The sequence below is a fragment of the Serratia sp. CY31944 genome, assembly GCF_052169175.1.
GTDB lineage: Bacteria > Pseudomonadota > Gammaproteobacteria > Enterobacterales > Enterobacteriaceae > Serratia > Serratia sarumanii.
Genome location: NZ_JBJNLG010000006.1, coordinates 1 through 225,310, shown reverse-complemented (window position 1 = coordinate 225,310; position 225,310 = coordinate 1). Strand labels below are relative to the sequence as shown.

At 60.7% G+C, this 225,310-nt stretch carries 216 protein-coding genes, 1 tRNA gene, 1 other RNA gene, 1 riboswitch and 1 other annotated feature (1 of these 220 cut by a window edge); of the genes, 123 read left to right on the top strand and 95 right to left on the bottom strand.

The features are described from left to right. The 3 genes from ACJ8IN_RS09675 to aroL all read left to right on the top strand — a co-directional run. On the top strand, nt 1 holds a 1-nt sliver of the coding sequence (locus ACJ8IN_RS09675) for a TonB-dependent siderophore receptor (protein WP_308325462.1). The gene continues 2,123 nt to the left of window position 1, outside the view; just 1 of its 2,124 coding nucleotides falls inside the window; the start codon falls outside the window, past its left edge; its stop codon straddles the left edge of the window (only 1 of its three bases is visible, at nt 1). 53 nt (nt 2–54) lie between these two features. Then, nucleotides 55–573 (top strand): GNAT family N-acetyltransferase, encoded by a 519-nt coding sequence (locus ACJ8IN_RS09670; protein ID WP_033647354.1) that lies wholly within the window; start codon nt 55–57, stop codon nt 571–573. Nucleotides 574–682: 109 nt separating this feature from the next. Beyond that, nucleotides 683–1,207, top strand: a complete 525-nt coding sequence (aroL, locus tag ACJ8IN_RS09665) for a shikimate kinase AroL (protein ID WP_060420437.1) — start codon at nt 683–685, stop codon at nt 1,205–1,207. Nucleotides 1,208–1,243: 36 nt separating this feature from the next. Here the strand turns inward: aroL and ACJ8IN_RS09660 are convergent, their stop codons facing one another. Then, nucleotides 1,244–1,987 carry a helix-turn-helix domain-containing protein gene (locus ACJ8IN_RS09660; RefSeq protein ID WP_060429179.1) on the bottom strand — a complete coding sequence of 248 codons (744 nt, stop codon included), beginning with the start codon at nt 1,985–1,987 and terminating at the stop codon, nt 1,244–1,246. 96 nt (nt 1,988–2,083) lie between these two features. Here ACJ8IN_RS09660 and ACJ8IN_RS09655 point away from each other — a divergent pair, with 96 nt between their 5' ends. From ACJ8IN_RS09655 to ppnP, 14 genes are all read left to right on the top strand, one after another. Then, entirely contained in the window at nt 2,084–2,488 is a 405-nt protein-coding gene (locus ACJ8IN_RS09655) for a nuclear transport factor 2 family protein (protein ID WP_161725898.1), read from the top strand. Between the two features lie 47 nt (nt 2,489–2,535). Continuing rightward, a complete protein-coding gene (locus ACJ8IN_RS09650; protein ID WP_004940491.1) occupies nt 2,536–2,736 on the top strand; it encodes a YaiA family protein in 201 nt (66 codons plus the stop codon). 144 nt (nt 2,737–2,880) lie between these two features. After that, a complete protein-coding gene (locus ACJ8IN_RS09645) occupies nt 2,881–3,381 on the top strand; it encodes an RNA polymerase sigma factor (RefSeq protein WP_033653296.1) in 501 nt (166 codons plus the stop codon). A gap of 76 nt (nt 3,382–3,457) precedes the next feature. After that, complete coding sequence (locus tag ACJ8IN_RS09640; RefSeq protein WP_308325463.1) at nt 3,458–4,411, top strand: FecR family protein; 954 nt, start codon at nt 3,458–3,460, stop codon at nt 4,409–4,411. Nucleotides 4,412–4,567: 156 nt separating this feature from the next. Beyond that, nucleotides 4,568–7,267, top strand: coding sequence for a TonB-dependent receptor (locus ACJ8IN_RS09635; protein WP_039567011.1), 2,700 nt, complete (start codon nt 4,568–4,570; stop codon nt 7,265–7,267). A 78-nt stretch (nt 7,268–7,345) separates the two neighbouring features. Then, nucleotides 7,346–7,912, top strand: a complete 567-nt coding sequence (locus tag ACJ8IN_RS09630; protein WP_004940479.1) for a heme acquisition protein HasA — start codon at nt 7,346–7,348, stop codon at nt 7,910–7,912. 72 nt (nt 7,913–7,984) lie between these two features. Further along, entirely contained in the window at nt 7,985–9,766 is a 1,782-nt protein-coding gene (locus tag ACJ8IN_RS09625; RefSeq protein ID WP_039567131.1) for a type I secretion system permease/ATPase, read from the top strand. Further along, nucleotides 9,763–11,094, top strand: coding sequence for an HlyD family type I secretion periplasmic adaptor subunit (locus ACJ8IN_RS09620; protein WP_047569072.1), 1,332 nt, complete (start codon nt 9,763–9,765; stop codon nt 11,092–11,094). Before ACJ8IN_RS09625 ends, ACJ8IN_RS09620 begins: the two co-directional genes overlap by 4 nt. 2 nt (nt 11,095–11,096) lie before the next feature. Continuing rightward, complete coding sequence (locus ACJ8IN_RS09615) at nt 11,097–11,888, top strand: energy transducer TonB (RefSeq protein WP_308325464.1); 792 nt, start codon at nt 11,097–11,099, stop codon at nt 11,886–11,888. A 253-nt stretch (nt 11,889–12,141) separates the two neighbouring features. Continuing rightward, the gene (locus tag ACJ8IN_RS09610; RefSeq protein ID WP_033647338.1) at nt 12,142–12,915 is read left to right on the top strand and encodes an IclR family transcriptional regulator; all 774 of its coding nucleotides are present in this window, start codon (nt 12,142–12,144) and stop codon (nt 12,913–12,915) included. Between the two features lie 219 nt (nt 12,916–13,134). Continuing rightward, complete coding sequence (locus ACJ8IN_RS09605) at nt 13,135–14,691, top strand: OPT/YSL family transporter (protein ID WP_060420419.1); 1,557 nt, start codon at nt 13,135–13,137, stop codon at nt 14,689–14,691. A 34-nt stretch (nt 14,692–14,725) separates the two neighbouring features. Further along, on the top strand, nt 14,726–15,655 hold the full coding sequence (locus tag ACJ8IN_RS09600; RefSeq protein ID WP_033647333.1) for a DUF1177 domain-containing protein: 930 nt from the start codon (nt 14,726–14,728) through the stop codon (nt 15,653–15,655). A gap of 4 nt (nt 15,656–15,659) precedes the next feature. Further along, nucleotides 15,660–16,337 carry an AroM family protein gene (locus tag ACJ8IN_RS09595; protein WP_308325465.1) on the top strand — a complete coding sequence of 226 codons (678 nt, stop codon included), beginning with the start codon at nt 15,660–15,662 and terminating at the stop codon, nt 16,335–16,337. Between the two features lie 211 nt (nt 16,338–16,548). After that, a complete protein-coding gene (gene ppnP / locus ACJ8IN_RS09590; RefSeq protein ID WP_004940463.1) occupies nt 16,549–16,839 on the top strand; it encodes a pyrimidine/purine nucleoside phosphorylase in 291 nt (96 codons plus the stop codon). Between the two features lie 65 nt (nt 16,840–16,904). Here ppnP and rdgC read toward each other — a convergent pair whose 3' ends face one another. Continuing rightward, nucleotides 16,905–17,816 carry a recombination-associated protein RdgC gene (rdgC, locus tag ACJ8IN_RS09585; protein ID WP_004940461.1) on the bottom strand — a complete coding sequence of 304 codons (912 nt, stop codon included), beginning with the start codon at nt 17,814–17,816 and terminating at the stop codon, nt 16,905–16,907. A gap of 216 nt (nt 17,817–18,032) precedes the next feature. Here rdgC and mak point away from each other — a divergent pair, with 216 nt between their 5' ends. The 3 genes from mak to ACJ8IN_RS09570 all read left to right on the top strand — a co-directional run bounded on the left by mak (nt 18,033) and on the right by ACJ8IN_RS09570 (nt 19,666). Further along, nucleotides 18,033–18,947, top strand: a complete 915-nt coding sequence (gene mak / locus ACJ8IN_RS09580; RefSeq protein ID WP_039567006.1) for a fructokinase — start codon at nt 18,033–18,035, stop codon at nt 18,945–18,947. A gap of 102 nt (nt 18,948–19,049) precedes the next feature. After that, on the top strand, nt 19,050–19,283 hold the full coding sequence (locus ACJ8IN_RS09575; protein ID WP_033637280.1) for a type II toxin-antitoxin system Phd/YefM family antitoxin: 234 nt from the start codon (nt 19,050–19,052) through the stop codon (nt 19,281–19,283). Beyond that, nucleotides 19,280–19,666: a type II toxin-antitoxin system VapC family toxin gene (locus ACJ8IN_RS09570; RefSeq protein ID WP_019454226.1), complete on the top strand. Its 387-nt coding sequence runs from the start codon at nt 19,280–19,282 to the stop codon at nt 19,664–19,666. Before ACJ8IN_RS09575 ends, ACJ8IN_RS09570 begins: the two co-directional genes overlap by 4 nt. Here ACJ8IN_RS09570 and licT read toward each other — a convergent pair. The 3 genes from licT to sbcD form a co-directional block, all read right to left on the bottom strand. Further along, nucleotides 19,663–20,511: a BglG family transcription antiterminator LicT gene (gene licT, locus ACJ8IN_RS09565; RefSeq protein WP_041033609.1), complete on the bottom strand. Its 849-nt coding sequence runs from the start codon at nt 20,509–20,511 to the stop codon at nt 19,663–19,665. The genes ACJ8IN_RS09570 and licT overlap by 4 nt on opposite strands. Before the next feature lie 231 nt (nt 20,512–20,742). Then, a complete protein-coding gene (gene sbcC / locus ACJ8IN_RS09560; RefSeq protein ID WP_308325466.1) occupies nt 20,743–23,994 on the bottom strand; it encodes an exonuclease subunit SbcC in 3,252 nt (1,083 codons plus the stop codon). Next, nucleotides 23,991–25,223: an exonuclease subunit SbcD gene (sbcD, locus tag ACJ8IN_RS09555; protein ID WP_308325467.1), complete on the bottom strand. Its 1,233-nt coding sequence runs from the start codon at nt 25,221–25,223 to the stop codon at nt 23,991–23,993. Before sbcD ends, sbcC begins: the two co-directional genes overlap by 4 nt. A 215-nt stretch (nt 25,224–25,438) precedes the next feature. On the opposite strand from sbcD, the gene phoB reads away from it, so the two are divergent. From phoB to proY, 5 genes are all read left to right on the top strand, one after another. Further along, entirely contained in the window at nt 25,439–26,128 is a 690-nt protein-coding gene (gene phoB / locus ACJ8IN_RS09550; protein ID WP_004940438.1) for a phosphate response regulator transcription factor PhoB, read from the top strand. A gap of 24 nt (nt 26,129–26,152) precedes the next feature. Beyond that, nucleotides 26,153–27,469 (top strand): phosphate regulon sensor histidine kinase PhoR, encoded by a 1,317-nt coding sequence (gene phoR / locus ACJ8IN_RS09545; RefSeq protein ID WP_025301740.1) that lies wholly within the window; start codon nt 26,153–26,155, stop codon nt 27,467–27,469. Nucleotides 27,470–27,483: 14 nt separating this feature from the next. After that, nucleotides 27,484–28,446 (top strand): PstS family phosphate ABC transporter substrate-binding protein, encoded by a 963-nt coding sequence (locus ACJ8IN_RS09540; RefSeq protein WP_033647326.1) that lies wholly within the window; start codon nt 27,484–27,486, stop codon nt 28,444–28,446. 484 nt (nt 28,447–28,930) lie between these two features. After that, nucleotides 28,931–30,247, top strand: coding sequence for a branched-chain amino acid transport system II carrier protein (brnQ, locus tag ACJ8IN_RS09535; protein WP_033653282.1), 1,317 nt, complete (start codon nt 28,931–28,933; stop codon nt 30,245–30,247). 73 nt (nt 30,248–30,320) lie between these two features. Continuing rightward, a complete protein-coding gene (gene proY / locus ACJ8IN_RS09530; protein WP_060422245.1) occupies nt 30,321–31,727 on the top strand; it encodes a proline-specific permease ProY in 1,407 nt (468 codons plus the stop codon). Between the two features lie 45 nt (nt 31,728–31,772). Here the strand turns inward: proY and ACJ8IN_RS09525 are convergent, their stop codons facing one another. The 4 genes from ACJ8IN_RS09525 to ACJ8IN_RS09510 all read right to left on the bottom strand — a co-directional run bounded on the left by ACJ8IN_RS09525 (nt 31,773) and on the right by ACJ8IN_RS09510 (nt 34,082). Further along, nucleotides 31,773–32,060 carry a HigA family addiction module antitoxin gene (locus tag ACJ8IN_RS09525; RefSeq protein ID WP_025160069.1) on the bottom strand — a complete coding sequence of 96 codons (288 nt, stop codon included), beginning with the start codon at nt 32,058–32,060 and terminating at the stop codon, nt 31,773–31,775. Further along, a complete protein-coding gene (locus tag ACJ8IN_RS09520) occupies nt 32,060–32,338 on the bottom strand; it encodes a type II toxin-antitoxin system RelE/ParE family toxin (RefSeq protein ID WP_049235171.1) in 279 nt (92 codons plus the stop codon). Before ACJ8IN_RS09520 ends, ACJ8IN_RS09525 begins: the two co-directional genes overlap by 1 nt. Nucleotides 32,339–32,423: 85 nt before the next feature. Then, nucleotides 32,424–32,693 (bottom strand): hypothetical protein, encoded by a 270-nt coding sequence (locus tag ACJ8IN_RS09515; RefSeq protein WP_060422052.1) that lies wholly within the window; start codon nt 32,691–32,693, stop codon nt 32,424–32,426. 132 nt (nt 32,694–32,825) lie between these two features. Next, complete coding sequence (locus ACJ8IN_RS09510; RefSeq protein WP_033637290.1) at nt 32,826–34,082, bottom strand: mechanosensitive ion channel family protein; 1,257 nt, start codon at nt 34,080–34,082, stop codon at nt 32,826–32,828. A 247-nt stretch (nt 34,083–34,329) separates the two neighbouring features. Between ACJ8IN_RS09510 and malZ the strand changes: the two genes are divergently transcribed. After that, entirely contained in the window at nt 34,330–36,153 is a 1,824-nt protein-coding gene (malZ, locus tag ACJ8IN_RS09505) for a maltodextrin glucosidase (RefSeq protein WP_060422051.1), read from the top strand. A gap of 53 nt (nt 36,154–36,206) precedes the next feature. On the opposite strand, the gene ggt is transcribed toward malZ, so the two are convergent. From ggt to ACJ8IN_RS09490, 3 genes are all read right to left on the bottom strand, one after another. After that, nucleotides 36,207–37,970, bottom strand: a complete 1,764-nt coding sequence (gene ggt / locus ACJ8IN_RS09500) for a gamma-glutamyltransferase (protein ID WP_060422048.1) — start codon at nt 37,968–37,970, stop codon at nt 36,207–36,209. 234 nt (nt 37,971–38,204) lie between these two features. After that, nucleotides 38,205–38,807 (bottom strand): peroxiredoxin C, encoded by a 603-nt coding sequence (locus tag ACJ8IN_RS09495; protein ID WP_019454212.1) that lies wholly within the window; start codon nt 38,805–38,807, stop codon nt 38,205–38,207. A 229-nt stretch (nt 38,808–39,036) separates the two neighbouring features. Then, on the bottom strand, nt 39,037–39,618 hold the full coding sequence (locus ACJ8IN_RS09490; protein WP_308325469.1) for an ACP phosphodiesterase: 582 nt from the start codon (nt 39,616–39,618) through the stop codon (nt 39,037–39,039). A gap of 120 nt (nt 39,619–39,738) precedes the next feature. Between ACJ8IN_RS09490 and queA the strand changes: the two genes are divergently transcribed. From queA to secF, 5 genes are all read left to right on the top strand, one after another. Next, nucleotides 39,739–40,809: a tRNA preQ1(34) S-adenosylmethionine ribosyltransferase-isomerase QueA gene (gene queA / locus ACJ8IN_RS09485; protein ID WP_004940394.1), complete on the top strand. Its 1,071-nt coding sequence runs from the start codon at nt 39,739–39,741 to the stop codon at nt 40,807–40,809. A 72-nt stretch (nt 40,810–40,881) separates the two neighbouring features. Next, nucleotides 40,882–42,006, top strand: a complete 1,125-nt coding sequence (gene tgt / locus ACJ8IN_RS09480; protein WP_033647322.1) for a tRNA guanosine(34) transglycosylase Tgt — start codon at nt 40,882–40,884, stop codon at nt 42,004–42,006. Nucleotides 42,007–42,039: 33 nt separating this feature from the next. Further along, entirely contained in the window at nt 42,040–42,372 is a 333-nt protein-coding gene (yajC, locus tag ACJ8IN_RS09475) for a preprotein translocase subunit YajC (protein WP_004940391.1), read from the top strand. A 24-nt stretch (nt 42,373–42,396) separates the two neighbouring features. After that, complete coding sequence (secD, locus tag ACJ8IN_RS09470; protein WP_308325471.1) at nt 42,397–44,244, top strand: protein translocase subunit SecD; 1,848 nt, start codon at nt 42,397–42,399, stop codon at nt 44,242–44,244. A gap of 10 nt (nt 44,245–44,254) precedes the next feature. Further along, nucleotides 44,255–45,223, top strand: coding sequence for a protein translocase subunit SecF (gene secF, locus ACJ8IN_RS09465; protein ID WP_019454209.1), 969 nt, complete (start codon nt 44,255–44,257; stop codon nt 45,221–45,223). A gap of 64 nt (nt 45,224–45,287) precedes the next feature. Here the strand turns inward: secF and ACJ8IN_RS09460 are convergent, their stop codons facing one another. After that, entirely contained in the window at nt 45,288–45,848 is a 561-nt protein-coding gene (locus ACJ8IN_RS09460) for a DUF3251 domain-containing protein (RefSeq protein WP_060422043.1), read from the bottom strand. A gap of 175 nt (nt 45,849–46,023) precedes the next feature. Here ACJ8IN_RS09460 and nrdR point away from each other — a divergent pair, with 175 nt between their 5' ends. The 6 genes from nrdR to pgpA all read left to right on the top strand — a co-directional run bounded on the left by nrdR (nt 46,024) and on the right by pgpA (nt 50,139). Then, a complete protein-coding gene (gene nrdR, locus ACJ8IN_RS09455; protein WP_004940387.1) occupies nt 46,024–46,473 on the top strand; it encodes a transcriptional regulator NrdR in 450 nt (149 codons plus the stop codon). 10 nt (nt 46,474–46,483) lie between these two features. Further along, nucleotides 46,484–47,593, top strand: a complete 1,110-nt coding sequence (gene ribD, locus ACJ8IN_RS09450; RefSeq protein ID WP_060422041.1) for a bifunctional diaminohydroxyphosphoribosylaminopyrimidine deaminase/5-amino-6-(5-phosphoribosylamino)uracil reductase RibD — start codon at nt 46,484–46,486, stop codon at nt 47,591–47,593. 107 nt (nt 47,594–47,700) lie between these two features. Continuing rightward, nucleotides 47,701–48,171 carry a 6,7-dimethyl-8-ribityllumazine synthase gene (ribH, locus tag ACJ8IN_RS09445; protein WP_033637299.1) on the top strand — a complete coding sequence of 157 codons (471 nt, stop codon included), beginning with the start codon at nt 47,701–47,703 and terminating at the stop codon, nt 48,169–48,171. A 20-nt stretch (nt 48,172–48,191) separates the two neighbouring features. Continuing rightward, nucleotides 48,192–48,608 (top strand): transcription antitermination factor NusB, encoded by a 417-nt coding sequence (gene nusB, locus ACJ8IN_RS09440; protein WP_004940384.1) that lies wholly within the window; start codon nt 48,192–48,194, stop codon nt 48,606–48,608. A 51-nt stretch (nt 48,609–48,659) separates the two neighbouring features. After that, nucleotides 48,660–49,652, top strand: a complete 993-nt coding sequence (gene thiL / locus ACJ8IN_RS09435) for a thiamine-phosphate kinase (RefSeq protein ID WP_033637301.1) — start codon at nt 48,660–48,662, stop codon at nt 49,650–49,652. After that, on the top strand, nt 49,645–50,139 hold the full coding sequence (gene pgpA / locus ACJ8IN_RS09430) for a phosphatidylglycerophosphatase A (protein ID WP_033634010.1): 495 nt from the start codon (nt 49,645–49,647) through the stop codon (nt 50,137–50,139). The genes thiL and pgpA overlap by 8 nt, the downstream gene beginning before the upstream one ends. A gap of 32 nt (nt 50,140–50,171) precedes the next feature. On the opposite strand, the gene ACJ8IN_RS09425 is transcribed toward pgpA, so the two are convergent. From ACJ8IN_RS09425 to xseB, 4 genes are all read right to left on the bottom strand, one after another. Next, nucleotides 50,172–51,146 carry an aldo/keto reductase gene (locus tag ACJ8IN_RS09425; RefSeq protein ID WP_060422039.1) on the bottom strand — a complete coding sequence of 325 codons (975 nt, stop codon included), beginning with the start codon at nt 51,144–51,146 and terminating at the stop codon, nt 50,172–50,174. A gap of 108 nt (nt 51,147–51,254) precedes the next feature. Further along, on the bottom strand, nt 51,255–53,120 hold the full coding sequence (gene dxs / locus ACJ8IN_RS09420) for a 1-deoxy-D-xylulose-5-phosphate synthase (protein ID WP_033637303.1): 1,866 nt from the start codon (nt 53,118–53,120) through the stop codon (nt 51,255–51,257). A gap of 34 nt (nt 53,121–53,154) precedes the next feature. Continuing rightward, nucleotides 53,155–54,075, bottom strand: a complete 921-nt coding sequence (ispA, locus tag ACJ8IN_RS09415; RefSeq protein ID WP_060422037.1) for a (2E,6E)-farnesyl diphosphate synthase — start codon at nt 54,073–54,075, stop codon at nt 53,155–53,157. A 5-nt stretch (nt 54,076–54,080) separates the two neighbouring features. Further along, nucleotides 54,081–54,344, bottom strand: a complete 264-nt coding sequence (xseB, locus tag ACJ8IN_RS09410; RefSeq protein WP_015376838.1) for an exodeoxyribonuclease VII small subunit — start codon at nt 54,342–54,344, stop codon at nt 54,081–54,083. 160 nt (nt 54,345–54,504) lie between these two features. Here xseB and thiI point away from each other — a divergent pair, with 160 nt between their 5' ends. From thiI to ACJ8IN_RS09395, 3 genes are all read left to right on the top strand, one after another. Next, nucleotides 54,505–55,953 (top strand): tRNA uracil 4-sulfurtransferase ThiI, encoded by a 1,449-nt coding sequence (gene thiI, locus ACJ8IN_RS09405; RefSeq protein ID WP_047569033.1) that lies wholly within the window; start codon nt 54,505–54,507, stop codon nt 55,951–55,953. 449 nt (nt 55,954–56,402) lie between these two features. After that, nucleotides 56,403–57,980 (top strand): filamentous hemagglutinin N-terminal domain-containing protein, encoded by a 1,578-nt coding sequence (locus tag ACJ8IN_RS09400; protein ID WP_308325472.1) that lies wholly within the window; start codon nt 56,403–56,405, stop codon nt 57,978–57,980. Nucleotides 57,981–58,024: 44 nt separating this feature from the next. After that, the gene (locus tag ACJ8IN_RS09395) at nt 58,025–59,641 is read left to right on the top strand and encodes a ShlB/FhaC/HecB family hemolysin secretion/activation protein (protein WP_072270365.1); all 1,617 of its coding nucleotides are present in this window, start codon (nt 58,025–58,027) and stop codon (nt 59,639–59,641) included. A 46-nt stretch (nt 59,642–59,687) separates the two neighbouring features. Here the strand turns inward: ACJ8IN_RS09395 and yajL are convergent, their stop codons facing one another. Next, on the bottom strand, nt 59,688–60,290 hold the full coding sequence (gene yajL, locus ACJ8IN_RS09390) for a protein deglycase YajL (RefSeq protein ID WP_060422028.1): 603 nt from the start codon (nt 60,288–60,290) through the stop codon (nt 59,688–59,690). After that, nucleotides 60,253–61,164, bottom strand: a complete 912-nt coding sequence (panE, locus tag ACJ8IN_RS09385) for a 2-dehydropantoate 2-reductase (protein WP_033647309.1) — start codon at nt 61,162–61,164, stop codon at nt 60,253–60,255. The genes yajL and panE overlap by 38 nt, the downstream gene beginning before the upstream one ends. A gap of 182 nt (nt 61,165–61,346) precedes the next feature. On the opposite strand from panE, the gene ACJ8IN_RS09380 reads away from it, so the two are divergent. Then, on the top strand, nt 61,347–61,838 hold the full coding sequence (locus ACJ8IN_RS09380; RefSeq protein ID WP_004940373.1) for a YajQ family cyclic di-GMP-binding protein: 492 nt from the start codon (nt 61,347–61,349) through the stop codon (nt 61,836–61,838). A 34-nt stretch (nt 61,839–61,872) separates the two neighbouring features. On the opposite strand, the gene ACJ8IN_RS09375 is transcribed toward ACJ8IN_RS09380, so the two are convergent. The 8 genes from ACJ8IN_RS09375 to ACJ8IN_RS09340 form a co-directional block, all read right to left on the bottom strand. Further along, entirely contained in the window at nt 61,873–63,237 is a 1,365-nt protein-coding gene (locus ACJ8IN_RS09375) for an MFS transporter (protein ID WP_033653267.1), read from the bottom strand. A 198-nt stretch (nt 63,238–63,435) separates the two neighbouring features. Next, entirely contained in the window at nt 63,436–64,326 is an 891-nt protein-coding gene (gene cyoE, locus ACJ8IN_RS09370) for a heme o synthase (RefSeq protein WP_019454196.1), read from the bottom strand. 17 nt (nt 64,327–64,343) lie between these two features. Beyond that, nucleotides 64,344–64,682 (bottom strand): cytochrome o ubiquinol oxidase subunit IV, encoded by a 339-nt coding sequence (locus tag ACJ8IN_RS09365; protein WP_004940369.1) that lies wholly within the window; start codon nt 64,680–64,682, stop codon nt 64,344–64,346. Beyond that, complete coding sequence (locus ACJ8IN_RS09360) at nt 64,682–65,296, bottom strand: cytochrome o ubiquinol oxidase subunit III (RefSeq protein ID WP_004940367.1); 615 nt, start codon at nt 65,294–65,296, stop codon at nt 64,682–64,684. Before ACJ8IN_RS09360 ends, ACJ8IN_RS09365 begins: the two co-directional genes overlap by 1 nt. Beyond that, nucleotides 65,286–67,277, bottom strand: coding sequence for a cytochrome o ubiquinol oxidase subunit I (gene cyoB, locus ACJ8IN_RS09355; protein ID WP_033637313.1), 1,992 nt, complete (start codon nt 67,275–67,277; stop codon nt 65,286–65,288). Before cyoB ends, ACJ8IN_RS09360 begins: the two co-directional genes overlap by 11 nt. A gap of 3 nt (nt 67,278–67,280) precedes the next feature. Then, the gene (cyoA, locus tag ACJ8IN_RS09350; protein WP_025301763.1) at nt 67,281–68,231 is read right to left on the bottom strand and encodes a cytochrome o ubiquinol oxidase subunit II; all 951 of its coding nucleotides are present in this window, start codon (nt 68,229–68,231) and stop codon (nt 67,281–67,283) included. 441 nt (nt 68,232–68,672) lie between these two features. Then, nucleotides 68,673–70,151: a muropeptide MFS transporter AmpG gene (gene ampG, locus ACJ8IN_RS09345; RefSeq protein WP_033653264.1), complete on the bottom strand. Its 1,479-nt coding sequence runs from the start codon at nt 70,149–70,151 to the stop codon at nt 68,673–68,675. Between the two features lie 51 nt (nt 70,152–70,202). Then, nucleotides 70,203–70,781 carry a lipoprotein gene (locus tag ACJ8IN_RS09340; RefSeq protein WP_033634001.1) on the bottom strand — a complete coding sequence of 193 codons (579 nt, stop codon included), beginning with the start codon at nt 70,779–70,781 and terminating at the stop codon, nt 70,203–70,205. Between the two features lie 314 nt (nt 70,782–71,095). Between ACJ8IN_RS09340 and bolA the strand changes: the two genes are divergently transcribed. The 9 genes from bolA to ACJ8IN_RS09295 all read left to right on the top strand — a co-directional run bounded on the left by bolA (nt 71,096) and on the right by ACJ8IN_RS09295 (nt 81,746). Beyond that, nucleotides 71,096–71,410, top strand: coding sequence for a transcriptional regulator BolA (bolA, locus tag ACJ8IN_RS09335; RefSeq protein WP_004940361.1), 315 nt, complete (start codon nt 71,096–71,098; stop codon nt 71,408–71,410). A gap of 367 nt (nt 71,411–71,777) precedes the next feature. Beyond that, nucleotides 71,778–73,082 (top strand): trigger factor, encoded by a 1,305-nt coding sequence (gene tig, locus ACJ8IN_RS09330; protein ID WP_004940358.1) that lies wholly within the window; start codon nt 71,778–71,780, stop codon nt 73,080–73,082. 438 nt (nt 73,083–73,520) lie between these two features. Beyond that, entirely contained in the window at nt 73,521–74,144 is a 624-nt protein-coding gene (gene clpP, locus ACJ8IN_RS09325) for an ATP-dependent Clp endopeptidase proteolytic subunit ClpP (protein ID WP_016928858.1), read from the top strand. Between the two features lie 143 nt (nt 74,145–74,287). Then, on the top strand, nt 74,288–75,559 hold the full coding sequence (clpX, locus tag ACJ8IN_RS09320; protein WP_004940354.1) for an ATP-dependent protease ATP-binding subunit ClpX: 1,272 nt from the start codon (nt 74,288–74,290) through the stop codon (nt 75,557–75,559). A gap of 194 nt (nt 75,560–75,753) precedes the next feature. Further along, entirely contained in the window at nt 75,754–78,108 is a 2,355-nt protein-coding gene (lon, locus tag ACJ8IN_RS09315; RefSeq protein WP_033653263.1) for an endopeptidase La, read from the top strand. Between the two features lie 216 nt (nt 78,109–78,324). Then, a complete protein-coding gene (gene hupB / locus ACJ8IN_RS09310; protein WP_004940351.1) occupies nt 78,325–78,597 on the top strand; it encodes a nucleoid-associated protein HU-beta in 273 nt (90 codons plus the stop codon). A 178-nt stretch (nt 78,598–78,775) separates the two neighbouring features. Beyond that, a complete protein-coding gene (gene ppiD / locus ACJ8IN_RS09305) occupies nt 78,776–80,659 on the top strand; it encodes a peptidylprolyl isomerase (protein WP_033637316.1) in 1,884 nt (627 codons plus the stop codon). A 138-nt stretch (nt 80,660–80,797) separates the two neighbouring features. Then, nucleotides 80,798–81,178, top strand: a complete 381-nt coding sequence (locus tag ACJ8IN_RS09300) for a ComEA family DNA-binding protein (RefSeq protein ID WP_047569017.1) — start codon at nt 80,798–80,800, stop codon at nt 81,176–81,178. Nucleotides 81,179–81,332: 154 nt separating this feature from the next. After that, entirely contained in the window at nt 81,333–81,746 is a 414-nt protein-coding gene (locus ACJ8IN_RS09295) for an acyl-CoA thioesterase (RefSeq protein WP_033637318.1), read from the top strand. Between the two features lie 42 nt (nt 81,747–81,788). Here ACJ8IN_RS09295 and queC read toward each other — a convergent pair whose 3' ends face one another. Both queC and ACJ8IN_RS09285 read right to left on the bottom strand, forming a co-directional pair. After that, nucleotides 81,789–82,487 carry a 7-cyano-7-deazaguanine synthase QueC gene (gene queC, locus ACJ8IN_RS09290; protein WP_004940343.1) on the bottom strand — a complete coding sequence of 233 codons (699 nt, stop codon included), beginning with the start codon at nt 82,485–82,487 and terminating at the stop codon, nt 81,789–81,791. Between the two features lie 114 nt (nt 82,488–82,601). Then, entirely contained in the window at nt 82,602–84,317 is a 1,716-nt protein-coding gene (locus ACJ8IN_RS09285; RefSeq protein WP_308325473.1) for an SgrR family transcriptional regulator, read from the bottom strand. A 104-nt stretch (nt 84,318–84,421) separates the two neighbouring features. On the opposite strand from ACJ8IN_RS09285, the gene cof reads away from it, so the two are divergent. Then, nucleotides 84,422–85,246, top strand: a complete 825-nt coding sequence (gene cof / locus ACJ8IN_RS09280) for an HMP-PP phosphatase (RefSeq protein WP_033647299.1) — start codon at nt 84,422–84,424, stop codon at nt 85,244–85,246. Between the two features lie 60 nt (nt 85,247–85,306). Here cof and ACJ8IN_RS09275 read toward each other — a convergent pair whose 3' ends face one another. Next, nucleotides 85,307–86,347 carry a PLP-dependent cysteine synthase family protein gene (locus ACJ8IN_RS09275; protein ID WP_015376851.1) on the bottom strand — a complete coding sequence of 347 codons (1,041 nt, stop codon included), beginning with the start codon at nt 86,345–86,347 and terminating at the stop codon, nt 85,307–85,309. Between the two features lie 122 nt (nt 86,348–86,469). Here ACJ8IN_RS09275 and ACJ8IN_RS09270 point away from each other — a divergent pair, with 122 nt between their 5' ends. From ACJ8IN_RS09270 to amtB, 5 genes are all read left to right on the top strand, one after another. Continuing rightward, nucleotides 86,470–86,931 carry an Lrp/AsnC family transcriptional regulator gene (locus ACJ8IN_RS09270; RefSeq protein WP_004940330.1) on the top strand — a complete coding sequence of 154 codons (462 nt, stop codon included), beginning with the start codon at nt 86,470–86,472 and terminating at the stop codon, nt 86,929–86,931. Nucleotides 86,932–87,023: 92 nt separating this feature from the next. Then, nucleotides 87,024–88,799: a multidrug efflux ABC transporter permease/ATP-binding subunit SmdA gene (gene smdA / locus ACJ8IN_RS09265; protein WP_033653260.1), complete on the top strand. Its 1,776-nt coding sequence runs from the start codon at nt 87,024–87,026 to the stop codon at nt 88,797–88,799. Beyond that, nucleotides 88,792–90,570 (top strand): multidrug efflux ABC transporter permease/ATP-binding subunit SmdB, encoded by a 1,779-nt coding sequence (gene smdB / locus ACJ8IN_RS09260; RefSeq protein WP_033647297.1) that lies wholly within the window; start codon nt 88,792–88,794, stop codon nt 90,568–90,570. Before smdA ends, smdB begins: the two co-directional genes overlap by 8 nt. Nucleotides 90,571–90,848: 278 nt before the next feature. Then, nucleotides 90,849–91,187: a P-II family nitrogen regulator gene (glnK, locus tag ACJ8IN_RS09255; RefSeq protein WP_004940327.1), complete on the top strand. Its 339-nt coding sequence runs from the start codon at nt 90,849–90,851 to the stop codon at nt 91,185–91,187. Nucleotides 91,188–91,222: 35 nt separating this feature from the next. Continuing rightward, nucleotides 91,223–92,509 carry an ammonium transporter AmtB gene (amtB, locus tag ACJ8IN_RS09250; protein WP_004940322.1) on the top strand — a complete coding sequence of 429 codons (1,287 nt, stop codon included), beginning with the start codon at nt 91,223–91,225 and terminating at the stop codon, nt 92,507–92,509. Between the two features lie 90 nt (nt 92,510–92,599). Here amtB and tesB read toward each other — a convergent pair whose 3' ends face one another. Then, nucleotides 92,600–93,463, bottom strand: a complete 864-nt coding sequence (tesB, locus tag ACJ8IN_RS09245; protein WP_004940320.1) for an acyl-CoA thioesterase II — start codon at nt 93,461–93,463, stop codon at nt 92,600–92,602. A gap of 231 nt (nt 93,464–93,694) precedes the next feature. Here tesB and ACJ8IN_RS09240 point away from each other — a divergent pair, with 231 nt between their 5' ends. After that, nucleotides 93,695–94,186, top strand: a complete 492-nt coding sequence (locus ACJ8IN_RS09240; RefSeq protein WP_016928846.1) for a YbaY family lipoprotein — start codon at nt 93,695–93,697, stop codon at nt 94,184–94,186. Nucleotides 94,187–94,250: 64 nt separating this feature from the next. Here the strand turns inward: ACJ8IN_RS09240 and ACJ8IN_RS09235 are convergent, their stop codons facing one another. Next, a complete protein-coding gene (locus ACJ8IN_RS09235; protein WP_033647296.1) occupies nt 94,251–94,565 on the bottom strand; it encodes an MGMT family protein in 315 nt (104 codons plus the stop codon). 156 nt (nt 94,566–94,721) lie between these two features. Between ACJ8IN_RS09235 and ffs the strand changes: the two genes are divergently transcribed. The 16 genes from ffs (at nt 94,722) to ACJ8IN_RS09155 (ending at nt 107,830) form a co-directional block, all read left to right on the top strand. Next, nucleotides 94,722–94,818: signal recognition particle sRNA small type (gene ffs, locus ACJ8IN_RS09230), an RNA gene on the top strand. 368 nt (nt 94,819–95,186) lie between these two features. Next, entirely contained in the window at nt 95,187–95,984 is a 798-nt protein-coding gene (locus ACJ8IN_RS09225; protein ID WP_060422022.1) for a winged helix-turn-helix domain-containing protein, read from the top strand. Beyond that, a complete protein-coding gene (locus ACJ8IN_RS09220; protein WP_060422020.1) occupies nt 95,969–96,463 on the top strand; it encodes a FidL-like protein in 495 nt (164 codons plus the stop codon). Before ACJ8IN_RS09225 ends, ACJ8IN_RS09220 begins: the two co-directional genes overlap by 16 nt. 434 nt (nt 96,464–96,897) lie before the next feature. After that, the gene (locus tag ACJ8IN_RS09215; RefSeq protein ID WP_223307170.1) at nt 96,898–97,347 is read left to right on the top strand and encodes a winged helix-turn-helix domain-containing protein; all 450 of its coding nucleotides are present in this window, start codon (nt 96,898–96,900) and stop codon (nt 97,345–97,347) included. 30 nt (nt 97,348–97,377) lie between these two features. Further along, entirely contained in the window at nt 97,378–97,881 is a 504-nt protein-coding gene (locus tag ACJ8IN_RS09210; protein WP_047569008.1) for a type II secretion system protein N, read from the top strand. Nucleotides 97,882–98,007: 126 nt separating this feature from the next. After that, a complete protein-coding gene (gene gspD / locus ACJ8IN_RS09205; protein ID WP_060422242.1) occupies nt 98,008–99,897 on the top strand; it encodes a type II secretion system secretin GspD in 1,890 nt (629 codons plus the stop codon). Further along, nucleotides 99,894–101,390 (top strand): type II secretion system ATPase GspE, encoded by a 1,497-nt coding sequence (gene gspE, locus ACJ8IN_RS09200; RefSeq protein WP_060422017.1) that lies wholly within the window; start codon nt 99,894–99,896, stop codon nt 101,388–101,390. Before gspD ends, gspE begins: the two co-directional genes overlap by 4 nt. Continuing rightward, nucleotides 101,380–102,591: a type II secretion system inner membrane protein GspF gene (gene gspF, locus ACJ8IN_RS09195; RefSeq protein WP_060422014.1), complete on the top strand. Its 1,212-nt coding sequence runs from the start codon at nt 101,380–101,382 to the stop codon at nt 102,589–102,591. The genes gspE and gspF overlap by 11 nt, the downstream gene beginning before the upstream one ends. Nucleotides 102,592–102,602: 11 nt before the next feature. Continuing rightward, the gene (gene gspG / locus ACJ8IN_RS09190) at nt 102,603–103,067 is read left to right on the top strand and encodes a type II secretion system major pseudopilin GspG (protein WP_060422239.1); all 465 of its coding nucleotides are present in this window, start codon (nt 102,603–102,605) and stop codon (nt 103,065–103,067) included. Then, entirely contained in the window at nt 103,064–103,534 is a 471-nt protein-coding gene (locus ACJ8IN_RS09185; RefSeq protein ID WP_060422011.1) for a prepilin-type N-terminal cleavage/methylation domain-containing protein, read from the top strand. Before gspG ends, ACJ8IN_RS09185 begins: the two co-directional genes overlap by 4 nt. Beyond that, nucleotides 103,518–103,895 (top strand): type II secretion system minor pseudopilin GspI, encoded by a 378-nt coding sequence (gspI, locus tag ACJ8IN_RS09180; protein WP_230202061.1) that lies wholly within the window; start codon nt 103,518–103,520, stop codon nt 103,893–103,895. The genes ACJ8IN_RS09185 and gspI overlap by 17 nt, the downstream gene beginning before the upstream one ends. Further along, nucleotides 103,892–104,503: a type II secretion system minor pseudopilin GspJ gene (gene gspJ / locus ACJ8IN_RS09175; RefSeq protein WP_033647282.1), complete on the top strand. Its 612-nt coding sequence runs from the start codon at nt 103,892–103,894 to the stop codon at nt 104,501–104,503. The genes gspI and gspJ overlap by 4 nt, the downstream gene beginning before the upstream one ends. After that, a complete protein-coding gene (gene gspK, locus ACJ8IN_RS09170; RefSeq protein ID WP_047568999.1) occupies nt 104,500–105,402 on the top strand; it encodes a type II secretion system minor pseudopilin GspK in 903 nt (300 codons plus the stop codon). The genes gspJ and gspK overlap by 4 nt, the downstream gene beginning before the upstream one ends. A gap of 3 nt (nt 105,403–105,405) precedes the next feature. Further along, complete coding sequence (gspL, locus tag ACJ8IN_RS09165; protein ID WP_047568996.1) at nt 105,406–106,536, top strand: type II secretion system protein GspL; 1,131 nt, start codon at nt 105,406–105,408, stop codon at nt 106,534–106,536. Further along, a complete protein-coding gene (gspM, locus tag ACJ8IN_RS09160) occupies nt 106,533–106,979 on the top strand; it encodes a type II secretion system protein GspM (RefSeq protein ID WP_047568994.1) in 447 nt (148 codons plus the stop codon). The genes gspL and gspM overlap by 4 nt, the downstream gene beginning before the upstream one ends. 35 nt (nt 106,980–107,014) lie before the next feature. Beyond that, a complete protein-coding gene (locus tag ACJ8IN_RS09155) occupies nt 107,015–107,830 on the top strand; it encodes a prepilin peptidase (protein WP_052133456.1) in 816 nt (271 codons plus the stop codon). On the opposite strand, the gene gspS is transcribed toward ACJ8IN_RS09155, so the two are convergent. Then, the gene (gspS, locus tag ACJ8IN_RS09150; RefSeq protein ID WP_033653248.1) at nt 107,827–108,189 is read right to left on the bottom strand and encodes a type II secretion system pilot lipoprotein GspS; all 363 of its coding nucleotides are present in this window, start codon (nt 108,187–108,189) and stop codon (nt 107,827–107,829) included. The two genes, ACJ8IN_RS09155 and gspS, sit on opposite strands and share 4 nt — an antisense overlap. A gap of 253 nt (nt 108,190–108,442) precedes the next feature. Here gspS and gbpA point away from each other — a divergent pair, with 253 nt between their 5' ends. Beyond that, on the top strand, nt 108,443–109,879 hold the full coding sequence (gbpA, locus tag ACJ8IN_RS09145) for an N-acetylglucosamine-binding protein GbpA (protein ID WP_308325474.1): 1,437 nt from the start codon (nt 108,443–108,445) through the stop codon (nt 109,877–109,879). A 52-nt stretch (nt 109,880–109,931) separates the two neighbouring features. Continuing rightward, complete coding sequence (locus tag ACJ8IN_RS09140; protein ID WP_047568991.1) at nt 109,932–110,450, top strand: cytochrome b; 519 nt, start codon at nt 109,932–109,934, stop codon at nt 110,448–110,450. Nucleotides 110,451–110,746: 296 nt separating this feature from the next. On the opposite strand, the gene ACJ8IN_RS09135 is transcribed toward ACJ8IN_RS09140, so the two are convergent. From ACJ8IN_RS09135 to ACJ8IN_RS09125, 3 genes are all read right to left on the bottom strand, one after another. Next, on the bottom strand, nt 110,747–110,950 hold the full coding sequence (locus tag ACJ8IN_RS09135) for an HHA domain-containing protein (RefSeq protein WP_004940313.1): 204 nt from the start codon (nt 110,948–110,950) through the stop codon (nt 110,747–110,749). A gap of 49 nt (nt 110,951–110,999) precedes the next feature. Then, nucleotides 111,000–111,368: an Hha toxicity modulator TomB gene (tomB, locus tag ACJ8IN_RS09130; protein WP_004940312.1), complete on the bottom strand. Its 369-nt coding sequence runs from the start codon at nt 111,366–111,368 to the stop codon at nt 111,000–111,002. A 158-nt stretch (nt 111,369–111,526) separates the two neighbouring features. Beyond that, nucleotides 111,527–111,880 (bottom strand): hypothetical protein, encoded by a 354-nt coding sequence (locus ACJ8IN_RS09125; protein ID WP_033653245.1) that lies wholly within the window; start codon nt 111,878–111,880, stop codon nt 111,527–111,529. Between the two features lie 406 nt (nt 111,881–112,286). Here ACJ8IN_RS09125 and ACJ8IN_RS09120 point away from each other — a divergent pair, with 406 nt between their 5' ends. The 3 genes from ACJ8IN_RS09120 to ACJ8IN_RS09110 are packed head-to-tail and all read left to right on the top strand — an operon-like array spanning nt 112,287 to nt 114,758. Beyond that, on the top strand, nt 112,287–113,000 hold the full coding sequence (locus ACJ8IN_RS09120; protein ID WP_308325475.1) for a metal ABC transporter ATP-binding protein: 714 nt from the start codon (nt 112,287–112,289) through the stop codon (nt 112,998–113,000). Continuing rightward, nucleotides 112,997–113,854, top strand: a complete 858-nt coding sequence (locus ACJ8IN_RS09115) for a metal ABC transporter permease (protein ID WP_033637343.1) — start codon at nt 112,997–112,999, stop codon at nt 113,852–113,854. Before ACJ8IN_RS09120 ends, ACJ8IN_RS09115 begins: the two co-directional genes overlap by 4 nt. A gap of 25 nt (nt 113,855–113,879) precedes the next feature. Continuing rightward, nucleotides 113,880–114,758, top strand: coding sequence for a metal ABC transporter substrate-binding protein (locus tag ACJ8IN_RS09110; protein ID WP_308325476.1), 879 nt, complete (start codon nt 113,880–113,882; stop codon nt 114,756–114,758). Between the two features lie 106 nt (nt 114,759–114,864). Here ACJ8IN_RS09110 and ykgO read toward each other — a convergent pair whose 3' ends face one another. The 4 genes from ykgO to sdeX form a co-directional block, all read right to left on the bottom strand. Next, a complete protein-coding gene (gene ykgO / locus ACJ8IN_RS09105) occupies nt 114,865–115,005 on the bottom strand; it encodes a type B 50S ribosomal protein L36 (RefSeq protein WP_004940304.1) in 141 nt (46 codons plus the stop codon). A gap of 12 nt (nt 115,006–115,017) precedes the next feature. Further along, the gene (locus ACJ8IN_RS09100) at nt 115,018–115,272 is read right to left on the bottom strand and encodes a type B 50S ribosomal protein L31 (RefSeq protein WP_004940303.1); all 255 of its coding nucleotides are present in this window, start codon (nt 115,270–115,272) and stop codon (nt 115,018–115,020) included. Between the two features lie 186 nt (nt 115,273–115,458). Continuing rightward, nucleotides 115,459–118,605, bottom strand: a complete 3,147-nt coding sequence (gene sdeY / locus ACJ8IN_RS09095; RefSeq protein ID WP_033637346.1) for a multidrug efflux RND transporter permease subunit SdeY — start codon at nt 118,603–118,605, stop codon at nt 115,459–115,461. A gap of 17 nt (nt 118,606–118,622) precedes the next feature. Further along, the gene (sdeX, locus tag ACJ8IN_RS09090) at nt 118,623–119,810 is read right to left on the bottom strand and encodes a multidrug efflux RND transporter periplasmic adaptor subunit SdeX (protein ID WP_033637347.1); all 1,188 of its coding nucleotides are present in this window, start codon (nt 119,808–119,810) and stop codon (nt 118,623–118,625) included. Nucleotides 119,811–119,952: 142 nt separating this feature from the next. Here sdeX and acrR point away from each other — a divergent pair, with 142 nt between their 5' ends. Both acrR and ACJ8IN_RS09080 read left to right on the top strand, forming a co-directional pair. Beyond that, the gene (gene acrR / locus ACJ8IN_RS09085) at nt 119,953–120,627 is read left to right on the top strand and encodes a multidrug efflux transporter transcriptional repressor AcrR (protein ID WP_033637348.1); all 675 of its coding nucleotides are present in this window, start codon (nt 119,953–119,955) and stop codon (nt 120,625–120,627) included. Nucleotides 120,628–120,638: 11 nt separating this feature from the next. Next, the gene (locus tag ACJ8IN_RS09080) at nt 120,639–120,992 is read left to right on the top strand and encodes a DsrE/DsrF/TusD sulfur relay family protein (protein ID WP_004940282.1); all 354 of its coding nucleotides are present in this window, start codon (nt 120,639–120,641) and stop codon (nt 120,990–120,992) included. A gap of 266 nt (nt 120,993–121,258) precedes the next feature. Here ACJ8IN_RS09080 and rsmS read toward each other — a convergent pair whose 3' ends face one another. Both rsmS and priC read right to left on the bottom strand, forming a co-directional pair. Then, a complete protein-coding gene (gene rsmS / locus ACJ8IN_RS09075) occupies nt 121,259–121,438 on the bottom strand; it encodes a pleiotropic regulatory protein RsmS (protein ID WP_016928837.1) in 180 nt (59 codons plus the stop codon). Nucleotides 121,439–121,541: 103 nt separating this feature from the next. Next, complete coding sequence (gene priC / locus ACJ8IN_RS09070) at nt 121,542–122,078, bottom strand: primosomal replication protein PriC (RefSeq protein ID WP_060421997.1); 537 nt, start codon at nt 122,076–122,078, stop codon at nt 121,542–121,544. A gap of 134 nt (nt 122,079–122,212) precedes the next feature. On the opposite strand from priC, the gene ACJ8IN_RS09065 reads away from it, so the two are divergent. The 12 genes from ACJ8IN_RS09065 (at nt 122,213) to ACJ8IN_RS09010 (ending at nt 135,514) form a co-directional block, all read left to right on the top strand. Next, on the top strand, nt 122,213–122,593 hold the full coding sequence (locus tag ACJ8IN_RS09065; protein ID WP_060421995.1) for a DUF454 family protein: 381 nt from the start codon (nt 122,213–122,215) through the stop codon (nt 122,591–122,593). Nucleotides 122,594–122,745: 152 nt separating this feature from the next. Beyond that, nucleotides 122,746–123,297: an adenine phosphoribosyltransferase gene (gene apt / locus ACJ8IN_RS09060; protein WP_015376864.1), complete on the top strand. Its 552-nt coding sequence runs from the start codon at nt 122,746–122,748 to the stop codon at nt 123,295–123,297. 92 nt (nt 123,298–123,389) lie between these two features. Continuing rightward, nucleotides 123,390–125,348, top strand: coding sequence for a DNA polymerase III subunit gamma/tau (dnaX, locus tag ACJ8IN_RS09055; RefSeq protein ID WP_047568984.1), 1,959 nt, complete (start codon nt 123,390–123,392; stop codon nt 125,346–125,348). After that, nucleotides 124,681–124,745, top strand: a sequence feature (DnaX frameshifting element). Its footprint overlaps the gene before it by 65 nt. A gap of 41 nt (nt 125,349–125,389) precedes the next feature. Beyond that, the gene (locus ACJ8IN_RS09050) at nt 125,390–125,719 is read left to right on the top strand and encodes a YbaB/EbfC family nucleoid-associated protein (RefSeq protein ID WP_004940264.1); all 330 of its coding nucleotides are present in this window, start codon (nt 125,390–125,392) and stop codon (nt 125,717–125,719) included. Beyond that, nucleotides 125,719–126,324 carry a recombination mediator RecR gene (recR, locus tag ACJ8IN_RS09045; RefSeq protein ID WP_004940263.1) on the top strand — a complete coding sequence of 202 codons (606 nt, stop codon included), beginning with the start codon at nt 125,719–125,721 and terminating at the stop codon, nt 126,322–126,324. Before ACJ8IN_RS09050 ends, recR begins: the two co-directional genes overlap by 1 nt. Nucleotides 126,325–126,468: 144 nt before the next feature. After that, complete coding sequence (htpG, locus tag ACJ8IN_RS09040; protein ID WP_033637352.1) at nt 126,469–128,334, top strand: molecular chaperone HtpG; 1,866 nt, start codon at nt 126,469–126,471, stop codon at nt 128,332–128,334. Between the two features lie 202 nt (nt 128,335–128,536). Beyond that, nucleotides 128,537–129,181 carry an adenylate kinase gene (gene adk, locus ACJ8IN_RS09035; protein ID WP_004940261.1) on the top strand — a complete coding sequence of 215 codons (645 nt, stop codon included), beginning with the start codon at nt 128,537–128,539 and terminating at the stop codon, nt 129,179–129,181. 164 nt (nt 129,182–129,345) lie between these two features. Continuing rightward, complete coding sequence (locus ACJ8IN_RS09030) at nt 129,346–130,479, top strand: sugar diacid recognition domain-containing protein (protein WP_039566980.1); 1,134 nt, start codon at nt 129,346–129,348, stop codon at nt 130,477–130,479. A 119-nt stretch (nt 130,480–130,598) separates the two neighbouring features. Next, the gene (locus ACJ8IN_RS09025) at nt 130,599–131,864 is read left to right on the top strand and encodes a GntP family permease (RefSeq protein ID WP_015376868.1); all 1,266 of its coding nucleotides are present in this window, start codon (nt 130,599–130,601) and stop codon (nt 131,862–131,864) included. A 9-nt stretch (nt 131,865–131,873) separates the two neighbouring features. Beyond that, the gene (locus tag ACJ8IN_RS09020; RefSeq protein ID WP_308325477.1) at nt 131,874–133,037 is read left to right on the top strand and encodes a glycerate kinase; all 1,164 of its coding nucleotides are present in this window, start codon (nt 131,874–131,876) and stop codon (nt 133,035–133,037) included. Between the two features lie 119 nt (nt 133,038–133,156). After that, complete coding sequence (hemH, locus tag ACJ8IN_RS09015; protein WP_033637355.1) at nt 133,157–134,119, top strand: ferrochelatase; 963 nt, start codon at nt 133,157–133,159, stop codon at nt 134,117–134,119. 90 nt (nt 134,120–134,209) lie between these two features. Further along, complete coding sequence (locus tag ACJ8IN_RS09010; protein ID WP_060421981.1) at nt 134,210–135,514, top strand: inosine/guanosine kinase; 1,305 nt, start codon at nt 134,210–134,212, stop codon at nt 135,512–135,514. A gap of 58 nt (nt 135,515–135,572) precedes the next feature. Here ACJ8IN_RS09010 and ybaL read toward each other — a convergent pair whose 3' ends face one another. Both ybaL and ACJ8IN_RS09000 read right to left on the bottom strand, forming a co-directional pair. Further along, a complete protein-coding gene (ybaL, locus tag ACJ8IN_RS09005; protein WP_033637356.1) occupies nt 135,573–137,264 on the bottom strand; it encodes a YbaL family putative K(+) efflux transporter in 1,692 nt (563 codons plus the stop codon). Between the two features lie 245 nt (nt 137,265–137,509). Further along, entirely contained in the window at nt 137,510–138,730 is a 1,221-nt protein-coding gene (locus ACJ8IN_RS09000; protein ID WP_060421979.1) for an MFS transporter, read from the bottom strand. A 178-nt stretch (nt 138,731–138,908) separates the two neighbouring features. On the opposite strand from ACJ8IN_RS09000, the gene ushA reads away from it, so the two are divergent. Beyond that, on the top strand, nt 138,909–140,561 hold the full coding sequence (gene ushA / locus ACJ8IN_RS08995; protein ID WP_033647263.1) for a bifunctional UDP-sugar hydrolase/5'-nucleotidase UshA: 1,653 nt from the start codon (nt 138,909–138,911) through the stop codon (nt 140,559–140,561). Between the two features lie 109 nt (nt 140,562–140,670). On the opposite strand, the gene ACJ8IN_RS08990 is transcribed toward ushA, so the two are convergent. After that, a complete protein-coding gene (locus ACJ8IN_RS08990; RefSeq protein WP_060421973.1) occupies nt 140,671–141,438 on the bottom strand; it encodes an AraC family transcriptional regulator in 768 nt (255 codons plus the stop codon). Between the two features lie 99 nt (nt 141,439–141,537). Here ACJ8IN_RS08990 and ACJ8IN_RS08985 point away from each other — a divergent pair, with 99 nt between their 5' ends. Then, a complete protein-coding gene (locus tag ACJ8IN_RS08985; RefSeq protein WP_164141162.1) occupies nt 141,538–142,701 on the top strand; it encodes a multidrug effflux MFS transporter in 1,164 nt (387 codons plus the stop codon). A 3-nt stretch (nt 142,702–142,704) separates the two neighbouring features. Here the strand turns inward: ACJ8IN_RS08985 and ACJ8IN_RS08980 are convergent, their stop codons facing one another. From ACJ8IN_RS08980 to ACJ8IN_RS08955, 6 genes are all read right to left on the bottom strand, one after another. Beyond that, a complete protein-coding gene (locus tag ACJ8IN_RS08980) occupies nt 142,705–143,502 on the bottom strand; it encodes a thioesterase II family protein (RefSeq protein WP_308325478.1) in 798 nt (265 codons plus the stop codon). Between the two features lie 36 nt (nt 143,503–143,538). Then, nucleotides 143,539–144,276, bottom strand: a complete 738-nt coding sequence (locus ACJ8IN_RS08975) for a tryptophan 2,3-dioxygenase family protein (protein WP_033647260.1) — start codon at nt 144,274–144,276, stop codon at nt 143,539–143,541. Continuing rightward, nucleotides 144,273–145,085, bottom strand: a complete 813-nt coding sequence (locus tag ACJ8IN_RS08970) for a cyclase family protein (protein WP_033647258.1) — start codon at nt 145,083–145,085, stop codon at nt 144,273–144,275. Before ACJ8IN_RS08970 ends, ACJ8IN_RS08975 begins: the two co-directional genes overlap by 4 nt. Then, entirely contained in the window at nt 145,072–150,780 is a 5,709-nt protein-coding gene (locus ACJ8IN_RS08965) for a non-ribosomal peptide synthetase (RefSeq protein WP_308325479.1), read from the bottom strand. Before ACJ8IN_RS08965 ends, ACJ8IN_RS08970 begins: the two co-directional genes overlap by 14 nt. Before the next feature lie 69 nt (nt 150,781–150,849). Next, a complete protein-coding gene (locus tag ACJ8IN_RS08960; RefSeq protein WP_033647255.1) occupies nt 150,850–151,785 on the bottom strand; it encodes a diiron oxygenase in 936 nt (311 codons plus the stop codon). A gap of 13 nt (nt 151,786–151,798) precedes the next feature. Then, on the bottom strand, nt 151,799–152,083 hold the full coding sequence (locus tag ACJ8IN_RS08955) for a 2Fe-2S iron-sulfur cluster-binding protein (RefSeq protein ID WP_161764580.1): 285 nt from the start codon (nt 152,081–152,083) through the stop codon (nt 151,799–151,801). A gap of 354 nt (nt 152,084–152,437) precedes the next feature. On the opposite strand from ACJ8IN_RS08955, the gene dacB reads away from it, so the two are divergent. Then, the gene (dacB, locus tag ACJ8IN_RS08950) at nt 152,438–153,904 is read left to right on the top strand and encodes a D-alanyl-D-alanine carboxypeptidase/D-alanyl-D-alanine endopeptidase (RefSeq protein ID WP_308325480.1); all 1,467 of its coding nucleotides are present in this window, start codon (nt 152,438–152,440) and stop codon (nt 153,902–153,904) included. 10 nt (nt 153,905–153,914) lie between these two features. Here the strand turns inward: dacB and ybaK are convergent, their stop codons facing one another. The 3 genes from ybaK to copA all read right to left on the bottom strand — a co-directional run bounded on the left by ybaK (nt 153,915) and on the right by copA (nt 158,274). Continuing rightward, nucleotides 153,915–154,394: a Cys-tRNA(Pro)/Cys-tRNA(Cys) deacylase YbaK gene (gene ybaK, locus ACJ8IN_RS08945; protein ID WP_047568963.1), complete on the bottom strand. Its 480-nt coding sequence runs from the start codon at nt 154,392–154,394 to the stop codon at nt 153,915–153,917. A gap of 228 nt (nt 154,395–154,622) precedes the next feature. Further along, the gene (locus ACJ8IN_RS08940) at nt 154,623–155,429 is read right to left on the bottom strand and encodes a TraB/GumN family protein (RefSeq protein WP_060421959.1); all 807 of its coding nucleotides are present in this window, start codon (nt 155,427–155,429) and stop codon (nt 154,623–154,625) included. Nucleotides 155,430–155,562: 133 nt separating this feature from the next. Next, the gene (copA, locus tag ACJ8IN_RS08935; protein ID WP_060421957.1) at nt 155,563–158,274 is read right to left on the bottom strand and encodes a copper-exporting P-type ATPase CopA; all 2,712 of its coding nucleotides are present in this window, start codon (nt 158,272–158,274) and stop codon (nt 155,563–155,565) included. 108 nt (nt 158,275–158,382) lie between these two features. On the opposite strand from copA, the gene cueR reads away from it, so the two are divergent. Next, on the top strand, nt 158,383–158,784 hold the full coding sequence (cueR, locus tag ACJ8IN_RS08930; protein ID WP_033637368.1) for a Cu(I)-responsive transcriptional regulator: 402 nt from the start codon (nt 158,383–158,385) through the stop codon (nt 158,782–158,784). Here cueR and ACJ8IN_RS08925 read toward each other — a convergent pair. From ACJ8IN_RS08925 to allS, 3 genes are all read right to left on the bottom strand, one after another. Further along, nucleotides 158,781–159,242: an NfeD family protein gene (locus ACJ8IN_RS08925; RefSeq protein WP_033637369.1), complete on the bottom strand. Its 462-nt coding sequence runs from the start codon at nt 159,240–159,242 to the stop codon at nt 158,781–158,783. The two genes, cueR and ACJ8IN_RS08925, sit on opposite strands and share 4 nt — an antisense overlap. Nucleotides 159,243–159,244: 2 nt before the next feature. Then, the gene (locus ACJ8IN_RS08920) at nt 159,245–160,150 is read right to left on the bottom strand and encodes an SPFH domain-containing protein (protein WP_004940203.1); all 906 of its coding nucleotides are present in this window, start codon (nt 160,148–160,150) and stop codon (nt 159,245–159,247) included. A 72-nt stretch (nt 160,151–160,222) separates the two neighbouring features. Then, nucleotides 160,223–161,137, bottom strand: coding sequence for an HTH-type transcriptional activator AllS (allS, locus tag ACJ8IN_RS08915; protein WP_060421954.1), 915 nt, complete (start codon nt 161,135–161,137; stop codon nt 160,223–160,225). Between the two features lie 353 nt (nt 161,138–161,490). Between allS and ACJ8IN_RS08910 the strand changes: the two genes are divergently transcribed. From ACJ8IN_RS08910 to ACJ8IN_RS08880, 7 genes are all read left to right on the top strand, one after another. Further along, entirely contained in the window at nt 161,491–161,976 is a 486-nt protein-coding gene (locus tag ACJ8IN_RS08910) for an ureidoglycolate lyase (protein ID WP_033653231.1), read from the top strand. A gap of 70 nt (nt 161,977–162,046) precedes the next feature. Beyond that, nucleotides 162,047–162,862, top strand: a complete 816-nt coding sequence (gene allR, locus ACJ8IN_RS08905; protein WP_015376892.1) for an HTH-type transcriptional repressor AllR — start codon at nt 162,047–162,049, stop codon at nt 162,860–162,862. A 119-nt stretch (nt 162,863–162,981) separates the two neighbouring features. Beyond that, nucleotides 162,982–164,763 (top strand): glyoxylate carboligase, encoded by a 1,782-nt coding sequence (gene gcl, locus ACJ8IN_RS08900; RefSeq protein ID WP_049196313.1) that lies wholly within the window; start codon nt 162,982–162,984, stop codon nt 164,761–164,763. Between the two features lie 11 nt (nt 164,764–164,774). Next, nucleotides 164,775–165,554 (top strand): hydroxypyruvate isomerase, encoded by a 780-nt coding sequence (gene hyi / locus ACJ8IN_RS08895; protein ID WP_049196311.1) that lies wholly within the window; start codon nt 164,775–164,777, stop codon nt 165,552–165,554. Between the two features lie 10 nt (nt 165,555–165,564). Then, on the top strand, nt 165,565–166,446 hold the full coding sequence (gene glxR, locus ACJ8IN_RS08890; RefSeq protein ID WP_049196309.1) for a 2-hydroxy-3-oxopropionate reductase: 882 nt from the start codon (nt 165,565–165,567) through the stop codon (nt 166,444–166,446). A gap of 254 nt (nt 166,447–166,700) precedes the next feature. After that, nucleotides 166,701–167,954 (top strand): MFS transporter, encoded by a 1,254-nt coding sequence (locus tag ACJ8IN_RS08885; RefSeq protein WP_308325481.1) that lies wholly within the window; start codon nt 166,701–166,703, stop codon nt 167,952–167,954. A 128-nt stretch (nt 167,955–168,082) separates the two neighbouring features. Beyond that, the gene (locus ACJ8IN_RS08880; RefSeq protein WP_308325482.1) at nt 168,083–169,225 is read left to right on the top strand and encodes a glycerate kinase; all 1,143 of its coding nucleotides are present in this window, start codon (nt 168,083–168,085) and stop codon (nt 169,223–169,225) included. A 53-nt stretch (nt 169,226–169,278) separates the two neighbouring features. On the opposite strand, the gene allE is transcribed toward ACJ8IN_RS08880, so the two are convergent. The 4 genes from allE to allD all read right to left on the bottom strand — a co-directional run bounded on the left by allE (nt 169,279) and on the right by allD (nt 173,847). Beyond that, complete coding sequence (gene allE, locus ACJ8IN_RS08875; protein ID WP_033637377.1) at nt 169,279–170,064, bottom strand: (S)-ureidoglycine aminohydrolase; 786 nt, start codon at nt 170,062–170,064, stop codon at nt 169,279–169,281. A gap of 57 nt (nt 170,065–170,121) precedes the next feature. Continuing rightward, nucleotides 170,122–171,381, bottom strand: a complete 1,260-nt coding sequence (locus ACJ8IN_RS08870) for an MFS transporter (protein ID WP_234721631.1) — start codon at nt 171,379–171,381, stop codon at nt 170,122–170,124. After that, on the bottom strand, nt 171,378–172,625 hold the full coding sequence (gene allC / locus ACJ8IN_RS08865) for an allantoate deiminase (RefSeq protein ID WP_041033718.1): 1,248 nt from the start codon (nt 172,623–172,625) through the stop codon (nt 171,378–171,380). The genes ACJ8IN_RS08870 and allC overlap by 4 nt, the downstream gene beginning before the upstream one ends. Before the next feature lie 172 nt (nt 172,626–172,797). Continuing rightward, nucleotides 172,798–173,847 (bottom strand): ureidoglycolate dehydrogenase, encoded by a 1,050-nt coding sequence (gene allD / locus ACJ8IN_RS08860; RefSeq protein ID WP_015376901.1) that lies wholly within the window; start codon nt 173,845–173,847, stop codon nt 172,798–172,800. 357 nt (nt 173,848–174,204) lie between these two features. On the opposite strand from allD, the gene ACJ8IN_RS08855 reads away from it, so the two are divergent. From ACJ8IN_RS08855 to cfa, 5 genes are all read left to right on the top strand, one after another. After that, entirely contained in the window at nt 174,205–175,872 is a 1,668-nt protein-coding gene (locus ACJ8IN_RS08855) for an acyl-CoA synthetase FdrA (protein ID WP_308325483.1), read from the top strand. 9 nt (nt 175,873–175,881) lie between these two features. Further along, the gene (locus ACJ8IN_RS08850) at nt 175,882–177,147 is read left to right on the top strand and encodes a DUF1116 domain-containing protein (protein ID WP_041033722.1); all 1,266 of its coding nucleotides are present in this window, start codon (nt 175,882–175,884) and stop codon (nt 177,145–177,147) included. Between the two features lie 16 nt (nt 177,148–177,163). Next, complete coding sequence (locus ACJ8IN_RS08845; protein WP_060421944.1) at nt 177,164–178,033, top strand: DUF2877 domain-containing protein; 870 nt, start codon at nt 177,164–177,166, stop codon at nt 178,031–178,033. 21 nt (nt 178,034–178,054) lie between these two features. Further along, nucleotides 178,055–178,957, top strand: coding sequence for a carbamate kinase (locus ACJ8IN_RS08840; RefSeq protein WP_234721634.1), 903 nt, complete (start codon nt 178,055–178,057; stop codon nt 178,955–178,957). A gap of 194 nt (nt 178,958–179,151) precedes the next feature. After that, nucleotides 179,152–180,303 carry a cyclopropane fatty acyl phospholipid synthase gene (cfa, locus tag ACJ8IN_RS08835; RefSeq protein ID WP_033637384.1) on the top strand — a complete coding sequence of 384 codons (1,152 nt, stop codon included), beginning with the start codon at nt 179,152–179,154 and terminating at the stop codon, nt 180,301–180,303. A gap of 283 nt (nt 180,304–180,586) precedes the next feature. On the opposite strand, the gene ACJ8IN_RS08830 is transcribed toward cfa, so the two are convergent. From ACJ8IN_RS08830 to tesA, 3 genes are all read right to left on the bottom strand, one after another. Continuing rightward, on the bottom strand, nt 180,587–181,441 hold the full coding sequence (locus tag ACJ8IN_RS08830; protein WP_308325484.1) for a co-chaperone YbbN: 855 nt from the start codon (nt 181,439–181,441) through the stop codon (nt 180,587–180,589). A gap of 77 nt (nt 181,442–181,518) precedes the next feature. Next, entirely contained in the window at nt 181,519–182,295 is a 777-nt protein-coding gene (locus tag ACJ8IN_RS08825) for an SDR family oxidoreductase (RefSeq protein WP_060421933.1), read from the bottom strand. Between the two features lie 26 nt (nt 182,296–182,321). Then, nucleotides 182,322–182,960 carry a multifunctional acyl-CoA thioesterase I/protease I/lysophospholipase L1 gene (gene tesA, locus ACJ8IN_RS08820; RefSeq protein ID WP_161726004.1) on the bottom strand — a complete coding sequence of 213 codons (639 nt, stop codon included), beginning with the start codon at nt 182,958–182,960 and terminating at the stop codon, nt 182,322–182,324. Here tesA and ybbA point away from each other — a divergent pair. The 3 genes from ybbA (at nt 182,931) to ACJ8IN_RS08805 (ending at nt 187,207) form a co-directional block, all read left to right on the top strand. Further along, nucleotides 182,931–183,617 carry a putative ABC transporter ATP-binding protein YbbA gene (gene ybbA / locus ACJ8IN_RS08815; RefSeq protein WP_004940192.1) on the top strand — a complete coding sequence of 229 codons (687 nt, stop codon included), beginning with the start codon at nt 182,931–182,933 and terminating at the stop codon, nt 183,615–183,617. The two genes, tesA and ybbA, sit on opposite strands and share 30 nt — an antisense overlap. After that, complete coding sequence (ybbP, locus tag ACJ8IN_RS08810; RefSeq protein ID WP_060421930.1) at nt 183,614–186,046, top strand: putative ABC transporter permease subunit YbbP; 2,433 nt, start codon at nt 183,614–183,616, stop codon at nt 186,044–186,046. The genes ybbA and ybbP overlap by 4 nt, the downstream gene beginning before the upstream one ends. Nucleotides 186,047–186,250: 204 nt before the next feature. Continuing rightward, nucleotides 186,251–187,207, top strand: coding sequence for a bifunctional helix-turn-helix transcriptional regulator/GNAT family N-acetyltransferase (locus tag ACJ8IN_RS08805; RefSeq protein WP_033653358.1), 957 nt, complete (start codon nt 186,251–186,253; stop codon nt 187,205–187,207). A 162-nt stretch (nt 187,208–187,369) separates the two neighbouring features. On the opposite strand, the gene purK is transcribed toward ACJ8IN_RS08805, so the two are convergent. The 4 genes from purK to ppiB all read right to left on the bottom strand — a co-directional run bounded on the left by purK (nt 187,370) and on the right by ppiB (nt 190,335). Then, the gene (gene purK, locus ACJ8IN_RS08800) at nt 187,370–188,437 is read right to left on the bottom strand and encodes a 5-(carboxyamino)imidazole ribonucleotide synthase (RefSeq protein WP_033653220.1); all 1,068 of its coding nucleotides are present in this window, start codon (nt 188,435–188,437) and stop codon (nt 187,370–187,372) included. After that, nucleotides 188,434–188,958, bottom strand: a complete 525-nt coding sequence (purE, locus tag ACJ8IN_RS08795; protein WP_033653219.1) for a 5-(carboxyamino)imidazole ribonucleotide mutase — start codon at nt 188,956–188,958, stop codon at nt 188,434–188,436. The genes purK and purE overlap by 4 nt, the downstream gene beginning before the upstream one ends. 149 nt (nt 188,959–189,107) lie before the next feature. Then, on the bottom strand, nt 189,108–189,830 hold the full coding sequence (locus ACJ8IN_RS08790) for a UDP-2,3-diacylglucosamine diphosphatase (RefSeq protein ID WP_308325485.1): 723 nt from the start codon (nt 189,828–189,830) through the stop codon (nt 189,108–189,110). Nucleotides 189,831–189,840: 10 nt separating this feature from the next. Next, complete coding sequence (gene ppiB, locus ACJ8IN_RS08785; RefSeq protein WP_004940183.1) at nt 189,841–190,335, bottom strand: peptidylprolyl isomerase B; 495 nt, start codon at nt 190,333–190,335, stop codon at nt 189,841–189,843. 308 nt (nt 190,336–190,643) lie between these two features. Here ppiB and cysS point away from each other — a divergent pair, with 308 nt between their 5' ends. Continuing rightward, nucleotides 190,644–192,029, top strand: a complete 1,386-nt coding sequence (gene cysS, locus ACJ8IN_RS08780; protein WP_033637393.1) for a cysteine--tRNA ligase — start codon at nt 190,644–190,646, stop codon at nt 192,027–192,029. Between the two features lie 61 nt (nt 192,030–192,090). On the opposite strand, the gene ybcJ is transcribed toward cysS, so the two are convergent. Beyond that, on the bottom strand, nt 192,091–192,303 hold the full coding sequence (ybcJ, locus tag ACJ8IN_RS08775; RefSeq protein WP_004940179.1) for a ribosome-associated protein YbcJ: 213 nt from the start codon (nt 192,301–192,303) through the stop codon (nt 192,091–192,093). 10 nt (nt 192,304–192,313) lie between these two features. Further along, nucleotides 192,314–193,180 carry a bifunctional methylenetetrahydrofolate dehydrogenase/methenyltetrahydrofolate cyclohydrolase FolD gene (gene folD, locus ACJ8IN_RS08770; RefSeq protein WP_033637396.1) on the bottom strand — a complete coding sequence of 289 codons (867 nt, stop codon included), beginning with the start codon at nt 193,178–193,180 and terminating at the stop codon, nt 192,314–192,316. 205 nt (nt 193,181–193,385) lie between these two features. Between folD and ACJ8IN_RS08765 the strand changes: the two genes are divergently transcribed. From ACJ8IN_RS08765 to ACJ8IN_RS08735, 7 genes are all read left to right on the top strand, one after another. Beyond that, nucleotides 193,386–193,595 (top strand): hypothetical protein, encoded by a 210-nt coding sequence (locus tag ACJ8IN_RS08765; protein ID WP_033637398.1) that lies wholly within the window; start codon nt 193,386–193,388, stop codon nt 193,593–193,595. 107 nt (nt 193,596–193,702) lie between these two features. Next, on the top strand, nt 193,703–193,912 hold the full coding sequence (locus ACJ8IN_RS08760; protein ID WP_154640414.1) for a hypothetical protein: 210 nt from the start codon (nt 193,703–193,705) through the stop codon (nt 193,910–193,912). A 96-nt stretch (nt 193,913–194,008) separates the two neighbouring features. Continuing rightward, nucleotides 194,009–194,085: transfer RNA gene (locus ACJ8IN_RS08755), tRNA-Arg, on the top strand. Nucleotides 194,086–194,216: 131 nt separating this feature from the next. Continuing rightward, nucleotides 194,217–194,543, top strand: a complete 327-nt coding sequence (locus ACJ8IN_RS08750; RefSeq protein WP_048322373.1) for a gamma-glutamylcyclotransferase family protein — start codon at nt 194,217–194,219, stop codon at nt 194,541–194,543. 109 nt (nt 194,544–194,652) lie between these two features. After that, entirely contained in the window at nt 194,653–194,796 is a 144-nt protein-coding gene (locus ACJ8IN_RS08745) for a hypothetical protein (protein WP_165877150.1), read from the top strand. Between the two features lie 437 nt (nt 194,797–195,233). After that, entirely contained in the window at nt 195,234–195,785 is a 552-nt protein-coding gene (locus ACJ8IN_RS08740) for a flavodoxin family protein (RefSeq protein WP_033653217.1), read from the top strand. Nucleotides 195,786–196,415: 630 nt separating this feature from the next. Further along, on the top strand, nt 196,416–197,864 hold the full coding sequence (locus tag ACJ8IN_RS08735) for a GGDEF domain-containing protein (RefSeq protein WP_033653356.1): 1,449 nt from the start codon (nt 196,416–196,418) through the stop codon (nt 197,862–197,864). A gap of 24 nt (nt 197,865–197,888) precedes the next feature. On the opposite strand, the gene ACJ8IN_RS08730 is transcribed toward ACJ8IN_RS08735, so the two are convergent. Then, the gene (locus ACJ8IN_RS08730; RefSeq protein WP_060420311.1) at nt 197,889–198,368 is read right to left on the bottom strand and encodes a cold-shock protein; all 480 of its coding nucleotides are present in this window, start codon (nt 198,366–198,368) and stop codon (nt 197,889–197,891) included. A 165-nt stretch (nt 198,369–198,533) separates the two neighbouring features. Between ACJ8IN_RS08730 and ACJ8IN_RS08725 the strand changes: the two genes are divergently transcribed. After that, nucleotides 198,534–199,043: a VOC family protein gene (locus ACJ8IN_RS08725; RefSeq protein WP_033637415.1), complete on the top strand. Its 510-nt coding sequence runs from the start codon at nt 198,534–198,536 to the stop codon at nt 199,041–199,043. A gap of 36 nt (nt 199,044–199,079) precedes the next feature. Here the strand turns inward: ACJ8IN_RS08725 and ACJ8IN_RS08720 are convergent, their stop codons facing one another. From ACJ8IN_RS08720 to ACJ8IN_RS08700, 5 genes are all read right to left on the bottom strand, one after another. Then, nucleotides 199,080–199,907 carry an amino acid ABC transporter ATP-binding protein gene (locus ACJ8IN_RS08720; protein WP_015376924.1) on the bottom strand — a complete coding sequence of 276 codons (828 nt, stop codon included), beginning with the start codon at nt 199,905–199,907 and terminating at the stop codon, nt 199,080–199,082. A 9-nt stretch (nt 199,908–199,916) separates the two neighbouring features. After that, nucleotides 199,917–200,804 carry an amino acid ABC transporter permease gene (locus ACJ8IN_RS08715; protein ID WP_033647216.1) on the bottom strand — a complete coding sequence of 296 codons (888 nt, stop codon included), beginning with the start codon at nt 200,802–200,804 and terminating at the stop codon, nt 199,917–199,919. Nucleotides 200,805–200,834: 30 nt separating this feature from the next. Then, nucleotides 200,835–201,362: a GNAT family N-acetyltransferase gene (locus ACJ8IN_RS08710; RefSeq protein WP_033653215.1), complete on the bottom strand. Its 528-nt coding sequence runs from the start codon at nt 201,360–201,362 to the stop codon at nt 200,835–200,837. 244 nt (nt 201,363–201,606) lie between these two features. Then, complete coding sequence (locus tag ACJ8IN_RS08705) at nt 201,607–202,932, bottom strand: LLM class flavin-dependent oxidoreductase (RefSeq protein ID WP_047568926.1); 1,326 nt, start codon at nt 202,930–202,932, stop codon at nt 201,607–201,609. Nucleotides 202,933–203,120: 188 nt separating this feature from the next. Further along, nucleotides 203,121–204,284, bottom strand: coding sequence for a M20 peptidase aminoacylase family protein (locus ACJ8IN_RS08700; protein WP_130042473.1), 1,164 nt, complete (start codon nt 204,282–204,284; stop codon nt 203,121–203,123). A 346-nt stretch (nt 204,285–204,630) separates the two neighbouring features. Here ACJ8IN_RS08700 and cspE point away from each other — a divergent pair, with 346 nt between their 5' ends. Then, nucleotides 204,631–204,840, top strand: a complete 210-nt coding sequence (gene cspE / locus ACJ8IN_RS08695) for a transcription antiterminator/RNA stability regulator CspE (RefSeq protein WP_004940030.1) — start codon at nt 204,631–204,633, stop codon at nt 204,838–204,840. 57 nt (nt 204,841–204,897) lie between these two features. Here cspE and ACJ8IN_RS08690 read toward each other — a convergent pair whose 3' ends face one another. The 4 genes from ACJ8IN_RS08690 to ACJ8IN_RS08675 all read right to left on the bottom strand — a co-directional run bounded on the left by ACJ8IN_RS08690 (nt 204,898) and on the right by ACJ8IN_RS08675 (nt 208,828). Next, nucleotides 204,898–206,088 (bottom strand): multidrug effflux MFS transporter, encoded by a 1,191-nt coding sequence (locus ACJ8IN_RS08690; protein ID WP_308325516.1) that lies wholly within the window; start codon nt 206,086–206,088, stop codon nt 204,898–204,900. A gap of 6 nt (nt 206,089–206,094) precedes the next feature. Continuing rightward, nucleotides 206,095–206,691 (bottom strand): TetR/AcrR family transcriptional regulator, encoded by a 597-nt coding sequence (locus ACJ8IN_RS08685; protein WP_033637421.1) that lies wholly within the window; start codon nt 206,689–206,691, stop codon nt 206,095–206,097. 288 nt (nt 206,692–206,979) lie between these two features. Then, complete coding sequence (crcB, locus tag ACJ8IN_RS08680) at nt 206,980–207,363, bottom strand: fluoride efflux transporter CrcB (protein WP_004940022.1); 384 nt, start codon at nt 207,361–207,363, stop codon at nt 206,980–206,982. A 79-nt stretch (nt 207,364–207,442) separates the two neighbouring features. Then, nucleotides 207,443–207,505, bottom strand: a riboswitch (Fluoride riboswitch). A gap of 255 nt (nt 207,506–207,760) precedes the next feature. Next, on the bottom strand, nt 207,761–208,828 hold the full coding sequence (locus ACJ8IN_RS08675; protein ID WP_308325517.1) for a diguanylate cyclase: 1,068 nt from the start codon (nt 208,826–208,828) through the stop codon (nt 207,761–207,763). 218 nt (nt 208,829–209,046) lie between these two features. Between ACJ8IN_RS08675 and tatA the strand changes: the two genes are divergently transcribed. Continuing rightward, complete coding sequence (gene tatA, locus ACJ8IN_RS08670) at nt 209,047–209,262, top strand: Sec-independent protein translocase subunit TatA (protein WP_004940019.1); 216 nt, start codon at nt 209,047–209,049, stop codon at nt 209,260–209,262. A gap of 93 nt (nt 209,263–209,355) precedes the next feature. Here tatA and lipA read toward each other — a convergent pair whose 3' ends face one another. From lipA to leuS, 13 genes are all read right to left on the bottom strand, one after another. Next, on the bottom strand, nt 209,356–210,321 hold the full coding sequence (gene lipA, locus ACJ8IN_RS08665) for a lipoyl synthase (protein ID WP_025301835.1): 966 nt from the start codon (nt 210,319–210,321) through the stop codon (nt 209,356–209,358). Then, complete coding sequence (gene lipB, locus ACJ8IN_RS08660; protein WP_033637424.1) at nt 210,314–210,982, bottom strand: lipoyl(octanoyl) transferase LipB; 669 nt, start codon at nt 210,980–210,982, stop codon at nt 210,314–210,316. The genes lipA and lipB overlap by 8 nt, the downstream gene beginning before the upstream one ends. Nucleotides 210,983–211,116: 134 nt before the next feature. Beyond that, complete coding sequence (gene ybeD, locus ACJ8IN_RS08655; RefSeq protein WP_033637425.1) at nt 211,117–211,383, bottom strand: DUF493 family protein YbeD; 267 nt, start codon at nt 211,381–211,383, stop codon at nt 211,117–211,119. 104 nt (nt 211,384–211,487) lie between these two features. Further along, nucleotides 211,488–212,699 (bottom strand): D-alanyl-D-alanine carboxypeptidase DacA, encoded by a 1,212-nt coding sequence (gene dacA / locus ACJ8IN_RS08650; protein ID WP_033637426.1) that lies wholly within the window; start codon nt 212,697–212,699, stop codon nt 211,488–211,490. A 180-nt stretch (nt 212,700–212,879) separates the two neighbouring features. Further along, on the bottom strand, nt 212,880–213,953 hold the full coding sequence (gene rlpA, locus ACJ8IN_RS08645) for an endolytic peptidoglycan transglycosylase RlpA (RefSeq protein WP_041033851.1): 1,074 nt from the start codon (nt 213,951–213,953) through the stop codon (nt 212,880–212,882). A gap of 10 nt (nt 213,954–213,963) precedes the next feature. Further along, nucleotides 213,964–215,076 (bottom strand): peptidoglycan glycosyltransferase MrdB, encoded by a 1,113-nt coding sequence (gene mrdB, locus ACJ8IN_RS08640; RefSeq protein ID WP_004940006.1) that lies wholly within the window; start codon nt 215,074–215,076, stop codon nt 213,964–213,966. 8 nt (nt 215,077–215,084) lie between these two features. Next, nucleotides 215,085–216,980, bottom strand: a complete 1,896-nt coding sequence (gene mrdA / locus ACJ8IN_RS08635) for a peptidoglycan DD-transpeptidase MrdA (protein WP_033637428.1) — start codon at nt 216,978–216,980, stop codon at nt 215,085–215,087. 38 nt (nt 216,981–217,018) lie between these two features. Beyond that, nucleotides 217,019–217,489, bottom strand: a complete 471-nt coding sequence (gene rlmH, locus ACJ8IN_RS08630; protein WP_004940002.1) for a 23S rRNA (pseudouridine(1915)-N(3))-methyltransferase RlmH — start codon at nt 217,487–217,489, stop codon at nt 217,019–217,021. Between the two features lie 3 nt (nt 217,490–217,492). Next, complete coding sequence (gene rsfS / locus ACJ8IN_RS08625) at nt 217,493–217,810, bottom strand: ribosome silencing factor (RefSeq protein WP_016928774.1); 318 nt, start codon at nt 217,808–217,810, stop codon at nt 217,493–217,495. A 194-nt stretch (nt 217,811–218,004) separates the two neighbouring features. Further along, nucleotides 218,005–218,667 carry a nicotinate-nucleotide adenylyltransferase gene (gene nadD / locus ACJ8IN_RS08620; RefSeq protein WP_060421795.1) on the bottom strand — a complete coding sequence of 221 codons (663 nt, stop codon included), beginning with the start codon at nt 218,665–218,667 and terminating at the stop codon, nt 218,005–218,007. Further along, nucleotides 218,657–219,691 (bottom strand): DNA polymerase III subunit delta, encoded by a 1,035-nt coding sequence (gene holA, locus ACJ8IN_RS08615; RefSeq protein ID WP_033647201.1) that lies wholly within the window; start codon nt 219,689–219,691, stop codon nt 218,657–218,659. The genes nadD and holA overlap by 11 nt, the downstream gene beginning before the upstream one ends. Then, entirely contained in the window at nt 219,688–220,248 is a 561-nt protein-coding gene (gene lptE, locus ACJ8IN_RS08610) for an LPS assembly lipoprotein LptE (protein ID WP_033637431.1), read from the bottom strand. Before lptE ends, holA begins: the two co-directional genes overlap by 4 nt. A gap of 14 nt (nt 220,249–220,262) precedes the next feature. After that, nucleotides 220,263–222,845, bottom strand: coding sequence for a leucine--tRNA ligase (gene leuS, locus ACJ8IN_RS08605; protein WP_033637432.1), 2,583 nt, complete (start codon nt 222,843–222,845; stop codon nt 220,263–220,265). A 285-nt stretch (nt 222,846–223,130) separates the two neighbouring features. Between leuS and ACJ8IN_RS08600 the strand changes: the two genes are divergently transcribed. Further along, nucleotides 223,131–223,613, top strand: coding sequence for a zinc ribbon-containing protein (locus ACJ8IN_RS08600; RefSeq protein WP_025301844.1), 483 nt, complete (start codon nt 223,131–223,133; stop codon nt 223,611–223,613). Nucleotides 223,614–223,653: 40 nt separating this feature from the next. Here the strand turns inward: ACJ8IN_RS08600 and ACJ8IN_RS08595 are convergent, their stop codons facing one another. Together ACJ8IN_RS08595 and ACJ8IN_RS08590 are read right to left on the bottom strand one after the other, a co-directional pair. After that, complete coding sequence (locus ACJ8IN_RS08595) at nt 223,654–224,358, bottom strand: FMN-dependent NADH-azoreductase (protein WP_033647198.1); 705 nt, start codon at nt 224,356–224,358, stop codon at nt 223,654–223,656. Nucleotides 224,359–224,506: 148 nt separating this feature from the next. Further along, the coding region (locus tag ACJ8IN_RS08590) for a nucleoside hydrolase (RefSeq protein WP_442519495.1) at nt 224,507–225,310 on the bottom strand (804 nt) is incomplete at its 5' end.

Here is a 225,310-nt window from a genome sequence, read left to right as displayed (position 1 = left end):
AGCCACGGGCGGTGAAATTTGCTTAAATAACCGCCCCAACGTTAAGGAGAACCCATGAGCCTGCAGATTCGTTTGGCGCAGCAGCGGGATATCGTGCACTTGATGGCGGTTGAACGTTCGGCGGCGCAGCTGTTTCGCCAGCAGCCGGAATGGCGCTTTATCGCCGAAGGCGAGGTGATGGCCCCGCAGCAGCATGCCGCATTTATCGCCGAGCGCCGTGAATGGCTGGCGGAAAGCGACAACGGCGAGTGCGCCGGTTTTATTGCCGTGCAGGCTCAGGGGGAAGATTGGCACATCGCCGAATTGTCGGTCGCCGGCACCTGGCAGCGGCAGGGCGTCGGCCGTCGCCTGATCGGCGCGGTGGCGCAAGAGGCCAAACGGCAGGGGGCAGGCCGCCTGACGCTCACCACTTTCATTGAGGTGCCGTGGAATGCGCCTTACTACCGGCGGCTGGGATTCCGGCCGCTCGACGACGCGCGGCTCACGGCCGCTCTGCGGCGGCACCTGGATGAGGATCTGGCGCACGGCTTTGCCGCAGGCAGTCGCTGTGCCATGGAATTTACACTATCGTAAATATTGAAATACAGAGCGGGCAGGGTATGATGCTGCCACCACGCCATCGCACCCGCTCGGTATTTTGGTATGCAATGCACTCAAGTCACCGCATAAGGGACAACCCGTAATGACACAAACCCTGTTCATGATAGGCGCTCGCGGAGCCGGCAAGACCACGGTAGGCAGCGCATTGGCGTTGGCGTTGGGCTATCAGTTCGTCGATACCGATCTGTTTATGCAGCAGGCGGCGCAGATGAGCGTGGCGGAAATGGTCGAGCGCGAGGGCTGGCTGGGGTTCCGCCGCCGCGAGACCATCGCGTTGCAAACCGTGACCAAGCCGTCAACTATAGTTGCCACCGGCGGCGGGGTGATCCTGGCGGAGGAGAACCGTCAGTTTATGCGCCAGCATGGCACCGTTATCTACCTGCGCGCGCCGGCCAGCGTGTTGGCGCAGCGGTTGGAAGAGTACCCGGAAGATGCGCAGCGCCCGACGCTCACCGGCAGGCCGATCGCCGAGGAGATGCTCGAGGTGCTGGCGGCGCGCGAAGCGCTGTATCAGGACGCCGCGCATTACGTGATAGACGGCGCCGCCGATCCGCAGCGGGTGGTGGAACAAATCCTCGCGGTGTTGCCGCGTGAGACGGTGAAGTAACCCTTTCTTCTCTTCGGGCGCCGGGCGCCCGTTTTCCTATTCCGTTTGCCGAGCCGGCGCAAAGTACGCCCCGGGCGTGACGCCGAAGCGGCGACGAAAGGCGGCGATATAGGCGCTGACGTTGTCATAGCCACAGGCGTCGGCCACCTCGCCGACCGCTTTGCCGCGTGATAATCCCTCCAGTGAACGCAATACCCGCGCCTGCTGGCGCCACAGCGCGAAGCTGATGCCGGTTTCCTGCAGAAAGCGGCGGCTCAGGGTGCGCGGGCTGAGCCCGGCCCAAATGGCCCAGTCGCGCTGGCTGCGCGGGCTGGCGGGATCGTTCAGCAGCGCCCGGGCGATGTTCAGCAACCGGGCGTCCTGCGGCAGCGGCAATTGTAACGGCGCGCGGCTTGCCGCGTGCATTTCGTCCAGCAGCACCTGCAGCAGCCGCCGTTGCGGCGCACTCAGCGGGCCGGCGGGGAACTGCGCGATGCGCTCCACCAGGGCCTGCAACAGCGCAGAGGCCGTGAACAGCTGCGGCTGCGGCGGCATCTCCGGCACGCTTTCCACCGGCAGATACAGACTCCAGCCCGCCACGTCGCCGCAGGCCAGCGCCTGATGGGCGCATCCCGGCGGCAGCCAGCCCAGCGTACCGCCGGTGATCGCCCATTGCCGGCCCGGGAGTTCCATTGCCAGCATGCCGCGCGTCAAGAGATAGATCTGGCCGCCTTCGTGCCGGTGCCAGGGCGTCAGGTGCTTTTTTTCATGCTGAAGGCGTTGGCTGCGGATCTGCGTCATATTGGCCGTTTATCGTTATTGAAAGTCTTGATGTGGTTATTATGCCATCGCCTAGCCGGGATAGGATCGCCGTTCACCCTATTTCGGAGAAACCTGATGACTCAACTTACCCCACTGGATCTGGTACTCGATACGCTGCAGCAGGTCGTCGCCAGCCCTGAACATCGGCCGACGCAGCTCGCCGCCCGTTTCAGTGCAGGCTACCGCCAGCAGGTGGATGGCAAGGTGCTGAACTTCGAGCAGTTTGAGCAACACATGGCGCTGCTGAAGCGGCAAACTCGCCGCATGACGCTGAGCGTGATCGCGGCGGCGGAGCGGGGCGAGGCGGTGCTGACCCATCATCTGGTCGAGGTGGAAAAGCGCGACGGCTCCTGCAGCCGCGTGCGGGTGCTGGCGCACTTCACCGTGCGTGAGGGCCGCATTTGCGCCTGCGATGAACTGACCGAGCTGCTGGCGGGCGTGCCCGGCGATCGCGATCTTGGCTCGCGCGTGTCGGAATGAGGGCGGCTGCTATACTTGCTACTGTGTGAAACACACGGGAGAACGGCATGCGCGAAAATGATCAACCTGCTTATCCACGGAGCGCCCGCGTCGTAGAGGTGTTTCGGGGCGACCCGAACCTGCATCTGCGCCGTTTTGAAGTGCGCACCGACGACATTGAGCCGAATACGCTGCTCAGTGAACATGAAACCGAGCAGGAAGCGCTCGACGCCAAGCATCGCTATGAGGACGAGGCGTTAGAGCTCTGACCTGCAGCCCAGCGGAAACCGGCGCTAGGCCGGTTTCCCGTTTATCCCCGCCTTAGCACATATTTCCCAGAACAATATTGATAATGATAATCATTTATGTGATTTTTATCGCCCCTATTGGGTGTTTCACTTCTGGGAAAAGAGATGTCCAATTCCGAGTTGCAGGCGCTGTTTCTGCGCCATATGCGGCCGCTGCAAGCCTATTTGAACGCCAAACTGCGCGACCCTCAGCTGGCTGCGGACTTGGCGCAGGAAAGTTTTACCCGCCTGACCGAGCAGTATCCGCAGGGTAATATTCTCGATATCGAGGCCTACCTGTACAAAACCGCCAAAAACCTGATGCTCGACCATCTGCGCCAGCAACAGCGGCGGCAGACCGAAGCGGTCGAAGACGACGTTCTGGCGCAGTATCCCTCCGGTGAACCGGCGCTTGAACAACTGGCGATCGATAGCCAATTGCTGCAGCTGTTGCAACAGGCGCTGGCGGACATGCCGCCGCGCACGCAGCAGATTTTCCGCCTTAACCGGCTCGATGGCCTGACCCAGGCGCAGGTGGCGGCGCAGCTGGGCGTGTCGCTCAGCACGGTGGAAAAACACTTGGCCAGCGCGCTCGAGCGGCTGATGGCGCGGATGGAAGAACAATAATGGCAATTTTTTTACGGGTTTATCCGCGCTCAGACGTCTTAACCTATAACCAGAAAAAACAGAGGTCTATGCCATTATGAAACCGCTAACCGCACAGGCGCGACAGCAGGCGGCCGCCTGGGCCGTGAGCCTGGCCGAAGGGGCGCTGCCGGCCGATCGGCGGCGAGCGCTGGACGCCTGGCTGGCCGCCGATCCGCAGCATCCGGCGGCGCTGCGTCAGGCTCGCCTGCTGTGGACGACGCTGGGGCAACTGCCGCCAGAGCAGCGGCAGGCGTTACAACCGCAGGTGGCGGCGCTGAAAACGCCATCTCGCCATCGATGGCCCCGCTGGGCGGTGGCGGCGGCGGTGGCGATCGCCGTTTCCTTCGGCGTTTATCGCGGGCCGGATCTGTGGATCGGCATGCAGGCGGATTATCAAACCGTTCGCGGCGAGGTGCGCGAAGTGGCATTGCCGGACGGCAGCCGGGTGGCGCTGGACAGCGGCAGCGCGATCGCACTGGCGTATTCCGCAGGCGAACGCAAGGTGCGGCTGCTGAGCGGCACCGCCTATTTTATCGTCGCGCCGTTAGGTGGGGCGGAAAGCCGCCCATTCAGGGTGGAGGCGGAAAACGGCGTCACCCAGGCGCTGGGCACCGAGTTCAGCGTGGCGCGCACTGAACGGGGCGTGGACATCAGCGTGCATCAGCACAGCGTGCGGGTGACGCTTGAGCGCGGCGAGCGCTCGTTGGTGGTCGCGCAACGCCAGGCGGCGCATTACCGCAACGGGCAGCTGCAGCTGACGCGGCAAACGGCCGGCGATGACGCCTGGCGGCGCGGCTGGCTGGTGATCGACCGCCAACCGCTGCCGCAGGCGCTCGCGCAGCTCAACCGCTATCGCGCGACCCGCATCGTGGCGGTCAATCCCGCGCTAAGAGCGCGCACGGTGAGCGGCGTGTTTGCGCTCAATAAGCTCGACGATGGCGTCGGCGCCATTCGTCAGGAACTCTCCGCCCGCCAACTGAATCTCCCCGGCATCACGCTGCTTTACTGAGCGGCGCAGGCGGGCCGGGATGCCCGTTTCGCCGCTATTTTCACTTTCTGTAAAAAATCTTTACGGGTTTTTGCCTCCCGGAACGTCCTTATGTTTAAACGAGATTGATTTCCATTATCACTTGGTTTGGCATTCTTTCGGGTGGAACACACACGCATGTTTATTCACAAGGGAACCACGCCGGCCGGCCGATTGGCCACGGCGGTACGCGCCGCGCTGGCGGCGATGATGTTGACTCAGCCGGCTGTGGCGCTCGCCGCCCAGGCTGAGGCGAACGGCGCGCAGGCTGCACAGCAAAAGCATTTCAACATTGCGGCGCAGCCGCTGCAAAGCGCCATGTTGCGCTTCGCCGAGCAGGCCGGCATGCAGGTATTTTTCGACGAGGTGAAGCTCGACGGCATGCAGGCGGCGGCGCTGAACGGCAGCATGAGCGTTGAACAGGGCCTGCGGCGCTTGATCGGCGGCAATCCGGTGGCTTTCCGCCTGCAGCCGCAGGGGCAGATCGTATTGAGCCGGCTGCCGACGGCGAACGGCGACGGCGGTGCGCTGGCGCTGGACAGCCTGACGGTGCTGGGCGCCGGCGGCATCAACGCTAACGATTGGGTTTACGACGAACCGCGCTCGGTCAGCGTCATCAGCCGCGAACAGATGGACAACCGCCCGGCGCGACACGCGGCCGATATTCTGGAGCAGACGACGGGGGCCTATTCCAGCGTCAGCCAGCAAGATCCGGCGCTGTCGGTCAACATCCGCGGCATACAAGACTACGGCCGGGTGAACATGAACATCGACGGCATGCGGCAGAATTTTCAAAAGAGCGGCCATGGCCAGCGTAACGGCACCATGTACATCGATTCCGAACTGCTGTCCGGCGTAACCATCGACAAGGGCACCACCGGCGGTATGGGCAGCGCCGGCACGCTCGGCGGCATCGCCACCTTCAATACCGTCAGCGCGAGCGATTTCCTGGCGCCGGGCAAAGAGCTGGGCGGCAAGCTGCACGCCAGCACCGGCGATAACGGCACCCACTTCATCGGCAGCGGCATACTGGCATTGGGCAACGAAACCGGCGATATCCTGCTGGCCGCCAGCGAACGCCACCTCGGCGACTATTGGCCCGGCAACAAGGGCGACATCGGCAACATTCGCATCAATAACGACACCGGCAATTACGATCGCTACGCCGAGAGCATCAAGAACAACAAAATCCCCGACACTAATTACCGCATGCACTCGCGGCTGGCCAAGGTGGGCTGGAACCTGCCCGCCAACCAGCGCCTGCAGCTGAGCTATCTGCAGACCCAGACCGCGTCGCCGATCGCCGGCACCTTGACCAACCTGGGCACCCGGCCGCCTTATGAACTGGGCTGGAAGCGCACCGGTTACAGCGACGTGATGGCGCGCAACGCGGCATTCGACTACAGCCTGGCACCGGAAGGCGTCGACTGGCTCGATTTTCAGGCCAAGCTGTATTACGTCGATACTCAGGACGACAGCGACACCTACAGCACCAGCTCGCTGCTGGACAACGGCTACGCGACGCGCACCCGCCTGCGCACCTATGGCGCGCAGGCGCAAAACACCTCGCGTTTCAGCCTGGCGCCGGGGCATGACTTCCGCGCCAACTACGGGCTGGAGTTCTATTACGACAAAGCGACCAGCGACTCTTCCCGTGAGGGTATGGAAGGGGTTACGCCGGCCGGCAACCGTTCGGTCGGCAGCCTGTTCGCCAACCTGACCTACGACTACGACGGCTGGCTGACGCTGGAGGGCGGGCTGCGTTACGACCGCTATCGCCTGCGCGGCCAGACCGGCCTGAGCTATCCGGACTTGGCCAAGGATGGGCAACGCTACACGATTGACAATCCTTGCAAAGCGTTGCGTCTGACCGGCTGTTCAACCACTACCCGCGAAGATTGGGACGTGGATCGCGATCAGGGCAAGCTGTCGCCGACGCTGGCGGTGGCGGTGCGCCCCGGCGTGGAGTGGCTTGAGCTGTATACCACCTACGGCAAATCCTGGCGGCCGCCGGCGATCACCGAAACGCTGACTAACGGCAGCGCGCACAGTTCTTCCACGCAATACCCCAACCCGTTCCTGCAGCCCGAGCGCTCGCGCGCCTGGGAAGTCGGGTTCAACGTGCAGCAGCCGGATCTGTGGTTTGAGGGCGATCGGTTGGTGGCCAAGGTGGCCTACTTCGACACCAAAGTGGATAACTACATCAACCTGGCGATAGACCGCAATAAACCGGGGCTGGTGCAGCCGAGCATCGGCAATGCCGCTTACGTCAACAACCTGTCTAAAACCCGCTTCCGCGGGCTGGAGTACCAGCTCAACTATGACGCCGGGGTGTTCTACGCCGACCTGACCTACACCCACATGATCGGCAAAAATGAGTTCTGCTCGAACAAGGCCTGGTTGGGAGGGCGTCTGCGCTACGGCGACGGATCGCGCCGCGGCAACTTCTATGTTGAGCCGGATGCCGCTTCCAATGACTTCGTCACGTGTGACGGGGGGACGCAGTTCGGCTCCGCCGCCTACCTGCCGGGCGATCGCGGCTCGGTGACGCTGGGCGGCCGCGCCTTCGATCGCAAGCTGGACGCCGGGGTGACCGTGCGCTTTGCGCCGGGCTATCAGGACAGCTCGGTGCCATCCAATTATCCGTACCTGGCCGACTGGCCGAAGTACACCCTGTTCGATCTGTATGCCAGCTACAAGCTGACCGACAGCCTGACGCTGCGCGGCTCGGTGGAGAACCTGACCAACCGCGCCTACGTCGTCAGCTATGGGGAGACGCTGGCCAATACCCTGGGGCGCGGCCGCACCGTGCAGGGCGGGGTGGAATACCGTTTTTAAGCAGTAAAAGGGCGTTGCTCATCCTTGAGCACAAGGGCTGCCTCGCAAGGGGCGCCGTTCATCAATGGAGATAGAGAAATGGCATTTTCAGTCAACTATGACAGCAGTTTCGGCAGCTACAGCATTCATAACTATCTGAACGAGTGGGCGTCGTCATTTGGCGATATCAACCACACCAACGGTAACGTCACCGACTCCAACAGCGGTGGCTTCTATGGCGGCAGCCTGTCCGGCAGCCAATATGCCGTGACCAGCACCGCCAACAACATCACCTCGTTCGTGGCGGGCGGGAATCTGACCTACACCTTATTCAATGCCCCGGCGCACACCTTGTACGGCCAACTGGACTCCCTGTCGTTCGGCGATGGCCTGAACGGCGGCGGCTCCACGCCGTACAACATCCAGGTGCCTGACGTCAGCTTCGGCGGCCTGAACCTCAGCAGCCTGCAGGCGCAGGGCCACGATGGCGTGGTGCACCAGGTGGTGTACGGCCTGATGTCCGGCGATACCGGCGCGCTGGAAACCGCGCTGAACGGTATCCTCGACGACTACGGCCTGAGCGTCAATTCCACCTTCGATCAGGTGGCGGCGGCGACGGCGGTGGGCGTGCAGCACGCCGACAGCCCGGAACTGCTGGCGGCCTGATCGCGGCCGTTTGCCCGCCGGCGCCGCGCGCCCCGGCGGGCATTTTCTCGTTTTTAGCCGATGGAAAACGCCATGAAAAACGCCGTCAGGCGCGGAGAAGTGATGAGCGTGCTGGCCGCATACCGGCGCGGATTTTGGGGCATCGCGCTGTTTACCGCGGTGATCAACCTGCTGATGCTGGCACCGGCGCTGTACATGCTGCAGGTCTACGATCGCGTGTTGCCGTCGGGCAACCGCATGACGCTGGCGATGTTGACCCTGATGGTGGTCGGCCTTTACCTGTTTATGGGGCTGCTGGAGTGGGTGCGCAGCCAGGTGGTGATCCGCCTCGGCGCCCAGATGGATATGCGCCTGAATCAGCGGGTCTACGACGCCGCCTTCGAAACCAACCTGAAAACCGGCAACCCGCTGGCGGGGCAGGCGCTGAACGATCTGACCAACCTGCGCCAGTTCGCCACCGGCAATGCGCTGTTCGCCTTTTTCGATGCCCCATGGTTCCCGGTTTATCTGCTGGTGGTTTTTCTGCTCCACCCCTGGCTTGGCGCGTTGGCCAGCGCCGGGGTGATCGTGCTGGTGCTGCTGGCCTGGCTCAACCAGCGGGTGTCGCAGGCGCCGCTCGCGGAGGCCGGCCGGGTCGCGCTGAGCGCCACGCAGCAGGCCAACGGCAACCTGCGCAATGCGGAGGCCATCGCCGCCATGGGGATGCTGACCGACTTGCGCCTGCGCTGGCTGCGGCAGCATCAGCAGTTCCTGCTGTTGCAGAACCGCGCCAGCGAGAAAATCGCCGCCGTCACCGCCTGGTCGAAAACCGTGCGGCTGGCGCTGCAGTCGCTGATGTTGGGCTGTGGCGCGCTGCTGGCGGTCAACGGCGACATTACGCCGGGCATGATGATCGCCGGATCGATCCTGATCGGCAGGGTGCTGGGGCCGATCGATCAGTTGATAGGCGCCTGGAAGCAGTGGTCGTCGGCGCGCCAGTCCCTGCAGCGGCTGGAGGTGATGCTGGCCGCCAACCCGCCGCATGCGGCGAGCCTGCCGCTGCCGGCGCCCAGCGGCGCATTGGCCGTGAATCAGCTGACCGCCGGCGCGCCGGGCGGGAGCGCGCCGGTGTTGCACGGCGTCAGTTTTCGTCTGGAGGCCGGGGAGGTGCTGGGCGTCATTGGCGCGTCCGGCTCCGGCAAAACGCTGCTGATGCGCCAACTGGTCGGCGCGCTGACGCCGCTCAGCGGCGACGTGCGGCTGGACGGTGCGGATCTTCGGCAGTGGGACAAACAGCAACTGGGGCCGCATATCGGCTACTTGCCGCAGGATATCCAGCTGTTCGCCGGCACCCTGACGGAAAATATCGCCCGCTTTGGCCAGGTTGACGCCGAGAAGGTGGTGGCCGCCGCCGCGCTGGCCGGCGTGCACCAACTGATCCTGCATTTGCCCAAAGGGTATGAAACCGAGCTGGGCGAGGGTGGCAGCGGCCTGTCCGGCGGCCAGCGTCAGCGGGTGGCGCTGGCGCGCGCGCTGTATGGCTCTCCGGCGTTGGTGGTATTGGACGAACCGAACGCCAACCTCGATCGCGAAGGGGAAGAGGCGCTGCAGCGGGCGATCGAAGCGCTGAAAAAGCGCGGCACCACCATCGTGTTGGTGACCCACAAACCGGCGATCCTGGCGACGACCGACAGATTGCTGGTGCTGGCCGCCGGCCAGGTGCAGCACTTCGGCCCCAGCGACGCCATTCTGAAAAAACTGCCTGGTTTTACGCCCGCGGCCGTACCGGCCAACGCCGGCCGCAGCAGCGGCGGCGGTTTCAACGTCAACTACGCCAATTTTGCCAAAACGGCCAGCGGTGAACGAAAAGTATGAGCAATCAGAGTGTGATCCCCGGCGATATCGACGCGCTTTCCCGGCAGTTCGACGAAGGGCGCCACCTGCGGCTCGGTGGTTGGCTGGTGCTGTTGGGGTTTGGCGGTTTCCTGCTGTGGGGGCTGTTGGCGCCGCTGGATAAGGGCGTGCCGGTCTCCGGCAGCGTGGTGGTGGCCGGCAACCGCAAGGCGGTACAGCACCCGAGCGGCGGCGTGGTGTCGCAAATTCAGGTGCATGAGGGCGACCGGGTCAGCGCCGGACAGGTGCTGCTGCTGATGGATACCGTCGACAGCCGCACCCAGCGCGATGCGCTGCGCAGCCAGCAGTTGAGCAACGCCGCGCAGCGGGCGCGGCTGCAGGCCGAGCGCGACGGCCTGCAGGCGATCGCTTTCCCGGCATTGCTGCAGGCGCGGCGGGAGGAGCCGGAGGTGATGTCGTTGATGCTGCTGCAACAGCAGCTTTTCACCAGCCGCCGCGCGGCGTTGCAGAGCGAGCTGGCGGCGATCGCGGAGAGCATCGCCGGATCGCAGGCGATGCTGGAAGGGATCCGGCAGTCTTACGTCAGCAAGCAGCGGCAAAAGGCCATGTTGCAGGAGCAACTGAGCGGCATGCGCAAGCTGGCGGCGCAAGGGTATGTGGCGCGCAACCGGCTGCTGGATCTGGAAGGGCAGTATGCGCAGATCGACGGCCAGGCGTCCGAAGACACCGGCAATATCGGCCGCCTGGGGCGCCAGATCCTGGAGCTGAAGCTGCGGGCGATCCAGCGGCGGGAAGAGTATCAAAAAGAGGTCAGCAGCCAATTGGCCGAGGTGCGGATGAAGTTGGACGAGCTGGATAACCGCCTGGCCAAGGCGGAGGCCGATTTGGGCCATACGCAGGTGAAAGCGCCGGTGGCGGGCACCGTGGTGGGGCTGAGCGTGTTCACCGAAGGCGGCGTGATCGGCGCCGGTCAGCAGCTGATGGAGATCGTGCCCAGCGATCGGGGGCTGCAGGTGGAGGCGCGTATTCCGGTCGAGCTGATCGACAAGGTGCAGGTGGGCTTGCCGGTCGAGCTGTTGTTCTCGGCGTTTAACCAAAGCACCACGCCGCGCGTCGAGGGTGAAGTGACGCTGGTCGGGGCCGATCGCCTGACCGACGAGAAAAGCGGCGCGCCCTATTACAGCGTGCGCGCCAAGGTCAGCGAAGCGGGTCTGCAGCGGTTGAACGGGTTGGAAATCCGCCCGGGGATGCCGGTCGAAGGGTTCATCCGCACCGGCGAACGTTCGATGATGAACTACCTGTTCAAACCGCTGACCGATCGCCTTCATCTGGCGCTGACGGAAGAGTGAGCATGTCGGTTTCGCCGCTGCCTTTCGCCGCGCCCGGCGATGCCATGCCCTGGCGCCGTTGCCTGGTGCTGGTGCTGGCGCTGCACCTGCTGGCCGCAGCGCTGCTCTGGCCCTGGCGAGACAAGGCCGAGCCGCCGTGGGTGCCGCCGCCGGCGGTCATGGTGGTGATGGCCGCCGCACCGCAGGCTCCGGCCGAGGTAAAACAACCGCCGGGGCAAAGGACGCCGCCGCCTCAGGTTGAACCGCCGGCGCCGCCGGAACCCTTGCCGACGGTGAAGGTGCCTGAAGCCGTACGGCCGAACATCGCCGTAGCGCCGAAGCAGAAAAAATCGCCCAAGCCGGTGAAGAAAATCCCCCTGCCGCGCACGCCGCCGCAGGAGAAAACGATCGCGCCGCCGAGAATTCAGGAGCAAAGCGTCGGCGCGCCGCCGCCGGGCTGGGCGGATAAAGCGGCCGCGCCGCAAACCCGCCTGACGCCCTATGCACAGGCGGGGGAAGATAGCTGGCGCAGCCGCATCAACGGCCGCCTTAATCGCTTTAAGCGCTATCCCAAAGACGCCTTGAGGCTGAAGCGCCAGGGCGTCGGGCAGGTGCGTTTCACCCTGGACAGGCAGGGCCATGTGTTGGCAGTGACGCTGGTCAGCAGCGCCGGGTTGCCGTCGCTGGATCGCGAAATCCAGGCGCTGGTCAAGCGCGCTTCGCCGTTGCCTACGCCGCCGGCGGACGCCTACGTCAACGGCACGGTGGAATTGACGTTGCCGATCGATTTCAGTTTGCGCGGCGCAAGTTTTTGAGCCGCGACAATATCTCTCCCTGATAAAATCATTTTTCAGCAGCTTGTCCTGCCATTCATTATTTTCAAAGCGTATCGTTATTTTATTTGGCGCGGCGGAGTTGGCGTTCTGCGCGATATTTTCATTTAAAAAGCACGAATGCCTTTTATTTTACGGCTGACAAAAAATAAACAGCTTGACGCTGCGGAGTTCGGGTTTTAGTTTTTAATTATAAAATAGGAACTGAGTTCCATATAGTGGAACAAGGCGGATCATGACAACGCTGGAAAATGCCGCTGCGGTATTAAAACTCTTTTCTCAACAACGCGTGATGCATGGCCAACCGGGCATTGCATTCAGCGACGTGGTAGATCAATTGGCGCTGCCGAAAAGCACGGTATCGCGCCTGCTGCAGAGCATGGAAAATCAGGGCATGCTGGAGCGCGATCCCGATAGCCGGCGTTACCGCATCGGCGCGCTGTTGCTGGCGGCATCCAGCCACTATCTGTCGATGCCGCTGGTGGACAACCTGGCGGCCAGCATGGCGCAGCTGTGCCGCCAGACGGCGTGTACCGGCTACCTCTCGGTGCTGGAGGGGCAGGAGATCATGGTGATGCGCATGTTCCCCGGCCGCCACTTTTTGCAGGTGGTCACCCCGGCGGGCTACCGTTCACCGGCGGCGGAAACCTCGGTTGGTCGGGCGATACTGGCGCGTGAAAGCGACGAGCAGGTTCGGGCGCGTTACGCCGGCGGTTACCGGGCGGCTTCGCCCAATGCGCCGCAAACGCTGGATGCGCTGCTGCAGAAGTTGCAGCAGGTGAGGCGCCAGGGCTGGTCGCTGGCGCGCAATGAAACCTTGAACGGCATCAGTTCGCTGGCGACCGCGCTGGTGAACAAGCACGGCAGCGAGACGGTGGGGCTGTGTCTGTCCTTCCCTTCGCAGGGCGAGGAACAGCCGTTTGTACCGGAAGTTCTGGCCGAATTAACCGCAGTCAGCCGCCAACTGGCGGAAAAATATGGCGATGATTATTGGCAGCAGATCAACTAACGCGCCGGAGCTATAACGTTTCATCATCATTAACGAGCGCCGACACCAGGGAACTCATTAATTATATTTCACCGTATTTTATTGGTGAGAAACAGACGGGCTAAATAAGAAAATAATCACGTTATGACGCCGGCAGTTCCAAATAATGGAACTGCCGCGGCGAACTATCGTCGGGCGTTATTTCCGGCATGCGGCAGGAAATATTCAGGGATACCAAGCATGAAATCAAATAATCCGCTAAAAGAGGCCGGCACGCTGTTGGTCATGGCGCTGCTTTCGGTGGTGGGGGCGATCATCGGCGTTCAGCTGATCACCACGCTGGGCGTGACGCCCAACACCTCGATCATCGGTGCGCTGATCGCCATGCTGCTGGCACGCATTCCGCTGCAAATGTTTCAACGCTACCGCTCGGTGCACACCCAGAACCTGGCGCAGACGGTGATCTCCTCAGCCACCTTCGGCGCGGCGAACTGCCTGCTGATGCCGATTGCGGTGCCTTACGTGATGGGGCAACCGCAGCTTATTCTGCCGATGTTCTGCGGCGTGGCGGCGGCGATGCTGCTCGACGCCTATCTGCTTTATCGCCTGTTCGATACCAAAGTGTTCCCCGCCGCCAATGCCTGGCCGCCGGGCGTCGCCGCCGCGGAGGCGATTAAAGCCGGCGATCGCGGCGGCAAGCAGGCCTGGCTTCTGGTTGTGGGCGTAGGGGTGGGCATCGCCGGATCAATGCTCAAGATCCCCATGGCGGCCTTCGGCACCGCCTTTATCGGCAATATCTGGGCGCTGAGCATGTTCGGCGTCGGGCTATTGCTGCGGGCCTACGCCGAGCCGGTGGCCGGTTTCGATATCAATGCCCATTTTATTCCGCACGGCGTGATGGTCGGCGCCGGCCTGGTGGCGCTGATCCAGGTCGCGCAGGTGATCCGCAGCCGCCGCGCCGATAGCGCCGGTTATACCCAACCGGACAGCGCGGTAAGCAAAGCGCTCGGCCTGGGGGCGGTCGGCTACATCGCCATCGCCGCGTTTTTGGCTCTGGTCGGCGGGCTGTTTAGCGAGATGTCGCTGCCGATGCTGGCGCTGTTCGTGATTTACGCGGCGTTCGCCGCTTTCGTTCATGAGCTGATCGTCGGTATCGCCGCCATGCACTCCGGCTGGTTTCCGGCGTTCGCGGTGGCGTTGATCACCCTGATCGTCGGTATCCTGATCGGTTTCCCACCGCTGGCGCTGTGCATCCTGACCGGCTTTACCGCCGCCACCGGGCCGGCCTTCGCCGACATGGGCTTTGACTTGAAAGCCGGCTTCATCCTGCGCGGCTACGGCGAGGATCTGCGGCAGGAGCTGCTGGGGCGCCGCATTCAACTGTTTGCGGCGCTGATCGCCTTCCTCATCGCCATTCCGGTGGTTTACCTCTCTTATCACAGCTATTTCCTGCAGGACCTGATCCCGCCGGTCGCGCGCGTTTACGCCAAGACCATCGAGGCCGGTGCGCAGCCGGGCATCGCCTGGAGCCTTTTGATCTGGGCGATCCCCGGTGCCGTGGTGCAGCTGATCGGCGGCCCCAAGCGCCAGCTCGGCGTGCTGCTGGCAACCGGCCTGCTGATCAACAACGCTTTGGCTGGGTGGGCGGTGCTGGTGGGCATCGCGCTGCGCGTGGCGATCCTGCGCCGTTGGGGCGATCGCGGCCGCACGCCGATGGAGATCATGGCGGCCGGATTTATCGCCGGCGACGCGCTCTACAACTTCTTCAGCTCGATTTTTTCCAGCAAGGGCAAATAGCCCCTGCCGATGACATTGGTGAGGTAAAACGACCATGAGTTTGCAACAAACGCTGCAGGTTTTTGAATTGATTGATAGCGCATTCGTCAGCGGCCAGGACGTCGTCGATCTGTTTGCGCCTTACCCGGCGATCCGCGCCAGCACCCTGCGCGCCGAGGGGCCGAAGGGCGGCACCGATTTTGTGCGCATCGAGATCCCCGGCAGCGCAGGCAAATTCGCTGGCGGTGCGGCGCCGACGCTGGGCATTATCGGCCGCCTGGGCGGCATCGGCGCGCGGCCGACGCGTATCGGGCTGGTGTCCGACGGCGACGGCGCGATCGCCGCCATTGCCGCCGCGCTGAAGCTGGCGGAGATGCAGCGCAAGGGCGATACGCTGCCGGGGGATGTGATCGTCACCACCCATATTTGCCCGAACGCACCGACCCGGCCGCACGATCCGGTCGATTTTATGGATTCGCCGATCGATGACGTGACGATGAACGATAATGAAGTGGTGCCGGAGGCTGACGCCATCCTGTCGATCGATACCACCAAAGGCAACCGCATCATCAACCACAAAGGCTATGCGCTATCGCCGACGGTGAAAGAGGGCTACATCCTGCGGGTGGCGGAAGATCTGCTGCGCATCATGGAGATGACCAGCGGCCGCCCGGCGGTGACCTTCCCGATCACCACGCAGGACATCACCCCTTACGGCAACGGCGTGCATCACCTCAACAGCATCCTGCAGCCCTCGACCGCTACTGCGGCGCCGGTAGTCGGCGTGGCGATCTGCAGCGAATCGGTGGTGCCGGGCTGCGGCACCGGCGCCAGCCACGAAACGGATATCGCGCTGGCGGTCAAATTCGCGGTGGAAGTCGCCAAAGAATTCGGCCGCGGCACCTGCCGGTTCTACGATGCCGCCGAATATGGCCAGCTGCTGGCGCTGTACGGCAGTCTGAGTCACCTGCAAAAAAGGAGATAGCCCCATGACGGCTTCATTCGCCACGCTGACCATCGGTCAGGCGCCACGCAGCGATATCATGCCGCTGCTGTCTGCTTATCTGCCGGCGGAGCGGGTGAGGTACGTCGGTTTGCTGGACGGCCTGGATGCCGGGCAGATCGCCGAGCGTTATGCTCCGCAACGGGGCGATAAGCTGCTGGTGTCGCGCCTGTTGGACGGCACGCAGGTGACGCTCTGTGCCGCTCGCGTCGAAAGCGGGTTGCAGCAGAAGATCCGCGAGCTGGAGGCGGCGGGATGCCAGGTGATCCTGCTGCTGTGCACCGGCGAATTCGGCCGATTGCAGGCGGAGCAGGCGCTGTTGCTGGAGCCGGATCGCATCATCCCGCCGTTGATCTCCGCGATCGTCGGCGAACACCGCGTCGGCATCGTGGTGCCGGTGGCGGAACAGGTTGGGCAGCAGGCGCGCAAATGGCGGCAGCTGGCGACGCCGCCGAGCTATGCCGTCGCCAGTCCTTATCTGGCGGATGACGCCGCGCTGGAGCAGGCGGCTTGCGCACTGCTGCGGCAGGGGGCGGAGGTGGTGGTGCTCGATTGCATCGGTTATCACCAGCGCCACCGCGCTTTTTTGCAGGCGCGTCTGTCGGTGCCGGTGCTGCTGTCGAACGTTCTGGTCGCCAAGCTGGCCGCAGAGTTAATCGGCTGATTCAAATAGCCATAAATCACCGCCCGGCGCGGCCTCGGGCGCTTTGCGCTCGCGGGTATCCCCGGGTTTCAGCAGCCCTGACTGCCGGAGAGAGGCCGGGCGGCGTTTTCCTCTGCGCCGCGATCGCATTTCGCGCGAAAAACCAGTGACAGATCAACCGCAATCCCCCAATATGGATTTTCCATCAAGATGATTACGCGGGTGCCAGTCTATGCTGAAAGTGAATGAGTATTTTGCCGGAAAAGTGAAGTCTATCGGTTTTGACAGTAGCAGCATCGGTCTTACCAGCGTGGGCGTGATGGAAGAGGGGGAATACACCTTCTCCACCGCGCAGCCGGAAGAAATGACGGTGATCACCGGGGCGCTGAAAGTGCTGCTGCCGGGGGCGCCGGACTGGCAGGTGTTTACGCCGGGTGAGAAGTTCTTCGTGCCGGGGCACAGCGAGTTCAACCTGCAGGTGGCCGACGCGACCGCCTATCTGTGCCGCTACCTGAGCAAATAAATTTTGTTCGTTAGGGAAACGCAGGGCTCAGCGGATGCTGGGCCCTGGTCGTTTCTGCGGCGGGATTAACGCTGGGCTTCGCCGCCGAGCGCTTCGATGGTGTTTTTGATCAACGCCGCCAGCTCGCTGGTCATCAGGATAAAGTCGGCGTCAAAGCGCTGGGCGAAGTCATCACGATCGATATCGTCGTTCTGCTCGCGCAGCGTGTCGGCGAACTTCAGGCGCTTGAGCGAGCCGTCGTCCGACAGCATCAGCTGAATGCGCTCCTGCCAATCCACCGCCAGCTTGGTCACCAGCTTGCCGGCTTCGATATGCACCGCGATTTCGTCGCTGATCAGATTCTGTTTCTTGCAGCGGATCACGCCGCCTTCTTCCAGAATCGCTTTCAGTTCCGCTTCATCCTGAATGGCGAAACCAGCCGGCATCTCGCCGGAACGCACCCATTCGGTCAGCGTCAGTTCGATCGGGCTTTCCATGGTCAGCGGCACCACCGGCAGCGAGCCGAGGCTTTTGCGCAGCAGCGCCAGCGTATCTTCGGCGCGTTTGGCGCTGGCGGCATCGACCATGATCAGATCGTTGACGGTGTCGATCCACATGAAGGTTTGGTTGAAGCGGCTGAAGGCGCGCGGCAGCAGGCTGTGCAGCACTTCGTCCTTCAGCGCGTCTTTCTCGGTTTTCTTCAGTTTGCGGTGTTGTTCCGCCTCCAGGCGCTCAATCTTGGCCTGCAGCTCTTGCTTGATGACCGGCGACGGCAGGATTTTCTCTTCCTTGCGCGCGCAGATGACGATTTGGCCGTTGACCGCGTGCGTCAGCGCATCGCTGTGCGAGCCCATCGGGGAGACCCAGCCGGTCTTGGCCATGTCCTGGCTGCCGCACGGCGTGAAGGCGAACGCGCTGAGTTGTTTTTCCATTTCATCCGCGTTTAACGCCACTTCGCGGCTCAAACGGTAAACCATCAAATTCTTAAACCACAGCATAATGTTATCCCTGGCTGGGCGTGCGCTCGGCACGCTGATTCGTCAAAAGCAGGGCGGCATGATAACGAATTGACGCTGAAAAATCGCCCCATTCTCTCCGAATTGCGTCGCCGACCGCAGCGGAAAAGGCCGGGCGGGGGAGAGGGAAACAGGTGATTCATCCGCGTACTTACATTAGGCTGTGGCAACGCTGCGCGGCATCGAGGAGAAAAATACATGCGCATTGGCATCGATTTGGGCGGGACAAAAATTGAAGTGATTGCGTTGGCGGACGACGGCCGGGAGCTGTTTCGCCATCGCATCGCCACGCCGCGCCATGACTATGGGCAAACCCTGGCGGCGATCGCCGGGCTGGTGAAACTGGCGGAAGATCATACCGGCGAGCGGGGATCGGTCGGGATCGGCATTCCCGGCACGCTGTCGCCGTTTACCGGGCGGGTGAAAAACGCCAACTCGGTATGGCTCAACGGCCAACCGCTGGACAAGGATCTCTCGGCGCTGTTGGCGCGCGAGGTGCGTATCGCCAACGACGCCAACTGCCTGGCGGTGTCGGAAGCCACCGACGGCGCAGGCGCCGGCGCGCAAACCGTGTTTGCGGTCATTGTCGGCACCGGCTGCGGCGCCGGCGTGGCGCTGAATGGGCAGGCGCATTCCGGTGGCAACGGCATCGCCGGCGAGTGGGGCCACAATCCGCTGCCGTGGCAGGATGACGATGAGCTGCGCTACGCCCGCGAAGTGCCGTGCTACTGCGGCAAACCGGGCTGCATCGAAACCTTTATTTCCGGCACCGGTTTCGCCACCGACTATGCGCGCCTGGGCGGCAACGCGCTGCAAGGGCACGAGATCGTGGCTCTGAGCGAGCGGGGCGATGCGCTGGCGGAGCAGGCGATCGTGCGCTACGAAATGCGGCTGGCGAAAGCGTTGGCGCACGTGATCAACATTCTGGATCCGGACGTGGTGGTGCTCGGCGGCGGCATGAGCAACGTGGATCGCCTGTACCGCACGGTGCCGCAGCGGGTGAAAGATTGGGTGTTCGGCGGCGAGTGTGAAACGCCGATCCGCAAGGCGGTGCACGGCGACTCCAGCGGCGTACGCGGCGCGGCCTGGTTATGGCCGCAACAGCAGCGCTAAGCGTTGCAGCAAAGCGCGAGGCTGCTCGCGCTTTAAACCATTCCCTGTACAAAAACTGGACGGCGCTTTATGCTTTAGCTAACTTAGCTAAGGAGGACGCGTATGCCGATTCAGGCCAATATGCACGAAGCCAAATCCAATCTGAGCCAGCTGGCGGACAGAGCCGCGGAGGGAGAAACCGTGATTATTGCAAAAGCAGGGAAGCCGTACGTACAGCTGGTCGCCATCCAGGGCGAAGCGCGCCGGCCCGGCGCCGCCAAGGGCAAGTTTACCGTGCCGGCGGATTTCAACGCGGGGGATGCGGCCATTGCGGCGCTGTTTGAGGGCGATGCATGAAGCGCCTGTTGCTGGATACCCACGCGTTGCTGTGGTGGCTGATTGATGACGCCTGCCTGGGCGCGAACGCCAAAAGGCAGATCGCCGATCCGGGCAATGCGGTATACGTCAGCGCGGCCAGCATTTGGGAGATCTCGATCAAGCAGGCGCTGGGCAAGCTGGCGCTGCCGGAAGACATCTTTGCGATCATCGAGGCCGAAGATTTTCTGTCGCTGCCGATGGACGCCTTTCATTGCCAACAGGCCGGGCAGCTGCCGCCCTATCATCAGGATCCTTTCGATCGCATGCTGATCGCACAGGCGCAGGCCGAGGGGCTGACGCTGATCTCCGCCGACGCGGTGTTTCCGCAGTACGGCGTGCGGGTGGCGGACGCCCGCCGTTAAGCCGGTTTCTCCTCGCTTTCGCTGCGCACCCGTTCGATATGAATGGTCAGGAACATCATCTCTTCCGTGGTGAGCTGATGCTGATAGTGCTTTTCGATGTGGCGGTTGATTTTGCCGGCGCAGGCGAATGACTCACGGTATTTCTCTTTCACCACCTGATACAGCGAGTCGTCGTCGCTGTCGACGTAGTTTTTCCCCAGCAGGCGCTGGGCAAAGAATTTCAAATGGGTGACGAAACGGTGGTAGCTCAGGGCTTCCTCGTTGTAATCAAAGCGGAAGTGGTATTTGACCAGGTTGAGGATCTCTTGCATCACGCGGGTGATGTGCAGCGTGTTGTGCATCTCGTCGTTAAGCTGGGCGTTGACCAGGTGCAAGGCGATAAATCCGGCCTCGTCTTCCGGCAGCGCGGTATTCAGCCGCTCGGCGATCAAGGCCAGCGCCTCCAGCCCGACGGCGAACTCGGCCTGATAGAGCTTTTTAATCTCCCACAGCAACGCATTTTTGATATCCAATCCTTCCGCGTGGCGCTGCAGAGCGAAATGGATGTGGTCGGTCAGCGTGATGTAGACGATGTTATGCAACTTGCCCGGCAGCCGTTCGCGGGCGAGGGTAATAATCCGGTCGGCGGTGGTGACGCAGGCCAGCGGGATCTCGGAGAGCAGCTCTTTATAGCGCTCGGCGATTTCACCGCCGTTATGGGTGAACACCTTTTCGATCAGGCTTTCGTCCAGCGTGTCGCCGGGCTTCTTTTTAAAGCCGATTCCTTTTCCCATTACCACCGTCTCTTCCTGACGGTCGTCCAGCGTAATCACCACGTTATTATTGAGTATTTTAGCGATTTTCATGGTCTTTCCCGGTGTTTCAGCATCCTGAAAACGAAAAAACCTGACGCCCGGAAGCGATCCCGGGCGTCAGGTTTTGCCTGTATTTTATGTTTCTGTCCTGCGGCCTGAGCGGCGGAGGGGATACAGTAACAATCCTGTTATGCCTGCATAATAACCCGTGCTCGCCGCGGCTCAACGCTTTTCACCGCGGAGTGCCGCCGCGGTCACACTTCTGCGCCGCGCGCGGCGGGATCATTCCAGCCTGAAGTGCGCCTCCAGCCGGCTGACGCCGAGTCCGTTGACCTTTTTCACCTTGATCTGCACCGGAATACGCTCTTTCATCGCCTCGACGTGGCTGATCACGCCAATGGTTTTGCCGGAGGCGTTCAGGCTGTCCAGCGCGTCCAGCGCGGTATCGAGGGTTTCGGCGTCCAGCGTGCCGAAGCCTTCGTCGAGGAACAGCGAATCGATGCTGGTCTTGTGGCTGACCAGATCGGACAACGCCAGTGCCAGCGCCAGGCTGACCAGGAAGCTCTCGCCGCCGGACAGGGTGCGGGTATCGCGCAGCGCGTCGGCCTGCCAGGTGTCCACCACCTGCAGCTCCAGCGCGTCGCTGGTTTTGCGCTGCAGCAGGTAGCGCCCGTGCAGCCGGCCGAGCTGAAGGTTGGCCAGATAAACCAGATGATCGAGCGTCAGCCCTTGAGCGAAGCGGCGGAACTTGTCGCCTTCTTTCGAGCCGATCAGCTGGTTGAGGTAGCTCCAGTCGTCGTAGTCTTGCTGGCTGCGGGCGATTTGCTCGAACAACGCCTGTTGATTGAGACGGCGGGCGGCATCGCTTTCCAGCTGGTTGCGCAGTTCGCCCTGGCGCAGCTGCAACGTTTTCAACTGCTGGGCCAGCTCGGCCAGCGATTGGGTGAGTGCGTCGAGATCCGCGTTGGCTTCATCCACCCCTTCAGGGCGGCTTTGCCGATGCTGCTCCAGCGTTTGCGTCGCCTGCGTCAGCAGGGCGGCGGCCTCCACCTGGCGCTGTTGCAGTTGCTCTTTACGCTGCTGCAATTCGCGGCGCAGGGCGTCGTCCAGCAGCGCGGCGGCGAAGGCGGTTTCATCGGCGAATTCGCTGTCGGCCAGCGCCTGCTGCCACAGCTGCTGCGCCTGCTGCAGCCGTTCCTGCATTTGGGTGTGCTGTTGTTGCAATCCGGCCTGCTGGCCGGCCAGGCGCTCGCGCAGTTCCTGCGCTTTTTGCCACTGCTCGGCGGCCTGCAAGCTGGCCTGCTCACAGGCGGTTTGTTTGGCGCGCAGCTGTTCGCGCACCTCGGCGACCTGCTGTTCGCCGAACAGCGCCAGCCGCTGCGCGCGCCGTTCGGCGAGGGTCTTCTCGCCTTCTTGCCAGCGTTGTTGCAGGTCTTGCTGCTGTTGCAGGCTGTCGGCATGGGTTTTCTGCAGCAGCGTAAAGCGCTCTTCGAGCAGCGCCAGCCGTTGCTGCACCTGCTGCTGCTGCGTTTGCAGAGCGGCGAGCGCGTCTTTTGCCTGCTGTACCGCCTGCGCCGCCTGTTCATGCTGCTGCAGCGCGTGTTGCCCGCGCCGCTCTTCGTCGTCGCAGCCGCTTAGCCAGGCGCTGAGCCGCTCGCCCTCGGCCAACGTAAAGTCGAATGCCAGCGGCGCGCTGAGCTGCTGCCACTGCTGCTGTTGGGCAGCCAGCTGCTGCTCATCCTGCGCGATAGCCTGCTGTTGGCGTTGCAATTGCTGTTGCAGGTTGTCGTAACGGGCTCGCAGCTCGACGCCTTGTTTTTGCAATGCTTCGGTCTGGACTTTCATTTGCTCCAGACGTTGCGCAGTTTCTGACAGTTTTACCTCTTGGTATTGTTCTACCGCCGGGTGCTCGCATGAGCCGCACAGCGGGCAGGGGGCGCCGGGTTGCAAACGGGCGCGCTCGGCTTCCAGACCCACGATCCGTTGTTCCAGCGCATAGGTTTTTTCAACATCGGCCTGGTGGGCTTTCTGCTGCTTAAATTGCTGACGGATGAGCTCTAACTGTGGCTCCAACTGGGTCAGTTCATTTTGACCGATGTTTAGCTCTTGCCGCTGCTGTTCCAGCCGTTTAACAACTTGTTGCGATAAAGAGGCGAGCGTAAATAACTGCTGGCGCGTCGGGCGCAGATCCGCCAGAGCGCTCAGGCGCTGGCGCAGCGGGGCCAGCGGCGTTTGCGCCGCCAGCGCCTGCTGCTGTTGCTGCTGAACGGCCAGCGCTTCGGTCAGCGCGTTCAACCGCTGCTGATGCTGTGCGGCCTGCGCCGTCAGCTGGATGCGCTCGGCGGTGAGCTGCTCCAGCGTGGTTTTCTGTTTGGCACACTGCTGCGCGGCGGCATCGCCGGCCTGTCGCCGCTCGGCCTGCGTCGACTGCAGTTGGGCGATCTGATGGTCGAGCGGGGCGACCTGGTCATCGATCAGCTGTTGCTGCTGCCGCATATGCTCGGCATGGGCTTGCTGCGCCAGACGGGCCTTTTCCACCGCCTGCTGCAGTGGCGCCAGCTGCGCCGAGTGCTGTTCCTGTTGCTGCGTCAGCTGGGCTGCCTGCTGTTGTATCGTCTGCAGCTCGGCGCGGCAGCGATCGCGTTCACCGCGCAGCGGCCGCAATTTCTCGGCCGGTTCGCTGAGCGCCAGCCGCTGCAGCTGCGGGGCGGCCTCCGTCTGCTCGCGCTGGGCGGTTTCCAGCCGCCGTTGACCCTCGTTTTGCTGTTGCTGGAGGCGTTGCCATTGCTGCAGCCAGCTCAGCGCCTGTTGCTGTTGCTGAGTTTGCTTACCGAGGGCGCTTTCCTGCGCGCTCAGCGCCGTCAGCTGTTCAGTCAGAGAGTGGCGCTGTTCATCGTTCAGCAGCTCGATGCCGCTGGCGCGCTGGTGCAACCCATCCAGGTCGGTTTTGGCCTGCTTGTGCGATTCGAACACCTGTTCGGACAACCGCCCGTAGATTTCGGTGCCGGTCAGCTCTTCCAACAGTTCGGCGCGATCGTTGGCGTCGGCGTTGAGGAACGCGGCGAACTGCCCCTGAGACAGCATCATCGATTTGGTGAAGCGGCCGAAGTCCAGCCCGGTGATGGCGGCGGTGATCTCCAGCTTGTCGCGCACCTTGTCCGCCAGGATCTTGCCGTCCTCGCGGCGCGCCAGTTCCACCTTCGGCGCCTGCAGATTGCCGTCCGGCGCGTTTTTGGCGCGGCGCTGGCTCCAGAAGGCGCGATAGCCGACGCCCTTGACCTCGAATTCGACCTCCGCCAGCGATTCGGCGGTGTGGCGGGTCATCAGTTCATTCTGGCTCGGCGTGACGTTGAGACGCGGCGTCTGGTGGTACAGCGCCAGGCAGATGGCGTCCAGCAGGGTGGTTTTGCCCGCGCCGGTCGGGCCGGTAATGGCGAACAGGCCGTTGCTGGCGAACGGCTCGGCGGTGAAGTCAATTTTCCACTCGCCCTGCAGCGAGTTGAGGTTTTTTAACCGCAGGCTGAGGATCTTCATGGTTGGGTCTCCTCAGGATTGTGCTGCACCGCCTCGACCACCTGGCGGAACAGTTGATGCATCCGCCGTTGGCGCGCTTCTGGCATGTCGGCCTCCTGCGCCAGGCGCCGTTCGAACACCTCGTTGACGCTCAGTTCGTTGAGCGTTTCCTTATCCTGCTGTGCGATCGCCTGGCGGCGCTGCTCTTTACTGCGCCGCAGCAGCACCACTTCCACCGGCAGCTCATCCGCCAGCAGCCGGATGCGGCGCTGGATATCGCTGAGGTAGTCCTGCGTCGCCACTTCGATATCCAGCCACACCGGCAGCTCGCCGGCATAGTCGGCAAATTGCTGCAGCTGCCGTTCGATCTCGGCCAGATCGCCTTTGATCAGCTGCATGGGCTGGAACTGCGGGATCGCTAACGCTTCTACCTGCTGCAGGGCGCCGTCGGCGAAATCGACCAGGAAGACGCTTTTGGCTTTGCCCAGTTCATCGAAGCTGAGCGGAATCGGTGAGCCGCTATAGCGAATATGCTCTGATTTGGCGACGTTCTGCGCGCGGTGAATGTGGCCCAGCGCGATATAGTCGGCGGGCGGGAAGGCCTGCGCCGGGAAGGCGTCGAGGGTGCCGATATAGATGTCGCGCACCGAGTCGGAGGTGGTGACGCCGACGGTGGTCAGGTGGCCGGTGGCGACGATCGGCAGCGGCAGGCCCAGCCGATCGCGGCGTTCGCAGGCCGCCTGATACAGCGCCTGGTAATGTTCGGCGATGGCTTCCTGCAGCGCCTGCTGTTTTTGCGCGCCGGATTCGCCGGCGCGGCTGGTGAGCAGATCGCGCGGCCGCAGAAAAGGAATGGCGCACAGCACCGCGCCCGGCTGGCCGTCGCGCCGGTTCAGCACCACAATCTGCTGTTCGGGGGCGCTTTGCGCGCTCGCGATCACCGTGGTGTTCAGGCAGGAGAGCAGCTCACGCGATTCGTTCAGCGTCGCCACCGAGTCGTGGTTGCCGCCCAGCACCACCAGCTGACAGCCGGTGCGCTGCAGCTCCACCACGAAGCGGTTGTACAGCTCGCGGGCGTAGCTGGGCGGCGAGCCGGTATCGAACAGATCCCCGGCGACGATCAGCGCATCCACCTGCTGCTGCTCGATCTGCTCGATCAGCCAGTTCAGAAAAGCCTGGTGCTCGGCGGCGCGGCTTTTGGTGAAAAAGTACTGGCCAAGGTGCCAGTCAGAGGTGTGGATCAGGCGCATGACACTCCCGGATGCAAAGGTAATGGCGATGATTATAAAGGCCGCGGCGGCGGCTGTCCCGGCGCAATGATGATGACAACCGGATGATTTTTCTTTGCGCCGGGAAATAATCGCTATGCTTACTGCCTATAACAGCCGCTTTTTTTCATAAAAGTGTCACAAAACTGACGCATAATGGCGCCCGCAAAGTCGCTAACACATTGGCAGGATTGACGATGGCAAGACGCATACTGGTGGTGGAAGACGAAGCGCCGATCCGTGAGATGGTGTGCTTTGTGTTGGAACAGAATGGTTACCAACCGTTGGAAGCCGAGGATTATGACAGCGCCGTGACGCGCCTGTCTGAGCCGTTCCCTGATTTGGTGTTGCTCGACTGGATGTTGCCCGGCGGTTCCGGCATTCAGTTTATCAAACATATGAAGCGCGAAGCGCTGACCCGCGATATCCCGGTGATGATGCTGACCGCGCGCGGCGAAGAGGAAGACCGGGTGCGCGGCCTGGAAGTGGGGGCGGATGATTACATCACCAAGCCGTTCTCGCCCAAGGAGCTGGTGGCGCGCATCAAGGCGGTCATGCGCCGCATTTCACCGATGGCGGTGGAAGAGGTGATTGAAATGCAAGGGCTGAGCCTGGACCCGTCCTCCCACCGCGTGATGGCGAACGATCAGGCGCTGGACATGGGGCCGACCGAGTTCAAGCTGCTGCACTTCTTTATGACCCACCCGGAGCGGGTTTATAGCCGTGAGCAGTTGCTTAATCACGTCTGGGGCACTAACGTTTATGTGGAAGACCGTACCGTTGACGTGCATATCCGTCGGCTCCGCAAGGCGTTAGAAACCAGTGGGCATGATAAAATGGTTCAAACCGTTCGGGGCACCGGCTACCGGTTCTCAACGCGCTACTGATCGCGCTGCGCTGGAGAATATGCCGTGTTAGAACGTCTGTCGTGGAAGAGGCTGGCTCTGGAGCTGGCTCTTTTCTGTTTGCCCGCCTTACTGCTGGGGCTGATTTTCGGTTATCTGCCCTGGTTCCTGCTGGCCTCCGCGCTGGCCGCGCTGGTGTGGAATTTCTACAACCAGCTCAAACTCTCTCATTGGCTGTGGATCGACCGCAGCATGACGCCGCCGCCCGGCCGCTGGAGCTGGGAGCCGCTGTTCTATGGCCTGTATCAGATGCAGCAGCGCAATCGCCGCCGCCGGCGCGAGCTGGCGCTGCTGATCAAGCGCTTTCGCAGCGGGGCCGAATCGCTGCCTGATGCGGTGGTGATGACCACCGTCGAAGGCAATATCTTCTGGTGCAACGGGCTGGCGCAGCATCTGCTCGGCTTTCGCTGGCCGGAAGACAACGGCCAGCACATCCTCAACCTGCTGCGTTATCCGGAATTCAGCCACTACCTGCAACAGCAAGAGTTCTCGCGCCCGCTGACGCTGCAGCTGAACAACGAACACTACGTCGAATTCCGCGTGATGCCCTACTCCGAAGGGCAGTTGCTGATGGTGGCGCGCGACGTCACCCAGATGCGCCAGCTGGAGGGGGCGCGGCGCAACTTCTTCGCCAACGTCAGCCATGAGCTGCGCACGCCGCTGACGGTGCTGCAGGGCTATCTGGAGATGATGGGCGACGAAGAGCAGGACGGTTCGCTGCGCAGCAAGGCGCTCGGCACCATGCAGGAGCAGACCCGCCGGATGGACGGGCTGGTCAAGCAGTTGCTGACGCTGTCGCGCATCGAGGCGGCGCCCAATGTCGACATGAACGAGCGGGTGGATATCCCGCTGATGCTGCGGGTGTTGCAGCGCGAGGCGCAATCGCTGAGCGGCGGCAATCACGAGATCACTTTCCGGGTGAACGAACAGCTCAACGTGTTCGGCAATGAAGACCAGTTGCGCAGCGCGGTGTCTAACCTGGTGTACAACGCGGTCAACCACACGCCGAAGGGCACCCATATCGAAGTGAGCTGGCAGCAGACGGCGCACGGCGCGCAGTTCCAGGTCAGCGACAACGGACCGGGCATCGCCGCCGAACACCTGCCGCGCCTGACCGAGCGTTTTTACCGCGTCGACAAGGCCCGTTCGCGCCAGACCGGCGGCAGCGGGCTGGGGCTGGCGATCGTCAAACATGCGCTCAGCCATCACGACGCGCGGCTGGAGATCCTCAGCGAGCCGGGGATCGGCACCCGCTTTATCTTTACCTTACCCAACCGGTTGATTGTTCCCGCCGCTTTATCAGAGAATGCGGTGAAAAATTAACGCGAGACACCGGTATGACCCGAATAACCCGAGGGCTGTTGCTTTGCCTGGCGTTGCTGGCCGGACGCGGCGCGCTGGCGCAGCCCGACGGCATGCTGGCGGGCAACCTGTCCAGCGTCGGTTCCGATACTTTGGCGAATCTGATGGCGCTGTGGGCGCAGGATTTCAGCCGGCATTATCCCAACGTTAACCTGCAGATCCAGGCCGCCGGCTCGTCGACCGCGCCGACCGCGTTGGCGGCGGGCGCTGCGCAGCTGGGCCCGATGAGCCGGCCGATGAAGGCGGCCGAGGTTTCGGCGTTCGAACACCGTTACGGCTATGCGCCGCTGGCGGTGCCGGTGGCGGTGGATGCGCTGGTGGTGTTGGTGCATCAGGACAACCCGCTGCGCGGCCTCAATCTGCAGCAGCTCGATCGCATTTTCTCCGCCACCCGGCGCTGCGGTGAAAGCAAACCGCTGACGCGTTGGGGCGAGCTGGGGCTGAGCGGCGACTGGGCGACGCGCTCGCTGCAGCGCTTCGGCCGCAACTCGGCGTCCGGCACCTACGGCTATTTCAAACTGCGCGCGCTGTGCGGCGGCGATTTTATGCCGCGCGTCAATGAGCTGCCCGGTTCGGCTTCGGTGGTGCAGGCGGTGGCCGGTTCGCTCAACGGCATCGGCTACGCCAGCATCGGTTTTCGCGCCAGCGGCGTGCGGCTGCTGCCGTTGGCGGAATCGGGAGAGGACTATGTCGCGCCTACCGCCGCCAACGTGCGCAACGATCGCTACCCGCTGTCGCGCTATCTCTATATCTACATCAACAAAGCCCCCAATCAACCGCTGGAGCCGCTGACCGCCGCGTTCCTCGATCGCGTGCTGTCTAACGCAGGGCAGAGCCTGGTCAATCACGACGGCTATCTGCCGCTGCCGCCGGGCGCCCTGCAGAGGACCCGCCAAGCGCTCGGGCTGCAGCCGCTCGCGGCGGCCACGGTGCAATAAGCGACAAAAAGCGGCGTAATTTTCGCCTTTTTTAACGGCCAAACGGAGCTTATACCACGCGAAAACCGGGCATTTATTGGCGTTTTCGCGCGGTAAAGCGGTATATGTTTCACGTTTCGTGAATCCATTGTTCAAAAATGATACAAATCATGTAGTGTATATTTATTGATAGCCAATATGATCGACTGGTGGCTAAAGTTTATATGGTCGATAGCTCTGCTTTTCGCCGTGCGTCTTGCCTTGAAGCGCTATAAACGTTTACCTTAGCCCTCGTTGTCGGATTAAACCTCCATTTTTATAACTCCTAAAATTTTGCCCATCTTCATGAGCGGCCACTTTCGAATAGGGACATAAACGCCGGATCGACTGCGTTTAGGATGCTTATTTGGCGCTGCGACGATCGGGCATGCCGGCAACCGGTGGGGCGTCACGCCACCACGCTATCGGACAATTTTTTTCATTTGAACAGGCAACACGACATCGTATGAGTCATCGTTTAACGTCAAAAGATATCCTGGCACTGGGCTTCATGACCTTTGCCTTATTCGTTGGGGCCGGGAACATCATCTTCCCGCCGATGGTCGGCTTGCAGTCCGGTGAACACGTCTGGATCGCGGCGCTGGGCTTCCTGATCACCGCCGTCGGTCTGCCGGTCATCACCGTCATCGCGCTGGCGCGCGTCGGCGGCGGCATCGACGCCCTCAGTTCGCCGATCGGCCGCGGCGCCGGCCTGCTGCTGGCGACCGTCTGCTACCTGGCCGTCGGCCCGCTGTTCGCCACGCCGCGCACCGCCACCGTGTCCTTTGAAGTGGGCATCGCCCCGCTGACCGGCGACGGCGCCATGCCGCTGTTCATCTACAGCCTGGTGTACTTCGCGCTGGTGATCGGCATCTCCCTGTATCCGGGCCGCCTGCTCGACACCGTCGGCCATGTGCTGGCGCCGCTGAAGATCGTGGCGTTGGGCGTACTGGGCATCGCCGCGCTGCTGTGGCCTGCCGGCGCGCCGATTCCGGCGACGGCGGCTTACCAGAGCGTGCCTTTCTCTTCCGGCTTCGTTAACGGCTACCTGACCATGGATACGCTGGGCGCGCTGGTATTCGGCATCGTTATCGTCAACGCGGCGCGCTCGCGCGGCGTGAAAGACGCCGGTCTGTTGACCCGCTACACCATTCTGGCCGGTTTGATCGCCGGCGTGGGCCTGACGCTGGTTTACCTGAGCCTGTTCAAGCTGGGCTCCGGCAGCGGCGCGCTGGTGCCGGATGCCACCAACGGCGCGGTGATCCTGCACGCTTACGTTCAGAACACCTTCGGCGGCCTGGGCAGCTTCTTCCTGGCGGCGCTGATCTTCATCGCCTGTATGGTGACCGCGGTAGGCCTGACCTGCGCCTGCGCCGAGTTCTTCGCGCAATACCTGCCGTTCTCGTACAAGACGCTGGTGTTTATCCTGGGCCTGTTCTCGATGGTGGTGTCCAACCTCGGCCTGAGCCACCTGATCCAGATCTCCATTCCGGTGCTGACCGCGATTTACCCGCCGTGCATCGTGCTGGTGGTGCTGAGCTTCACCCTGCGTTGGTGGCACAGCGCGCCGCGCATCATCGCGCCGGTGATGCTTGTCAGCCTGTTGTTTGGTATCCTTGACGCGGTGAAAGCCTCCAGTTTCCAGCAGCTGCTGCCGGCCTGGACCACTCACCTGCCGCTGGCGGAGCAGGGGTTGGCATGGTTGCCGCCTTCGCTGCTGATGCTGGTGCTGGTCGCGATTTATGATCGGGTGTGCACGCGTTCCCAAGTGACCGCGCACTGATAATCCCCCGGCTTAATCCAGGGCCACGGACATGTCCGTGGCTTTTTTACGTTTAAAACTATGGGTCATCTTCATGCAACAACAGTCACCCACCACTGCCTCCGACAATAAGCTGAAACGCGGCCTCAGTACGCGTCATATCCGCTTTATGGCGCTGGGATCGGCCATCGGCACCGGGTTGTTCTACGGCTCGGCGGACGCCATCAAAATGGCCGGCCCGAGCGTGCTGCTGGCTTACCTGATCGGCGGCATCGTGGCCTTTATCATCATGCGCGCCCTGGGAGAGATGTCGGTCAACAACCCGCAGGCCAGCTCGTTTTCCCGCTACGCGCAGGACTACCTCGGCCCGATGGCGGGTTACATCACCGGTTGGACTTACTGCTTTGAAATCCTGATCGTCGCCATCGCCGACGTGACCGCCTTCGGCATCTATATGGGGGTCTGGTTCCCGGAAGTACCGCACTGGATCTGGGTGCTGAGCGTGGTGCTGATCATCGGCGCCATCAACCTGATGAGCGTCAAGGTGTTCGGCGAGCTGGAGTTCTGGTTCTCGTTCTTCAAGGTCGCCACCATCATCATCATGATCGTGGCCGGCATCGGCATCATCATCTGGGGCATCGGCAACGGCGGGCAACCGACCGGCATTCATAACCTGTGGTCGAACGGCGGCTTCTTCAGCAACGGCTTTATCGGCATGATCCTGTCGCTGCAGCTGGTGATGTTCGCTTACGGCGGCATTGAAATCATCGGCATCACCGCCGGCGAAGCCAAAGATCCGAAAAAATCGATTCCGAAGGCCATCAACTCGGTACCGTGGCGCATTCTGGTGTTCTACGTCGGCACGCTGTTCGTCATCATGTCTATCTACCCGTGGAACCAGGTGGGCACCAACGGCAGCCCGTTCGTGCTGACCTTCCAGCATATGGGCATCACCGTGGCGGCAGGTATCCTCAACTTCGTGGTGATCACCGCTTCGCTGTCGGCGATCAACAGCGACGTGTTCGGCGTCGGCCGCATGCTGCACGGCATGGCCGAGCAGGGCCATGCGCCGAAGATGTTCAGCAAGGTGTCGAAGCGCGGTATTCCCTGGGTGACGGTGGTGGTGATGATGCTGGCGCTGCTGCTGGCGGTATACCTCAACTACATCATGCCGGAGAGCGTGTTCTTGGTGATCGCCTCCCTGGCGACCTTCGCCACCGTGTGGGTGTGGATCATGATCCTGTTCTCCCAAATCGCCTTCCGCCGCAGCCTGAGCAAAGAACAGGTGAAGCAGCTGGCGTTCCCGCTGCGCGGCGGGGTATTCACCTCGGTGGTGGCGATCGTGTTCCTGGTGTTCATCATCGGCCTGATCGGCTATTTCCCGACCACGCGCGTCTCGCTGTACGCCGGCCTGGTCTGGGTGGTATTGCTGCTGGCGGGGTACTGGTTCAAGGTCAACCATCAGAAAAAACGCGCGCCGTTGGCGACGCAGCAAGACTAAATGGAAAAACACCGGCTAAGGCCGGTGTTTTTTTAGGAGCAGGCGTCAAGCGAAGTCCAGCTTGCGCAGTTTGGAAACGTCGATGGACTGCCTGGCCTGCCACAGATCGTAAGCATCCTGCATGCCCATCCAAACCTGTTCGGAACTGCCTATCACGATGGACAGGCGGATGGCCATTTCCGGCGAGATATCGGACTTTCCGCTGATCAGGCGTTGAACCGTGGAGGGCGCGACGTCCAGCGCTTTAGCCAGCGCACGCGCGCTGAGATTCAGCGTTTCCATGGTTTCTTTGATCAACTCGCCAGGATGAGGGGGATTATGCATGCGGTTCATTAGTGATAGTCCTCATAATTCACGATATAAACATCACCCTCGACCAGCTCAAACGTGATACGCCAGTTGCCGGTTACGGTGACGGACCATTGCTCGCTGCGAGCGCCCGTTAGCGGGTGCAAGAAGAAGCCGGGCAGATCTACGTCATCAATCACTTTCGCCAGATCCAGCACGCTCAGCCGCAGCGCGATTTTCTTCGCCTGCTTGGCGTCGATACCCGCCGTTGAACCGGTTTCGAAAAACTTTTTGAGTCCCTTATGCTTGAAGCTTCTTATCATCCTGACGGCTCCATGAGTGTTGCACTATACGCATCATAGCCAGGTGTTGCGTATGGCGCAACAAAATGGTGCGTTTTTTAACCTATTATGCTGGACGTTTGTCTTCCGCTTCATTCTCCCCGGCGGTGCGCGCTTCGATGCGCATGCCGCCGTCGTTCAGCTGTTCCTCCTCTTCCTCGCCGGCGCAGCGCGCCAACACTTCGCGAATGTCTTGCATATTGCTGCTGAGGGCGCTCAGCGAAGGTTGCAGGTTGCGGGGCATGCGGCTTTCGTCCAGCGAAGCGCTGTGCAGGCAGCCGATAAACAGCAGGGTGGCCATCAGGGTAAACAGCCGGTGACGTAAGCGTTTCAGCAAGGGCTTTCCCTCTCGGTGGTGAAGGTGATGGCGCATTAACGCCGTTTTCACCGGGGAAAAGAAGGGGATGGAGATATCTGCTGGCAATTGAAAGAACATCATTACCAGCAGACACAGTTACGTCAGCCGACGTCAGGAAGCGTTGGCGTTTTGTAGCAGCATGCCGCGCAGGTCATTGCCGGTTGGCGTTTGATGCACGCGCAGGCCGAACTCGTCGATCACCGCCAGGATATGGTCGAAAATATCCGCCTGAATGCTTTCATACTCCGCCCAGACCGTGGTGTTGGTGAAGGCGTAGATTTCCAGCGGCAGGCCTTCCGGCGTCGGCGCCAGCTGGCGCACCATCAGCGTCATGTTCTGGTGAATGCGCGGGTGAGCGCGCAGGTAGGCTTCCAGATAGGCGCGCAGCGTGCCGAGGTTGGTCAGGCGGCGGCCGTTGAGCGGCGAGGCCAGATCGATGGCAATCTCCTGATTGTGCCGGCTCAGCTCCTGGGTTTTATCATTCAGGTAGCTGTGCAGCAGCGGGTTGCGCTGCAGGCGGCGCTGTTCCTCTTCCGACAGGAAGTGCACGCTGCCGGTGTCGATATTCAGGCTGCGCTTGATGCGGCGCCCGCCGGATTCCGACATCGACCGCCAGTTTTTGAACGAGTCGGAGATCAGCGCGTAGGTGGGAATGGTGGTGACGGTGTTGTCCCAGTTACGTACTTTGACCGTGGTCAGGCCGATGTCGGTGACCGCGCCGTCGGCGCCGTATTTCGGCATTTCCAGCCAGTCGCCGATCTTCAGCATATCGTTGGCGGAGAGCTGAATGCCGGCCACCAGGCCGAGGATCGGATCCTTGAACACCAACATCAGGACCGCGGTCATGGCGCCCAGGCCGCTGAGCAGCAGCAGCGGCGATTTGCCCATCAGCAGCGAGACGATCATGATGCCGATCAGGATCGCCGCCACCAGTTTCAGGCCCTGGAAAATGCCGCGCAGCGGCAGCTGATTGGAGATCGGGCTTTGGCGCAGCAGCGCCAGCAGCGTATCCAGCAGCGAGAACAGCGACAGCAGGGTGAAGGCGAGGATCCACACCTGTGCGGCGGTGACGATCACCGCCTGGGTCTGGCTGCCGCTCTGCAGCCACAGCGTCGCCTGGATGCTGATGATCACCCCTTGCAGCAGCAGCGCCACGCGCTGGAACAGTTTGTATTGGGTGATGGCCTGTTGCCAGACGCGCTGCGATTGCTGGCCGCGGCGCTGAAGGGCGGCCAACACCACCCGGTGCAGCACCAGGTGGATCGCGACCGAGATCAGGACAATCAACCCCAATACCATCAACAGCGACATCACTCCGCCGAATTCCAAACCAAATTGTTCCAGCCAGCGCGTTATCTGTTGTTGCATTACCGCTCCTTAAAAAATGCGCAAAAAATATCCTGTAAACTTAAAACGCGTTAGCCTAAGGGGTAACGTGCAGGATTTGTGCCTGTTTACCTTTTTTTACATCGGGTTAGCGTTATTTTTCGGTCTCCGCCCCCCGGCTCATCCCCGGGTTTTGCGGCCAGAGAGGAGGGGGAGTTGCACTTAACGTGGCATTGTTCGCTTCTTGAAGAACGCCGTCGATTTCGTTTGGTACAGCAGGAGAAACAGTATGCTTAACGCCTGGCATCAACCGGTCCCGCCTTTTGTGGTGAAGCAAGGGCAACGTTTGGATATCACGCTGTGGTTACAGGGGGATGAACTGCCGGAACGGGTGTTTTTGCGCGCCGAACCGGACAACGAAGAGTGGCTGCTGGTGATGAAAGCGCAGCGCCACGAGGGGATGCGGCGCTACCAGGCCAGCCTGACGCTGAATGAGGGCGAGCCGACGCGGCGTTACTGCTTCAAGCTGCTGTGGGCCGATCGCCAGCAGTGGTTCGGCCCGCAGGGCTGGTCGCCAACGCCGCCGGGCCAGCTGGCGCAGTTCGCCGTCGACGATCCTGACAATGGCCCCGAGTGGGTGGCGGATCAGCTGTTCTACCAGATTTTCCCCGATCGCTTCGCCAGCAGCGGCGGTGAGCACGGCATCCAGAGCGGCAGCTACCGCCATCACGCGGCCGGCGCCGAGGTGATTCGGCGCGACTGGCAGCATCCGCTGGAGGATCGCCACGCCGCCTCGACCTTTTACGGCGGCGATCTGGACGGCATCAGCGCCAAATTGCCGTACCTGCAGCAACTGGGGGTGACGGCGCTGTATCTGAACCCGATTTTTACCGCGCCGAGCGTGCATAAGTACGATACCGAGGACTATTACCAGGTCGATCCGCACTTCGGCGGCAACGCGGCGCTGCAGCGTTTGCGAGTGAGCACTCACAAGGTGGGCATGAAACTGGTGCTGGACGGGGTATTCAACCACACCGGCGACTCGCATCCGTGGTTCGACCGCCATCGTCAAGGTGAAAACGGCGCCTGTCACCACCCCGATTCGCCGTATCGCGGCTGGTTCAACTTTTACCCGGACGGCCGCGCGCTCGACTGGAAGGGCAACGCCAGCCTGCCGAAGCTCAACTTCGCCGAGCCGCAGGTGGCGGAAGCGATCTATCGCGGGGAAGGCAGCGTGGTGCGCCACTGGCTGCGCCCGCCGTACAGCATCGACGGTTGGCGGCTGGACGTGGTGCACATGCTGGGGGAGAACGGCGGCGCCACCGGCAACCTGCACCACCTGGCTGGCATCTATCAGGCGGTGAAGCAGGAGAATCCGCAGGCCTACGTATTGGGCGAGCACTTCGGCGACGCGCGCCGCTGGCTGCACGCCGGCGTGGAGGATGCGGCGATGAACTACATGGGGTTCGCGCTGCCGGTGCGGGCGTTCTTGGCGGGGCTGGACGTGGCCTATCACCCGGTGCGGCTGGACGCCGCCGGGTGCGCGCAGTGGATGGACGGTTACCGCGCCGGGCTGCCGCACGGCCGCCAGCTGATCCAGTTCAACCAGTTGGACAGCCACGATACTGCGCGTTTTCTCACGCTGTTGCAGGGGAACCCGGCGCGCATGCAGATGGCGGCGGTGTGGTTGCTGAGCTGGATAGGCGTGCCTTGCCTCTATTACGGCGATGAGATTGGTCTGGACGGCGGCAACGATCCGTTCTGCCGCAAGCCGTTCCCGTGGGACGTCGGCGACTGGGACCGGCCGCTGCTGGCGCTGTTCCAGCGCATGGCGGCGCTGCGTAAACAGAGCGTGGCATTGCGCCGCGGCGGTTGTCAGGTGCTGTACGCCAGCGGGGAAACGCTGGTGTTCGTGCGCCTGTATCAGCAGGAGCAGGTGTTGGTGGCGCTGCAGCGCGACGGCAGCGGCCAGGCGCAGCTGCCGTACAACCCGCTGTTGGCGCGCGGCCCGTGGCGGCGTGTGGAAGGGCGGGGAGAGTTGAGCGAAACGGCAGGCGGGCTGCGCCTGCAGCTGGCGGAAGAGACGGCCACCGTGTGGCGCTGTGAAGGCTAAAGACACTGCGGGGGCCGAAGTGCCCCCGCGATAAAGGTGAGTAGGCGTTTACATCAGTAACCGACCGCAGAACCTGCCGGGCGACGCACGTCGTTGGCGCCGTACAGATAGCCTTCGCGCACCTTGCCGGAAACCGCCGAGTCGTTGCCGGAGTTGGCCGGGCTAACGCCCGCCGCACCCGGCAAGCCGACCAGAATCAGTTCGGCGGCGCCCCACGGCGTTTGCTCGACCATCTTATAGCCCATGCCGCTCAGCAGCTTCAGCGTATCGGCGGAAACGCCGCGCTGTTCGTAGTACACCTCATCCGGCAACCATTGGTGATGGATGCGCGGCGCGTCCACTGCTTCCTGCGGCGCCATGCCGTGGTCTATCACGTTCAACGCGGTCTGCAGGGTGATGGTGATGATGCGCGAGCCGCCCGGCGAGCCCAGCACCATAAAGATCTTGTTGTCCTTGGTCACCAGCGTCGGGCTCATCGACGATAGTGGGCGCTTACCGGGGGCAATGCTGTTGGCGGTGCCTTGCACCAGCCCGTACAGGTTTTTCTCGCCCACTTTGACCGTAAAGTCGTCCATCTCGTCGTTGAGGAAGAAGCCGGTGCCCGGTGCGATCACCACGGCGCCGAAGCGGCCGTTGACGGTATAGGTGGTGGAGACCGCGTTGCCGTCGTGATCGACGATCGAATAGTGGGTGGTTTCCGGTTTTTCATGCGGTTCCATGCCGGGCTGCACGTTTTCCGACGGCGTGGCCTTGTCCGCGACGATTTTCTTGCGGATCTGCTCGGCGTAGCTCTTGCTCACCAGCCGGTCGATCGGGTTCTTGATGAACTCCGGGTCGCCGAGGTAGGTGTTGCGGTCCATGTAGGCATGGCGCATCGCTTCGGTCATGGTGTGAATGGCCGCCGCCGAGTTGAAGCCCATGCTTTTCAGGTCGTAGCCTTCCACCACGTTGAGGATTTCGCACAGCGTCACGCCGCCGGAGCTGGGAGGCGGCGCCGACACGAACTTGTAGCCGCGATAGCTGCAGGTAATCGGCGGGGTTTCGGTGACCTTGTAATTGGCGAAGTCGGCGGCGGTCAAGATGCCGCCGCCCTGTTTGGCCGCCGCCTCCACCGCCTGCGGGATCTTGCCTTTATAGAAGGCGTCGGTTCCCCCTTTGGCGATGGCTTCCAGCGTGTTGGCCAGATCGGTTTGCACCAGTTTGTCCCCCGGCTGCAGCGGGCTGCCGTCCGGGCGCAGGAAGATTTTGGCCGACTCGGGATCCTGTTTGAAGCGCGCGACGGTGGTGTCGAGGATATCGGTATCGGCGCGGGTCAGCACAAAGCCTTCGCGCGCCAGCCTGATCGCCGGCGCCAGCACCTGTTCACGGCTCAGCTTGCCGTACTTCTCACGCGCGGTTTCCATCCCCAGCACGGTGCCCGGCACGCCCGCCGCCAGATAGCCGTACAGGCTGGCGTCTTTCTTCACCTTGCCGTCGGCATCCAGATACATGTTGGCGCTGGCCGCCGCCGGCGCGGTTTCACGGAAGTTGATGAAGGTGTCGGTGCCGTCCGCCAGGTGGACGGTCATAAAGCCGCCTCCGCCGATGTTGCCGCAGCAGGGGTTAACCACCGCCTGCGCATAGCCCACCGCCACGGCGGCGTCGATGGCGTTGCCGCCCATCTTCAGGATATCCACGCCGACCTGCGAGGCCAGGTGCTGCGAGGTGACCACCATGCCGTTTTTGGCTTCCACCGCGGGGTTGGATGCCGCATACAGGCTGCCGCTGACCAGCAGCGCCGCCATGGTCAGGGGGTTGCTCCATTTCTGTAAAAACATAGTTATTCCTACCCTGTCAGTTTTTTATTGTGTTGTGTTTGCTTGCCGCTGTTCACTTGCAAAGCGCGAGCCAGCGTTATTGATAGTAGCCGCAGATGGGCGTGCGCGCGGCGAGCAGGGTGGGAAATGTGAGCGGAAACAGGGAAATAAAGCACTGAAGGTGGGCGGTCTGCCCCATAAAGGGGCATAAAAAAACCGGCCGCGTGGGCCGGTTGATTCACTATCAGGCTGAAATTACAGCTTGGCAGCGTTTTCAGACAGGTATTTTGCAACGCCGTCTGGGGAAGCGCCCATACCTGCTTTGCCTTTTTCCCACTGAGCCGGGCACACTTCACCGTGCTCTTCGTGGAATTGCAGCGCATCAACGGTACGGATCATTTCGTCGATGTTACGGCCGATTGGCAGGTCGTTAACAACCTGAGCACGCACGATGCCGTCTTTGTCGATCAGGAAGGAGCCGCGCAGCGCAACGCCGGCTTCCGGGTGTTCGATGCCGTAAGCTTTCTGGATTTCACGCTTGATGTCAGCAACCATTGCGTATTTCACTTCACCGATGCCGCCCTTGTCGACAGGGGTTTTACGCCATGCGTTGTGAACGAACTCTGAGTCGAAGGAAACGCCAACCACTTCAACGCCACGCTTCTGGAACTCTTCATAGCGGTGATCGAAAGCGATCAGCTCGGAAGGGCATACGAAGGTGAAGTCCATTGGCCAGAAGAACAGCACGGCCGGTTTGCCGTTCAGGTGCTTCTTCAGGTTGAAGTTTTCAACGATTTCGCCGCTACCCAGTACGGCAGCTGCAGTGAAGTCAGGGGCTTGACGAGTTACCAGGACCATAATTACTCCTGTAATAGGTGTTAAAGGGTGGATGTAAAAACAAGGGCCAGTATAGGGGCCGCGACTTGGTGAATAAAGGGTAAAAGACCAATCGATGAGATAGCTTTCACCTATCAAAGTCGTTGATATAATTTAGCGAGCTTTAAAAATAACCTTTTCCCACAAAAGGGCAAGCGGCAAAACGTAAATTCTTGCAAGGCGTTGCAATTTCAATGGCTTGGGCTTGACCTCAGAGCGCTTTGTCCTTCGCCTGCCGCATCATTTGCGGGTAAAACTGCCAGAACTGTGTTTCAAGCTGATGATAATGTTGCTCGACGTCGGCGAACGAGCCGGCCAGCGCCTCGAGGCGCGGGCGGCGGCTGGCCATGCCCTGCAGCACCCGGGCGATGAACGGCAATTCGGCGTAGCGCTCCAGCCAGCGTTCCGGCCACAGGTAGCCGTTCAGGTTTTGAAAGCGCGGCGGCGTGAGCGGCAGAAAAGGTTCGATCTGGCTGCGGGCTTCCTGGGTAAACTGGTGCAGGTCGCGCGAAGGCTCCAGCTGCTGCCAGTGGCGCGCCAGAAAATGGTCCCACACCACGTCGAGGGTGATCGGCGCCACGCGGCGGTAGGGGGCGCTGAAATAGTCGCGGCTGGCTTTGACCTGCGGCAGGCTGTCGGTCAGCACGTCGACGCGGCGGTGCATCATGATGCCGGCCACCACGTCGGGCTGGTAGTCGGCGGCGGGGTTGCCGCGCACGAAATCGGCCAGCAGGTTGCCCAGCAGCGAGCTGTCCGCCAGCATGGCCAGGTGAAGATGAGCGAGAAAATTCATCCCTCAACTATACCCGAAGTCAGGCAAATCCTCCTTATTTCTTGCCGCTGACCGCCCCCGGCTTTAGACTAGGCCGCCTGTTTTTTACCAACCAGCCCTAAATTGAAGAAGTGAATACCCATGCGCGTCGCTGATTTTTCGTTTGAACTTCCCGAATCCCTGATTGCCCACTATCCCCAGGCCGAACGCAGCGCATGCCGCCTGCTGCAGCTGGACGGGCCGAGCGGGGCGCTGACGCACGGCGTATTCACCGATCTGCTGGATAAGCTGGAAGCCGGCGACCTGCTGGTGTTCAACAATACCCGCGTGATCCCGGCGCGCATGTTCGGCCGCAAGGTCAGCGGCGGCAAGATTGAAGTGCTGGTGGAGCGCGTGCTGGACGACCATCGCGTGCTGGCGCACGTGCGTGCGTCGAAAGCACCGAAGCCGGGCGCCGAGCTGCTGTTGGGGGATGACGAGAGCATCGCCGCCACCATGGTAGCGCGCCACGAGACGCTGTTCGAACTGCGCTTCAACGACGAGCGCGACGTGTTCACTATCCTCAACGCCGCCGGCCACATGCCGCTGCCGCCTTATATCGCCCGCCCGGATGAAGACGCGGACCGCGAGCTGTATCAGACGGTCTACAGCGAGAAACCCGGCGCGGTCGCCGCGCCGACCGCCGGCCTGCACTTCGACGAACCGCTGCTGGCGGCGCTGCGCGCCAAGGGCGTGGAAATGGCGTTCGTGACGCTGCACGTCGGCGCCGGCACCTTCCAGCCGGTGCGCGTGGAAACCATCGAAGATCACGTGATGCACGCCGAATACGCCGAAGTGCCGCAGGAGGTGGTCGATGCGGTGCTGGCCTGCAAGGCGCGCGGCAAACGCGTCGTAGCGGTGGGCACCACCTCGGTGCGCTCGCTGGAAAGCGCCGCGGCGGCCAGCAAAGAAGCGCTGATTGCGCCATTCTTCGGCGATACCAGCATCTTTATCTATCCGGGCTATCACTATCAGGTGATCGACGCGCTGGTGACCAATTTCCACCTGCCGGAATCGACCCTGATCATGCTGGTGTCGGCCTTCGCCGGCTATAAAAATACCATGAACGCCTATCAGCAGGCGGTGGCCGAGCAGTATCGCTTTTTCAGCTACGGCGATGCGATGTTCATCAGCCGTAACCCGCAGGCGGAAAACGAGTCCGTCGGCGGTTAATTTCCCGGGCTGCGCGCACGGCGCGGCCCCGTTTCAACGACATCAGACTGTTTCTCTGATGCTGGAGGTTTTGTGAAGTACGAACTACAGACTACCGATGGCCGCGCGCGTCGCGGCCGCCTGATCTTCGACCGCGGCGTGGTGGAGACCCCGGCCTTTATGCCGGTCGGCACCTACGGCACGGTCAAGGGCATGACGCCGGAAGAAGTGAAAGAAACCGGCGCGCAGATCCTGCTGGGCAACACCTTCCACCTGTGGCTGCGCCCGGGCCAGGAGATCATGAAGCTGCACGGCGACCTGCACGATTTCATGCAGTGGCATGGGCCGATCCTTACCGATTCCGGCGGTTTCCAGGTGTTCAGCCTGGGGGCGATGCGCAAGATCAAAGAGGAAGGCGTGTACTTCCGCAACCCGATCAACGGCGACAAGGTGTTCCTGAGCCCGGAAAAATCGATGGAAATCCAGTACGACCTGGGTTCCGACATCGTGATGATCTTCGATGAATGTACGCCGTACCCGGCCGACTGGGACTACGCCAAGCGTTCGATGGAAATGTCGCTGCGCTGGGCGGAGCGCAGCCGCAAGCGATTCGACGAGCTGGAAAATAAAAATGCGCTGTTCGGCATCATTCAGGGCGGCGTTTACGAAGATTTACGTGATGTTTCAGTCAAAGGGCTGGTGGATATCGGCTTTGACGGGTACGCTGTGGGCGGCTTGGCTGTAGGCGAGCCGAAAGAGGATATGCATCGCATTCTTGAACACGTTTGCCCGCAAATTCCGGAAGATAAGCCACGCTATTTGATGGGCGTCGGCAAGCCGGAAGATTTGGTGGAAGGCGTGCGTCGCGGCATCGACATGTTCGACTGCGTCATGCCGACCCGCAACGCCCGCAACGGCCATCTGTTCGTGACTGACGGTGTGGTAAAAATCCGTAATGCCAAGCACAAGGATGATACTTCTCCGCTGGATAAGGACTGTGATTGTTACACCTGTCGCCATTACAGCCGCGCCTACTTGCACCATCTCGACCGTTGCAACGAAATATTGGGTGCTCGACTGAACACGATTCATAACCTGCGTCACTACCAACGCCTGATGGCGGGTTTACGCCAGGCTATCGAAGAGGGTAAATTAGAGCAGTTTGTTGCGGATTTCTATGGTCGGATCGGCAAGCCGATTCCGCCTTTAAACGCTTGATCTAATAATTGATAACTTAATGAGGGAATTTCAATGAGCTTTTTCATTTCTGACGCCGTCGCATCCGCAGGGGCTCCGGCTCAGGGAAGCCCGTACTCTCTGATCATTATGCTGGTGGTGTTTGGCCTGATCTTCTACTTCATGATCCTGCGCCCACAGCAGAAGCGCGCTAAAGATCACAAGAAGCTGATGGACTCCATCGGTAAAGGCGACGAAGTGCTGACCACCGGCGGCCTGATTGGTCGCGTGACCAAAGTGGCCGACACCGGCATCATCGCCATCGCGCTGAACGACACCACGGAAGTGATGATCAAGCGTGACTTCGTGGCGGCCGTTCTGCCGAAAGGTACCATGAAGGCCCTGTAATCTTTTTTCCCGAAGGGAATTGCCGTGCTAAACCGTTATCCTTTGTGGAAGTATCTGATGTTGATCGTGGTGATCCTCGTCGGTCTGCTTTATGCGCTTCCCAACATCTACGGTGAGGATCCGGCCGTACAAATCACTGGCGCGCGCGGCGTCGCCGCCAGTGAAACTACGCTGGACCAGGTCCGTACCGTATTAGAAAAAGACAACATCGCGAGCAAGTCGATTGCGCTGGAAAATGGCGCCATCCTGGCTCGCTTTAAAGATCCTGACGTTCAGCTGCGCGCCCGCGAAGCGCTGGTGACCGAGCTGGGTGACAAATTCGTCGTGGCGCTGAACCTGGCGCCGGCCACGCCGACCTGGCTGGCCATGCTGGGCGCAGAGCCGATGAAACTCGGCCTGGACCTGCGCGGCGGCGTGCACTTCCTGATGGAAGTGGACATGGACACCGCGTTGAGCAAGCTGCAGGAACAGACCATGGATACCCTGCGCAGCGAGCTGCGCGAGAAGGGCATTCCTTACGCGTCTATCCGCAAGCTGGACAACAACGGCGTGGAAGTTCGCTTCCGCGACAATGCGGCCCGTGACCAGGCCATCAGCTACATCGGCCCGCGTCAGCGCGATCTGGTGCTGTCCGCCAACGGCGCCAACACCATGAAAGCCAGCCTGACGGACGCCCGTCTGAGCGAAGCGCGCGAATACGCCGTCCAGCAGAACATCACTATCCTGCGTAACCGCGTCAACCAGCTCGGCGTCGCCGAACCGCTGGTGCAGCGCCAGGGCGCCGACCGCATCGTGGTCGAGCTGCCGGGCATTCAGGACACCGCGCGCGCCAAAGAAATTCTGGGTGCCACCGCGACCCTCGAGTTCCGTCTGGTGAACACCAATGCGGACGCCACTGCGGCGGCCAACGGCCGCGTGCCGGGCGACTCCGAGGTGAAATACACCCGTGACGGCCAGCCGATCGTGCTGTACAAGCGCGTGATCCTGACCGGTGATCACATCACCGACTCCACCTCGAGCACCGACGAATACAACCAGCCGCAGGTTAACATCTCGCTGGACAGCGCCGGTGGCACGTCGATGTCCAACTTCACCAAGGACAACATCGGCAAGCCGATGGCGACCCTGTTCGTGGAGTATAAGGACAGCGGCAAGAAAGACGCCAATGGCCGTGCGGTGCTGGTGAAACAGGAAGAAGTGATCAACGTGGCGAACATTCAGTCGCGTCTGGGCAACAGCTTCCGCATCACCGGTATCGGCAACCCGAGCGAAGCGCGTCAGCTTTCGCTGCTGCTGCGTGCGGGCGCGCTGATCGCGCCGATTCAGATCGTCGAAGAGCGCACCATCGGCCCGACCCTGGGTCAGCAGAACATCACCCAAGGTCTGGAAGCCTGTCTGTGGGGCCTGGTGGCGTCCATCGTCTTCATGGTGGTCTGGTACCGTAAGTTCGGCGTGATCGCCACCACGGCGCTGGTCGCCAACCTGGTGCTGATCGTCGGCGTGATGTCCCTGTTGCCGGGGGCGACGCTGACCATGCCGGGCATTGCCGGGATCGTGTTGACGCTGGCGGTGGCGGTCGACGCCAACGTACTGATTAACGAACGTATCAAGGAAGAGCTGAAGAACGGCAGGTCCGTTCAGCAGGCGATCCATGAGGGCTATAAAGGCGCGTTCTCCAGTATCGTTGACGCCAACATCACCACGCTGATCACCGCGATCATCCTGTACGCAGTCGGCACCGGTTCGATCAAAGGCTTTGCGATCACCACCGCTATCGGTGTGGCGACGTCCATGTTCACCGCGATTGTCGGTACCCGTGCCATCGTCAACCTGCTTTACGGCGGCAAACGCATTAACAAGCTGTCTATCTGAGGAGTGCGTTGTGGCACAGGATTATACTGTTGAGCAACTCAACTACGGCCGTAAAGTCTACGACTTTATGCGCTGGGACTACGTGGCCTTCGGCATCTCGTTGGTGCTGTTGGTCGCGTCGATCGCCACCATGTCGGTGCGCGGGTTTAACTGGGGTCTGGATTTCACCGGCGGTACGGTGATTGAAATCAACCTGGAGAAACCGGCCAATCTCGACCTGATGCGCGATACGCTGGAGAAGGCCGGGTTCCAGGATCCGATCATCCAGAACTTCGGCAGCAGCCGCGACGTGATGGTGCGCATGCCACCGGCGACCGGCACCGCAGGCCAGGAACTGGGCAACAAGGTGATCGGCGTGATCAACGACTCGGTGGATAAAAACGCCACCGTGAAGCGCATCGAGTTCGTCGGCCCGAGCGTGGGCAGCGAGCTGGCGCAAACCGGCGGCATGGCGCTGCTGGTGGCGTTGATCTGTATCCTGATCTACGTCGGTTTCCGCTTCGAATGGCGCCTGGCGCTGGGGGCGGTTATCGCGCTGGCGCACGACGTGATCATCACGCTGGGCGTGCTGTCGCTGTTCCATATCGAGATTGACCTGACCATCGTCGCGTCCCTGATGTCGGTTATCGGCTACTCGCTGAACGACAGCATCGTGGTTTCCGACCGTATTCGTGAGAACTTCCGCAAGATCCGCCGCGGTACGCCTTACGAGATCATGAACGTGTCGTTGACCCAGACGCTGAGCCGTACGCTGATGACTTCCGGGACCACCCTGATGGTGGTGCTGATGCTGTACATCTTCGGTGGCGCGATGCTGCAAGGCTTCTCGCTGGCGATGCTGATCGGCGTGTCGATCGGTACCGTCTCCTCGATCTACGTCGCGTCCGCGCTGGCGTTGAAGCTGGGGATGAAACGTGAACACATGCTGCAGCAAAAAGTGGAAAAAGAGGGCGCGGATCAGCCTTCGATTCTGCCTTAACAACCGCAGTATTCAGCGATATGAGAAGGAGCGCCGATGGCGCTCCTTTTTTTTGCCTCGGGGATCAGTGCTGCTTCACTACCGCCGGTTGGGCGGTCGAAACCAGACTGTGCAGACGGATATAGCCCAATTGTTCCGGCGTCAGGCCGCTGAAGCGCAGTTCGAAGTCCTGGCTGGGCTTCGGCAGCAGCGAATCGGCGCTGGCGATCGGTTGCGACAGCGCCTCGGCGGTCAACGGCCGGCCGGTGGCGTCGTCCAACTGGCCCCATTCCACCACGGCTTTGAACGGCGGCAGCGTGGCCTGTGAGAGGACGCGCACATGCAGCTGCGCCTGCGTGCCGTTGGCTTCGTTCTTGATGTGGCTCAGCGAAACGCTCAGTTCGCCGATACCGCTCTGCAAACGGGCGGCGCTTCGGGCCGCCGGCAGCAGATAGACGCCATTGTCGGAGTGCTGATTGAGCTGATTCTGCCGCTCCAGCGCGGTGGTTTGATCGGTCAGCACGCTCACTTTCTGGTTCAGCGCGGCGACCTGATGGCGCAGCTGGGGCACGGCGGCGTTATGCGCGCAGCCCGCCAGCAACACGGCGGCGGCGAGCAGGGCGATTTTGGGGTAACAGGTTGTCATGACGGCGATTTCCTATGCTGAATCTCCTGTTATCAGCTTAGTCCGCCCGGAGGGGAAAGTCATATCGGCGCCGCTTCCCGGCCGCGTGTCGCAACAAATGGCCGCCGCCCTTTGTTGTGGCTGCACTTCGGGGTAAACTGCATTTATCTATAAAAAACGTTTATCAGGACGTGTTATGCATTGCCCTTTCTGCGCCGCCGTTGATACCAAAGTCATTGATTCCCGCCTGGTGGGGGACGGTTCGCAAGTGCGCCGTCGCCGCCAGTGTCTGGTGTGCAATGAACGCTTCACCACCTTCGAGGTGGCTGAGCTGGTGATGCCGCGAGTGATTAAAAGCGATGAGGTGCGCGAGCCGTTCAACGAAGACAAACTGCGCCGCGGCATGCTGAAAGCGCTGGAAAAGCGCCCGGTAAGCTCGGACGACGTGGAAAACGCCCTTAATCATATCAAATCCCAACTGCGCGCCACCGGCGAACGCGAAGTGCCGACCAAACTGGTGGGCAATCTGGTGATGGACGCGCTGAAAAAGCTGGATAAGGTCGCCTATATTCGCTTCGCGTCGGTGTACCGCAGCTTCGAAGACGTGCGCGAGTTCGGCGAAGAGATTGCCCGCCTGCAAGACTAAAGGATCTTTCATGCATCACGACGAACTTTATATGGCGCGCGCCTTCGAACTGGCGCGGCTGGGGCGTTTTACCACCGCGCCCAATCCGAACGTCGGCTGCGTTATCGTGCACGACGGCGAAATTGTCGGTGAAGGCTATCATCTGCGCGCCGGCGAGCCGCACGCGGAAGTGCACGCGCTGCGCATGGCGGGCGACAAGGCGCGCGGCGCCACCGCCTATGTCACGCTCGAGCCGTGTAGCCATCACGGCCGCACGCCGCCCTGCGCCGATGCGCTGGTGGCCGCCGGCGTAACCCGGGTGGTCGCGGCGATGCAAGATCCCAATCCGCAGGTGGCGGGGCGCGGGCTGTACAAGCTGCAGCAGGCCGGCGTCGAGGTGCGGCACGGCCTGATGCTGGCCGAGGCCGAAGCGGTCAACCTGGGCTTCCTCAAGCGCATGCGCACCGGCTTCCCTTACGTGCAGCTGAAGCTGGGCGCGTCGCTGGACGGCCGCACGGCGATGGCCTCCGGCGAGAGCCAGTGGATCACCTCACCCGAAGCGCGTCAGGACGTGCAGCGCCTGCGTGCGCAGAGCGCCGCCATTCTCAGCACCAGCGCCACCGTGCTGGCGGACGATCCGTCGCTGACGGTGCGTTGGGATGAATTGGACGCCGAGACGCAGCGCCTCTATCCGCGCGACAATCTGCGCCAGCCGCTGCGCATCCTGCTCGACAGCCAAAATCGCATTACTCCGCAGCACCGCGTGGTGCAGCAGCCGGGCGCCACCTGGCTGGCGCGCCTGGAGGCGGATGAACAGGCCTGGCCGCAAGACGTCGAGCAGTTTATCTGCCCGGCGCACGGTGGCGGCGTCGATCTGGTGGTGATGATGATGCTGTTGGCCAAGCGCCAGGTGAATTCAATCTGGGTGGAGGCGGGCGCAACGCTGGCCGGCGCGCTGCTGCAGGCCGGCCTGGTGGATGAGCTCATTTTGTACATCGCGCCGAAACTGTTGGGCGATAATGGCCGTGGCCTGTGCCACCTGCCGGGCCTGGAACGGTTGGCCGACGCGCCGGAGTTCGTCTTCAGCGACGTGCGCCAGGTCGGCCCCGATCTGCGTTTGCGCCTGCGGGCGAAACACTGAATCTCGCGCCCGTGCGCCGGTTTTACAAAAGCGCCGCGCAGGCGATGAAAGAATATGATAGAATCCGCCCCCCTGCGGGGTATTGAACCCATTTTTAAGGAAAGCCCATGAAAGTTATCGAAGGTGTTGTTGCTACTCCAAAGGCCCGTGTGGCGATCGCAATTGCACGTTTTAACAATTTCATCAACGACAGCCTGCTGGAAGGCGCCATCGACGCGCTGAAACGCATTGGTCAGGTTGCTGACGACAACATCACCGTTGTCTGGGTCCCGGGCGCTTACGAGCTGCCGCTGACGGCGAGCGTATTGGCCAAAACCGGCAAATACGACGCGGTTATCGCGCTGGGCACCGTTATCCGTGGGGGCACCGCGCACTTCGAATATGTGGCGGGCGAAGCCAGCTCCGGCATCGGCAACGTTGCGATGAATGCCGAAATCCCGGTTGCTTTTGGCGTGCTGACCACCGAAAGCATCGAGCAGGCGATCGAACGCGCCGGCACCAAAGCGGGCAACAAGGGCGCTGAAGCCGCGCTGACCGCACTTGAAATGATTAATGTTATCAAAGCTATTAAAGCCTGAATTTAGTTAAGGGGAATTCCGTGAAACCTGCTGCTCGTCGCCGCGCTCGTGAGTGCGCTGTTCAAGCGCTTTACTCTTGGCAGTTGTCTAAAAACGACCTTGCCGATGTTGAACACCAGTTCCTGACGGAGCAGGATGTCAAAGATGTTGACGTCGCCTATTTTCGCGAGTTGCTGTCCGGCGCGGCAGTGAATGCAGGTATGCTGGACGAACTGATGGCGCCTTACCTGTCGCGTCAGCTCGAAGAGCTGGGCCAGGTGGAGCGCGCGGTGCTGCGCGTCGCGCTGTTTGAACTGAAAATGCGCGAGGATGTCCCTTACAAGGTGGCGATCAACGAAGCGATCGAACTGGCGAAAACCTTCGGCGCGGAAGACAGCCACAAGTTTGTGAACGGGGTGCTGGATAAAGTGGCGCCAACCCTTCGCAAGAAAAAGTAAAACATTAAGGCCGGCATTCCCGGCCTTAATTTCTTCTAGTGGAATATCGATATGGCATGCGGCGAATTTGACCTCATTGCCCGCTATTTTGACCGGTTCAAGCGTGTGCGCCGGGATGTACAGTTGGGCATTGGAGATGACTGCGCACTGCTGGCAGTGCCGGAAAAACAGCTGGTGGCCGTCAGTACCGATACGCTGGTGGCGGGCGTGCACTTTCTGCCGGACATCGATCCGGCCGATCTCGGCTATAAGGCGTTGGCGGTCAATCTGAGCGATCTGGCGGCGATGGGCGCCGATCCGGCCTGGCTTTCGCTGGCGCTGACCCTGCCTGAAGTGAACGAATCCTGGCTGAAGGCCTTCAGCGACAGCCTGTTCGATCAGCTCAACTATTACGGCATGCAGCTGATCGGCGGCGATACCACGCGCGGGCCGCTGAGCATGACGCTGACCATCCAGGGGCTGATCCCGGCCGGCCGGGCGCTGACCCGCAGCGGCGCGCGTATCGGCGACTGGATCTATGTGACCGGCACGCTGGGCGACAGCGCCGCCGGGTTGGCGATCCTGCAGGATCGTTTGGCGGTGACGGAAACGACGGCGCGCGATTATTTGGTCGCTCGCCATCTGCGGCCGCAGCCGCGGGTGTTGCAGGGGCAGGCGCTGCGCGATCTGGCCAGCTCGGCGATCGACATCTCCGACGGCCTGATTTCCGATCTGAAGCATATCCTTAAGGCCAGCGACTGTGGCGCACGCATCGTGCTGGACGAGCTGCCGATGTCGCAGGCGCTGAGCAGCCACGCCGATGCTGAACAGGCGCTGCGCTGGGCGCTGGCGGGCGGCGAAGATTACGAGCTGTGCTTCACCGTGCCGGAGATCAACCGCGGCGCGCTGGAAGTGGCGTTGAGCCACCTCGGGGCCGACTACACCTGCATCGGCCAAATTGGCCCGCTGTCTGAAGGCATCCGCTATTATCGCGACGATGAGGCGGTAGAGCTGGACTGGGCTGGGTTCGATCATTTCAACGCGGAGCCGGGCACCCATGGATGAAGCCAAGCGCCGGCTGCGGATGAGCAATCCGTGGCACCTGCTGGCCACCGGGTTTGGCAGCGGTTTGTCGCCGGTGATGCCGGGCACCATGGGATCGCTGGCGGCGATCCCGTTCTGGCTGCTGCTGATCCAGCTGCCGTGGCAGCTCTACTCGCTGACGGTGATGTTCAGCATCTGCATCGGCGTCTATATTTGCCACCGCACGGCAAAAGACATGAAGGTGCACGATCACGGCAGCATCGTCTGGGACGAGTTCGTCGGCATGTGGATCACGCTGATGGCGCTGCCGGTCAACGACTGGCGCTGGGTCGCCGCCGGTTTCGTTATCTTCCGCATTCTCGACATGTGGAAGCCGTGGCCGATCCGCTGGTTCGACCGCAACGTGCATGGCGGCATGGGCATCATGGTCGACGATATCATCGCCGGCGTGCTGTCCGCCGGCATCATCTACCTGATTGGGCACCACTGGCCAATCGGGCTGTTCTGACAGACGGGCGCGCCGTTTCGCGCCCGCTTCTCTTATTCAAATCCCGTCACCCGATGCGGCACGTAAGCCGTCTCCAGTTCTGCGACCTCTTGCGGCGACAAACTCAAATCGACCGCGGCGATGGCGTCATCCAACTGCTCGCTGCGTGAAGCGCCGACGATCGGCGCGCTGACCGCCGGCTTGTTCAGCAGCCAGGCCAGCGCGATCTGCGCGCGTGAAACGCCACGTTCCTCGGCGAGGCTGGCGACGCGCTCGGCGATAATGGCGTCGATGCCTTCAGTTTCCTCGTACAGGCTCTTGCCGAACTGGTCGGAAACCAGCCGCGCGGTGGTTTCGCCCCAGGGGCGGGTCAGGCGGCCGCGCGCCAGCGGGCTCCACGGCAGCACGGCGATGCCTTCGGCGGTACACAGCGGATGCATTTCGCGCTCTTCTTCGCGCTGAATCAGGTTGTATTGATCCTGCATGCTAACAAAGCGCGTCCAGCCGTGCAGATCGGCGGTATACAGCGCCTTGGCGAACTGCCAGGCGTACATCGAGGAGGCGCCGATGTAACGCGCCTTGCCGGCTTTCACCACGTCGTGCAGCGCTTCCAGCGTCTCTTCCAGCGGCGTTTCGTAATCCCAGCGGTGGATCTGCAGCAAATCGACATAGTCGGTGCCCAGGCGCCGCAGGCTGTCGTCGATGGATTGCATGATGTTGGCGCGCGACAAACCGCGCTCCAGGTTGCTCAGCGGGAAATACACCTTGGTGGCGACCACCACGTCTTCGCGGCGCGCATAGTCGCGCAGCGCCCGGCCGAGGATCTCCTCGCTGCTGCCGTCGGAATAGCTGTTGGCGGTATCGAAAAAGTTGATGCCGGCTTCCAGCGCCTGTTTCAGCAGCGGGCGGCTGCTCTCTTCCGGCAGCGTCCAGGCGTGATTGCCGCGGTTCGGTTCGCCGTAGGTCATGCAGCCCAGGCAGATGCGCGAGACGTTCAGATCGGTGTTGCCCAGTTTCAGGTACTTCATGCTTGCCTCCCATTCGAAAGCTCAGACAGTAACTGTAGCGCGGATCCCGGAGGGCGGAAACGAAAACGCCCCCGAGAGCGGAGGCGTTTTTTCAGGCGCGAGTGGCGATTACTGCGCCAGCCAGGTTTCGATTTGGCGCTGAATGCCGGCGGCGTCCAGCCCCAGATCGGCGCGCAGTTCTTCCTGGCTGCCCTGCGAGACAAAGCTGTCCGGCAGGCCGAGGTTCAGCACCGGCACCGGACGGCGTTTGGCCATCAGCAGTTCGTTGACGCCGCTGCCGGCGCCGCCCATGATGGCGTTCTCTTCCAGCGTGACCAGCGTTTCATGGCTGGCGGCCAATTCGAGCACCAGCTGCTCGTCCAGCGGTTTGACGAAGCGCATGTCGACCAGCGTGGCGTTGAGCGCCTCCGCCGCTTGCGCGGCCTCCGGCAGCAGGGTGCCGAAGTTGAGAATGGCGATCTTTTCCCCCTGGCGGCGCACCACGCCTTTGCCGATCGGCAGCAGGTTGAGCGGCTCCAGCGCCGCGCCGGTGCCGGTGCCGCGCGGATAGCGCACGGCGCTCGGGCCGTCGTTGTAGTGATAGCCGGTGTACAGCATCTGGCGGCATTCGTTCTCGTCGCTCGGCGTCATGATCACCATGGTCGGGATGCAGCGCATGAACGACAGATCGAACGCCCCCTGGTGAGTCTGGCCGTCGGCGCCGACGATGCCGCCGCGATCGATAGCGAACATCACCGGCAGATTTTGGATCGCCACATCGTGGATCAGCTGATCGTAGGCGCGTTGCAGGAAGGTGGAATAGATCGCCACCACCGGCTTGTAGCCGCCGATCGCCAGCCCGGCGGCGAAGGTGACCGCGTGCTGCTCGGCGATCGCCACGTCGAAATATTGCTGCGGGTAGTCACGAGAGAACTGCACCATGCCGGAGCCTTCGCGCATCGCCGGCGTGATCGCCATCAGCGAGCTGTCTTTGGCGGCGGTTTCACACAGCCAGTCGCCGAAGATTTTCGAATAGGTCGGCAGACCGCCGGCGCTTTTCGGCAGCGTGCCGCTGGCGGGATCGAACTTCGGCACCGCGTGGAAGCTGATCGGATCCTTCTCCGCCGGCGCGTAACCGCGGCCTTTCTTGGTCATGATGTGCAACAGCTGCGGGCCTTTCAGATCGCGCATGTTTTTCAACGTGGCAACCAACCCCTGCACGTCGTGCCCGTCTACCGGGCCGATATAGTTAAAGCCCAGCTCTTCGAACAGCGTGCCCGGCACCACCATGCCTTTCAGGTGCTCTTCGGTGCGTTTCACCAGCTCCTTGATCGGCGGCACGCCGGCCAGCACTTTCTTGCCGCCTTCGCGCAGGGTGGAGTAAAGCTTGCCGGACAGCAGCTGCGCCAGGTGGTTGTTCAGCGCGCCGACGTTTTCCGATATCGACATCTCGTTGTCGTTCAGCACCACCAGCATGTCCGGGTTGATGTCGCCGGCGTGGTTCATCGCTTCGAACGCCATGCCGGCGGTGATGGCGCCGTCGCCGATCACGCACACCGTGCGGCGGCCTTTGCCTTCACGTTCCGCCGCCACCGCCATGCCGAGGCCGGCGCTGATCGAGGTCGACGAGTGGCCGACCGACAGCACGTCGTATTCGCTTTCGGCGCGCCACGGGAAGGGGTGCAGGCCGTTCTTTTGCCGAATGGTGGCGATACGGTCGCGGCGGCCGGTCAGAATTTTGTGCGGGTAGGCCTGGTGGCCGACGTCCCACACCAGGTGATCGAACGGCGTGTTGTAGACGAAATGCAACGCCACCGTCAGTTCGACGGTACCCAGCCCGGAGGCAAAGTGGCCGCTGGAGCGACTGACGCTGTTCAGCAGGTATTGCCGCAGCTCATCGCACAGCTTCGGCAAGCTCTCTTTGGGCAGTGAGCGGAGTTCCTCGGGGTTTTCCGCTAGCGCCAGGGTTGGGTATTTGGCTATATCAAGACTCATTCGATACTCATATCAGAGGAGTTAACGTCACACGTTAATTGTCGCGTTCAATAATGAAGCTGGCTAACGCTCGCAATGGCGCTGTGTTATAAGATTGCGCTGCCAAAGTGTCTAATGCAGCTAATGCTTCCTGATAGAGATCCCACGCTTTTGCTTTCGCGCTGTCAAGCCCGAGCAACGCCGGGTAGGTACTCTTTCCGTGTTGTTGGTCCGCGCCCTGGCGCTTGCCGATTTTTTCAGTCTCGCCGACAACGTCCAAAATGTCATCCTGCACCTGGAACGCCAGGCCAACCGCGGCGGCGTAACGATCCAGCTGCGGCAACGCCGCTCGCCCGGCTTCGCCGGCGCTCAGCGCGCCCAGACGCACCGCCGCGCGGATCAGCGCGCCGGTTTTGTGGCGGTGGATTTGCTCCAGCGCCTGCAGGTCGATGCGCTTGCCTTCGGCTTCCAGATCCAGCGATTGGCCGCCGCACATGCCGGCTACGCCGCTGGCGGTCGCCAGTTCGGAGACCATCGCCAGCCGATCGCGCAGGGCCACGTCGGGCATTTCGGCATCGGCCAGGATCGAAAACGCCAGCGTTTGCAGCGCATCGCCGGCCAGGATCGCGTTGGCTTCGCCGAATTTAATGTGGCAGGTCGGCTGGCCGCGGCGCAGATCGTCGTCGTCCATCGCCGGCAGATCGTCGTGGATCAGCGAGTAGGCGTGAATGCATTCCACCGCCGCCGCCGGCGCGTCCAGGTTGGCCAGCGACACGCCGAACATCTGGCCGGTGGTGTAGACCAGGAACGGGCGCAGGCGCTTGCCGCCCAGCAAGGCGCCATGACGCATCGCCGCCACCATGTTGCCGTCGTTGAACGGCAGCGGGGCGATGAAGTCCAGCAGCGCGCGATCGGCGCGCTGGCGGAAAATCTGCAGTTGATCGGCAAAAGCGGCCGCTGGGGCGATCTCAGACATGTCGGTTACTCGGCATCCGGTGTGAAAGGCGCCAGCGCCGCGTCGTCGGCGCTGTCGTTAAGAAGTATCTGCACACGCTGTTCCGCCTGTTGCAGTTTCTGCTGGCCCTGACGCGCCAGCTGCACGCCGCGTTCGAACTCGTTCAGCGCGTCTTCCAGCGGCAGTTCGCCTGATTCCAGACGCGTCACGATGCTTTCCAGCTCGCCGAGGGCGCTTTCAAAGCTGGCTGTTTGCTCTGTACTGGCTGATTGTGCTGGTTTTTTCGGCATAATTTTCTTTTTACGTCATCATGTGAACCGTGGCGCCAGAGCCTATCCTAGCGGATCTTGATTAGCAAATCATGGCGCTCATGTATGGTTTTGTGCGCAGAGCGCGGCGATATGGTGATATACTCCGCGCCGTAATTCTTATCTGACAACAAAGACCGCCATGAAGTTTATCATTAAATTGTTCCCGGAAATCACCATCAAGAGCCAATCTGTGCGCTTGCGCTTTATCAAGATTCTCTCGACCAATATTCGCAACGTCCTGAAGCAGTATGATGAAACGCTGGCGGTCGTCCGTCACTGGGATCATATCGAAGTTCGCGCCAAAGATGAAAACCAGCGGCCGGTCATCGCCGACGCCCTGACGCGCATTCCCGGCATCCACCATATTCTGGAAGTGGAAGATCGCGCTTATACCGATATCCACCACATCTTCGAGCAGACGCTGGAAGCCTACCGCGCCCAGCTGGAAGGCAAAACCTTCTGCGTGCGCGTCAAGCGCCGCGGCAAGCAGGCGTTCAACTCGCAGGACGTGGAGCGCTATGTCGGCGGCGGTCTGAACCAGCATATCGAGAGCGCGCGCGTTAACCTGACCCGCCCGCAGGTTACGGTAAACCTGGAGATCGAAGACGACAAGCTGATGCTGGTCAAACGCCGCCTCGAAGGCATCGGCGGTTACCCGGTCGGCACCCAGGAAGACGTAATGTCGCTGATTTCCGGCGGTTTCGACTCGGGCGTGTCCAGCTACATGCTGATGCGTCGCGGCTGTCGCGTGCACTTTTGCTTCTTCAACCTGGGCGGCGCCGCGCACGAGATCGGCGTGAAGCAGGTGGCGCACTACCTGTGGAATCGCTTCGCCAGCTCGCACAAGGTGCGCTTCGTCGCCATCGATTTCGAGCCGGTGGTGGGTGAGATCCTGGAGAAGATTGACGACGGCCAGATGGGCGTGGTGCTCAAACGCATGATGGTGCGCGCCGCTTCGCAAGTGGCCGAGCGCTACGGCGTGCAGGCGCTGGTGACCGGCGAAGCGTTGGGGCAGGTCTCCAGCCAGACGCTGACCAACCTGCGCTTGATCGACAACGCGTCCGATACCCTGATCCTGCGTCCGCTGATCTCGCACGATAAAGAGCACATCATCAAGCTGGCGCGCGAAATCGGCACCGAAGACTTCGCCAAAACCATGCCGGAATACTGCGGCGTGATTTCGAAGAGCCCGACGGTGAAAGCCATCAAGGCCAAGATCGAAGAGGAAGAGAGCCACTTCGATTTCAGCATTCTCGACCGGGTGGTGAGCGAAGCGAAGAACGTCGATATCCGCTCCATCGCCGAGCAGGCTCAGGAGCAGGTGACCGAGGTGGAAACCGTCGCGGCCTTCGGTGCCGACGAGGTGATCCTGGATATCCGCTCCAACGACGAGCAGGAAGAGAAGCCGCTGCAGTTGGAACAGGTTGAAGTGAAAGCGCTGCCGTTCTACAAGCTGAGCACCCAGTTCGGCGATCTGGATCAGAGCAAAACCTACCTGCTGTACTGCGAGCGCGGCGTGATGAGCCGCCTGCAGGCGCTGTACCTGCTGGAGCAAGGCTTCAGCAACGTGAAGGTTTATCGTCCGTAATTTATCCGCCGGCGTCGCCAGACGCCGGCCGTTTTCTTTCAAAGCGCATTTTCCCGCCAAATAACCCTGCTTATTACGCCGTTTTTAAATAATACACTTAACTTGGTTTTTGTTTTTATTAAAATAACTTTGGTCAATATATTAAATATCTATTGATTTTTTTATTTGATGGTATGGATATTATTGTTATCGAACGCTGGCAGCCCTGTCGGCGTTTATCTGCAGATTCCCTATTGAAATTGTGTTTTGGCATTTGATTGCGCATATTTTTTCTCTTACCGTGCAAATTATATTTTTGCTGAGCATAGGCCATTCGTATTTTATGGTTATCAGGGTAATGCACATTGCAAAGGAGGATATCCCTATGGCCATTAATGTTTTTCGCCATTAGTCTGAACGTCAGTTAATGGTTGGCAGGGATGGACAACGTTATTTAAGGAGAGCGATTAATGAAAATGAATAAGACGACATTGCTGTTGTCGGCAGCGGCGTTGCTGTTGCCCAGCGCGCCGCTGTTGGCGCAAATAGCACCTCAGGCGGGGGGCGCATCGGTTGACCATATCAATCAGGTGCCGGTGGTGAATATCAATCGTGCGGGTGCGGACGGTGTCTCGCATAACGTTTACACGCAGTTCGACGTTGGCGCTCAGGGCGCTATTTTAAATAACAGCCTTGCGGGCGCGAATACGTCATTGGCCGGAACCGTTGCGGGGAACGCTCAGTTAGAAGGCCGTGCAGCTAAGGTAATTCTGAATGAAGTGAATTCGGCAAATAAAAGTATTTTGAAGGGGATGGTAGAAGTCGCCGGGCAACGTGCCGATGTTGTCATTGCCAATAAATCCGGTATTACCTGCAACGGTTGCGGTTTTATTAATGCCCGCAACGGCGTATTAACTACCGCCGATTTGCAGTTCAAGGACGGCGCTTTTAACGGCTTCCACGTTAATCAAGGCAATATTCGAGTCGAGGGGGAGGGCTTGACGAAGGGCGATGTCGATTATACGGCTGTTATTGCGCGCACGGCGGAAATCAGCGCGGCGGTTCATGCGGACGCCCTGTTAGTCTCGGCGGGGAAAAAAACGGTTTCGGCAGATCTATCCCGCTTCAATAGCGTTGAAGCGTCTAAAGATAAGCCTGAAGTATTGATCGACGTCGCCGAGTTGGGGGGAATGTATGCCAACAAGATTAGGCTGGTCGCCAATGAAAACGGCGTAGGCGTCAATAGCGGCAATGCCAATGGGGCGGGCTCCAACGCCGGCGCCTCGTTGAACAATGTCAGCATCGTCAGTATCCAAACCGACGCGGGAAGTGATGAACGCGTGCAAATCGGCAACGGCGCTCAAAACGTATCCCGCGCTTCCGTCGGTATCGCCAACCGCGGTCAGATTCAGGCGAAAAACGGTGGCGCCGACATCAGTACCGACTCGCTGGTCAATCAAGGAAATATCGCTTCACAGGGGCAATTGAACATCAGCGCTACCCGGCTGCAAAATGAAAAGAACGTGAGTGCGCGTTCGGCCTCCCTGACGGCAACGCAGCTGGACAATATCGGCCGCATCGAGGGCGGGGCAATACGGCTGAATGCGACCCAACTGAACAATCGCGGCAGCGTCAAAACGCAAAACGGCGCGCTGACACTGCGGGCGACCCGCGTCGACAATACCGGCGGCATTCAATCCGCGCAGGCTTTGCAACTCAACGCCACCAGCTTGTTCAACGCCGGCAATGGCGTGATCGAAGCCCAAAACGGCGCGGCGATCCAGGGAACGTCCATCACCAACCGCGGGAGCATCGTTTCTCGCGCCTCTTCCATCAGCTTGTCGGACACCAGTTTCAGCAACTACGGCAGGATTGAAGCCTATGGCGATATCAGCCATCGCGGCGTCTCTTTCAACAACTCAGGCACGATGCGCTCCACGTCCGGCGCGGTCACCAACAACGGCCGCGACATCAACAAGCCCGCGAATAGCTGGGGTTGGGGATACGGCGGTTTCGGCTGGCCTTACGGTTGGTCTTATTGGATGTGACAAACGTTTCCCCCACCCAAGGGTGGGGGAATGGATGAGAGAGCATGAAAAGGGAATGTCTTATTCTTTGTCTGGGCGTGCTGTTCAGCTGTTGCAGCCGCGCTGAAGCCACGCCGGCGCCGGCCAAACAACGCGTTAGCCAGGAAAGCCTCATCGGCGATACGCAACGCAAGCTGTTACCGTCCACCCCTCCTGTTTTGTCGCCGCAGCCGGAGCAAAACGCGCAAGCGGACATATTTATCAGCGAATCTCCGTGTTGGATGATCGATAAAGTCGAAACGGCGACGGCGCCGCTACGCCTCACGGCTTTCAAACAGTTGGCGCATACGGCCCGTGGCCGCTGTATGGGGGAGAAAGGGTTGGCGAGGTTGCGCAAAAAGCTGCAAAACGCGCTGATAGCGCAAGGCTATATCACTTCGCGGGTGCAGCTCGACGTTCAAGAGGTACCGGCAGGGATACTGAAGGTTCGTGTGCATTATGGCCGCATCGGTCAGCTGAAAATGCAGGCGGGCAGCAGCGCCTATTTCCGCCCCGATGCGCTTTTTCCCATTGCGGCCGGCGATGTGCTGAATTTGCGTAGTATCGAGCAAGGGCTGGAGAACATGGGGGGGATACCGGGCGTCATCAGCGATATCCGCATTGCTCCGGGCGAACGAGCTGGCGAAAGCGATATCGAGATCCTGCGCCAACAGGATAAATATTGGCGTTTTACCGCCTGGGCGGATGATGCCGGCGTTCGTTCTACGGGGCGTTATCAGACCGGCGGCGCGCTGTATCTCGATAATCTGACCGCATTGGGCGACGTTTTTTACCTGTCGATGGCGCGCAGCATTCTGGCGCCGCCGGGCAAAGGCAATGAAAGCCGCGCCCTGTACTATAGCTTGCCTTGGGGATACTGGCGCTTCAGCGCGTTGGGCGGAGACAGCCGCTATCACCAGACTTTTGCCGGCAACTTCACCGATTATCGCTATAACGGCCGTTCGCAGTATTGGGGGCTGCAGGCTGACTATACGTTGGCGCGCGGGATGAATGAGAAAACGTCGTTGAATGCGCAACTGCTGCAACGTCATTACCGCTATTACCTCAATGACACGGAGATTGCCTTGCAGAGCGCACGGCTAACCAGCCTGAAGCTGGGCGTCAGCCATCTTTATTATGGCGCCCGTGCGCAAATCGCGCTGACCGCCGACGCCCTTGCCGGCGTCGGGAAGGGGAGTTCACATGCCGAACAGCAGCTGCGAGCGGGCGGCAGTATGCTGAAACCCTTCAATGCATTTGGTCATCGTCTGCGTTATCTCGGGGAGTTATCGGGGCAATGGGCAAGCGCCGCACAGCCGATCCAGGATAAGTCGTTTATCGGCGATCGTTCTACGGTGCGCGGGTTTAGCGGCGACAGCAAATTGATCGGCAGCAGCGGAGGGTATCTGCGCAATACGCTGACGTTGGAACGTGACATGCTGCAACCCTATATTGGATTCGACTACGGGCAGTTGGCCCAACAACAGGGGGAAGGCGGCCAGTTGGCGGGGAGCGTCATTGGCCTGAAGGTGAATCAGGGGCGTTTTGCTGCGGACATTTTCGCCGGCACGCCGGTGATCAAACCCGGCGCGCTGCCGAGTGAGCGTCTGGTTTTGGGCTTCTCCAGCCAGCTCAGTTTTTGACGCGATACGGGGCGCGGATCTGCGCCCCGTGTTTACGATCGCTGATTCAGTTTTCTTCACTGTCGCGATAATCGTACATCCCGGGGATCAGCACCAGCTGCGCGGCGATCTCCGCCGCCTTGGCCTTGCCGAGCAGCAGGTCTATCAGCTTCAGTGCGAACTCCATCGCGGTGCCCGGCCCCTGGCTGGTGAGCAGGTTGACGCGTGCGTCGTACACCACGCGGCGCTCCATCCATTTATCCGCCGGGATCTGGTCTTTCAGGCTCGGGAAGCCGGTCATGTTGCCGACCGGGAACAGATCGTGGTGCTGCAGCACCAGCGCCGGTGCCGCGCAGATGGCGGCGACGATGTTGCCCTGCAGATGCATCTGCCGCACCTTTTCCACCAGCAGCGGGCTGTCGCGGAAGCATTCTGCGCCTTTCAGGCCGCCGGGCAGCACGATGGCGTCGAACGGCTCATCGACGATCGCCACCAGCGGCGCGTCGGCCAGCAGCTTGACGCCGCGCGAACAGACGATAGTCAGCTCGCCGTCGCCGGCAACGCTGGCGGTAGTGACTTTTACGCCCGCCCGCACCAGCAGATCGAGGGTGGTGACGGCTTCGATTTCTTCGCTACCAGGTGCCAGGCAGACCAGCGCCGATACGCTCATATTCATTTTCCTTTCGTTTAATCAGTTCAAACAGCCGCGCATTCTCCGGCAGCGTGAGGCCGTGGCTGCGCGCGCGGCGCAGCAGGTAACCGGTGATGTAGTCGATCTCGGTGTGCCGCTGGCTGCGGATATCCTGCAGCATCGACGAAACGTTGTCGGCGGTGCTGTGGATCACATCCATCACGTATTGCATCAGACCTTCGCAGGAGGTGTGGTAGCCCTCCATCGCCATCACGCTGGCGACTTCACGGCACAGCGTTTCGATCTGCTCCGGGTAGCGCTGCAGATCGCCGTTGCGGCAGCCGTACAGCGCCGTCAGCGGGTTGATCACGCAGTTGACCGCCAGCTTGCGCCAGTTGGCCGAGGCGATGTTGTTGTGCCAGGCGACGTCGGGCAGCGCCTGATGCAGCACTTCCGCCAGGTGGCTGAGGTGTTGGGCGGCCGGCGAGGTGGGGCCAATGTGGGTGATGCCGGTGGCGACGTGAATAATGGTGCTGCCTTCGTGGCGCGCGGCGTGGGTGGTGGTGCCCTGCAGGATCGGCTGGCCGTTCGGCGGCAGCTCCTCCTGGGTGCCCATGCCGTTGTGCAGCAGCAAAATGGCGCACTGGGGGTTCAGCTTCGGCAGCAGCGCGCTGACCGCGCTGGACACCTGCCAGGCTTTCAGCGTCACCAGCAGCAGCTCGCTCTGCGCGAGGTGCTCCGGATCGTTGGTGGGCAAATTGCGATTGAACGAGACGCCTTCCGGCTCTATCACGTTCACGGCGCAAAAAGGCTGAGGCACTCTTAGCCATCCCTGCACATCGTGGCCCTGTTGATACAGCCGGGAGAGCCACAGTTGTCCGAGCGCGCCGCAACCAAGAATGGTTATTTTCATTCAGTCTCCTTGGAAACACGGGAATACCGCTCAATTACCGTGAATTAACTATAGGCTTTATGGCAGCCCGAAGCGCTATCCCTGCGTGCGTTCAGCAGATTTTGTCTGAGGCGGCAAAGCGGTTATCATGCTCGGCATCAAAATCGCCTAAGCTATTAGGCACTCATTCAGGAGGAAGAAGTATGCCATCTTTCGACATCGTTTCCGAAATTGATATGCAGGAAGTGCGTAACGCCGTTGAGAACGCCACCCGCGATCTCGGCACCCGCTGGGATTTTCGCAACGTGCCGGCCAGCTTTGAGCTAAACGAGAAAAACCAAAGCATCAAGGTTGCCACCGAGTCTGATTTCCAGGTGCAGCAGCTGCTCGACATTCTGCGCGAAAAGCTGAGCAAGCGCAGCATCGACGGCGCCGCGCTGGAGATCCCGGAAGAGTTTACCCACAGCGGTAAAACCTACAGCGTGGAAGCCAAGCTGAAGCAGGGGATTGAAACCTCTGTGGCGAAGAAAATCGTCAAGCTGATCAAAGACAGCAAGCTGAAGGTGCAGGCGCAGATCCAGGGCGAAGAAGTGCGGGTGACCGGCAAGTCACGCGACGATTTGCAGAGCGTGATGGCGCTGGTGCGCGGCGGCGATCTGGGGCAGCCGTTCCAGTTCAAGAACTTCCGCGATTAATCTCTACAGGGCCGGCATTGCCGGCTCTGATGCTTTATAGCGAATTGACCAGCGCTTCCAGCTGACCGCGATTGGTCTGCTTGGTATCCACCTTGACGTAGGCGCTGCGCTCTTCCGGCACCACGATCGCTTCGGCCACGCCGGGCTGCGCCTTCAGGCGGCTTTCCAGCGCCGAATCCTTCACCGCCAGTTCCGACAGCGTAATGCGCAGACTGCTGACATACGGCGGCTCTTTCATGGTGCTGCTGACCAGGAACCAGACCGCGGCCAACACGGCGCCGGCGATAAACACCAGCCCTGCGCCCTGCAACCCGTATAGCCAGCCGCCGAGGCTGCCGCCGATCGCCACGCCGATAAATTGGCTGGTGGAGTAGACCCCCATCGCGGTGCCCTTGTAGCCGGCCGGCGATTCTTTGCTGATCAGCGAAGGCAGAATGGCTTCCATCACGTTGAAGGCTATGAAGAACAGCTGCACGCCGGCGATGATGCCCCACAGGCGCGCGCCGGAGAGCCACAGCAACACTTCGGCGCAGAACAGCACCGCCACACAGCCCATAAACACCTGTTTCATGCGGCGATATTTTTCGGCATAGATGATGAAAGGCACCACGGCGGCGAACGACACCAGCATGGTGACCAGGTAGACGATCCAGTGCTCGCTGGCCGCCAGCCCGGCTTTTTCCATCGCCAGCGGCAGCGCCACGAAGCTCGACATCAGCAGGATATGCAAGCACATGATGCCGAAGTTGAGCTTCAGCAGGCGCGAGTTGCTTAGCACCTTGCGGAAGCTGCCGCGCACGATGCTGGACTCGCGGTTCAGCAGGTGAGTGTCGGCGGAAGGCACCACCGCCAGGGTGATGACAATGCCGGCCAGCGCCAGTACGGCGATCATCCAGAACAGCGCATGCAGGCCTAAGGCGTGGGTGATTATAGGGCCCAATACCATGGCGATGGCGAAGGTGATGCCGAAGCTGACGCCGATAAACGCCATCGCCTTGGTGCGGTTCTGCTCGCGGGTCAGATCGGAGAGCAGCGCCATTACCGCGGCGGCGATGGCGCCGGAGCCTTGTAGCGCGCGGCCGAGGATCACGCCCCAGATCGAGTCGGTAGCGGCGGCGATCACGCTGCCGAGGGCAAAGATCAGCAGGCCGCCGACGATCAGCGGCTTGCGGCCGATGCGATCGGACACCAGGCCGAACGGGATTTGAAACACCGCCTGCGCCAGGCCGTAGATGCCGATGGCGATGCCGATCAGCGCTTCGCTGGCGCCGTTGAGCGCCATGCCGTAAGTGGTCAGCACCGGCAGTACCATAAACATGCCGAGCATGCGCAGGGAGAATACGGTGCCTAATCCCCAGGTGGCGCGGCGCTCCTGCGGGGTCATTGAATTATCGTTCACATCAAACCTCGGTAAAAACCATGCCATCAGACGTTGAGACAGCGCCTGATGGCATGATTTCTGTAAAGCTGCGTCATTTTAGTGTGCAGGGCAGGGGGGGTAAATCGAATGTTGTTTAACAGATATTACAGTTCGGCCGCTTTTCGGCGTGACAAATAAAATGGGCCGCAAAAGCGGCCCATTTACGGATGATTTGGCTTACCAAACGTAGGTCACCAGCGCTTCAGGCGCCGCCGTGGCGCTGAAGTCGATCGACATCATCACGCTCAGCGAGGTGATGGCGACGATGGAGAACACGAACAGTTTACGCGCCCAGACGCTGTCGTTTTCGGTTTTGTAACCGCGTAGCGCCATGCCCAGCCACCATACGCTCACCGCCGCAGCGACGATCAGGTATTTGTAGCCGGCGTAGCCCACCAGGGTCAGCATCAGCGTGGCGATCATAAATGCCAGGATGTAGACCGTGATGTGGTTCTTGGCGACGGAAATGCCTTTCACCACCGGCAGCACCGGAATGTTGGCCGCCTGGTAATCTTTAAAGCGGAAGATAGCGATCGCATAAGAATGCGGCATCTGCCACAGGCTAAAGATAGCCAGCAGGATCAACGCCCCGGCGTCGAACTCGTTGGTTACCGCGCAGTAGCCGATAACCGGCGGCGCGGCGCCCGACAGGCTGCCGATCAGCGTGCCGTAGACCGAGTGGCGCTTCATGTACAGGCTGTAAACGCCGACATAAACCACGAAGCCCATCACCGCCAGCCACATGGCCAGCGGGTTGGCCGCGATATACAGCAACGCGAAGCCCACAATACCCAGAACGGTCGCATAAACCAGGGTGACACTCGGCGCGATCAGGCCTTTTACCAGCACCCGATTCTTCGTTCTCTCCATTTTCTTGTCGATGTCGCGGTCGATGTAGTTGTTAAACACACAGCCCGACGCGACCACCAACGAGACACCCACCAGGGTGGCGAGAAACAGGGGATAGTCGATGCTCCCTTTGGAAGCGAGCAGGAATCCCCCAACGACAGAAATTAAATTGCCGAAAATAATTCCTGGTTTAGTGACTTGCAGGTATTGCTTAATCATCACGTGCAGCTCAGCTCTTAATCGACCATCATATTGATGTTGAGGTTGTACATAATCCAGAGTGAACCTACAACAACGATACCGATGATCATAGCGGTGAACAGCAATGCCACCAGGTTCCAGCGCTCTTCCGATGAGGTGTTCATGTGCAGGAAGTAAACCAGGTGAACAATCACCTGGATAACCGCCATGCCGACAACAACCGCCAGGATGGTGGAATGAGAGGCAGTGCCGTTCATTACCATCGCAAATGGAATTACCGTCAGGATGATCGACAGAATAAAGCCGATCAGGTATGACTTCACGCTGCCGTGGCTTGCGCCGCCGTGAGAGGTTTCATGGGATGAATGGCTCATTACATAACCCCCAGCAGGTAGACAACGGTAAATACGCAGATCCAGACCACGTCCAGGAAGTGCCAGAACAGGCTCAGGCACATCAGGCGGGTTTTGTTGGTCGCGGTCAGGCCGAACTTGCTCACCTGAATCATCAGCACGATGATCCAAATCAGGCCGGAAGTTACGTGCAGACCGTGGGTGCCGACCAGCGCGAAGAAGCTGGACAGGAACGCGCTGCGATCCGGACCGAAGCCTTCGGCGATCAGATGATGGAATTCATAGATTTCCATCGCCACGAAGCCCAGACCAAACAGGAAGGTCAGGAACAGCCAGGTGTTTACACCGCCAACTTTACCCTTGTTCATGGCGATCATCGCCATGCCGTAGGTGATGGAGCTGAACAACAGCAGGAAAGTTTCGACCAGGACAAACTTCAGGTCGAAGATGTCTTTACCTGAGGGACCGCCAGCGGTCCCGTTCACCAGGACTGCATAAGTCGCGAACAAGCTCGCAAACAAAATACAGTCGCTCATCAGGTAGATCCAGAATCCGAAGACTTTGGTCTCTCCCGCGTCGTGGTGCCCATGCTCTGCATGGGCTGCGTTATGATTGGTCAGAGTTTCAGTTGACATGGTTCACGCCTGCTTTACGGATTTGTTCGTAGTGTTGGTTCTCAATGCGCTCGATTTCATCAACCTGCACATAGTAGTCAACATCGTGATCGAAGCTCTTGCCGATCCAGACAACGATCATACCGATGAAGCCGGCCAGAGCCATCCACCAGATTTCCCAAATCATTGCGAAACCGAATACCAGGCTGAAGAAGGCGATGATCACGCCGGCGCCGGTGTTCTTAGGCATATGAATCGGTTCGTATTTAGCCGGTTTCTTATACGCTTCGCCTTTTTCTTTCATGTCCCAGAATTCATCACGGTCATGAATCTGTGGCACTACGGCAAAGTTATAGAACGGCGGTGGAGACGAGGTTGACCACTCCAGAGTACGAGCACCCCATGGGTCACCGGTCAGATCGCGGTTCTGTTCGCGGTCACGGATACTGACGAAGATCTGGATCAGCTGGCACAGGATGCCGCAGGCGATCAGCGCCGCACCGCCGGCTGCAACCAGCAGCAGAGGGTGGAACTCAGGGTTGATGTTCTGGCTGATACGACGGGTCATGCCCATAAAGCCCAATGCGTACAGCGGCATGAAGGCGGTGAAGAAGCCGATGATCCAGAACCAGAACGCGCGGATGCCCCATTTTTCGTTCAGCGTGAAGCCGAAGGATTTCGGGAACCAGTAGGTCAGGCCCGCGAAGCAACCGAACACCACGCCGCCGATGATGACGTTGTGGAAGTGAGCGATCAGGAACAGGCTGTTGTGCAGCACGAAGTTCGCGCCCGGCACCGCCAGCAGAACGCCGGTCATACCACCTACGGAGAAGGTGATGATGAAGCCAACGGTCCACAGCATCGCGGAGTTGAGCTTGATACGGCCCTGATACATGGTGAACAGCCAGTTGAAGATTTTCACCCCGGTCGGGATGGAAATGATCATGGTGGCGATACCGAAGAAGGCGTTAACGTTCGCGCCGGACCCCATGGTAAAGAAGTGGTGCAGCCAGACGATGAACGACAGAACGGTGATCGCGATGGTTGCCCATACCAGTGAGGTATAGCCGAACAGGCGTTTTCTGGAGAAGGTCGCGGTGACTTCGGAGAACACGCCGAACACCGGCAGAACCAGGATATACACCTCTGGGTGACCCCAGGCCCAAATCAGGTTGATGTACATCATCATGTTGCCGCCCATATCATTGGTGAAGAAATGGGTGCCCAGATAGCGATCCAGGGTCAGCAGCGCGATGGTGACGGTCAGAATTGGGAAAGAAACGATGATCAGGACGTTGGTACACAGCGCCGCCCAGGTGAACACCGGCATCTTCATCATAGGCATGCCTGGGGCACGCATCTTCAGAATGGTGGCGAAGAAGTTCACGCCGGTCAGCAGGGTACCCAGACCGGAAATCTGCAGACTCCAGATCCAGTAATCGACCCCGACGCCAGGACTGTACTCTTTACCCGACAGCGGCGGATACGCCAGCCAACCGGTCTGAGCGAACTCACCGACCCCCAGGGAGATGTTGATCAGCACAACGCCCACCACGAAGAACCAGAAGCTCAGGGAGTTCAGGAACGGGAAGGCGACGTCGCGCGCACCGATTTGCAGTGGCACCACGACGTTCATCAGGCCGACCACGAAAGGCATCGCCATGAAGAAGATCATGATGACGCCGTGCGCGGTGAAGATCTGGTCGTAGTGGTGCGGCGGCAGGAACCCGGCTTCGCCGGCGGACGCCAACGCCTGCTGGCTACGCATCATGATGGCGTCGGCGAAACCGCGCAGCAGCATGACCATCGCCACGATGATGTACATGATACCAATTTTTTTATGGTCGACCGAAGTCAGCCATTCGCTCCACAACCACTTCCATTTGCCGAAATATGTCAGCAGCGCCAGCACTGCCAGGCCCCCGACAATAATTGCGGCTACGGTGACCATGATGATCGGTTCGTGGTACGGAACCGCATCAAGTGTTAATTTTCCCAACATCAGTTATTCCTCGGCTCCGGCGTGAGCAGCATGTTCACCCATGTCCATACCTTGGCTCATGTCCATGCCTTCGTGCGCGCCAGCGCCTTTGTGCATATCCATGTCGCCCATGAATTTGGCAATTGTTTCTTTGAACAAATTCGGTTTGACAGCGGCAAAGTACTCAACCGGGTTGTTTTCACTCGGCTCTGCCAGTTTGTTAAAGTCGTCGGTGGTGTTCAGGTTTTTAGACGATGCCTTCACCTTGGCCACCCACTGATCGAAGTCGCCTTCGGTCGGGGTAACGATCGCGGTGAATTTCATGCCGGAGAAGCCTGCGCCGCTGTAGCTGCTGGAGATGCCTTTGTAGGCACCGGCTTCGTTGCCGATCAGGTGCAGTTTGGTCTGCATGCCGGCCATCGCATAAATCTGTCCACCCAACTGCGGGATAAAGAACGAGTTCATTACCGAGTTAGAGGTGATCTTGAATTCGACTGGAACATCTTTCGGGAAAGCCAGCTCATTAACGGTCGCAATGCCTTGTTCCGGGTAGATGAACAGCCATTTCCAGTCGAGCGACACCACTTCGATCGTCATCGGCTTCTTGTCGGTGACAATCGGCTTGAACGGGTCGAGTTCGTGGGTGGTCTTCCAGGTAATGGTGCCAAGGATGGCGATGATAATGATAGGAATGGTCCAGACGACCGCTTCGATCTTGTTGGAGTGGGCCCAGTTCGGACTGTACTTGGCGTCTTTGTTGGAAGCGCGATACTTCCAGGCAAAGGCGAACGCCATGAAGATAACTGGCACCACCACGATCAACATCAACGCGATTGCAGTGATAATCAGTGTCCGTTGCTCAACACCAATTGCTCCTTTGGGATTCATCAAAACCATATCGCAACCACTGAGCAATACAGTGGCTGCGATTAATGACAGCATCCCAATACTTTTATTGTATTTCTTAAGTCTCATCTAACGACCTCAATAACAAAGGCTCAATTGTCGTTTCATGTGTGCGGGCATTTTACGGGAAGGTTGCAGTACTGTAAACATGCTTAAGGGAGTGTCAGCGGCTTGTTGACACTTTCTGTTAAGGGGGTCACAGATGTAACCCTGCGTGACAATTTACTAATGACAACAACGCGTTGGCACGCTGAATCGTGACGAGCAGCCCGTATGTTAAGGAAAACTAAAGGTATGATGAATTTGGCGAAGAAATGCGCGGCAGGGAAATACGAAGAAAAGGTTTATTTAATGTAAAATAATTGTGTCTTAAAGGTGAATTTAATTTTATTTCCGAGCGCGGCAGTCGGATAAAAAAATAATTTTCGCGCCGATTATCTTTTTTATAGCGAAATAAATATACCTCCGGATCGCTTTTTTTTCGGCCGGCGAAATCGCCGGCCGGTCAGATTATGCCAAACGGGTGCGGCGAAGGGCGAGGTAATCCAGCGTGCTGCCCATCGCGACGCCGAGCAGGCTCAGCGCGGCGCCGACTTGCAGCAGCCGATCGGCCAGCAGCGGTGCCTGCGTCCAGTCCAGCGCATTGGCGATCAGCAACAGCAACCACAGGCCTAACAGCGAACAGCCTAGCGTCAGCAGGCGCAGCGCCCAACGGTAAGATTCTGAAAACTCGGTGCGCGGCATGAAGTCGCCATGCTGCTGGGTGTGCTCCAGCGTCTGACGGCAGATGCCGAGCAGCAGCAAGCCGGGCAGGGCGGCGGCGATAGAGAACAGGTAGAACAACGGCCAGCCGTGGGCTTCGACGAACCAGCCGGCGATCGGGCCGACATAGACGCGCCCCACGGCGGACAGCGCCGACAGCAGCGCGAACTGGGTGGCGGAGAACGAACGGTTGCACAGCGTCATCAGCAGCGCCACGAAGGCCGCGGTGCCCATGCCGCCACACAGGTTTTCAAGGAAAATGGCGCTGCCCATGGTGAGCAGGCTCTTGTCGGTCACCGCCAGGATCCAATACCCGAGGTTGGAGACCGCCTGCAGGACGCCGAACAGCATCAGCGCGCGGAACAGGCTGAGACGCTGCATCAGCACACCGCCGAACAGGGCGCCGACGATGGTGGCGAACAGGCCGAGGGTTTTGTTGACCAGCCCGACTTCACCGGCGTCGAACCCCACACCGCGGATCAGGAAGGTGGTGCTCAGGCTGCCGGCGAAGGCGTCGCCCATTTTGTACATCACGATCAGCAGCAGGATCAGCCAGGCGTTGTTGCGGCCGAAGAAATCGCGCAGCGGCGCGACGACCGCCTGTTCCATGGTGCGCGGCGCCGGGATGCTTTCGTCCGGCTCCGGCGCCAGCAGCGTGGCGGCCACGCCGATCAGCATCAATCCGGCCATCAGCCAGTAGGTGGCTTGCCAGCCGAAATAGCGATCCGCCAGCCACAGCGCCAGGCCGCCGGAAACCAACATCGCCAGCCGGTAACCCAGCACCGAGATCGCCGCGCCCGCCCCGCGCTCTTCGGCTTTCAGCAGATCGGTCTTGTAGGCGTCGAACACGATATCTTGCGAGGCGGAGCAGAACGCCACCAGCACCGCCAACGCCGCCAGCCACCACAGGTGCTGCGCGGGCTGCATAAAGCCCATCGCCACGATCGCCGCCACCAGCAGCAGCTGGCTGACCAGCAGCCAACCGCGCCGCCGCCCGAGGAACGGCGGGGTATAGCGGTCCATGAACGGCGACCAGAGGAATTTGAAGACGTAGGCCTGGCCCACCAGCGAGAAGATGCCGATGGTTTTCAGATCGATATTTTCGACGGTCATCCAGGCTTGCAGCGTGCCGGAGGTCAATGCCAGCGGCAGACCCGACGCGAAGCCCAGCAGCAGCAGAATGGCGGAGTTACGCTGGGTGAAAATGTTCAGATAGTGTTTCGACATGAGTTCCCTGTCTGCGCCGCCCGATCCGCCGGGCGGCACAAGGCGCGGAGATTAACGCGCGTTTTGCTTGATGAAATCGTTGACGCTGGTGTCCTGGGCCATATCGGCGATCACGTCGCCCAGGACGGAGTTGACGGCGTCGGTGATCTTCTCGTTGGTGGCAGTGAAGGCGCCCTGCACGTTATAGGTCGAGCGGTAATTCTTCACCTGCTTGTTGCCGTTCTTCGCCTGGGCGATGATCGAGATGTCGGCTTTGGTGGTGATGTTGTAGCGCAGGTTGCCTTCGGAGACGTCCGCGTACAGATTATTGACGACGATTTGCAGCGCCACCGGGCCGTCGGCGCCGATCATGTAGCCGCGTGCGCCCATCTGTTTCTCCAGCACTTCCTGCAGCAGGAAACGCAGATCGCGCGATGGCGTCAGCGTGACCAGCTGGCCGTCGCGGTTCACTTTGGCCAGCGCCTGATCGGTGCGCTGATCCGCGCCGTTGATGCTGACGGTGATGCCCTGCAGGGTAGGATCCTGCTGCGGCAGAACGATTTTCGGCGTGACGTTCAAGGTGTTGCTGCTGGTCGCGCAGCCGGCCAGCAGCAGGGCGGCCAGCAAAGGAAGACAAAGTTTCTTTAACATGTTTTCTGTCTCATTCTCGATGGATTTAGCAATAATCAGAGCGGGATAGCCGACAACAAATTGCCGACATCATAGCATCGCCGCCGTGCGGTGGAAGCTCGGAAGGCGCCTGAGTGACAAATTTTTACCTGCCGTTGATAAAAACACGCTTTTTTGGCCCGCTCAATCGGATAATCCCCCAAGCGGCGGGGATGACGCTCATCATTTGACCGCAGAAAAGAGAAATTTGTCCCGGCGATGGTCTAAACGGGGGGAAACCGGCTAATATTGAACTAGATGGGCACGGTCCTCTGCCGGTGTTGTAAGGAGATCCTATGATTCGCGAGCAAATAGAAGCAAAGTTAAGGGCGGCGTTTGAGCCCGCGTATCTGGAAGTCGTTGATGAAAGCTATCGTCATAACGTTCCGGCGGGTTCAGAAAGCCATTTCAAAGTGGTATTGGTCAGCGATCGCTTCGTCGGCGAACGTTTTTTGACGCGCCACCGCTCCATCTACGGCGTGCTGTCGGAGGAGCTGGCGGACGGCGTACACGCGCTGGCGCTGCACACCTACACGCTCAAAGAGTGGGAAGGGTTGCAGGATACCGTGCCGGCCTCGCCGCCGTGTCGCGGCGCCGGGACGCTGGCCTGAGGGGGAAATTTTCAGGTATCAGTGGAACTTTGCCCTTGAATTAGGGTATTACTACTGACGAATTTTAAAACGGCCTGCGGGCCGTTTCTGTTTTTGACGACGACACGGCCGATGCGCAATGTGACCAACGTTCGGGCTGTTTTGGCGGCCTTTTGGCGATCGAATCGGCAAAAGTGTGAGTTTTAGCGCGCCTGCGCCGCCTAGCTTTCCTCGACTCGCCATGCATGCGCCGCTATAATGTCGCGTCTTATTTTTCCGGAATGGTTTCGGGACGCTTCTGTCATCAGGGAACTCGGTTCTTATTTGTAGCCGTCCTGGTTCTTGGAACGGAGTTGACCGAGCACTGTGATTTTTTTGAGGTAACAAGATGCAAGTTTCAGTAGAAACCACTCAAGGCCTTGGGCGCCGTCTCTCTATTACTGTACCGGCTGATACTATCAAGCAGGCGGTGAAGAAAGAGCTGATCAACGCAGCGAAAAGCGTGCGTATCGACGGCTTCCGCAAAGGCAAAGTGCCGATGAACATCGTGGAACAGCGTTACGGCGCCTCTGTTCGTCAGGACGTGCTGGGCGAAGCGATGCAGCGCAGCTTCGTTGACGCGATCATCAAAGAAAAGATTAATCCGGCCGGCGCACCAAACTACGTGCCGGGCGAGTACAAAGAAGGTGAAGACTTCACTTTCGCCGTTGAATTCGAAGTGTATCCAGAAGTTGAGCTGAAAGGCCTGGAAAACATCGAAGTTGAAAAACCTGTGGTTGAAGTGAACGACGAAGACGTCGACGCGATGCTGGATACCCTGCGCAAGCAGCAGGCGACCTGGAAAGAAACCGATCGCGCAGCGGAAGCTGAAGATCGCGTGACCGTTGACTTCACCGGTTCTATCGACGGTGAAGAGTTCGAAGGCGGCAAAGCGTCCGACTTCGTACTGGCAATGGGCCAGGGCCGCATGATCCCAGGCTTCGAAGAAGGCCTGGTCGGTCACAAAGCGGGCGAAGAGTTCTCCATCGACGTGAACTTCCCGGAAGATTACCACGCGGAAAACCTGAAGGGCAAAGCGGCCAAATTCGCTATCGTGCTGAAGAAAGTTGAAGAGCGCGAGCTGCCGGAACTGACCGAAGAGTTCATCAAGCGTTTCGGCGTGGCGGACGGTTCCGTTGCCGGCCTGCGCACCGAAGTTCGCAAGAACATGGAGCGCGAGCTGAAAGGCGCCGTGCGTAACCGCATCAAGTCTCAGGCGATCGACGGTCTGGTGAGCGCGAACGAAATCGACGTGCCTGCTGCCCTGATCGACGGCGAAATCGACGTACTGCGTCGTCAGGCTGCACAGCGTTTCGGCGGCAACGAGAAGCAAGCGCTGGAACTGCCACGCGAGCTGTTCGAAGAGCAAGCGAAACGCCGCGTAGTGGTTGGCCTGCTGCTGGGCGAAGTGATCAGCACCAACGATCTGAAAGCTGACGAAGACCGCGTGAAGACGCTGATCGAAGAAATGGCTTCTGCCTACGAAGATCCAAGCGAAGTCATCGAGTTCTACAGCAAAAACAAAGAGCTGATGAACAACATGCGCAACGTGGCTCTGGAAGAGCAAGCGGTTGAAGCCCTGCTGGCAAAAGCGAAAGTGACTGAAAAAGCCACTACCTTCAGCGAGCTGATGAACCAGACCCAACAGGCGTAATGCCGGCGTGCCGGGCGCGATGAACGGCGCCCCCGGTTTCGCCTGGCGAACCAGCGCACGATGAAAAAGCCCGCAACCTTAGGTTGCGGGCTTTTCTTTTTGCCACGTTGCTGATTAATCTCAGGTTAAACGGGACAATATGCACTATATTTACCCTGTTGCCTGGGGAACTGGCTGGCATGATAACGGTCAGATTAACGGCATTGTTTTCGGCGCGCGGAGAAAATCGGCCTCTGGGCTTGAAATCGCGCCGGGATCCCCCAATCTGTAAAGAATAATTCTGGGGCTGTTTGCCAAAGTGCGCGGGATGAAATAACCGTCGGGTACGTGTGGCGCGGGTCGAATGCTTGAGCATAGTCATCATGGCCGTTCTCAAGTAGAATCGGCGTATTAGGGTGACACCCTGGCCGCCAAGGCAATTTCTATTAGGAGACGGTAATGTCATACAGTGGCGAACGAGATCAATTTGCACCGAACATGGCGCTGGTGCCGATGGTGGTAGAGCAGACTTCACGCGGGGAGCGTTCTTACGACATCTATTCCCGCCTGCTGAAAGAGCGCATCATTTTCCTGACCGGCCAGGTAGAAGATCACATGGCCAACCTGATCGTGGCGCAAATGCTGTTCCTCGAAGCGGAAAGCCCGGAAAAAGACATTTTCCTCTACATCAACTCGCCGGGTGGGGTGATCACTGCGGGCATGTCGATTTACGACACCATGAAGTTCATCAAGCCGGACGTCAGCACCATCTGTATGGGCCAGGCGTGCTCGATGGGCTCCTTCCTGCTGACCGCCGGCGCCAAAGGCAAACGTTTCTGCCTGCCGAACTCGCGAGTGATGATTCACCAGCCGCTGGGCGGCTACCAGGGCCAGGCGACGGACATCGAAATCCATGCGCGTGAAATCCTTAAGGTGAAAGCGCGCATGAACGAACTGATGGCCGAGCATACCGGCCAGCCGCTGGAGCAGATCGAGCGCGACACCGAGCGCGATCGCTTTATGACCGCGGAAGAAGCCGTGGAATACGGCCTGGTTGACGGCATTCTGACACACCGCAGCTAGAACCGCGCGGCGCCGATGGACTATAGTAATCAGAGTGGGCAGGGGCTCGCTCTGTTGCGGCCCCTCGGCGTTCCCGATATGAGTTTGGGCGCACTGCCGCCGTGATTTTCCTGCGGGACAAGACTAAAGAAGAGGTTTGACTGATGACAGATAAGCGCAAAGACGGTTCAGGAAAGCTGCTGTACTGCTCTTTTTGCGGCAAAAGCCAGCATGAAGTGCGTAAGCTGATTGCCGGGCCGTCAGTGTATATCTGCGATGAATGTGTCGATCTGTGTAACGACATTATTCGCGAAGAGATTAAAGAAGTTGCCCCGCATCGTGAGCGCAGTGCGCTGCCGACGCCGCACGAGATCCGCCACCACCTGGATGACTACGTCATCGGCCAGGAGCAGGCGAAGAAAGTGCTGGCGGTTGCGGTGTACAACCACTACAAACGCCTGCGCAACGGCGATACCAGCAACGGTATCGAGTTGGGCAAGAGCAACATCTTGCTGATCGGCCCGACCGGCAGCGGCAAAACCCTGCTGGCGGAAACGCTGGCGCGCTTCCTGGACGTGCCGTTCACCATGGCCGACGCCACCACGCTGACCGAAGCCGGTTACGTGGGCGAGGACGTGGAAAATATTATCCAGAAGCTGTTGCAAAAATGTGACTATGACGTGCAGAAAGCGCAGCGCGGCATCGTTTATATCGATGAAATCGATAAGATTTCCCGCAAGTCCGACAACCCGTCGATCACGCGTGACGTCTCGGGTGAGGGCGTGCAGCAGGCGCTGCTGAAGCTGATTGAAGGCACCATCGCCGCGGTTCCGCCGCAGGGTGGGCGCAAGCATCCGCAACAGGAGTTCCTGCAGGTCGATACCTCCAAGATCCTGTTTATCTGCGGCGGCGCATTCGCCGGCCTGGATAAGGTGATCGGCCAGCGCGTCAACACCGGCTCCGGCATCGGCTTCGGCGCGACCGTCAAGGGCGAGTCCGAGAAGGCGACCGAAGGCGAACTGCTGCTGCAGGCCGAACCGGAAGATTTGATCAAGTTCGGCCTGATCCCTGAGTTCATCGGCCGTCTGCCGGTGGTGGCGACCCTGAGCGAGCTGAGCGAAGACGCGCTGATTCAGATCCTGAAAGAGCCGAAGAACGCCCTGACCAAGCAGTATCAGGCGCTGTTCAACCTGGAAGGCGTGGAGCTGGAGTTCCGCGACGAAGCGTTGAACGCCATCGCCAAGAAAGCCATGGCGCGCAAGACCGGCGCCCGCGGCCTGCGTTCCATCGTGGAAGGCGCGCTGCTCGACACCATGTACGATCTGCCGTCGATGGACAGCGTAGACAAAGTGGTGATCGACGAGTCGGTCATCGCCGGCCAATCCAAACCGCTGCTGATTTACGGCAAGCCGGAAGCTCAGGCGTCTGGCGAATAATTAGCCAGTCAAACCAGGGCGTTATCAGCAAAATGGGGGATTTTATCCCCCATTTCTTTTTCCTGCATTCTTGCCGTTGAATGTAAGAGATTCATCCCCATATACTCGTTAACCAGATTTTATGAAACGTTAGATGCTTGCGTCTCATGAGATTCCCCCTCAACCTGGCGGAAATTAAACTAAGAGAGAGCTCTATGAACCCTGAGCGTTCCGAACGCATTGAAATCCCCGTTCTGCCATTGCGCGACGTGGTGGTTTATCCGCACATGGTGATCCCGTTATTTGTTGGCCGGGAAAAATCGATTCGGTGCCTCGAAGCCGCAATGGATCACGATAAGAAGATCATGCTGGTGGCACAGAAAGAGGCCTCAACGGATGAACCTGGCATTAACGACTTGTTCTCGGTTGGCACCGTAGCGTCGATCCTGCAGATGCTGAAGCTGCCGGACGGCACGGTAAAAGTGCTGGTCGAGGGGCTGCAGCGCGCGCGCATCACCACGCTGTCCGACAGCGGTGAGCATTTCGCCGCGCAGGCGGAATACCTTGAGTCGCCGTCGATCGACGAGCGCGAGCAGGAAGTGCTGGTGCGCACCGCGATCAATCAGTTTGAAGGCTATATCAAGCTGAACAAAAAAATCCCGCCGGAGGTGCTGACTTCACTGAACAGCATCGACGACGCCGCGCGCCTGGCGGACACCATCGCCGCCCACATGCCGCTGAAACTCAGCGACAAGCAGTCGGTGCTTGAGATGTCCGACATCACCGAGCGCCTGGAATACCTGATGGCGATGATGGAATCGGAGATCGACCTGCTGCAGGTCGAGAAACGCATCCGCAACCGCGTCAAGAAGCAGATGGAGAAGAGCCAGCGCGAGTACTATCTGAATGAGCAGATGAAGGCGATTCAGAAAGAACTGGGCGAGATGGACGACGCGCCGGACGAGCACGAAGCGCTGAAGCGCAAGATCGATGCGGCGAAAATGCCGAAAGAGGCGCGCGAGAAAACCGAAGCGGAACTGCAAAAGCTGAAGATGATGTCGCCGATGTCGGCGGAAGCGACCGTGGTGCGCGGCTACATCGACTGGATGCTGCAGGTGCCGTGGAATGCGCGCAGCAAGGTGAAAAAAGACCTGAACAAGGCGCAGGAAGTGCTCGATACCGATCACTACGGCCTGGAGCGCGTCAAGGATCGCATTCTCGAGTACCTCGCGGTGCAGAGCCGCGTCAGCAAAATCAAGGGGCCGATCCTGTGTCTGGTGGGGCCGCCGGGCGTGGGTAAAACTTCGCTGGGGCAGTCGATCGCCAAAGCGACCGGCCGCCAGTACGTGCGCATGGCGCTGGGCGGCGTGCGTGACGAAGCGGAAATCCGCGGCCACCGTCGTACCTACATCGGTTCGATGCCGGGCAAACTGATCCAGAAGATGGCCAAGGTCGGGGTGAAGAACCCGCTGTTCCTGCTGGATGAGATCGACAAGATGTCTTCCGACATGCGCGGCGATCCGGCCTCCGCTCTGCTGGAGGTGCTGGATCCGGAACAGAACGTGGCGTTCAACGACCACTACCTGGAAGTGGATTACGATCTGTCCGACGTGATGTTCGTCGCCACCTCGAACTCGATGAACATTCCTGCGCCGCTGCTGGACCGTATGGAAGTGATCCGCCTGTCGGGTTACACCGAGGACGAGAAGCTCAACATCGCCAAGCAGCACCTGCTGCCGAAGCAGCTTGAGCGCAACGCGCTGAAAAAAGGCGAGCTGACGGTCGACGACAGCGCCATCATCGGCATCATTCGCTTCTACACCCGCGAAGCCGGGGTGCGCAGCCTGGAGCGTGAAATCTCCAAACTGTGCCGTAAAGCGGTGAAAACGCTGCTGATGGACAAGAAGCTCAAGCATCTCGAGATCAACGGCGACAACCTGAAGGATTACCTGGGCGTGCAGCGCGTCGATTACGGCCGTGCGGATACCGAAAACCGCGTGGGCGAAGTCACCGGGCTGGCGTGGACGGAAGTGGGTGGCGATCTGCTGACCATCGAAACCGCCTGCGTGCCGGGCAAAGGCAAGCTGACCTACACCGGTTCCCTGGGTGAAGTGATGCAGGAATCGATTCAGGCGGCGCTGACCGTGGTGCGCGCGCGCGCGGAGAAATTGGGTATCAACGCCGATTTCTACGAGAAACGCGACATCCACGTACACGTGCCGGAAGGGGCGACGCCGAAAGACGGCCCGAGCGCCGGTATCGCGATGTGCACCGCGCTGGTCTCCTGCCTGACCGGCAACCCGGTACGCGCCGATGTGGCGATGACCGGGGAGATCACGCTGCGCGGCCAGGTGTTGCCGATCGGCGGCCTGAAAGAGAAGCTGTTGGCGGCGCATCGTGGCGGCATCAAAACCGTGCTGATCCCTTACGAGAACAAGCGCGATCTGGAAGAGATTCCGGACAATGTTATCGCCGATCTGGAGATTCATCCGGTGCAGCGAATCGATGAAGTTTTGAACATTGCGTTGCAAAACCCGGCCTTCGGCGCACTGCCGGTAGCGGCAAAATAGTGACGAATCGCAAAAACCATTGATAAAACTTATACTGGCAAGCCATTTCGGACTTGCCAGTATTTTTTTGTACCGCTAAGTTAGATCTCTGTCGGCCCGCGTTTTGCCACGCAGTCGGTGGCTTGCCAAGGTTCGATGGGATTGATATAACAGCTGCGCTGTCGCAACCGTAGGGATTTTTCGGTGCGACGATAGAATTCTAGAGGGGATGATAGAGTGAATAAGTCACAACTGATCGACAAGATTGCCGCAGGTGCTGATATTTCCAAAGCGGCAGCGGGACGTGCTTTAGACGCAGTAATCGCTTCCGTTACCGACTCTCTGAAAGCAGGGGATGACGTGGCTCTGGTAGGTTTCGGTTCCTTCACCGTGCGTGAACGTTCGGCTCGTACCGGCCGCAACCCGCAGACCGGTAAAGAGATCAAAATCGCGGCAGCCAAAGTACCGGCCTTCCGTGCAGGGAAAGCGCTGAAAGACGCTGTAAACTGATTTAGCGTCTAACCGTTTAGCGTAACAGGGTTTTGTAATAAACAATCACCTGACGCAGCGGTGCTGGTAAGGTAAGATACAAGGCGCATCGGACTGATGCGCTTTTTTTATTTTTGTCGCAGGGAACGCGCCTGCACAAGGGTTGTTAATCCACATCACAGCGGAGTGTTGTCACACTATGATGGACAATTTACGCGCGGCTGCTAATCACGTCGTGCTCAAAATCATCCTGGCCCTGATCATCCTGTCATTCGTTCTGACCGGGGTGGGTAACTACCTGATCGGCGGCTCCGGCGATTATGCTGCGAAAGTAAATGGTCAGACGATCGAGCGCGCTCAGCTGGAACAGGCTTTCCAAAGCGAGCGTAGCCGCATGCAGCAGCAGCTGGGTGACCAGTTCTCCGCGCTGGCCGGCAACGAAGGCTATATGCAGCAGATGCGCCGTCAGGTGTTGTCCCAGTTGATCGACAACATGCTGCTCGACCAGTACGCCAAGAAGCTGGGCCTGGCGGTCAGCGACGATCAGATCAAGGACGCCATCCGCAAGGCGCCTTACTTCCAGACCAACGGCCAGTTCGATAACGCCAAATACCTCGACCTGATCGGCCGCATGGGCTACACCGCCGACAACTTCGCGCAGTCGATGCGCCAGCAGTTGGTCAATCAGCAGGTGATCCAGGCCTTCGGCGATTCCGGCTTCGTGCTGCCGTCCGAATCGCAAGCCATGGCGGCGTTGGTGCTGCAGGAGCGCGACGTGCGCCTGGCGACCATCGATTTGAAAGCGCTGCAGGCGAAACAGAGCGCCGGCGACGACGAACTGAAGGCGTATTACGATCAGAACAAGAACAGCTTCATCGCACCTGAGCAGGTGAAGGTGAGCTATATCCCGCTGGACGCTGCGTCCATGCAGGACAAGGTGAAAGTGAGTGAAGAAGACATCAGCGCTTACTACGACCAGCACAAGAGCAGCTACGGCCAGCCGGAGCGTAAAAACTACAGCGTGATCCAGCTGAAAACCGAGGCGGAAGCCAACGCGGCGCTGGACGAGCTGAAGAAGGGCGCCGATTTCGCCACGCTGGCGAAAGAGAAATCCACCGATATCATCTCACGCCGCACCGGCGGCGAGCTGGGTTGGCTGGAGCCGGAAACCACCGCCGACGAGCTGAAGCAGGCTAACCTGACCGAGAAAGGGCAGCTGTCCGGCGTGGTGAAGTCTTCCGTCGGCTACCTGATCGTGCGTTTGAACGATATCGAACCTGAGAAAGTGAAGCCGCTGAGCGAAGTGCATGACGCCATCGCCAAGCAGGTGCAGCAGGAGAAAGCGGTAGACGCGTATTACGCGCTGCAGCAAAAGGTGAGCGAAGCGGCGACCAGCGACAACGAATCTCTGGCCTCGGCTGAAGAAGCGGCCGGCGTGAAAGCGGCGCAAAGCGACTGGTTCACCCGTGACAACATTCCTGCCGCGCTGAACTTCAAGCCGGTCGTGCAGGCGATCTTCGACGGCTCGCTGATCGGCGAGAACGGCGCGCCGGGCAGCAACTCCGACGTGATCACCGTAGACGGCGACCGCGCCTTCGTGGTGCGCGTGAGCGGCCACAAGCCGGAAGGCATCGAACCGTTCGACCAGGTGAAAGACCGCGTGGCGGAACTGGTGAAGCGCAACAAGGCGCTGCAGGCAGCGAAGCTGCAGGGCGAGAAGCTGCTGGTTGAGCTGAAGCAGGGCAAGGGCGACGAGGCGATGAAAGCCGCCGGCCTGAGCTTTGGCGCCGTGCAGAAGATGGCGCGCGCGCCGGAAGACAGCCAGCTGGTAGAGAGCGTGTTCGCGCTGCCGCACCCGCAGGACGGTAAACCGGTATACGGCATGTCGCAGGATCGTCAGGACAACGTGGTGCTGATCGCGCTCGATGCGGTGAAGCCAGGCACGTTGCCGGAAGACGAAATGAAAACCTTCGTTGGCAAGATGGAAGAGGGCGCGACCGGCGTCTCCTTCGATTCGCTGCTGGCGAGTCTGCGTAAAGAAGCCGAGATCAAAATGGGCGCCGCTGAGCAACAGCCTCAGTAATCGCCGCATTTTTCTGCAACGCAGTGCAACAAACAAAGGCCGCTTTCGCGGCCTTTTCCACATCTGATATCCGCCGATTGCTGAATATCCGCCGCCGCGGCAAGGTAACCGTGCTGTCACACACAAGGAGGATACAGCATGCAACATTCAGAGAAAAAAGCGTTTTTCGGTTACCGTCGTCACGTTAACGCCGCGCTGACCGCGCTGTTGTTATGCCTGGCTGGGCCGGGCGCCGCGGCGGAAAAAACCGAGGCGCCGGCGCCGATGCTCTCAACGCCGACGAGCAATGGCGGGCAACAGACGATGATCAGGGTGGCCGAAGAAACGGCGGTCAGCATCAATCAGGCTACCGCCGAACAGCTGGCCGCCGCCTTGAGCGGCGTCGGCCTGAAGAAGGCGGAAGGCATCGTGCGCTACCGCGAGCAGAATGGGCCATTCACCCAGGTTGAGCAGTTGCAGGAGGTGCCGGGCATCGGGCCGGCGCTGTTTGAGAAGAACCGCGCCCGGCTGAAAATGTGATCCCGGTCGCGGCTGCGTGGCAAAATGCCGCTGAGGCCGAAACTCCTCTGCTACATTTTACAGGTCTTACCAGTTTGGCGCGTTGACCAAACGGGCGAGGGAGCCAGCGCGGCTCCCTCTTTCTGTAATCACCAGGCAGGAGCGATCGTTCCCTATGCAAACCTTTATCAAAGTTCGCGGTTATCATCTTGATGTTTACCAGCACGTTAACAATGCTCGCTATCTGGAGTTTCTGGAAGAGGCTCGTTGGGAGTGGCTGGAGAACGAGGCCGGGTTCCGCTGGATGACGGAAAACAACATCGCTTTCATCGTGGTGAACATCAATATCAATTACCGCAGCCCGGCGGTATTGGGGGATAAGCTGCGTATCGACAGCCAGATGGTGCAGCTCAACGGCAAGAGCGGCGTGCTGAGCCAAAAGGTGACGCAGGATCCGGCGGGGACGCCGGTGGCCGACGCGCTGCTGACTTTCGTGTGCGTCGATCTGAAAACGCAGCGTGCGCTGCCGCTCGAGGGGGAACTGCGTGCGCATCTGGAGGCGCTTGTGCCGCAGGAAAACTCACGGTAAACAGGGGGAGAACGGGCGGCAGAAGCTGCCGCCGTCACTGCCTCAGGCCAGACCGGCCTTTTGTTTCAACGCGGCCATCACTTCCGCCTGATTGGCGCGATACTGCGTCAGGCCATTGGCGCGCAGGTTGCAGGCGGCGCACTCGCCGCAGCCGTCACCCTTGATGCCGTTGTAGCAGGTCAGCGTATCCTGGCGCACGCGATCCAGCTGGTGGTAATAGTCCGCCAGCGCCCAGGTCTCGGCCTTGTTCAGCCACATCAGCGGCGTTTCGAAGCGGATATCGCGGGCGATGCCCAGCGTCACCGCCTTGTTCAACGCTTTAACGAACTCGTCGCGGCAATCGGGGTAGCCGGAGAAATCGGTTTCACACACGCCGGTGATCACCGCTTCCGCTTCCACCTGGTAGGCGTAGATCGCCGCTAGCGTCAGGAACAGGATGTTGCGGCCCGGCACGAAGGTGCTCGGCAGCGCATTTTTCTGATTGGGATCGTAGGCGGGAACCGGGATATTGTCACGCGTCAGGCTGCTGACGGCCAGCTCGTTGAGCAGCGTTACGTCCAGCACCTTGTGCGCCTTGGCGCCGAGGGCCACCGACAGCTCCTGAGCCACTTCAATCTCGGCGCGATGGCGCTGGCCGTAATCGAACGTGACGCAGTGAACTTCGTCATACTGTTGCAATGCCTGGATCAAGCAGGTCGTGGAGTCTTGTCCACCGCTGAAAACGACAACCGCGCGCTTCATAAAATCACCTTTTTGGGCTTTGGCCTCTCCCGATACACATTCGGGCGGCAGGATAAAATTGCGTTGCGGCGACAATAGTAGCAGAAAGGGCCGCCAGGCGCAGGGCGGTTCGGCTCAGGCCGGGGCGTCGTCCACCGGCGGCGGCAGCCACGCCTGGCAAAAATCGAACCAGCCGTGAGCGGTCAGCGTGACGCCATGCATGCGCGGCGGCGCGCTGATCTGATACTGGTAGTGAAACAGCGGCGTGATGATGGCGGCGGCCATCAGCCGTTGATAATAAGCCTGCAGTTGTGCGAAGCGCGGTTGCTGCGCCTGCAGCTGCTGGATCTGCCGCAGCGTGTCCTGTTGCTGTTGCCAGCGGCTTTCCGTCAGGATGCCGCGCCACAGCGTATCCTGCCGCAGCCAGCTCTCCAGCGTCGCCTCCGGCGCTTCGCCGATCAGGTTGTCCGCCAGCAGCAGGTCGGCCTGGGCGATCTGTTCCTCGCTTTGCCAGCGCTTGCCGGCGTAGTAGCGCACTTCCAGCTCGCAGCCGTGCTGCGCGAGCAGCCGCTGTAGCGCGGCCGTCACCGTTTCCAGCTCGACCGGCGGCCGATACAGCAGCGTCAGCCGGGCGGGCAGGGCGACGTCCTCTTCGACCTGTTGGCGGGGGATGCGCCAGCCGGGCAGCATTTCATGGCTGGGGGTGATCACGCTGTTGGGGATCGGCAGATGGCTCAGCAGGCCGGACTGCTGGATCAGCATCAGCAGTTTTTGCCCCTGGGCTTCGCTCAGCACGCCGTGGCGCAGGTTCAGCGCCAAATAACACCAGCCCAGGCTCATGCTGCGCTGCACCGGCCGGGCCTGCGCCAAATCGTCTTGTTGACCGATGGTGATGCGCACCGGATGCTGGCAGCTGGTGTAGGGGGCGGCGGTGGGCAGATCGGGGGTGATCCAGTATTCTATGGTGTCCAGATACGGATGCTGCAGGTGGTAACCGGCGTGCTGTTCCAGCCGCACCAGCTGCGGTTCATTCAGCGTCAGCTTGAACGGGCCGGCGCCGATGGCCGGCAGCTCCGGGTGGGTCATCAGGCAAGGCAGTTCCGCCAGCCGGTGGGCCAGCCAGTAATCCGGCAGATGCAGATCGAACTGAACGCACAGCGGATGCGGCAGGCTGATGCGCGCGACGTTGGCCAGGCTCGGTTGGCTGCGCGGGTGGTGTTGCAGTTTTTCCAGCGTTTGCAGCAGCTGGTGGCCGGTCAACGGTTCACCGTTGTGCCAGCGCAGCTGGTTGCGCAAAAAGAAGCGCCAGCGCAGGCCGTGCTCGCCAATCTGCCAGTGGTGCGCCAGATCGGGCTGCGGTTCCGGGTTACCGGTCATCAGGCGCGTCAGCCCGGCGTGCAGGGTCGATACCAGATGTTGCTCGGCGCGGCCGGTCAGCGTGAGTGGGTCGAGCGCTTCCAGCGTGCGGTAATAGGGAATGCGCAGCGTCGGGCTGCCGGCCTGCCATTGCCCGCCGAGGTGCGGGCTGAGCAGATCCTGCAGGTGCTGCGGATCGAGCTGCGCCATCTCCAGCGCCCCCTGATGGTTGCCCTGTTGCAGCAGCTGTTGCAGCAGCTGCGCGCGCAGTTCATCCGGGGTTTTCAGGCAATGCAGGCGGGCGCGTTTGCCGCGGCCGGGCTGCGAATGCCAGCTCAGCCAGCCCTGATCCTGCAGCTGTTGCACCAGCGTGCGGGCGTGCCGTTCGCTGCAGTAGAACATCGCTGCCAGCTCGCCGATGGTCACGGCGACCGGCGCGCTACCGAGCTGTTGGTACAGGCGTTGATATTGGCTGAGACGGTGAACCAGGCGCATGGGAAGAAATCCGGAACAGTTTTCTAAAATTGTTCACTATTACTTCCGCAAATACCATCCCATACTGCACGGATTGTAATCGCGTTCACATTCAAGAGGTCTTTATGTATCGCCTGGCAGCTTTCGATATGGACGGCACGCTGTTGATGCCGGATCACCGGGTTGGCCCGGAAACGCTGGCGGTGCTGAACCAGCTGGTGGAGCGGGAGATGGTGGTGACGTTCGCCACCGGGCGGCACTACCTCGACGCGCAGCCGATCATGGCGCAGCTGGGGCTGCAGGGCTACCTGATCACCGGCAACGGCACGCGGGTGTATGACAACCGCGGCCAACAGCTGCACGCCACCGATCTGCCGGCGGCGGTCGCCGAAGAGGTGCTGCATCATCATTGGCGCACCCGCGCCAGCATGCACGTGTTCCGCGACGAAGGCTGGCTGACCGAGTTTCCCGTGCCGGAAGAGATGCTGCGGGCGCACCACCTGAGCGGCTTTCGTTTTCAGCTGGCCGACGTGCGCCGCCTGCCGGCGTTCGGCAACAGCAAGGTGTGCTTTGTCGCGCCGCATGAGGAGCTGCTGGCGTTGCAGGTGCAGCTGCGGGCGCAGCTGGGTGACGAGGCAGACCTGTGCTTTTCCGCCTACGACTGCCTGGAGGTGCTGCCGCTCGGTTGCAATAAGGGCACGGCGCTGGATCGGCTGAGCCGCCATCTGGGGCTGACGATGGCCGACTGCATGGCGTTCGGCGACGCGATGAACGACAAAGAGATGCTGGGGGCGGTGGGGCACGGCGTGGTGATGGGCAACGCCCTGCCGCAGCTGAAATCCCTGCTGCCGCAGCTACCGGTTATCGGCCATTGCCAACAACAGGCGGTGGCTCACTATTTACAACATTGGCTGCGTTCACCTTGCCTCACCTATTCCCCCGAAGAATGAGGTTCTCCTTACAGCCGGCCGGGTATGACTACCCGGCTTTTTTCTATCCGCAGCCTGGCGTTACAAATCCGCCAGCTGCGCCAGATACGGCTGCAGATCGCCGATGTTATTGCTGACCCATTCCGGGTTGTAATAGGTATCCAGATAACGCTCGCCGCTGTCGCACAGCAGGGTGACGATCGACCCTTGCTCGCCGTTTTCCCGCATCTGTTTCGCCAACTGCAGCGCCCCCCAGACGTTGGTGCCGGTGGAAGCGCCAACCTTGCGGCCGAGCACGCCTTCCAGCCAGTGAATGGTGGCGACGCTGGCGGCATCCGGCACCCGCAGCATGTTGTCGACCACCGACGGGATGAACGACGGCTCGGCGCGCGGGCGGCCGATGCCTTCGATACGGCTGCCGCAACTGCCGATCAGGGTGCGATCGCCGTGGTGGAAGCAGTCATAGAACACCGAATTTTCCGGATCGACCACCGTCAATTGCGTATCGTGCCCCTGATAGCGGATGTAGCGCCCCAGCGTGGCGGAGGTGCCGCCGGTGCCGGCGCTCATCACGATGTGTTTCGGCACCGGGAAGGGTTCGCGCGCCATCTGGCGGAAGATGCTGTCGGCGATGTTGTTGTTGCCGCGCCAGTCGGTGGCGCGCTCGGCGTAGGTGAACTGATCCATATAGTGGCCGTTCAGCTCTTTCGCCAGCTGTTCGGAGGCGGCGTAGATCTGGGCGGCGTGATCGACGAAGTGACAGCGGCCGCCGTAAAAGGCGATCTGTTCCACCTTGCGGCGCGCGGTGCAGGACGGCATCACCGCGATGAACGGCAGGCCGATCAGACGGGCGAAGTAGGCTTCGGACACCGCGGTGCTGCCCGAAGAGGCCTCGATGATGGTGGTGTTTTCGGTGATCCAGCCGTTGCACAGGCCATAAAGGAACAGCGAGCGCGCCAGACGGTGTTTCAGGCTGCCGGTCGGGTGGGTGCTCTCATCTTTCAGATACAGGCAGATGCCGGGAAACGCCGGCAGGTTCAGGCGAATCAGGTGCGTATCGGCGGAGCGCTGAAAATCCGCTTCTATTTCACCGATAGCATATTTTACCCAAGAGTTTGTCATGATTTGGCCTCAGAATAGGGGGCTGGTTTATGGCGTAGCATAGCCTGTCGGCAGGAAAAAAGGATTGCCATTTTTCCTGTTTAATCGCCTAATGAGAGAAAATTTTTCTCCTGGTGGCCGCTATGTTAGATAAAACAGACCGTAAGCTGCTGTGCATGCTGCAGCAAGATTGTACCCAGTCGCTGCAGGCGCTGGCCGATGCGGTCAATTTGACCTCGACGCCGTGCTGGAAACGCCTGAAGCGCCTGGAAGACGAGGGCTATATCCGCGGCCGGGTGGCGCTGCTGGATAACGAAAAGCTCGGCCTGGGGCTGACGGCGTTCGTGCTGATCAAGACCCAGCAGCACAGCAGCGAGTGGTATCAGGCGTTTGTGCAGTTGACCAGCCAGATGCCCGAGGTGCTGGCGTTCTACCGCATGGCGGGGGAGTACGATTACCTGATGCAGGTCGAAGTGGCGGACATGAAAAGCTACGACGGCTTTTATAAGCGCCTGGTGAACGGCGTACCGGGCCTCATCGACGTCACCTCGAGCTTTGCCATGGAAAAAATCAAATACACCACTGCATTGCCGGTGCCGGAGTGAAAAGTTCACCGGACGGGCGGCTCAACGGTGGTATCCTGCTCCGCTGAAGCAGAAAAAGAGACAAATCCCATAAAATCCTGGAATCAAACTGCGTGAGATTATTTGCTCAAATCGGCTGGTACTTCCGCCGGGAGTGGCGCCGCTACCTCGGGGCGGTGGTGCTGCTGATCGTCATCGCCATCCTGCAACTGTTGCCGCCTAAGCTGGTCGGCATCATCGTGGACGGCGTCACCGAAAAACAAATGTCTACCGGCGTGCTGATGGCCTGGCTCGGGCTGATGATCGGCACCGCGATCGTCGTTTACCTGCTGCGCTATGTGTGGCGGGTATTGCTGTTCGGCGCGTCCTACCAGCTGGCGGTCGAGCTGCGCGAGAACTTTTACCGCCAGCTCAGCCGGCAAAACCCGGCGTTCTACCTGCGCCACCGCACCGGCGATCTGATGGCGCGCGCCACCAACGACGTGGACCGCGTGGTGTTCGCCGCCGGCGAAGGCGTGCTGACGCTGGTCGATTCGCTGGTGATGGGGTTGGTGGTGCTGGTGGTGATGAGCACCCAAATCAGCTGGCAGCTGACGGTGCTGGCGTTGATCCCGATGCCGCTGATGGCGATCGCCATCAAATATTACGGCGACCAGCTGCACCAGCGCTTTAAATCGGCGCAGGCGGCGTTTTCCAGCCTGAACGATCAGGCGCAGGAAAGCATGACCAGCATCCGCATGATCAAGGCCTTTGGGCTGGAAGATCACCAATCCAACCGCTTTGCCGACGTCGCGGCGCAGACCGGCGCCAAGAACATGCACGTGGCGCGGGTGGATGCGCGCTTCGATCCGACCATTTATATCGCCATCGGCGCCTCTAACCTGCTGGCCATCGGCGGCGGCAGCTGGATGGTGGTGAACGGTTCGTTGACGCTCGGGCAGCTGACCAGCTTTGTGATGTACCTCGGCCTGATGATCTGGCCAATGCTGGCGCTGGCCTGGATGTTCAACATCGTCGAGCGCGGCAGCGCGGCCTACAGCCGCATCCGCAGCCTGCTCGACGAGGCGCCGGCGGTGCAGGACGGCCCGCAGGCGCTGCCGGCCGGGCGCGGCGTGCTGGACGTGGATATCCGCGCGTTCCACTACCCGGAAAACCCGCACCCGGCGCTGCATGATGTGGCGCTGACGCTGAAACCGGGGCAAATGCTGGGGCTGTGCGGGCCGACCGGCGCCGGCAAATCGACGCTGCTGTCGCTGATCCAGCGCCAGTTCGACGTCGATCAAGGGCAGATCCGCTATCACGGCCTGCCGCTGCCGCAGGTCAAACTCGACGACTGGCGTTCGCGGCTGTCGGTGGTGAGCCAGACGCCGTTCCTGTTCTCCGATACCGTGGCGAACAACATCGCGCTGGGCCATCCGGGGGCGACGCAGGCGCAGATCGAACAGGCGGCGCGGTTGGCCAGCGTCCATGAGGACATTCTGCGGTTGCCGCAGGGCTATGACACCGAGGTGGGCGAACGCGGCGTGATGCTGTCGGGCGGGCAGAAACAGCGAATCTCCATTGCGCGCGCGCTGCTGCTGGATGCGGAGATCCTGATCCTCGACGACGCGCTGTCGGCGGTGGACGGCCGCACCGAACACCAGATCCTGCACAACCTGCGCAGCTGGGGGCAAGATCGCACGGTGATCATCAGCGCGCACCGGCTGTCGGCGTTGACCGAAGCCGGCGAGATCCTGGTGATGCAGCACGGCGGCGTGGCGCAGCGCGGCGATCATGCGGCGCTGGCGGCGCAGCCGGGCTGGTATCGCGATATGTACCGTTATCAGCAGCTGGAAGCGGCGCTGGACGAAGCGCCGGAAAACGGCGAGGAGGCGTTGGCCGATGAATAAAGTGCAAAAGCTGTGGCCGACGCTGAAGCGGCTGCTGGCCTACGGCTCGCCGTACCGCAAACCGCTGGGACTGGCGGTGCTGATGCTGTGGGTGGCGGCGGCGGCGGAAGTCGCCGGGCCGATCCTGGTGAGCTATTTCATCGATAACTACGTCGCCAAAGGGCAGCTGCCGCTGACGATCGTCGGCGGGCTGGCGGCGGCTTACATTCTGCTGGAGCTGCTGGCGGCGGCGCTGCACTACTTCCAGGCGCTGCTGTTCAACCAGGCTGCGGTGGGCGTGGTGCAGCGGCTGCGCACCGACGTGATGGACGCCGCGCTGCGCCAGCCGCTCAGCGCCTTCGACACCCAGCCGGTCGGGCAATTGATCTCGCGCGTCACCAACGACACCGAGGTGATCAAGGATCTGTACGTGATGGTGGTCTCCACGGTGCTGAAAAGCGCCGCGCTGATCGGCGCCATGCTGGTGGCGATGTTCAGCCTCGACTGGCGCATGGCGCTGGTGGCGGTCTGCATCTTCCCGGCGGTGTTCGTGGTGATGGGCATCTATCAATACTACAGCACGCCGATCGTGCGCCGGGTGCGCAGCTATCTGGCGGACATCAACGACGGCTTCAACGAAGTGATCAACGGCATGGGCGTGATTCAGCAGTTCCGCCAGCAGGTGCGCTTCGGCGAGCGCATGAGCGCCGCCAGCCAGTCGCACTATCTTGCACGCATGCAGACCCTGCGGCTCGACGGTTTTCTGCTGCGGCCGCTGCTCAGCCTGTTTTCGGCGCTGGTGCTGTGCGGCCTGCTGATGCTGTTCGGCTTCAGCGGCGAAGGCGTGATTGGCGTCGGCGTGCTCTACGCCTTCATCAATTACCTGGGGCGCCTGAACGAACCGCTGATCGAGCTGACTTCGCAGCAGTCGATCCTGCAGCAGGCGGTGGTGGCCGGCGAACGCATTTTCGAGCTGATGGATCGCAGCCAGCAGAGTTACGGTGCCGACGATCGTCCGCTGGCCGGTGGCCGCATCGACATCACCGATCTGAGCTTCGCCTACCGTGCGGACAAAAAGGTGCTGCAGCACATTTCGCTGGCGGTGCCTTCGCGCGGCTTCGTGGCGCTGGTCGGGCATACCGGCAGCGGCAAGAGCACCTTGGCCAACCTGTTGATGGGCTATTACCCGGTCAGCGAAGGGGAAGTGCGCCTCGATGGCCGCCCGATCTCCAGCCTGTCGCACCGCACGCTGCGCCAGGGCGTGGCGATGGTGCAGCAGGATCCGGTGGTGATCGCCGATTCGGTGCTGGCTAACGTCACGCTGGGGCGCAACATCGAGGAAGAGGCCGTGTGGCGGGCGCTGGAAACGGTGCAGCTGGCGGATCTGGTGCGCGGCTTCCCGCAGGGTATTCACACCCGGCTGGGAGAGCAGGGCAATAACCTGTCGGTCGGGCAGAAACAGCTGCTGGCGATGGCACGGGTCTTGGTGCAGGCGCCGCAGATCCTGATCCTCGACGAGGCGACCGCCAACATCGACTCGGGCACCGAACAGGCGATCCAGCGCGCACTGCGTGCGATCCGCGAGCACACCACGCTGGTGGTGATCGCCCACCGGCTGTCGACCATCGTCGATGCCGACTCCATTCTGGTGCTGCATCGCGGCCAGGCGGTGGAGCAGGGCAACCATCAGCAGCTGCTGGCGCAGCAGGGGCGCTACTACCAGATGTATCAGCTGCAGCTGGCGGGCGAGCAGCTGGCGGAAGCGGTGCGCGAGGAGAGCCAACCCGCCTGAGCATGGGCCGCGATCGCGGCCCTTGTTTCTTTCCCTCGCACCACAAGCAGGCAACCCGCCTGCGTCACGCCCCCTTTCTGCACTTTTTCGACGCGATGCGCACCAAATCAGTGCGCATTATTTAACCCATTCAAGGTATCGGTGCGGCGCTGCGTCGCGGGGGCGCCCGCGCGCCCGCTAATCCGCTGAATCGCCATGAAAAATTAAATTTGGCACAGCCCTTGCTACATAAGAGGCGTACCAGGGGTGAGTTTGGGCTTAATTCGTGGAGGGGCAATATGAAGCTGGTGACCGTGGTAATCAAACCGTTCAAGCTGGAGGACGTGCGCGAGGCCCTGTCCTCCGTGGGCATTCAGGGGTTGACCGTAACCGAAGTGAAGGGCTTTGGCCGCCAGAAGGGGCACGCCGAGCTGTATCGCGGCGCCGAGTATAACGTCAACTTCCTGCCCAAGGTCAAAATCGACATCGCCATCGCCGACGATCAGTTGGATGAAGTGGTTGATGTTATTAGCAAAGCCGCCTACACCGGCAAAATCGGCGACGGCAAAATTTTCGTTGCCGAGTTGCAACGCGTGATCCGCATTCGCACCGGCGAAACCGACGAATCGGCACTGTAACCGCGAACTCAGTTAAGTGATGGGGATGATTGATAATGAAAAGACTGTTATCCATGTTGGGCCTGAGTTCGGTAACCCTGGTTCCTTCTTTGGCCCTGGCCGCTCCGGCGGTCGCTGATAAGGCCGACAACGCCTTTATGATGATCTGCACCGCGTTGGTGCTGTTCATGACGCTGCCCGGCATCGCGCTGTTTTACGGCGGCCTGCTGCGCGGCAAAAACGTGCTGTCGATGCTGACGCAGGTCACCGTCACCTTCGCGCTGGTTTGCGTGCTGTGGGTGCTGTATGGCTACAGCCTGGCGTTCAGCGAGGGCAATGCGGTGTTCGGCGGGTTCGAGACGGCGATGCTGAAAGGCATCGGCATCGACAGCGTCACCGGCAGCATCAGCCAGATGATCCACGTCGCCTTCCAGGCCTCCTTCGCCTGTATCACCGTGGCGCTGGTGGTGGGCGGCTTCGCCGAACGCATTCGCTTCTCGGCGGTGCTGATCTTCGCGATCCTGTGGTTCACGTTGTCTTACCTGCCGATCGCGCACATGGTGTGGGGCGGCGGCTACCTGGCCGCCGACGGCGCATTGGACTTCGCCGGCGGCACCGTGGTGCACATCAACGCCGCCAGCGCCGGGTTGATCGGCGCCTACCTGATCGGCAAGCGCGCCGGCTTCGGTAAAGAGGCCTTCAAACCGCACAACCTGCCGATGGTGTTTACCGGGGCGTCGATCCTGTATATCGGCTGGTTCGGTTTCAACGCCGGCTCCGCCAGCGCGGCCAACGGCATTGCGGCCCTGGCATTCCTCAACACCGTGGTTGCCACCGCGGGCGCCATTCTCTCCTGGACCTTCGCCGAATGGGTGCTGCGCGGCAAGCCTTCGCTGCTGGGCGCCTGCTCCGGCATGATCGCCGGGTTGGTTGCGGTGACGCCGGCGGCGGGCACCGTGGGCGTGGGCGGGGCGTTGATCATCGGCCTGGTGGGCGGCGTCGCCGGTCTGTGGGGCGTCGTAACGCTGAAAAAATGGCTGAAAGTGGACGACACCTGCGACGTATTCGGCGTGCACGGGGTGTGCGGCATCGTCGGCTGCCTGCTGACCGGCGTGTTCACCGCCTCTTCACTGGGCGGCACCGGCTACGCCGAAGGCGTGACGATGGGCCACCAGGTCTGGATCCAGCTGGTGAGCGTGCTGATCACGCTGGTGTGGTCGAGCGTCGCCGCCTTTATCGCCTTCAAGATCGCGGGCGCCATGGTGGGGCTGAGAGTGCCGGAAGAGCAGGAACGCGAAGGGCTGGATGTCAACAGCCACGGCGAAAGCGCCTACAACCAATAAGACTCGAAGCAGGGCAGTGCGCTAAAGACTAAAATAATGATGAAGCTAAAAGGGGCGATGGAAACATCGCCCCTTTCTTTATATTGCGGATCAGGCGTCGCGCTGGCGAATCACCCCTTCCTGCACGGTGGTGGCGACCAGTACGCCGTCGCGGGTGTAGATCTGGCCGCGCACAAAGCCCCGTGCGCCGGAGGCGGAGGAGCTCTCCACCGCGTACAGCAGCCAGTCATCCATGCGGAACGGACGGTGGAACCACATCGAGTGGTCAATGGTGGCCACCTGCATGCCCGGCTCGAGGAAGCCGACGCCGTGCGGCTGCAGCGCCGTCGGCAGGAAGTTAAAGTCCGACGCGTAGCCCAGCAGATATTGGTGGATGCGTTGATCGTCCGGCATGCTGCCGTTGGCGCGGAACCACACGTAGCGATGCGGTTCTTCCACGCTGCCTTTCAGCGGGTTGTGGAATTTCACCGGGCGCATTTCGATCGGCTTCTGGCCGATAAATTTTTCGCGCACTTTTTCCGGCAGCATATGCGCCAGTTTCTGGGCGATCTCTGACTCGGACAGCAGCCCTTCCGGCGGCGGCACGTCCGGCATCAGGTTCTGATGCTCGAAACCCGCTTCCGGGCTCTGGAAGGAGGCGGTCATATAGAAGATAGGTTTGCCGTGCTGGATGGCGCTGACGCGGCGCGCGCTGAAGCTGTTGCCATCGCGCAGGGTTTCCACGTCGTAAACGATAGGCTTGCTGCTGTCGCCCGGGCGCAGGAAGTAACTGTGGAACGAATGCACACTGCGTTCGTCCGGCACCGTCTGTTTGGCGGCGTACAGCGCCTGGCCGACCACCTGCCCGCCGAACACCTGGCGCAGCCCCAGATCTTCACTCTGGCCGCGGAACAACCCTTCTTCGATTTTCTCCAGATCCAGCAGATCGAGGAGGTTTTGCAATGCCTGGCTCATAAAGTTATTACCTTTCTAATAATCATTTTGCGCAGTGTGCGGAATATCACGGCGCGGCGTCAACATTTTGCGTTAAAGGGCCGATGAGAATGCTCTTAATCGTGGACGCCTTGGGTTGTTTAAGTGATTAATAGGCGGGACAAAGTGGATTTATCAGTGTTTTGTGCTAGGTTTAATAGGTGATGTGGTGAAAGCCACCAACATGTTGATAATAAAAAAGGAGACCGATCCATGAAACTCTGGCAAATCGTAGGCGGTGCCGCGGCACTGACGATCACGCTGGCGGGATGCGCGCAAAAGAGTGCTGATGTGCCTACCCAGGCGGCCGGTAACCCGGCGGCTGCGCAAACGCAGATTCAGGGCCCGGCGGTGACAGGTTCGGTTAATATACGTCAGCGCATTGCGCTGCCGCCGGACGCCGTACTGACGGTCACCCTCTCTGACGCCTCGCTGGCGGATGCGCCGTCCAAAGTGATTGCACAGCGCGCGGTACGTACTGAAGGGCAGCAGGCGCCATTCAGCTTTACGCTGCCGTACAACCCGTCCGACATCCAACCGAATGCGCGTATCATTCTGAGCGCGGCGGTGACGGTCAACGGGCGACTGATGTTTATTACCGACACCATCCAGGAAGTGGTTAACCGCAACGGCACCCGTGCCGATCTGCTGCTGGTTCCGGTTCAGGGTGTGCCGATTCAGGCTGCGCCAACCGCCATGCAGTAAGCTTACTGCGGTACAGCAAGATGAAATCAGCAGCCTTTGCGCTTCGGCCAAAGGCTGTTTTGTTTTACCAGCGCCAGCCGTAGCGATCGAAATCGACCGTGCTGTGCGGGCCGAAAATAATCCCCTCCGCCAGCAATGCCTGCCGTTGCCGTTGAAAATCCTCCCCCTGCTGCGAGATCTGTCCGTGCCGGTTGATCACCCGGTGCCAGGGCAGCGTGCTGCCTTCCGGCAAACGCCGCAGCACGCCCCCGACCTGACGCGCGGCGCGCGGCGAGCCGGCCAGCCGGGCGACTTCGCCGTAGGTGGTGACTTTGCCGAACGGGATGGCGGCCACGATATGGAAAACCCGCTGGCTGAAAGAGGCGTCTTCTGGTTGCATATTGCTGTTCCTGCGTGACTCAAAACCCAGGCGAAGAGTGTGCCACAGCGCAGGTGGGTAAGAAAACAGCGGTTAACCCCGGTTGGCTTGCTATTTGATGGGGCATCGCCGATAATGCCCACCGCTTCGGAGTACAGAAGCCGTCAATGGGGGCCCTGTTGGTTCTCCCGCAACACTAACTTGTGAACTCGGTCAGGTCCGGAAGGAAGCAGCCGCAGCAGGTGACGTGTGTGCCGGGATGTAGCTGGCAGGGTCCCCACCCATTTTGCGGCCCGCAAAACGCTTATCCCCGTTATTCCTCATGTCGACAAGCTGCGCAAGCGTCATTTCGCACGCCGCGAGCGTGAATCTTTTCCTCTGCGCCGTTTTTGCCCTTCTCCTCCCGTGACCAAATGTATTGTTGCCAACAGATCCGATGACGGTGAAAAAATAGCGTTTATATCGTTATTTGTGGGAAAAATAATGACGCAGGGATAGGGAAAATTCTTAAAGTTGCACGCCTGTTGGGATGGCGTTAGTATGGTTTATTCTCGTTGCGAAAAAACTATCCGCGCTTCGCGGCGGTCGACGAACTGGCTGAATAAGTTTAAATAATAACCCGTGTGCGCTGTCAGGCTGAACATGATTTATATCATTGATAAAGATATTACATTTAACACTGAAAACGGTTCATTGAAGAGTATAAAGAAGGGACGGGAAGTTTTCTTATCCAGCGTCAATTCGAGAGTATTCAAATGCTTGCTCGAGCATGGCCACGAGGCGGTAAGCCGGGAAACGCTGTTGCAACAGGTTTGGAGCGATCACGGCTTGAGCGCTTCTTCCGCGACGTTAAATCAATATATCAGCCTGACGCGGCGGGCCTTGACGTCTGTCGGTTTCAACGAGCGCCTGATCGTTACCCTCTCTAAAAAGGGGTATAGACTCAATAGAATAATATCGATAGAGCGGCTGCGGATTGATTTGCCTGAGCCTCCCCACGCCGCGGACGTTCCCGCTACATCGCCCGCATCCGCTGCGGCGTCAAAAAATACCCCCCATTATTTTTTTATTCTGCTGCGCAGCTTATCGATCGTCGTGCCATTATCTTTTCTGGCGCTGTGCTTCATCTATTACAAACATCATCGCGACAGTGAAAAGAAGCAGGTATTGTCTTACGTCGGTACGGTGAACGGCTGCCCGATCTACTATGCCGGCCATTTTTTGGAGAATCATCAGGACGACTATTTGCAGTTCTTGATCCGTAAGGATCTTTATGGCCAGCGTTGCCGCCCCGGTGAGATTATCATCACCAAGGTTAACCGTTCTCATAATGCCAGTGAAGACAGCGGACGCCAGTTTATCGCCAAATGCACGAAGGACAGTGCGGCCGTTTTGCATAATTGTGAGAGCGAGTACATCCGGGCATGGAAAAAAAGTTAAATATCTTGTCAGCCACGCTGGTCGGCCTGTGCGTGTTGACCGGCAGCGTGGTGTATTCCCTGGTGCGCAGCCATCATGGCTTCGGCGATTTTTCCTGCGAAGCGAACGCCACGTTTAATTATTTCAATTCGCTGGACGCGCAGGCGGCGCACGATGATATCCAGCTGTCGCTAAAAATAAACTACATCTTTTTGTCCGGCGATAAGGGCGTGGTGATGCTGTCGGGCCTGGCCAACGATGGCGAAGAGAAGTATTTCGTCAACCGACGGGTTAACTTCAGCTACGTCTCGCAAGGCAGTTTTTATCGCTTCCACTATGGCGAGGTGAATTATTCGCCGCGTGATACCTTGCCGGACGAGGTGTATACTTACTTTTTCAGCACTGAATCGACGTTTTATCATATTCGCAGCGTGGATAAGAATACGTTGATGTTTAGCGATGCCTACTCGCCGATGTTTTTATGCAATATTGAATCCTGATGTGCATGTTATTTTATATGGGTTAAGGTGTATTCTGGTTACCTTTTATATCCTCGTGTCCTGCCTTTTTCGCACGCAGCTAATAACATGGGTTATTATGCGTGAATGCCTATTTTTTCATTGTTAATCAAATTCAATGGTGATTTAGCTATTTTACAAAAACGGCTATCATCATGTTTTTAAATGATTTAATGAATCTAAGGCGATGCGGTGTAGCCATATTAATTTTATATTGTTTATATTAAAGAAATAAGTTGCATGAATGTTTTTCGCATGATTAATTGAGGCCGCTCTTGAAACGGCGAACTATTAATTTTCATTGAAAATGCATCTCGCCGCATGCGTGCAAAGGTGATGGCACAAGAGCCTTTGGACTTCATTAAACTGATAGGCGAGAGATGGACATACATAACATTGCCCTGAACGAGACTCTGTTGGAAAATGAGTTGGTGATATTAAACAACAATGAAAAAACGCTGTTGTTTAAAAAAGAGAATGTGCTCATTGAAATGACCGAATTACAGCGGCGCTTCATGCTGTGCCTGTTGAGCGGTATTTATAAGAAGAACGACATTATTCGCGCGGTCTGGTTTTGCAATCATGAGACCATCAGCGACAACAACTATTATCAGATGATATTCCAATGCCGTTCTTTGCTCTCACGCCACGGTATTCCCGGCGAGGTGATCAAGACCATTCCCCGATTTGGCGTGATGCTGAGCTTTCAGGCCTGCGAGCGCGCGGCCGTTAATTTGCAGGGGGAATGCCCGTCGCCATCGGCTAATAAGCGCCGGCGAACGTGGTTGGACGCCGTGAATTATAAAGTGGCCCTGATCATCACGCTGCTGTTTTCTGTCGCGATGGTGGTCGGTATTTCCGCTTAGCGTTGACACCGTTGAATAACCGGGGGGCACGTGAGCAAGCGGTTGACAGACCTTCTTATTCTACTTTTCTGCCTGATAAATCTGGCATTCATGCTCCAGCTGGGATGGCGAATGGTGGCCGGGGATGGCGCGCCCGTTGAGCCGAGCCGTGAAAACGCGCGCGGGCCGGTGCGTCATAGTGTCTTTCCTCAGGAAGATGACATCGGAAAAATTCATGTCGCGCACTGGTTTGGCCGCTATCAAGCGGCGAAAAACGGCGAAAAGGCGCACGGGTATAAAGTCGGCGAATGGGCGATCGGTGCCGAGCTGCTGGCTAACGCGCCGGAAGCCGCAGCGCTCGGCAAGATAGCCGGCCTGCTGTTCAGCGACAACGCCAAAAAAAGCCTGGTCATCGTCGAGCATGGCGGCAAGCAAACCGGTTATGGCGTTGGCGACCGTCTGGCCGGCAGCAATGCCGTTATCGTGCGGATAGTGAAAAATAAAATACTGCTCGATGAAAACGGCTATTACGCCACGCTGACGTTTAAAGAGTAGCCGGCGCGCCGTTTCGGCGCGGGGTGTTTCATAGCATAAGGCGACATTGTGATTACGCATTTCATTTATCGTTCTGGCCCAGGCTGGAGCGCCGGCTTATGGCGCGCATTAGCGGCGGCGGCCGTCATGATCGCGCTGGGCGGCGCGGCGCGCGCGGAGCAATTCTCTGCCAATTTCAAAGGCACGGACATTCAGGAATTTATCAATACGGTCAGTAAAAACCTGGGCAAAACCATCATTATCGATCCGGCGGTGAAAGGTAAGGTCACGGTGCGCAGCTACGAACAGCTCGACGAGAAACAGTATTACCAGTTCTTTCTCAACGTGCTGGACGTCTATGGCTATACGGTCATCGGCATGCCCAACAACGTCCTGAAGGTGATTGCCGCCAAAGAGGGAAAAAGAGCCGCGCTGGCGCAAAACGGCGCAGAGGCGATCGCCGAAGGGGATGAGGTGGTGATGCGCGTGGTGCCGCTGCGCAATATCGCGGCCAAGGACGTTTCGCCGATATTGCGCCAGCTTAACGACAGCATCGGCGTGGGCAGCGTGGCGCATTACGAGCAGGGCAACGCGCTGTTGATCACCGGCCGGGCCAGCGTGGTCAACGGCCTGCTCGAGCTGGTCAGGGAGATGGATCAGGACGACGGCAATCGGGTCGAGACCCTCGCGCTGAAGCATGCGGCGGCGCCGGAGATCGCGCGCATGGTGAATGAACTGTTTCGCGAAGAGGGCAAGCGGCGTACGGCCGGCGCGAGCTCGCTGCGGCTGGTGGCGGATGAGCGAACCAACAGCGTGATGATCGCCGGGGACGATCGGGCCCGCGAACACGCCAAAGAACTGATTGATCAGCTGGATAACAAGAGCGTCACCCAGGGCAATACCCAGGTTATTCCGCTCAAATACGCCAAGGCGCAGAGCCTGGTCGAGGTATTGACCGGCGTGAGTGCAGGCCTGCAAAACGAGAAAGAGAGCGCCGCCGCCAACGTGGCGCTGCTGAAAAACGTGGTGATCAAGGCCGATGAGCAGACCAATGCGCTGATCATCACCGCCGCGCCGGACGTGATGCGAGATCTGGAGGCGGTGGTCGCCAAGCTCGACGTGCGCCGCGCGCAGGTGCTGGTCGAAGCGGTGATCGTCGAAGTGCAGGATGGGCAGGGGCTGAACATCGGCGTGCAGTGGGCCAACAAATACGGCGGCGGCACGCAGTTCGCCGGCTCGGCGCCCGGGGTGTCGGCGGGGTTCGAAAACGGCATGAGCGACGTGTTCGGCAAGGCCAACGGCCTGATGACCGGTTTCTACAGCGGTAACTGGGGCGTATTGCTGTCCGCCATCGCCAGCAACAACCAAAACAATATCCTGGCCACGCCGAGCATCGTCACGCTGGATAACGCCGAGGCGGAGTTCAGCGTCGGGCAGGATGTGCCGATCCTGACCGGTTCGCAAACCACCAACAGCGATAACGTCTTCAATACCGTGTCGCGCAAGACGGTGGGGATCAAACTCAAGGTCAAACCGCAGATCAACCAGGGCCAGTCCGTGCTGATGCAGATCGAACAGGAGGTCTCCAGCGTTGCCGACAGCGCCGGCGCCACGCCGGATTCGCTGGGGGCGACCTTCAATATCCGCACGGTCAACAACACGGTGCTGGTGGACAGCGGCGAAACCGTGGTGGTGGGCGGCTTGTTGGACAAGTCCAATTCGGAGCTGGAGAGCAGCGTGCCGATCCTCGGCAAGATCCCGCTGGTGGGGGCGCTGTTTCGCTCGACCGCCACCAAAGCGAGCAAGCGCAATTTGATGCTGTTTATCCGCCCGACCATCATTCGCAGCACCGAGGGGTATGCCCGGCAGAGCCAACGCAAGTTAGGCAAGTTCGACGCCGAGCAGCAGGACGATCCTGAGCTGAATGACGCGCTGCGCGGCGAGATCGCCGGCGATAAGAAGGCGCTCGACAATCGGGCGTTTCTCGCCACCGTTGCCAGTATCGACGCGTTTTATCCGCGGGGAGCCCGCCCGTGAAGCGCCGTTCCGCGGGGCCGCTGCTGCCTTTCGCCTGGGCGCGGCAGCATGGCGTGCTGGCCGTCGATGGGCAGAGCGGCATCCAAATGTATTGCCATCCTGAAACGAGCCACGCCGGGTTGATGGAGGCCTACCGCTGCCTGCCCGGCGAGCCGGCGCTGGCCCGGCTGGAGGTGGAGGCTTTTGATCAACGGCTGGTGGCGCACTACCAGCAGGAAAGCGGCCAGGCGCAGAAAATGATCGACGACCTGGGCGGCGAACTGGATTTTTACGCGCTGGCCGAGGAGCTGCCGCAGCAGCAAGACCTGTTGGACGAACAGGACGATGCGCCGATTATCCGCCTGATCAACGCCTTACTGAGCGAGGCGATCAAAGAGCGCGCCTCCGATATCCACATCGAAACCTACGAGAGCGAGCTGGTGATCCGCTTTCGCATCGACGGCGCGCTGCGGCGGATTCTGGCGCCGCAGCGCAAGCTGGCGGCGCTGCTGGTGTCGCGCATCAAGGTGATGTCGAAGCTGGATATCGCCGAGAAGCGCGTGCCGCAGGACGGGCGCATGGCGCTGAAGGTCGGCGGGCGGGCGATAGACGTGCGGGTGTCGGTGATGCCGGCCAGCCACGGCGAGCGCGTGGTCATGCGCCTGTTGGACAAACAGGGCGTGCGGCTCGAACTGCCCAGCCTGGGTATGGCGCCGGCGCACCAGCAGGCGTTGCTGCGCCTGATCCGCCAGCCGCACGGCATCATTTTGGTCACCGGGCCGACCGGCTCCGGCAAGAGCACCACGCTCTATACCTTGCTGAGCCAGATCAACGATGAACAGCGCAACATCATGACGATCGAAGATCCCGTCGAGTATGAGTTGGCCGGCATCGCGCAGACGCAGGTGAATCCCAAGGTGGACATGACCTTCGCACGCGGCCTGCGCGCGCTGTTGCGGCAGGATCCCGATGTGGTGCTGATCGGCGAGATCCGCGACGGCGAAACGGCGCAGATCGCGGTGCAGGCCTCATTGACCGGGCATTTGGTGCTGTCGACCCTGCATACCAACACGGCGATCGGCGCCGTGACCCGGCTGCGGGACATGGGGGTCGAACCGTTTCTGCTTTCGAGTTCGCTCAGCGGCGTGTTGGCGCAGCGCCTGGTGCGTCGGCTTTGTCCGCAGTGCCGCGAGCCCTATGCGCTGTCTGACGCGCAGCGGCGCCTGCTGGGGCTGCCACCGACGCAGGCGGTGACCTGCTGGCGTCCGTTGGGGTGCGAGGCCTGCGGCGGGCAGGGATATCACGGTCGAATCGGCTTGCACGAACTGTTGGTGCTGGATGAACCGATGCGCATGGCGATCCATCGCGGTGACGGCGAGCTGGACATCGCGAAACTGGCCGCCGAACGCTATCTGCCGCTGCGCCAGGATGGGATCGCCAAGATGCGCGCCGGGGAGACCAGCCTGGAGGAAGTGCTGCGAGTGACGCGCGAAGGGGACGGCGATGAAGTTTGATTATCGCGCCTGCGATCGTGAGGGGCGCACCCAGCGCGGCGTGTTGGAGGCGGATTCTCTGCGCCACGCCCGCGATCGGCTGCGTGAAAAGGGGTGGCAGGTGCTGGCGGTGCAAGCGCGCGGGCGGCCCGCTTTCGCCGGCATGTTGGCCGGCCGCTGGATGAGCGGCGTGAGCAGCGGCGATGTGGCGCTGTTGACCCGGCAGCTGGCGACGCTGCTCTCCGCTGCGCTGCCGCTCGAGGAAGCGTTGATGGCGGTGGCGCGGCAAACGGAGAAAAAAGGCCTGCAGGCGGCGTTGGCTCAGGTGCGGCAGCGCATTCTGGAGGGCTTCCCGCTGGCGCAGGCTTTAGGGCAGCATCCGCGGATTTTTGACCGTCTCTACTGCGCCATGGTGGCGGCCGGTGAGATTTCCGGCCATCTGGCGCCGGTGCTGGAGCGGCTGGCCGACTACGTCGAACAGCGCCAGCAAATGAAGAACAAGATCGTGCAGGCGCTGGTGTACCCAATGGTGCTGACGGCGGTGGCGATCGGCGTAGTGGCGATCCTGTTGACGGCGGTGGTGCCGAAGGTGATCGAACAGTTTGTGCATATGAAACAGACCTTGCCGCTGTCGACCCGGATGCTGCTCGGCGCCAGTGACGGGCTGCGCCAATGGGGGGCATTGGCGCTGATGTTGGCGCTGGCGAGTCTCGGCGCTTTCCGCTATCGCCTGCGGGATCCGGCGCGGCGCGTGCGCTGGCATGCGTTCATCCTGCGGTTGCCGGTGGTCGGCAAACTGTCGCTGGCGGTGAATACGGCGCGCTACGCCAAAACGCTGAGCATTTTGAACGCCAGCGCGGTGCCGTTGCTGGAGGCGATGCGCATCAGCGCCGGTGTGTTGGGCAACGACGCCGCCCGCGAACGGCTGCTGGCGGCGATGGAGCGGGTGCGGGAGGGCGAAGGGTTATCGCCGTCGCTCGAGGGCACCGCGCTGTTCTCGCCGATGATGCGGCACATGATCATGTCCGGCGAGCGCAGCGGTGAGCTGGACATGATGCTCGAGCGGGCGGCGACGATGCAGCAAGAGGCTTTCAGCCGGCAAATCACGCTGGCGCTGGGGCTGTTCGAGCCTTTATTGGTGATCGCGATGGCCGGTTCGGTGCTGTTCATCATTTTGGCCATCCTGCAGCCGATATTGCAGCTCAATAATATGGTCGGCTAATCATGCCGTTAATGGAGATTAAAGTGAGTCATATCAGCAAAATACGCAGATCGCGGCAGCGAGGGTTTACGCTGCTGGAAATCATGGTGGTGATCGTCATTCTGGGGCTGTTGGCCAGCCTGACCATTCCAAGCCTGATGGGAAACAAGGAGAAGGCCGATCGGCAAAAGGCCGCCAGCGATATCGTGGCGCTGGAGAACGCGCTGGATATGTACAAGCTGGATAACGGGCGTTATCCCAGCGCGGAGCAGGGGCTGGCGGCGCTGGTGACCCGGCCGGTGTTGGCACCGATCCCGAGGAATTATCCCGAAGACGGCTATATTCGCCGGTTGCCGCAAGATCCCTGGGGGCAGGAGTACCGTCTGCGCAACCCGGGGCGCCACGGCAAGCTGGACGTGTTTTCTCTGGGCCAGGACGGCGTTGCCGACACCGATGACGACATCGGCAACTGGGTGGCCGACGCCAAGGCGCCATGAGGCGTATACGCGGCTTTACGCTGCTGGAGATCATGCTGGTATTGCTGTTGCTGGGAGTGACCAGCGGCCTGGTGATGCTGAGTTTTCCTGCGGGTGAGAAGCCGCTGGCTCGGCAGGGGGAGCGGCTGAACCATTGGCTGTATGCCCTCGCCGAGCGGGCCGAACGTGAAGGGGTGAGTTATGGCGTGGCGTTCGCCAGCGGCGGTTGGCGCAGCGTCGTCGCCGAAGAGGGGCGGGATGAATACGTTTTGCCGGAGGGCATCGCGCTGCGGCTGAGCGTTGAGGGGCAAGCCGTCACGCTTGACGACGCGGCGGCGCAGATGCCGCAGGTGTGGCTGTATCCGGGGGGCGAAACCACCGCGTTCAGCGTGGCGCTGTCGCAGGGCAAGTGCCAGTGGCGATTGCAGGCACCCGGTTACTTCGTATTTGAAACGACGGATATTCGTTGCGATGACGCGGAAAATTAAACGCCAGCGGGGTATGACGCTGCTGGAGGTAATGGTGGCCTTGATGATCTTCGCCATCGGCTGCCTGGCGCTGATCAACAGCACCGGCGGCCAGGTGCGCAGCCTGAGCGCGATCGAAGCCAAGAGCGTTGCGCTGTGGGTGGCGGACAACCAGTTGACGCTGCTGCAGCTCGACCCGTATCCGCCGACGCTGGCCTGGCATTCGGGCACTGCGGCGATGGCCGGTGAAACCTGGCACTGGCGCTATCGCGGGCAGGAGACCAGCGACGCCGGAATGCGGGCGATCGCGATTGAAGTCCGGCGCGATCCGCAGGATCGCAACGCGCTGGTGGAGATGCTGGCCTACAGGGCACTGCCATGAAACGCGGTTCGCAATGCGGTTTTACGCTGGTGGAAATGCTGCTGGCCATCGCCTTGTTCGCCATGCTGTCGCTCACCGCGCTGGCGGTCTTTAGGGGCGTGCTGAAAAGCGATGAAATCACCCGGCGCAAATCGACGCAGCTGACCCAGCTGCAACGGGCGCTGGCGATCGTCGAACGCGATTTCACTCATGCGCAGGCGCGGGCGCCGATTGGCGATAAGCGCTTGCCGGCGGTGCCGGAGTTCGCGGTGCGGCAGACGGTGGGCGAGGACGCGGATATACAGCTGCTGCTGATCCGAAACGGCTGGCCGAATCCACACGCTCGGCTGCCGCGCGCCACGCTGGAGCGGGTGGAGTATCGCTACCGGCAGGGGCGGCTCGAGCGTCTCAGCTATCCGAGTTTGGGCAGCCCGCAGGCGGCGGCGCGCAGCGTGCTGCTGCTGCCGGAGGTGACGCGGTTCCGCCTGCGCTTTTACCTGCAGGGCGAATGGTTGACGGCCTGGCGCGCCGGCGGGCTGCTGCCGCAGGCGGTGGAAATCGTCGTCGAAACCCCCGCGCTGGGGGAGGTGCGCCGCATCGTCACGGTGCCCGCCGCGAGGCCATCATGAAAAAACAACGCGGTATGGCGCTGTTGATGGTGCTGCTGCTGATGTCGCTGATGGCGATCGTGGCGATCAATATCAACGATAACTGGCAGCGTTCGCTGGCGCGCACCCAGTCTCAACAGGATCGGCTGAAGGCCAAATGGCTGCTGCTGGGCGGGGAGATCTACGCCCAACAGCGATTGCGGCAGGCGGGAGAGAAGCGCAAGGCCTGGGGGGCATCAGGAGCGGCGTTCAGTATGCGTACCGAAGAGGGGGAGGTGACGATACGCCTGCGCCGCGTCGATGCCTGTTTCAACCTAAACGCCCTGATCCGCGCCGCCGGCCCAACGGAGGCCGGGAATAGCGAGGGGGTTCCCCCCAATAAGGAGAGGCGGATATTCATGCTGTTACTGAACAACCTGGGGATCGCCGACGCGCAGGCGGGCGCGATTGCCGAGGCCATCGTCGCCAGGGGCAATGACGAGGGGTATCTGATGGGGAATGTCAGCGAACTGCGGGAGCTGGCCAGCATCGATCGTGAGCTTTACCTGCGCCTGGCACCGCAGCTTTGTGCGGCGCCGGATGCCGAACTGCGCATCAACCCGGATGCCGTGAGCGAGGCGCAATTACCGCTGCTGCGGGCGATGCTGATGAACGCCCTGAGCGATGAACGGCTGCGGGCGCTGCTGGCGGCCCGTCCGCCGCAGGGCTGGCAGACGCTGGCGTTTTTGTCGCAGGAAAAAGCGCTGCAAGACTTGGGTGACGACGATCTCGGCGAGCGATTGACGTTCGACGATAGCCGCTGGATTGCGCAGCTGCAGCTGACGCTGAACGACGGGCGCTATCGGCTCGTCAGCGCGTTGCAACCGGGCCAGTCAGGCGTCACGGTCAGCGGACGCCTGTTCGACAGAGGGGAGGGGTAAAGGGTGGCGAATACAATCCTGCTTATCGCGCTGAGCGAGGACTTGATGGCCGATGTGCGCTGGGGCCGCGTCGGCGAGACGAGTTGCCGTTTCGCCGCCCACCTCGATCTGACCGAAGGCGGCGGCGAGTTGGCGGCCATGGCACAGGGCAGCCGCGTCGTGGTGTTGGTGCCTGCCCGTCATGTGGCGCTGAGGCAAACGACATTCCAGGGCAAGGCCCGGCAGGCGACGCCGCTGGCGCTGGCCTACGCCCATGAGGCCGGGTTATTGGCCGATGCCGAGCAGATGCACTGGGCGGTGCTGGACAAGGCGCAGCGCGATTTCACCCTCGCCGGCGTCGCGCTGACGCAGATGCAGGAATGGGTCGAGCGCCTGAGCGCCAGCGGCATTCGCGCCGATAAAATGCTGCCCGACGTGCTGGCATTGCCGCTGCCCGGCCAATGCAGCGCGCTGCATTGGCGCAACCACTGGTTGATCCGAACGGGAAACGGGCAGGGAATGCAGCTGCCCGACGCCTGGCTGGGCTGCGCTTCACTGCCGACGCCGGACTGGTGTCTGCACCGCGGCGGGGAGGTTCCGGCGGGCTGGGAAGCGGCGCGCATTGACGAGGATCCGCTCTGGCGACTGGCGGAAGAGGCCTGGAACAGTACATTCACGCTGCTGCAGGGACGTTTCAAACCGAGCGTACGCTGGCCGCGCCGCCTGCCCGACAAGACCGCCTGCGCGCTGCTGTTGCTCAGCGGTTCGCTGCTGGTGGGCGGTTTGCACCACCAACAGATGGCCCGGCAGAGCGAGAGCCAGATTGCGGCGCTCTCACGGCACCTGCTGCCGGGCCAGGCCGCGTCGGCGTTTGCCGAGCAGGCGGCGAAAGCGCGGGTGCGGCGTATGCAGGATGCCCTGAATGCGCCGCAGCTGTTCAGGCTGTTGCCCTACGCGGCCGGGGCGCTCGCGTTATGGGCGCCCCCGCAGCTGCAGGCGCTGGCTTTCGACGCCGCCGACGATCGTCTGGTGGTGACGGTGAACAGAAACGACGTGCCGCTGCCGGCGCCGGTTAACGACGGCGAGGTCAGCATGGCGTTCAGCGAGGGCGGTGCGTCCAACCAGGCGATCCTGACGGTGAGAGGTGAGCGATGAATATCGGGTGGCGCGATAAGGCGTTGCGGCGGGCGGTGCTGTTAAGCCTGTTGCTGCTGGCAGCCTGCGGCTACTGCCTGTATCAGTTTTCACAGGCGCAGAAAAGCGCACAGCGCCTGGCCGCGCTGCAGGGGCAGGCACGCGTCATCCAGCAACTGCAGGCGCGCTTGCCGCTGGATGCCGCTGCGCGCGAGCAACTGCCGGAGCGGCTGCGGCAGAGCGCGCAGGCGTTCCGCATCCCCATCGTCGCCCTGACGGAAAGTGATGCGCAGATGCAGGTGGGGCTGCCGCCCGTGCCGTTTGAAAGCCTGCTGTCGTGGCTGGCCGCCCTGCAGCGTGAGCATGGCATCCGCGTGCTGGCGCTCGCCGTGGAGCGCGCGGAGCAGGCGCCGGGCGTAGTGCAGGTCAACCTGCTGCGGGTAACGACGCAGCCGTCGATGTAACCCACGCTAACGAATCATCAGGAATCAAAAAAATCATGCTATTTGCCCTAAACGCGGCGGCGGATGAACACTGGCTGTTATTTAGCGCCGTGTTGAGTCTGTGCGTCGGCAGTTTTATTAACGTAGTCGTTTATCGGCTGCCCATTATGCTTGAGCGCGAAATGGAAACGGCGCAGGCCGAGCGGTTCGATCTCTTTTGGCCGCATTCATTCTGTCCGTCATGCACAAAAAAATTATCGGCGTTCGATAATATTCCTTTATTAAGTTGGCTGCTGTTGCGTGGCCGCTGTCGTTATTGCCGCCGTCCTATTGCCGTGCGTTATCCACTGCTGGAATTATTTCTGATGCTGATGGGGATAACGCTGGCCTGGCGGCTCGGCATCGGGGTGGATTGGTTTTTCATGCTGGTGTTGGTTGCGCTGTTGCTGGCGTTGGCGGCGATCGACAACCAATGTCAGCTGCTGCCGGATTGCCTGACGCTATCGCTGCTGTGGATCGGCTTACTGTGGCATTGTCTGGCGCACCCGGCCTTTTTGCCGGCGGCGGTCATTGGCGCGATGGCGGGCTATCTGGCGCTCTGGCTATTGTATTGGGGATTTCGTTTGGCGACCGGCCGCGAGGGGCTGGGATACGGCGATTTCAAACTGTTGGCGGCGCTTGGCGCCTGGGGCGGCTATGCCGCTTTGCCGTCGATCCTGCTGTTCGCCTCCGCCGGCAGCCTGCTGTGGCTGTTGCTGCGCGCGTGGCGCGGCGGCGATGCGGCCCAACCCCTGCCCTTCGGGCCGGGGCTGGCGACGGCGGGCGCCGGCGCGGTGGCCTGTCAGTGGCTTGCGCTGCCGATAGGGGGCTAACGCAGCTGGGCTAAAAAAGGCGCCAGCGAGCGGTTGAGTCCACGGCACTTTTCCTGCAGCGGCGTGGCGTCGGCCTCCAGCTGCGCGGCGACGTGTTTACCCGCCGCAAGCAGTTGGGCGCGATTGAGCGCCGGCGTCCAATCTTTTTCCTTCGCTTCCTGCAGCGCCGCCGCCGCGAGCTTATCGCCGGCCGGAATATCGGCGCGGTTGCACCTGTCTCTTAGAAATTGACCGGCGCCGACCAGCGACGACAGCTGGTCGCGTTGGGTAGCGGCGTCAGGAGCCGATTTGGCGGCGTGCTGGCAGCCGGATAACAGCAGGGATGCCACGATCGCTGCGGCAATATTTTTCAATGTCACGTTATTTTCTCTGCGGTGTTGGTTCGGTGTATTTATTTTCTTGCTCGGTGCTACGGTATTTCACGCTTTCCGGATTATTTTAAACGTTTGTCATGCCATTTAATATCATGACGATATTAGGTTTTATTATTTTAATGCATTCTAAGTGCCGGGCGTTCAGGGCTTCTACTTATTATTCCTCTCGCGGTATCGCCGCATCTCTTTGAGTTTCTTCTCACTCAGTTGGAATCCAATAAATTTAACTGGAGTCGTAATGAAATTATCCAAAATCGCCCTGATGATGGCAACGCTCGCGGCCTCCTCGGCCGCCTGGTCGCACGGTTATATCGAAGTGCCCGAGAGCCGCGCCTACAAGTGCAAGCTGGGCAGCAACACCGACTGCGGCCGGGCGCAGTGGGAACCGCAGAGCGTCGAGCAGGTTTCCGGCTTCCCTGGCGGCGCGACGCCGCTCGACGGCCAGCTGGCCAGCGGCGGGGTGAACGGCTTCGAGTCGTTGGATCGCCAGGGCGTCAACGTCTGGGCGTTGAATACCATGAAGCCGGGGCCACAGACGTTCACCTGGTACCACACCGCCAAGCACAAAACCAATAACTGGCGTTACTACATCACCAAACAAGACTGGGACGTGAACAAGCCGCTGTCGCGCGAGGCCTTCGAAAAAGAGCCGTTCTGCGAGATTGATGGCCATGCCAAGCCGCCAAAAGATCGCGAAGTGCACCAGTGCGTGGTGCCGGAGAGAACCGGCTATCAGGTGATTTACGGCGTGTGGGAAATCAATGACACGGTAAACAGTTTCTATCAGGTGGTTGACGTTAACTTCGAAGACGACGGCGTCGTGTCGGAATGGCGCAAGCAGCTGCAAGGTTCCCTCACCGGTAAAAACCTGCAGGTTGGCGACAAGGTGATCGCCCGCTTCTTCGATGCGGACGGTGAAGTGCTGACGATGAAAACCGAACTGGCGATCGACAGTGAGACGCTGACCGACAAAAACCGCTGGGGTCACGCGCTGGCCAGCAAGATCAACACCGAACAGAAAGCGGTGCGTGCCGGGGTGAAAGACGGCAAAGGCAACGTCAATCCGGTGTTTGGCAATAACGCGGTCTACGCCAAGCAGGGCAGCACGATGAAGAGCGTGGTGATTTCCTATGAGGAAGAAACGCCGGCTATCACCGAAGAGATCCGCATCGGCAACCTGTCCAGCACCAAAATCAAGGACGGCAAAGCTCAGCTGACCTTCAATGCCGAGGTCAAAGGCAAACTGACGGTTGAAGCGCGCGTTTACGACCACGGCCAGACGGAAAAAGGCTACCTGAAAGCGACGCTGGAAGACGCCAGCCAGCCGCTGACTATGGCGCTGAGCAACGTCAGCGAAGGCCACCACATGCTGAAAGTGATCGCCAGCAATGACAACGGGCAGAGCATTCAACCAGATATCGAAAACTTCAACCTGGAAGCGGAATCCACCGGCGGTGGCGGTGGCGGCGGCAACGGCGACTATAACTTCGTCTTCCCGAACGCGCTGAGTAAATACACTGCCGGCACCACGGTGCTGCAACCGAAAGACGGCAAGGTATATCAGTGCAAACCTTTCCCTTACAGCGGTTACTGCATGCAGTGGAACAGCGGCGCGACTCACTTTGAGCCGGGCGTGGGTTCCAACTGGCAGGATGCCTGGGTCGTGAAAAAGTAAGTGTAAATCGGATAGCCAAGCGGCCAGCGATGGCCGCTTTTAAAGGAGTTTTATGTCACACGAACCTGCCCGTTACGATCTTTTCAGTCGGTTACTGCATTGGGGCATTGCCGCCGTGATGATCTACGTAATGATCGTTGGTTATTCACTGCATTTTATGACGGATGCACGCATCTTCGCCTTTTTCTCCGTGACCAATATGTCGCTGGCCTTGGTGCTGACACCGCTGATGGCGGCGCGCTTTATCTGGCGTTTTTTCCGGCCTAAGGTGCCCTATGGCGATATGCTGCAAGGGCACGAGAAGGGATTGGTGCATTTGCTGCACGAAATATTCTACCTGCTGATTTTCGTGGTGCTGCTCAGTGGATTCCTTATGCTGGAGCACGGCTTTGCCGTTTTCGGCGCGATCGACTTCCCTCGCCCGATAACAAATCTCGACGTTAACCGCTTCTTTTTCGCCGTGCACCGTTATTCGTGCATCGCGCTGTCGGCCATGATCGTGCTGCACATAGCGGCGGTGATTAAACACCACTGCTTCGCCGGGCAGGCGATTTTGCGCCGCATGCTCTGATTTTACGGGGCGATCACGCCGCCCGGCGAGGCAGTGCGGCGGCGTGGCCGCGAAGGTAATAGGGAAGAGCGACGGCATGACCGTGACGCGTGTGGCCGATAAGCAGGGAGTGCGAGAGACAGCACGCGTTAATCGCGTTAAGGCGTAATACCCCGGACAGGAACAGAGAATTGTTTCTATTTATTATTAACGATAAAAATGAACGTAATTAACATTTCATTGTCAATAGGAAAAATACGTATTCAGTTTGAACATTGAAGCCGATAAAAGCATCGGCTCAACGCGTTGGGGGATGATTATCTGACATATTTCCAAACGGAGGTGGGGATTTTGTCATACAGTTTGTTCATGGTGAGCTCCGCCAGACGGTGATCGGCCGCTGAGTAAAACAGCTCCAGTTCATCATCGGAAAGCTCGTACTTATTTTTCTCAATAACACGTTCGAGAGTATCAATCGTGGTGCATTTACGTAAACGCATCAGATAGTCGGTTTTAGTCATGGTGGCCTTTAGTTTAATAACCGTAAAATAGCTCGGGAATAATTATCCCCTAAGTTTTCATTGTCGTACAGATGTCCTCTCCTGAGAACATTCTGAATAATCTCGCCTTGGTTTTTTGCCAGCGGCGCAGGTCGGAATCATTGATACCGTAGCTGCTGAACAGCGTATAGGTATCATCGAGATATTCTTCGACTAACTCCGACAGGTCTGATTCGTCCATGTATTTAATTTTATAACTCATCACAAACGAAGCGATATGTTCGATCAACTCATTAAGCTGCAGGTTGACGGAGGACGTCGGATCGTTGACCCACCCATGGTGACTGTCTCCCAGGGTAGCGATACCTTCATCATACAAATTTTCGCACAAGAATTTGAGCTGAGCAATGTCGTGTCGCTTAGGCGAATACTCATCCATATCATCCCCTCCGTAAGTCTTAATTGCGGTGTGATAACACTATGTGAGTAAGCTGATTTACATCATGGACGGAGGCAGCTTAACGGTGGTTAAATAAACTTCCCGTAAAATGAATATAAATCATTTTTTCGCGTTTGGCCTGCAGTTATTACGTAAACTTACAATTCATCCGCAGTTGATGGCCGAGAGTTATCAATGATGTCGAAGATTAAACCCCGCTCCGTCACTCGGAACCGTACGCTGTCGTTGATGATATCTTCGCTGTTGATATCCAGACAGGCATTAAAAATGCCCCACTTATAGCGATAACTCATTGAATAATCGCCGTCACCTTGTCGTACTATATCAAGTATTTCTAATGAATCTTCGGCATAGCGTGCGCTTTCAGAATAAAAACTGAGTCCGCTGGTCAGCGCCGGCACTAACTCCGCTATATTGTCATTAATCACTTTCTTTAATTTTTTAACAGAAAGTGCGTTGACGTCCAGGTTACAGGCAAGGGTAACAAGCATTAATCTCGGCCAACAGCAATGTTATCTGCTTATCTTACTCCTTTTTCACTCACGCCGGTAAATTTTTCGATTTACCGCTGTTCTTTACCTTATGCCAACATTTCAACCGAATGGGAATATCCCTGAATTTGATAAGGAGGCTGCGGGGGAAGCGCCGCTGCGCGAGGGACTGTTACGTTCCGTTGCATTATTGTCGCGCCATAGCTTGAGATGTGGTAATGGGTGTGATGTTATATTATAACTGTTAACCCATCATTTTGGTCACCACATTGACTCCCTCTTCACAACATGACGCCGCGCCGTCACTGAATTCGTTGTTTACCACCTCCGCCGCCGCGCGCTGTGCGGGGGCCGTTGCGCTGCTGGCCCTGCTGTGGCTCGGCATCTTCTGGGCGGTATCGCTGCCATGATCTCCTTGCGCCAACTGGCGATAGGCTATGGCGTCACGCCGCTTTTCCCGCCGCTGAGCGGGCAGTTCAGCGCCGGTTCGTTAACCGCGGTGGTGGGCGTCAACGGGGCCGGGAAATCGACGTTGCTGAAAACGCTCGCCGGATTGTTGCCGCCGCTGGGCGGCAGTCTGAGTTTTAGCGGCGGCAAGCCACCGCGCAGGGCTTATCTACCGCAGCAGGCCGAGTTGGATCGGCAATTCCCGATCGCGGTAAGCGATCTGGTGTCGATGGGCTGTTGGCCGCAAAGCGGCATGTTCGGCGGCATGAACAGGCGCGCGGCAAGCCAGGTCAATGAGGCGCTGGCGAACGTTGGCATGAGCGCGCTGGCGCGCAGCCCGGTGGGCGAACTGTCCGGCGGCCAGCTGCAGCGGGTGCTGTTTGCGCGCCTGCTGGTTCAACCGGCGCCGCTGATTTTGCTGGATGAACCTTTCACCGGCATCGACAGCGCCACCACGCAGATCCTGCTGCAGGCGATCGCGCAACTGCACCGGCAGGGGAAAACGGTGATCGCCGTGCTGCACGATATGTCGATGGTCGCCGAGCATTTTCCACAGGTGCTGTTGCTGACGCCGCAGGCTTGCCACTGGGGCGCGGCCGAGCGGGTATTGGAACAGGTGCCGAGGTATCACGCCGCCGAACGGCAGCCGGATCTGCGGGCGGTGGCGCGATGATGCTGTGGCATGGGCTTATCGATCCTTTCCTCTCTTTCGGTTTTATGCGCCGCGCGCTCATGGCGTGCCTGGCGTTGTCGCTCAGCGCCGCCCCGCTGGGCGTGTTTTTGCTGCTGCGCCGCATGAGCCTGGTGGGGGATGCCTTGTCCCACGCGGTGTTGCCGGGCGCGGCGATCGGCTATCTGATCTCCGGTATGTCGCTGGTGGCGATGGGGGTGGGCGGCTTTATCGCCGGGCTGGCGGTGGCGATGCTGTCCGGCCTGGTGAGCCGCCGCACGCCGCTGAAAGAGGACGCCAGCTTCGCCGGGTTCTATCTGGGCTCACTGGCGCTGGGGGTCACGCTGGTCTCGCTGCGCGGCTCCAGCGTGGATCTGCTGCACGTGCTGTTCGGTTCGATCCTGGCGGTGGATGCGCAGGCGATGCTGATGGTCGGAGCGATCGCCTCGGTTTCGCTGCTGGCGCTGGCGGCGCTGTACCGTGCATTGGTGATCGAGTCCTTCGACGTCACGTTCCTGCGCGTCAATGCGCCGCGCCGGTTGGCGCTGATCCACGGCCTGTTTCTGGCGCTGGTGGTGGTCAATCTGGTGGCGGGATTCCAGATCCTCGGCACCCTGATGTCGGTGGGGCTGATGATGCTGCCTGCCGCCAGCGCGCGCTTCTGGGCGCGCAATCTGCCGCAGACGCTGGCGACGGCGATGGGCATCGGCGCGCTTTCCAGCCTGATTGGGTTGGTGTGGTCCTATTACGCTTCGCTGCCCGCCGGCCCGGCGATCGTGCTCAGCGCCAGCGTCATCTTTTTCGTCTCGATCCTGTTTGGAACGCGCGGAGGCATTTACGCCTTCGCGCGCCGTTGAGAAGTGCCATTTGCAAGGAGAAAGTATGAAACGTTTACCTATATCGCTGGCGGTCGCTGCGCTGCTGGCCAGCCCATTGGCGATGGCGAAGACCGTCGACGCCGTCGCCAGCTTTTCCATTCTGGGGGATATCGTCAAACAGGTGGGGGGCGATCATGTCAAGGTCAGCACGCTGGTGGGGCCGGATGGCGATCCGCACAGTTTCGAGCCTTCGCCGCAGGACGGCAAAAAGTTGGCTCAGGCTGATGTGGTATTCGTCAGCGGACTGGGGCTGGAAGGGTGGATCGATCGCCTGGTCAGCGCTTCGGGTTATAAAGGGCAGGTGATCACCGCTTCACAGGGCATCAGCACCCGCCAGATGGAGGAGGACGGCAAAGCGATTACCGATCCTCACGCCTGGAACAGCATGAAAAACGGCGTGCAGTACGCCACCAACGTGATGAACGCCCTGATTGCCGTCGATCCCGAGGATGCCAACTATTTTCGCCAGCGCGGGGCCGAATACATTCAGCAACTGCAAAAGCTGGACCTGTGGGCCAAAACCCAGTTCGCCGCAGTGCCGCCACAGAAACGTAAAGTGCTGACCAGCCATGATGCTTTTGGTTACTTTGGGCAAGAGTATGGCGTCACCTTCCTTGCCCCGGTCGGATTTTCCACCGAGGCCGAAGCCAGCGCCAGCGACGTGGCCGGCCTGATCAAGCAGATCAAACAGGAAAAGGTCAACGCTTACTTTATCGAGAATCAGACCGATCCGCGGTTGGTGAAACAGATTGCCGCCGCCACCGGCGCCAAGGCGGGCGGCGAGCTGTACCCTGAAGCGCTCTCCCGTGCGGGCGGCCCGGCGGCCACCTATGAACAGGCGTTCAAACACAATGTCGACGTGCTGCTGAGCAGCATGAAGTAACCTCTGCCCCCGCCTGCCGGCGGGGGACAGCTTGCAGGCACTTTCTCGCCATAAAAAAAGCCCCGTTGAGCAGCAACGGGGCTTTGCGACAGATGACACTGGGGAGTTAACGCTTTTTCTTACGTCCCTGTACCGCTTTGAATCGCGGATTGCTTTTACAGATCACATAGATGCGGCCACGACGACGCACGACTTTGCAATCCGGGTGGCGATTTTTCGCCGAACGCAATGAACTCAATACCTGCATGGGATTTCCTTGTTACTTATTGCCGATAAAGCGGCCAAAGCGCTGCTGGAAGCGCGCCGTGCTGCCTTCTTTGGAATAGTCTTTCTGCTTGCCGGTGTAGTACGGATGCGAAGCGGAAGAGACGTCGAGGGTGACATACGGCCAGCTTTCGCCGTCCAGCTCGATGGTGCGATCGGTTTTGATGGTCGATCCCACTTTAAAGTAGGCGTTGGCGCTGACGTCGTGGAAGACCACGGTGCGGTAATCGGGATGGATGCCGGGTTTCATAATGGCTCTCTCGTGTAATGTTATACTATAACAATAATTATGCGCCGACCCGGCTTCGCGATCAAGCGTAAATTGCGCCCACGAGTGAATTAATGAGAACGGTTTGCATTAAGCAACTGAAGCAAAAGAAAAAGGCCGCATGCGCGGCCTTTTCGATTATCGGGTGAATGTCACATCACTGAGCGATCAGTGGTGCTCTACCGGATGGCTGTGTTCCAGGTCTTCGTTCTTCTTGCTGAAGCGGCGGCGAACCACCACGAAGAACACCGGCACGAAGAAGATCGCCAAGACGGTGGCGGTGATCATCCCGCCCATTACGCCGGTACCTACCGCGTTCTGTGCGCCGGAGCCCGCACCGCTGCTGATAACCAGCGGCAGAACCCCGAGGATGAAGGCCAGAGACGTCATCAGGATTGGACGCAGACGCATACGCACCGCTTCCAACGTCGCTTCGATCAGGCCTTTGCCTTCTTTCTCCATCAGATCCTTGGCGAATTCCACGATCAGGATGGCGTTCTTCGCCGATAGACCGATGGTGGTCAGCAGCCCCACCTGGAAGTACACGTCGTTGTTCATGCCGCGCATCGTCGCGGCCAGCAACGCACCGATAACCCCCAGCGGCAATACCAGCATGACCGAGAACGGCACGGACCAGCTTTCATACAGCGCCGCCAGACACAGGAACACCACCAGAATCGAGATGGCGTACAGCGCCGGCGCCTGGTTGCCCGACAGACGTTCCTGATAGGACATGCCGGTCCAGTCGTAACCGATGCCGCTTGGCAGTTTGGACGCCAGCTGTTCCATCAGGTTCATCGCTTCACCGGTACTCTTGCCTGGTGCGGCCTGGCCCAGAATTTCCATCGACGGCAAGCCGTTATAGCGTTCCAGGCGCGGTGAGCCGTATTCCCATTTCGCCGAAGAGAAGGCGGAGAATGGCACCATCTGGCCGCTCGTGCCGCGCACGTACCACTTGTTGATGTCTTCCGGCAGCATACGGAACGGCGCGTCGGCCTGTACGTATACCTTCTTCACACGACCGCGGTCGATGAAGTCGTTGACGTACGAGCCGCCCAGCGCGGTGCTCAGCGTGCTGTTGATGGTGGTGATGCTGACGCCCAGCGCCTTGGCTTTCTCCTGATCGACGATCAGTTTGAACTGCGGCGTATCTTCCAGGCCGTTCGGGCGCACGCCCACCAGCACGTCCGGATGTTGAGCAACCATGCCCAACAGCTGGTTACGCGCTTCGGTCAGTTTCTCGTGCCCCAGGCCGCCCTGGTCAATCAGCTCGAAGTCGAAGCCGGTGGCGGTACCGAGTTCGATGATCGCCGGCAGGTTGAACGGGAATACCAGGCCTTCTTTAATCTGCGAGAATGCGCCCATGGCGCGACCCGCGATCGCTTCGACCTTGTTCTCGCTCCCTGGACGCTCGCCCCAGTCTTTCAGGCTGACGAATGCCAGGCCGTTGTTCTGGCCGTTACCGTTGAAGCCGAAGCCCGCGACGGTAAACACCGAAACCACGTTGTCCTTTTCCTTGTTCAGGAAGTAGTCGGAGACTTCTTCCAGAACTTTGTTGGTGCGGGACTCGGTGGCGCCGGCAGGCAGCTGCACCATGGTCAACAGGATGCCCTGATCTTCGTCCGGCAGGAACGAGGAAGGCAGGCGCAGGAACAGCAGGCCCATGCCAACCACGATCAGCAGGTAGATGATCAGATAGCGGCCGGTGCTGCGCAGGATGTTGCCCACGCTGTCGGTATAGTGATGCGTGCTTTTCTCGAACATGCGGTTAAACCAGCCGAAGAAGCCTGTTTTAACCCCGTGATCGCCTTTCGGGATCGGTTTGAGCATGGTGGCGCACAGCGCCGGCGTCAGGATCAAGGCCACCAGCACCGACAGCGCCATCGCGGACACGATGGTGATCGAGAACTGGCGATAGATGGCGCCGGTTGAACCGCCGAAGAACGCCATCGGCACGAATACCGCCGACAGCACCATGGCGATACCCACCAGCGCGCCCTGAATCTGGCCCATCGATTTACGGGTGGCTTCTTTCGGCGGCAGCCCCTCTTCGGCCATGACGCGCTCGACGTTTTCCACCACCACGATGGCGTCATCCACCAGCAGGCCGATCGCCAACACCATGCCGAACATCGTCAGGGTGTTTATCGAGAAGCCGAACGCCGCGAGTATCGCAAAGGTCCCCAGCAGCACCACCGGCACCGCGATGGTTGGGATCAGCGTCGCGCGGAAGTTCTGCAGGAACAGATACATCACCAGGAATACCAGGATGATGGCTTCGATCAGCGTTTTCACCACTTCGTTGATGGAGATCTTAACGAACGGGGTGGTGTCGTACGGATAAACCACTTTCATCCCTTGCGGGAAGAATGGCGTCATCTTGGCCAGCTCATCTTTCACACCTTTGGCGGTGTTCAAGGCGTTGGCGCCGGTTGCCAGTTTGATACCCAGACCGGCGGCAGGCTTACCGTTATAGCGAGCGGTAACGGCATAGCTTTCCGCGCCGCGCTCGATGTGAGCGACGTCGCGCAGGCGTACCTGGGAACCGTCGGTATTCACCTTCAGCAGGATCTTGCCGAACTCTTCCGGCGAAGTCAGACGGGTCTGCGCGATGATCGAGGCGTTCAACTGCTGCCCCGGCACCGGCGGCAGGCCGCCCAGCTGGCCTGCGGCGATCTGGTTGTTCTGCTCGGTGATGGCGGAGGTCACGTCCGTGGTCGTCAGCTGGTAGTTGTTCAGCTTGTTCGGATCCAGCCAGATACGCATCGCGTACTGGGCACCGAACAGCTGCACTTCACCCACGCCGGACGAACGGCTGATCGGATCCTTGATGTTGGACGCCACGTAGTCCGCAATATCGTCCTGAGTCATGTTCGGATCGTCGGAAACGAAGCCGGCCACCATCAGGAAGCTGCTGCTGGATTTTTCTACTTTCAGGCCCTGTTGCTGAACTTCTTGCGGCAGCAACGGGGTGGCCAACGACAGTTTGTTCTGGACCTGAACCTGCGCGATGTCAGGATCGGTGCCGGATTCAAACGTCAGGGTAATGGTGACGCTACCAGAGGAATCACTGGTGGAGGACATGTACATCAGGTTATCGATACCGTTCATGTTCTGTTCGATAATCTGCGTGACGGTATCCTGCACCGTTTTGGCATCTGCGCCCGGGTAGTTGGCGGAAATACTCACCGCCGGCGGTGCAATAGTGGGATACTGCGCAATAGGCAGTTTCATTATTGCAAGCACCCCCGCCAACATGACGATGATGGCGATTACCCAGGCGAAAATTGGGCGGTCTATAAAGAACTTAGCCATGTATTACAGGCTCCTTTTTATGACTTCTGCGCTTCAGACTGCGGCTGTTTTTGCGCCTGAGTGTCAACTTCCTGCACTTTTACCTGCGCGCCCGGATGCACTTTCATCAGGCCGGAGACGATCACGCGATCGCCGGCTTTCAGGCCATCGGTAACCAGCCATTTGTCGCCAATCGCCTGGTCCGCCTTCAGCGTGCGCAGCTCAACTTTGTCGTCTGCCCCTACCACCAACGCCGTCGCTTCGCCGCGCGGGTTGCGGGTTACGCCTTGCTGAGGCACCAGCAGCGCATCGCTGCGCACGCCTTCGTCCAGACGGGCGCGCACGAACATGCCCGGCAGCAGCGTATCGTTCGGGTTAGGGAACAGGGCGCGAATGGTGATGGAGCCGGTGGTCTCGTCGACGGTGACGTCGGAGAATTCCAGCGTGCCTTCCTGTGCGTATTCGGTGCCGTTTTCCAGCAGCAGTTTCACTTTAGCCTTGCCGTTTTCCTGCTTCAGCGCGCCGCTGGCCAACTCTTGCTTCAGGCGCAGGAAGTCGGTGCTCGACTGGGTGACGTCGACATACATCGGATCCAGCTGCTGCACGGTGGACAGGGCGGTCGCCTGGCCGTTGCTGACCAGCGCGCCTTCGGTCACGGCGGACTTGCCGATGCGGCCGGAGATCGGGGAGGTCACCTTGGTGTACGCCAGGTTGATGCGCGCGGTTTCCACGGCGGCCTTGGCGGCCACCACGGCGGCATCCGCCTGCTGCAGGGTGGAGACGGCGTTGTCGTAGTCCTGCTTGCTGATGTAGCTGGTACCCAGCAATGGCTTGTAGCGGTTTACCGTCACGCGTGCGATGGAAGCGCTGGCCTGTGCTTTGGCCAAATCGCCTTTCGCGCTGTCGTAGCTGGCTTGATAGGTGGCGGGATCGATTTGGTACAGAGACGTCCCGGCCTTGATATCGCTGCCTTCAACGAAGTTGCGCTTCAGGATGATGCCGCTGACCTGAGGGCGAACTTCGGCGATACGATACGCAGCGGTGCGGCCAGGAAGATCGGTAGTGATGTTGAGAGGCTCGGCCTTCAAGGTGACTACGCCCACTTCAGGCGCCTGTTGTTGGGCGCCTTGCTGTTGGGTTTCTTTATCGTTACATCCTGTTAGCACTAAGCTGCCTGAAAGCATCAGAACGGCCGCCAGAGGCGTTAACCCTCTGTTTTTGTTCATAGAAAAACCTCAAGTGTCCGATTTCAAAATGATCAATGGATCACAAGCTTTAAAACCCATTGCTGCGTTAATTATATGTGCGTGCTATGGTACATACATTCGCGAATGTATGTAAATCACACTCCCCCTAAATAACAATGCCATGGCACGAAAAACCAAACAGCAGGCGCAAGAAACCCGACAGCAAATCCTTGATGCTGCGGTGAGAGAGTTCTCTGAACGTGGCGTTGCTGCAACGTCACTGACAGATATTGCCACCGCTGCCGGGGTTACGCGTGGAGCCATTTACTGGCACTTCAAGAATAAGGTAGACCTGTTTAATGAAGTTTGGGAATCTACCGAGCCGAAAATTGACCAGCTCGAAACAGAGTATCAGGCAAAGTTTCCCGATAATCCACTGCGGGTTATCCGAGAAATTCTGATTTACATTCTGACGTCTACGGTTGAAGACGGCCGTAGGCGGGCGTTGATGGAAATTATATTCCACAAATGCGAGTTTGTCGGTGAAATGATGCCGCTGCTGGATTCGCGCAAGGTGCTCTACCTCGCCGGCTACGAACGCATTGAAGCGGTGCTGTATAACTGCATTCACCACGGGCAATTACCCGCCGATTTACATACCCGCCGCGCGGCGATCATCCTGCGCGGTTATATCACCGGCCTGATGGAAAACTGGCTGTTTATGCCGGAAAGTTTCGATCTACGGGCCGAAGCCGAAGCGCTGGTGGACGCGTTTTTGGAAATGCTGCAGTTTTGCCCTACCTTGCGCCTCAAACCCGACGCGGCGACGTCTGACGCCGACCGCCTTCCTTTATAAGGAGAGATTTCATGTCATCAGTTGTTCTCATCGCCAATGGCGCCGCCTATGGCCATGAATCCTTGTTCAATGCGCTGCGGTTGGCCATCGCCATGAAAGAGCAGCAGAGCAGTCTCGACCTGCGGCTGTTTCTGATGTCCGATGCGGTGGTGGCCGGGCTGGCCGGGCAGCAGCCGCACGAGGGATACCACCTGCAGCAGATGCTGGAGATCCTCACCGCGCAGCAGGTGCCGGTCAAGCTGTGCAAGACCTGTGCCGACGCGCGCGGCGTCAGCCGCTTGCCGCTGGCGGACGGCGTGGCGATCGGTACGTTGGTCGAGCTGGCGCAGTGGACGCTGGCGGCGGAAAAAGTGCTGACTTTCTGATTCCGCTGCAACGGGCCATCAGCTGCAACGTTTTTGTTGTTCGTTGCCCGCCGGCGGCCGTGACAATCTTCAGGCTTCTTAACCGATCCGAAGCTAAATCATGCAGCGCTGATTGATTCTGCCTTCTCTGACGCCGCTCACGTTTGTCGGCGCATCGCCGCCGCGACACGCTTTTTTTTTCCTTATTTATTTGCGCGCTCAGCTCGCCGGACGAAGGCGGGCTGATGAGCGTTGAAAGACGAAAGGGACAGCGGCGCTGTCCCTGATTACTGTCCGGCAGGCAGATAGGGGGAGGTGACGCCGGCGCGCTGCAGTTTTTCCTGATAATCCCGTTTGACGATATCCAGCGCCGCCAGCGCGGTGGCCGGATCGATCTCGTTGCATTCCAGCAGGTAAATCAAGTCTACCGCCAGCTGCAGTTCGGGTGAGGCGTTTTCCAGAGACATAGCACCTGCGCTTAATTAATGGAATGAATAACTCGCGTACCGGCTGAGTATAGTGAACCCGGCGCGCAACCGGGAATAATCATTAAAATATTGTGATAAATCTTCAAAAACCGTTTTCTTTGCGCTCGATATTGCGCTCGATGCGCGCCAGCGCCTGGCGGCAGCGCATCAGGCGCCCCTCCAGCGCCGCCAGCTCGTGCTGCAGCTTTTGCTGCGTCGCCAGCGTGGTCTGGCGGCCGAGCAGGCTTTCCCGATCCTGAATCATGGCGACCAGCCGGCGTTCGTAGTCCTGATGCTCGGCCAGCTTGTGGTACAGATCGGCCTCGGGGGCTTCTTTCGGCTGGTTCTTGCGCCGCAGCGCCTGGGTGGCCAGCTCGCGCTGCAGGGCGGCGATCTGAGCCACCAGTTTTTCGGCCAGAAAGGCCACCTGGCTGGTGCGGCTGTCGTTGGCGGCGCTTTGCAGCTGGGCGAAATTCTTCTCCACCTCGGCCAGGTAGTCGCGCAACCGCGTGCCGCGGTTGGCGAACAGGGCGGCGTCGAAGCGCGCCTGCGGGATCGGAACATCGCCGCGCGGGGTCACTTCGGCCGCCAGCGCCGCGATCTGCTGTGCCAACACCTGTAATAGACGCTGAGTGCTCACATAAGCTCCCTCTTGATTTCAACAGGCGTAAGCTTGCCCGCGATCCTGCCGTGAAACAAGCGCCGCACGCATATTCCGCCGGCGCGGCGCCGATGCTACAGTAGGCGGCAACCGATTGAGGAGCGAAGAGCCGCATGACGCGTGGGTTATTGATCATTTTGGGCTGGCTGGCGGTGGTGCTGGCGACGTTGGGCGTGGTGTTGCCGCTGTTGCCGACCACGCCGTTTCTGCTGTTGGCCGCCTGGTGTTTCGCCCGCTCTTCGCCGCGCTTTCATCACTGGCTGCTGCACCGTTCCTGGTTCGGCCCCTACCTGCGCCACTGGCAACAGTATCGTGCGCTGCCGCCGGGAGCGAAGTGGAAGGCGGTGCTGGTGATCGTGCTCACCTTCGCCTGTTCGCTGTGGCTGGTGAAAATCTGGTGGGTGCGCGGGCTGTTGCTGCTGATGCTGGCCATTTTGCTGACCTTTATGCTGCGCCTGCCGGTTATTGACCTGCCGCAACAAAAACAGCGCTGATTGTGCGCCGCCGGTTGCATTTGTCCGCCAGTTTGCATAGATTTGGGCGTTTTCGTGCGCGGATCGCCTGCCACTTCATCTCCGGTGTGTTTCACCCGGGGCGGCGGGTGAGCGGCGCGCCGGTTTTCAGGCAGTTTTATCAGGCAACAATTATGACCGCTACTGCGCAGCAGCTTCAGTTTATTAAAGACAGTATCAAAACCATCCCGGATTATCCGAAGCCGGGCATCCTGTTCCGCGACGTGACCAGCCTGCTGGAAAACCCGTTGGCCTACGCCGCCAGCATCGAGCTGCTGGTTGAGCGCTATCGCGAAGCGGGCGTGACCAAGGTGGTGGGTACCGAAGCGCGTGGTTTCCTGTTCGGCGCGCCCGTTGCGCTGGCGTTGGGCGTCGGTTTCGTGCCGGTGCGCAAACCGGGCAAACTGCCGCGCGCCACGCTCAGCGAAAGCTATGAGCTGGAGTACGGCACCGACAAGCTGGAGATCCACACCGACGCCATCACCGCGGGTGACAAAGTGCTGGTGGTGGACGATCTGCTGGCGACCGGCGGCACCATAGAAGCGACCACCAAACTGATCCGCCGCCTGGGCGGTGAAGTGAACGACGCCGCATTCATCATCAACCTGCCGGATCTGGGCGGGGAAGCGCGTCTGAACAAGCTGGGCATCGACTGCTACTGCCTGGTGGACTTCGCCGGCCATTGATGTGGCATCGCCCCTTGGGCACAACGGCCTCGCGGATCGCCGCGGGGCTGTGTTAGCATGACCCTCCAGATTCCTCGACTTCTCCGGTATTAATGAGCTATCAGGTTCTCGCCCGTAAGTGGCGCCCTCAAACGTTCGCAGACGTGGTCGGCCAGGAACATGTCCTGACCGCGCTGGCCAACGGCCTCTCGCTGGGGCGGATCCATCACGCCTATCTGTTCTCGGGCACGCGCGGCGTGGGGAAAACCACCATCGCGCGCCTGCTGGCCAAAGGCCTGAACTGTGAAACCGGCATCACCGCCACGCCGTGCGGCCAATGCGACAACTGCCGCGAGATCGAGCAGGGGCGCTTCGTCGATCTGATCGAGATCGACGCCGCTTCCCGAACCAAGGTGGAAGATACCCGCGATCTGCTGGACAACGTTCAGTACGCGCCGGCGCGCGGCCGCTTCAAGGTCTACCTGATCGATGAAGTGCACATGCTCTCGCGCCACAGCTTCAACGCGTTGCTCAAGACGCTGGAAGAGCCGCCGCCGCACGTCAAATTCCTGTTGGCCACCACCGATCCGCAAAAGCTGCCGGTGACCATTCTCTCGCGCTGTCTGCAATTCCACCTCAAGGCGCTGGACGTCGATCAGATCCGCCAGCAGCTGGAAACGGTGCTGACGGCGGAGCAGATCACCAGCGACGCCCGCGCGCTGCAGCTGCTGGCGCGCGCCGCCGACGGCAGCATGCGCGATGCGCTGAGCCTGACCGATCAGGCGATCGCCATGGGGCAGGGGCAGGTGACCGCCGCCACCGTCAGCCAGATGCTCGGCACGCTCGATGACGAACAGCCGCTGGCGATCCTCGAAGCGCTGGTCAGCGCCGACGGCGAAAAGGTGATGGCTCAGGTCGCACAGGCCGCTTCGCGCGGCGTGGACTGGGAAAACCTGCTGGTGGAGACGCTGGCGCTGCTGCACCGCATTGCGATGGTGCAGCTGCTGCCTTCGATGCTCGACAATCAGTACGCCGCCGTGGAACAACGGCTGCGTGAGCTGGCGCGCACCCTGCCGCCGGCCGATGTGCAACTTTACTACCAGACGCTGTTGGTCGGCCGCAAAGAGCTGGCCTATGCGCCGGATCGCCGCATGGGGGTTGAGATGACCCTGCTGCGCGCGCTGGCGTTTCACCCGAAAGCGGTGATCCCGGAGCCGGTGGCGTTGGTGCAGACCGCGCCGGCGCCGATGGCGCAGCCGCAGGCCGCCGCATCGCAACAGCCGCCGCAGTTTCAGGACGCGCCGCCGCCACTAGGGCAGCCGGCCGCGCCGTCGCGGCAATCATCGACCCCATTACCGGATGCCACCGCCCAGCTGTTGAAAGCGCGGTCCCAGCTGCAGCGGCAGCAGGGAGCATCCACACCAAAAAAGAATGAGCCGGCGGCGCCAGGAATAGCGCGGCCGGCAAACTCGGCGCTGGGGCGTTTGGCTTCCGTGACCGAGCGTAGCCAGCAGCGTCTGGCGGAGAAGAAGGTGCCGGAAAAACCGGCCAAGCCGGAAGCCTATCGCTGGCGCGCGCAGACCGAGCCGGAAGCGGCGCCGGAACCGCTGGCGACGCCGAAAGCGTTGCGCACGGCGTTGGAGCACGAGAAAACGCCGGAGCTGGCCGCCAAGCTGGTGGTGGAGTCGCTGGAGCGCGACGCCTGGGCGGCGGAAATCGACAGGCTGAAGATCCCGAAACTGGTGCAGCAGCTGGCGTTGAACGCCTTCAAGCAGCAGCCGGAAGCGGGCAAGATTTGCCTCCATCTGCGGTCTTCGCAGCGTCATCTGAATTCGCCTTCGGCGCAGAAGACGCTGGCCGAAGCGCTCGGCGAGCTGTACGGCAGCCCGATCGAGCTGACCGTGATAGAGGACGATAATCCGGCGGAGCGCACCCCGCTGGAGTGGCGACAAGCCATCTATGAAGAAAAGCTGGCGCAGGCGCGCCAGTCCATCGTTGCGGATACCCATATTCAGACGCTGTGCCGGTTCTTCGACGCGGATCTGGATGAAGAGAGTATCCGCCCCCTTTAAACGCCGCGCGAGGTGCGCGGCCCTAGCGACGAGAGACGACTATGTTTGGTAAAGGCGGTCTGGGCAACCTGATGAAGCAAGCCCAGCAAATGCAAGAAAAAATGCAGCAGATGCAGGAAGAAGTCGCCAAATTGGAAGTGACCGGCGAGTCTGGCGCGGGCCTGGTGAAGGTCACCATCAACGGTGCGCACAACTGCCGCCGCGTGGAGATCGATCCTAGCCTGATGGAAGACGACAAAGAGATGCTGGAAGATCTGATCGCCGCCGCGTTCAACGACGCCGCGCGCCGCATCGAAGAGACCCAGAAAGAGAAGATGGCCTCCGTCTCCAGCGGCATGCAGTTGCCGCCTGGCTTCAAGATGCCGTTCTGATGCAAACCAGCCCGCTCCTTGAATCCCTGATGGAGGCGCTGCGCTGCCTGCCGGGCGTCGGCCCGAAATCGGCGCAGCGCATGGCGTTTCAGCTGCTGCAGCGCGATCGCAGCGGCGGCATGCGCCTGGCGCAGGCGTTGACGCGCGCGATGTCGGAAATCGGCCACTGCGCCGACTGCCGCACCTTCACCGAGCAGGACGTCTGCACCATCTGCGCCAATCCGCGCCGTCAGCAAAACGGCCAGATTTGCGTGGTGGAAAGCCCGGCGGATATCCACGCCATCGAGCAGACCGGCCAGTTCGCCGGGCGCTACTTTGTGCTGATGGGGCATCTGTCGCCGCTGGACGGCATCGGGCCGGGCGATATCGGTCTGGATCGCCTGGAGCAACGGCTGGAAAAGGAAAGCATCACCGAAGTGATCCTCGCCACCAACCCGACGGTGGAAGGGGAAGCGACCGCCAACTACATCGCCGAGATGTGCGGCCAGTATGGCGTGCTCGCCAGCCGCATCGCCCACGGCGTGCCGGTGGGCGGCGAGCTGGAGATGGTCGACGGCACCACGCTGTCGCATTCGCTGGCCGGGCGTCACGCCATCAAGTTCTGATGTTTTCCCGGATGGGGCCGTTCGGCCCCGTCATTTTTTTGCCAAAAATCTCCCGCCGTCCGCTTGAAAAACAAGACCCTGACCCTCATCTGATCCTCATTGTTCGATTTTGGTAGCCATTGTCTTTTGAGGTAATCAATGAGTATGAAAGGTCAAGAAACCCGCGGGTTCCAGTCTGAAGTAAAACAGCTGCTTCATTTGATGATCCATTCGCTGTACTCCAACAAAGAAATTTTCCTGCGCGAGCTGATTTCCAACGCCTCTGACGCCGCCGACAAGCTGCGCTTCCGCGCCCTGTCCGCGCCAGAGCTGTACGCCGGCGACGGCGAGCTGCGTGTACGCTTGTCCTTCGATAAAGAGCAGCGCACCCTGACCATCGCCGACAACGGCATCGGCATGCGCCGCGAAGAAGTGATCGAAAACCTCGGCACCATCGCCAAGTCCGGCACCAAAGCGTTCCTGGAATCCATCGGTTCCGACCAGGCGAAAGACAGCCAGCTGATCGGCCAGTTCGGCGTCGGTTTCTACTCGGCGTTCATCGTGGCGGACAAAGTGACCGTGCGCACCCGCGCCGCCGGCGCCGCCGATGACGAAGGCGTGTTCTGGGAGTCCGCCGGCGAAGGCGACTACACCATCGCCGATATCACCAAAGAGACGCGCGGCACCGAAATCACCCTGCATCTGCGCGAAGGCGAAGATGAGTACCTCGACGCCTGGCGCCTGCGCTCGGTGATCGGCAAATATTCCGATCACATCGCCTTGCCGGTAGAGATCGAAAGCAAAAACGAAGAAGACGACACCGTCACCTGGGAGAAGATCAACAAGGCGCAGGCCCTGTGGACCCGCAGCAAGGCTGACGTGACCGACGAAGAGTACAAAGAGTTCTACAAGCACATCGCCCACGACTTCACCGATCCGCTGAGCTGGAGCCACAACCGGGTAGAAGGCAAGCAGGAGTACACCAGTCTGCTGTATATCCCGGCGCAGGCGCCGTGGGACATGTGGAACCGCGATCACAAGCATGGTCTGAAGCTGTACGTGCAGCGCGTGTTCATCATGGACGACGCCGAGCAGTTCATGCCGAACTACCTGCGCTTCGTGCGCGGCCTGATCGACTCCAACGATCTGCCGCTGAACGTGTCGCGCGAGATCCTGCAAGACAGCCGCGTGACGCAAAACCTGCGCGGCGCGCTGACCAAGCGCGTGCTGCAAATGCTGGATAAGCTGGCCAAAGATGACGCCGAAGGCTACCAGAAATTCTGGCAGCAGTTTGGTCTGGTGCTGAAAGAGGGCCCGGCGGAAGACCACGGCAACCAGGAAGCGATCGCCAAACTGCTGCGCTTTGCCTCCACCCACGGCGACAGCTCGGCGCAGACCGTGTCGCTGGAAGAGTACGTCGGCCGCATGGCGGAAGGGCAGGAGAAGATTTACTACATCACCGCCGACAGCTACGCCGCCGCCAAGAGCAGCCCGCACCTGGAGCTGTTCCGCAAGAAAGGCATCGAAGTACTGTTGCTGTCCGATCGCATCGACGAGTGGATGATGAGCTATCTGACCGAATTCGACGGCAAGCCGTTCCAGTCGGTCAGCAAAGCGGATGAAACGCTGGATAAACTGGCGGATGAAACCGAAGAGCAGAAGGCCGCCGAGAAGCAGCTGGAGCCGTTCATCGAACGCGTGAAAACCCTGCTGGGCGAGCGGGTGAAGGATGTGCGCCTGACGCACCGCCTGACCGATACGCCGGCGATCGTGGTGACCGACGCCGACGAAATGAGCACCCAGATGGCCAAGCTGTTCGCCGCCGCCGGCCAGCAGGCGCCGGAAGTGAAGTACATTTTCGAGCTTAATCCGGAGCATGCTCTGGTCAAACGCGCATCCGATGTGGGCGATAACGAACATTTCGCCGAATGGATCGACCTGTTATTGGATCAGGCGCTGCTGGCTGAACGCGGCACGCTGGAAGATCCGAACCTGTTCATCCGTCGCATGAACAAGTTGCTGTCCGCCTGAAACTGAAAATATGCGCCCTTAACGGCACCGTTAGGGGCGCATTGCCGATTTTTCCCCGCCTTTTCTCGCTTTTTGTTCGTCCGTTTTTTTGCACATTCCGCAATCGATTTCCTTCGCGCGCCTTGAGCCTGCCCCCCCTGAAATGGTATCGTTGAGCGTTTTCGCAATTTTATAAAAACTACATAGCAAGGGGATTTACGCAATGCGTATCATTCTGCTGGGCGCTCCGGGCGCTGGTAAAGGTACTCAGGCTCAATTCATCATGGAGAAATACGGCATTCCGCAAATCTCCACCGGTGATATGTTGCGCGCAGCCGTGAAGGCCGGCAGTGAACTGGGCAAGCAGGCGAAAGAGATCATGGACGCCGGCAAGCTGGTGACCGATGAGCTGGTGATCGCGCTGGTCAAAGAGCGCATCGCTCAGGAAGATTGCCGCAAGGGCTTTCTGCTGGACGGTTTCCCACGCACCATTCCGCAGGCTGACGCGATGAAAGAAGCCGGCATCAACGTGGACTTCGTGCTGGAGTTCGACGTGCCGGACGAGCTGATCGTTGACCGCATCGTTGGCCGCCGCGTGCACGCGCCGTCCGGCCGCGTATACCACGTGAAGTTCAATCCGCCGCAGGTGGAAGGCAAAGACGACGTGACCGGCGAAGAGCTGACCACGCGCAAGGACGATCAGGAAGAGACCGTGCGCAAGCGCCTGGTGGAATACCATCAGATGACCGCGCCGCTGATCTCTTACTACAGCAAAGAAGCGGCGGCGGGCAACACCCAATACCGCAAAATCGACGGCACCCGCAAGGTGGCCGAAGTGAGCGCAGAGCTGGCGACCATCCTCGGTTGATCGCAAGCACGTTGTGCATGACGCCGGGCCTGTGGCCCGGCGTTTTTTTTGCCGTTTTCCCGCCAAATTGTGATCGCGGCGGCTTGTTGCGGCCGTGCCCGTTAATCGCCCGCGCCAAATAGCGTATAACAAGCCTGCGTTTTCACCCTCAGCAGGGAGCGGGCATGCTCAGACAAACCAATCTTCTGGCGGAAGCCACCGCGCGCCAGATCGTCCAGCGGGCGATGGGCATCATCAGCCATTCCGTCAACGTGATGGACAGCAACGGCGTGATTATCGCCTCCGGCAACCCGCAGCGCCTGTTCCAGCGCCATGAAGGCGCCGTGCTGGCGCTGGCGGAGAACCGGGTGGTGGAAATCGACCGCGCCACCGCCGAACATCTGAAGGGCGTGCGGCCCGGCATCAACCTGCCGTTCAGCTTTCGCAACCAGCGAGTGGGGGTGATCGGCATCTCCGGCGAACCGGCCGAGGTGCGCGCCTACGCCGAGCTGGTGAAGATGGCGGCGGAGATGATGGTGGAGCAGGCGGCGCTGCTGGATCAGCACCAGTGGGAAAAACGCTACCGGGAAGAGCTGGCGAATCAGCTGCTGCAGCCCCAGCCGAACACCGCGTCGCTGGCGGCGATGGCGGCGTATCTGGGATTGGATCTGCGCCAGGCGCGCATCGTGTGGATCGTCGAGTTGCAAGAGGCGCAGCCGCACCTGCTGCGCGAGCTGCTGGCGGAGCTGGAAGCCACCCAGCGCGACGCGTTGATCGCCATTACCGGCTTCAATGAAATGACCCTGCTGCGCCCGGCCTGCATGGTGCAGGGCGAATGGAGCCTGAAGCTGGAGCGCCAACAGGCCCAGCGTTTGCAAAACCAACTCAAACACCGCTTCCGGGTGCGGCTGATCGTCGGCGGTTTTTATGACGATCCGCAAAGCGCCTATCGTTCCAGCCTGACGGCGCGCGCCACTCAGGCGATGGCGCAGCGCCTGAAACTGCGTCACGCCACGCTGTTCTACCACGACTACCCGCTGCCCTCGCTGTTGTGCGATCTGGGGGAGGATTGGCGCGCGCAGGAGCTGGGTCGCCCCTGGCGGACGTTGGGCGAACAGGACGAAAAAGGCGTGCTGCGCGGCACGCTGCGCCACTATTTTTCGCAGAATTGTGATCAGACGCAGACCGCCGCACAGCTGCATATCCACGTCAATACCCTGCGCTATCGCCTGCAGCGTATCGAAGCGATAACCGGCATGAAAATCAACCAATTAACCGACGCTCTGCGGTTATATATCGGCATGCTGATGCACGACTGAGTTGTGCCAACCCACAAATTCCACGCCGTTCCCCCGGCGATTTTTTGTTGTTTCCCCTCAGGCCAACGCCGGGCGCGCGGGATATGTTGGCCTGCACATCAACCACGGAGAAAACAACAATGACAACCGTATCCACTCTGGGGGCGCTGGTGGCGTTAGCCGTCGCCATCGTCCTGATTCTACGCAAGGTGCCGCCGGCTTACGGCATGATCGCCGGCGCGCTGGCGGGCGGGCTGTGCGGCGGCGCCGATCTGGTGCAGACCGTAACGCTGATGATCGGCGGGGCGCAGGGCATCACCAACGCCGTGATGCGCATCCTGGCGGCGGGGGTGCTGGCCGGGGTGCTGATCGAATCCGGCGCGGCGCACACCATCGCCGAAACCATCGTGCGCAAGGTGGGCGAAACCCGCGCGCTGCTGGCGCTGGCGGTGGCTACACTGATCCTGACGGCGGTAGGGGTGTTTATCGACGTGGCGGTGATCACCGTCGCGCCGATCGCGCTGTCGATAGCCCAAAAGGCCGGCATTTCCCGCGCGGCGATCCTGCTGGCGATGATCGGCGGCGGCAAGGCCGGCAACGTGATGTCGCCCAACCCGAACACCATCGCGGCGGCGGACAATTTCCACGTGCCGCTCACCTCGGTGATGATGGCCGGCATCGTGCCGGGGCTGTGCGGCCTGGTGGTGGCCTATCTGCTGGCGCGTCGCCTGAGCGATAAAGGCAGCAAAGTGATGGCCGAAGAGCTGACTCAGCATGCCGAAGGGGCGCGGCCGGGCTTCGCTGCAGCGATCAGCGCGCCGCTGGTGGCGATCCTGCTGCTGTCGCTGCGGCCGATCGCCGGCATCGCCGTCGATCCGCTGATCGCGCTGCCGGCCGGCGGCTTGGCGGGCGCGCTGCTGATGGGGCGCATCCGCCAGTGCAATCAGTTTATGGTCTCCGGCCTGTCGCGCATGGCGCCTGTGGCGATCATGCTGCTCGGCACCGGTACGCTGGCGGGCATTATCGCCAACTCGGCGCTGAAGGATGTCTTGATTAACGGCTTAACGCACACCGGGCTGCCGGCCTGGCTGCTGGCGCCGCTGTCCGGCGCGCTGATGTCGATGGCGACCGCGTCGACCACCGCCGGCACCGCCGTGGCTTCCGGGGTGTTCAGCTCCACGCTGCTTGAGCTGGGCGTGAGCGGGCTGGCCGGCGCAGCGATGATCCATGCGGGCGCCACGGTGCTGGATCATCTGCCGCACGGCAGCTTCTTCCACGCCACCGGCGGCAGCGTCAATATGGCGGTGCACGAGCGGCTGAAGCTGCTGCCGTACGAAACGCTGGTGGGATTCACCATTGCGGCAATCTCGGCGCTGATGTTTGGCGTATTTAACCTGGCGGGATAAGGAACAGTGATGAAAACGCTGAAAAAAGTGGTTATTGCCCCGGATTCTTTCAAAGAGAGCCTCAGCGCGCTCGGCGTCGCCGACGCCATCGAGCGGGGGTTCCGCCAAATTTACCCGCAGGCGCACTACGTGAAGCTGCCGATGGCGGACGGCGGCGAAGGCACGGTGGAGTCGATGGTGGCGGCCACCGGCGGTGAAATCGTCCAGGTGACGGTCACCGGGCCGCTGGGGGAGCCGGTGCAGGGGTTCTATGGCCTGCTGGGCGACGGCGAAACCGCGGTGATTGAAATGGCCGCCGCCTCAGGGCTGCACCTGGCACCGCCCGGCCGGCGCGATCCGCGCATCACCACCAGCTACGGCACCGGCGAACTGATGCTGGCGGCGCTGGAACGCGGCGTGAAGGCGGTCATTCTCGGCATCGGCGGCAGCGCCACCAACGACGGCGGCGCCGGGATGATGCAGGCGCTGGGCGTGAAGTTGCTGGATAAGGCACGCCGGCCGCTGCCGGCAGGCGGAGCGGCGCTGGCGCAGCTGGCGCATCTCGATCTCGCCGGGCTGGATGCGCGTTGGCAACGGGTGAGCGTGACCGCCGCCTGCGACGTCGATAACCCGCTGTGCGGCGAAAAGGGCGCCTCGGCGGTGTTCGGGCCGCAGAAGGGAGCGACGCCGGAGATGGTGGCGCAGCTCGATGCGGCGCTGCATCACTATGGCGAGCTGCTGGAACGGGAAACCGGCCGCGCGGTGCTCACCCAGCCAGGGGCGGGCGCGGCGGGTGGCATGGGGGCGGCGCTGCTCGGCATGCTCAACGCGCGCTTGCGGCCGGGCATCGAGATCGTCACCGAAACCCTGCACCTGGATGAGGCGGTGCGCGATGCCGATCTGGTGATCACCGGGGAAGGCCGGCTGGACAGCCAGTCGATCCACGGCAAAACGCCGATCGGCGTGGCGCGGGTGGCCAAGCGCCACGGCGTGCCGGTGATCGCCATCGCCGGCAGCCTGACGTCGGATTACCAGGTGGTGCATCAACACGGCATCGACGCGGCGTTTTCGGTGCTCGATGGCATCGTGACGCTGGAAGAAGCGCTGGCGGGCGCCGATCGCAATCTGCAGGTGACGGCGCGCAACGTGGCGGCGGTGTGGCGACTGGCGCAAGGGGGAGGCCCACAGGCATAGCCTGTTGCTGTTATCGGTTTCGATGCACGACTTTTCCGTTACAATAGCCGGCATTAATGGCTGCTGACATCCCGACCCAGAACGGAATGCCGGCCGGAAAGGAAATGAGGGGAACTGAGATGAAGCAAGAGAAACACGGCGTATTGCTGGTGAACCTGGGCACGCCAGATGCGCCGACCTCGTCGGCGGTCAAACGCTATCTGAAGGAATTCCTCAGTGACGATCGCGTGGTCGACACGGCGCCGCTGATCTGGTGGCCGATCCTCAACGGCGCGATCTTGCCGATCCGTTCGCCGCGCGTGGCGAAGCTCTATCAGTCGGTGTGGATGGAAGAAGGCTCGCCGCTGCTGGTGTACAGCCGCCGCCAACAGCGGGCGCTGGCGGCGCGCATGCCGAATACGCCGGTGGAGCTGGGCATGAGCTACGGCTCGCCGAGCCTGGCGGAAGCCATCGACAAGCTGCTGGCGCAGGGCGTGACCAACCTGGTGGTGCTGCCGCTCTATCCGCAATATTCCTGTTCCACCAGCGCGGCGGTATGGGATGGCGTAGCGCGGGTGCTGAAAGGCTATCGCCGCTTGCCTTCTGTGGCCTTCATCCGCGATTACGCCGAACACCCGGCCTACATCGCCGCGCTGCAGCAAAGCGTGGAGCGCTCGTTCGCCGAGCATGGCCAGCCGGATCGGTTGGTGCTGTCGTTCCACGGCATCCCCAAACGCTATGCGCGCCTGGGCGACGACTACCCGCAGCGCTGCGAGGACACGCTGCGAGCGCTGAGCGCCACGCTGCCGCTGGCGCCGGAGCGAGTGATGATGACGTACCAATCGCGCTTCGGCCGCGAGCCGTGGCTGACGCCGTACACCGATGAGACCCTGAAGGGGCTGCCGGCGCAGGGCGTGAAGCACATTCAGCTGATTTGCCCGGGTTTCTCGGCGGACTGCCTGGAAACGCTGGAAGAGATCAAGGAGCAGAACCGCGAGATCTTCCTCGAGGCCGGCGGCGAGAAGTTTGAGTATATCTCTGCGTTGAACGACGAGCCGGCGCATATCGATATGATGCAGCAGCTGGTGGCGCAGCGCCTCTAATCATCAATAATCTGTATATTAGAATCATCGTGATCGGGCGGGAATGTGTTAACATTCTCCGCTTGTTAAACCGCCACCACCGCCAATCACATGAAATTTCCTGGTAAACGCAAGTCCAAACACTATTTCCCGGTGAGCGCCCGCGATCCGCTTCTGCAGCAGGCCCAGCCCGAAAGTGAAATCAGCACCTCGTATATCGTCGGCATCGACCAGACGCTGGTGGATATCGAGGCGAAGGTGGACGACGTTTTTGTCCAGCGCTACGGCCTGAGCCTGGGCCACTCTCTGGTGATCGAAGACGACGTCGCCGAGGCGCTGTATCAGGAACTGAATGAAAACAACCTGGTTACCCATCAGTTCGCTGGCGGCACCATCGGCAATACCATGCACAACTATTCGGTGCTGGCGGACGATCGCTCGGTGCTGCTCGGCGTGATGTGCAGCAACGTGAAAATCGGCAGCTACGCCTACCGTTACCTGTGCAATACCTCCAGCCGTACCGATCTCAACTATCTGCAGGGCGTAGACGGCGCCATCGGCCGCTGTTTCACGCTGATTGGCGAAAGCGGCGAGCGCACCTTCGCCATCAACCCGGGCCAAATGAACCAGCTGCGCCCGGAAAGCATTCCTGAAGAGGTGATCGCCGGCGCGTCGGCGCTGGTGCTGAGCTCTTATCTGGTGCGCTGCAAGGAAGGGGAACCGATGAAGGCCGCCACCCTGCAGGCGATCGAATACGCCAAAAAGCACGACGTACCGGTGGTGTTGACGCTGGGCACCAAGTACGTCATTGCCGACAACCCGCAGTGGTGGCGCGACTTCCTGAAGGAAAACGTGACGATTCTGGCGATGAACGAAGACGAAGCGCTGGAGCTGACCGGGTTGAGCGATCCGCTGACCGCCTCGGACATGGCGCTGGAGTGGGTGGATCTGGTGCTGTGCACCGCCGGGCCGAACGGCCTGTATATGGCGGGCTACACCGAAGAGGCCAACAAGCGCCAGACCCAGCACCCGCTGCTGCCGGGTCATATCGCCGAGTTCAACCGCTACGAATTCAGCCGCGCCATGCGCCGTGAACACTGTGAAAATCCGCTGCGCGTTTATTCGCACATCGCACCGTATATGGGCGGGCCGGAGAAGATCATGAACACCAACGGCGCCGGCGACGGCGCGCTGTCGGCGTTGCTGCACGATATCGCCGCCAACGGCTATCACCGCCACAACGTGCCGAACTCCAGCAAGCACGTGCGCAGCTACCTGACTTACTCCTCCCTGGCGCAGGTGTGCAAATACGCCAACCGCGTCAGCTACCAGGTGTTGAACCAGCATTCGCCGCGCCTCACTCGCGGCTTGCCGGAGCGGGAAGACAGCCTGGAAGAGTCTTACTGGGAGCGTTAACCCGCTGAAAAAGAAAAGGTCCGGCATGCCGGACCTTTTTTTGTGCGCGCGTGGCGCTTCAGATCGGGCAGCCGCCCATTTTTTCTTCTTCGCTCAGGGTGTCCAGCTGCAGGATGTTCAGCATGCTGTTGGCGATCTCCCGTTCGCCCATCACCACCTGGTTGGCGCCGCGATCGGTGATGTAGGCCACCTCGTCGTCGTAGTGGGCGCGGGCAATGATCTCGATATTCGGCCGCTTGGCGCGCGCCGAGGCGACGATCTCGCCGGCCTCATAGCCGTTGGGGATGGTCAGCAGCAGCCAGCGCGCGCAGTCGAGCCGCGCCAGATCCATCACTTCCGGATTGGCGGCATTGCCCAGCACCGTCTTGATGCCCTGTTCGCGCAGCGCTTCCACCCGCGGGCGGGAGTTCTCGATCACCACCAGCGGGATGCCCGCTTCGGCCAGTTTGCCGCCCAGCAGGCTGCCGACGCGGCCATAGCCGACCACCAGCGCGTGATTGCACATGTCCACCGGGATTTGCTTCTCTTCTTCCACCGCCTCTTCGAGGATTTGGTCTTCGATGGTTTCGGTCTTGGCCAGATAGCGTTCCAGCAGGGTGAACAACAGCGGATTGAGCATGATGGACAGAATGGCGCCGGCCAGCACCAGATTGCGGCCGTGTTCCGACATCATGCCGAGTGCAATGCCGAGGCCCGCCAGAATAAAGGCGAACTCGCCGATTTGCGCCAGGCTGGCGGAAATGGTCAGCGCGGTGCGCTTGGAGTGACCGAACATTTTCACCAGCAGGAACGCGGCGGCGGATTTGCCGAACACGATGATCGCCAGCGTCGCCAGCACCGCCAGCGGTTCGTTAATCACGATCATCGGATCGAACAGCATGCCGACCGAGACGAAGAACAGCACTGCGAATGCGTCGCGCAGCGGCAGGGTGTCGTGCGCCGCGCGGTGGCTCAGTTCGGACTCGTTCAGCACCATGCCGGCGAAGAAAGCGCCCAGCGCGAAGGAGACGTCGAACAGCTTCACCGCGCCGTAGGCGATGCCGAGTGCCAGCGCCAATACCGCCAGGGTGAACAGCTCGCGCGAGCCGGTGCTGGCGGTTTTTGACAGGATCCACGGCACCAGGCGGCGGCCGACCACGATCATCAGCGCGATAAAGGCGATGACCTTACCGATGGTCAGCGCCAGCTCCATCAGCAGCTGGCTGCTGCTGGCGTTGTCGTTGCCCAGCATGTTGCCGAAGGCCGGTAGCAATACCAGCGTCAGCACCATCGCCAAATCTTCGACGATCAGCCAGCCGATGGCGATTTGCCCGCGCTGGCTGTCGATCAGCTGCCGCTCCTCCAGCGCACGCAGCAGCACCACGGTGCTGGCGGTGGAGAGGCAGAGGCCGAACACCAGGCCGGAGATCAGATCCCAGCCGAGCAGCTTGGACAGCCCCATGCCGAGCAGGGTAGCGACGGCTATTTGCGCTACGGCGCCGGGAATGGCGATAGATTTTACTGCGAGGAGGTCTTTCAAAGAGAAGTGCAGGCCAACACCGAACATCAACAGGATAACGCCGATTTCCGCCAGTTCCGGCGCCAATGAGGTATCGGCGACGAAACCGGGGGTGAACGGGCCGGCGAGCACGCCTGCGGCCAGATACCCCACCAGAGGGGAGATGCGCAGGCGGTTCGCCAGCATGCCGAGGAGGAAGGCGAGTACTAACCCTCCGACGATGGTGGTAATGAGCGGTGTTGAATTATGCATCCATACTCCTTCTGGCTATGCATCGCGGCACGGGAGAAACGCAACAAAGTTACGAAAAGATACATTTAGTTTATTGCATTTGTGCGCGACTTGCTTGGCTAATTTGGCCTTTTTTGTAAAAAGGCAGAGGATTTCACTTAAGGCGCGGCAATGAGGGGGTTTTGTGCCAGATAGAGAAAATAACATTGATTTATCCGTAAGATAACCCGGACGAATAAGTAATTTCATCCGGGCTAGTCGCGGGGTTATTGCGGTTTATGCTCCATATTGGGCAGCAGTGCGGTGATAATGCCGATCAGCGGCAGGAAAGCACAGATTTGGTAGACCAGTTCGATACTGGTCAAATCCGCGACATAACCAAGAACTGCCGCGCCTAATCCGCCCATACCGAAAGCAAAACCGAAGAATAAGCCGGAAACCATGCCCACCTTGCCGGGGATCAGCTCCTGGGCGTAGACCAAAATGGCGGAGAACGCCGAGGCGAGAATAACCCCGATAATCACCGTTAAAATGCCGGTCCAATAGAGCGATGCATAAGGTAAAACAAGGGTAAACGGCGCAGCGCCGAGAATAGAGCCCCAAATAACGTATTTTCGCCCTATCTTGTCGCCGAGAGGCCCGCCGATAATGGTGCCTGCCGCCACCGCGAACAGGAAGGCGAACAGGTGAATTTGCGCATTCTGCACCGAAACGCCGAATTTATGTATCAGATAAAAGGTGTAATAGCTGCTGATGCTGGCCAGATAGAAGTATTTAGAGAAAATCAGCACCAGCAGGATGCCCAGCGAGTAGACTACGGTACGTTTTGGCAGCGCTTTCAGCGTTGATGGGCTTTTCGGCTGCCCTTTAGTTGCCCGGTGCTGATGTTGATACCACTTGCTGACCTGCAGCAACACCACGATCGCCAGCAGCGCCGCCAGCGTGAACCAGGCGACGTTACCCTTGCCGTAAGGCGCGATGATCAGCGCAGCCAGCAGCGGGCCTAGCGAGCTGCCGAAGTTGCCGCCGACCTGGAACAGCGACTGCGCCAGGCCGTGCCGCCCGCCGGAGGCCATGCGCGCCACGCGCGAGGATTCCGGGTGGAACACCGATGAGCCGGTGCCCACCAGCGCCGCCGCCAGCAGCACCAGCGGGAAGGTGCTCGCCACCGACAGCAGCAGCAGGCCGGACAGGGTAAAGCCCATGCCGATCGGCAGCGAATAAGGCTGCGGGTGTTTATCGGTGTAATAACCAATCAGCGGCTGCAGCAGCGAGGCCGTCAGCTGATAGGTCAGGGTGATCATACCGATCTGCACGAAGCTGAGGTGAAAATCGGCTTGCAGGATCGGGTAAATCGCCAGGATCAGCGATTGGATCATATCGTTGAGCAGGTGGGACACGCTGATGGCGCCGAGGATCGAGAAGGCGGTGCCTTTCACCGCACTGCCCTTGGCGGGCGGCATCGCGCTTTGGCTACTGTCGGTCATATTATTATTAGCCTGATAAGTTGTTGAGCACAGAGAAGACATCTTAGGCAGGGTGCGCAATTTTTACCATATCTGAAATAATCAGACTCACATCGCAAAAATTTGAAATCAGCTGTCATTGATTCGCGCTACAATTTCGCCCTCATCATAAAAGCCATTTAATACACGGAGATCCGCCATGCGTTTTTCGCTGAAAACCACCGCATGTGCGTTGGCCGTTTCCCTGACGTTGCTGTCGGGGGCCGCCAGTGCCTGGGAAAAGGATAAGACCTACGCCATCACCATTCTGCATACCAACGACCATCACGGTCACTTCTGGCAGAACGATCATGGCGAATACGGCCTGGGCGCGCAGAAAACGTTGGTGGACGGCATTCGTCAGGAAGTGGCGGCGCAGGGCGGCAGCCTGCTGTTGCTGTCCGGCGGCGATATCAACACCGGCGTGCCGGAATCGGATTTGCAGGACGCCGAGCCGGACTTCCGCGGCATGAACCTGGTGGGTTACGACGCGATGGCGATCGGCAACCACGAATTCGACAACCCGCTGAGCGTGCTGCGGCAGCAGGAAAAATGGGCGACCTTCCCGCTGCTGTCCGCCAATATCTATCAGAAAAGCACCGGCCAGCGCCTGTTCAAGCCTTACGCCTTGTTCGACAAGCAGGGCATCAAGATTGCCGTGATCGGCCTGACGACCGACGACACCGCCAAGATAGGCAACCCGGAGTACTTCACCGACATGGAGTTCCGCGTGCCGGCGCAGGAGGCGAAGCAGGTGGTGGAGCAACTGCGTAAGGACGAGAAGCCGGACGTGATTATCGCCGCCACCCATATGGGGCACTACGACAACGGCGAACACGGCTCGAACGCGCCGGGCGACGTGGAAATGGCGCGCAGCCTGCCGGCCGGGTATCTCGACATGATTGTCGGCGGCCACTCGCAGGATCCGGTGTGCATGGCCGGCGACAACCGCAAACAGGCAGATTACGTGCCGGGCACGCCGTGCTCGCCGGATCGCCAGAACGGCACCTGGATCGTGCAGGCGCACGAGTGGGGCAAATACGTGGGCCGCGCCGACTTCGAATTCCGCAACGGCGAGCTGAAACTGGTGCATTATCAGCTGATCCCGGTAAACCTGAAGAAGAAGGTGGAGAAGGCGGACGGCACCAGCGAGCGGGTGTACTACACCCAGCAGATCGCGGAAGACCCGACCATGATGAAACTGCTGACGCCGTTCCAGGAGAAGGGCAAGGCGCAGTTGGGCGTGAAGATCGGCAGCGTTAACGGCAAGCTGGAGGGCGATCGCAGCAAGGTGCGCTTCGTGCAGACCAACCTGGCGCGGGTGATGCTGGCGGCGCAGAGGGAGCGCGCCGATGCCGACTTCGCGGTGATGAGCGGCGGCGGGGTGCGCGATTCGATTGAAAGCGGCGATATCACCTATAAGAACGTGCTCAAGGTACAGCCGTTCGGCAACACCCTGGTGCATGTCGATATGAAAGGCAGCGAGGTTGAGCAGTACCTGGCGGTGGTGGCCAACATGAAGCCGGATTCCGGCGCCTACGCCCAGTTCGCCAACGTCAGCCTGGTGGCGGACGGCAAGGGCGTCAGCGAGGTGAAGATCAACGGCCAGCCGCTGCAGGCGGATAAAACCTACCGCATGGCGACGCTGAACTTCAACGCGCTGGGCGGCGACGGCTATCCGAAGCTGGACGGGCTGCCGAGCTACGTCAACACCGGCTTTATCGACGCCGAGGTGTTGAAGCAGTACATCGAGAAACATTCACCGCTGGATGCGGCGGCCTACGAGCCGAAGGGCGAGATCGTCTATCGATAAGGGCGTAGCGGAACGGCGTTTCTCGCTTGTCGCGGGGGCGCCGTTCCCGCCGTCGCTTTTTTCCTCCCCATCAACGCTTTCTGTCAGCGTTGCCGTTTTAGACGGCCTCTTACTTTCTTCTCTCCATATACGCCCTCGGCGGGCAGCCCACCATATTCTTGAAAAAAGTGGCGAAGGCGCTGTCGCTGGAAAACGCCAGCCGACCGGCGACGTCGGATTGGCTCAGCCCTGCGGCCAGCATCTCTATTGCTTTGATCAGGCGCCATTGCTGACGCCACTGTTGATAACTGAGGCCGGTTTCACGGCGGAAAATCCGGCTGATGGTTTTCTCGGAAGCGCCGCTGTAGCGCGATAGCTCGTGCAGCGGCGGAAGCATGTCCAGATTGGCCAGATGGCGCAGGCGCCGGTCGCTGGGCAGCGGCAGCAACGTCAGTTCGCGCGGCGCGGCGGCGATCTCGTCCAGGCAGACCGCCAGAATATTGGCGTGAGGCCCATGCTTCCAGTCGGTGTCGAATGCGGCGAACGCGATGCGTTCCAACACCTCGCGCAGCAGCGGCGAGGCTGTCAGTACGGCAAGCTGCGCAGGCAGACAGGCATAGCGATCGGCGTCGAGATAAAGCGAACGGTAACCGACTACGCCGTTGACCTGAACGCGGTGAGCCACTTGCGGCGGGATCCAGGCAACTCTGCCCGGCGGCAGCATACAGATGCTTTGGTTGAGCGTGATACGCATGCTGCCTTGCTGACAGAACAGCAACTGGCCCCTGTCATGCCAATGCGTGCCAGAGTCGTGCTGCGCCAGTTCGGCGGCGATCCCGAGCACGCCGTTGTCGAGCGTATCCGGATTAAAACTGTCCTGCGCCTGAAGCCACGCCATAGTATGTCCGATTTTGTAAATTTATTGTCTTTTATATTGTAATCGGCGCCGGGAGCAGATGCTACCTTGTGCAGCTTATTCTTGGCTACAGGATCTGTTATGCAACGTAAGCTGACTCTGACATTGGCGACGTCGATGATGATGTTTCCCCAGGTGGTGGAGACCATCTACAGCCCGGCATTGACGCACATTGCGCACGGTTTCCGGGTAAGTGCGGAAATGGCGGCGCAAACGCTCTCTTGCTACTTTTTCGCCTTTGCGCTGGGCGTGGTGGTTTGGGGGCGGATGTGCGACGTTATCGGACGCCGTCCCACCATTTTGGCCGGGCTGACGCTCTATCTGCTGGCTTCTATCGTCGCACTGTTCAGCGGCAGCTTCAGCGTGCTGCTGGCGGCGCGGGTGCTGGCCGCCTTTGGCGCGGCGGTCGGTTCGGTCGGGACGCAAACGGCGATTCGCGATCGCTTCGACGGTTATGAGTTGGCGCGGGTGTTCTCGGTGATGGGGATCGCCATGGCGATCAGCCCGGCGGTTGGCGTATTGAGCGGCGCAGTGCTGACTCACTATTGGGGCTATCAGGGGGTGTTTGGCGGTTTGGCGCTGTTGGCGGCGCTGTTGCTGGGCTATGCCGGTTGGCAACTGCCGGAGACGCGTCCGCAACAGGTGGTGAGGCATTCATTTTTCGGCACGCTGGGGCGGATGATCAAGGACGGGGATATTTGGCTCAGTGCGCTGCTGGTGGCGTTGTTCAATATTTGCATGTTCAGCTATTACCAGCTGGCGCCATTCCACTTCTCGGCGTTGGAACTGCCGGCGCAGTGGTTCGGTTATACCGGTTTGGTGTTGGCGGCCGGGGTCGGTATCGGCGCGGCGATCAACAAGTTTTTGATCGGCAAACACTGGCTGTTCCCCGCGTTGCTGATGCTGGCCTGCGTTTTGTCACTGGCCGGCGGCCTGCTGGTACTGCTGCTGGAAGGGAGCTTGTGGTTCGTTCTGCCGATGATGCTGGTGGTGATGGCGTACGGCATCGCCATTCCCAATATTCTGGCGCGCGCGCTGCGGCATTATAAAGACTGCATGGGCACCGCCGGCGCGATCCTTGGCCTGATGTATTACCTGATGCTTGGCGGTGGCTTGGTGCTGGCCGGGCTGTCGCAGCACCTGGGCGCCGTGCTGTCGCTCTGCAGCCTGTGCGTGCTGCTGTTGGCGTGGCGGGTGGTGCACAACGAGCGCCGTTTGGCGTTGCCTGAGAGTGAAAACGCCTGAGTGTTACCGGCTGGCCGGTTCGCTCAGGCGGCCAGCCAGCAACTGGTGAACGCCGGCTATCACCGCCTCGCGCTGCGTGGTGATATACATATGTCCGCCGGCAAAAGTGCGCTGCTGAAAATCGCCTTGCGCGATCCGGCGCCAGTCGAGCAAATCCTGCCGATCGATCAACTCGTCGTTTTCACCATAGAACATCGCCAGCGGGGCGTGGTAACCCGGTTGCGCAGGGAAAAGCAATTGGCTGGACAGCAACAGATCGGCACGGATCAGCGGCAGATAGTAATCGACCAGCGCGCTGTCGCCGATGAGAGACTCATCCAGGCCCTCGCCGGCACAAAGCGCGTTCAGCAAAGCGGCACGAGGCATCCTCAGCAACTGGCTGTGGCGCGCCAGAAAGGGCGATGAACTGGCGGAAATGATCAACTGCAGCGGCGGTTGGGGCAGCGCCATCGCTAACGCCAGAGCAACCCGTCCGCCAAGACTGTGGCCGAAAAAGATCAGCGGTTTATCCTGCAGTGGCTGCAGTGCCGGTATCAGTTGATTGATGAGCGATTGGGGTTGGCAGAGCGGCGCTTCGTGCGCCCGCTCCTCTCGACCGGGGTATTGCACGGCATAGAGTTCGATGTCCTGATGCAACGTGGGGCTCCATCGCTGAAAGGCAGTGGCTCCGGCGCCGGCGTGGGGAAAAGCGATCAGCCGCAGGCTGCCCTGGCGTCCCGGCGTCAGCGGTTTCAGGCCGAGGGGGGCGTTGGGGAAGTGGGTGCAATGCATGGTGAAAATCCGTATTTTCAGGGGTGCCAAGGAAGCCTGAGCTTCCTTGGCGTTAAGGGAATGCACTCAGTTGATGGCGTTCCACAATTCATCGAAGATCGGCGTGAACAGCGTAGATTTAAGATAGTCCGAACCCGATGAACCGCCGGTACCTTTCCGCTGCCCGATCGTCCGCTCCACCAGTTTCACATGGCGGTAACGCCACTCTTGCAGCAGTGAATCCAAATCAAGCAGTTGGTTGAGCAGCAGCGACTCGCAGCCTGAACGCGTCAGCGATTGCCTGATGATGTCGTCGAAGCCTTGCGCCGCCTGATTGGGCTGGTCATTGAGACGCATCAGGTGGCCGCGTATCGCCTGCCATAGGGAAACCGGTTGGATAATAGCCGCCAATCGGCGCTGTGCCTCTTCATCACCTTGATACTGTTGTAGTTTCTTTGGGTTTTCCTTGCCGAGCAGCGCTTCTATGCCGGCAAACTGGTAGGATTGGAAACCGCTGGCGGTGCCGAGATAGCTGCGAAAACGCTGGAATTCATGAAACTTCAGCGTGCAAATCACGGCGATCTGATTCACCACGGTTTGGGTAATGGCATTGACGCGCGTCATCGTTTCGATCGCCGCCGGTATATCTCCTTCTTCGATCAGCGCAATCGCCAGATGAAGCTCATCGATCAACTGCTTGAACCAGAGCTCGTAGGTTTGATGAGTGATGATAAACAAGTTTTCATTGCGGTGTTCCGCAGACGGCGAGGCTGGCTGTTGCAGTGACAGCAGCTGGTTTAGCTGCAGATAGCTGGCGTAATTCATGATGTCACTTTCCCTGTAGAAAACGAAAATAGGACGGGCCGACTGGGAAGGGCATCCCCGCTCAAATCCGGCAGTTGAATGGTCAGAAAATAGTGTCCCGCCGCGGCGTGCGCGGGAACCTGAATCAGCTCGGTCACGGAGGCGTATTTGCGCCCGGAGTGCGGCCTGTCGGGGGCATCAAGCCCCCAAAAACGGCGATGGTTGTCCATGCGTCCGCCGTCGTATAGCCGGTCGATCGACGGAATATCCACCAACAAATGCTGGACGCCGAGTTCGACGATGCGCGCCAGAGCTTGATGGCTGAAGTAGGGCGCGCAGGCTGCGGCGCGGAAATCGCTCGGCGTCTCGACCGCTATCACCAAAGCCTGCAGGTAGTCGCCCGACAACGGCGCCAGCGCGTCATCGAGCGCCGCCTGGGTAATCAGCCAATCTTCAGAGGCAGCGCTGGCGTTATAGCTCTCCGTGGTCCCGTCCGCGCGTTGCGGCCTGACGCGAATCAGGGTGGCGGCGATGAACGGTTCAAGCGGCAAATCCGCCACGTTGTGCGTTTCAGCAAGAATATGGCCGATGCATTCGGTGTGCGTGCCGTGGCAGTGTGGCACCAGGCTGATACGCTCGGCGTTGCAGACCCCGCCATGACGCACGCTGGCGACGGTATCGCCGTAACTCAGCGGCGCCGAATCGGCGGGGGCCACGCCATAAAGGTTGGTCGGGTTATCGGCGAAGTCCAGCCTGGCCGAGAGCCGCAGCGGCTCTCGGTAGTCAAGGTGATGGCAACGTCCATGGTGGTACACCTCAATGCGTTTCATCGGCGACCCCGGCAGTTTTGCTCAAGGCCAGCGCGGTGAGTTCGCGGATCTGGCTGTGCATGATGAATTCGCGGATAGTCAGCGAGACGCCCATCTGTTGACGAATGGCGTGCAGCAGTTGCGGGATCTGCAGTGAATTTCCACCCAGGCTGAAGAAGCTGTCGCAGACGCTGATCTGCGTCTGCGACAAGACTTGTTGCCAGATATGCTGCATGGCGCTTTCCGCCTCGTTGGCCGCAGGCGTGTAGTCCGCTTCGGAAGCCGAGTAGCGGGTTTCCGGCGCCGGTAGCCGACGAATGTCGATTTTATTGTTGTTGGTGAGCGGGAAGGCTGACAGCACCACAAAACCGGACGGGATCATGATATTCGGCAAGCGAGCTTTCAGCGCCGTGCGCACCGCTTTTTCATTCAGCTCCTCTCCCGGCGTTAACTGCAGGTAGCTGACGATGCGGGCCTGCTGGCCTTCACCGACAATTAAGCTGAGCGACCGCTCGATATTGTCGAGAGAGGATAAACTGAGATCGATTTCGCTCAATTCGATGCGGTGGCCGCGAATTTTGACCTGGTGATCGTTCCGGCCGAGGTATTCCAGCTGCCCCTGACGATTAAACCGCACAATGTCGCCGGTGCGGTACATATAGCGCTCGGTGCCGAACGCCTGGCGCCGTAGAAAGACCTTATCGCTCAGCGTCGGGTTGCGCCAATACCCCGGTGATACCCCTGCGCCGCCCAGCCATAGCTCACCAAATGCGCCGCTTGGCATCGGGTTGCCGGCCTGATCCATGACCAGAACGTCAGTCGACTGTATCGGCGTGCCGATACAGTCGCTCGCGCCTTCGTGAGTCAGATCGGCGCAGGTCGACCAGATGGTGGTTTCCGTCGGGCCATACACCTGCAGCACCCGTGTCGCGATGCGTCGCAATTGCGTCAACAAGGCCGCCGGCATCTTCTCGCCGCCGCACAGCACGGTCAGGGGGCGCTGGCCCGCCGCCGGCAGATGGTGGACGATGGTGCTCCAGACGGTAGGTGTCGCTTGAATCACGCTGGGCTGCTGTCGCTCGATAAAGTGATACAACTTGACCGGATCCATGGCGGTTTCTCGTGGACACAGCGTGACGTGCGCGCCGCCGGCCAGCGAGCAGAACAGTTCCAACCCAAAAATATCGAAACTGATGCTGGTCAGGCTGAGCACCTTATCGCTCGCGCTCAGCGCCAGCCGCCCGACGAAGTCGTGGGTGAAATTGTTCAGGTTGCCGTGGGTGATCATCACGCCTTTGGGGTTACCGGTTGAGCCTGAGGTGTACATGATGTAGGCCAGCGTATCGTCGGCTGGGATCGGCAATGTGTCGGCCGCTGCAGGTTGAGAAACCAGCGAGTCGAAACCGACGGCGGGACTGGCCCAACGTTGTTCTGGCTCACCATCGGTCACCAGCAACCGGGCTTGCGCGTTCTCGATCATGTAGCTCACGCGGTCGGCCGGGTAGTGTACGTCAATCGGCACGTAGTGTTTGCCGGCTCTCAGCACGCCGAGCAGGAGTACGGCGACGTGGCAACTTTTCTCCATCATGACGCCGACCGAAAAAGGCTTGCTGTCGATGCGCTGCAATGCATGCGCGATGCGCTCAGACTGCGCCCACAGCTGACGGTAGCTGTACTGTTGCCGTTCGCAGCTGACGGCGAGGCTGTCAGGCTGGGTTTGTGCCAAGCGATCAATTTGCACCAGCAGCGAGTCACCTGAACCTGCGTCCGAGCTGACGGCCAACTGTTGCAGCCAATGTTGCTCCCGTTCGCATAGCGGGTTGAGGGCACGCTGCGCCGTGTTGGCCGGCAGGGTGAGCAGTTGCCGCAGCGTTTGCTGATAGTTGTCCAACAGCATCTGCATGCTGGCGGGATAAAACAGTTCGCTGGCGTAATCGAGTTCGATGGCGACGGCGTCCTGTTCCACACTAAAGTTCCAGGTCATATCGAACATCGAGAAGCCGGACGAAAGCGGCAAGCGATGCAGCGTGCAATCGTGCAGGTTTTGTTGGCATACGTCGCCGGCGTTCTGCAGGATCGCCATGATTTGGAATAACGGATTTTTGTTCGACACCCGCTCGTATTCGATCTGGTGCAAGATCCGGTCGAACGAGAGCTGCTGATGCTGATAGGCGCCGATGCAGGTTTCCATCATGTTACCGATCAGCTCGGCCAGGGTGTCCTGTTCGCTCAGTTGGATACGCAGCGGTACGGTATTGACATGGAAGCCGCTGACCTGCGCCTGATCCAGGTTGTCCCGCGCTGCGATGGCGGTGCCGATGACGATATCCTGCTGCTGGGTATAACGGCTGAGCAGTAAACTTAAAGCCGCGCAGAGCAAGGCGAAAGGCGTGGCGCCCAGCGCTTTGCCCCGTGACGCCAGCAGACCGGCCACGTCGGGCTGCAGCTGATAATGGATGCGTTCTCCGGCGTGTGTCGGCATTAGCGGGCGTGGTTTATCCAGCGGGAAGTCCAGTTCGCGGCAGCCTTGCAGTTGCTGTTGCCAGTAAGCGACATCCGCCGGCGCAGGTGGCGCGATGCCGCTGTTGACGATGTCGATGGTTTGGATCTGCGGTTGCGGCGCGTCAAACCCATTGTGATCGTCGAGCTCGTTATAGCGCTGCCACAGATCGTTAAGGATCAGCTGTTCGCTCCAGGCGTCGGTAATTATGTTGTGTTTTACCCAAATCAAAACATGGTGCTGCTGATGATACTGTACCAGCCGAAGCACCAGCGGCGGCCGAGCGGTGATGTCGAAAGGCGTGGCACACAGTTGGCGCACCCACTTCTCTGCCGACAGCGTTTGGCCTTCCACCCAGTGGTCGGCAAGGCGAATCGGGGTATGCGGTTCTGCCAACTGATAGGCGACACCGTCGGTTTCGGCGAAGCGAGTGCGCAGGCTTTCATGTTTTTCATAGATAAAATTGATCGCCTGTTCAAAGCGCGCCAGATCGAGCGAGCCCTGGATGTCTATCGCCAGCGGCAGGTTGTAGCTGCAGTCGTCAGGATTCAATGCGCTCAGGTACCAGAGCAGGTTCTGCTGAGGGCTGAGCGGCGCGCGGCGTTCGTCGCAGATCGCGATGGCGCGCTCCGCGGCAACGGCCTTATTCTCGATATATTCGGCCAGTTTGCGTACCGTATTATGGCGGAACAGATCGGCGATGCTCAGGTGGCAGCAAAGATCGCGTGCGACGAGCGCGACGATTTTGCTCATTGTCAGCGAGTGTGCGCCCAGGTTGATGAACTCCTGTGTGACGTCGGCTTGCGGACAGCCGATGGCGTTGGCCACGATGCGCTCGAGAATGGCCTCAGTTTCTGTTTCCGGTGGCGTCAGGCGCTCATTTCGTTCATCCAGCGGCCAGTTTTCCAACTGTTGACGGGCGATCTTGCCATTGATGGTCAGCGGCAGCGCCGGCAAGAAAATAAAGACGCTGGGGATCGCGGCGGGGTGGAGCTGTGTGACCAACGCGTGACGCAGCGCGTCGATCGTCAGCTCAGGCGAAGCGGGTTGTACGAAGGCGGCGAGAATTTTGCCCGAGGGCTGGCTGCGAGCCACCACGCAGGCGCTTTCAACCAGGGGGTGACTGCGGACGGCGCTTTCCACTTCACCCATTTCGATGCGTACACCGCGTATCTTCACCTGGTGATCACGGCGGCCGACGAAAATAATGTTGCCCTGTTCGTCCCATTTGGCGATGTCACCGGTTTGATAAAGGCGCTCTTCGGCCGCCATATACGGTAGCCGACAGGTAATGAACTTCTCTGCGCTCAGCGCCTCTTGATGCAGGTAACCGTGCGCCAGGCCGCTGCCGGCGATGCACAGTTCGCCCTCAAAACCGACCGGCAGTGGATTGTGGTGGGGATCAAGGATGTGACAACGGTAGTTTTTCAGCGGTTTGCCAATGCAGTTCCAGGGAACGCCTGGACGATACTCGCACAGCGAAGTGGCAATGGAAGCCTCGGTCGGCCCGTAACCGTTGCACAATCGGGTGCGCTCGGCCCACCAGGTGACGACGTCCGCTGGCGGTGCGTCTCCCATGACGATCATTGTCCGCAGTCCCGGCCACATCTCGCGGGGCAACAATTCCAGAATTGCCGGTGTAATAGTGATATGGCCGATATCGTGTCGAGTCAGATAATCGTGCAGCGCGCCGACATCGGTATGCAGCTCCGAGGGCGCCAGATAAAGCGTCGCACCGCTGACCAACGCGCCATAGACGTCCCAGCCGAAGGCGTCGAAACCCAACGAGGCGATGGCCAGCACGCGACTGCCTTGCGCCAGGCCAATGAAATCGCGGTGGTTTTGCGCCACGTTGCTCAGGCCCTCACGCCCTATCATGACGCCTTTGGGCTTGCCGGTCGTCCCGGAGGTATAGCAGACGTAGGCCAGTGCGTCTCGCGATTGAGGGAGTTGCTCCGCATGGATGTTCAGCGAACGGTAGTCAATGCTTGATGGCGCAATGCACGGCGCGTCGCCGGAGTGCAACGGCGAGTCGGCCAAAATCAGCGCAGGCTGCACGTCGTCAAGAATGCTTTGATTGCGCGCCGCTGGCGCCTGCGGATCGAGCAGTACATAGGTTTTATTGCTTTTCAGTATCCCCAACAGCACGATCAGCAGCGTCGCTGACTTGTCCATCGAGACGGCGACGACCGAGCTGGCGGCTCCGCTGTGTTCAAGCAGCCAACAGGCAAACTGATCCGAGGCGCGATCGATCTCGCCATAGCTGTATATCTGGCCATCGGCATGCAGCGCGGCCTGTTGCGGATGAGCGGCGGCGGCGTGGCGGAACAAAGCGATGACGTCGTGCGCCAGCAGCTTGGCATCGTCGGTTGCGTTGAATTGGCTCAGGCGATGCAACGTTTGAGGTTGAGTAACAATGGGCGCGGCGACGGGATCGGCCGGATCTGCCAATAGCGCGTCAAGATAGTCGGTGAACGCGTTGAAACGCATGTCGTCGCCATACAGGGTAAGCTGAGTGCCGTCACCGCAAGCCGCTACGTCGACCATCGCTCGTGGCTGGGCATAGCGCCCCTGTTTGAGCGCGCCGGTTTCATTAAAGAAGAAATGTTGCAGCTGTGCGGGGGACGTGATGTCCGCCACCGGCAGCGTATGGAAGTCGGCGCCGGGTTGCCAGGTGAGATGGCAGAGATCGCTGCCGCAACGCCCCTGCATCTGATCGCCAAGGCGTTCCATCAGCAATGCGGTCAACTCGCGCATGCGCGTCGGTGATTCGGCATAGTATTTACGCGCCAAACGGTAGGGAGTGTCTTGTGCGTGCGGTAAGCCGCCACGCGAAAGCTCGACCACAATGTCGACAAGCTTTTCCTGCAGCAGGGGAAGTTGGGCGCCTGCGGCCATATCGGACAGCGCGTCGCACAGATAAGCGGTTTGGCCGGCGGAGCAAAAGTACAGAGAAAAGTGTTCTTGGTTTTGCAGGGTATCAATGTCGCTAATATTTTTTTTATTGGTTACGATCGTCAGCAGATTTTTTCCCTGCTGTTGCAGCCGTCGTATTGTTTCAGCGTTATTTTCAGTGGTGATAATAAGATCGAATTTTTCGATTGGACGGCGTTCGAGACTGATAAAACTAACCTGATGGCCGTATTCTTGGATTTCGTCTGTTAATAATTTACCGCAGGCACTGTCGCCGAAATAGCCAATATGAAGTAATTCCATTTTTGCTTCCTGAGAATAATGATTTCCCTTGCGGAATATCAAAGGGTGCTGACTTTTTATGCCGGTTAATTAGATTTTTGCATGCAGCGCATCGGCGATAGGCAAATCGGCCAGAATGCCCGATTTATTCAGTGCCACCAGCATTTGTTCCGTGACGATATTATTGGTTTCCCACGGTTTAACATGCGTTGCTGGATAAGTATCTGCGATGATGTCGATAATTTCCGCTTCGGCCAGACCGAGTTGGCGCAACATGCAGGCGCTGAAATCTTTGGCGATAGCGTCGGTTGCGTAGCCTTCCAGGAAAGCCAAAATCGGTTGTTGCAACGCTTGCTTGGTCGCCGCGTCGCTGTGGCGCCAGATATGGCTTAGCACCTGCTGTGAGAAGCGGGCATGGCGGCCTTCATCCGCAACGTGATCTTTCATCACCAGATAGAAGGTCGGGAAAATATCTTCGTTGTTGATCACATCGATAAGATCGGTCGTCAGCGCCTGCTCCGACAGAGACACGCACACCAGTCGCAGCAGTTCGCGCAGCCGTTCGTCCCCCATTGCCAACGATTGCGCCAGGGCATAGGAAGCCTCGGTGTCTTTTGGCATCGGCAGCGGCGCAATGGACGTCATCTGCTCTACCTGATTGATCAGATCCAGCGCCACCAGGGCGTGATAGGACTCATCCACGACCACGGTCAGCGCGTCTAGGCGCATTTCAAGCGGAAAGTCTACGCCGACCGCGTTTTTGTAGAGCTTGTAACTGGAATCATTGATGATATCCAACTCGATGTTGGCGATGCCATTCAGGTAGTGGTAGAGGGTTTGCACCTGAATATAGCGCAATGCTTGTTCACCGAGCGCGGCAACGCGCGGATGGAGGCACAGCGGCAGACGTTCCAAGGGGAAGAAAAGGGTTGATTGGCTGTCCTGTTCGTTGAGAAGGCGACGAGGACGGGAGCGGACAATCGCGGCGCGATCCCATTTTTTCAACGTGGTTTCAATGAGGCTCATCGGTTAATCCTTATTAATAGAGTTCTATTTCAATATCCGATTGTGAATAGGCACGGCAGGCTAGAATAATATTCTCTTCTAACTCCTCTTCGCATAAGGCACTCTGTTTTTCATGGCGTATATTTCCGCTGATTAGAAGTAATTTGCAACAGCCGCACCTCCCCTTTCGGCATAGGTTGGGGATGTCGATATTTAATCTTTCAAAGTTTTCAAGCAGCGACGTTTCAGGACAAAAGTCACCGATGCCCGCGCCATCAAAAATAACATGATGACCATCGGGCCCTGTTTTTGCAGACATGGCGTGTTATTCCCTATGGAAGTCAGTGAGTGAGATCACATTTTAAAATTCATATAAGTAAATTGTTATTAATAATAGGTTGTGGGTTTTAATGGGGAGTAACGATAGCTTTGGCTTTGTATATTGTCAACACGACACATTAAAAACATTAACATTATATTAAAGGTTGTTTCACATAATATAGTTCATATTCAAACTTTATTGCCTGGATTGTTTAGCAATTCTTATTATTGTTTGTTTTATAATATCAATAGGCAAAAATCTTTGTTCAGCGAATGGAAAACAGGACGTCGCCGCCTTCTAATGATAGCCTGAGCGGCAATTTGGTTTTGATAACGCAAGCAGGAAGATGACATGTTGAAAACCGCAGGCTGGCTGCTGCCCGCCATCCTGGCGCTGGCGGGGTGTTCGTCATCCGGCCAACGTCATGAGCAAACGCTTAGCCAGGCGCTGACGGCCCTCGACCAGGACAAGGCGCTGATTGGGGCGTCGAGCGGCGTGATGGTGCGCGACGCCGAGAGCGGCACCGTGCTGTATCAGGCGCACGCGCAGCAGCGTTTGGCGCCGGCTTCCAACATGAAGATGTTCACGTCTCTGGCGGCGTTCGGCGTGCTGGGGGCGGATTACCGGTTTGAAACCCGGCTGCTGACCACCGGCGAGCAGCGCGGCGACACTTTGCGGGGGGATCTCTATCTGCAGGGCAGAGGCGATCCGACGCTGCACCCGGACGATCTCGACACCTTCGCCGCCACGCTGGCGCAGCGCGGCATTCGCCATATCCATGGGCGGCTGATCCTGGATGCCAGCGCGTTCGATCAAACGCCATTCGGCGCCGGCTGGAGCTGGGACGATGAACCCTTCGCCTTCGCCGCGCCGATCTCGGCGCTGAACTACGCCTTTACCCCCGGCGGCGATATCAACGTGGTGCGGGTGGACGTGCAGCCGGGCGCCCGCGCCGGTGCGCCAGGGCGGGTGAGTTTCTATCCCGCCAATGATGCGGTGACGCTGGTCAACCACACCACCACCGGCGGCGACACCGCACTGACGTTCGATCGCCAGCCGGGCAGCAACCGAATCGTGGTCAGCGGCACCGTCGCCGCGCAGGCGGAGGCCAGCTCACGCTTGATTACCGTCGATCAGCCCGCCCGCGTGGTTGGCGCCTTATTGCAAAATGCCCTGCGCGCGCACGGCATCACGCTGCGCGGCAACGCTGAAGAAGGCGTGACCCCTGCGGGCGCCCGGCTGCTGGCGGAAAAAACCTCACCGCCGCTCTCCCGATTGGCCGTCACCTTCCTGAAAGTGTCCAACAATGGTTACGGCGAGGTATTGACCAAAGCGATGGGCCGCAAGACGCAGGGCAAGGGGGACTGGGCTGCCGGCCTGCAGGCGATCGGCCGGTTTGTGCAAAGCCAGGGCATCGAGACCGGCGCGTACCGCCAGGTGGACGGTTCCGGGCTGTCGCGCATGAACCAGATCACGCCGCAGCAGCTGACGACGCTGCTGCTGGCGGCCAGAAAACAGCCGTGGTTCGCCGAGTGGTATAACGCCTTGCCCATCGCGGGCCAGCCGGGGCTGCTGGTGGGCGGCACGCTGCGGAGCCGCATGGTGAAAAGCGCGGCTGCCGGCCGCGCCCACGCCAAGAGCGGTTCCATGACCGGGGTATCGTCGCTCAGCGGGTATGTCGACTCGGCGACCGGGCGGCCGCTGGCGTTCGCCATCATCAGCAACAACTACCTGGTGCCCGGCGCAGAGGTGAAAGCGCTGGAGGATCGCCTGGTCGAGACGCTGGCGGCCTGTGACGCCACGGTGGTGTGCCGCTGAGAAGGCGGCGTCAGTCGCGCTTGGCGATGTCGGCGAAGCTGCCGGCCAGCAGGCGGCACAGATCGGCGGCGGCCAGTTCGATGTCCAGCCCGCGTTTGCCGCCGGAAACGTAGATGGTGTCGAACGCTTGCGCCGGGCTGTCGATCACCGTCGGCAGCCGTTTTTTCTGCCCCAGCGGGCTGATGCCGCCCACCAGATACCCGGTGACGCGCTGGGCCAGCTGCGGATCGGCCATCTCGGCCTTTTTGGCGCCGAGCGCGCGGGCGACCTTTTTCAGATCCAACTGGGTGGCGACCGGCGTGACCGCCACCGCCAGATGTTTGGCGTCGCCGTTCAGCGCCACCAGCAGCGTTTTGTAAACCCGATCGGCATCCAGCCCCAGCTTTCTCACCGCTTCGTCGCCGAAGTTGGTTTCGTCGCTGTCGTGGTGATACGGATGAAGGGTGAAGGCGACCTTTTGTTTCTCGAGCAGAACGACTGCGGGCGTCATAATGTATTGTCCAAAATGTCCCTAACGGGGAAGGGGTGATAACCAGCCTTAAAAATACAAAAATCCAACCCGCCCGGCAACCTGAGCGGCTGTTACATAAAGCGGGTTGCCAAGATATTCACCGGGTTGCTACCCTGTTTGTTGTAACCGTTAACACGGTTGCTATGCGTATAACTACAATACAAGAAATTCCTCTTTGACTGGCCAATAGCGATATTGGCCTCTTTTTTAGCCCTGTGGCTGCAGCATCGCCGGCAGGTTATCCTCGCCGTACAGGTGCAATGCGCCAACCGCCACCACATAGTCACCGGCCGGCAGCGCCTCCAACTGACGCCGCCAGTCGCGATTGCGCTGATGCATCAGCACATCGTACAGCCCGGCGCTGAAGGTGGCGGGCAGGGTGTCCAGCGTGCCGCGCGGTTTGGCGTCCAGCCACCAGCTCACCATGGTTTGCAGCAGCCGCGCGTTGGTGTGCCAGTGCTCCAGCGTATCGCGCAGCAGCGCGATGCCGCCTTCCGGCAGCTGTTCCAGCATCGCCAACTGCTGCTGTGCCCCTTCCAGCTCGATCACCGGTTTGTCCTGCGCGCGGGCGGCCTGCAGCAGCTGATAGTCCACGCCGTACTCCGCCCGCAGCCCCAGACGCTGAGCCTGGCGCGCCTGCATCATCAGCGCCACCTGCCAGCCGGGCAGGGTGGCGAAGGCGTGCGGATCGGCGCCCAGCTCGTGGCAAAGCGCCAGCAGCCGTTGATATTCTTCGGCGGACAGGCGCTGTTCCAGCGCCGGCTGCTGTTCTGCGTGGTCAAAAGGGGAGGCGGCGCCGGTGATATCGGCCTCGACGATCAGCGCGTCGGCCTGCTGCAGCCGGGCGGCCAGCCGCGCCGGCAGCGGCGACATATCGACGGTGCCCATATGGATGCTGCCCACCAGATGCAGCCGACGATCGCCCGGCAGAGTGATGTCCAGCGCCGGATAAGCGTATCGTTTGGGCGAGATCAGGCCGAGGAAGGCGGCGAGGCGGCGTAACAGTTGACCCATACGGCGTGGCTCCTGAATAACGGGTGCGCGTTTCAGCATGAAAGGCGAGGGAAAATCGTCATTCATGCTAAACGCTATCCGCCGCGCAGGAAAGCCCGGAAAACGGCGGGGCGCCATGATGGCGCCCCTGAGATCACTTCCTGGGTTTAAAACGCAGCAGCCGGTTGGCGTTGCTGACCACGGTAATGGACGACAGCGCCATCGCCGCGCCCGCCACCACCGGGCTGAGCAGCGTGCCGGTCAGCGGGTAGAGCACGCCGGCGGCGATCGGGATGCCCAGCGTATTGTAGATAAAGGCGCCGAACAGGTTCTGCTTCATGTTGCGCAGCGTGGCCTTCGACAGTTCCACCGCATCCGCCACGCCGTGCAGGCTGTGGCGCATCAGGGTGATGGCGGCGGTCTCGATGGCGATGTCGCTGCCGCCGCCCATCGCGATGCCCACGTCGGCCTGCGCCAGCGCCGGGGCGTCGTTGATGCCGTCGCCGACCATCGCCACGCGTTGGCCCTGCGCCTGCAGCTGTTTGATCGCCGCCGCTTTACCGTCCGGCAGCACCCCGGCAATCACCCGATCGATACCGGCCTCTTTGGCGATGGCGTTGGCGGTCACCGGATTGTCGCCGGTCAGCATCACCAGCTGATACCCCTGCTGGTGCAGGCGCTGCAGCGCCGCGACGCTGTCCTCGCGCAGCGGATCGCGAATGGCGAACAGCGCGGCCGGTTTACCGTCAACGGCCAGCAGCACCGGCGTCACGCCGCGTTCGGCCTGGTCGCGCATCGGCGCTTCCAGTTCGGCGATCGCGACCTGATGCTGCTCCAGCAGCGCGGCGTTGCCCAGCAGCAACTGCACGCCGTCGATCTCCCCGCTGACGCCGGCGCCGCGCAGGGTGCGGAACTGCGCCACCTGCGGCAGCGTTTGCCCGGCGGCGCGTTCCATGATGGCGCGCGCCAGCGGGTGATTGGAGCCTTGCTCCAGCGCGGCGGCCCAGCCGATCGCCTGCTGTTCGCTGACCTGATTGAAGGTCAGGATCTCCACCACCTGCGGCTTCCCTTCGGTCAGGGTGCCGGTTTTGTCGAACACCAGGGTGTCCAGCTGGCTGGCCTGCTGCAGGGCGTCGGCGTCGCGTACCAGCACGCCAAACTCCGCCGCGCGGCCCACGCCGGAGATGATCGACATCGGCGTAGCCAATCCCAATGCGCACGGGCAGGCGATGATCAGCACCGTGGTGGCGATCACCAACGTATAGACCAGCTGCGGCTGCGGGCCGAAGAAGTACCATATCGCCGCGCTGAACAGGGCGATCGCCACCACCGCCGGCACGAACACCGCCGAGACGCGGTCGGCCAGTTGGCCGATCGCCGGTTTACTGCTCTGCGCCTGGCGCACCAGTTTGATGATGCGCGCCAGCGTAGTTTGGCTACCGATGGCGGCGGCGCGGAACAGCACGCTGCCGTCGTCGACCACCGTCCCGGCATGCACCGTATCGCCGGGGCCTTTCTGCTGCGGCACCGCTTCGCCGGTCAGCATCGCTTCATCGAGCCAGACTTCGCCCTGCACGATTTCACCATCGACCGGCACGCGATCGCCGGTGGTCAGCCGCAGCGTCATGCCGAGCTGCACCTCCGCCAGCGGGATATCGCGCTCGCCGTCGTCGGTTACCAGCCGTGCGGTAGGCGGCGTCAGATCCAGCAGCCGTTCCAGCGCCTGCGAAGAACGCTGGCGAGCGCGCTGCTCCAGCGCATGGCCGAGGTTGATCAAACCGATGATCATCGCGCTGGCCTCGTAATAGAGGTGGCGCGCCTCCATCGGGAAGAAATCGGGCCAGATGTTGACGGCGATCGAATAGAGCCAGGCGGCGCCGGTGCCGAGCGCCACCAGGGTATCCATGGTGGCGCTGCCGTTCATCAGCGCGCGCCAGGCGTTGCGGTAGAAGTGCCCGCCGGCGAACACCATCACCGCCAGGGTGATGACGCCGACCAGCAGCCAGGGGCGCTGGGTTTCCGGCGTCAGCGTCATGCTGCCGCCGAACAGCCCCCAGGCCATCAGCGGGATACCCAACGCCAGACCCAGCGCCGCCTGCCAGCTAAAGCGCTTCATGTTGGCGCGTGCGGTCTGCTGTTGGCGCTCGCGGCGTTCGGTCTCGTCCTGAATCATTTCGGCGCCGTAGCCGGCTTTTTCCACCGCCGCCACCAGCGCCTGCGCATCGGTGGCGCCGGTCACCAGCGCGCTGCGCTCCGCCAGGTTGACGCGCGCGTGCTCAACGCCGGGAACGCTTTGCAGCGCCTGCTGCACTTTATTGACGCAGCTGGCACAGGTCATGCCGCTGAGCAGCAGCTGTACGCTGTCGTCCGCGCCGTCGGTTGCCGGAAGGGGAGATTGCGCCGCTGGCTGAACGTCCGGCAACGAAGGTGTTGCGTCAGTCAACGGCTCAGTTTTTGGGGCGGCGGCGCCCGCTACGCCGGCGTGATAACCGGCATCTTCCACCGCGGCGATCAGCGCCTGCGGATCGGCATCGCCGTACACTTTCGCGCTGTCGATAGCGACGTCGGCGGCGAACACGCCCGGCACCGCTTCCAGCGCTTTGCGGGTGGTGCCGACGCAGTGCATGCAGCTCAGGCCGCTCAGCTGCAGTTCGGTATCGGCGTGCGGCGCGACTTCGGCCTGATAACCGGCGGCGATCACGCTGTCGATCAGCGCGCTGTCCGGTGCGTCGCCGGTCACTTTGGCGTAATGCACGTTAACGTCCGCCTGTTCGACATCGCTGCGGCTTTCCAGGGCTTTTTTCACCCGCTGCGCGCAGTTCATGCAGGACAGCCCCTGCAATGCCAGCATAGTGGTGTGTGACATGATTGAACTCCTTGCTTAAAAGGCGGTGTTTAAAGGTTGACCGCCGGACCTGTTTTCACTAAGAATGGAGCTTAAACCTTCCAGCAAGGGTAAGGTCAAGGAGGGAAAATGAATATTAGCGACGTCGCGAAAAAAACCGGGTTAACCAGCAAAACGATTCGTTTTTACGAAGAGAAAGCGCTGATTACCGCCCCGATCCGCAGCGATAACGGTTACCGCCATTATTCCGCCAGGCACGTTGAAGAGCTGACGCTGCTGCGCCAGGCGCGGCAGGTGGGCTTCAACCTGGACGAGTGCCGCGAGCTGGTGGCGTTGTTCAACGATCCGGCCCGCCACAGCGCCGACGTGAAGGCGCGCACGCTGCAGAAGGTGGCGGAGATCGACAGGCACATCAGCGAACTGGGCGAAATGCGCCAGCGCCTGGTGACGCTGGCCGACCAATGCCCGGGCGACGAGGGGGCGGAGTGCCCCATCATCAACAACCTGGCAGGATGCTGTCGTTCAAATTAGCGGCCGATGGCGCGGATCACCAGCGTGACGCCTTCCACCGCTACCACTTCCACTTCGGTACCGGCGGGCAGATCTTCCGCCGCCTGCGCGCGCCAGCTGCTGTCGCCGATATTGATGCGCCCCATGCCGTTGTGCATCGGCTCCGTCAGCGTGGCGCGGGTGCCGATCAGCTGGCGGTTGCGCTGGTTGAGCACCGGCGAACCGCCGGATGCGGCCGCCGGGCGCCGGCGCAGCCAGTACCACCACAGGTAGGCGACGACGACGGTCAGGACGGCGAAGATCATGCCCTGCCACGCCCAGGAAAGCGGCGGCAGCAGCCAGATCAGCACGCCGACCAACAGCGCCGCCACGCCGCTCCACAGCAGGTAGCCGCCGGCGCCGAGCATTTCCGCTGCCAGCAACACGCCCCCGAGGGAGAGCCAAAACCACAGCGGATTCGCCGCGATCAGTTCGAGCATGATTATTTGCCTTTGCTTTCTTTCAGCAGTTCGGTAATACCGCCGATCGAGCCGAGCAGGCTGCTGGCGTCCAGCGGCATCATCACCACTTTGCTGTTGTTGGAGGAACCGATCTTCTGCAGCGCGTCGGTGTATTTCTGCGCCACGAAGTAGTTCACCGCCTGAATGTTGCCGCTGGCGATGGCGTCGGACACCAGCTGGGTGGCGCGCGCCTCGGCCTCGGCGGCGCGTTCACGCGCTTCCGCCTGCAGGAATGCCGACTGGCGTTCGCCCTCGGCCTTCAGGATCTGCGACTGTTTCTCCCCTTCGGCGCGCAGAATGGCCGCCTGACGCACCCCTTCCGCCTCCAGGATGTCGGCGCGTTTGGTCCGTTCGGCCTTCATCTGGGCGTTCATCGAGGCGATCAGTTCCGCCGGTGGCCGCACGTCGCGGATCTCGATACGGGTGATTTTCACCCCCCACGGATTGGTCGCTTCATCGACGATGTGCAGCAGGCGGCTGTTGATGCTGTCGCGCTGAGACAGCATTTCGTCCAGCTCCATCGAGCCGAGCACGGTGCGGAAGTTGGTCATGGTCAGGTTGACGATCGCCTGTTCGAGGTTGCTGACCTCGTAGGCGGCGCGGGCCGGATCGACTACCTGGATAAAGCACACCGCGTCGATGGCGACGTTGGCGTTATCGCGGGAAATCACCTCCTGCGAGGGAATGTCCAGTACCTGTTCCATCATGTTGATTTTACGGCCGATGCGGTCCATGAACGGCACCACCAGGTTCAGGCCCGGCATCAGCGTTTTGGTGTAGCGGCCGAAGCGTTCTACCGTCCATTGGAACCCCTGCGGCACAATTTTGACGCCGGCGAACACCACAATCAGCGCGACGACGATCACGATGGGGATAAAAGTAAGCATGCAAACCTCCTGTCAGACATATGTAAACAGATATTACGTCAGCGCCGGAAAAATGCCTACCGATACCGCGACTTAATCCAGAGCGCCGATCAAACCCGCGATCAGCGGATCCCGCGTCTGGAACAGGTTGATAAGGGTGCGCACTGCTTCACCGCCGCGAGCATCGGACCAGGCCAGCGACAGGGGAGAAGACTGGCGCGGGTATTTGAGCTGTTTGGCCACCAACTCGCCGCTCTCCAGATAAGTTTGGCACAGCCGGCGCGGAAGGAAACCGATCCCGAGACCGCGCAGATGGCACTCCAGCTTGGTGCGCAGATCCGGCACCTTGATTTCCTGCTGGCCCGACAGCAGCCAGGCGGTGCGCTTGGCCAAATGGCGTGCGGTATCTTCGACGTTGATCGCGGCGTAAGGGCGCAGCTGCGTTTCGTTCAGCGGATCGGCGGCGGCGGCCAGCGGGTGCGTCGGCGCGATGGCGAACACCCACTCTATTTTGCCCAGCGGCAGCACCTTGATGCTGTTTTCCAGCGATTCATTGCCCGCCGCGCCGATCGCCAGATGGCAATCCTCATTCAGCAACGCGTCCCACACGCCCATGTACACCTGGCGGGAAATGTGGAATTGGGTGAACGGGTATTTGTCGTGCAGGTGAGTTAACAGCCCGGCTACGGCGGCGTCGTCGTACAGCAGGTTGTTGATCACGATATTCACCTGATGCTCTACGCCGTCGTTGATTTGCCGCAGCTCGCCCGGCATGGCGTCCAGCCAGGTATGCCACTGGCGGCAGCGTTCCAGCAAATACTCTCCGGCCGGCGTCAGGTTGACGGTGCGGGTGGTGCGGATAAACAGCTGCGTGCCGATGCTCTCTTCCAGCGTTTTGATGCGGTAGCTGATGGTGGCGGTGGTTTTGTGCAGCAGCTCCGCCGCGCGGGAGAAACTTTGGCACTCGGCAACTTTGATAAACGAACGAATGGTTTCGTGATCCAGCATGAGGGGTCCTTGGCTGACACCGCCTTTTCGGTTATCGGTGAGAAGAATCTACTGATGTTGCGGCGCGATAGGCAGCGGCAAAGCGCAACCCCACGATCCCGGTCACAGAATCATCCGATAGCGATGAATATGCGCCGCCCCATTTTGCCCGATGATGAATCAGGCGGTTTTTTAATTCATTGATTTAAGGCAACTAATATTACTCTTCGATCATAAAGTGTGCTGGCGATCTTATTGTGGAAAAATTTTCCAAAAAAATGCTGTCAAATTCACCACGCGCTGTCTAGAGTGAAGGCGTTGGGTGAAATATCGCCGTTCAATCGTCGTCTGGGTCATGCGCTTGGGAGAATCACATGGATTTAGTCATCGAAGAATTAACGCCGGCGGCCTTTGCGCCTTATGGCGATGTATTGCAGATAGAGGGCTCGCGTTTCTTTCATATCAATGACGGGAAAACCGAGCGTTATCACGATCTCGCCAGGATAGAGGTGTCCGACGGCAACCGGGTGCTGGCCAGCATCAACCGGGCGGAACCCTGCGATCTGCCGATGACCTTTTCCCTGTTGGAAAAGCATCCGCTCTCGTCGCAGGCCTTTGTGCCGATGAACGGCGAACGCTTCGTGGTGATCGTCGCCGAACCGGGCGAAACCATCCCTGTCGGCACCCTGCGCGCCTTTATCACCAACGGCAAACAGGGGATCAACTATCATCGCAATGTCTGGCACCACCCGCTGTTCGCCTATGCGAAGGTCACCGACTTTTTCACCATCGACCGCGCGGGCGCCGACAACTGCGTGGTCAGCCGCTTGCCGGAGCCGTATCGCATAGTTTTGGCATAGCGCTGGCCGCACGCCGCGCTGGGCGTTTATCATAGCGTCACCCATGCCGTCACTGACAAAGGAAGCTTGAATGACCGAATTACGCAGGAAAGGACGACCCGCCACCGAAGCCGGCGCCACCAAAGGAGCGCAGGCGTTGGATCGCGGGCTGGAGATCCTCCAGTACCTGGCCAACGCTGGGGGGAGTTCGTCGGTTTCCGTGCTGTCCGAAAAGCTGGAGTTGCCGCTTTCCACCACCTTCAGGTTGTTGAAAGTGCTGGAGAAATCGGAATTCGTCTTTCAGGATCCACAGCTGGGCTGGTGGCATATCGGCATTCAGTCGTTCACCGTCGGTTCCGCTTACATGAACGATCGCGACGTGGTATCGGTGGCCGGGCCGTTCATGCGCCGGCTGATGCTGCTGTCCGGCGAGACCGCCAACCTGGCGATCCGCAACAATTTCGACGCGGTGCTGATTCGCCAATGCGAGTGCCAGGCGATGGTGCGCATGTGCGCACCGCTGGGCAGCCGTTTGCCGCTGCACGCCTCGGGCGCTGGCAAGGCGCTGCTGTACCCGCTGGCGGAAGAGGAAATGCTGGATCTGATCGTGCGTTCGGGGCTGCAATCCTATACGCCGAAGACGCTGACCAGCGTGAACCTGCTGCGCAAGGATCTGCATCAGTCGCTGGAACAGGGCTACACCATCGACGATGAAGAGCACGCGCTCGGCCTGAACTGCCTGGCTTCGGCGATTTTCGATCGCAACAACAACGTGATCGCCGCCATCTCCATCTCCGGGCCCAGTTCGCGGGTCGGCAAGGAGCGGTTCAAGGAGCTGGGCGAACTGGTGGGTGAAGTGGCCAGAGACATCAGCGCCGCGCTGGGCGAATCGCGCAGCAAGGCGTAAACGTCGCGCGCCGGGCTGAACCGGTGCGGAGCAATACTCCCCGTTTGATGAGCAAACGGGTTTTTTTGAGCGTAATTTTAAGTTGGAAAAATTTTCCAATAAATTGAGGAGAGCATCACATGGCAATTATGCGAGCGGTAGACGCGGCAATGCACGTGCTGGAAAAAGAAGGGATCACCACCGCGTTCGGCGTGCCCGGCGCGGCGATCAACCCGTTCTACGATGCGATGCGGCGGCACGGCGGCATCAAACACTACCTGGCGCGGCACGTGGAAGGGGCCTCGCACATGGCGGAAGGCTACACCCGCGCCGCCGCCGGCAATATCGGCGTGTGCATCGGCACCTCCGGCCCGGCGGGCACCGACATGATCACCGGCCTTTACTCCGCCTCCGCCGATTCGATTCCGATCCTGTGCATCACCGGCCAGGCGCCGCGTGCGCGTTTGCACAAAGAAGATTTTCAGGCGGTAGACATCGAATCGATCGCCAAGCCGGTGACCAAGATGGCGGTCACCGTGCAGGAACCGGCGCTGGTGCCGCGTGTGCTGCAGCAGGCGTTCCACCTGATGCGCTCCGGCCGGCCGGGCCCGGTGCTGATCGATCTGCCTTTCGACGTGCAGATGGCGGAGATCGAGTTCGATCCGGACACCTACTCTTCGCTGCCCGCCTATAAGCCGGCGGCCACCCAGGCGCAGATCGACAAAGCGCTGGATCTGCTGTGCGCGGCGAAAAAACCGCTGATCATCGCCGGCGGCGGCATTCACAACGCCGACGCGGCGGATCTGCTGCTGCAGCTGGCGGAGATCTGCAACGTGCCGGTGATCCCGACGCTGATGGGCTGGGGCGCCATTCCGGACGATCACCCGCTGATGGCGGGCATGGCGGGCCTGCAAACCTCGCATCGCTACGGCAACGCCAACCTCCTGGATTCGGATCTGGTGTTCGGCATCGGCAACCGCTGGGCCAACCGCCACACCGGCTCGGTGGACAAGTACACCGCCGGGCGCAAGGTGGTGCACATCGATATCGAGCCGACGCAGATTGGCCGGGTGATCTGCCCGGATCTGGGCATCGTTTCCGACGCGCGCATCGCGCTGCAAATGCTGGTGGACACGGCAAAGCGCCGCTTCGAGCGCGGCGAGTTGCCGAATCGCGACGACTGGTGCGCCGCCTGTCTGCAGCGCAAGCAAACGCTGCTGCGCAAGACCCACTTCGACAACGTGCCGGTCAAGCCGCAGCGGGTGTATGAAGAGATGAACCGTGCCTTCGGCCGCGACGCCTGCTACGTCACCACCATCGGGCTGTCGCAGATCGCCGCCGCGCAAATGCTGCACGTTTTCGAGCCGCGTCACTGGATCAACGCCGGCCAGGCCGGCCCGCTGGGCTGGACGTTGCCTGCGGCGCTGGGCGTGTGCGCCGCCGATCCGCAGCGCAAGGTGGTCGCGCTGTCGGGCGACTATGATTTCCAATTTATGATTGAAGAGCTGGCGGTCGGCGCACAGTTCAAGCTGCCCTATATCCACGTGCTGGTGAACAACGCCTATCTGGGGCTGATCCGCCAGGCGCAGCGCGGGTTCGATATGGATTACTGCGTGCAGCTGTCGTTTGAAAACATCAACAATGCGGAGATTGGCGAGTACGGCGTCGATCACGTCAAGGTGGCGGAAGGGCTGGGCTGCAAGGCGCTGCGGGTGTTCAAACCGGAAGAGATCGCGCCGGCGTTCCGTCAGGCCCAGGAATTGATGCAGCAGCACCGGGTGCCGGTGGTGGTGGAAATCATCCTGGAGCGCGTCACCAATATTTCCATGGGCACCGAGCTGGATAACGTCAACGAGTTCGAGCCGGTGGCGGCAACGCCGGAAGACGCGCCGACCTCGGTCAACTTCTTTGATTACCGTTGAGGAGCCTTACCATGCCGAAATTTTCAGCCAACCTGTCCATGCTGTTCACCGAAGTCGATTTCATGCAGCGCTTCCGTCGGGCGAAGGAGCAGGGCTTCAGCGCGGTGGAATACATGTTTCCCTATGACTACCCGATCGCCGCGCTGCGCAGCGAACTGGAGGCGCATCGCCTGAGCCAGGTGCTGTTCAACCTGCCGGCCGGCGACTGGGCGGCGGGCGAACGGGGCATCGCCTGCTTGCCGGGGCGCGAAGCGGAGTTCCGCGACGGCGTCGGGCGCGCGATCGAGTATGCGCAGGCGCTGGGCTGCGATCGCATCAACTGCCTGATCGGCAATCCGGATCCCGCCGTCGGCCGCCATACCACCGACGAACGGGTGAAAGAGAACCTGAGCTACGCCGCCGACACCCTGGCGCGGCAGAATATCCGCCTGCTGATCGAACCGATCAACCGCTACGACATGCCGCAGTTCTACCTGCAAACCTCCCGGCAGGCGATCGAACTGATCGAAGCGATCGGCAGCCCCAACCTGTATCTGCAGTACGACCTTTACCACATGCAGCGCATGGAGGGAGAGCTGACGCAGACCCTTGAGCGCCTGCTGGCGAAGATCGACCACGTTCAGGTCGCCGACAACCCGGGGCGGCACGAGCCGGGCACCGGCGAAATCAACTGCGAGTTTATTTTCGCGCAGCTGGATCGCATGGGTTACCGCGGCTGGATCGGCTGTGAATACAAACCGCTCACCACCACGGAAAGCGGCCTGTCATGGATTAAAAAATACCTGTCTTGAGGAGATGAAAATGAAAGTGGGATTTATCGGTCTGGGCATCATGGGCGCGCCGATGGCGGAAAAGCTGCTGGCGGGCGGGCACACGCTTTACGCCCATACCCGGCATCAGGTGCCGGCGGCGCTGTTGCAGCACGGGGCCATTGCCTGCGGCGATCCGCAGCAGGTGGCGGATGAGGCGGACGTGATCTTCATCATGGTGCCGGATACGCCGCAGGTGGAGGAGGTGCTGTTCGGTGAACGCGGCTGCGCCGCCGGCAAGCTGAACGGCAAAGTGGTGGTGGATATGAGCTCCATTTCACCGCTGGAGACCAAGCGATTCGCGCAGCGCATCAACCAGCTGGGCGCCCAGTATCTGGACGCGCCGGTTTCCGGCGGCGAAGTGGGCGCCAAACAGGGCACGCTGACCATCATGGTGGGAGGCGAGGAAGCGACCTTCGAACGGGTACAGCCGCTGCTGGCGCTGATGGGCAAGAACATCACGCTGATCGGCGGCAACGGCGACGGGCAAACCTGCAAGGTCGCCAACCAGATCATCGTGGCGTTGACCATCGAAGCGGTCTCCGAGGCGCTGGTCTTCGCCTCGCGCGCCGGCGCCGATCCGGCCCGGGTGCGCGAAGCCCTGATGGGCGGTTTCGCCTCGTCGCGCATTCTGGAGGTGCACGGTGAGCGGATGATCAAGCGGGCGTTCGCGCCAGGGTTCCGCATCTCGCTGCACCAGAAGGATCTTAATCTGGCGCTGCAGGGCGCGAAGGCGCTGGCGCTCAGCCTGCCGAATACCGCCACTTGCCAGGAGTTGTTCAACGTCTGCGCCGCCAATGGCGACGGCGAACTGGATCACTCCGCGCTGGTGCGGGCGCTGGAGATCATGGGCAACCACCGGGTGGCCGGCTAAGAGTACCCCCGGCATTTAATTCGCCGGCTTATCGTTAGAATCAGAGATGTTCGACATTAATAACGCCCTCTTTATGATAAATAAAGAGGGTCCCCGCCAATCCAATAAAAAATGATTCAGCACAATAAAAAGTAAAAAGCAGGATGCCAACCGAGGAGACACTGAATATGGCAACCGATAATGCTGTTATTGATAAAGATATTCTTACCGCCCCTGACAAAAACCGTTTATATCGAAAAATCGCCTGGCGCATTATGCCCATTTTATTAGTGAGCTATATCGTCGGTTATCTCGATCGGGTTGGCATTTCGTTCTCGAAATTTCAAATGATGCCCGATATTCTGAACGGCAATGTCTCGATGGCCGAAGCCGTTTACGGGCTGGGCGCCGGGGTGTTTTTCATCGGCTATATCATCGCCGGGGTACCCAGTAATATTCTGCTGAGCCGCTACGGCGCCAGAAAGATCATCGCGCTGCTGATGGTGGTGTGGGGGGCGATTTCGATGCTGAGCATCTTTATCACCAACCCCTGGCAATTCTACCTGGCGCGTTTCCTGCTGGGGCTGGCGGAGGCCGGCTTCTACCCCGGCGTGATCCTCTATCTGACGCTGTGGTTCCCGTCCAGCCAACGCGCCAAGATGACCGCGCTGTTCGTGTGCGGCATCCCGGTCAGCAACATCATCGGCGGCCCGCTGTGCGGGTGGATCATCGAGCACATGAACGGCCTGATGAATCTCTCCGGCTGGCAGTGGCTGTTCTTTATCAGCGGCCCGCGCGCGCTGCTGATCGCCATCGTCATCTTCTGTTTCCTGGATAACACCTATCAGAGCGCCAAGTGGCTCAGCCCGCAGGAGAAGGCGCTGATCAAAGAGGATATGACGCAGAGCGCGCCGCGCCAGGGCGCCGCCGGCGGGCAGGAGTGGACGATGAAAAGCATGCTGAGATCGTCCGCGTTCACCAAAATGTGGCTGATTTGCTTCTGCACCGTGATGGGCCAGGGCGGGCTGGCGTTTTGGGTGCCGACCATCATTCGCGACACCGGCGTGACCTCGGTGATGGATATCGGCCTGCTGACCATGCTGCCGTACATGCTGGCGGTGGTGGCGATGCTGGTGGCCGCGCGCAGTTCGGACAAGCATCGCGAGCGGCGCTGGCACATCATCGTGCCGTTCTGCATCGCCGCGGTGTCGCTGATCTTCATCGGCCTGTTCCCGGACAACAAGCACGTGGTGATGGCGGCGCTGTGCGTGGCGGTGGCGTCGAGCCTGGTGCCCTCGCCGCTGTTCTGGAGCCTGCCGAACGCCATCTTTACCGGCACCTGCGCCGCGGCGGGCATTGCGCTCATCAATTCCATTGCCAACATCGGCGGTTTTATTTCGCCTTATATCATCGGCTATTTCAAACAGCTGACCCACAGCAATTTGGCGGCGATGTGCGTCTTGTCGACAATGATGATACTGGGGGCGATATTAACCTACAGCGTGCCGGCGAAATGGGTCAATAAATAACGCTTCCCTTCATCTTCATTAAATAGTCGGCAACAGTTTTATTTTATTTCGCCATGCATTTCTCATCTGATTATTTCAGCGGGGGAAGGCATGGCCATTTTTATTTCGTCTCGAATAAAGGAGGCAGCATGAAAATTGTTATTGCACCGGATTCATTTAAAGAAAGCGTCAGCGCAGAACGGGCGGCGCGGGCGATCGCGCGCGGCTTCCACGAGGTTTATCCCGATGCCGAGTGCGTCTGCCTGCCGATCGCCGACGGCGGCGAAGGCACGGTGGACGCGCTGGTGGCCGCCACCGGCGGGCGCAAAGTGAGCGTGGCCGCAACGGGGCCGCTGGGGGAACGGGTGGCGGCGTTTTACGGCATCAGCGGCGACGGCAAGACGGCGGTGATCGAAATGGCGGCGGCCAGTGGATTGATGTTGACGCCGGCGGCGCGCCGTAACCCGCTGCTGGCGACCAGCTACGGCACCGGCGAACTGATCCGGCATGCGTTGGATCAGGGCATTCGCCACCTGATCCTCGGCATCGGCGGCAGCGCTACGGTGGATGGCGGCGTCGGCATGGTGCAGGCGCTGGGCGGGCGCTTCTACCGCCCGGACGGCAAGGCGCTGCCGTGGGGCGGCGGCGAGCTGGCGACGCTGAGCGGCGTCGATCTCGGCACGCTGGACGCACGCCTGCGGCAGTGCCGGATCGAGGTCGCCTGCGACGTAGACAATCCGCTGGTGGGGCCGCGCGGCGCGGCGGCGGTGTTCGGGCCGCAGAAGGGTGCGACGGCGGCGATGGTGGCGCAGCTGGAACAGGGCCTGACGCAGTATGCTGAGGTGATCCGCCAGAGTACCGGTCACGACGTGCGGCACGTCGCCGGCGGCGGGGCGGCGGGTGGCATGGGGATCGCCTGCCAGGTGTTTCTCGGCGCAACGCTGAAGCCGGGTATCGAGATCGTGATGGCGGCGCTGGGCCTGGAGCAGGCGCTGGCGGAGGCCGATCTGCTGATCACCGGCGAAGGGCGCATCGACAGCCAAACGCTGGGTGGCAAGGCGCTGTCCGGCGTCGCCCGTCTGGCGCGGGCGCGCGGTTTGCCGGTCATCGCGCTGGCCGGCGTGGTGGAGGAAGGGGCGGAGGCGCTGCACGCGCAGGGGATCGACGCGATGTTCAGCATTCTGCCGCGCCTGAGCACGCTGGAGATCGCGCTGTCGCAAGGGGAACTCAACCTGCAGCGCAGCGCCGCCAACGTCGCCCGCGCGATGCGCATCGGCCGGCGATTGGGATAAAAAAGAAGGCCACGCTGCGCGAGCAGGTGGCCTTGGTTTTGGCGGCGAAGCGCTTACGGCTCGACGTCGCGGTTGCAGTCCTTGGAGTAGATGTAGCTGAAGGTTTCCTGGCCCACCGCATAGCCTGCCTGCTGCACATAGGCACCCATGAAGATATAGTCGCCTTGCTTCACCGGCATCCATTCATTGTCCAGGTTGTACACGCCGGCGCCGCTGAGAATGTAGGCGCCATGCTCTTGCACGTGGGTCTCGATGTAGCCGTGGCTGGCGCCGGGGGCGAAGGAGAGGATGTGCATATTCATGTCGAAGCCCAGATCTTTCGGCAGCAGATCCTGCAGGATCACCTCGCTCATGCCTTCGTAGTGGATCTTTTCCAGGTTGGCGACGTTGTTGCTGACTACGTGCGCCTCGTAACCCTTGATGCGCTGGTAGCGGCGCTTGTAGAGGAACAGGCGGCTGGATTGGCCGCCGTTGGCGTTTTCCAGCCGCAGGGTGACGCCCGCCGGGCAGTAAAGATAGCCGCCGGCGGTCAGCGGGTAGTCGGTGGCGTCGGCGGAAGCGGTGATGGCGCCGTCGATGACGTACACGAAGGTTTCGATCTCTTCGCCGCCAAAGCCTTTAGTGTTGCGGCCGCAGTCGTGCAGCGTTACCAGATAATCGACGAAGGTGGCGCCCAGTTTCGGCGTCGACAAGATGGTGACGTCGCAGTTTTCAAAACCGGGAATGACGTTGCGCACCAGGCCGTTCGGCGGGATCAGCGCATAGTTGCCGCGTTTGATGATGGCGCGCGTTGACAGAATGTCGGTTGGATAACCGGTTTGATTGTTGAAGTAACCCACGTTGATTCTCCTGATCGTTGAAAGGGCGCCGCGGCGGCGCCCGGTAAAAAAGCGCCGTCAGGCCTCGGTGGCCGTTCGGGTTGGCGTAGTGCGTTTCATCAAGACGTTGACGGTGAAGAAAATGGCGGTGCCCACCAGCAGGATGGCGGCGGAGATGTAAAACCCCATCACCTTGGAGCCGGTGCTGTCGGAGATCACGCCGGTCAGGAAGGGGGCGATCACCGACGAGGACATGCCGAAGAAGTTGAACACGCCGAAGCTGGTGCCATAGCCTTTCTTCGGCGCGTTGTCGGCGACGAAGGAGATCATGATCGGATCGACCGCCAGCTTGCCCAGCAACCCGTACAGGATCAGGCTGATCAGCAGCATGGTGGAGTCCGGCGAAATGACGGTGCAAACCAGCATCACCGCCGCGCACAGCTCGAGGAAAATGATCAGCTGCACCTTCTTGTTGCGGAAACGGTCGGACATGCGGCTGAAGAACAGCGCGCCCGGCACCGAGGCGAATGCCACCAGGGCGGAGGAGAAGCCGATGGCCACCCCTTCAAAGCCGCGCTCCTGCTGCAGGAACGAGGGCAGCCAGGTGACTATCATGTAGTAGCCGTAGCAGGTGGCGAAGTACATCGCGTAGGCGGAGATCATGCGCAGGCTGAACAGGCCGCTGGGCTGGCCGTCCTCCTCGGGCTCGGCATCCGTCGGCGCAACGGTCTGGCTGACGGCCGCCGGGGCGTGAGGCTGCGAGCCTTTGATGACCACGGCGAACACCAGCGTCATCACCACCAGCAGGCCGGTGATGATGAACAGCATGATCTGCCAGTTCATGTTGAAGCTTTTCACCAGCAGGCTGGAGGCGATCAGGCCGATGGCCATGCCGAGCGCCGAGCCGCTGTTGATCACCGCGGTCGCCAGGCCACGGCGTTCCAGCGGGATATTCTCCGACGACAGGGAGTAGGCCGAGCCGTAGTAAGAGCCGCAGCCCATGCCCGCCAGCAGGCTGCCGGCATAGACCATGGTCAGGCTGGTGGCGTTGCCGATCAGCAGCGTGGCGATGATGAACAGGCAGAAGCCCGGGATCAGCACCACCTTCTTGCCGAATTTGTCCACCAGGATGCCCGCCGGGATCTGCATCCCGGTGTAGGCGAAGAAGTAGAAGCTGGCGATCAGCCCCATTTCCGCATTGGAGTGCGCGCCGATGGTTTGTTGGATCTCGGGGAAGATCGGCGTCAGGACGGTGCGATAGATCCAGATCACCGCCCAGCCCAGACAGAGCACGACGACGATCTTTTTCCAGTAGCGCGGGTCGATGTCGTTACTCATGCCTCGGCCCCCTGTTCGGTGTAGGCCAGCTGATACAGCGTCTGCGCCAGGATTTTCACCCCTTCGTTCAAATCGGCGACGGCGGTTTTTTCCGCCGGGTTATGGCTGATGCCGGCGATGCTCGGCACGAACATCATCACCGTCGGCACGCGCGGGGCGAAGATTTGCGAGTCGTGTCCGGCGCCGCTGTGCATCATGCGGTAATTCAGCCGCTGCGTTTCGCACAGGCGGCTGACGCAGGCCACCAGCTGTTCGTTCATCGGGATCGGCGCTTCGTCCATCCACAGATCGATCTCGGCCTCGATGCCCATCTCGGCGCAGATGCGCTGGATATCCTGCTCGATCTCCTGCGTGAAGCGCAGCAGCGCGGCCTGATCGGTGTGGCGGCAGTCGAGGGTGAAGTGGGTGAAGCCCGGCACCACGTTGACGGTGTTCGGCTTCGGCTCCACCTTGCCGAAGGTCAGCACCAGCGGGTCGCCCTCGGCGCGCGCCTTGGCGATCGATTCGCAGCAGATGCGGCTGAAGGCGTGCACGGTATCCCGGCGGTAGCTCATCGGGGTGGTGCCGGCGTGGTTGGCTTCGCCCTGCAGCCGCACGTCATAACGCCGTTGGCCAACGATGCTGGTCACCACGCCGATGGTTTTGCCTTCGGTTTCCAGCACCTTGCCCTGTTCGATATGGATCTCGACGAAGGCCGCGATGTCGCTGCGCAGCGGCTGATGCGGCGGGGGGAAATCGAAACCGGCGTCGCGCATGGCGTTGACGAAGCCGACCCCCTTGGCGTCCGTAATGTGCTGCACGTCTTCCCGCCGGGCCAGGCCGACGATGTTCTTGCTGCCCCAAAACACATAAGGGAAGCGGCTGCCTTCTTCTTCCGCCAGCGCGATGACTTCCAGGCTGCGCAGCGGCGGACCGTAGGTGTCTTTGAGGTGTTTGATCGCCATGAAGGCGGCTTCGATACCGAACTGGCCGTCGAGGTTGCCGCCGTTGACCACCGTGTCGATGTGCGAACCGGAGAGAATCACCTGGTCGGGGTATTTGCTGCCCTCCAGTCGGCCGAACAGGTTGCCGACCGCATCAAAATGGGTGCTCAGCCCGGCGGCCTCGAAGGTGGTTTTCAGCGCGTGCTGCGCTTCGATCCATTCCGGGGTATAAAGCAGACGCGTCATGCCGCCGCTGGGGTCGGCGCCGATTTTCGATAACCAGCCGGAAATATCACGGATTTCTTGTTGGAAGTCTTTCATGTTTACCTGCCCGCATGTTGTGTCTCAGCGGCGATGCGGCCAGGGCGGAGGCTATTCGCCGCCGGCCGACCTATTGCGCTGAGCGCGCTGATGAAGGTTTTCTTTTTTCTCCCCGGCTCAGAAATATCAACCGCGAGCCGCGGCGTAAAAAGCCCACGATAATAAGAGAGCGTTAACTGGCGAAGGGATCTTTATGGTCGTAAGAACGCTGGTAAATAGCATTTGAAATTAAGTATTGATAAATATCATCGACGATTTCGATGCCGTTTTTCTCGCTTTCCATTTCACGCGCATGGCTGTTCTGCCCTGGATAAAGCACTTTGCTGACGCCCGGCGCCGGCTTAACGGCATTCAACTCTTTCATGACCTGGCTGATATTTTTACGGAACGCCGATTCGTTGGTGAAATAACCCGGATTCAGGACGATATGCAATTGCCCCAATTCCCGGCCGGCGCTGAGATCGTGATACATCGAGCTGACGTGTTTGCCGAACGGCAGGCCGAGCAAAATGCCCGACAGCACGTCGACCATCATCATCAGGCCGTAGCCTTTCGGCCCGGCGATCGGCAGCAGCCCGCTGACGGCGAACGGATCGGTGGTGTGCTTGCCCTCGGCGTCCACCGCCCAGGTGTCGGGGATGGCGGCGTTGCGCGAGCGGGCGTCCAGCACTTTGCCCCAGGCCTGCACGGTGGTGGCCATATCGAAGGTGATCAGCTCGTCGCCTTCGCCCGGCGCGGAGAAGGCGATGGGGTTGGTGCCGTAGTAGACCTCGGCGCCGCCGTACGGCACCACCATCGGATCGGACTGGCACAGCGAAATGCCGACCATGCCGGCGCGCGCCGCCTGCTGCACGAAGTAGGACAGCGCTCCACTGTGGCCGATGCGGCGCACGCCCACTACCGCCACGCCGTTCTCTTTCGCCATTTCAATGGCGCGATCCATGCTCAGCTTGGCCGCCACGTGCCCGGCGCCGTTGTCGCCGTCGAAAATGGCGCTGCAGGGGCCGGTTTTCTCAAAGGTGAAATGCGGGTGATTATTGGTGCCGCCTTTGCTGATGCGTTCGGAATAGTATTCGACCCTGACCGCGCCGTGAGAATGAATGCCGCGCGCATCGGCATGAACCAGCACGTCGGCGACGATGCCGGCGTGTTCCTGGCTCAGGCCGGCGGCGTGAATTTTTTGCTGGATAAGCTGATGTAATTGTTGTTTAGAGACCTTCATATACAGTCCTTTTATCACTACGGTTTATTTAATTCGCCTCTGCGTTGTAATGTATAAATACCGGGGGGGAATAATGTGATCCAGATGCGTTTTATCCGATTGGATTAAAAATTCGTTGAATTAAATCGCCATTGTTAGAAGTTTTTTTATAAATGCTTTTTCCCTTCTGGATTAACTAATATTCAGGTGATTAAGTTATTTTTTCTAACAATGGATAAAGTGTGACCGTACTCACCTCGGGGCACGATTTTAATTTGTAGCTTGATAATTAACCTTTTCGCTGAATTCAATGCGTCGCCGTGCCGCCGGTGCGGGAATATTGCCGATATTATTAAATGCTGTCTTAAGGATATCACCATGATCCATGCTTTTATTAAAAAGGGGAGCTTTCAGGATTCCGTCAGCCTGATGTTGATCTCCCGCAAACTCAGTGAATCTCCCAAGGTCGAGGAAATATCCGTCATGATGGGGACACCGGCCAATAAATCCTTATTGGAGGTGACCGGTTTCTGGCACCCGCAGTTTAGCGAAGCGACGCCGAACGATATTTGCGTGGCGATCAAGGCGGAGTCCGCCGACGAGACGATCGCCGAGGAGATCGGCGCGGCGCTGGAGACGGCGCTCAAGGCGATTGCGCAGGGCAGCCAGGGCGGCAAAAAACTGCTGCGGGCGCGCAGCTGGCGCACCGCCAGGCAGAAGCTGCCCGCCGCCAATCTGGCGCTGATCTCGATCGCCGGCGAATACGCGGCGGAGCTGGCGGATAGCGCGCTGGAAGACGGCTGCAACGTGATGATGTTCTCCGACAACGTCAGCCCGGCGCAGGAAGTGGCGCTGAAAACCAAGGCGCGCGAACGCGGGCTGATCGTGATGGGGCCGGACTGCGGCACCGCCTGCATCGCCGGCGCGCCGCTGGCATTCGCCAACGTGGCGCCCGCCGGATCTATCGGCGTAGTGGGCGCCTCCGGCACCGGCATTCAGGAACTGATTTCGCAAATTGCCCTGGCGGGCCAGGGCATCTCGCACGCCATTGGCCTCGGCGGGCGGGATTTGACGGCGGAGATCGGCGGCATCAGCGCCATCAGCGCGCTGCGCATGCTGGCGGCGGATCCGCAGAGTCTGGTGCTGGCGTTCGTGTCCAAACCGCCGGCGCCCGAGGTGCGCCAGCGGGTGATCGACGAGATGAAAGCGCTCGGCAAGCCGGTGGTGGCGCTGTTCCTCGGCGCGCAGTCCGCCGTGCGTCAGGAGGGCAACATCACGTTCGCCGCCACGCTGGATGAAGCGGCGCGGCTGGCGGCGATGCTGGGCTACGTGCAGCAACAGGCGGCACAACAGCCCGCGGTGCCCGGCGGCAAAATCGCCGGGCTGTACGCCGGCGGCACGCTGGCCGCCGAATGCGCGATGCTGCTGGCGGAAAAACTGTCCCTGCCGGTGGATAGCGAGCACCCGCGCGGCGCCATGCTGATGGCCGACGGCCATCGCATCATCGACATGGGCGATGACTTTTATACCCAGGGGCGACCGCACCCGATGATTGACCCGACCGCCCGCAATCAAGAAATCGCCCGCCTGGCACAGCAGCCGCAGACCGGCGTGTTGCTGCTGGACGTGGTGATCGGCTTCGGCGCTCAGGACGATCCGGCGGCGTCGCTGGCGGCTGAGGTGGCCAACGTGCGCGCGGCGCGCGGCGCGGCCCACCCGCTGGCGGCGATCGCCACCGTCACCGGCACCGAACAGGATCCACAGCAGCGCTCGCGGCAAATCGCCACCCTGCAGGAAGCCGGCATCGCGGTGATGCCGTCGCTGCCGGCGGCGGTCGCGTTGGCGCACCAGCTGATTACCCCCGTCTTACCCGCACCTGAACGCGAACGGCCGGCCTTGCTGGACGGCGTCGCGGTGATCAACGCCGGGCTGCGCAGCTTCGCCGATGACCTGCAAACCAGCGACATCCCGGTGGTGCATTACCAGTGGGCGCCGGTGGCCGGTGGCGATCAACGATTAGCCAACATCTTGAAAAAATTAAAGTAAGGAACCGCTATGTACGCAACGATTGAGCAAGCAAACGCCGCCGTTATCGCCCGTATCCGCGAGGCGCGCCCGCACTGGCAGGATGTGGATCTGGCGCACCGTTTGATCCCGCAGCTGGCCGAAGGACGCAAGCTGCTGCACGCCGGCCCGCCGGTCACCTGGCAAGAGATGAGCGGCCCGGTGCGCGGCGCCTGCATCGGCGCCTGCCTGTTCGAAGGCTGGGCGCAGGATGAGCAGCAGGCGCTGGCGCTGCTGGAGCAGGGGGAGATCGAGTTCATCCCGTGCCACAGCGTGAGCGCGGTGGGGCCGATGGGCGGCATCACCTCGGCCCACATGCCGATGGTGGTGGTCAGGAACACCGTTCACGGCAATTACGCCTACTGCAACATGAACGAAGGCATCGGCAAGGTGATGCGCTTCGGCGCCTACGGCGAGGACGTGCAGCATCGCCTGCGCTGGATGCGCGACTCGCTGGCCCCGGTGCTGAAAGCGGTGCTGGCGACGCTCGAGGAAGGGATCGATCTGACCGCGCTGATGGCGCAGGCGATCAGCATGGGGGACGAATTCCACCAGCGCAATATCGCGGCCTCGGCGCTGCTGATGCGCAGGCTGGCGCCGGAGATCAGCCTGCTGCCGCGCGATAAGGCGGAGCTGGCGCAGGTGATGCAGTTCCTCAGTATCACCGATCAGTTCTTCCTCAATCTGGCGATGGCCTACTGCAAGGCGGCGATGGACGCCGGGGCGGAGATTGAGCAGGGCACCATCGTCACGGTAATGACCCGCAACGGCAAGAACTTCGGCATCAAGATCAGCGGGATGGGCGATCGTTGGTTCACCGCCCCCGTCAATACGCCGGAAGGGCTGTTCTTCTCCGGCTTCAGCCAGGCGGACGCCAACCCGGACATCGGCGACAGCGCGATCACCGAAACTTTCGGCATTGGCGGCGCGGCGATGGTCGCGGCACCGGGCGTGACGCGCTTCGTCGGAGCTTCCGGCGGCATGAGCGCCGCCACCGACATCTCCGAGGAAATGGCGGAGATCTACCTCGAGCGCAACATGATGCTGCAGATCCCGACCTGGGACTTCCAGGGCGCCTGCCTGGGGCTGGATGCGCGCCGGGTGGTGGAAACCGGCATCACGCCACTGATCAACACCGGCATCGCCCACCGCGAAGCCGGGGTCGGGCAAATTGGTGCCGGCACGGTGCGCGCGCCGCTCGGCTGCTTCGAGAAAGCGATCGAAGCGCTGGCCGATAAGCTCGGCATCACGGCGTAAGCGAACGGAGGGGCGTATGGACATTATCGCGTTGGCCGGCAGCCGCCATGCGACGCAAGACTACGGCGCGCTGCGCTGCGTCGGCAGCTTCAACAACGCGATCAATTTCCTGACGGAACGCGCGCGGCTGCTGACGCTGCACCGCGCCGGCAGCGGCCTGAGCCCGATGGGGTGGCAGCTCGGTACGCGGGATTTCGACCGCGTGCGGCGTGCGGCGCCGTCTGTACGACGCTGCGCCTTCTCCGCCGCAGGCATCACGTTGGATGGGCTCCTGGTGCGGCCCGCCGCCGCGGCGCGGGATCTGGCGCTGACACCGCGCGCGGCCATTGCCGATCGGCCGCTGACGGCGGTATTGCAGCGCTGCACGGCGCAGTGCGGGTTACACGGCGAGCTGGGCCGATTGGTGAAGCAGCCGTTAACGCCGGAGCCGGCCGCGCTGGTGCGGGATTTCTCCCGTTGGCTGCGGGGCGGCACGGTCGACTGGCGCCAGGCGCTGGGCAAGGGGCCGGGGCTGACGCCGAGCAACGACGACACCTTGCTCGGCCTGCTGCTGAGCGCGCACCTCGACAGCCGCATTCAGGTCGCCGGGCTGGCGCCGTTTTTCGCCCAGACGCCACCGCTGGACGCGCTGACCACGCTGGTGAGCGCGCACTACCTGCGTTACGCCGAGCAGGGCGTGTTCGCCACGCCGCTGCATGCGTTGGCGCAGGGACTACGGGCGCCTGAAGAGGTATCGGCGGCGGTGGCGGCGGTGCTGAGCCTGGGGCACTTTTCGGGAGCGGACACGCTGCTGGGCGTGTGGCTGGGGATGACGACGATTAACGAACTGTGCGGCGCGCGGTGTGAACACGAGAGCCGGATCGCGGATCCGGCCGGGACGGTATGATTTCAACTACGGGTGCAAACCATGAAAACCTTGGTCATTGCGTTGGGCGGCAACGCCCTGTTGCAGCGCGGAGCCGTGCTCTCTGCGGAAAATCAGTATAAGAGCATCGCCCTTATCGCCGACGCCATCGGCAAGCTGGCGCAGAAATACCGCATCGCCATCGTACACGGCAACGGGCCGCAGGTAGGACTGCTGGCGTTGCAGAATCTGGCGTACCGCGACGTGCCGCCCTATCCGCTGGATATTCTGGTGGCCGAAAGCCAGGGCATGATCGGCTATATGCTGGCGCAGCAGTTGAGCGCCAGCCATCCGCAGCAGCCGGTGTCCACGCTGCTGACGCGGGTGCTGGTGGATGCGCAGGATGCGGATTATCAGGCGCCGAGCAAGTTCATCGGGCCGGTGTATGCGCCGGAACAGCGGCAGGCGCTGGAGGCCAAATACGGCTGGACGCTGAAGGCGGACGGCAACTACATCCGCCGGGTGGTGCCTTCGCCGGCGCCGCAAAAGATCCTCGACATCGAGGCGATCACGCTGCTGCTGTCGCAGCGGCACATCGTGATCTGCAACGGCGGCGGCGGTATTCCGATGATCGCCGACGAGCGTGGGCTGACGGGCAGCGAAGCGGTGATCGATAAAGATCTGGCGGCGGCGCTGTTGGCGGAGCAGGTGGGGGCCGATCATCTGGTGATCCTCACCGACGCCGACGCGGTGTATCAGGAGTGGGGCACGCCGCGCCAGCGCGCCATTCGGCGCGCCACCACGCAGGAGCTGGCGCCGATGGCGGTGGCGGACGGCGCCATGGGGCCGAAGATCATGGCGGTCAGCCGCTTCGTCGATCGCACCGGGCGGACGGCCCATATCGGCGGCCTGCAGGATATCGACGCGGTGCTGGCGGGCCAGGCCGGCACCTCTATTTTGCCTTAGCCGCCGTCGGTTTATCCGCGCCCGCGTTGGCGCGGATAAGTATGCCTAAATGGCATGATTTCAATAATTTTTATTCATTTCATGATGTTGCTCGCCTTGGCTAGAGTAAAAACACCCCGGTATTTACCGTCAAAAATTTGTCATTTTTATTTGCGACTATGCTTTTTGAAATGACATTTCGGCCAAGGATTGTTATGGATTCGCTCAGTGTTGATGAACTCGCCCAGAAGAAAGATCGCTGGTATCGCATTGTCGAGGAGATGTTGGCGGAAGCCGGCGTCGCCATCAACGGCCCGCGCGCCTGGGATATCCGGGTGCACAATCCGGCGCTGTTCAAACGCATTTTGCAGGAAGGCTCGCTCGGTTTCGGCGAAGGCTATATGGACGGCTGGTGGGAGTGCGAACGGCTGGACATGCTGTTCACCCGCATTCTGCAGGCCGGCGTCGATGAGCGGCTGCCGAAAAGCCTGAGCGACATCGCGCGCATCGCCTATGCCCGGCTGTTCAACCGCCAATCGCGCAAGCGCGCCTGGCAGGTGGGCAAAGAGCACTACGACATTGGCAACGACCTGTTCCGGGCGATGCTCGATCCCTACATGCAATACTCCTGCGGTTACTGGAAAGAGGCGCAGACGCTGGAGCAGGCGCAGCAGGCCAAGCTGCGGATGATCTGCGAAAAACTGCAGCTGAAGCCGGGCATGACGCTGCTGGATATCGGCTGCGGCTGGGGCGGGCTGGCGCAGTTTGCGGCGCAAAACTACGGCGTCTCGGTGCACGGCGTGACCATTTCGGCCGAGCAGCAGAAGCTGGCGCAGGCACGCTGCGCCGGGCTGGACGTCGAGATCTTGCTGCAGGATTACCGCGATCTGGATCGCCAGTTCGATCGCATCGTGTCGGTCGGCATGTTCGAGCACGTCGGGCCGAAAAACTACGAGACCTATTTCAGCGTCGCGGCGCGCAACCTGAAGCCCGACGGCCTGTTCCTGCTGCACACTATCGGTTCCAATCAGACCGATCTCAACGTCGACGCCTGGATAGACAAATACATCTTCCCCAACGGCTGCCTGCCTTCGGTGCGGCATATCGCCGAGGCCAGCGAAGGGCGTTTCGTGATGGAAGATTGGCACAACTTTGGCGCCGATTACGATCGCACGCTGATGGCCTGGCTGGAGAACTTCAAACGGGCATGGCCAGAGTTGGCCGGCGGCTATTCCGAGCGCTTCGAACGCATGTTCACTTATTACCTGAACGCCTGCGCCGGCGCGTTCCGTTCGCGCAACATTCAGCTGTGGCAGGTGTTGTTCAGCCCTGCGGGCGTGGAGGGCGGGGTGCGGGTCTATCGCTGATATCCCCGTCATATTTCAAGCTGCATCTGTGTTGGCTGCGTTTGCGCGCCCCGGTCGCTTACTTGAGTAAGTTCCCGGGGACTTACAAACTTGCCGCCTTGATGCAACTCGAACTATTTAGGGGATACCCTTCAATATTTACTTTGGGACAACACATATACCCAATGGATTTCCAGTTGCGTCTAGGCGGCAAACGTGAGAAACCCCAGGAGCTTAGATAACTAAGTGACTGGGGTTCGAACGTGCAGCCAACAACGATGCGGCTGGAAAGACGAAGGGTATATCAGTACAGCAGGGAGTACAGCTGGCGGCGATATTTAGCGGCCAGCGCGTCGCCGGTGCCGAGCGCGGCCAGAATGTCCATCAGGGTCTTGCGCGCGTTGCCGTTGGCGGCGGCCAGATCTTTCTTCAGATGCCCCATCAACAGTTCCAGCGCTTCTTCGTTACGCCCGACCTGATGCAGCTGTAGCGCCAGCTGCACCGCCAGCTCGACGTTGCCCGGCTGCTGCTGTACCTGCTGTTGCAGCTGTTGGATTTCCGGGGTGTCCGCCGCCTGCTTCAATAGTTCAATCTGCGCCACCAGGCCCTGATAGCGGGTATCGCGATCCTGCAGCGGGATGGTCGCCAGCACCGCTTCGGCGTCTTCGCTGCGGCTGAGCGCGATCTGAGTTTCGGCCAGGGCCAGGCCGATGTCGCTGCGCTGTTGGCTGCTCTGCCAGGCGTCTTTCAGCAGCGGCAGCGCTTCGGCAGCGTTGCCGGCGGCCAGCAGTTCCTGCGCCTGCGCCAGTTTCAGATCTTCTTCCTTCGGCAGGAAACGCTGCAGCAAGTCGCGGATCGCTTCTTCCGGCTGCGGGCCCTGGAAGCCGTCGACCGGCTGACCGTCTTTGAACAGGTAGACGGTCGGAATGGAACGCAGCCCGAATTGGGAGGCGATCATCTGTTCGGCGTCGCAGTCCACCTTGGCCAGAATGAACTGGCCGGCGTATTCCGCCGCCAGTTTGTCGAGCACCGGCGTGAGCTGCAGGCAGTGTTGGCTGCGTTCGGACCAGAAGTAGAACAGCACCGGAATGGACATCGACTGTTCCAGCGTCTGGTGCAGGTTAGTTTCGTTAATATCAACAACAGCTTGAGCTAGCATCTTTTTTCTCTCTGATCGTGCGGAGCCATGGGGTGTAGATGGGGGCGCGCCGCCATTCTTCAACCCCGGCGGGCGAATTAAGCGTTGCTGCGCAGCAGCCAATCCAGACAGTGGCCCGGTAGAATGCGGCGCAGCACGCTCATCGCGTGCGCCAGCAGGGTCACCGGGTAGCGCAGTTTGGCGCGCGGGCTTTCCAGCGCGTGGCGCAGCTTGGGCAGAATGGCCTCCGGCGGCAGCGTCAGGCGCTTGGCGATGCCGGGGTTATGCACCGGTTTGTCGCTCTGCGTCTGATTGACGTTCTGGCTAAAGTGGGTGGAAATCGGCCCCGGTTCGATCAGGCTGACCTGAATGCCGCTGCCGTGCAGCTCCATGCGCAGCGCGTCCGACCAGGCTTCCAGCGCGAATTTGCTGGCGGCGTAGGCGCCGCGCCCGGCACTGGAGACCAGGCCCATCACCGAGCTGGTCTGGATAATGCGCCCTTCGCCGTGCGGCAACATCGCCGGCAGCAGCAGCTGGGTCAACTGGTGGGTGCCGAACAGGTTGGTGGCGAACTGCCGCTCCAGCTGGCTGCGCGAGATGCCGCTGAGCGGGCCGTAAACGCCGAAGCCGCCGTTGTTGAACAGGCCATACAGGCGGCCGCCGGTCAGCGCGATCACCTCGGCGGCGGCGCGCTCGACGCTGGCGCTGTCGTCCAGATCCAGCTCGATGCCTTCCAGCCCGAGCTGGCGCATGTTTTCCACGTCCTGCGGCTTGCGGCAGGCGGCCAGCACCCGGTAGCCGCGGTTGCGCAGATCCTGCGCCGCAATCAGTCCAATCCCGCTGGAGCAGCCGGTTATCAATACTGCTTTTTGCATAACTTTACCTAGTGTACGACCCTAATTTAGTTAGACTCATGTTTTACTAGCGGTTCCAGGCGCTCCGCCATCCAGGTGGCGATAAACGGCTGGGCGTCCCCATTGGGGTGCAATCCGTCATCCTGCATCCATTCCGGCTTCACCACCACCTGTTCCATATAGAACGGCAGCAGCGGAATGTTGAACTGCTTGGCCAGCGCCGGATAGACGGCGCTGAACGCCTCGGTATAGCGGCGGCCGTAGTTCGGCGGGATGCGGATCTGCATCAGCAGCGGCAGTGCGCCGGCCTGCTGCACCCGCGTGATGATCTGGCCGAGATCGCGCTGCATGTCCGGCGCCGGGAAACCGCGCAGGCCGTCGTTGGCGCCCAGCTCGATCAGTACCCAGCGTGGCTGATGCTGTTTCAGCAGCGCGGGCAGACGCGCCAGCCCCTGTGCGGCGGTGTCGCCGCTGATGCTGGCGTTGACCAGCTGCGGCGCGCCCGGTTTTTTCTGCCACTGTTCGGCCAACAGCGTCGGCCAGGCCCGCTCGATCGGCAGGCGGTAGCCGGCGCTTAAACTGTCGCCCAAAATCAACAAGGTATCGGCGGCGACAGCGCGTAAACTGAATAATCCCAACAGCAAAAGGAAGGGAAGATGCCAGCGGAAAACGTTCTTGAAGTTCATCATCTTAGTAAACACGTTGGTCAGGGTGAGCATCAGCTCACCATCCTTACCGGAGTCGAGCTGCTTGTCAAACCCGCGCAGACGATCGCCCTGATCGGCGAATCCGGATCGGGAAAATCGACCCTGCTGGGCATTTTGGCCGGGCTGGATGACGGCAGCGAGGGCGAGGTGCGCCTGCTCGGCGAGTCGCTGACCGCGCTGGACGAAGAAGGCCGCGCCGCGCTGCGCGCCAGGAACGTCGGCTTCGTGTTTCAGTCGTTCATGCTGGTGCCGACGCTGAACGCGCTGGAAAACGTGCAACTGCCGGCGCTGCTGCGCGGCGAGAGCGACAGGCAGAGCCGCGAGCAGGCGGTGCAGCTGCTGGAACAGCTGGGATTGGGCAAACGGCTCGATCACCTGCCGGCGCAGCTGTCCGGCGGCGAGCAGCAGCGTGTGGCGCTGGCGCGCGCCTTCAGCGGCCGGCCGCGGGTGCTGTTCGCCGATGAACCGACCGGCAACCTCGATCGCCAGACCGGCGATCGCATCGCCGACCTGTTGTTCTCTCTCAACCGCGATTTTGACACCACCCTGATCCTGGTGACCCATGACGAAACCCTGGCGGCGCGCTGCCAGCGGCGGCTGCGGCTGCGTGAAGGCAAGCTGTGGGAGGAAGCATGATCTGGCGCTGGTTCTGGCGCGAATGGCGCTCGCCGTCGCTGCTGATCGTTTGGCTGGCGTTGACGCTCTCCGTGGCCTGCGTGCTGGCGCTGGGCAGCATCAGCGATCGCATGGACAAAGGGCTCAGCCAGCAGAGCCGCGATTTTATCGCCGGCGATCGGGTGCTGCGCAGCGCGCATCCGGTGCCGGAAGGCTGGCTGCTGGACGCGCAACAGCAGGGGCTGACGCTGAGCCGCCAGCTGTCGTTCACCACCATGACCTATGCCGGCGACCGGCCGCAGCTGGCGGACGTGAAAGCCACCGATTTGGCCTATCCGCTGTACGGCAAGCTGGAAACGCGCCCGGCCAACATCAAGCCCGAACCGGGCAGCGTGCTGGTGGCGCCGCGTCTGCTGGCGCTGCTGAACGTGAAAGTGGGGGATTCGCTCGAGGTGGGCGACACCACGCTGCGCATCGCCGGTGAAATCATTCAGGAGCCGGACGCCGGCTTCAACCCGTTCCAGACCGCGCCGCGCATCATGATCAACCTGGCGGACGTCGATAAGACCGGCGCGGTGCAGCCGGGCAGTCGCCTGACCTACCGCTACATGTTCGCCGGCGCCGAGCCGGATATTCAGCGTTACGAAGAACGGCTGACGCCGCAGTTGACGCCGGATCAGCGCTGGTTCGGGCTGCAGGAGTCCGGCAGTGCGCTCGGCAAGTCGCTGCAGCGATCCCAACAGTTCCTGCTGCTGTCGGCCCTGCTGACGCTGCTGTTGTCGATCGCCGCCGTGGCGGTGGCGATGAGCCACTATTGCCGCAGCCGCTACGATCTGATCGCGGTGCTGAAAACCCTCGGCGCCGGGCGCGGCGCGCTGCGTAAACTGATCGTCGGCCAGTGGCTGGCGGTGATGGCGCTGGCGGCGGTGTGCGGCGGGGCGATCGGGCTGGCGTTTGAAGCGCTGTTGATTCGCCTGCTGAAGCCGGTGTTGCCGGCCGCATTGCCCGCCGCCGGCGCCTGGCCGTGGCTGTGGGCGCTCGGCGCGCTGGTGCTGATTTCGCTGCTGGTCGGGCTGCGGCCGTACCGTCAGCTGCTGGCCACCCAACCGCTGCGGGTGCTGCGCCGCGACGTAGTGGCCAACGTCTGGCCGCTGCGCTACTTCCTGCCGGTGACGGCGGCGATCGTGGTGGCGCTGCTGGTGACGCTGATGGGGGCCAGCACGCTGCTGTGGGCGATCTTGGCGGGCATGGCGGTGCTGGCGCTGCTGCTGGGCGGCATCGGCTGGGGCAGCCTGCAGCTGCTGCGCCGCATCACGCTCAAGAGTCTGGCGCTGCGGCTGGCGGTCAACCGCCTGCTGCATCAGCCGTGGGTGACCATCAGCCAGCTGGCGGCGTTCTCGCTGTCGTTTATGCTGCTGGCGCTGTTGCTGGTGCTGCGCGGCGATTTGCTCGACCGCTGGCAGCAACAGCTGCCGCCGGACAGCCCGAACTATTTCCTGCTCAACATGACCGAGGCGCAGGTGCCGCAGGTGAAAACCTTCCTGCAGCAGCACCAGATCAAGCCGGAAACCTATTATCCGATCGTCCGGGTGCGCCTGACCGAGATAAACCAGCAGGTGGCGACCGAGCGGGTGCATGAAGACGATCCGGGCGGCGAGGCGGTGAACCGCGAGCTGAACCTGACCTGGTTGGCCGATCTGCCGGATCACAATCCGCTGGTGGCGGGCAATTGGCCGCCGAAAACCGGCGAGGTTTCGATGGATGAAGGCATTGCCGGGCGGCTGAAGATCACGCTGGGCGACACGCTGACCTTCAGCGGCGATACCCAGGCGTTCAGCGCCAAAGTCACCAGCCTGCGCCAGGTGGATTGGGAGAGCCTGAAGCCGAACTTTTACTTTATCTTCCCGCCGGGCGCGCTGGACGGCCAGCCGCAGACCTGGCTTACCAGCTTCCGCTACGACGGCGACGGTCAGATGCTGACCCAGCTCAACCGCCAGTTCCCGACGCTCAGCCTGATGGACATCGGCGCGATCCTGAAACAGGTCGGCGGCGTGCTGCAGCAGGTCAGCCGCGCGCTGGAGGTGATGGTGGTGCTGGTGGTGCTGTGCGGCGGCCTGCTGCTGCTGGCACAGGTGCAGGTCGGCATGCGTCAGCGCCGCCAGGAGCTGGTGGTGTATCGCACGCTGGGCGCCGGCAAACGGCTGCTGCGCCGCACGCTGTGGTGCGAGTTCGCCCTGCTGGGGCTGGTGGCGGGCATCGCGGCGGCGGTGGGCGCCGAGGCGGCGCTGTGGCTGCTGCAGAGCCGGGTATTCGACTTTCCGTGGACGCCGACGCCGGTGCTGTGGTGGGCGTTGCCGCTGGCCAGCGCGCTGCTGCTGTCGCTGTGCGGCGGCTGGCTGGGCGTGCGCCTGCTGCGCGGTCGGGCGCTGTTCCGCAGTTATGATGGCTGAGGTAAAGCAAGATTAGGGGCAGCTCTCGGGCTGCCGCAATCTTGCCAAAACCCAGACTGTTCAATTGCAAAGGGCGTGGCGCTGCCTTGGTTGTTAGCGCTTACGATGGCCGATTGAACTTTAAAGTAAGTTGTATAAAGCAACTATATGGTTGTATATTGCAACTATTTGGGCGTTCATCGGCTCTCTGCGAGATACATAAACATGAATGAAGACTCTCTGATAGAAACGATACGTACGGCTTCCCGAACCATAGTGCGGGAATTAGGATTCATGCGTACGACGTTGGCAGGCACTGAATTTTCCCCATCCGCTGTACATGCGCTTCTTGAAATCGAGCGGCAGGAAATGATGACCGCCGCTCAGCTGGTACTGGTACTCGGTCTGGATAAATCCAGCGTCAGTCGGATGGTCGGTAAACTGATGCGGGCAGGATTGCTGATTGAAACCGCCGGAGAAGATGACACCCGTTTGAAACCACTCTGTCTTTCAGCAACCGGCAGACAGACGGTGGCCAGGATCCACGCCTATGGGCGGCAACAGGTTACGACGGCGCTGGCGCATCTGCACCCATTGCAGCAACAAACCGTTGCTCAGGGACTGAGCGCCTATGCCGGTGCTCTGCAAACGCACCGTCTTGCCACCGGACAAACTTTGCAGACGCCTTTCACCATTCGTTCCGGTTATCAGACAGGTATGATTGGTCGAATCACTGAAATGCATGCCGAGTTTTACTCCCGCCACGCCGGTTTCGGGGCGTTCTTCGAGAGTCAGGTGGCTGCAGGCCTCGCGGAATTCACCGGCCGTCTGGACCCGCCAGGTAATCAGATTTGGCTGGCCATGCTCAATGACCGTATCGTGGGATCGGTGGCCATTGATGGGCAGGCTTTGGGGCAGAACGCTGCCCATCTGCGTTGGTTCATACTGGATGAAGGATGCCGTGGAAGCGGCGTAGGGCGCCAACTGCTCAGTAACGCGATGGCTTTCTGCGATCGCTTGGGTTTTTCGGCCGTTCATCTCTGGACGTTCAAGGGACTGGATGCCGCACGTCGGCTGTATGAATCTTTTGGCTTTGAGCTGATGCAGGAAGAAATCGGCAATCAATGGGGAACGATCGTCACTGAACAGAAATTTACCCGTTCTTGTCGCCCGGGGAATTAGTGTTCTGAAAACAAAGCGCGGCTGTAAAACACAAAGAAAGGATAGCGGACATGAAAGGCCGGGTGCCGGTATCGCGAAATGGGCACATCAATCTCAGGAAGATGAAAAGGGGCACCTGAATGAACAGGGCCCCTTTTGCTTTCTGCTGCTGCGGCAGCAGCCTTAGAGCAGCTTCTGCTGTGCCCAGGCCAGCCCGCTTTGGTATTCGCCCGGCAGCAGCGGCGCCAGCGCCTGCAGCGCTTGGCGCAGAACGGCGGCGCTCGGGTCGTTCAGATTGAGATGGCCGACCTTGCGGCCCGGGCGCACCTCTTTCTCATACCAGTGCAGATGCACCAGCGGCAGTGACAGCCACTGTTCGTTGACGGCGGTGCCGATCAGGTTGACCATCACCGACGGCGTGCTCACCACCGGCTGCGGCAACGGCAGGCCGAGAATGGCGCGCAGGTGCAGCTCGAACTGGCTGATGGACGCGCCGTTTTGCGTCCAGTGGCCGCTGTTGTGCACGCGCGGCGCCAGTTCGTTGATCAGCAGCCGATCGCCGACGATAAAGCACTCCATCGCCATCACGCCGACGTAGTTCAGCTCGTTCAGGATCGCCGCCAGCATCTGCTCGGCCTGTTGCTGCAGCGCCGGGTTGGGCTGCGGCAGCGCCACGCTGGTGCGCAGGATGCCGTCTTCATGCAGGTTGTGGGTCAGCGGGTAGAATACCGAACGGCCGTCGTGGCCGCGCGCGCCCACCAGCGACACTTCGCCGGAGAAATTGATGCCTTGCTCGACGATGCACTCGCCATAGGCGTCGGCCGGCAGTTCGGCTTCCTGGCCCGGGCGCAAGCGCCACTGGCCGCGGCCGTCATAGCCGCCGACCCGGCGTTTGACGATCGCCAGCTCGCCCAGCGAAGCGAATACCTGCGGCCATTCGGCGGCGCTCGCCAGCAGCTGCCACGGCGCGGTCGCCAGGCCGAGCTGATCGAGCAGCTGTTTTTGCGTCAGGCGATCCGCCAGGCGCGGGAAAATGTCGCGGTTGACGAAGGCGCTGTGGGTCGCCAGCTCGCGCGTCAGCGCGGTTTCCGGCCAGCGTTCGATCTCGGCGGTAATGACGCTGTTCTGATACGGCACCGCTTCGGGCTCGGCATCGATGCCGACAGGGTAAACGGCGATGCCCAGCGGTTCGCCTGCCTGGCGCAGCATGCGCCCCAGCTGGCCATTGCCCAGTACGCAAACCGGCTTCATGCATCCTCCCGCGGATCGGGGTGGTTCAAGACGTCTTCGGTCTGCGCCTGACGCCAGTCCGCCAAACGCTGCGCCAGCGCGGCGTCGTGCAGCGCCAGGATCTGCATCGCCAACAGCCCGGCGTTGGCGGCGCCGGCTTTACCGATCGCCAGCGTGCCCACCGGAATGCCGCGCGGCATCTGCACGATGGAGTACAGGCTGTCTACGCCGCTCAGCGCGGCGCTTTGCACCGGCACACCCAGCACCGGCACCAGGGTTTTCGCCGCCAGCATGCCCGGCAGGTGCGCCGCACCGCCGGCGCCGGCGATGATCACGTCAAAACCGTTGGCGGTAGCCTGCTCGGCGAAGCTGAACAGCTTGTCCGGCGTGCGGTGGGCGGAAACGACTTCGACATGGAAGGGGACATCGAGCTGGGTCAGGACTTCGGCGGCGAACTGCATGGTGGCCCAGTCACTTTTCGATCCCATTACAATTGCGATTTTCGCCCCGGTAGTGGCGGCTGAAGCGGCGTTGGCTCCCATGGGTGTAAGGCTCCTGTGATTTGTCTGGCGTCGGCTGAGGGCCGAATGAGGGCGTAGAGCATACCATGAGCGCACGGCGAGGAAAACGGTTGCGTCGCCGGTTTTCACCGTCGAAAGCGCGAATTTTCACTCGCGCGCCAGTCCGGAATTCAGAATGGGAATTGGATCAGCTCGACGGCGTCGGCGCTGACTTTGATCATCGATCCTTCGACGTGCCAGGCGCCCAGCACCGCGCGATGGGCTTCGCCGTTGCTCAACGCCAGCCGGTGCACCGCCGGGCGATGGGTATGGCCGTGGATCATCCAGTGCACGTCGTGGCGCAGCATGCTTTGCTCGACCGCCTGCGGGTTGACGTCCATGATGGCTTCCGACTTGTCCTGGTTGGATTGCTGGCTGCGGGCGCGCATTTTGGCGGCGATCTTCAATCGCCAGCGCAGCGGCAGCGCCAGGAACAATTTTTGAATCAGCGGGTTGTGCACTTTACGGCGGAATTGCTGATAGGCGTGATCGTCGGTGCACAGGGTGTCGCCATGCAGGATCAGGATCCTGCGGCCGTACAGCTCCAGCACTTCCTCTTCCGGCAGCAGCTGCATGCCGCTGGCGCGGGCGAAGCGCTTGCCGAGCAGAAAATCGCGGTTGCCGTGGATGAAGTAGCAGGGCACGCCGGCCTGTTGCAGCGCTTTCAGCGCCGCGGCGATCTCCGCGTGCAGCGGCTCGGGATCGTCGTCGCCGATCCAGGCTTCAAACAGGTCGCCAAGGATGTACAGCGCGTCGGCGTGCACCGCTTCGCGCCGTAAAAAACGCAGAAAACCGGCAGTGATTGCCGGTTCCTGTGCGCACAAGTGCAGATCTGCGATGAACAGCGTACTCATGCAGCCGCGATTACTCGCTGACGGTCACGCTGTTGATCACCACGTCTTCTACCGGTACGTCCTGGTGCATACCGCTGCGGCCGGTTTTCACGCCTTTGATCTTGTTGACCACGTCCATGCCTTCAACCACTTCAGCAAACACGCAGTAGCCCCAGCCCTGCACGTTTTCGCCGCGGAAGTTCAGGAAGTCGTTGTCAGCCACGTTGATGAAAAATTGTGCGGTGGCGGAGTGCGGATCGTTGGTGCGCGCCATTGCCAGGGTGCCGATGGTGTTTTTCAGACCGTTGTTGGCTTCGTTTTTGATGGTCGCGTTGGTCGCTTTCTGGTTCATGCCCGGCTCGAAACCGCCGCCCTGGATCATGAAGCCGTTGATCACACGGTGGAAGATGGTGTTGTCGTAGAAACCGGCGCGGCAGTAGTTCAGGAAGTTTTCAACGGTAACCGGCGCTTTGTCAGCAAAGGTCTTGATAACGATATCGCCGTGATTGGTGTGGAAAGTAACCATAGTTTTAATCCTAACAAGGTGAAGTGAGACGTCACGTAAAGCGAGTGAACATTCAGACCGCCCTTATAACATATCCGCCCCAGCGAGTCAGCAGCGGCTCAACCGCGCACTGTCTGTGGTAATCGCATTTGTGTTATATTATAACAATTTCGCCAGCCGCCGAATTTCGCGCATTTTATTCGCGTGAAATCAGCAAAGCATGGCCTTAACCTTGCAATAGATCAGGCTTCAGGTTTCAATACGCTACCGGGCGGAAACCTGAAGCCCGGTTATCTTTTTTGTTATCACGCACACCACGGAATCTCCCGATGCTAAAGATTTTTAATACCCTGAGTCGTCAAAAAGAGGAATTCAAACCCATTCATGCCGGGAAAGTGGGCATGTACGTGTGCGGGGTAACCATCTATGACCTGTGTCACATCGGGCACGGTCGTACCTTTGTCGCTTTCGACGTGGTGGCGCGTTACCTGCGCTATCTCGGCTATTCGCTGAACTACGTGCGCAACGTCACCGACGTGGACGACAAAATCATCCGCCGCGCGGCGGAAAATCATGAGACCTGCGACCAGCTGACCGAACGCATGCTGGCGGAAATGCACGCCGACTTCGACGCGCTGCTGATCGATCGCCCGGATCAAGAACCGCGCGCGACTCAGCACATCGCCGAGATCATCGAGATCACCCAGCGCCTTATCGATCGCGATCACGCCTACGTGGCCAGCAACGGCGACGTGATGTTCTCCATCGACAGCGATCCGCAATACGGGCTGCTGTCGCGTCAGGATCTGGATCAGCTGCAGGCCGGCGCGCGCGTGGAGATCGACGACGTGAAGCGCAACCCGATGGACTTCGTGCTGTGGAAGATGTCCAAGCCGGGCGAGCCGAGCTGGCAGTCGCCGTGGGGGCCGGGCCGTCCGGGCTGGCACATCGAATGCTCTGCCATGAACTGCAAACAGCTGGGCACCCACTTCGACATTCACGGCGGCGGTTCCGATCTGATGTTCCCGCACCACGAGAACGAGATCGCACAGTCGAGCTGCGCCCACGACGGCCCGTACGTCAATTACTGGATGCACTCCGGCATGGTGATGATCGACAAAGAGAAGATGTCCAAATCGCTGGATAACTTCTTCACCATCCGCGACGTGCTCGGCCATTACGATGCGGAGACGGTGCGTTACTTCCTGATGTCCGGCCACTATCGCAGCCAGCTGAACTACAGCGAAGAGAACCTCAAACAGGCGCGCACCGCGCTGGAGCGCCTCTATACCGCGCTGCGCGGCACCGATGCCGACGCCGCGCCGGCCGGCGGCGAAGCGTTCGAAGCCCGCTTCCGCGAAGCGATGGACGACGACTTCAACACCCCGGAAGCCTACTCGGCGCTGTTTGATCTGGCGCGCGAGGTTAACCGCCTCAAGGGTGAAGACATGGCGGCGGCCAACGGCATGGCGGCGGAACTGCGCAAGCTGGCGAAGGTGCTCGGCCTGCTGCAGCAGGAGCCGGAGCAGTTCCTGCAAGGGGGCGCTCAGGTTGACGACGGCGAAGTGGCGGAGATCGAAGCGCTGATCAAACAGCGTAACGAAGCGCGCGCCGCGAAGGATTGGGCGCTGGCGGATGCCGCCCGCGATCGGTTGAACGAGATGAACATCGTGCTGGAAGACGGCCCGCAGGGCACCACCTGGCGCCGTAAGTAATCCGGCCGCAGGGAAAAACAAAAAAGGCGCTGAATTCAGCGCCTTTTTCTATGGTTGCGGGTCAGGGTTTAACCATGACCTTGCCACCGTTGAACTCCACCACCTGATCGGCGACGATCTTGCAGCGCTTGCGGGTTTCGACCTTGCCGTCGACTTTCACCCGCCCTTCAGCGATGACTTCTTTGGCGGCGCCGCCGCTTTCACACCAGCCCTGGAACTTCAGCAGATCGCACAGTTCGACGTGGGGATGATTGTCCAAATTGAAAATTTCCATACTGCCTTACTTATTTAGGTTGAACGTCGTGATATTCCTCGCAGGCCTGCAAGGTATTTTGGATCAGTGTAGCAACGGTCATCGGGCCAACGCCACCCGGCACCGGGGTGATGTAAGCAGCGCGCTCGCTGGCGGCGTCGAAATCGACGTCGCCCACCACTTTACCGCTTTCCAGACGGTTGATGCCGACGTCCACCACGATGGCGCCCGGTTTGATCCAGTCGCCCGGGATGAAGCCCGGTTTGCCGACCGCCACCACCAGCAGATCGGCGTTCTCGACGTGGTGACGCAGATTCTTGGTGAAGCGGTGGGTGACGGTGGTGGTGCAGCCGGCCAGCAGCAGCTCCATGCTCATCGGGCGGCCGACGATGTTGGAGGCGCCGACCACCACGGCGTTCAGGCCGTAGGTATCGATGTTATAACGCTCCAGCAGGGTGACGATGCCGCGCGGCGTGCACGGGCGCAGCTTGGGGGCGCGCTGGCACAGGCGGCCGACGTTGTACGGGTGGAAGCCGTCGACGTCTTTGTCCGGGTGGATGCGTTCCAGCACCTTGACGTTATCGATGCCGGCAGGCAGCGGCAGCTGCACCAGAATGCCGTCGATTTCCTGATCGGCGTTCAGCTGGTCGATCAACGCCAGCAGCTCGGCTTCACTGGTGGCAGCGGGCAGGTCGTAGGAGCGGGAAAGGAAGCCGACTTCATCGCAGGCGCGGCGCTTGCTGGCGACGTAAATTTGCGAGGCCGGGTTCTCGCCGACCAGCACAACCGCCAGCCCTGGGGCGCGTTTGCCGGCCGCCAGACGTTGTTTCACTTGCTCAGCCACTTCGTTTCTAACCTGCTGCGCAATCGTTTTACCATCAATAATCTTTGCTGACATCAGTGTGGAAATCCATCAATTAAGAAAAGCGGGGATGCCGCTATTCTGGCAGAAGCTGAGCGCGCTGTCAGGCGCAGAATCACCCTCGCGGCCGTTGCCGACGCCGATTTACGCTTTTTTTATGCCGGCCTCAGGATCCTCTACGCCATTTTTACCGGCACTTGGATACGCTGGGGCGGTTCACAGGGCGAAAGAGGGCAGGATCATGAGGGCGATAACCCGGCTTTACCCGTTGCATCATCAGCCTGACGAGCAACCGGCGGAACCTAAACGCATAGGGGAAACGGTGTTCGATTCTTCGCTGCACCCGGCGGACAGCGCGCAACTCACCGCGCTGCATCGGCTCGGCAAGCATGAAGGTGCGCCGTCGTGGCGGGCGCGCCTGAGCGCGCTGTGGCGGAAGCTGTGCGCATGAAAGGCTGTGCCTGGGCAGGCTGCGCGCTGTTGCTGGTTTGGGCATCCGGGAGCCAGGCTTCTTTAAACAGCGCACGTCCCGACGCAACACTGGGGGAAAGGGGGGAGATGACCTGCAATGCGCGGGTGGTTGAGCATGCCGATTGGGGAGACATCGCCGCAGTGGTGCAGTCCGCCCGCCTTTGCCTGCGGCGGGGCGGTGGGCGGCAAGGGGCTGAGCGCGCGCCGATTTACATAGGCTTTGGCCTGGCTCTGCATGGCGACGCCCGGTTGACGGAAACCCTCGCCGCGCGGGCGCTGGCGGAAAAAACGCCATAAAGCACGGCAGCCGCCGTAACGTCATGAAAAGGCATTGACTCGCTAACCTCTGACCGTATAATCCCAACCCGCAGCCGCAGGTTGCCGCATCTCAATGCGCCCTTAGCTCAGTTGGATAGAGCAACGGCCTTCTAAGCCGTAGGTCATAGGTTCGAATCCTATAGGGCGTGCCATTACTCCATTGATTTTCTTCCCCTACTTGTTCCCTTGAAAACTCGACTGCGCTACCCGTACTCCCGTTGGCTCGCCGCTGAACGTCATGCTATGTTCATGCGCTAACTTTCAGTGAGTAGTAGAGAGAAAAATGCAAAGCTTATTCGTTTACGGCACCCTGGGGCCGGGCAGGCCCAACGCGCACATTATGGAAGCCATCGGCGGCAGCTGGGAAGAGGGTAGCGTCGGCGGCTCGCTGCTTAACGAAGGCTGGGGCGCCGAGATGGGCTACCCGGGCATCGTGCTGGATAACAGTGGCAATCGGGTGAAGGGGTTTCTGTTCCGTTCAGCTAACCTCGTCAATCACTGGCCGACTCTCGATGCGTTTGAAGGTGAGGGTTATGAACGAGTGGCGGTCAGCGTCACCACCGCCGGCGGCGAAACCGTCGATTCGTTTATCTACATGCTGAAGAAATGATATGAAGCCGCCTCGCCGAGTGAGGGCGAGGCGCTTGACCCGCCGGCAATTGAACCTTCGTTTATTTTGCCGCGCTACAATAGGCGAAAATTTCTCCACGGAGCCTATCGTGCGCAAATCCAGATTCCTGCTCGTGACCTTGCTGTGCCTGTGCGCCGCCGCCGTGCTGTACGTTATGGCTTACCGGGCGTTGGGGCATTACCTCAGCGACGGCGAGCAAGCTTACCCGGATATCAACGTTGAAATCCGCTGAGGGCCGTGCGGCGCCGCGCTGATTGCGCCGATTCGGCCGTTCGCCGCCGGGGGGATCAATACCAGCACCTTCAAGAGCGGCGGTTTGAGTCGCGCCTGTTCGTGGTGCGTTGAGAAAAATGTCATATTTCCCATTCGGCGTTACATCTGGCCGAGCAAACTTACGCGGGGATGACAGTTCTATACATTGAGATTGGTACTGTAGCTCTACCCGATGATGTTGTGTGTTATCCATTCCCTGTAGTGTATTACCCCATCCCTGTTAAGTTTATCCCGCCTTGCGCGGGATTTTTTTTATCTGCGCATGCCTGGCAGAGTAACGCGATTTTTTTGAATAACACCGTCAGTTTTATTTGGTATTCAGCCGCTGCGCGCTTGATTAGATTGAACGCGAGAGGGGCGCCGTCGGCGCCTTTGTGCAATGAGTGGAGAATTTCTATGGCGAAGACAGTAGTGGTGTTTCATTCCGGCTACGGCCATACCGAGCGTTTGGCGAAAGTCGTGGCGGAAGGCGCCGGGGCGGAACTGATCGCCATCGATCAGAACGGCGATATCAGCGACGAAGCCTGGCAGACGCTGGATGAGGCGGACGCCATCATCTTTGGTTCGCCGACCTATATGGGTGGCCCGTCGTGGCAGTTCAAGAAATTCGCCGACGCCAGCTCCAAGGCCTGGTTCGGCCGCAAGTGGCAAGACAAAGTGTTCGGCGGCTTTACCAACAGCGCCAGCCTGAACGGCGACAAGCAGGTAACGCTGATCGCGCTGCAGACGCTGGCTTCGCAACATGGCGGCCTGTGGGTCAGCCTGGGGCTGATGCCGGCCAACACCAAATCGGCGCAGCGCACCGACGTCAATAACCTGGGCGGTTCGGTGGGGCTGCTGGTGCAGACCCCGGCGGATGCCGGCGTGGATGAGATGCTGTCGGGCGATCTGGCGACCGCCAAGCTCTATGGCCAGCGCGTAGCGGGCTTTGCCGCCAAACTGGCGTAAGCCCTTCCGTGCAGAGAGGGCGGCGGTGCGGTTGAGCGGACGCCGCGTTCATTTTCTCTGCACAATTGGCGTGTAAGCTGCGAAATGTTATTAGCCTGCTTGGGCTAACACTGCATTTCGTACAAATATTCCCGGTTCCTAGGCCGGGTTTTTTGTTGCTAAGGTCTGCTTAAGCTTGCACCGCTATACTGCGCGGCAGCACGGGCATGCAAGGCATGGCCGTGTTGTAACTGTCGATTTGCTGTTGTTCAGGCAAGCCCGCGCTATGCGGGCTTTTTTGGGGTTGTTATTGCACGGGCGGCCCAGTTGCAGGAAAATAATCGCGCAGTTATTCAAACAGCATTCAACGACCAATAACCATAAACTTATTAATGTAATTAACGCCCTCGGCGGCCTATTACGCTATGCGCTATGCTGACAGCAGAGTGGGCATTATTTGCTGACGCTATGCGGGGGGAGTTCGCCGCAGGCGCATCAGGCTAAGAAAAGTCTGTTAATTAAATGTTAATGCTTTTTATTATTGATTTGTCTGGCTTTTTTGGTTGAAATTCGGATTGACTATCCCTCACTGGCCGGGCGAGAGAGTATGCACATTATTATTCTGGTTATTAGCAAAATATGGGCGAGGCGATGAACGCCAGAATAAACGCCAGGCATGGCCTGCCGCTAACGGTTCAGCTGATCAATCTTTTCATGCTGGCCTTTTTACTTTCCCTGGTGGGTATTCTTAGCCGGCCGATTGGCTCGCTTTCCTTATTTTGGCCGGTGAATGCGATTCTGCTCGGCCTGCTGCTGCGAAAACCCGTTTACGCCACGCCGCTCGGCTGGCTTACCACCTATCTGGGCATGGTCGCCGCCGATCTCAGCACCGGCGAAGGCTGGTCTCTGGCGCTGTGGCTGAACGCCTGCAACATGTCGCTGATCGCCGTCGGTTACGGCATCATGCTGATGCTGCCCCAATCTCAACGGCGCATGGGCAAACCCCAGGCGATACTCTATATGTTCAGCGCCAGCCTGGCCGGCGCGGCGGTGGCGTCGACGCTGTCGGTGCTGCGCAACGACAGCCTGTACAACAACACGGTGGTGGTCGCCTGGCTAGCCTGGTTCAGCGAGCAGTTCTCGACGACCTTGCTGCTGTTGCCGGTGCTGATGGCGGCGCCGCGGCTGAAGCAGCTGCTGCGCATGCAGGTGCGTTGGCGCCTGAAGGGCTGCCTGCCGCTGCTGGCGCTGCTGCTGTCGCTGATATTCAGCGTCTATATCGGCGGGCCGGGCGCTATCGCCTTCCCGATCCCGGCGCTGCTGTGGTGCGCGGTGCGTTACCCGCTGTTCCCCGTGACGTTGCTGACGTTGTTGACCGGCATGACCGAGATCAGCAGCATTTCCGCCAACCTGGTGCTGTACGAAACGCCGAACAACCACAACGCCTTCCTCGATACCCTGATGTCCGCCCGCTTGGGCATCGCCATGCTGGTGATGGGGCCGCTGATCCTCGCCAGCTCCATCGCCGCCAACCGCAAGCTGATGCGGCGTCTGGAGCACAGCGCCAACCACGATTTTCTGACCGGGGTGCTGGCGCGCAGCGCGATGACGCGCAAAGCGGGCGAGCTGCTGGAACACAAGCACCGCTCGAAAGAAGCGGTGTCGCTACTGCTGATCGACATCGACCATTTTAAGCAGATCAACGATACGCACGGCCACAGCGCCGGCGATCAGGTTTTGGCGTCGTTCGCGCACATCGTGCGGCGCGAGCTGCGGCACGATCAGCTGTTCGGCCGCCTGGGCGGAGAAGAGTTCGCCATCATGCTGCCGCGCGCGCTGGCGGCGCAGGGCGTGGCGCTGGGGGAACATTTGCGCCGGCTGGTGGAGCAGGCGGAACTGCAGGCGGAAGGCAAACAGACGCTGAAAATCACCATCAGCGTCGGCGTCGCCAGCCTGGCAATGAATGAGGTGAAATCGCTGGAGCAACTGATGAATATGGCGGATATCGCGCTGTATCGCGCCAAATCGCAGGGGCGTAATCGGGTGGAGTCGTTCAACGTGGTGAGCGGCAACAGCGTCGAGCATATCCTGTTCCGCTAGGGCTCGACGCTGGGCAGCCGGCGCTTACAGGCTTTTCAGCGCCTTGATGGTCTCATCCATATCGATCTCGTGCTCGGAGAAGGTATGGGTGGTGTTCTGGAAGGTGGTAATGGTCAGCATGCGCAGCGTTTGCATGGTCTGCGCCTGATCTTCTGACTGCGGGCGAATGCGGTTCATCAGCAGGCCGACCGACAGCACGGTGTTCTCTTTATCCACGTCGGCTTTGGCCGGCACTTCCTTGCTGAAGGTATTGAAAGACTTGATGCTGGCGATCTTGATTCTTTCATTGGCTATGATGATGTATTTGCTGGGCGCCAACACTTTGACTGCATAAGCCGACGGGCCTTTGGTGTTGTTGGTCGGTTCGAAGGTCACCGCCGCGTTTTTCTTAATCAGCTCCGGGTTTTGCACTTTAATCACGTGAAAATAACGATTTTCTCCGTTCTCGTCGGTAATAAAGCCGAAGCCTTTGTCTTCAAAAAAAGTCGTTATCTTGCCGTTCATCGCTATTCTCACAAAAGGGTTCTATACAGCGCTTATGATAGCGCGGAATGCCTTGCAGCGACAGATTGCGCGGGCGGCATTTCGTCATGCGATAACGGCATTTAGCGGCTTTCCCCCCACATGCTATGTTCATGCTGACTTCATTCAATGCGTAAAGGAATAGCGATGGGCATCAAACGTCTCAATCACGCCGTGCTGTATGTCAGCGACGTGCGGCAGAGCGCCGACTTTTATCATCAGGTGTTGGGGTTCAAGCTCAAGCCGTCCGACAGCCCCGATCGGGCGGTGTTTACCCAGGCCGCCGATTCGGACAACGATCACGATTTGGCGCTGTTCAGCAAGAACCTGGGCCAGCAGCGCGCCGGGGTGTTTCGCGCCAACAACGAGCCGCCGGCGGAGCATGAGCCAGCGGCCGGGCTGTACCATCTGGCCTGGGAAGTGGACAGCCTGGAGGAGCTGGAGCGCATTCGTCACCAGCTGGCCGAACGCGGCATTCTCGGGCTGGAAGAGGATCACGGCGTGCACAAAAGCATTTATGGCCACGATCCGGACGGGCTGCTGTTCGAGGTAACCTGGTTTATTCCGCCGGCGTTGCTGACCGAAGAGGACAAAAACCAGCAGGGGATCCGGCCGCTGGATTTCGCCGCCGAGAAGCGGCGCTTCGCCGGCCGGTAAGCAGCTCGGGTACGGGGCGCCGCGGCGCCCCGACGATCACAGCACTTTGTTGAGAAAGTTGACGGTGCGCGGATGCTGCGGCTGGGCCAGCACTTGCCTGGCGTCGCCCTGCTCGACGATCTGCCCATCGACCATAAACACCACCCGATCCGCCGCTTCGCGCGCAAAGCCGATTTCATGCGTGACCACCACCAGCGTGACGCCCAGATCCGCCAACCCCTTTATCACGTCCAGCACTTCGCCGACCAGCTCGGGATCGAGCGCGGAGGTCGGTTCATCGAACAGGATCACCTTCGGGTTCAGCGCCAGCGCGCGCGCGATGGCGATACGCTGTTGTTGGCCGCCGGAGAGGTGGCGCGGGTAGGCGTCCGCCTTGTGGCGTAGCCCGACGGTATCCAGCAGTTCATAGGCCACCGCTTTCGCCCGTTCGCGAGAGTGGATCTTATGCACCACCGGCGCTTCGATGATGTTTTCCAGCACCGTCAGGTGCGGGAACAGGTTGAAATTCTGGAACACATAGCCGACGTTGATGCGTTGCCGAAGGATGGCCTTTTCCTTCAGCTCATACAGCCGGTTGCCCTTGCGGCGATAGCCGACGTAGTCGCCGTCGATGCGGATAAAGCCTTCGTCCACGCGCTCCAGGTGGTTGATCGCCCGCAGCAGCGTCGATTTACCGGAGCCGGAAGGGCCGAGGATCACGGTGACGGTGCCCGGCTGCAGCGTCAGGCTGACGTCGTCCAGCGCCTTGTGCTTGCCGAAGAACTTGCTGACGTTGCTGATTTCGATCAGGCCGCGTGCCGGCACCGGGGTGAGATTGCGCGCCGGCTGTTCGGGCAAGGCGTAATAATCAATGGCTTCAGACATGCGGGTCTCCTAACGTTTTAGCCAGCCGGCCAGTTGCTGCCAGGGCGTCGGCGGCAGTTCGCGCACCGCGCCCCGGGCGAAATAGCGCTCGATGTAGTATTGGATCACCGACAGCGCGGTGGTGATGAACAGATACCAGACGGTGGCGACCATCAGCAGCGGTATTACCTGCTGGGTGCGGTTATAGATAACCTGAATGGTGTAAAACAGCTCCGGCAGCGCCAGCACGTAAACGATCGAGGTGCCTTTCGCCAGGCTGATGATCTCGTTGAAGCCGGTCGGAATAATGGAGCGCAGCGCCTGCGGCAGAATGATGCGGAAGGTGCGGCGATAGCCCGGCAACCCCAGCGCCGCCGCCGCTTCGTGCTGGCCGTAATCCACGCCCAGGATGCCGCCGCGGATGATCTCGGCGGTGTAGGCGGACTGCACCAGCGTCAGGCCCAGCACCGCCACGGCGAACTGGCCGAGAATGTCGATGGTCGGGTAGCTGGCGAACACCACGGAGGTGAAGGGAATGCCCAGCGAGATGGCGTCATACAGATAGGAAAAGTTGTACAGGATGATCAGCACCAGAATCAGCGGCAGCGAGCGAAACAGCCAGATATAACCCCAGGCCAGCGACGCCAGCAGGTAAGAGCGCGACAGCCGCGCCAGCGCCAGCAGGGTGCCGAACAGGATGCTGAACAGCGTGCCGAGCAGCGTCAGCAGCAGGGTTTGCCCCAGCCCTGCCAGCACCGCCGGCGCGAAGAACCACTCGGCGAACACGCCCCATTCCCAGCGCGCGTTGCCCGCCACCGATTGCACGATGGCGGCCAGAATAAACAGCGAAAACAGCGCGCCGATCAGCCGCAGCGGATAGCGGGCGGGCACCACTTTCAAGACTTCTTGTTTGGACATGTCATGTCTCCTGATACAGATTAAGAGGCCTTAGGCGATTTTCCTTTCCGACGCGCAACAACACGCGTCCTCTGCAATCAGGCTTTTGCGGAACGGCAGGCGGCCATCGTAGGGTGGGCGACTGTATATCTCGCTGTCGACGGTGGGATCGAACTGCGGCTGATACCCGTTGCTCAGATACAGGCCCACCGCTTCGGGCTGGCGAAAGCCGGTGGTTAGATAGAGCCGGCGATATCCCTGCGCCAGCGCCAGCGTTTCCAGCTGCTGCAGCACCCGCTGCGCCAGGCCCTGGCGGCGCAGGTCGCCCCGCGTCCAGATGCGCTTCAGCTCGGCGGTTAGCGCGTCATAGCGTTTGAAGGCGCCCATGGCGATCGGCGCACCGGCGCGCAGCAGCACGATGAAGGCTCCTTGCGGCGGCGCGTACAGATCCAGCGCTTCCGGTTCCTGGTCACCAAAATAGTCGCCGTAGCGCTGACGATATTCGCCGAACAGCCCTTCGATCACCGGGGCGATCAGCGGGTCGGTCGGCAGCGTCTGAATGAAGGTGTCTTGCGTCATCGCGCGCTCCTAATCGCCCTGGCCGGGCGGGTTGATTTCCGACTGCGCAAGGCGTTTGGCGCTCTCGCCCCAGCGGTTGACCATGGCGTTCGCCTGCGGGGTCTTCGGCGCGTGAATAGGGGTTGATAGGCCTGCAAATCGATGCCGGTGCCCGCCTGCGCGGCGCCGGTCAGGCTCGGTAAGGCCGCCACGAGGGCGGCGGTAACGGTTTTCTGCATAGCGGGTATCCCTGAAAGCGATCTTATTATTGGGTGAATCTGTTCAACGGGCGCTTCAGGCCTAGATGTTCACGCAGCGTGTCGCCGTGGTACGCCTGGCGGAACAGGCCACGTTGCTGCAGGACGGGCACCACCCGATCGACGAAGTGGCCGAAGGCGTTGGGCGTACCGCCGCTGATGATGAAACCGTCGGCGGCTTCGCCGTCGAACCAGCGTTGCAGGCCATCCGCCACCGCTTCCGGCGTGCCGCTGAACACCGGGCGCGGCGAGGCGGCTTCCAGCGCCACCTGGCGCAGCGTGAGGTTGCGCTCGCGGGCGCTGCGCTTGATGGCGTCGGTGGTGCTGCGGAAGCTGTTTTGCCCCAGATCGCCGATGTCGGGGAAGGGGGCGTCCAGCGGATGGCGGGCGAAGTCGTAATGCTCGAAGTAGCGGCCGAGGTAGTTGAGGGCATTCTCGATGCTGACCAGGCGGGCGGTCTCCTGGTACTGGCGCTCGACGTCCGCGTCGTCGTCGCCGACGATCACGCTGACGCCCTGGAAGATGCGCAGATCGTCCGGTTCGCGCCCCTGTTCCACCAGCTGCCGCTTCACGTCCTGGTAGAAATCCTGCGCCTGCTCCAGCGTGTCGTGATGGGTGAAGATCGCATCGGCGTGTTGGGCCGCCAGCCGTTTGCCGTCTTCGGAGGCGCCGGCCTGGAACAGGATCGGGCGCCCCTGCGGCGTGCGGCCGATGTTCAGCGGCCCCTGTACCGAGAAGAATTCCCCCTGGTGATTGAGAGTGTGCAGTTTGCCGGCGCGGAAAAATTCGCCGCTGGCCTTATTACGCACGAAGGCGTCGTCTTCCCAGGAGTCCCACAGCCCTTTGGCAACGTCGAGAAACTCGCCGGCGATGCGGTAACGCAGGCTGTGCTCCGGGTGTTCTTTGCGCGAGAAATTTTTGGCCGAGCCTTCCAGCGGCGAGGTCACCACGTTCCAGCCGGCGCGGCCGTTGCTCAGGTGATCGAGGCTGGCGAACTGGCGGGCGACGGTGAACGGATCGCTGTAGGAGGTGGAGAGGGTGCCCACCAGGCCGATTTTATCGGTGGCGGCGGACAACGCGGCCAGCAGGGTGAGCGGTTCGAAACGATTAAGAAAATGCGGAATGGACTTTTCGTTGATATATAGCCCATCGGCGACGAAGACGAAATCGAATTTCCCCTGTTCGGCTTTTTTCGCCGTGGCGATATTAAATTCGAGGTTGATGCTGGCGTCGGCGGTGGCGTCCGGGTGGCGCCAGGCGGACATATTTCCCGATGCACCATGCAGAATGGCGCCCAGCCGCAATTGCCGTTGATTAGTCGCGTTGTCGCTCATCGTGATTATCCTGTCATGCGCCGCAGAGGCGCGCGGTGTCTGATGTGCCCACTATTGATGAGCGGCGGCGGGATGTAAAACAACAAAACAGCATATTCAAATGTTGAAAATTGCAAATATCACGGCGAGCGAAAAAATAATCCCCGACGCGGCATCCTCTGCGTCGGGGAAATACGCTTTACCGTTATTCAGGCGTTGCTGAGGGCTTTTTCCGGCGTGGTGGTTAATTGTTGCAGCGTGCGTTCCGCCAGCAGCGTGAAATATTGCGCGGCGGGGAACAGGGCGCGTTCATCGGGATTGAAACGCGGATGATGCAGGCCGAATTCGCTGGCGGAGCCGATGCTGACGAATACGCCCGGCACATGGTGCAGATACAGCGCGAAATCTTCACCGCCCATCTGCAGTTCCGCCTCTTCGACCCGGTAACCGGCCTCGGCGGCGACGGTTTTGCTGAACGCCGCCCAATGCGGATCATTGATCACCGCCGGCGGCCCCGGCTGCCAGCGGAGTTCGGCCTGCGCGCCCAGCGCGGCGGCAACGCCGTCGATCACCTGGCGAATTTTGTCCGGCACCTGGCGGCGCACCGCGTCGCTGTGGGTGCGCACCGTGCCTTCCAGCTCCACGGTTTGCGGCAGCACGTTCCAGGTATTGCCGCCTTCGATGCGCGTTACGCTCACCACCAGCGATTCCAGCGAGCTGAAGCTGCGGCTGGGCAGCGTCTGCAGTGCGCCGACGATCTGGCTGGCGGTGACGATGGTGTCGACGCCCTGTTCCGGTTTGGCGGCGTGCGCGCCTTTGCCGGTGATGAGGATCTGGAAGCGATCGACGTTGGCGTAGAACGGCCCGGCGCGGGTGGCGAAGGTGCCGGTGGGCAGCTCCGGCGCGTTATGCAGGCCAAATACCGCCGCAACGTTATCCAGCGCGCCAGCGTCGATCAGATGCCGGGCACCGTTGAAGGTCTCTTCCGCCGGCTGGAAGAAGATGCGCACCGTGCCGGGCAGGTCGGCCTCACGCGCTTTGAGCAGGTGTGCGGCGCCGAGCATCACCGAGGTGTGAAAGTCGTGGCCGCAGGCGTGCATCACGCCGCGGTTTTGCGAGCTGAAGGGCACGTCGGCGATTTCGTCGATCGGCAGGGCGTCGATGTCACCGCGCAGCGCGATGATCGGCCCCTTGCCGCTGCCAATCTCCGCCACGACGCCGGTTTTCAGCGCCAACGGCAGCAGGCGAATGCCGGCCTCTTGCAGCCAGCGGGTCAGCCGGGCGGTGGTGGCGAATTCGTGATTGGAAAGCTCCGGGTTTTGGTGCAGCTCACGCCGATAGGCGATGATTTTGTCTGCCAACTGGCTGGTCATAGGCTTGGCTCACAGTGGGAAATAAACCCTAACCCTAGTGCAGCGGCCGCCGAAGCAAAAAGACCATCTGGTTATATTTCATAGCGATTGCGTCTGCATGGGGGCGTCAACGCTGGGGTAAGCGGGCGGGTTTGGCCGTTCGCGCATTGTTCGCCGGCGCGTGGAGAGGATTGACCTGGAACGGGAGCTTATCGCAACCGGTGCAATCCATTTACACCGGGCTACACGGATTTTTTCACTCTTTATCGGATTTCTGTGATCGCGGTGGTGGACAAAATCCTGCCTGCTTGCTGTACTGTAATCGACACAGGTTTTGTGTCTTTCATTCACGTTAAAGGTAAGTTTGATGTCTAAGATTAAAGGTAGCGTTAAGTGGTTTAATGAATCCAAAGGCTTCGGTTTCATTACTCCGGAAGATGGTAGCAAGGACGTTTTCGTTCACTTCTCTGCCATCGTTAGCAACGGTTTCAAAACGCTTGCTGAAGGCCAGCGTGTAGAGTTTGAAATCACGAACGGTGCCAAAGGCCCATCTGCCGCTAACGTTACTGCTATCTAAGCTGCGTAGCTGAATTTCTTAAAACCCGCTCATTGAGCGGGTTTTTTATTGGGCGCGTTATGCCTCGCTGCGGCGGCCTAATAGGCTGAACAGCAGGATAGCGATGGCGTAACAGCCGACGATGGTCAGCGCCATCGACAGGCTTGAAGTGCCGCCCAGCCCGGTGAGCGGCACGGCGCAGGCGCCGAGGGCGAACATGCACACGCCGATCAAGGCCGAGGCGCTGCCCGCTTTGTCCCCCTGGCTTTGCATGGCCAGCGAAGAGGCGGTCGGGCCGACGATGCCGATCACCGCCACCGAAAAGAACAGCGGCACCAGCAACAACACCAGCGGCGCATGCAGCGCGGCGGCCAACAGCAGCAACAGCGACGCGACGGCCGCCAGCGTTAGCCCGCCCCTCAACACCCGACGCTCCCCCCAACGTGAACTGAGGCGGCTGGCCAGCTGCGCCGCAATGATCAGCCCGACGCCGTTAATGGCGAAGCACAGGCTGAACATCTGCGGGCTGAGGCCGTAGATCTGCTGCAAGACGAAAGGCGAGGCGCCGATATAGGCGAACATGCCGGCCATCACGAAGCCTTGCGTCAGGCACAGGCCCATGAAATAGCGCTGGGTCAGCAACCCGCCCAGCGACATCAGCATCGCCAGGATACCGCCCTGGCTACGGCGTTCTACCGGCAGGGATTCGCGCAGCTTCACCGCCGACAGGCTGAACAGCAGCACGGCGATGGCCGCCAGCACGCCGAAGATGCCGCGCCAGTTCATCACCTGCAGCATCACGCCGCCCAGCACTGGCGCGACGATCGGCGCCAGGCCGTTGACCAGCATCAGCAGGGCGAAGAAGCGGGTCAGCTCATGGCCGGCGTACAGATCGCGGGCGATGGCGCGAGAAATCACCGCGCCACCGGCGCCGGCGATGCCCTGCAGCAGACGGGCGATCAGCAACTGGTCGATGGTGGGCGCGAGGGCGCACCACAGCGAAGCGCCCAGCAGCAGGATCAGCGACAGCAACAGCGGGCGCATGCGGCCCAGTTTGTCGCTGTAAGGGCCGAAAATCAGCTGGCCGACGCCCAGGCCTAGCAACCCGGCGGTCAGGCTGAGCTGTGCGGCGGCGGTGGAGGTATTCAGTTCGCCCGCCATTTCCGGCAGGGCGGGCAGATAGAGATCGGTGCACAGCGGCCCCAGCGCGGCCAACAGGCCAAGCACGACGGCGTACACCAGACGTTGTCTGGCTAAGTGTTTGGTCATGGGAGATTAGCGTTTCCTGAACAGGTGAGAAATGGCCTGCTGATACAGCTCGCGCAGCAGGGACGCATCGGCTTTTTGCGTGGTAAGGATGCGGTAACCGGTGCCTTCGCTCATGACGGCGATAAACTCCACCCGGGCGGCGATCTCTTCCGCGCTGAAATCGGGATACAGCCGCTGCAGGTTGTGGCACACGTGGCGAAACAGCCGCGCTTCCGCATCGCTGAGCATTTTGGCTACCACCGGGTTGCGCGTGGCCTCGGCGGTCACTTCCAGCATCAGCATGTGATCGGTTTCGCTCTCGCCCGGCTGCTGAAACAGCGTGCGCGCCGCCAGCGTGCCGGCGATCAGGTTGATGTGATCGCCAAGGTTTTCCAGCCGTTGCATCTTGCTGGCGATGATGCGGTTGACGATCTCTTCGATAATCGCGTCTTTATTGGCGAAATAGCGATAGATTTGCCCGACGCTGAGCTGCGAGCCCTGGGCGATCTCCGCCATGCTGGCGGCGTGGAAGCCGTGGCGGCGGAAGCTGGTTTTCGCCGCTTCGACGATCTGATCGCGGCGGGCCTGCACCTTGGCCTGTTTACTGTCGTTGGGGGAGAGCATCTGCCCGATCCTTTGCTACGCGTGAGCCGGGTTCACATTTCTGGGTGTGAACGTTCATTCTCAATTGTAGTGTAACCGGCGGGAAAGACGCAACATGAACGCGTGCTGCGGGAAAAAGCGCTTAAGCGAACAGGTAGGATTTGATAAAGGCGGCGACGATCAGCACGCACAGCGCAACGGCAATCGCTTCGGCGGCGGTTTTCGGCAGGCTAAACATAGCGGTTTCTCATCCAGTCAGGAGTACTGGATGAGATTATGCGCATGCAAGATTAAGGAAACATTAAGGGCTTAGCGCCCGTTGACCCACATCACCAGCATGAAAGCCAGCAGCGTCATCGCCAGCGAGCCGGCCAGGTTGAGCAGCATGTTGGCCAGCGCCCAGCCGAAGCGGCCATCCTGCATCAGGTATACCACCTCCAGCGAAAAGGTGGAGAAGGTGGTCAGGCCGCCGCAGAACCCGGTGGTGATCAGCAATTTCCAGGTGGGATCCAGATGCGTCATGCGGGTGAAAATCGCCATCGCCAGGCCGATGATAAAACCGCCGATCAGATTGACCATCAGCGTACCGAGCGGAATGTGGGCGTTCAGCGGGTTCATTTTCATGCTTACCGCCCAGCGCAAAACGCTGCCGACGCCGCCGCCGATAAATACGGCCAGTAAAGAGCTCAACATGGGGCAACTCCCTTTCAATCAGAGAAATTCACGGGGTTCGGAAAGGGACAGGCGTAACGCTACGCGCCTCTCTCCGAGAGGTTACGTAGACATCATCAGCCTGTGAAGGCGGTTAGGGAGGAATGTCATCTCCAGCGTGCCGCACGGCCTTTTTCGCCGCACCGGATGGATGTTACACCTAACGCCGCCTATTTTGTAGTATCGACAATCTGCGAGGTCACCCCATGAAAATCAGAACGGCGCGCCTGAGCGATCGCCGAATTAATGACGGCGCTGGATTATCCCGGCACCGAGGCGCTGCTGGTGGCGGTGGAAAGCGAGCGGGCGCATGCGTTTTACCGGCGTGAAGGCTTTGTCGAAGCGCCGAAGTATTTTGCCAAGTTATTAAACCAGTCAGTTAGTCGCCCGTCGGCGCCGCCGTTTCCAGCCGGTTGCGGCCATTTTGCTTCGCCCGGTAAAGCGCGCCGTCGGCCGCTTTCAGCCAGTCCAGATAACCGCCCAGCGCGGGGTGGTAGTTGGCGATGCCGGCGCTGATCTGCAGCCGCAGCTGTGGCGCCTCTTTGAAGATGACGGCGTCCAGCCGCTGCTGGATGCGCCGCAGGACGGTTACCGCCTGTTCGGCGCTGGTGTTCGGCAGCACCGCGCCAAACTCGTCGCCGCCGTAGCGCCCGACGATATCCACGTTGCGCAAGCCAATCAGCAGCTCTTCCGCCAGCGCCGCCAGGGCCTCATCCCCCAGCGCATGACCGAAAGTATCGTTGATGGTTTTGAAACGATCGATATCCATCAGGATCAGCGTGGCGTTGTCCTGGTAGCGGCGGCAGCTGTCGAACTGGCGATGCAGCAGGTGCTCCCAGTGGCGGCGGTTGTACAAGCCGGTCAGCCCATCGCGGGTGCTGATGCGTTGCAGCTCCTGTTTCTTTTCCGCCAGCCGCTTGGCGGTGCGGTAGGTCACCAGCCCGAGCAGCGTCGGGTACAGGTAGATCATCGGCAGGCACAGATAGATTTGCAGCGGCGTGCTGTGCGGTTGAAACGGGAAGCCGAGCAGCGCGCCGGTCAGCACCGCCGTGGCCAATTGAATCGCCAACCCTTTGACAAACAGCGCTTTGCCGGCGGAAGCGATGTTGTTCATGCTCATCATCGACAGGATGACGATCGCCGGCAGCGCATTGAACGCCATCATCGCGGCCCAGAAGCCACCGAAGGCGGAGTCGATCAGCAGGTTGCGGATCTCGGCTTTGAACGGATCTTTGGCGCGGCGGGCCAGGTGGTAGGCAAGATGCGGCCAGAGAAAGCCGTGAAAGGCCAGCAATAGCCAGACCGCCGTGGGCGGAGCCAAGGGGTAGAGCGTGGCGCAGACGCAGATAAAGCCGAGTCCCAGGCCGGCGACGCGGGGCAGATAGGTGCGTTTGGCGAAGCTGAGGCCGGATTTTCGGGCATCGAAAATGGGTGGAGCAATATACATCCGGCATCTCCCTGATAAGTATCACGGCAGCGTATCATGCGGGCGATAAACTAAGAATAGTCTGGAATCCGTGCCGTGCGGCCGTGTGGCATTCCTGCGACGGATCTCACTCTGTTACATGTTGCGGTTGTGCGAGCCGAAGGAAAGTCGCTAAATATTCGCAGGCAAGGTCAGTTTTTCTCGCTGTTCACGCAGCGCTCTATGATAAGAAGGTGAGTATGGAAGGTATCAGCATTACCAAACTTCTGGTGATTGCGGTGTTGGTGATTTTACTGTTCGGCACCAGCAAACTGCGCACGCTCGGCGCCGATCTTGGCGCGGCGCTGAAAGGCTTTAAAAAAGCCGTGGGCGACGACAGCACGCCGCCGGCCGCCGGCAACAACGCCGCCGAAAGCCAGTCCGCTCAGCAGAGCGTCGAAAAGAAAGACGTTTAACCCCGCCTGGTGGCGCGCAATAAAAAACGGATGCCTTGCGGACATCCGTTTTTTGGCGTTTCCGCCGTCTTTAGCGTAACAAACTATTACGCGTTATTTCACTTCCATCCCTTTGGCCTGCAGATCGGCGTGGTAAGACGAACGCACGAACGGGCCGCAGGCGGCGTGGGTGAAGCCCATCGCCATCGCTTCTTCTTTCATCTCATCGAACTCGGCCGGGCTGACGTAGCGCTGCACCGGCAGGTGGTGACGGCTCGGCTGCAGGTATTGCCCCAGCGTCAGCATGGTCACGCCGTGACGGCGCAGATCGCGCATCACTTCGACGATTTCCGCGTTGGTTTCGCCCAGGCCGACCATCAGGCCGGATTTGGTCGGGATATCCGGGTGCGCTTCTTTAAAGCGCTCCAGCAGCTTCAGCGACCACTCGTAGTTGGCGCCCGGGCGCACCTGGCGATATACGCGCGGCACGTTTTCCAGGTTGTGGTTGAATACGTCCGGCGGCGTGGCGGTGAGGATTTCCAGCGCGCGATCCATACGGCCGCGGAAGTCCGGCACCAGCGTTTCAATTTTGATGTTCGGGCTCTTGGCGCGGATGGCCGAGATGCAGTCGGCAAAGTGTTGAGCGCCGCCGTCGCGCAGATCGTCGCGGTCAACCGAGGTGATCACCACATAACGCAGCGCCATGTCGGCGATGGTTTGCGCCAGCTTTTCCGGCTCGTTGGCGTCCGGCGCGATCGGGCGGCCGTGGGCCACGTCGCAGAACGGGCAGCGGCGGGTACAGATGGCGCCGAGGATCATGAAGGTGGCAGTGCCGTGGTTGAAACACTCGGACAGGTTAGGGCACGAAGCTTCCTCACAGACGGAGTGCAGGCCGTTTTTACGCATCGCGGCTTTGATGCCCTGAATGCGCGTTGAGTCGGCAGGCAGTTTGATCTTCATCCACTCGGGTTTACGCAACAGCTCCTGCCGTTCGGTGACCACCGTTTTGACCGGGATCAGCGCCATTTTGTCAGCATCGCGGTATTTGACGCCGCGTTCCATCTGAATTGGTTTACTCATAATCGTGCAGGTTCCAGTTACGAAGCTCGACCGTCTGGTAGCCGAGTAAATGAACAAATTCCTGTACCAGGATTGGGTGTATGTCTTCAATGCCAACGCCGGGCGCCAGCGCGCTGACCTGCGTCATCTGCATGCCGGCGTAACCGCAAGGGTTGATGCGTTGGAAGGGGCTGAGATCCATCGCCACATTCAGGGCCAGGCCGTGGAATGAGCTGCCTTTGCGGATCCGCAAACCCAACGAACAGATTTTCTGCTCCCCCACGTACACGCCCGGCGCATCCGGACGGGCGCGCGATTCGAGGCGGAAGTGGGCGAGGGTGTTGATAACCGTATCTTCTATCGCCGTGACCAATTGGCGTACGCCGACCTTGTTGCGTTTCAGATCGACCATCACGTACATCACCTGCTGGCCCGGCCCGTGGTAGGTCACCTGGCCGCCGCGATCGCTCTGAATCACCGGGATATCGCCGGGCATCAGCACATGCTCGGCTTTGCCGGCCTGGCCCTGGGTGAACACCGGGTGATGCTGCACCAGCCACAGCTCGTCCGGCGTGGTCTCGGTACGACTGTCGGTGAAGTTATGCATGGCTTGGGATACAGGCGCGTAGGGCTGCAACCCCAGCTGACGCAAAATGATCTTGTCTGGTTGCAAAAGAGTCATCGTCAGGTTACAGAAGTGGTAAAGCCATTATACCGGGCGCTCCGGTCTGCGGCCAGCCTTTCGCTGACCAAAAATGCGCAACCCGGGAAGACGCTGCGCCATCCCGGGTTGATAAGCAGGGGTTTATGCTGGAATTACAGCACCATGCGAACAATTTCAATGTTACCCAACTCTTCGTACAGGGTTTCGACCTGCTCGATGTGAGTGGCGTTGATGGTGATGGAGACCGAGTGGTAGTTGCCTTTGCTGCTCGGCTTGACCTGCGGGTTGTAGTCGCCCGGCGCATGGCGCTGCACCACTTCAACTACCTGGTCAACCAGCTCAGGCTGCGCCAGGCCCATCACCTTGTAGGTAAACGGGCAAGGGAATTCGAGCAGTTCGTTCAGTTTAGTTTTTTGCATGTGCGTGCGCTCCAGAGTGCTAGCTAATCTATAAAGTATAACTCCCGCCGGGGCGGGAGTTAGTGTTATTCACTATATGGGGCCAATTTCGCCCGTTTCAACCGTTAACCGAACCAGTGGTGGAACATCAGTTTGATGTAGTCCACGATGCGGCTGAAGAAACCGCCTTCTTTCACTTCGTTCATCACCACCAGCGGACGCTGGTCGATGGTTTTGCCGTCCAGCTGGAAGTTGATGCTGCCGACCACCTGGTTTTTCGCCAGCGGCGCGTGAATTTCCGGCGTGTTCAGCACATAGCTGGCCTTCAGATCTTTCATGCGGCCGCGCGGGATGGTCAGGTAGACGTCTTTGTCCACGCCCAGCTCAACGCGGTCGGCATCGCCGAACCAGACCGGCTCGGAAGCGAACTCTTTACCGACCTTCAGCGGCGCCACGGTTTCGAAGAAGCGGAAGCCCCAGGTCAGCAGTTTCTTGCTCTCGGCTTCGCGGCCTTTGTAGGTGCGCCCGCCCATCACGGCGGAGATCAGGCGCATCTGGCCTTCGGTCGCCGAAGCCACCAGGTTGTAACCCGCCGCGTCGGTGTGGCCGGTTTTGATGCCGTCGACGTTCAGGCTGTTATCCCACAGCAGACCGTTGCGGTTCATCTGGCGGATATTGTTGAAGGTGAACTCTTTTTCTTTGTAAATCGCGTACTCGTCCGGCACGTCGCGGATCAGCGCCTGGCCGATCAGCGCCATGTCGCGCGCCGAGCTGTACTGGCCCTGGGCATCAAGGCCGTGTACCGTCTGGAAGTGGGTGTTCTGCAGGCCCAGCTTGCTGACGTAGGTGTTCATCAGGTTAACGAACGCGTCCTGGCTGCCGGCGACGTAGTCGGCCATCGCCACGCAGGCGTCGTTACCGGATTGCAGGTTGATGCCGCGGGTCAGCTTGGAGACCGGCACGCGATCGCCCGGCTTCAGGAACATCAGCGAGGAGCCTTTGAACACCGGGTTGCCGGTCGCCCAGGCGTCCTGACCGACGGTCACCAGATCGTCCTGGCCGATTTTACCCGCTTTCAGCGCCTGGCCGATGACGTAGCTGGTCATCATTTTGGTCAGGCTGGCCGGATCGCGACGCGCGTCGGCGTTCATCTCGGCCAGCACCTTGCCGGAGTTGTAATCAATCAGGATGTACGCTTCCGCATCGATCTGCGGGACACCTGGGATCATGGTTTTGATGTTAACGTCATCGGCATGTGCAACGGAGGCTGCGCTCATTGCGATAACGGTGCCGAGTGCGATGCTTTTGATTAAGCGAAAAGAAGTTACTTGTTTCATGATCGGGACTACAACATCCGTGAAAGTAAAGTTAAAAAACGAGCCACACTATAGCAGATGCGATCCCGGCAGGCATTATCCATTCATCTGACTAATTGCGGTTAAAGACCTTTTAGCTGCAAGAAAATGTTTCAGCTAAATAACCGCTTATCAGCCGCGAATGCCCGCCGGGCATAACGCTTAGGGTGCAGCAGTAACGAAAGACTGTTGTTGCGCTTCGCTGGCCAGGCGTTGCTGCAGCTGGGCCGCCTGCTGACGGCTGCTGAATGGGCCGAGCTGGACGCGATAAACGTTGCCGTTGGCTGCCACTTTGCCCGGCACGCCAAACTGTTGGCTCAGGCTTTGCTGCCAGCTCTGGGCGCGCTCGGCGCTGCTCAGCGCACCGACCTGCACCACGTAACCGCCGGAGGAAGAAGCGGCCGCCATACCGGCCGCCGCAGCGCCGGCCGCAACCGGAGCGGCCACGGCGGCGGCTTCAGGTTCGGAACCTTCCAGTACGCCGGCCGGTACTGCGCTTGGCGCGCCGAGGAAACCGCTGCGGCCGTTGCCGGCGTTTGCCGGAGCGCCATCGTCGGTGCGCAGGGTGCTGTTATCGATCGGGCGCACCGCCGCGCCGCCGGCGACCGGCACGTCCTGTTGGATCGGGGTGCCCATGCCGCTGGCGCCGAGATCCGGGCGTGCCGGCAGGGCGTAACTCTGTTTCGCCACGATGGTGCCGATGGTGCCCGGGCCGCTCAGTGTGCCGTCCGGCGCCACGTTGATGAAATCGACTTTGACCTTGGTGTTGTTGGACAGGTTGAGGCGGTCGGCGGCGGCTTTCGACAGATCGATGATGCGGCCCTTGGTGTATGGCCCGCGATCGTTGACGCGCACCACCAGCTGACGGCCGTTGGCCAGGTTGGTGACGCGCACATAGCTTGGGATTGGCAGCGTTGGGTGCGCCGCGGTCAGGCCGTTGGGATCGAACTGCTCACCCAGCGCCGTGGTGTTGCCGTTGGCCTCTTCGCCATACCAGGACGCCAGGCCGGTCTGCGAGAAGTTCTGCGGATCTTTTACGATGCGGTAAGTATCGCCATTAACCTTATAATCCTGCATGTTGTTAGGGTTATAGGGTTCATATTGAGGCTCGACGCCACCGATTTCCACCACCGGGCCGTTGTACGGCTGCTGTGGCGCCTGCTGTTCCGTGGTCGGGGCGGTACAGGCGGAGAGCAACACCGCCGCGACGCCGATCCAAAGCCATTCCTTACGCATTACTCACCTCTTATAAACTTTTAGACAGCATTTTCCGATGCGTGTGGATCGACATGATGATGCCGAAACCGGCCATCAACACTATCAGCGCCGAACCCCCGTAACTGACCAGAGGCAAAGGTACGCCAACTACCGGCAAAATGCCACTGACCATACCGATGTTAACAAAGACATAAACGAACAAAATCAGCATCAAGCCGCCAACCATCACGCGGCCGAAGGTGGTTTGCGCCTTGGCGGCGATCATCAGCCCGCGAATGATCACCAGCAGGTAGAGCGCCAGCAGCACCAATACCCCGATCAGCCCCAGCTCTTCGGCCAACACGGCGAAGATAAAGTCGGTATGGCGCTCCGGCAGAAACTCCAGCTGCGACTGGGTGCCGTGCAGCCAGCCCTTGCCGGACAGGCCGCCGGAGCCGATGGCGATCTTCGACTGAATGATGTGGTAGCCGGCGCCGAGCGGGTCGCTTTCCGGATCGAGCAGCATCATTACGCGGTCGCGTTGATAACCGTGCATCAGGAAGAACCACAGCACCGGGATAAAGGCCGCCAGCGCGACGGCGGCGACGGCGATCAGTTTCCAGCTCATGCCCGACAGGAACAGCACGAACAACCCGGAGGCGGCGATCAGGATCGAGGTGCCCAGATCCGGCTGCGCGGCCACCAGCAGCGTCGGTAGGAAGATCAGCACCAGCGCGATGGCGGTGTTTTTCAGCGAAGGCGGGCAGACGTCGCGGTTCATAAAGCGCGCCACCATCAGCGGCACGGCGATCTTGGCGATTTCCGACGGCTGGAAGCGCACCACGCCGAGATCCAGCCAGCGCTGCGCGCCTTTACTGATCTGCCCGAAGGCGTCTACCAGGATCAGCAAAATCACGCAGAAGATATAGAGATAGGGCGCCCAGCTTTCGTACACGCGCGGCGGGATTTGCGCCATGACGGCCATCACGATCAGCCCCATGACGATCTGCCCGATCTTGCGCTCCATCATGCCGATGTCCTGGCCGCTGGCGCTCCACATCACGAAGGCGCTGTAGACCAGCAGGGCCAGGATCAGCAGCAGGAACGTCGGGTCGATGTGGATTTTGGTCCAGATCGAGCCTTTTTGTTGGCTTTCAGTCATGTTCTACCTTAGTCACCTTCTACGCCAGGCGGCAGCGGGGCCTCGCTTGGCAATTGCGTATTGTTGTCGCCCAGCATGATATGGTCGAGGATCTGGCGGGTGATGGTGCCCACCGCCGGACCGGAGCCGCCGTTTTCCAGAATGATGGCGACCGACACCGTCGGGTTGTTGAACGGCGCGAAGGCGGTCATCAGCTTGTGATCGCGCAGGTGCTCCGCCAGTTTGTGGGCGTTGTAGGTTTCGTAGCCGAATACCTGTGCGGTACCCGATTTCGCCGCGGCTTTATAAGGTGCGTCCGCAAAGTACTTGCGCGCCGTCCCGTTCGGACGGTTGGCCACCCCGTACATGCCGTCTTTGGCGATTTCCCAGAAGCCGGAGTGAATATCGCCGATCTGCGTGCTCTCTTCCTGTTTGAACGGCACCAGCGCGCCGTTGACGCGGGTGCTCTGCAGCAGGTGCGGCGTTTTGACGGTGCCGTCGTTGATCAGGGTGTTCAGCGCCTTGGCCATCTGGATCGGCGTGGCGGTCCAGTAGCCCTGGCCGATGCCCACCGGAATGGTGTCGCCCTGATACCACGGTTTTTTATAGCGTTTCAGCTTCCATTCGCGCGTCGGCATCAGGCCGGAACGCTCTTCGGCCAGATCGATGCCGGTGTACTGGCCGTAACCGAATTTGGTCAGCCAGCTCGACAGCCGATCGATCCCCATGTCATAGGCGACCTGATAGAAGTAGGTATCCGCGGACTCTTCCAGCGCCTTGGTGACGTTCAGCCGGCCGTGGCCCCATTTTTTCCAGTCGCGGAAGCGTTTTTCCGAGCCGGGCAGCTGCCACCAACCGGGATCGAACACCACGGTGTTCTTGGTGATCACGCCGGCGCTGAGTGCCGACACTGCGATATAAGGTTTCACCGTCGACGCGGGCGGGTAAACCCCCTGCGTGGCGCGGTTGATCAGCGGGCGATTCGGATCGTTCAGCAACCCCTGATAATCCTTGCTGGAAATGCCGTCCACGAACAGGTTCGGATCGTAGCTCGGGTTGGACACCATCGCCAGGATGGCGCCGGTGCGCGGATCGCTCACCACCACCGCGGCGCGGCTGCCCACCAGCAGCTGCTCGATGTAGCGCTGCAGCTCAAGATCGAGCGTCAGGTAGACGTCCTGACCGGCGGAAGGCGGCTGCTCGTGCAATTGGCGGATTACCCGGCCGCGGTTGTTGACTTCAACCTCTTCGTAACCGGTTTTGCCGTGCAGCGTGTCTTCGTAATAGCGTTCGATGCCCAGTTTGCCGATATCGTGGGTGGCGGCGTAGTTGGCCAGTTTGCCGTCTTTGTCCAGGCGTTCGACGTCGCGGTCGTTGATCTTCGACACGTAGCCGGTGACGTGGGTGAGGGCGGAGCCGTAAGGATAGTAGCGGCGCTGGTAACCTTTCACTTCCACGCCGGGGAAGCGGAACTGATTGACCGCAAAGCGGGCGACCTGCACCTCGGTCAGCGCGGTTTTCACCGGAATGGAGACGAAGCGGCGCGAACGCTTGCGCTCTTTTTCGAAATTGGTGATGTCGTCGTCGGTCAGATCGACCACCGTGCGCAGCGCCTGCAGCGTGGCCTTGAGATCGTCGACCTTCTCCGGCATCAGTTCCAGCTGATAAATGGTGCGGTTGAGCGCCAGCGGGGTGCCGTTGCGATCGTAGATAATGCCGCGGCTGGGCGCGATGGGCACCAGCTTGATGCGGTTTTCGTTGGAGCGGGTGCGGTAATCCTCGACGCGGAGCACTTGCAGATTATACAGGTTGGCGATCAGGATGCCGGACAGCACCAGGATGCCCAGAAACGCCACCAGGGCGCGGCGTACAAACAGGGCGGATTCAGCCGTATAGTCGCGAAAAGGGTTACGTTCTATTTTCATCCCGCTGCTTTATTTCACTCTGTCACGGTCACCACCGGCTATTCCCGGTGGTAAGGATGATTTGTAGTAATACTCCAGGCGCGGTAGAGGCTTTCGGCCACCAGGACGCGCACCAAAGGATGCGGCAGCGTCAGCGGAGACAGTGACCAGCTCTGCTCGGCAGCGGCTTTGCAGGCGGGCGCCAGCCCTTCCGGGCCGCCGATCAGCAAGCTGACGTTGCGGCCATCCTGCTTCCAGCGTTCAAGCTGCTGCGCCAGCTGCGGCGTTTCCCACGGCGTGCCTGGGATATCCAGCGTAACGATGCGGTTGCCTTTGCCCACCGCCGCCAGCATCTGTTCGCCTTCCTTGTCCAGAATGCGCTTGATGTCGGCGTTTTTGCCGCGTTTGCCCGCCGGGATCTCGGTCAGCTCAAACGGCATATCTTTGGGAAAGCGGTGCAGGTAATCCATAAAGCCGGTTTGCACCCAGTCTGGCATTTTGGTGCCGACCGCCACCAATTGCAGTTTCACCGCTTAGCTCCAGAGTTTTTCCAGCTCGTACAGGCGACGGCTCTCTTCCTGCATCACGTGCACGATCACTTCGCCCAGATCGACCACGATCCAGTCGGAGGCTTCCTGGCCTTTCATGCCGTACAGCTCCATGCCCGCGGCACGGGATTCCTGCACCACGTGGCTGGCGATCGACATCACGTGGCGAGTCGAGGTGCCGGTGCAGATGATCATGCAATCGGTGATGCTGGATTTACCCTGGACGTCCAGAGCGATAATGTCTTGGCCTTTCAGATCATCGATTTTATCGATGACGAAATCTTGGAGCGCTTTACCTTGCAAAGGTTCCCCCTCGGGTGTGTTCTGTTCAGTCGGCTGCGGCGGGCAAAATGCGCGCGCCGCGGCGTAACCGGATAATGGTTTCGGCAGGCTGCCGCTGAAAGCCAGCTAACTGGTGACTGCCCGGCCAGCTAAGGTTTCCGGGGTTTTCAGCGGATACCTGAAAAATAGCGGCGCAGTATATCACGCACCTTTCGCTAGCGATATAAACCCTGCAACTCGATATAGCGCTGCACCGGGCGTGGCAGCAGGTCGTCGCAGTTGAGGCCCTGATGGCGGCGCTGACGGATCTCGGTGGCGGAAATTTCCAGCTCCGGCGTATCGGCCAAATAGATATGGCCGTGCGGGCGACGGCTGAGCAGCGCCGGGTCGGCGGTGCGATGGCGTTCCAGCCACTGCTGCAGTTCCGGCGTGTCCATGCGATCGTTATAGCCCGGGCGCGCCAGCACCAGCAGATGACACACGTCCAGCAGCGCCTGCCAGCGGTACCACTTATGCAGCGTCAGCAGTGAGTCCTGACCAATGATAAACGCCAGCGGCTGGGCGGCGCCACGCTCTTTACGAATCGTTTCCAACGTCTCGATGGTGTAGGAGGGGGTGGTGCGGTGCAGTTCGCGATCGTCGACGGCAAACAGCGGATTGCCGGCGATCGCCAGCTCGACCATCTTCAGGCGCTGCTGCGCATTGGCCTCCGGCTGCGGGCGGTGCGGCGGCACGTGGTTAGGCAGCAGCGTGACGCGATTCAGGCCCACTTCGGCGGCCAACGCTTCCACCGGCCGCAGGTGGCCGTAGTGGATCGGGTCAAAGGTGCCGCCGAACAGCGCGTGCAAAACGGTGGGGTGTTCCGGGTTAGTGGGCATCGGTAAAACTCGTGGCCAGGGGTTTGCCGCACAGCAGCATCGACAGGGTTTCCAGTTCCGGCCAGACCGACTGGCCATAGTCCTGCTTGAGGGTCAGCTCGATTTGCGTCAGCAGCTGTACCGCCTGCTGCAGCTGGGGGCCGGACAGGCGTTGCAGCGCCTGGGTCACCAGCGGGCGGCGGTTCTGCCAGACCTTGTGCTGATCGAACAGCGTGCGCAGCGGCGCGGAAGCCATGCGGCGCTGCAGCGTCAGCAACAGCAGCAGTTCGCGCTGCAGGGTGCGCAGCAGGATCACCGGCTCCACGTCTTCTTGCTGCAGCTGCTGCAAAATATGCCAGGCGCGCTTGCTCTTGCCGGCCAGCAGGGCGTCCAGCCAGTGGAACGGCGTGAAGTGGGCGGCGTCGTTCACCGCCTGTTCGACGCGCGGCAGCGTGAGCTTGCCGTCCGGGTGCAGCAGCGACAGCCGCTCCAGCGCCTGCGACAGCGCCAGCAGGTTGCCTTCATAGCAGTAGCACAGCAGCTGATTGGCGGCGTCGTCCAACTCCAGCTTCATCGCCTTGGCGCGCGTGGCGACCCAGCGCGGCAGCTGCGCCTGTTCCGGCGTCTGGCAACTGACGAGGGCGCCGTGCGGGCTGAGCGCCTTGAACCAGGCGCTGTTTTCCTGCGCTTTGGTGAGGCGCGGGCCGCGCAGGATCAGCAGGATATCCTCGTGCAGCAGCGTGGCGAGCTTGGTCAGCTGTTCGCCGATCGGCGCCGTCGGGCCGTTTTCGGGGAAGATCAGCAGCAGCGTCTGGCGGCTGGCGAAAAGGCTCATCGCCTGGCAGATGCCGAAGATGGCGTCCCAGTCGGTATGGGCGTCGAGGGAAATGCTGTAGTGCTCGCTGAACTGCTGCTGTTGCGCGGCCTGCCGGAGCAAATCCTGGCTCTCCTGCAGCAGCAGCGGTTCATTGCCGCTCAATAAATAACAAGCGCGCAGCCCCTCTCGGAGCTGCGCGGCAAGTTGTTCCGGATAAATGCGGATCATTGTGCGGTTTGGCTTGCCGCTCGTTCACCGGCGGCAGCGGCTTTCTGCCGGTTATCTTCTTCCGCCGCATGCACGGCCAGCAGTTTGCGCACCAGCTGTTGCGCCGCCTGCTCACGCATTTCCTGGCGAATGATCTCCTGTTCGGAGTCCTTGGCCAGCGCGGTCAACGGGTTGTCGAAGAAGGAACGGAACACTTTCACCGACAGCGGATACAGGTCATGGCCCGGGATCAGCACCTGCGCCTGCACGGTCAGCACCATCTGGTACTCGGCGGTTTTACCGTCCTGGAAGATCGAAGCGGTATCCTGGCTTTCCGTCGCGCCGACGATGCGCAGGGAAGGCACGTCTTTACGCTTCGGATCGCTGACGATAGTCACGTCGTTCAGACGCAGCTGTTCGCGCACCGAGCGCGTCAACGGGCCGTAAGGGTCAGCGCTGTCCAGGATCAGCGTTTTCATTTCATTAGGCACCTGCGTGGTGCCGCGCAGGTGAAAACCGCAGCCGGCGGTGACCAGCACCGCCAACCCCAGCAACAGCGTCAGAATGCGTTGTCGCACAATTCCTCCTTGTGTTAACCCACAACCAGGTTAAGCAGTTTGCCCGGAACGTAGATCACTTTGCGAATCGTGACGCCGTCCAGATATTTAGCCACCAGATGCTCTTCGGCAGCGCGCGCGCGCACCTGCTCTTCGGTCGCATCGGCGGATACGGTGATTTTAGCGCGAACCTTGCCGTTCACCTGCACCACCACCAGTTTGGAGTCTTCGACCATCGCCTGCTCGTCGGCAACCGGCCATGGCGCAGTGTCCACGTCGCCTTCGCCGCCCAGCGCCTGCCACAGCGTGAAGCATACGTGCGGAGTGAACGGATACAGCATGCGAACCACGGCCAGCAGCGCTTCCTGCAGCAGCGCGCGATCCTGCTCGCTCTCCTGCGGTGCGCGGGCCAGCTTGTTCATCAGCTCCATCACGGCGGCGATCGCGGTGTTGAAGGTCTGACGGCGGCCGATGTCATCGGTCACCTTGGCGATGGTTTTGTGCAGATCGCGGCGCAGCGCTTTCTGATCTTCGTTCAGCGCCGCTACGTCGAGTGGCTGCACCGCGCCTTTTTCCACGTGATCGTAGGCCAGTTTCCACACGCGTTTCAGGAAGCGGTTAGCCCCTTCCACGCCGGATTCCTGCCACTCCAGCGTCATTTCTGCCGGTGAAGCGAACATCATGAACAGACGCACAGTGTCCGCGCCGTATTTTTCCACCATCTCCTGCGGGTCGATGCCGTTGTTTTTCGACTTCGACATTTTGCTCATGCCAGCATAGACCAGTTCACGGCCTTGCGGATCGGTGGCCTTGATGATGCGGCCCTTGTCGTCGCGCTCGACGGTGGCGTCAACCGGGGACACCCAGACGCGCTCGCCGCTGTTGCCGGTGTAGTAGAAGGCGTCGGCCAACACCATGCCCTGACACAGCAGGCGCTTGGCCGGCTCGTCGGAATCCACCAGGCCCGCATCGCGCATCAGCTTGTGGAAGAAGCGGAAGTACATCAGGTGCATGATGGCGTGTTCGATGCCGCCGATATATTGATCGACCGGCAGCCAGTAGTTGGCGGCGGCCGGATCCAGCATGCCTTGGTCATACTGCGGGCAGGTGTAGCGCGCGTAGTACCAGGAAGACTCCATAAAGGTGTCGAAAGTATCGGTTTCACGCAGCGCCGGCTGGCCGTCGACGGTGGTCTTCGCCCACTCAGGATCGGCCTTGATCGGGCTGGTGATGCCGTCCATGACCACGTCTTCCGGCAGGATCACCGGCAACTGGTCTTCCGGCGTCGGCATGACGGTGCCGTCTTCCAGCGTCACCATCGGGATTGGCGCGCCCCAGTAACGCTGACGGGAAACGCCCCAGTCGCGCAGACGGTAGTTGACCTTGCGCTGGCCTACGCCCTTGGCGACCAGTTTGTCGGCGATGGCGTTGAAGCCCGCTTCATTGTCCAGGCCGTCGAACTCGCCGGAGTTGAACAGCGCGCCTTTGTCGGTCATCGCTTCGGCGCTCACGTCAGGCTGGCTGCCGTCGAGGTTCAGGATCACCGGTTTGATCGGCAAATCGTATTTGGTGGCGAATTCCCAGTCGCGCTGGTCGTGCGCCGGTACCGCCATCACGGCGCCGGTGCCGTATTCCATCAGCACGAAGTTGGCGACCCACACCGGCAGCTTCTCGCCGCTCAGCGGGTGGACAACGAACAGGCCGGTCGGCATGCCTTTCTTCTCCATCGTCGCCATTTCGGCTTCGGCAACTTTGGTGTTGCGGCATTCGTCGATGAAGTCGGTCAGCGCCGGGTTGTTGCGCGCGCCCTGTTGCGCCAGCGGGTGGCCCGCGGCGACCGCCACGTAGGTGGCGCCCATGAAGGTGTCGGGACGGGTGGTGTAAACCGTCAGCTTCTCTTCGCTGTCCGCCACGTCGAAGGTGATTTCCACGCCTTCGGAGCGGCCAATCCAGTTGCGCTGCATGGTTTTCACCTGCTCCGGCCAGCTTTCAAGCGTGTCCAGATCGTTCAGCAGCTGATCGGCGTAGGCGGTGATTTTGATGAACCACTGCGGGATCTCTTTACGCTCGACCTTGGTGTCGCAGCGCCAGCAGCAGCCGTCGATAACCTGTTCGTTGGCCAGCACGGTCAGATCGTGCGGGCACCAGTTCACCGCCGAGGTCTTCTTGTAGACCAGGCCTTTTTCATACAGCTTGGTGAAGAACCACTGTTCCCAGCGGTAGTATTCCGGCTGGCAGGTGGCGATTTCGCGATCCCAGTCGTAGCCGAAGCCCAGCAGTTTCAGCTGGTTCTTCATGTATTCGATGTTGTCGTAGGTCCACGGGGCCGGTGCGGTGTTGTTTTTCACCGCCGCGCCTTCCGCCGGCAGGCCGAACGCATCCCAGCCGATCGGCTGCAGCACGTTTTTGCCCAGCATGCGCTGATAGCGCGAGATCACGTCGCCGATAGTGTAGTTACGAACGTGGCCCATGTGCAGTCGGCCGGACGGGTAAGGCAGCATGGATAGGCAGTAGTACTTTTCCTTGCTGTCGTCTTCGGTAACTTTGAAAGTCTGCTTCTCTTGCCAGTGAAGCTGTACGTTCGATTCTATGTCTTCTGGACGGTATTGCTCTTGCATGGCGGCCGGTGGTCCTGTAGGTGTAAACCGTTGCCCCGGTCAGAGGCAACGCAATGAACATTTAGTATTCGTAGATCCGCATAGCATAGCTGATAAGGCCTCCCGGCAACAACTCCAAGCGCCTGACTCGGCGCATTTAAAAAAAGCGTCGTCATGACGCGGCTCACAACCTGCGGATCCCGCGTCTTGCCAAGTGACATCAGTCATTTACGGCTAAAATAAGAACAAGTAGCTTAGGGGTATCCCTACAGCCAAGTCCGGCGCAGCGTTTATCGAGGAGAGTCTATGAACAAGGTTGCTCAGTATTACCGCGAATTGGTGGCATCGCTGACCGAACGCCTGAAAAACGGTGAACGCGATATCGACGAACTGGTGGCCAGCGCGGAGCGGCGGTTGAACGAGGCCGAGGATCTGACCCGCGATGAGGTGCGGCAGGTGACGCAGGCGGTGCGGCGCGATCTGGAAGAGTTCGCCCGCAGCTATCAGGAGAGCCGGGACGAGTTTACCGACAGCGTGTTTATGCGGGTGATCAAAGAGAGCCTGTGGCAGGAACTGGCGGATATCACCGACAAAACCCAGCTGGAGTGGCGCGAGGTGTTCAAGGATGTCAGCCACCACGGCGTTTACCACAGCGGTGAAGTGGTGGGGCTGGGCAATCTGGTGTGCGAGCAGTGTCACTACCACCTGGCGTTCTACACGCCGGAGGTGCTGCCGCTGTGCCCGAAATGCGGCCACGACCAGTTCCAGCGGCGGCCGTTTGAACCTTGATGGCGCTCCCCGGCAGGGCGGGGAACGCTAAGGCCGGCGTTTAGCGGAACAGTTTCTTCAGCAGGTTGCTGAGGAAACCGCCGCTGACGGTAGCCGGGGCGGCTTGCGCCTGCGCCGGTGCGCTGGCCGGTACGGCGACGCCGGCCGGGATTTTCTGCGCGACCGCGATGCGGCTGTCCTGGGCGGCTTTCTCCGCCGCTTCCGGGCCGTAGGCGAAGCCTTCCGCCAGCACGAATTCAACGTCGGTGATGCCGATAAAGCCCAGGAACAGCTTCACGTACGGCGTGATCAGATCCGTCGGCGTGTCGGCGTGGATGCCGCCGCGGCTGGAGATGACGATCGCTTTCTTGCCTGTTACCAGCCCTTCGGCGCCGGCGGAAGTATAGCGGAACGTCTGACCGGCGCGGGCAATCAGATCGAAGTAGATCTTCAGCTGCGTCGGGATGTTGAAGTTGTACATCGGGGCGCTGATGATCAGCGTGTCGTGCGACTTCAGCTCGGCAATCAGCTCATCGGACAGCGCCAGGGTGCTTTGCTGGTGCGGCGTCAGCGGTTTATCGCCGGCGGTAAAACCGGCCATCACTTCACCATCCAGCTCCGGCAGCGTCGGGTTGGCCAAATCGCGCACGGTGAACCTGTCTTCAGGGTGAGTTTCACGCCATTGTTCAACAAAAAAATCGACTAATTTTCCAGACTGGGAATATTCACCCAGAATACTTGATTTCAGGACCAGTACGCGGCTCATTGGCTTATCTCCAGGCGAAGTCTAATCGGTGACGATGTCAGTCGGTGTAAACGCATGGTAGAGGCAAGCCAGGAACAGTGATAGCGCAAAAATTCGCTGAGTTAAATCAAAAAAATTGAACTAGGGGCGCAAATGCGCCCCGATGGGATCAATAACGCGCTACGCGCTCGGCCAGCAGATCGATAAAGCCTTCGCGGTTGATGCCGGTCAGCACTTCCACGTTGGCCGCGTTGCCGGTTTGCTGGAAATAGTCCACCACCGTCATGCCGGCGGTGTATTCCCCCTTGGTTTCTACCCCCACCCAGCGCTCTACGCCGGTAAACAGCTGCGGTGCCAGCAGCCAGGCGATGGTGCAGGGATCGTGCATCGCCGCGCCGGGCAGGCCGCGCGGGTGGCTGAGATACAGCGGCAGGTAAAAATCGAGCATCTCCGCGACCGCCTGCGCGACCGGATTGGCTATCTGCCGAATGCGTTCGATATCCTGCGGCAACACCAGCGCCTGATGGGTGACGTTCAGGCCGGCCATGGTCAGCGGCACGCCGGATTTCAGCACCATTTCGGCGGCTTCGGGATCGACGAAGATGTTGAACTCCGCGACCGGCGTGGTATTGCCGGCGTTCATGCCGCCGCCCATAAATACGATGCGTTCGATGCGGCTTTTCAGCTCGGCATGCTGGGCCAACAGCAGGGCGATATTGGTCATCGGGCCGGTCACCACCAGGGTTATCGGGTGCGGGCTGGCGCGCAGCAGGTCGGCGATCAGCTCGATGGCGCCGCGGGGATCGGGTTTGAGGGTCGGCGTCGGCAGGTGGGTGTTGCCCATGCCGGTTTTGCCGATCGCCTGTTGCTTGTTGGCCCAGGCCGCCAGCCGGGTGTTTTCCGCCCCTTGTTCGATGGTGGCGATATCCTGCAGGCGGATCGCCGCGCCGTTCTGATAGGCGACGATCAGCTG

Excerpts from the sequence above, each read along its gene's own strand:
- purK (WP_033653220.1), bottom strand. The coding sequence starts at position 188,437 with ATGAAGCCGGTTTGCGTACTGGGCAATGGCCAGCTGGGGCGCATGCTG.
- ACJ8IN_RS08700 (WP_130042473.1), bottom strand. The coding sequence starts at position 204,284 with ATGACCAGCCAGTTGGCAGACAAAATCATCGCCTATCGGCGTGAGCTG.
- ACJ8IN_RS09185 (WP_060422011.1), top strand. The coding sequence starts at position 103,064 with ATGAGGCGTATACGCGGCTTTACGCTGCTGGAGATCATGCTGGTATTG.
- folD (WP_033637396.1), bottom strand. The coding sequence starts at position 193,180 with ATGTCAGCAAAGATTATTGATGGTAAAACGATTGCGCAGCAGGTTAGA.
- ACJ8IN_RS09540 (WP_033647326.1), top strand. The coding sequence starts at position 27,484 with ATGACCCGAATAACCCGAGGGCTGTTGCTTTGCCTGGCGTTGCTGGCC.
- ybaK (WP_047568963.1), bottom strand. The coding sequence starts at position 154,394 with ATGACGCCCGCAGTCGTTCTGCTCGAGAAACAAAAGGTCGCCTTCACC.
- ACJ8IN_RS09525 (WP_025160069.1), bottom strand. The coding sequence starts at position 32,060 with ATGAACCGCATGCATAATCCCCCTCATCCTGGCGAGTTGATCAAAGAA.
- dacB (WP_308325480.1), top strand. The coding sequence starts at position 152,438 with ATGTTGAAAACCGCAGGCTGGCTGCTGCCCGCCATCCTGGCGCTGGCG.
- ACJ8IN_RS08790 (WP_308325485.1), bottom strand. The coding sequence starts at position 189,830 with ATGAGTACGCTGTTCATCGCAGATCTGCACTTGTGCGCACAGGAACCG.
- ACJ8IN_RS09340 (WP_033634001.1), bottom strand. The coding sequence starts at position 70,781 with ATGTTAAAGAAACTTTGTCTTCCTTTGCTGGCCGCCCTGCTGCTGGCC.
- gspD (WP_060422242.1), top strand. The coding sequence starts at position 98,008 with ATGATCGCGCTGGGCGGCGCGGCGCGCGCGGAGCAATTCTCTGCCAAT.
- ACJ8IN_RS09020 (WP_308325477.1), top strand. The coding sequence starts at position 131,874 with ATGAAAACGCTGAAAAAAGTGGTTATTGCCCCGGATTCTTTCAAAGAG.
- acrR (WP_033637348.1), top strand. The coding sequence starts at position 119,953 with ATGGCACGAAAAACCAAACAGCAGGCGCAAGAAACCCGACAGCAAATC.
- ACJ8IN_RS08925 (WP_033637369.1), bottom strand. The coding sequence starts at position 159,242 with ATGCTCGAACTGATCGCGGCGAATCCGCTGTGGTTTTGGCTCTCCCTC.
- dnaX (WP_047568984.1), top strand. The coding sequence starts at position 123,390 with ATGAGCTATCAGGTTCTCGCCCGTAAGTGGCGCCCTCAAACGTTCGCA.
- ACJ8IN_RS08940 (WP_060421959.1), bottom strand. The coding sequence starts at position 155,429 with ATGGGTCAACTGTTACGCCGCCTCGCCGCCTTCCTCGGCCTGATCTCG.
- ACJ8IN_RS09010 (WP_060421981.1), top strand. The coding sequence starts at position 134,210 with ATGAAATTTCCTGGTAAACGCAAGTCCAAACACTATTTCCCGGTGAGC.
- cyoA (WP_025301763.1), bottom strand. The coding sequence starts at position 68,231 with ATGAGACTTAAGAAATACAATAAAAGTATTGGGATGCTGTCATTAATC.
- ACJ8IN_RS09635 (WP_039567011.1), top strand. The coding sequence starts at position 4,568 with ATGTTTATTCACAAGGGAACCACGCCGGCCGGCCGATTGGCCACGGCG.
- ACJ8IN_RS08840 (WP_234721634.1), top strand. The coding sequence starts at position 178,055 with ATGAAAACCTTGGTCATTGCGTTGGGCGGCAACGCCCTGTTGCAGCGC.
- ACJ8IN_RS09575 (WP_033637280.1), top strand. The coding sequence starts at position 19,050 with ATGCCGATTCAGGCCAATATGCACGAAGCCAAATCCAATCTGAGCCAG.
- pgpA (WP_033634010.1), top strand. The coding sequence starts at position 49,645 with ATGGATGAAGCCAAGCGCCGGCTGCGGATGAGCAATCCGTGGCACCTG.
- cof (WP_033647299.1), top strand. The coding sequence starts at position 84,422 with ATGTATCGCCTGGCAGCTTTCGATATGGACGGCACGCTGTTGATGCCG.
- ACJ8IN_RS08690 (WP_308325516.1), bottom strand. The coding sequence starts at position 206,088 with ATGACCAAACACTTAGCCAGACAACGTCTGGTGTACGCCGTCGTGCTT.
- ACJ8IN_RS09025 (WP_015376868.1), top strand. The coding sequence starts at position 130,599 with ATGACAACCGTATCCACTCTGGGGGCGCTGGTGGCGTTAGCCGTCGCC.
- ACJ8IN_RS08880 (WP_308325482.1), top strand. The coding sequence starts at position 168,083 with ATGAAAATTGTTATTGCACCGGATTCATTTAAAGAAAGCGTCAGCGCA.
- ACJ8IN_RS08710 (WP_033653215.1), bottom strand. The coding sequence starts at position 201,362 with ATGACGCAAGACACCTTCATTCAGACGCTGCCGACCGACCCGCTGATC.
- ACJ8IN_RS09520 (WP_049235171.1), bottom strand. The coding sequence starts at position 32,338 with ATGATAAGAAGCTTCAAGCATAAGGGACTCAAAAAGTTTTTCGAAACC.
- lon (WP_033653263.1), top strand. The coding sequence starts at position 75,754 with ATGAACCCTGAGCGTTCCGAACGCATTGAAATCCCCGTTCTGCCATTG.
- hyi (WP_049196311.1), top strand. The coding sequence starts at position 164,775 with ATGCCGAAATTTTCAGCCAACCTGTCCATGCTGTTCACCGAAGTCGAT.
- ACJ8IN_RS08730 (WP_060420311.1), bottom strand. The coding sequence starts at position 198,368 with ATGAACGGCAAGATAACGACTTTTTTTGAAGACAAAGGCTTCGGCTTT.
- ACJ8IN_RS09135 (WP_004940313.1), bottom strand. The coding sequence starts at position 110,950 with ATGACTAAAACCGACTATCTGATGCGTTTACGTAAATGCACCACGATT.
- ACJ8IN_RS09615 (WP_308325464.1), top strand. The coding sequence starts at position 11,097 with ATGTCGGTTTCGCCGCTGCCTTTCGCCGCGCCCGGCGATGCCATGCCC.
- ybcJ (WP_004940179.1), bottom strand. The coding sequence starts at position 192,303 with ATGGAAATTTTCAATTTGGACAATCATCCCCACGTCGAACTGTGCGAT.
- ppiD (WP_033637316.1), top strand. The coding sequence starts at position 78,776 with ATGATGGACAATTTACGCGCGGCTGCTAATCACGTCGTGCTCAAAATC.
- proY (WP_060422245.1), top strand. The coding sequence starts at position 30,321 with ATGCAACAACAGTCACCCACCACTGCCTCCGACAATAAGCTGAAACGC.
- ACJ8IN_RS09380 (WP_004940373.1), top strand. The coding sequence starts at position 61,347 with ATGCCATCTTTCGACATCGTTTCCGAAATTGATATGCAGGAAGTGCGT.
- licT (WP_041033609.1), bottom strand. The coding sequence starts at position 20,511 with ATGAAAATCGCTAAAATACTCAATAATAACGTGGTGATTACGCTGGAC.
- ACJ8IN_RS09600 (WP_033647333.1), top strand. The coding sequence starts at position 14,726 with ATGAGTTTGCAACAAACGCTGCAGGTTTTTGAATTGATTGATAGCGCA.
- mrdB (WP_004940006.1), bottom strand. The coding sequence starts at position 215,076 with ATGACTGAAAGCCAACAAAAAGGCTCGATCTGGACCAAAATCCACATC.
- ACJ8IN_RS08870 (WP_234721631.1), bottom strand. The coding sequence starts at position 171,381 with ATGAGTAACGACATCGACCCGCGCTACTGGAAAAAGATCGTCGTCGTG.
- ACJ8IN_RS09295 (WP_033637318.1), top strand. The coding sequence starts at position 81,333 with ATGCAAACCTTTATCAAAGTTCGCGGTTATCATCTTGATGTTTACCAG.
- ACJ8IN_RS09365 (WP_004940369.1), bottom strand. The coding sequence starts at position 64,682 with ATGAGCCATTCATCCCATGAAACCTCTCACGGCGGCGCAAGCCACGGC.
- ACJ8IN_RS08595 (WP_033647198.1), bottom strand. The coding sequence starts at position 224,358 with ATGAGCCGCGTACTGGTCCTGAAATCAAGTATTCTGGGTGAATATTCC.
- ACJ8IN_RS09460 (WP_060422043.1), bottom strand. The coding sequence starts at position 45,848 with ATGACAACCTGTTACCCCAAAATCGCCCTGCTCGCCGCCGCCGTGTTG.
- queC (WP_004940343.1), bottom strand. The coding sequence starts at position 82,487 with ATGAAGCGCGCGGTTGTCGTTTTCAGCGGTGGACAAGACTCCACGACC.
- ACJ8IN_RS08830 (WP_308325484.1), bottom strand. The coding sequence starts at position 181,441 with ATGCTAGCTCAAGCTGTTGTTGATATTAACGAAACTAACCTGCACCAG.
- ACJ8IN_RS09110 (WP_308325476.1), top strand. The coding sequence starts at position 113,880 with ATGAAACGTTTACCTATATCGCTGGCGGTCGCTGCGCTGCTGGCCAGC.
- ACJ8IN_RS08725 (WP_033637415.1), top strand. The coding sequence starts at position 198,534 with ATGGGCATCAAACGTCTCAATCACGCCGTGCTGTATGTCAGCGACGTG.
- nadD (WP_060421795.1), bottom strand. The coding sequence starts at position 218,667 with ATGCCCACTAACCCGGAACACCCCACCGTTTTGCACGCGCTGTTCGGC.
- ACJ8IN_RS08685 (WP_033637421.1), bottom strand. The coding sequence starts at position 206,691 with ATGCTCTCCCCCAACGACAGTAAACAGGCCAAGGTGCAGGCCCGCCGC.
- ACJ8IN_RS09100 (WP_004940303.1), bottom strand. The coding sequence starts at position 115,272 with ATGAAACCCGGCATCCATCCCGATTACCGCACCGTGGTCTTCCACGAC.
- ACJ8IN_RS09115 (WP_033637343.1), top strand. The coding sequence starts at position 112,997 with ATGATGCTGTGGCATGGGCTTATCGATCCTTTCCTCTCTTTCGGTTTT.
- malZ (WP_060422051.1), top strand. The coding sequence starts at position 34,330 with ATGCTTAACGCCTGGCATCAACCGGTCCCGCCTTTTGTGGTGAAGCAA.
- ACJ8IN_RS08990 (WP_060421973.1), bottom strand. The coding sequence starts at position 141,438 with ATGGCGTGGCTTCAGGCGCAGGACAGTTTTAATCCGGATACGCTCGAC.
- rsmS (WP_016928837.1), bottom strand. The coding sequence starts at position 121,438 with ATGTCTCTGGAAAACGCCTCACCCGAACTGCAGCTGGCGGTAGACTTG.
- ACJ8IN_RS09120 (WP_308325475.1), top strand. The coding sequence starts at position 112,287 with ATGATCTCCTTGCGCCAACTGGCGATAGGCTATGGCGTCACGCCGCTT.
- sdeY (WP_033637346.1), bottom strand. The coding sequence starts at position 118,605 with ATGGCTAAGTTCTTTATAGACCGCCCAATTTTCGCCTGGGTAATCGCC.
- ACJ8IN_RS08715 (WP_033647216.1), bottom strand. The coding sequence starts at position 200,804 with ATGTCCAAACAAGAAGTCTTGAAAGTGGTGCCCGCCCGCTATCCGCTG.
- ACJ8IN_RS09050 (WP_004940264.1), top strand. The coding sequence starts at position 125,390 with ATGTTTGGTAAAGGCGGTCTGGGCAACCTGATGAAGCAAGCCCAGCAA.
- cspE (WP_004940030.1), top strand. The coding sequence starts at position 204,631 with ATGTCTAAGATTAAAGGTAGCGTTAAGTGGTTTAATGAATCCAAAGGC.
- ACJ8IN_RS08600 (WP_025301844.1), top strand. The coding sequence starts at position 223,131 with ATGAACAAGGTTGCTCAGTATTACCGCGAATTGGTGGCATCGCTGACC.
- tomB (WP_004940312.1), bottom strand. The coding sequence starts at position 111,368 with ATGGATGAGTATTCGCCTAAGCGACACGACATTGCTCAGCTCAAATTC.
- ACJ8IN_RS08850 (WP_041033722.1), top strand. The coding sequence starts at position 175,882 with ATGTACGCAACGATTGAGCAAGCAAACGCCGCCGTTATCGCCCGTATC.
- xseB (WP_015376838.1), bottom strand. The coding sequence starts at position 54,344 with ATGCCGAAAAAACCAGCACAATCAGCCAGTACAGAGCAAACAGCCAGC.
- ACJ8IN_RS08740 (WP_033653217.1), top strand. The coding sequence starts at position 195,234 with ATGGCGAAGACAGTAGTGGTGTTTCATTCCGGCTACGGCCATACCGAG.
- mak (WP_039567006.1), top strand. The coding sequence starts at position 18,033 with ATGCGCATTGGCATCGATTTGGGCGGGACAAAAATTGAAGTGATTGCG.
- sbcD (WP_308325467.1), bottom strand. The coding sequence starts at position 25,223 with ATGCGCCTGATCCACACCTCTGACTGGCACCTTGGCCAGTACTTTTTC.
- ppiB (WP_004940183.1), bottom strand. The coding sequence starts at position 190,335 with ATGGTTACTTTCCACACCAATCACGGCGATATCGTTATCAAGACCTTT.
- ACJ8IN_RS09670 (WP_033647354.1), top strand. The coding sequence starts at position 55 with ATGAGCCTGCAGATTCGTTTGGCGCAGCAGCGGGATATCGTGCACTTG.
- ACJ8IN_RS08825 (WP_060421933.1), bottom strand. The coding sequence starts at position 182,295 with ATGCAAAAAGCAGTATTGATAACCGGCTGCTCCAGCGGGATTGGACTG.
- ACJ8IN_RS09275 (WP_015376851.1), bottom strand. The coding sequence starts at position 86,347 with ATGACAAACTCTTGGGTAAAATATGCTATCGGTGAAATAGAAGCGGAT.
- bolA (WP_004940361.1), top strand. The coding sequence starts at position 71,096 with ATGATTCGCGAGCAAATAGAAGCAAAGTTAAGGGCGGCGTTTGAGCCC.
- cysS (WP_033637393.1), top strand. The coding sequence starts at position 190,644 with ATGCTAAAGATTTTTAATACCCTGAGTCGTCAAAAAGAGGAATTCAAA.
- cfa (WP_033637384.1), top strand. The coding sequence starts at position 179,152 with ATGGATTCGCTCAGTGTTGATGAACTCGCCCAGAAGAAAGATCGCTGG.
- allR (WP_015376892.1), top strand. The coding sequence starts at position 162,047 with ATGACCGAATTACGCAGGAAAGGACGACCCGCCACCGAAGCCGGCGCC.
- allC (WP_041033718.1), bottom strand. The coding sequence starts at position 172,625 with ATGAAAGACTTCCAACAAGAAATCCGTGATATTTCCGGCTGGTTATCG.
- gspK (WP_047568999.1), top strand. The coding sequence starts at position 104,500 with ATGAAAAAACAACGCGGTATGGCGCTGTTGATGGTGCTGCTGCTGATG.
- ACJ8IN_RS09080 (WP_004940282.1), top strand. The coding sequence starts at position 120,639 with ATGTCATCAGTTGTTCTCATCGCCAATGGCGCCGCCTATGGCCATGAA.
- ACJ8IN_RS09425 (WP_060422039.1), bottom strand. The coding sequence starts at position 51,146 with ATGAAGTACCTGAAACTGGGCAACACCGATCTGAACGTCTCGCGCATC.
- thiI (WP_047569033.1), top strand. The coding sequence starts at position 54,505 with ATGAAGTTTATCATTAAATTGTTCCCGGAAATCACCATCAAGAGCCAA.
- ACJ8IN_RS09285 (WP_308325473.1), bottom strand. The coding sequence starts at position 84,317 with ATGCGCCTGGTTCACCGTCTCAGCCAATATCAACGCCTGTACCAACAG.
- ampG (WP_033653264.1), bottom strand. The coding sequence starts at position 70,151 with ATGTCGAAACACTATCTGAACATTTTCACCCAGCGTAACTCCGCCATT.
- ACJ8IN_RS08960 (WP_033647255.1), bottom strand. The coding sequence starts at position 151,785 with ATGAGCCTCATTGAAACCACGTTGAAAAAATGGGATCGCGCCGCGATT.
- phoB (WP_004940438.1), top strand. The coding sequence starts at position 25,439 with ATGGCAAGACGCATACTGGTGGTGGAAGACGAAGCGCCGATCCGTGAG.
- ACJ8IN_RS09270 (WP_004940330.1), top strand. The coding sequence starts at position 86,470 with ATGTTAGATAAAACAGACCGTAAGCTGCTGTGCATGCTGCAGCAAGAT.
- ACJ8IN_RS08985 (WP_164141162.1), top strand. The coding sequence starts at position 141,538 with ATGCAACGTAAGCTGACTCTGACATTGGCGACGTCGATGATGATGTTT.
- ybaL (WP_033637356.1), bottom strand. The coding sequence starts at position 137,264 with ATGCATAATTCAACACCGCTCATTACCACCATCGTCGGAGGGTTAGTA.
- nrdR (WP_004940387.1), top strand. The coding sequence starts at position 46,024 with ATGCATTGCCCTTTCTGCGCCGCCGTTGATACCAAAGTCATTGATTCC.
- gspM (WP_047568994.1), top strand. The coding sequence starts at position 106,533 with ATGAATATCGGGTGGCGCGATAAGGCGTTGCGGCGGGCGGTGCTGTTA.
- ACJ8IN_RS08910 (WP_033653231.1), top strand. The coding sequence starts at position 161,491 with ATGGATTTAGTCATCGAAGAATTAACGCCGGCGGCCTTTGCGCCTTAT.
- ybbA (WP_004940192.1), top strand. The coding sequence starts at position 182,931 with ATGCCAGCGGAAAACGTTCTTGAAGTTCATCATCTTAGTAAACACGTT.
- ACJ8IN_RS09030 (WP_039566980.1), top strand. The coding sequence starts at position 129,346 with ATGCTCAGACAAACCAATCTTCTGGCGGAAGCCACCGCGCGCCAGATC.
- ACJ8IN_RS08765 (WP_033637398.1), top strand. The coding sequence starts at position 193,386 with ATGAGGGCGATAACCCGGCTTTACCCGTTGCATCATCAGCCTGACGAG.
- recR (WP_004940263.1), top strand. The coding sequence starts at position 125,719 with ATGCAAACCAGCCCGCTCCTTGAATCCCTGATGGAGGCGCTGCGCTGC.
- ACJ8IN_RS09155 (WP_052133456.1), top strand. The coding sequence starts at position 107,015 with ATGCTATTTGCCCTAAACGCGGCGGCGGATGAACACTGGCTGTTATTT.
- hemH (WP_033637355.1), top strand. The coding sequence starts at position 133,157 with ATGAAGCAAGAGAAACACGGCGTATTGCTGGTGAACCTGGGCACGCCA.
- holA (WP_033647201.1), bottom strand. The coding sequence starts at position 219,691 with ATGATCCGCATTTATCCGGAACAACTTGCCGCGCAGCTCCGAGAGGGG.
- gcl (WP_049196313.1), top strand. The coding sequence starts at position 162,982 with ATGGCAATTATGCGAGCGGTAGACGCGGCAATGCACGTGCTGGAAAAA.
- glxR (WP_049196309.1), top strand. The coding sequence starts at position 165,565 with ATGAAAGTGGGATTTATCGGTCTGGGCATCATGGGCGCGCCGATGGCG.
- ybbP (WP_060421930.1), top strand. The coding sequence starts at position 183,614 with ATGATCTGGCGCTGGTTCTGGCGCGAATGGCGCTCGCCGTCGCTGCTG.
- ACJ8IN_RS08975 (WP_033647260.1), bottom strand. The coding sequence starts at position 144,276 with ATGAATTACGCCAGCTATCTGCAGCTAAACCAGCTGCTGTCACTGCAA.
- ACJ8IN_RS09140 (WP_047568991.1), top strand. The coding sequence starts at position 109,932 with ATGTCACACGAACCTGCCCGTTACGATCTTTTCAGTCGGTTACTGCAT.
- ACJ8IN_RS09125 (WP_033653245.1), bottom strand. The coding sequence starts at position 111,880 with ATGCTTGTTACCCTTGCCTGTAACCTGGACGTCAACGCACTTTCTGTT.
- clpX (WP_004940354.1), top strand. The coding sequence starts at position 74,288 with ATGACAGATAAGCGCAAAGACGGTTCAGGAAAGCTGCTGTACTGCTCT.
- dxs (WP_033637303.1), bottom strand. The coding sequence starts at position 53,120 with ATGAGTCTTGATATAGCCAAATACCCAACCCTGGCGCTAGCGGAAAAC.
- clpP (WP_016928858.1), top strand. The coding sequence starts at position 73,521 with ATGTCATACAGTGGCGAACGAGATCAATTTGCACCGAACATGGCGCTG.
- panE (WP_033647309.1), bottom strand. The coding sequence starts at position 61,164 with ATGAAAATAACCATTCTTGGTTGCGGCGCGCTCGGACAACTGTGGCTC.
- ACJ8IN_RS08750 (WP_048322373.1), top strand. The coding sequence starts at position 194,217 with ATGCAAAGCTTATTCGTTTACGGCACCCTGGGGCCGGGCAGGCCCAAC.
- ggt (WP_060422048.1), bottom strand. The coding sequence starts at position 37,970 with ATGTTTTTACAGAAATGGAGCAACCCCCTGACCATGGCGGCGCTGCTG.
- ribD (WP_060422041.1), top strand. The coding sequence starts at position 46,484 with ATGCATCACGACGAACTTTATATGGCGCGCGCCTTCGAACTGGCGCGG.
- ACJ8IN_RS09605 (WP_060420419.1), top strand. The coding sequence starts at position 13,135 with ATGAAATCAAATAATCCGCTAAAAGAGGCCGGCACGCTGTTGGTCATG.
- gbpA (WP_308325474.1), top strand. The coding sequence starts at position 108,443 with ATGAAATTATCCAAAATCGCCCTGATGATGGCAACGCTCGCGGCCTCC.
- brnQ (WP_033653282.1), top strand. The coding sequence starts at position 28,931 with ATGAGTCATCGTTTAACGTCAAAAGATATCCTGGCACTGGGCTTCATG.
- ACJ8IN_RS09640 (WP_308325463.1), top strand. The coding sequence starts at position 3,458 with ATGAAACCGCTAACCGCACAGGCGCGACAGCAGGCGGCCGCCTGGGCC.
- ACJ8IN_RS09620 (WP_047569072.1), top strand. The coding sequence starts at position 9,763 with ATGAGCAATCAGAGTGTGATCCCCGGCGATATCGACGCGCTTTCCCGG.
- ACJ8IN_RS09650 (WP_004940491.1), top strand. The coding sequence starts at position 2,536 with ATGCGCGAAAATGATCAACCTGCTTATCCACGGAGCGCCCGCGTCGTA.
- adk (WP_004940261.1), top strand. The coding sequence starts at position 128,537 with ATGCGTATCATTCTGCTGGGCGCTCCGGGCGCTGGTAAAGGTACTCAG.
- allD (WP_015376901.1), bottom strand. The coding sequence starts at position 173,847 with ATGAAGGTCTCTAAACAACAATTACATCAGCTTATCCAGCAAAAAATT.
- ACJ8IN_RS09300 (WP_047569017.1), top strand. The coding sequence starts at position 80,798 with ATGCAACATTCAGAGAAAAAAGCGTTTTTCGGTTACCGTCGTCACGTT.
- ACJ8IN_RS08920 (WP_004940203.1), bottom strand. The coding sequence starts at position 160,150 with ATGCTTACTTTTATCCCCATCGTGATCGTCGTCGCGCTGATTGTGGTG.
- rdgC (WP_004940461.1), bottom strand. The coding sequence starts at position 17,816 with ATGCTGTGGTTTAAGAATTTGATGGTTTACCGTTTGAGCCGCGAAGTG.
- ACJ8IN_RS09510 (WP_033637290.1), bottom strand. The coding sequence starts at position 34,082 with ATGCAACAACAGATAACGCGCTGGCTGGAACAATTTGGTTTGGAATTC.
- yajC (WP_004940391.1), top strand. The coding sequence starts at position 42,040 with ATGAGCTTTTTCATTTCTGACGCCGTCGCATCCGCAGGGGCTCCGGCT.
- ACJ8IN_RS08735 (WP_033653356.1), top strand. The coding sequence starts at position 196,416 with ATGAACGCCAGAATAAACGCCAGGCATGGCCTGCCGCTAACGGTTCAG.
- dacA (WP_033637426.1), bottom strand. The coding sequence starts at position 212,699 with ATGAAACAAGTAACTTCTTTTCGCTTAATCAAAAGCATCGCACTCGGC.
- sdeX (WP_033637347.1), bottom strand. The coding sequence starts at position 119,810 with ATGAACAAAAACAGAGGGTTAACGCCTCTGGCGGCCGTTCTGATGCTT.
- ppnP (WP_004940463.1), top strand. The coding sequence starts at position 16,549 with ATGCTGAAAGTGAATGAGTATTTTGCCGGAAAAGTGAAGTCTATCGGT.
- ACJ8IN_RS09360 (WP_004940367.1), bottom strand. The coding sequence starts at position 65,296 with ATGTCAACTGAAACTCTGACCAATCATAACGCAGCCCATGCAGAGCAT.
- lipB (WP_033637424.1), bottom strand. The coding sequence starts at position 210,982 with ATGACTCTTTTGCAACCAGACAAGATCATTTTGCGTCAGCTGGGGTTG.
- lipA (WP_025301835.1), bottom strand. The coding sequence starts at position 210,321 with ATGAGTAAACCAATTCAGATGGAACGCGGCGTCAAATACCGCGATGCT.
- glnK (WP_004940327.1), top strand. The coding sequence starts at position 90,849 with ATGAAGCTGGTGACCGTGGTAATCAAACCGTTCAAGCTGGAGGACGTG.
- purE (WP_033653219.1), bottom strand. The coding sequence starts at position 188,958 with ATGGGAGCCAACGCCGCTTCAGCCGCCACTACCGGGGCGAAAATCGCA.
- leuS (WP_033637432.1), bottom strand. The coding sequence starts at position 222,845 with ATGCAAGAGCAATACCGTCCAGAAGACATAGAATCGAACGTACAGCTT.
- sbcC (WP_308325466.1), bottom strand. The coding sequence starts at position 23,994 with ATGAAGATCCTCAGCCTGCGGTTAAAAAACCTCAACTCGCTGCAGGGC.
- htpG (WP_033637352.1), top strand. The coding sequence starts at position 126,469 with ATGAAAGGTCAAGAAACCCGCGGGTTCCAGTCTGAAGTAAAACAGCTG.
- ACJ8IN_RS09570 (WP_019454226.1), top strand. The coding sequence starts at position 19,280 with ATGAAGCGCCTGTTGCTGGATACCCACGCGTTGCTGTGGTGGCTGATT.
- gspJ (WP_033647282.1), top strand. The coding sequence starts at position 103,892 with ATGAAACGCGGTTCGCAATGCGGTTTTACGCTGGTGGAAATGCTGCTG.
- ispA (WP_060422037.1), bottom strand. The coding sequence starts at position 54,075 with ATGTCTGAGATCGCCCCAGCGGCCGCTTTTGCCGATCAACTGCAGATT.
- ACJ8IN_RS08965 (WP_308325479.1), bottom strand. The coding sequence starts at position 150,780 with ATGGAATTACTTCATATTGGCTATTTCGGCGACAGTGCCTGCGGTAAA.
- ACJ8IN_RS09240 (WP_016928846.1), top strand. The coding sequence starts at position 93,695 with ATGAAACTCTGGCAAATCGTAGGCGGTGCCGCGGCACTGACGATCACG.
- ACJ8IN_RS08970 (WP_033647258.1), bottom strand. The coding sequence starts at position 145,085 with ATGAAACGCATTGAGGTGTACCACCATGGACGTTGCCATCACCTTGAC.
- ACJ8IN_RS09490 (WP_308325469.1), bottom strand. The coding sequence starts at position 39,618 with ATGAATTTTCTCGCTCATCTTCACCTGGCCATGCTGGCGGACAGCTCG.
- tesA (WP_161726004.1), bottom strand. The coding sequence starts at position 182,960 with ATGAACTTCAAGAACGTTTTCCGCTGGCATCTTCCCTTCCTTTTGCTG.
- ACJ8IN_RS09220 (WP_060422020.1), top strand. The coding sequence starts at position 95,969 with ATGGAAAAAAAGTTAAATATCTTGTCAGCCACGCTGGTCGGCCTGTGC.
- ACJ8IN_RS08675 (WP_308325517.1), bottom strand. The coding sequence starts at position 208,828 with ATGTATATTGCTCCACCCATTTTCGATGCCCGAAAATCCGGCCTCAGC.
- ACJ8IN_RS08885 (WP_308325481.1), top strand. The coding sequence starts at position 166,701 with ATGCCCATTTTATTAGTGAGCTATATCGTCGGTTATCTCGATCGGGTT.
- ybeD (WP_033637425.1), bottom strand. The coding sequence starts at position 211,383 with ATGCAAAAAACTAAACTGAACGAACTGCTCGAATTCCCTTGCCCGTTT.
- gspF (WP_060422014.1), top strand. The coding sequence starts at position 101,380 with ATGAAGTTTGATTATCGCGCCTGCGATCGTGAGGGGCGCACCCAGCGC.
- ACJ8IN_RS09395 (WP_072270365.1), top strand. The coding sequence starts at position 58,025 with ATGAAAAGGGAATGTCTTATTCTTTGTCTGGGCGTGCTGTTCAGCTGT.
- mrdA (WP_033637428.1), bottom strand. The coding sequence starts at position 216,980 with ATGAAAATAGAACGTAACCCTTTTCGCGACTATACGGCTGAATCCGCC.
- ribH (WP_033637299.1), top strand. The coding sequence starts at position 47,701 with ATGAAAGTTATCGAAGGTGTTGTTGCTACTCCAAAGGCCCGTGTGGCG.
- ACJ8IN_RS09655 (WP_161725898.1), top strand. The coding sequence starts at position 2,084 with ATGACTCAACTTACCCCACTGGATCTGGTACTCGATACGCTGCAGCAG.
- ACJ8IN_RS09660 (WP_060429179.1), bottom strand. The coding sequence starts at position 1,987 with ATGACGCAGATCCGCAGCCAACGCCTTCAGCATGAAAAAAAGCACCTG.
- cueR (WP_033637368.1), top strand. The coding sequence starts at position 158,383 with ATGAATATTAGCGACGTCGCGAAAAAAACCGGGTTAACCAGCAAAACG.
- tesB (WP_004940320.1), bottom strand. The coding sequence starts at position 93,463 with ATGAGCCAGGCATTGCAAAACCTCCTCGATCTGCTGGATCTGGAGAAA.
- amtB (WP_004940322.1), top strand. The coding sequence starts at position 91,223 with ATGAAAAGACTGTTATCCATGTTGGGCCTGAGTTCGGTAACCCTGGTT.
- ACJ8IN_RS09495 (WP_019454212.1), bottom strand. The coding sequence starts at position 38,807 with ATGGTCCTGGTAACTCGTCAAGCCCCTGACTTCACTGCAGCTGCCGTA.
- rlpA (WP_041033851.1), bottom strand. The coding sequence starts at position 213,953 with ATGCGTAAGGAATGGCTTTGGATCGGCGTCGCGGCGGTGTTGCTCTCC.
- ACJ8IN_RS09225 (WP_060422022.1), top strand. The coding sequence starts at position 95,187 with ATGATTTATATCATTGATAAAGATATTACATTTAACACTGAAAACGGT.
- aroL (WP_060420437.1), top strand. The coding sequence starts at position 683 with ATGACACAAACCCTGTTCATGATAGGCGCTCGCGGAGCCGGCAAGACC.
- tig (WP_004940358.1), top strand. The coding sequence starts at position 71,778 with ATGCAAGTTTCAGTAGAAACCACTCAAGGCCTTGGGCGCCGTCTCTCT.
- copA (WP_060421957.1), bottom strand. The coding sequence starts at position 158,274 with ATGTCACACACCACTATGCTGGCATTGCAGGGGCTGTCCTGCATGAAC.
- crcB (WP_004940022.1), bottom strand. The coding sequence starts at position 207,363 with ATGTTGAGCTCTTTACTGGCCGTATTTATCGGCGGCGGCGTCGGCAGC.
- ACJ8IN_RS09235 (WP_033647296.1), bottom strand. The coding sequence starts at position 94,565 with ATGCAACCAGAAGACGCCTCTTTCAGCCAGCGGGTTTTCCATATCGTG.
- ACJ8IN_RS08760 (WP_154640414.1), top strand. The coding sequence starts at position 193,703 with ATGACCTGCAATGCGCGGGTGGTTGAGCATGCCGATTGGGGAGACATC.
- ACJ8IN_RS08720 (WP_015376924.1), bottom strand. The coding sequence starts at position 199,907 with ATGTCTGAAGCCATTGATTATTACGCCTTGCCCGAACAGCCGGCGCGC.
- ACJ8IN_RS08805 (WP_033653358.1), top strand. The coding sequence starts at position 186,251 with ATGAATGAAGACTCTCTGATAGAAACGATACGTACGGCTTCCCGAACC.
- ACJ8IN_RS09625 (WP_039567131.1), top strand. The coding sequence starts at position 7,985 with ATGAAAAACGCCGTCAGGCGCGGAGAAGTGATGAGCGTGCTGGCCGCA.
- gspG (WP_060422239.1), top strand. The coding sequence starts at position 102,603 with ATGGAGATTAAAGTGAGTCATATCAGCAAAATACGCAGATCGCGGCAG.
- ACJ8IN_RS09630 (WP_004940479.1), top strand. The coding sequence starts at position 7,346 with ATGGCATTTTCAGTCAACTATGACAGCAGTTTCGGCAGCTACAGCATT.
- ACJ8IN_RS09000 (WP_060421979.1), bottom strand. The coding sequence starts at position 138,730 with ATGACCGACAGTAGCCAAAGCGCGATGCCGCCCGCCAAGGGCAGTGCG.
- ACJ8IN_RS09610 (WP_033647338.1), top strand. The coding sequence starts at position 12,142 with ATGACAACGCTGGAAAATGCCGCTGCGGTATTAAAACTCTTTTCTCAA.
- ACJ8IN_RS09065 (WP_060421995.1), top strand. The coding sequence starts at position 122,213 with ATGACGCGTGGGTTATTGATCATTTTGGGCTGGCTGGCGGTGGTGCTG.
- yajL (WP_060422028.1), bottom strand. The coding sequence starts at position 60,290 with ATGAGCGTATCGGCGCTGGTCTGCCTGGCACCTGGTAGCGAAGAAATC.
- ykgO (WP_004940304.1), bottom strand. The coding sequence starts at position 115,005 with ATGCAGGTATTGAGTTCATTGCGTTCGGCGAAAAATCGCCACCCGGAT.
- ACJ8IN_RS08955 (WP_161764580.1), bottom strand. The coding sequence starts at position 152,083 with ATGTCTGCAAAAACAGGGCCCGATGGTCATCATGTTATTTTTGATGGC.
- queA (WP_004940394.1), top strand. The coding sequence starts at position 39,739 with ATGCGCGTCGCTGATTTTTCGTTTGAACTTCCCGAATCCCTGATTGCC.
- ACJ8IN_RS09400 (WP_308325472.1), top strand. The coding sequence starts at position 56,403 with ATGAAAATGAATAAGACGACATTGCTGTTGTCGGCAGCGGCGTTGCTG.
- apt (WP_015376864.1), top strand. The coding sequence starts at position 122,746 with ATGACCGCTACTGCGCAGCAGCTTCAGTTTATTAAAGACAGTATCAAA.
- ACJ8IN_RS08855 (WP_308325483.1), top strand. The coding sequence starts at position 174,205 with ATGATCCATGCTTTTATTAAAAAGGGGAGCTTTCAGGATTCCGTCAGC.
- ACJ8IN_RS09645 (WP_033653296.1), top strand. The coding sequence starts at position 2,881 with ATGTCCAATTCCGAGTTGCAGGCGCTGTTTCTGCGCCATATGCGGCCG.
- gspI (WP_230202061.1), top strand. The coding sequence starts at position 103,518 with ATGACGCGGAAAATTAAACGCCAGCGGGGTATGACGCTGCTGGAGGTA.
- cyoB (WP_033637313.1), bottom strand. The coding sequence starts at position 67,277 with ATGTTGGGAAAATTAACACTTGATGCGGTTCCGTACCACGAACCGATC.
- ACJ8IN_RS09595 (WP_308325465.1), top strand. The coding sequence starts at position 15,660 with ATGACGGCTTCATTCGCCACGCTGACCATCGGTCAGGCGCCACGCAGC.
- thiL (WP_033637301.1), top strand. The coding sequence starts at position 48,660 with ATGGCATGCGGCGAATTTGACCTCATTGCCCGCTATTTTGACCGGTTC.
- smdB (WP_033647297.1), top strand. The coding sequence starts at position 88,792 with ATGAATAAAGTGCAAAAGCTGTGGCCGACGCTGAAGCGGCTGCTGGCC.
- ushA (WP_033647263.1), top strand. The coding sequence starts at position 138,909 with ATGCGTTTTTCGCTGAAAACCACCGCATGTGCGTTGGCCGTTTCCCTG.
- ACJ8IN_RS08705 (WP_047568926.1), bottom strand. The coding sequence starts at position 202,932 with ATGAGCGACAACGCGACTAATCAACGGCAATTGCGGCTGGGCGCCATT.
- tatA (WP_004940019.1), top strand. The coding sequence starts at position 209,047 with ATGGAAGGTATCAGCATTACCAAACTTCTGGTGATTGCGGTGTTGGTG.
- allS (WP_060421954.1), bottom strand. The coding sequence starts at position 161,137 with ATGCTGGATCACGAAACCATTCGTTCGTTTATCAAAGTTGCCGAGTGC.
- ACJ8IN_RS08845 (WP_060421944.1), top strand. The coding sequence starts at position 177,164 with ATGGACATTATCGCGTTGGCCGGCAGCCGCCATGCGACGCAAGACTAC.
- cyoE (WP_019454196.1), bottom strand. The coding sequence starts at position 64,326 with ATGATTAAGCAATACCTGCAAGTCACTAAACCAGGAATTATTTTCGGC.